This window comes from Candidatus Binatia bacterium (genome assembly GCA_029248525.1).
GTDB lineage: Bacteria > Desulfobacterota > Binatia > UBA12015 > UBA12015 > UBA12015.
The window spans coordinates 57672-288357 of record JAQWJE010000008.1 but is presented as its reverse complement, the minus strand read 5'-3'; the positions used below and the strand labels follow the sequence as shown (position 1 = coordinate 288357).

Sequence of the window (230686 nt, the reverse complement as noted above, 5' to 3'; positions counted from 1 at the left end):
ATCTTGGAGAAGGTACGCAGGACGACCAGACCGGGGTGGCGATCTCGATCGAGCATGGCATCCGGAAAATCCGGATGGTCGACGTATTCCGCGTACGCATTATCGCAAACCACAAGAATGTCCTGCGGCACGCTCGCCAGAAATTTCTCCCATACATCCCGCCCGAACATCGTACCGGTCGGGTTATTCGGATTGCATAGGTAGAGGATTTTCGTGCGCTCGGTCACCGCATCAATCATGCCGATCGGATCGTGGGTGTAGGCAGGCGCGGCCACCGTAACGACGTCAGCCCCCTGCGCCTTGGCGGAGAGTGCATAGATGGCAAAAGCCCCCTCGGAAACAACGACCTCATCCCCCGGCGACAAAAACAATCGTGCCAGAAGTGTCAAGACTTCGTTGGACCCGTTCCCCAGAAGCACCCGCGAGGGATCTACCTGATGGTGCTCAGCAAGTGCCTGCTGCAGCTCGGGAGAGCCCCCCTCGGGATATCGGTGCATCTCTGTGGCGGCCGCGACATAGGCTTCGCGGGCCAATGGGCTCATGCCGACCGGGTTCTCGTTGGAAGCAAGCTTCACCACGGTGTCGAGCCCGAACTCCCGTTCGATCTCGGCGATCGCCCGGCCAGGCACGTAGGGCGAGAGGTCGCGGAGGTGTCCGGCGACCAGCGAAGCCGGGGAGACCTCGGCGCCGCCCTTCTCACTTCGGTTGCGCGGCTGCATAACTCCCCAAAACCTTCAGCCAAACGCAATGCTTGCGGATCGCGGCCACCGCACGACCGACATTCCGGTCCTCCAGGTCGCCGCAAAGATCCATGAAGAAGACATAATCCCACAAATGGCCGCGCTTGGGTCGAGACTCGACCTTCAAGACATCGATACCGGCGCGCGCGAGGGGCGCCAGGATTCGGGCCAGAACCCCAACCTCATTCTTCACCGAAAACAGGATGGATATTTTCTCCCCCGGTACCGGGGCGACTTGATCCGCGTCGCCCACGACGACAAATCGGGTGACGTTTCGGGAAAGGTCCTGAATCCCTTCCTGAAGCACTTCCAGGCGGTAGCGACTGGCTGCGGACGCCGAGGCGATGGCCGCACTGCTCTTGGTCCGGGCCGCCTGCTGCGCCGCCGCCGCATTGCTGGAAACCTCACGCAACTCCGCATGCGGCAAATGGACCTCGAGCCAATTACGGCATTGCGCAATCGCCTGTGGATGCGCCAGCACACGCCGCACCTGTCCGAGATTTTTCGTATGCCCCAGCAACGCATGACGAATATCCAGCTGTCGTTCGCCCAAGATACGCAAAGGGCTCTCGACGAAGGCATCGATCGCCTGCCCCACGATCCCTTCCGTTGAGTTCTCGAAAGGAACAACGCCCAGTTCGACCTGTTTTTTTTCCACCGCATCAAAGATCGCGGCAATATTCGAAACCGGCACAAATTCGGCCTGCGAACCGAAATGTTCGTGAGCCGCCAGTTCGGAGTATGTTCCTTGCGGGCCAAGATAGGCCACGCGCAAATCACGCTGGAGCGCCCGCGAGGCCGAAAGGACCTCCCCAAAAATCGAGGAAAGAGCACCCTCGGGAACCGGGGTCTCACTTTTTCGATTGAGCCGGCTCAATCGCTGGAGTTGGGCAGCTTCGCGCTCGGGCACCCAGATTCGCCCACCCGTTGCCTGCTTGGCCTCTTTGACCTGCAGCACCACGCTGGTTCGCTCGCTCAGCAACTTCAGCAGCTCGGCGTCGATTCGGTCCAAGCGGCGACGAAAAACCGCCAACGAGGCTTGTCCTCTGGTCGGTGCCGCCTTGTCTTTTGTGTCCTTTTTAGCCAATTCCAAGCCCCGCCTTCGTTCGTTATTCAAAGCACAATCCGGCACCAAGCTCCATTTGTCGAGGGATTCCTCATCCCAGACAATCGAGAACCTTGCGCTGGAGAGACACTGGCCAACGAGCCTCCTCAAGCCAATGGGCCCCCGCAATGCCTCGAAACCAGGTCCTCTGGCGCTTGGCATATTGCCGAGAGGTCAGGACGATCGCCTCGATAGCTGCTTCCTCCGAGAGCTCGCCCCGAAGGAAGGCCTGCGCCTCGCGGTATCCAATCGACTGCAACGAAGCCAGCTCTCCGGAGAATCCACGGTCGAGGATCCCCCGCGTTTCGGCGACCAACCCTTCGGCCCACATCGCCTCGGCACGCTCCCGGATGCGGGATTCAAGAATCTCCCGAGAAGGGGAGAGCACGACCGTCAGAACTTCAAATGGCCGAGGCCGGCGGGCATGCTCCTCCTGCCACTCTCCAAGCGGCCTGCCTGTCTGGCGGAACACCTCCAATGCACGCAACACCCGCCGGCGATCCCCCACCGCAACGCGCGCGGCGACTCCAGGGTCGAGGCTGGAGAGTTCCTCGTGCATCTCCGCGTCCCCACGCCCATCGGCTTCATGCTTCAATTGCTCACGGAGGATCGGATCCGGCTCGGGCAGGTCCGGCATCCCCTCCGCGAGGGCGCGCAAATATAGCCCGCTGCCACCACATAGGATTGGTGCGCAACCACGCCCCCGTATCTCTCGAACCGCTGCGGTCGCCTCGCGTCCAAAGCGACCGGCATCGTAAGACTCGTCAGGCTCGGCCACATCAATCAGGTGATGCGGAACCTGAGCACACATCTCGGCCGTCGGCTTCGCTGTGCCAATATCCAGATGCCGGAAGATCTGGCGAGAGTCGACCGAGACGACCTCGGCCTGCCCCGTCAAGGCAAGCTCGAGTGCCAGAGCGCTTTTTCCGGCAGCTGTCGGGCCCACAATCGCCACCAGAGGCAACCGGCCCGAGCCACCGCTCATGCAACCCCCCTCGGCATCGAAGAGCACGGCGCTCCGCGAGCGCTGGAGTTCCTCTTTTTCGTCGGCGTTACCATCCAGCATCCCTACTTATGGACTCGTACCCATTTTTCAATCCGCCTCCCGGTCGAACACCCGCCGGGATCGGCTAGCGGAGAACGCGCCGTTCGATTTCCCCGCGAGGGATCGGCGCCACCATCGGCCGACCGTGCGGACAGGTTGCGGCAAACGGGATCGTATCGAGATCTGCGACCAATTGCTTCATTTCGTCCATCGTCAAGGGATCACCCACCCGCACCGCTCCGTGACAAGCGACCCGCGCCAGGAGGGTATCTCGCGCTGCGAGAATCCGCTCCTCGGTTCCGCGGCTCCCCATTTCGGCAAACTCGCGCGCGAGTTCGGCCAACAGGACCTCCACGTCCGTCGAGACATCCAACGAGGCTGGAAGCGCCCGGAGCACCACCCGGCCGGTGCCGAAGCTGTCGATCTCGAAACCGCCGGCCCGCAATTGGTCGGCATTGGCCTCCAGAGCAGCTAGCGCAGTCGGATCCAACTCCACCACCGAAGGCACCAGTAACTGCTGGCTCGCAATGGTTGTCGCTGCCTGTGCTCGCAAGCGTTCGAAGCGAACCCGTTCGTGAGCGGCATGCTGGTCGATCAGGACCAGACCATCCCTCGATTCCGTCACGATATAACCGTTCATCGCCTGGCCCAGCACACGAAGGTCGGCAAACCGTGGAAGTCCTGCGGGGCGCCCATCCGACGAAGGCTCGGCATCGCCTTTTGCGGCAAATTCCATCGCGTCCTGACGGTCACTACCGCCGGGCACCGACACACCGGCGCGATCGCGCCTATCAGTGGCCTGCTCCGTCGACCGAATCGTATAGGAGCGTGTTTCCCGCGATCCCGGGCGAGCGGCATAGCGGGCAAGCGACTCCTCCACGCGAGCCGAAACCTCGGAACCGCCGCTGGCGCCCCTCACCCTCGAGGGGGAACTCTCCTGAGTCGACGCCACGTCGCCCCGCGTTTCCAGGGCGGCCGGTGCCTGAATTCCGTCCTCGAGAGCCTGGCGAATGGTGCGCAAAACCGCGCTATACACCTGGTCGCCATTGGCAAAACGAACTTCAACTTTACCCGGATGCACATTCACATCGACTTCTCCGGGAGGGAGCTCGAGAAAGAGCACGGCTGCCGGGTAGCGCCCCTGAGGCAGCAGGGCCCGATAAGCATCCAGAACCGCTCGCGTCAGGACTCGGTCCCGCACCACCCGGCCTCCCACGTAGGAAAGAATCGCCTTGGACTGCGGATAGCTCTTGCCCGCGCGCGAGACCCAACCCGTGACGCGAATCCCATGAGCCTCACCCGAACACGCCAGCATTTCGCCCGCTCGCGTCGCGCCCTGAACTTGGCGCAGCCGCTCTCCGGGATCAGCGACCGCGGGATGTCGAAATACCTCCCGCGCCCCGTGCGTCAAAGAAAAAGCCACCTCCGGGCGCGCGAGTGCGGCGCGCAACAACCAATCCGAGATATGGGCCAACTCTGTCTGGGCTGTGCGCAAGAACTTCCGCCGCGCCGGCACAGAGGCAAACAACTCCCTTACCGTGATCTTGGTCCCCTCGGGCACTCCTGCCGGCAAAACCTCCAGGACCTTCCCCTGCTGAACCCGAATACAGGTACCTTCAGCTGCGCGATTTTCGCAGGTCTCGATCGTGGTTTTCGAGATGGAGGAAATACTCGCCAACGCCTCGCCGCGGAAACCGTAACTGGCAATCCGCTCGATCTCGTCGATCTCGCGAAGCTTGCTCGTCGCATGGCGCAAGCAGGCCCGCTCCGCATCCGCACGCGCCATGCCCGAACCATCATCCTGCACGATGATTTCCTCCCGGCCCCCCTCGCGTACCGACACATCAATCCGTCGAGCGCCGGCATCCAGAGCGTTCTCCACAAGCTCTTTCACAATCGAAGCAGGCCTCTCGATCACCTCGCCTGCAGCAATCTGGTTCGCCACGACCGCCGATAAAATTTCAATGGAATTACCCAAACCACCGCACCTGCGCTTTGGTCCCGATCATCCGGAACTCGAACACTCCTCGTACCACCTGCCCCCCTCGTGCTACAAGTCGGATATGCCGGAAGACAAGCTGTCCGAAGCACTCGCCTACCAGAGAAAAATCAGCACACTCGAGGAAGCCAGATTGGCCTGCGAAGACTATCGCAAAGCCTCTCGTCGTATCGTCTTTACCAATGGGTGCTTCGATCTTCTCCACCCGGGCCATGTTCGCTACCTCGCAATGGCGCGCGCGCTCGGAGACATCCTGGTGGTCGGACTCAACGCAGACGCCAGTGTCCGACGGCTCAAGGGAGCATCCCGACCGCTACAAGGAGAGGCCGCTCGCGCCGAGGTACTCGCAGCTCTCGCCTGCGTCGGTCACGTAGTGATCTTCCCCGAGGACAATCCCCTGAATCTGATTCTCGCAACCAAACCGGACGTCCTGGCCAAAGGAGCGGATTGGGCGGCGGAGGAGATTATCGGAGGCACCGAGGTACGGGCATGGGGCGGTAAAGTTGCGAGAATTCAATTAGTCGAGGGGCATTCGACCTCCAACCTGGTCGAGAAGGCTCGCGACTGAGAGCCGGTGCGCCGCGACCCCAGCGGGGTCCACCCTCAGCGCAGGCAGGCGATCGCGTCGATCTCGAACAGAGCCCCTTTGGGCAATTCGCAAACCGCGACCGTCGCCCGAGCCGGGCGCGATTCGCCGAGAAACTCGGCGTAAATCTCGTTCACAACAGCGAAATCGCTCATCTGAACCAGATAGAGAGTCGTCTTGGTCACATCGCCAAAGCTGGCGCCCGACGCCTTGAGCACTGCTGATAAATTGAGCAGGGCCTGCCGGGTCTCGGCCGCGACCCCTCCCTCAACCAGAGCGCCATCCTCCGGGGACAATCCGATCTGTCCCGAACAGAAAATCATGCCGCCGGCGGCAGTCGCTTGCGCATAGGGGCCGATGGCTGCGGGGGCCGCCGGAGTCGAAACCGATTCTACGATACTCATAAGATTCCTTTCCTCAGGCGGATCAGGCGCGAATACGCTCCACCGAGATCACGCCCTTGAGCTTGGTCAATCGACGGATCAACCGAGCCAGATCATCTATGTTCTCGACCAGGACTTCGAAGGTATTGATCGCCTTCCCGTCCTCGATCGCCCGGGATTCAGCCTTACGGATATTGATTCCGGCAGCGGCAATGGCCCGCGAGATTCCGGCCAACTGACCGCGCTCATCCACACAGGCGACTTCAATCTTCACGGGTCGATTCGCAGTGGTCTCGGTGTCCCAGACGCAGTCCACGCGACGCAGGGGATCAGCTTCCAACACGCGCGAGCATACGGTGGCATGCACCGTCACGCCTCGTCCACGGGTCAGAAAACCAGCGATTCGCTCTCCGGGGATCGGGTCGCAACAACGCGCAAATCGAACCAGCACATCCGGCAGACTGGAAACGCGCACACCGCCTTCCGCCGACCGACGACTGACGGACCGGATCATTCGCTCGAGTCGACCCGGTTCTACCGGATGGTCGAGGTCCGCCTCGGGATCAATCTCTGCCAGGATCTCCCGGGAAGTCATCCGGCCGTAACCCACCTGCGCGATCAGACTATCGGCGTCTTTTTGCTCAAGCCCCTCGGCGACCCGCGCCAGGACGCCCTCCCGCAGAAGTCGCCCCAAATCGAGTCCGACCCGGGCGAGGTCGCGGGTCAGGATCTCGCGCCCGACCTCCAACGACCGAGAAGCCTGCTGCTCCTTGATCCACGCACGAACTCGCTCTTTGGCCCGAGGGGTGCGAACGAACTTCAACCAATCGCGCGAGGGCGTCTGCTTCTGGGTGGTAATGATTTCCACCATATCGCCGTTCTGCAACTGGTAGCGGAGCGGCACCAAGCGTCCCCCAACCCGCGCGCCAGTGCAACGATGCCCGACTTCGGAGTGGATCCGGTAGGCGAAGTCGACAACTGTCGCTCCCTTGGGAAAGTGACGTAAATCGCCTTTGGGCGTAAAGACATAGACCTCATCGGCAAAGAGATCTTCCTTGAAGCCATCGAGGAACTCTTCAGGATCCTTGACCTGCTGCTGCCAATCCAACATCTGCCGGAGCCACTGGAAACGTTGCAGTTCTTTTTGCGCGCCGGCGTAGCCGCCTTTGTACTTCCAATGAGCCGCAACACCTTCCTCGGCGATCCGGTGCATATCGGTCGTGCGGATCTGCACCTCGATGCGCTCCGCCTGAGGCCCGAGCACCGCGGTATGCAGAGACTGGTATCCGTTCGCCTTGGGTAAGGCGATATAGTCCTTGAAACGACCCGGGATGGGTCGCCACTGCTCATGAACGCAACCGAGAGCCTCGTAACAATCTCTTTTGGAGTCGACGACAATTCGGAAGGCCACGAGATCAAACAACTGCTCATAGAGCAGGTTCTGGTTCACCATTTTTTGATAAATGGAATAGAAATGCTTGGGGCGCCCCGATACGGTTGCCTCGATGCCCGAGCCAGCCAACTGGCGCTCGAGCAACCGATGGACTTCGCGAATATATTTCTCGCGCTCCGTCTTTTTCTGCGAAACAAACCTTTTCAGCTGGTAATAGATTTCGGGATGCAGGGCCTGCAATGCAGCATCCTCCATCTCGCTCTTCATCCAGTAGATGCCGAGCCGGTGCGCGAGAGGCGCGTATATATCCAGAGTTTCCTGCGCAATCTTGCGACGCCGTGCCGGTGACAAGGCGCTCAGGGTCCGCATATTATGTGTCCGGTCCGCCAGCTTGATCAGAATCACCCGCACATCCTTGGACATGGCCAGGATCATCTTGCGGAAATTCTCGGCTTCCTGCTCCTCACGACTCGCGAAATTGATCTGGCTGATCTTGGTCACGCCATCTACAAGGCTTGCGACTTCCGGTCCGAACCCCGCTTCGATATTCTCGAGTGTCGTGAGGGTATCTTCGACCGTATCGTGCAAAAGACCGGTCGCGATACTGGGGACGTCCAGACGCAGGTCTGCGATGATATTGGCCACCTCCAGAGGGTGGGTGACATACGGCTCGCCGGACGCGCGGCGTTGGTTTTTATGCTTCTCCGCGGAAAACTCGTAGGCGCGACGAACCACATCCAGAGGTGCTGCGGGAAGGTAATCCTCCACCTTCTTGAGAAGTCCGTCGAGTTTCACTGCTTCGACCTTATCCGGGAATACACCCCATTGCCCAGAGGCGGGGAGAAAATATGACTCTATTCCAGTTCCGGTGGCGACAGACGTCCCTGCCGACAACGCTCCGCACGAACGATCGAGAGGAGGTCGGCTGCTGCTCTTTCGCGATCATCATTCACAATCAGATAATCGTATACGCCCACTTCCCGGGCTGCGGTAATCTCCTCCCGGACTCGAGATAGACGTCGCGCGATCTGCGCTTCATCGTCCGTGCCGCGGGCACGCAGACGGCTCTCGAGGGCGGCCGCAGACGGCGGCATGACGAAAATACCGACAGCATCCTTCGGGTATGCCCTCTTGAGCGAGCGAGCTCCCTGAATATCCACGTCGAGAAGCATATCGCGGCCCTCGGCAATCGCGGCATCCAGCGGGGTTCGCGGCGTGGCATAGGCATGGTCAAAGACCTCGGCCGACTCGACAAACTCCCCTTCCGTCAAAAAATCGCGAAAGCTCTGCTGAGAAACGAATCTATAATCCACACCGTCCACCTCTCCTTCGCGGGGTTGGCGGGTCGTGCAGGAAACCGAAAGCTGCAAGGAGGGTTCAGCCGACATCGCCGATTTCACAAGCGTGGTTTTGCCGCCTCCGGAAGGAGCCGATACCACGAGCAGGATCCCCCGACGGCGCGCACTCATTCGACGTTCGCCGCCTGCTCTCGCAACTTCTCGAGTTCGGCCTTCGCCTCGAGAACGCATTGCGTCAGAGGCAGATGGTTGGCTTTGGACCCGGTGGTATTCACTTCGCGAAGAATCTCTTGCAGAAGAAATTCGATGCGTTTGCCGCTGGCGGCCTTCTCGCGAAGGAGGCCTCTGAAAGCCTGCAGATGAGCATCCAATCGGGTCATCTCCTCACTCACATCCGCCTTGTCCAGGACGATCGCAATCTCGGGAACCAAACGTTCGGGCTCGGGAGTCTGATTACCGAGCACCTTGCGCAATCGCTTGGCCATCCGCTCCTGAAAAATAGGTCGCATCTCGGCCGAGATATCGCGCATTCGACGGCGCAACGCATCGAGCACCCGCAAACGACCCCGCATGTCTCCGGCAAGGTGCGAACCTTCCCGACGGCGTTCTCGGTCGTGCGCCTTGAGAGCACGGTCCAGAGCCTTGCGCAAAGCCGCCTCCTCGGACTTGACAGGGACCGCTCGCTCGCGCAGCCGCACGACGTCGGGTGCGGTCCGGCGCAGCAGAGCGAGATCAATCTCCCCGGGCAATCCCAATTCCTTCTGCAGTCGTGTCCATGCCCGCACGGACTCCCGCGCGAGAGGCAAGTCCAATTCCACCGCTCGTGCCCGCTGCTCGTTGGCGTCTCGTCGGATGGTGATATCCACACGACCGCGCTCCTGCCATTCCGCGACCTTCTTTCGAAGATCCGGTTCGAGAGCCTGATATTCTCGCGGCAAGGCAATCTTCAACTCCAGAAACCGCGAGTTGATGCTACGAACTTCGGCGGTCAAAAAACCACCTGAAACCTGCGCACGTGCGCGGCCGAAGCCAGTCATACTTCTCATCGCCCTTTACTCCTTCGTAATATTGCTTGACCGCGCGCAGCGCGGGACAATTCGGCACGGGTCAGGGTCGCGGTACCGACCTTGCCCACGACCACTCCTGCCGCATGGTTGGCAAGCTCGGCGGCTTCCTCCGGCGTCCCCTGTGAGGCGAGGCACAGTGCCGCCGTCGCCAAAACCGTATCGCCCGCACCCGTCACGTCAAAAACCTCCCGCGCATGTGCGGCAAAGGAAACCGGTGCTCGATTGGGTCGGCATAACGCCATGCCTTGCTCCCCTCGGGAAACCAGAACTGTCTCGCTCTGCCATTTTTCCAGCAGGCTCTTGCCCACCGAACGCAACGCCGAAGCACTATCCGGCTTCAATCCGGCTGCAGCTTCCGCCTCGGCGGCATTGGGCTTCACCAGCGTGGCACCACGATAGTGCTCGTAGTTCGGCTGCTTCGGATCGATCAAATAGGCAAAACCCAGTTTCGGGCGTGCGTTGGCCAGCAAATCCAGCAACTCGGGACCAATCGTGCCCTTGCCGTAGTCCGATACGATCACGGCATCGGCACCGGGCAGCAGTTTCTCGACCGACCGAGAGATCCTGCGGATCAGGTCCTGGCCGGGCCGATCCGGCTCACGATCCAGACGAACCAGTTGCTGCCGCTGGGCCACGATGCGGGTCTTCTCGATCGAGACAGCGCGGCTGCTCATCACAATTCCCCGAGTATCCGCACCCCGCTGTTTCAGACCATCACAAATCGTTCGGCCGGCCGCATCGCGACCGACCCAACCTGCGACCATCGGCTCTGCGCCAAGAGCGGCGAGATTTGCCACCACATTCCCCGCGCCTCCAGGGTGGTTGCTCTCTTCCATGACGCGAACGACCGGCACGGGAGCTTCCGGCGAAATCCGTTGCACCTCTCCCCAGATGAAGCGATCCAACATCAGATCGCCCACCACCAGAACTCGAGCCCGGGGAAATCCCGCGATCAATCCGGAAAGCCTTCGTGATGTCATCATTCCGGGCGTGTTCGTACAACGGAACTGCTTCGAGTGCCATGGTTGACAACGAGGAAGACCGATTCACTGGCGTTTTTCTTCAAAATCATGTCGAGACGCCCATTTCCAAGGATCCGCAGGGAGCAGTTTCCCGGAAGTACCGAGCCTCGGCCACCAAGGTCAGACGCCCCGGGATCCGGTTTCGAAATCCAACTGCAATGCGACCCGCGACACCCTAACCGGGTCCAACTCCTCCATGCAGGCATGGGTCCCGACCGGACAATGCATCGAGCCGTGGCGGGAACAGGGCCGACAAGCGAGAGCCTGGTGTCCCGCGATGGTCACCCAACGGCCCAGAGGCACGAATCCCATCTCCGGTGTGGTCGGCCCGAAAATCGCCACCAACGGCGTGTCGACCGCGCCCGCAATATGACCGGGTGCCGAATCATTGGCGATACAGAACTGCGCATGCGCAATCGTCGCGACCAATTCGGCAGCGGTTGTCTGCCCCGTCCAATCCAGAATCCGCGAAGCGCCCTCGCCCGCAGCATCCGCCACTTCCGCGGCCAGCATGCCATCGCCACCACCGCCCACCACAATCCCGCGATCAAAGCCTTTCGCGAGAAGATCACCCGCCACGCGGCCAAAGTATCGCGCCGGCCATTGCTTCGTTCGCCACGCAGATCCGGGCGCGAGGATCACCAAACGCTCTCGCGACCCCACACCTGCGGCTGCCAAACGAGCAAGAACCGCCTCCCGAGCATCCGTAGCGACCCGGAGATAGGGCTCGGGTGGATCGGCTGCCGAAACACCAAACCCCTCGACGAGACGCACCATTCGATCGCGCGCATGGAGGCCCTGATGAGGCACGCGCCGATTGTAGAAAAACCAGCCGCCCGCACCGGCGAAGCCGATTCGAAGGGGAATTCCAGCCTGCCACAGCAGCGCAGCGGTCCTAAACGAGCGCTGCACGGCAACAGCGGCATCGAATTCTCGTTCGGCGAGAATTCTGGCCATCCTGAAAAATCCTCCGGCACCACGCGCCTCGGCTCGCTTGGCATACACCAGGACCCTGCCGGAAGGGACCAGTGGTGCCACAATCGCCTCGGCGTCGGGCCGCACCAGCCAATGAATTTCCGCTTCCGGAAAAGCCTCCGAGAGCCGTCGCTGCAGAGCCGTCGCCAAGACGACGTCACCCAGAAAGGCTGTCTGAATCAGGAGAATCTTTTTCGGCGCGCCCCCGTCGAGCATCCTAACCTCGCAAAAGGCTGGCAGAGCCATGCACCTGGGCGTGCCTCATGGAAGATCTCTGCACTCAGCAGATCTCTTGCTTGAGCCAGTCGTACTCAGCCTGAAGGCCCTCTTCGAGGCCGGTCCGCGGCGACCACTGCAATTCCGATGCAGCCAACTCCGCCGCAGCGTGCGTGTGCCGGACATCACCGAGTTGCTTGCCCAGACGTTCCACCCGAGGCGCGATGCCCGTGATCCGACCGATCATCTCCAGCACATGATTCACGGTCACTCGCGAGCCCCCGCCGATATTGTAGGCGGTTCCGGGCGTGCCATTTTCGAGAGCCAGCAGGTTGGCGCGGACCACGTCACCCACAAAAGTGAAATCTCGTGTCTGCTCGCCATCATCATAAAGAGTAATTTCAGACCCCTCGAGTTGGGCTCGAAGGAATTTATGGAAAGCCATATCCGGACGTTGGCGAGGACCGTAAACCGTAAAGTAGCGGAGAGAAATCGTCGGGACGCCAGCGGAAACCGTGTAGAGCCGTGAAAGATGCTCCCCAGCCAGCTTGCTGACTCCGTAGGGGGAAATTGGCTGCGGAAGCGTCTCTTCGCTGGTCGGGAAATCCTTCGCATCGCCGTAGATGGAAGAGGACGAGGAATAGACAACCCTTGTTTTCCTCGCCAGACAGGCCTCCAGCAACCTCTGCGTTCCCTGAATATTTGAGTTGCAGTAGATCGAAAAATCCTGCCCCCAACTCGCACGCACCCCGGCTTGAGCGGCGAGATGAATTACCGCATCCACATCCGCACAAATCGAATTCAGATCGGCCGTCATCAAATCTTCTTCGAGAAACGTAAAGTTGGGATTTCCTATAGCGTTCTCGATGTTTTTCTCTTTACGCTCGCGCGGATAATAATCCAGAAAGCAATCGAGCCCACGCACCTGATCGCCGCGCAGCAAAAGAGCATCTACAATCTGTGAACCGATAAACCCTGCGCATCCTGTAACTAAAATCAACATTCTGAAATCCTCGGGCCTGAGTTTAACCACATCCCGCAGGCATTGCCCATAGACAGTTTTGTCCTGCGCCAAGCGCTAGGCGGTCCGCCTCGCCAACAGGGAAAGAAGATCGGCCTCCTCGTCCGGAGGCATCCGCAGCTCCAGACGAAGCGCCACCAAGCGCCCCCGCGCGAAGGGAAAGCGTCTCAACTTCACCAGGTCTTTCTCCGTGCAGACGATCAGGTCCGCCGCATGAGCAACCTTCGAGATCTGCTGCCAGTCGGCTTGGTCAAAATCGTGATGGTCGGGATACTCCAGCACGTCGATCGGTTGGACTTCGAGATCACCGAGCAGTTCATAAAAAGATGTAGGGTCAGCGATCGCGGACACCGTCACGATCTTGCGGCCGACAATGGTGCCGAGTGGCCGGACCATTGTCTCACCGTCCTCATAATGGATCACTGCGGCCGGGGCGAAGCCCGCGGTAAAGACCGGAACGCCCGGAACCGCTGCCGAAACCCGTGCACCGACATCGCCAGGCTCCCGAGTCTTCGTGACCACGACAGCATCTGCACGCCGAAGCGCCGCCAGAGGCTCGCGCAAGGGACCTGCCGGCAGTAGCCCTCCATTTCCGAAGCCTGCCCGGCCATCCACCAACACGATATCCATCGATCGCCCCAGACGGCGATGCTGGAAACCATCATCAAGAACAATCAGGTCGACCTCGTTTGTCGAGGCAGCTTTTTGCGCAGCCGCCACCCGATCCGCTCCGCAAACCACAGGAACACCGGCGCGCTCGGCCAGCAGCACCGCCTCATCCCCGACTTCTGAAACATCTTCGCTGAGCTCAGAGCCGTTACCGACCATCACCACCCGCCCCTTGAGCACCCCCCCATAACCACGTGTGACGATCGCCGGTCGATAGCCACGCGCGCAGAGACGTTCCGCAAGCCACAGCGCAAAAGGAGTCTTGCCAGTTCCACCCACCGTCAAATTCCCGATGCTGACAATCGGCACGTCGACCGCATGGGTTCGGAAAAGTCCAAAACGATAGGCCGCTCCCCGGAGGCGAACAGCGAGGCCAAATAAAAGTGCTGCCGGCGCAAGGAGGACTCGCAAGGCACCTCGATGACGCCATCCGACGAGCACGCGCTCGCGCAGTCCGCTTTCCTGGTCCACCCTCATACCAGCGACCTTCCATTCAGCGGTACCTCGAGTGCCCTCCAGGTATCGTCGAGCGCACCGGAGAGCTCTGCCGCCATCGCACGCGCTGCGGTGGCCGCCTCCGGATCGCGGACATGAAGAAAATGCTCGATCTCCACTGCCAATTCGGCAGCAGTTGCCGCGCGACGGAGTCCGCCTGCAGCTTCCAGCCGGTCTGCCAACTCAGCCACGGATTCGATATGAGGCCCCACCACGATGGGGACGCCAAAGCGCGCCGGCTCGAGAAGGTTGTGCCCACCCACGGGCACCAAACTACCGCCCACGAATGCGACTCGCGCCATCCCGTAGCAGCCCGCCAACTCTCCCAGCGTATCGAGCAGCAGCACCTGCGGGCCTTTCGGGAACCTGGCGCCCACGAGTTCGCTCCTGCGCAGGAACGGGATTTCCATATCGGATAATTGATCCGCTACCTCCACGAAGCGCTCCGGATGACGCGGGGCCAAAATGAGGAGGAGATCTCGATGGGTTCGTTGCAGCGACTGCAGCGCTTCCGCCAAAAGCAATTCCTCACCGGCATGGGTCGAGCCCGCCACGACCAGCTCTCGGGAGGCCAGGCTGGCAAGCACCGCGGGAGGCTCCTGAACCTCCCCGCTTCCCTTCAAGGAGCCCGTGACAAAAAGTCGTTCCGCATCGACCCCGAGAGACAGGAGACGGCTCCGGTCCGCTTCGGATTGCAGTAAAAAGCGCGAGACGCATTCGAGGACCGCGCGAGAGAATCGGGGAAACATCGCGAGCCCACTCGCAGCACCGGCCGAAACACGCCCACTGACCTGCACCGAGGGCACCCCTTTCCGGCGCAGGGCCAACAGGAGGTTAGGCCATAATTCATTTTCGGTGAACAGAAAAAGCGATGGGCGAAGCCGCCGGACGAGCCGACCGGTCACCAGCGGAAAATCCAGCGGTGCCGTAATCGCATGAATGCCGGGAAGGAGTCGGCGGGCCGTTGCGACTCCCGTCAGTGTCAATGCAGTGACCACGACCGGCGCTTGGGGATGCGCGACCTGCCAGCGACGGACCAGAGGGGCCAGTGCTTCCACCTCCCCCACCGAAGCTCCGTGCGCCCAGAGAAGTTCACCCGGGGTTCCCGCAGGCCAACCGAAACCGAGTCTCGCAGCGAGACCCCGGCGTGCTTCAGCCCGCCAGAGCAGACCAAGCAGGACGAGAGGCAGGCTCATCATCCCCACGAGTGCGAGAAGCAGGTTATAAAGCCGCAAAACCAGAGGTGCCGGAAATTTAGCCATCAGCCCTTTGATCCCGCCGAAGGCGCGGGTGCTGTCGCCAACCATTCCGCCGACAGGGCCGCTGGAATACCGGCAAGTTCGTCGGCGCGCGCGGCCACGCCCACCAAGCGCGCCTCGAGGAGACGTCGAGCTTCTTCCATCTCGGCGGCACTTGCCGCTGCCGGAACCCGCACGCAATCGCCCGCGACATAGTGCACATGAGAGAGCGGCTTGGGGAGCAGAAGTCGATCCCAGCTGCGGGACAGAAATCCAAAACTCGTTGCCGAATAGCCAACTGGATAAATCGGCGCACCAGTCGCGCGCGCCAGTTGCAGAATGCCCGGCTTGGCCTTGCAGCGCGGGCCTTTTGGCCCGTCAGGGACGACCACGATATCGAGACCGCGTTCATGCGCCGCAAGCAGGCCCTTCAATCCACCCACCCACCCCCGAGTGCTCGAACCGTGCACGACCTCGATCCCCAGGCGTTCGATCGCCCGAGAGACCAATGCACCGTCGCGATGACGGCTATTCATGATGCAGGCACCGCGACCTCGATAAGCAAAGGGCATCATCGCAAGCCGGCCGTGCCAGAAAGCCAGGATCACAGGCTCCTCAGACGCAAAGCGCGAGAAAAGTTCCTCTTCTCCCTCGAAAGAAGATCGCGTCGTCCAACGCAGGAATTGGAGGACGAGAAAGATGAGCAGACCTCCCATCCAGACGAAAGCTCGTTCCCGGCGAGATCCCGCGGGCAGCAGCCTCACTCGGATGGCTCCGAGAAAAGCTGCTGCTGGTCATGCAAGCGCCGATATTGTCCCCCGAGGGCCAACAAGGCTTCGTGCGTACCCTCTTCCACAATCCGTCCGTCGCTCAAAACAACGATCCGGTCGGCACGTCGGATCGTCGAGAGGCGATGCGCAATCACCAGACTTGTCCGCCCGGTCATCAGATGATCGATCGCTGCCTGCACCAACCTCTCCGATTCCGAATCCAGAGCCGAAGTCGCCTCATCGAGAATCAAAATCGGAGCATCCTTCAGCAAGGCGCGTGCGATGGCCAGGCGCTGTCGTTGCCCGCCCGACAAGGCCACCCCGGCTTCGCCGATTTCCGTGGCGAACCCGGATGGAAGTTTATGAACGAATTCGCTGGCATGCGCAGCCAGCGCCGCAGCCTCGAGTTTTTCAAGACTGGACGCGTCGCCACCATAAGCAATATTGGCCCCGACCGTATCGTCAAAAAGAAACGTCTGCTGCGTGACCACACCGATCTGAGCCCGCAGGGATTTCAACGAAACCTCCCGGAGGTCTGTCCCATCGAACAGAATTCGCCCCTCGGTCGGATCATAAAACCTGGCCAGCAAGTCGCTCAGGGTCGACTTCCCGCTGCCGCTCGCCCCCACCAACGCCACGACCTCGCCGCGAGCAATTCTCAAATCAATCCCGCGAAGAGCCGGTGAAGCGACCGCTTCACCTTCCCGCGGGGGATAGGAGAAGGAGACTTTCTCGAAGATCATTTCCCCAGCAAAGGGCTTCACCGCTGGTGCCTCGGGCAGATCCGGGACATCGGTCTCTTCGTCAATAATCTCAAAGACCCGATCCGCGGACCCCATCCCCTGCTGAATCGTCGCATTGACTCGAGCGAGTCCCTTGAATGGGTCGTAGACCAGAATCAGCGCGGCCACGAAGCCCATGAAGGCACCCGTCGTTCGTTCCCCATGAATCACGCTGTAGCCGCCGTACCAGAGGACAGCAGCGATCCCGACCGCCGCGAGCACCTCCATGATCGGTTGGACCAGCGAGCGCGAGCGAGCCGCTTTTACGTAAAACTTGAAGAGACGCTCGTTTTCCGCGCCGAATCGGCTCTCTTCATAATCCTCCATGCCGAAGGCTTTTACGATTCGATTCCCCTGAACCGTTTCCTGAACCAGCGAGGCCAGTCCTCCCAGCGTCTCCTGTCCCTTCTTCCAATATTTCCTGAGCCGCCTCGAGAGACTGAGAACCGGGAGGACCGCCACCGGAAACACGACAAAGGCAATCAGAGCCAGAACCCAATCCATGAGAAAGGCTGCCGTAATCGTCGCGATTAGTGACGCGGTATCGCGCAGGATCACGATCGAAGCTTGCGTAACCGCAGCACTCACCTGTGCGACATCGCTCGTCATGCGCGAGACGATCGTTCCGCTTGGCGTCCGGTTGAAGAACGACAAGGGCAGGTATTGAATCGCTCGATTCAGGTCGGCTCGAAGGTCGGCGATGACCCGCTGACCGACCCACTCCGTTAGATAGCTGCTGGTAAAATTCGCCACGCCGCGGAACACAAAAAGACCGAAAACAGCAAAGGGCATCAGAGTGAGCATCTGTGCATCGCGATTCTCGAAGATATCGTCGTAGATGAAGCGAATCAGAAAAGGCACGGCGCCATTGGTGGCGCTGAACAGAACGGTCGCGAAGAGGGCAACGACGAACCTCGGCCAGACATAGGGCCTGAGATACGCCAGAAGGCGCTTATAGTTGGAACGCTCCGGCATCGGCAGCCTTTGCCTAGCGGATTCGAGGCCCGCGGTCCAAAAGACCACGCAACTGGCTAGACATTCGCGGGCCTGAGCATTTCGATCGCAATGTCGGCGGCGCGGTCTGCAGCCCCCGGGGTTCCTAGCCTTTCACGAACCAAAGCCAGATCTCGACGCATTCTTGCGGAGAGTTCCGGGTCCTCCAGAATCTCGCTGGCAGCAGCCGCCACCCGGTCGACGGTCACCTCGTCCTGCACCAATTCCGGAACCGCCCGACGCTCGAGAATCAGGTTGGGCATGGCGATATGGTCGACCTGCACCAGACGTTTGGCAATGGCGAAACTCAGCGGAGAAAGCTGATAGGCCACCACCATCGGTGTCCCAAGCAAGGCTGTCTCGAGAGTCGCGGTACCCGACGAGAGCAAAACCAAATCGGCTGCGGCCACCAGATCCCAGGTCCGACCAGTTAAAATCGGCAGGTCGGGGTCCGCCAGAGACTCCGCTGTCGGACGCAGTTCCTCGCCCGCCAGGGCAATCACACCCCGGACGTCACGTTGCCTGGCCAACGCACCCTGAAAAATCGGCAGGAGGCTGTTGATTTCGGCGCGGCGACTGCCCGGGAGGACGGCGACCAGACGCTGCTCCTCGGAAAGACCCAATTCTGCGCGTACAAATGATCGCGTGGAATCAGCCCGTACGGTCTCCAACGCAGGATGCCCGACGAAATCCACCCGGGTCAGACCCTTGTAGAGATCTGCTTCGAAGGGAAACACGACCGCGAGGCGATCAACACGCCGGGCAAGAGTTCCGATCCGGTACCGACGCCAGGCCCAGACCTGCGGACCCACATAGTAAAAGACCGGAATCCCATTTCGTTTCGCCACCCCTGCCAACCGCAGATTGAAATCCGGAAAATCGATCAGGATCACCAAGTCGGGTCGAGCGCCGTCTTTGCCAAGAATGGCACGCCGTATCTTTCGATAGGAACTCAGGATCGTTCCCGCTTGTCCGACCACCTCGGTCAAGCCCATGATCGACAGCTCTTCAGCCGCAACCAGGATCTCCATTCCCTCAGCCCTCAAACGGTCTCCGCCGACGCCGGAAAAGGTGATGCCGGGGACCTTGTCTCGCAGGGCGCGGACCAGTTCCGCCCCGCGAAGGTCCCCGGAGGACTCCCCGGCGACCAGCAACACATGCGGCGACCCGCTCACTCGGTCTCCATCGAGGTGAGAATTCTCTCACAAAGATGGAGCGCCCGGCTCCCATCTTCCCCGGTGGTTGCCGCCCGCGCGCGGGTCTGAACGGAGGCGACAAACGCCCGAATCTGAGCTTCCAGAGCGTCCCCCTCCCCCAGATCCAACTCTTCCCAGTCTATCTCGAGCGCAGCATCGGTGCCGGATCGACGATGTGCCACTTGCGCCTTGCGCTCCCCCAAATCGATAGCGAGATAGAGATCCTCCTGAAACAAACGTAACTTGCGCTCCCGCTTGCCCGACACCCGACTCGCGGTCACATTGGCCACGCATCGGTCGGCGAAACGAATTCGAACATTGGCCAGGTCGACGTTTGGCGTCAGCACCGGAATGCCCACACTGTCGATATGTACAATTTCCGCCGGCTGGAGCAGCCCGATCAGATCCAGATCATGAATCATCAGATCCCGCACGACGTCGACGTCGGCGCCGCGCGGCGTAAATGGGGCCAGACGATGACATTCTACAAACCGCGGTTTGCGAATCATCCCCGCCAGACGAATCAACGCCGGGTTGAAACGCTCGAGATGGCCGACCTGCAGGATGCAGCCGTGCTCTCGCGCGAGGGCCACCAACTCGTCGGCCTCGGCACCGCTCGCAGCCAGGGGTTTTTCCACGAGACAATCCACTCCTGCCTCGAGAAGTTCGCCGGCAACAGAGCGATGCAGCGTGGTCGGAACGGCAACACTCACGCAGTCCACCTTGCCGACCAAATCCATCGGCGACGAAAAAGCCTTGCAGGAAAGACGATCAGCCAAAGCGCGTGCGCGCTCGTGGTCCACATCGACAACGCCGACGAGATCACAGGCTTCGATAGCCGCATACTTCTCGGCATGGAAGGTTCCCAGATGACCGGTGCCAACCACGGCCGCGCGCGCTTTATTCGAACTCATGAATCCTTCTCCGCATCAAATGCCAGAATCCGAATGGAGGCGGCCTCGGCGGCCGCAAGCACCGTGTCCCGTTCCAGAATAATGGTTCTTCCCGCCTCGACCGCAAGAACAGAAGCATTGACTTCCTTCATCAGAGCAATGGTCTCGGGACCAATCGCGGGCACATCAAATCTGAGGTCCTGCTCCGGCTTCGCGGCCTTCACCACCACAGCACCGCCGCTCGCGAGCTCCGACCCCCGCCGAATCGCGGCGTCGGTCCCTTCCACCGCCTCGAGCGCGAAGACCAGACCGTCCTTGACCACGACGGTTTGGCCAATTTCGAAGGGTCCGGTCGCCGCAAGAACCCGGCGTCCGAATTCGATGTCCCGAATCTGACTCGCCGAGGGCTTTTTTTTCGTCAGGTTCCCGGGAGTCGGCACGAGGTCGGGTAAATATCTGGTTGAAGACACGACAGGCATGCCTTCCTTTTCGATTTCCTCGGCGATCCCTCGCAACAAGCGATCGTCCTGCAAGGTGCGCATGCGCAAAAGAAATGCGGCACCCCGCCAGTCCGGTCGTACCGAACTAAGAGCCTGCACCTTGCCAATGCCTCCCGCCATCACCGCGTGATCGCAGCCGGCGGCGACGAACGTTCGAATGGTTCGGCCGAGCTCACCCACTTTCACCCAAGTGCAGGAGTCGACCTCCTCCTCGATCGAGGGGTCGGTCTCGTCTCGATGCGCGACCGCGACGACCGTCACACCGCAAGCTCGGGCTCCGCGAGCGACCAGAACCGGAAACACGCCGTTTCCGGCTATCAAGGCGAGCTTGGCTTCTCCCACAAATACAGCCTAGGGGCGCGTTACGCCGCGCTCGCACGCCTCCACGAACTCGACCAACTGTACCGCCCGCGGCCATGCCCCCATGTCCTGCCGCACCTCCGCAAGCGCTTCCTTCAGAACACGCTTGGAGCGGAACAAGACACGATAAGCCTGCTTCAAGGCTGAAACCTCCTCGGCGGCAAAACCGCGCCGCTCGAGGCCGACCACATTCAAACCGACCAGGCGGGCCCGATCGCCACTGGCCAGACAAAACGGAGGAATATCCTTCACGACCATCGAGCCACCGCCGAGAAAAGCCGATTCGCCCACGCGGATAAACTGAGCGATCGCAGCGAGTCCCGAAACAATGACGCGGTCCTCCAGCGAGACATGGCCGGCCACCTGCGCGCCGTTTGCCAGAACGCAGTTGTCACCGACCTTGCAGTCATGCGCCACGTGACTGAAATTCATGAAGAGATTGTCGTTCCCGACAGTGGTTTCCATGCCACCCGCTTCGGTACCGATGCTCAGAGTCGCCGACTCGCGAATCCGGTTTCTCTCCCCGATCACCAATCGCGAATCCTCGCCGTGGAACTTCAAGTCCTGCGGGACGGAACCCACGCTCGCATAGGGAGAGATCACACTTTCCCGACCGATGGTGGTATGACCATCGATCGTCACATGGGATTCCACCCGAACGTCGGGCCCCAAATGAACGTTGGCGCCGATAATCGAGTATGGACCGACAACAACACCCGCCTCGAGCTCGGCGCCCTTGGCGACCACTGCGGTTTCATGGATGTCCACCGAGGTCGGTTTCTCGGGACCGCCGGGTGTAATTGAAGGATCGATCTCGACGGTCGAAAACTCCGCCTGTGCGCAGACTTGACCCTCGACCGTCGCACGACCCTTGAGTTTCCAGAGAGGTCGGTGCTTGCGCACCAGTTCCACTTCCACACGAACTTGATCCCCCGGCACGACCTGGCGACGAAACCGGACATGCTCCAGCGTCGTCAGGACCAGGAACAACTCCTGAACCGCCCGGTCGATATCGAAACCATCATTGAGGGTTCCGTGGACCAGCATCCCCCCGGCCTGTGCCATCGCTTCGCAGAGAAGCACTCCCGGCATGATCGGTCGGTCCGGAAAATGACCGCTGAATTGCGGCTCGTTCCGAGTGATATTCTTGAGCGCCACAAGCCGCTTCCCCGGCTCTACCTCAACCACCCTGTCGATCAGGAGGAAGGGGTATTTATGAGGAAGCAGCTCGATTGGCAAATGTTCAATGCCCGACAAGGGCCTGCCCTCACTTATCCATTATTGGCGTCGAACGCCTTGATGATCTGATCCGTCACATCCGAAGCCGAATCCGAATAGAGCGCTGCTCCCGAATCAAGAATTGCGGTATAGCCGCCACTGGTGCCGAGCTTCAGCACCTCCTGCTTCACCTTGCCGCCAAGTTCGTTGTAGACGGACTGCTGGCGTGCCTGGAGATCAACCTGCGCCTCTTCCACCTTGCGTCGGAAGTCAATCTGCTTGTCTTCGAACTCACGAACGAGCTTGCGCTTCTCGTCCTCATTCATCACGACAGCCTTGCGCTCAATGTCTTCCTGAAGCGTGGTGAGGGATTTCTGGTCCGCCTCGATCTCCGTGCGCTTGTTCGCCACGTAGGTCTGGAACTCCGCGAGGGCCGCTTTCCCCGCCGCAGACTCCTCAACGGCACGCTGCAAGTTCACGAAAGCAATTTTCCCTTCGGCCGATGCTGTTCCCGGGTTTGCCAGGAAAAAACCGAGGAGAAGAGCGAAAATCATCTGCGTAAGTTTCATCTAGATCGTATCCTTCCAAGTTATAAAGGTGCTCCGAAAGAGAAGAGAATCCCCTCTTTCTGCTCGAACTCGCCGAGGTTCAACGGAACGCCGAATTCAATCCTTAACGGTCCGAAAGGCGAGAGCCAACGGACCCCGCCTCCAACGGAGTAACGTAAATCCCCAAAATCAATCCCATCTTTTTGCAGCCAGGCGTTGCCCATGTCAAAAAAGACCACTCCGCGCAGGCCTAACTGCGGCACCAGGGGGATAATGAATTCGCTTTGGACGATCAGCTGGTTGGTTCCGCCAACGGGCTCGTAGCCGAGAGATTGGCCCTGCGGACCAAAGACTTCCTCACGCGGACCGAGTGTACGGACCTGGTAGCCACGTACACTGTTGATCCCACCCGGGAAATATCGCTCGATCAGAGGGATCTCACGCCCCGAGACGCCCGCCTCGCCAATGCCCCAGCCAATCCGGCCGCCGGACGAGAAGACGAGCGGGCCAAGTGAACCCACTTCCAGAATCGGGATAAACCAGCGTGCTCGCGCTTCGGCTCGAAAGTACGTCGTATCCCCGCCAATGCCGGCAAATTCGAGAGAAACGTCCTGATAAGAGCCCTCGGTCGGATCAAACGCGTGGTTGAGAGTGTTGCGGAGGAACGAAGGTGCCAGTGCGCTGATCACCTCTCGACCACCCGATGCGTAGACATCCGGCGGCGCAAAAAGGGAAATATTCGAAATGCGGGCCTGTTCCAATCGATACTCGAAGCCGATGCGACTGTCTTCGAAGGAGATCGGCCCGATATGGGTAATCCCGAGCGCCTCGATTGGATAGAGCGCCCGAACCGAGAACCCGAGAGCCTCACGTGAGAAGTCCGGGAATTCCAGTCGGTAGTCGAACACCGTCGCGGTGGTCAGGAACTTTGTGTCGAGAAAATATGGGTCGGTTGCCGAAACGTAGATATTGCGCCGAATCGAGCCCACATCGACGTTGAGCACCACGCGGAGACCACGTCCGAAAAGGTTGTTCTCCGAAACTCGAACGTTGAACAAGAACCGATCATCCGAACTGAACCCGGCGCCCGCACTGAAGGTTCCCGTCGAGCCCTCTTTCACGTCCACGAGAAGGTTGATTGCGTCGTCGCTGTCGGACTTCCGTGTCGTCACATTGACGTTCTGGAAGAACCCGGTCCGGTTGAGCGCGTCCTGACTTTTTTTCAACTTGGTTGCCGAGAAGGTCTCCTGCTCGCCGACCTTGAGCTCCCGCCGAATGACCTTGTCCCGTGTTTTGCTGTTACCGGTCACGTCGATGCGTGCGATCTTCACCGGTCGTCCGCGATCGACGCGGAAACGTACGTCCACCTTCCGTTCGTCCGGGCGGACGGTCGTCTCGGGTTCCACGTTGGCAAAAGCGTACCCTTGGTCACCAAAGAAATCGGTCAGGGACTCGACATCCTTGCGCAGGAAACTTGCCCGAAAGGTCTTGCCCGACTGACTCTCGACCTCCTTGAAGAGCTCGGCCTCCTCCATCGGATGCTCGGTGCTGGTATCGCCAACGAAGCGGATCTCTCCGAACTCGAATTGCTCGCCTTCGGAAATCCGAATCAGAACTTCGATTCCATCATCCTTGCGCTCGACCTCGGGGGTATCGATTCGCACATTGACGTATCCGCTGTCGTAATAGAACGCCTTCAGACGCTCCATATCCGTGTCGAGAATTTCATTCTTGAGCATGCCCGAATCAAGAAGCCAGGAGAGGAACCAGGCCTCCTTGGTTTCCATGACGCCCCGAAGCTCACGACTGCTGAATTCCTCATTGCCTTCGAATCGAATATCCGAAACTCGGACGGGCTGACCCTGATCGATGACGTAGACGAGTTCGATTTCACCCTTTTGTTCGCCGGGGTCCAATCGGGCCTTGATCGAAGCGTCGAGATAGCCGTCCTCTTCAAACAGCTTGTCCGCCCGGACAATCCCCTTGCGCACCTTTTCGGGGTCGTAAATCGTTCGTGCCCGAACGCCGAGGGCCTGATCGAGTTTGGTTGCATCCACGTCGTGATCGCCCTCGATCGAAACCCCGTCGATCAGCGGTCGTTCGACTACTTCCAGCGTGAGGATAATCTGGCCACGCTTGTTCGGCGTGGGGTCGATATGAATCTGGACGTCGTTGAAGAAGCCCAGGTCCCAGACTGCTCGGAGATCTTCGTCAGCCCCCTTCGGCGTATAGACGTCGCCGGCCTCCATCTTCATATGAATCAGAATGGCCTGTTCGTCCACGCGATCGTTGCCGCGAATCCGAATCGCGCTGATCGTCGGATCCGCGGCGATCAGCGTTGTCGGCCCCCCAAGGCCCAAGCCGAGGACGAGCGCCAGGAGCATCATGCTGCGCAAAAACTGCTTCATTCTCATGCCGCTTCCAGCTTTCCGCCGCGCAACCGCAGACAGCGATCCATTTCTCGCGCCAGACGCTCGCTATGTGTCACGACCACAAGGGTCAGACCCTGTTCCCGGTTCAGCTCTCGCAGGAGATCTTCCACCTCGGCGGCGGTTTGGGGGTCGAGGTTCCCGGTCGGTTCGTCGGCGAGAACGAGTGCTGGCGATCGAACAATCGCCCGGGCGACAGCGACCCGCTGCTGTTCTCCGCCGCTGAGCTCACCCGGGCGATGTGACAGACGGTCTTCCAGACCGACGCGGGCCAGCAATTCACGGCTGCGCCGGGCGGCCTCTTCGGGGGAAGCCCCCGCAATCAGCGATGGCATCATGACATTTTCCTGCGCGGTGAAATCGCCCAGAAGGTGATGGAACTGGAACACAAAGCCGATCCTGTGATTGCGCAGATGAGCCAGCTCCCGATCATCACACTTATTAAGGTCGGTATCGCCGATCCGAACTGTGCCACCGGACGGGCGGTCCAACCCTCCGAGAAGATGCAGGAGTGTGCTTTTTCCGATCCCCGACTCGCCGATAATGCCCAGGCGTTCCCCGGGTTCCACGCACAGATCGACATCAGCGAGGACCGACACCCGGCGAGCGCCGTCCCGGTACTCCTTGTGCAGTCCAATTGCTTCGATTTGCATCCCGCTACTCACCCACTCCTACTCGTAACGAATCACTTCCACCGGAGCGAGGCGAGCGGCCTGCCAGGCTGGATACAAAGTCGCGAGGACGCAAATCAGAATGCTGGCCCCGGCCACAGCCAGAAAATTCCCCAATTCCAGATGGATCGGCACCGTGGAGACGTAAAAAACGTCCTTCGGCAGATCGATGAATTGATAGCGCTCCAGAAGCAGCGAGCCCGCGAGGCCGCCGAGAACCCCCGCAAGGGTCCCGGTAATCCCGATCATCGCCCCCTTGAAGACAAAAATGGTCGCGATAGCCCGATTGGTCGCACCCATGGCCTTCAAGACTGCAATATCTTTGCGTTTTTCCATGACGACCATGATCAAGGTGGCCGCAATATTGAACGCAGCGACCGTCACGATGAGCAGCAAGACGATGAATTGGACCAGCTTTTCCAGCTCGAAGGCGACGAACAGATTGCGGTTCACCTCCAGCCAATCACGCGCATAAATCGGAAACCCCGCCTCGGCCTCGATGGCGCGGGCCGTCTCGCGGGTCAGATCGAGGTCCGATACCCGGACCTCGAGCCCGGTGACCGTATCCCCCATCTTCAGAAAAGCCTGCGCATCCGGCAGCGCGAGAAAGATCACGGTGGCATCGTAGTCGTACATACCCGAATCGAAGATACTCCCGACCGCGTAGCGTTTGATCCGCGGAATCGCGCCCAGCGCTGTCGGTGTCGCCGCCGGCGACATCAGATTGATCCAGTCCCCGACGCGTACGCCCAGAGAGGCTGCCAGTTCAAACCCGAGCATGATCTGCGGGACCTCGAGAGTCTCGACCCGGTCATCGAGCAACACCTCCACAGCCATGGGCTGGCCGAGCTGATCCGCATCGCCTTGAGTAATATGCCGGCGGATCTCGACAACATCATCGATCTTGGTCGGCACAACGCCTCGAACGATACCTCCCATCACGCCGGTCTCGGAGGCCAACATCACCTGGCCGTAGACGAAAGGAGAAGCGGCAGCGACTCCCGGAACCGCCTCCACCACCGACTCGAGGCCATCCGGATCGCGCACGAGTCCCGCGTGACTCATCAGAACGATCTGCGGATTGAATCCGAGAATCCGAGCACGCAGATCCTCCTCGAACCCCGTCATGACCGCCTGAACAATGCAGATCGTCATGACACCGATCGCGACCCCGCCGCCGGCGATCAACGAGATGAAGGAGACAAACCTCTCGCGCCTGCGGGCCCGCAAAAAACGCCAGCCGATTCGGACCGGCCAGGAGACAAAGCTCTTCCCCACTCCGCAGACCTACTCTTCCACCGACTTGCGCAACAGCGGGAAGAGAATCGCATCTCGAATCGATGGGAGATCACATAGAAGCATGACCAATCGGTCCAGACCGATGCCGCAGCCGGCCGCATGTGGCATCGCGTATTCGAGAGCATGCACATAGTCGGCATCCATCGGGTGCGCCTCGTCGTCGCCTGACGCGCGATTGGCAAGTTGCGCCTCGAAGCGTTCGCGCTGCAAATCCGGGTCGTTCAGCTCCGAAAAGCCGTTCGCCATCTCTCGCCGCGTCACGTAGAGCTCGAATCGGTCGACCACAAAGGGGTCGTCATCATTGGGGCGCGCCAGCGGCGACACCTCGGCAGGGAAACCGGTCACAAACGTTGGCTGGAGCAACTCTGGCTCGACCAATTCCTCGAACAAGGCCGTCGCAATCCCACCAGCACCTGCACCCGGAGGGGGATGCACCCCGTGCCGCTCCGCGATCGCCTTTGCCTTCGCGGGATCGCGCAAATCGCCAGCATCGCAAGCCGCCTTCTCGGCGGTCGCATCGAGCAGGTCCAGCCTTGTCCAAGGTGGCGTCAAATCGATCTCATCGTCACCATAGGCGATCTTCGTACCCCCGGCGACGGCCTCCGCGAGTCCCGCCACGAGGGTTTCCACCATCGGCAAGAGGTCCGCGCAGGTTCCGTAGGCCTGGTAAAATTCGAGCATGGTGAACTCGGGATTATGCTGCGCGGAAATTCCTTCGTTGCGAAAGTTTCGCCCGATCTCGAAAACTCGCTCGAACCCTCCGACCAGAAGCCTTTTGAGAAAGAGTTCCGGAGCAATCCGCAACTGCAGCGGCATGTCCAGAGTGTTGTGATGGGTCAGGAAGGGGCGCGCCGCAGCTCCGCCGGCGATGCTCTGCAGAATCGGGGTTTCGACTTCGATATAATCCCGCTCGGTCAGAAAATCGCGGATGCCGGTGAGAATGCGGGCCCGTTTTCGGAAAACATCACGGCCGCCCGGGGTCGCCACCAGATCGAGATAACGCTGACGATAACGAACCTCGACATCCGTCAAGCCATGCCATTTCTCGGGCAGAGGATGGAGACATTTGGCAATCAGCGCAAGCTCCGCTGCGGCGACCGTCAACTCTCCCGTTCGGGTGCGCATCAGACGTCCCACGACCCCGATTCGGTCTCCCACATCGGTCTGTTTGGCCTGCGCAAATACTTCTTCGGGGAGATCATTTTTGCGGAGGTAGATCTGAATACGACCCGAATCATCTTCGAGAACAAGGAACAAAGCTTTCCCGAAGCTGCGTTTGGCCATCACCCGCCCCGCGACAACGACGGTTCGAGCCGCTTCGGCCAGCGCGTCCGCCGAGAGCTCTTCAGCCTCGGCCTGCAAAGTGCCCGCCCGATGTTCGGGAGAGAAATCGTTCGGGTAGGGATTCCCTGCAGCCCGCAGGGTTTCCAGCTTGGCGCGCCGCGCCTGGGTCAAATCATCTTCGCTCACGGTCCCTCGCCCCTCAGGTGGGCTGCCCCCTCCGGACAGCACTATTCAGTAGCGTTCCCTATCTGGCGTCGCTCCCGCTTGCCACCCGTAGGGAAAATGAACCCGGAAATATTAACGATTTTCCGAGATCCCTGCGCGCTTCCTTGCACGTCAGTGCACCTTCGCATAGGCAATTTAATGAGTGATTACACGCATCAGCCGCCCCTACTGGGTCGTCTGCCAACTGGCCCTGCTGGGGATTGCCGCCTGGTATCTCGCGAGCGGCATCTCCGGCATTGTTCAAAGCAGGCTTCAACGGTCTTCGAGTGACGCCTCGGTCGGCGTCACTCAGCCCAAGGATTCCGCGAAAGTGCGTCCCGTTTCGGATTATCTCGTGATGACCAAACGAGACCTTTTTGCGGCACCGTCGGACGAACCCGACGTCGCCAACTTTGGCGGGGGAATTCCAGCGGGCCCCACCGATATGCGCTTGCTCGGGACAGGCGGGAGCGGTCGCGCCGGTTTTGCGATCGTCGAGGATAAATCCGGCAAGGAGCAAGTCGTTGTCGGGATCGGCGAGGAACTCAACGGGGCGGAACTCGCCCGGATTGGCTGGCGGCGAGCTGTGTTGCGCCGGGGCGGCGTTGAGGAACTCCTCGTGGTGCCGCCCGATGTCGCTGTGGAATCTGCCAAAAAGACGACCAAGAAAACTTCGAAAAACAGCAATATTCAGGAGTTGGGCGATGACCGCTGGATGGTCGCTCAGACCGAAGTCGAACACCAGTTGGAGAATCTGGGAACGCTCTTCACCCAAATGCGCGCTGTCCCCAATATGAAGGACGGTGCCGCCAACGGATTCCGAATCTTCGCGATTCGACGCAACAGCCTCTTTCAGAAACTCGGACTCAAAAACAATGATGTGGTCCAGCGCGTCAATGGAATGGACCTGAATGACCCCGCCCGTGCCATGGGCCTGTTGGAAGATTTGAAGGGCGAGAACCGCCTCACCATCGACGTGCTGCGCGGCAAGGAACCTCGCACCCTGACCTACGAGATCCGATGAGAATTATTTTCCTTCTGATAACCGCACTGACCCTCGGTCTTGCGGGCGTTCCCTCCCTTGCCCCGGCGCAGGAGACTGAAGCCGATGGTGCGCCGATTCCCCTCGGCCCCGATGACCTCGTCCGCATGGATTTCCAGAATGTGGAGATCCCGACGCTGGTGAAGTTCATCAGCGAGATCACGGGTCGCAACTTCGTTCTCGACGAAAAGATCAAGGGAAGGCTCTCGCTGATTGCCCCCTCCGAGATTACCGTCGCCGAAGCCTACCGCATGTTCCAGTCCGGCCTCCAGGTCAAGGGATTCACGGTGGTCGACACCGGCCCGGTCACCAAGATCATACAGATCAAGAACGCTCGACAATCCGGCTTGCCGCTCGAGCGACGGGGCGAAGTTCCTTCCGATCGGATCGTGACCCAGATTCTCCCTCTCGAACATCTGGATTCCGAAGCAGCCTCCCGCCTTCTGGCACCGCTGGTCTCGAAGGACGGACTGATCAGCGCCTACGCACCGACCAACTCGCTGGTCGTTGTGGACTCGGCGGCGAACATCGAGCGGCTCTTTCTGATCCTCGAAGATCTGGACGTCGCCGGTCAGGAGCGCACGGTCGAAGTCATTCCCCTCGAGCACGCCTATGCCACGGATATCACCAAGATCCTCCTCGAGGCCGTCGACACCGACCCGCAGGGCTCCACCAAGGTGAAAACGGCGACCGCGAAGAATCGCGCCACCTCGAAAAATGTCGGCACGGCACGCCTGCAGATTATTCCCGAGATACGGTCCAATTCGATCCTGGTGATCGGGAACCCCTTCGAGATTCGTCATGTCCGGACTCTCCTGCAAAAAATCGATATCGAGTTGCCCCGAGACACGGGACGGATCCAGGTATTCTTCCTCAAACACGGCGACTCGGTCGAGTTGGTCCAGGTCCTCGCGGATCTGATCGGAATTTCGAGTTCCTCACCGCAACGCACCCGAATGCCGGGACGCTCGATGACCGAGGGAGGCGGCCGCTTCGGACGCGGCGGCAATAGCCAAAATTCCCTCGGACGCAGCGTCATTTCCAATCCGTCCGCGGGCAGCCTTGGCGGGCTGGGCGGGCGCCGTGCACCCACAGCCAGCAGCGGCCGCGGTAATTCAGCGGTTGCCGGCGCGGGCAGCACGGAAGGCGGATTCGAATTCGAGGGAAATATTCGCATCACCGCGGATCCGGCAACCAACGCATTGGTGATCAGCGCCCTGCCGCAGGACTACGAGACACTCGCCTCGGTCATTGAACAACTCGACATTCCGCGGAAACAGGTTCTGGTTGAGGCCATCCTTTTCGAGGTGACACTGCAGCGCGGACAAGAGCTCGGGATCGAACTTCAGGGCGGAGCCGAGGTCCTCGGCGACAAGGGAGTTCTTCTCGGCCGGACCAACTATAAAAACCTGGGGGCCGTGAATCAGGCCCTCGCAACAGGTGACGTCAGCGGATTGAATGCCATCACGGGAGCGCTTGGTGCGCTGGTCAGCCAGCAGAGTCTCCTCCTGGCCGATGGCACGTCCATCCCGGCCGGTGTGGCGCTGGTCACGGCCCTTCAGGGAGACAGCGACGTCAACGTTCTCTCGGCACCCAATATTCTGACCACCGATAATGAAGAGGCTGAAATTGTGGTCGGCAAAAATGTACCCTTCGTGACCAGCCGCTCGACCAACGAGACGAATCTCTCGAACACCTTCTCGCAGGTCGATCGCCGGGATGTCGGCATCACGCTCCGCATCACCCCACAGATTACCGAAGGCGACTCGGTCCGCCTTTCGGTCTTCCAGGAGGTCTCCGATCTCGTCGACACCAGCGAAACGCAAACGCTCCAACTCGGCCCGACCACCACTGTGCGATCTGCAACCACGACCGTGGTTGTGGACCATGGAGAGACGGTGGCTATCGGTGGATTGATATCCGATCGAGTCTCGACCACCGAAACCGGCGTTCCCTTCCTGATGGATATCCCCGTGCTGGGCTGGCTCTTCAAAAGCCAGTCCAAGCGCAAGGAAAAGGTCAACCTGATCATCCTGCTGACCCCACAGATCGTCAGCGACGCAGGAGATATGATGCTGGTCAGTGACGAACAGCGGTCGCGCTTTCACCGCTCCATGAAAGGCGGCGCCAACGTCCGAGGAACCTCCGGACGCCTTCTGCCTCGGGCACGACCGCGAGCGACGAAAGCCCGGTCCGGGGGCATTCTTCTCCCCGCCGTTCCGGGCACCGCTCCCGTTGGCGCCACCAGTGCCGGACGCTCGCCCTCCTGATGCCCAAAGCCGAAACAGAAGCCAGCCTGCCCGATGCGAAGGAAGCGGCCGAACTGGCAGCCTCCTTCGGACTGCCCTTTCGAGAAAGTCTGGCAGCCGCTGAAATCAACCCGAATTTGGTCGCGCGGGTGCCGATCGCCTGGGCTCGTCGCAGCGCCTGCCTGCCTCTGGCCGAAACAGCCGAGGGTGGTCTCGAAGTCGCGGTTGGCGACCCTCGTTCGCTGGAGGCAACGGCCGACCTGCGCGCGCTCTTCCAATGCCGGATCCACCCGGTAGTCGTGCCTGCGAGCGCGATTCTCGACACGATCAACAAGACCTACGACAAGACACAGGGCAGCGCGGAAGCCGTCATGGACGATATCGAGACGGAAGCTCTCGATGACGTCGCTCATGAACTCGAAGAGCCGCGCGACCTGCTCGATGCCGACGATGAGGCACCCATCATCCGGCTCGTAAACTCGCTTCTCTTTCAGGCATTGAAGGATCGCGCCTCCGATATTCATATAGAGCCCTTCGAGCGCGAACTCGCAATCCGCTTCCGGATCGACGGGATCCTATACGATATCCTCAAGCCGCCGCGTCGGTATCATCCGACGACCACCGCGCGCATCAAGATTCTTGCCGGACTCGATATCGCGGAGAAGCGCCTGCCCCAGGACGGAAGGTTTCGGTTCCGTGCCGCCGGACGCGATGTCGACGTCCGCGTCTCGACCGTTCCGACCCAGTTCGGCGAGCGTATTGTGCTGCGCCTCCTCGACCGCGCCGGAGGGCTTCTCTCCCTTGAGGAACTTGGGCTCGGCGGCGAACTCCTCGAGGAGCTCGAAGGTCTGATCCAGTCCAGTCACGGGATCCTGCTGGTTACCGGCCCCACCGGCAGCGGCAAGACGACGACACTCTACGCGGCCCTCTCGCGGCTCAACGCTGCGACGCGCAATATCATCACCATCGAAGACCCGATTGAGTATCAGCTGCATGGTGTCGGACAGATTCAAGTCAATCCGAAGATCGACCTGACCTTCGCCAGCGGGCTGCGCTCGGTTCTCCGACAGGACCCTGATGTCGTGATGGTGGGCGAAATCCGGGACAGTGAAACTGCCGAAATCGCGATTCAGTCCGCGCTTACCGGCCACCTCGTCTTTTCCACCCTGCATACCAATGATTCTTTTGGCGCCGTGACCCGGCTTGTCGATATGGGGATCGAACCCTTCCTCGTATCCTCGTCGGTGGTGGGCATCATGGCGCAACGATTGGTGCGCCGCCTCTGCCCGACCTGCCGACAGCCAGGTCAGCTCGACGAGAACGCCCGACAAGAGTTGGGCCTGTCCGCCGACACGCCCGTCTTCCGACCCGGTCCCGGTTGTTCGGATTGCAAAGATACCGGCTATCAGGGGCGAACCGGCATCCACGAACTTCTTTTGCTCGACGACGAAATTCGACAACTGGTCATGGACCGAGCCGACGCCGCCGCCCTCCGGCGCCTGGCGACCGCTCGCAATATGAAGCTTCTTCGTCAGGACGGGGCAGCCAAGATCGCCGCCGGCATCACCTCGGCCGAGGAAGTCCTGCGCGTCACGCAGGAAGAGTAAACCGCCTCCGCAGGGGAGCGCCGAAACGTCGGGAGCCGCGCCTCCGGACGCGCCTCAACGCGCCGAGGCCATCGGGCGATTCATCCGCGCGGAAGTCCTTCCTGAATCATTCCCGCCGTAAGCCCGGCGTCGACGATGAAATCCTGCCCGGTGCACGATTGGCTCTCGTCCGAGGCCAGAAACAGCGCCATTGCGGCCACATCCCGCAGACGGCTGGCCGAGTCGGCTCCCTCAGGCGACTTGAGGATCTGCTGCATCATCTGGTGCGGGACGTCCGAGAGGTCCGGCGCTCCCGGAAAAAACGGCGCGCTCATATTCGGGTTGCCTGCTTCGGGGCAAAGCGTGTTTACGCGAATGCGGTACTGTCCGAGTTCCATCGCCGAGCTGCGGGCTAATCCGCGCGCACCCCATTTGCTCGACCCATAGGCGACCACACCATTCATGCCGCGCAATCCATCAGTCGAGCCGATATTGACGATCGCGCCACCCCCGCGCTCTCGCATCGAAGACGCCACTGCCTGAATACCGAGGAACGGACCGAGCTGGTTTACCTCGACACAGCGGAGAAAATCTTCGCGGGACGTATCCGCCAACGAGGCGATCCACAGGACCGCCGCGTTGTTGATCAGAATATCGATGCCCCCCCAATCATCGCCCACAGCAGAGACCACCGACGCCCAACTCTCGGGGTGGCGCACATCGAGGGTCTCGAATCGAGCCTGCGAGCCCAGATCCCGGGCCAGAGAAGCACCCTGCTCCTCTTTCACATCGGCCAAAACTACGCGGGCACCCTCGCGCAAAAACGTCTCGGCAATGACGGCCCCGGTACCCTGCGCCGCGCCCGTAACAATCGCTACCTTGTTCTCCAGTCGTCCCATGGTCCGAGACCGATCATATTCCGCGGCCGCTGACCAGCAGATCGAAAATATTTACCACCGGACGCACGCTACCGATCAGAAGCTGTAGGAAAGCTCGGCCCCGAACGTTCGCGGCGCATCGTAATACTTCACGATGAAACCGAAGCTCGAAGCCACCGGCGTCACGTAGTTGAGATAGACCTTGTCGGTCAAATTCCGCCCCCAGAATGCAATTTGCGCGCGATCGTCAAGAAAGGCGTACGACAGCCGCGCATGCAGCAGATTGTAGGAAGGCTGAACCCCCTGGCGGATCTCGGGGAACGCGCTGTGAAACGAACTCCGGTAGTCCCATTCCAGCCTCGGCGTGAGCCAGCCGGACATCGCTCCTTCCAGGCGCACTGGCAGGGAGTATTGGATCGCGATATGCGATTGCGCCTGCGGCGCATTGTTGAAGCTCTCGCCGTCACGAACCAGATTCTCACCGCTGTCCAGCTGACTTGTGCTACCCCGGAAGTCTGCATAACGCGGGTTCATCAGACCGAGCGTTGCCTGCACGATCATGCCCTCGATAGGAAGTGCTATCACCTCGAACTCGGCTCCGCGGTTGCCCGCTCGCGCGGCATTCGACGTGACCTGACCAATAGTCAGCCCCGAGCCACCCGGATCCTCGATCTCGACCTGCGTGGTGACCTGAATATCGTCGTAGGTGGCCATGAACAGCGACATATTGAACGTCAGGCGCTGATCGAAGGCGATGGTCTTCAGCCCGACTTCAAAGGAGTCGAGAGTCTCGGGCCCGAATTGATCCAGTTTGGTCATCGACGGATCGATCACACCGTTAAAGCCGCCCCCGCGGAAACCTTGCGCGTAGCTGAAATAGCCCATCAGATGATCGAATGGACCATCGACCAGATAGGATTCAGGCATACTGAGCGCGACCGAAGCCATTGGCGTCACGGCATCAAACTTCGCGGACTCGTCCTTGGTGAAGATGGGACTCTCCGAATCCAACGCATCAAAGTTCTGGGCGGTCAGGCCCTTTTTATCCTCCGTATAGCGAATCCCGGCAGTCAGACTCAGCCATTCGACAGGATCCAGAGTCGCCTGAGTAAAGAGCGCCCAATTCCAGTTATCGATCGTACGCAAGTTCAGGGTCGTGAGCCCGATCGGCGTGACGTCCAGCACCTGGCCATCGGTGCCCGTCTCCCAGTAGCCGAAGGCCCCGGCGATGATATGAAATCGGTCCTCCCAGGCCGCGGCTGCCACCTGCAGCTCCTGACTGATCTGGCGCTGCGCGCCGGCGACGCCCTGCAGAGGCCCACCCCCGGTACTGTCGCGCCACAGAGCGGGCGCTCGGGTCTGGTCGACATCCGAGCGCAGGCGCGGGTTCTGTTCGCGCCACGACGTAATCGACTTCGCACTGAGGTCACTCAGCAAACCCAACTCGCCGATATCCCAACTCGCCGTAGCCCAGGCACCATAGCTGGGGAGATCCACCAGTCCCGGCACATTCGAGCTGTTCGTGCGCGGCGTGGACTCCTCGCATGGGTCCTGCATGCCGGGCGGGTTCTCGACCAGATTCCCCAGACCGATGGGCTGGATGAAGATGCATTGGCCACCCGCGCCTCCGGTATGCTCACGCGACCAGGTACCCGAAACATCCAGCGTCAGGTCATCGGTCACCAACCAGCGCAGACTTCCGAGAAAGGCGATCGAGTTGCGCGCACTATACCATTTGCCGGTGTCAATATTTTTCGAGAAGCCGCGATCCTGGTTCGAGGAAAACGCGCCGCGCACAAAAAGGCGATCCCGAAGGATCGGGACGTTCAGGATGGCCTGGGTAAAGAGCGTCCCGCGATTGCCCGGACGGACCAGAGCAAATCCCTCCAGCTCGCCGGTCGGCTTTTTGGTCGTGATATTCAGCGCGCCGCCCACAGTATTTTTTCCGAACAGCGTTCCCTGAGGCCCGCGGAGCACTTCGATCTGCTCGACGTCCACAATATCGAGTAACGCACCCATGGCGCGCGCCATATAAACGCCGTCGACGTATACGCCGACGCCCGGATCAAAGGCGATCGCCGAAGCATAGGGATTGCCGACGCCTCGAATGACAATATTTGCGGAATAGCCCTCGGCACCGCGCTCGATCTGCAGGTTCGGGACCAGGCGTGCGATATCGTCGAGACGCTCGACATTGGATTCGCGCAATTCTTCCACGCCGAGTGCAGTAATCGAGATCGGGGTGTCCTCGAGCAATTCTTGTCGTTTTCGCGCGCTGACCACGATCTCCTCGATCGCCTTGAGCGCCGGCTTGGTAAGCCCCGCAGTCCCGCCATCGGCAATTGCCTCAGCTTGAGCCTCCAGCGAATCGACCTCGGAGCCCTCTCCCCCGACGGCGACCGGATCTTCCACTGACTCCAGATAGCTGCCCCCGGCGGCCGGTTGGCCTTGCGCCGCGACAGCGACTCCCAACAACATCAAAACTACCGTGGACCCGACTCGAATTCGACCTCGCATGGCGCCCCCCCCAGCTCCCAGTCCCATACAAGCGCAAGGCCCCACGGGTCAATCGATTGCTCTAATTCTCCACAAGCGGCCCTCCCTAAGCTGGCTGACTTGCAAGCGAGAGACAGTTCCCGTTGGAAGGAGATGTGAACAAAACACTGCCTTCCTGGCTGGTCTCGGGCACCGGAGACAGCAATATCCTCGTGCTGGCTCCCCATGGCGGCATCTCCGAGAAAGATCTCCTTCAGCCTTCCTCCTGGCCGCGAAAAGGCAACGATCTTCGGACGGCAGCCCTCGGCTTGCGCCTCGCCGAGGAACTTTCGGCCAGCTTTCTGATCAACGATTCTCTGGATCGGAACGCCATCGATCTCAACCGGATCGATCAAACAGCTCGGGACGCTCCGGTGTTTCTCGAGGCACTCGAAACCCACCTCGAAAATTTGCTGAGATCTCGGGAACGCGTGCGGATCCTCGTGGTCCACGGGTGGCATATCACCCAGTCGAAAGTGGACTTCGGATTTGGCCAACGGCTGCTGGGCGCTCGGGACGAGAAAGCCGATGCTGATCGGCTGACCTGCTCCGAGGAATTCCTGCGCGGCCCGCTGGCGCATCTCTGCGCCAACCTCGATGCGGACGGCATCGAAGCCACCTGCGGCGAACAATGGCCGGCGGCGCATCGCAATAATATGATGCAATTATTCCGACGCACAGGCGGAGCCGACGTACCCGAGGCGTGCGAATCCATTCGACGCATTGCCGCCCGTGGAAAACTCGATGCGATACAACTCGAACTTGGAGCCCCGCTTCGCTGGGAAGGCTCTGTATGCGATCAGTTCCGCAAACGGCTGCGCGAAAGTCTGACCGAGCCAAACGCCACCGCCATCGAGGTACCCGCGGCCAAACCCGTTCTGGAACCAGACCCGCAACAAGCCACACTTCAGTTTGTCGATTCCCGCTCCGGCCTCGCAGTGCTGGCCGGGATGGCGCTCATGCCGAACCGCACGATGGGCGCGCGCTTCATGATCTTCCTGCCCGACGGGCGCGTCGGCGTATTTGTCGGTCATGGGCGCCCCCGCGGCGCGCTGGAAATCCATGGCTTCTCGCTCGAGCAGTCGGACGATACCCTCTCGATCCACTTCGACAATCATCTCTATCTCAGCTCCGCGCCGGCGAGCTACTTCCAATTCGAAACCGAGCAGAGCCGGACCCCTCTGCACGCCGCACAACTGAATTGCGAGGCTCGCCCTACCGATCTGGGAATCGCCGTGACCGGAGATCTGCGCGTCGATGGCGAACACTACTCGCTCCAAGCCACAGGCCTGCCCGGACCACTGGCGGGAGGACCGTTTGGGCGTCGCGCCGGGCGTCGCCTCTATCTGGCTCACGCGAATGGAAGGGGTGAGAACCTGCAGCTGCCAGAAGGCTCGCTCGACGAGACCTGCACGGCGGGCGACGGGCGGCAATTCCGGATCGAAGCAGGCCCACAAATTGCCGTACTGCGCACACAACCCGATCGGGCGACGCGCCTGGAGTTCGGCCCCGCTCGATTCCATTTCACCGACGGGACTACAGCGATCGGCCTGATCGAATCGATTCGTGTCATCACGCAGGAGACCTCGCCCGCCCAAAGCGGTTGACTCCCTCCCCCAGATCAGAGACGGAGGGCAGCATGCCGAAAGCACCAGCGCGATCACGAGAGGATCTCACACTGGTGCTCTCCTGCATGGCCTGCCAGATCGGCATGGGCTTTGGGGCCTATGTCTTCCCTATTTTCCTGAAGCCGATCACCGAGGACCTCGGCTGGTCGCGAACCGCCTACTCGGTGGCTCAACCGATTCTGGCCACCTCCGTAGCCCTGGTCGGCCCGATCGTCGGCAGACTGTCGGATAAAAAACCCCGCGGCGTCCTGCTGACCGGTGGGGTCCTGATGAGCCTCGCCCTGCTCGCGGCCAGTGGCATGCAGGTGATCTGGCAATTCTATGCGATCGCGATCGTCGCAGGGATTGCGGTCGCCTGCCTCGGCGATCTGCCCACCGCGGCCGCGATCAGTTCACGATTCGAAAAACGTCGCGGCACCGCCCTCTCCTTTGTCTATATCGGGTCGAATATCGGCGGCGCGATCGGTCCGGTTCTCGCCACCGCCATTGCGGCCTATGCGGGATGGCGATCGGGTTATTTCACCATCGGAGCTCTGGCCTGGACGCTGGTGATTCCCGCATTTTTCTTTGTCCAAAATCGGACGACGGCAACGCCGGACGAAGCCTCGTCGGAAGAACATCCGCCGGAGGCCCCGGCCATCTCGGCGGCCCTGCGGACCCGAGACTTCTGGCTGATTTTCTGGGCGATCTTCGTATTCTATCTCTACCGCCTCGGCGTCAACACACAGCTGGTCGCCTACCTGAGTGATGCTGGCTATTCGGAAGGTTTGGCGACGGCCTCCTACAGCCTGATGGTCGGGATCGGGATCGCGGGCAAACTTGGCGCCGGGCAGATCGCCGACCGGATTGGCGCGAAAACCGCCGTGCTCGGCAATTTCATTCTGATGGCAATCGCCTCTTTTTTAATACTCACACCCGATGCCTATCTGGCGATCCCGATCTTTCTCCTCTTGCACGGGGCCACAACAGCAGCCGAAGATGTGGTGGTGCCTCTTCTGATCGGGCGAAGATTCGGCTCGCGCCACCTCGCCGGGATCTACGGTGTTGCTCTGCTCGCGCTTGTCCCGGGCGCGGCCGTCGGTCCCGCCGCAGCCGGTTGGACCTATGATATTCTCGGGAGCTATGAGCGGATCTTTTTCGCCTTCGCCTGCCTCAATATCACCTCCGTGCTGGCCTTGGCGGCGGTCCGAACCCGGGCTCCGAGTCCTGTCGAGCAAAGCTGAAATTCAGTTCGCGTTCGGCCGAACGTCTGATAGATCTTCCCTCCATGACATACAGAGTTGTGCAATGGGCGACAGGCAATCTTGGGCGAGCGGCGATCGAGGGCATCACCGCCCACCCGGATCTGGAACTGGTCGGCGTCTGGGTTCATTCCGGGGACAAAGCCGGTATGGACGCCGGAACACTCGCCGGGATCGACCCGGTCGGCGTCAAGGCCACGAACGCCATGGACGATATCCTCGCACTCAAACCGGATTGCGTCCTCTACGCACCCCTCTTTGCCAACAATGACGAGGTCGAACGTCTTCTGAGCGCCGGCATCAACGTCGTGACGCCCCTGAACTGGTTCTATCCCAAGCGAATCGGCGCCACGGGCATCAAGGAGGCTTGCGCCCGCGGCAAGGCAACCCTCCACGGCACCGGCATCCACCCGGGCGGCATGACCGAAAGGCTCCCCTTGCTGCTGTCGTCGTTCTCGCAGCAAATCACCTCGGTTCGCGCCGAGGAATTCTCGGACTGCCGCACCTACGGAGCGCCGGATGTGCTGCGTGATTGGATGAACTTCGGAAAACCGCTTGAGGAAGCCAAGGAAAACGCACTGCTCGATATCATGAGCGGAGGCTTCAACCAGTCGATCGACATGATCGCGGACGAGTTGCAGTTCTCGCTCGACGAGAAGAAACGGGCCACGGTCGAGGTCTTTCCGGCGACCGCCCCGATCGAATGTCCGATCGGCATTATCGAACCCGGACGGCTCGCCGCCCAACGACTTTGCTGGGAAGGTCTCGTCGACGGCAAACCTGTCATTCAGGCGATTGTGAACTGGTATATGGGTCACGAAAATATCGGCGAAGGCTGGGACATCGGAGACGGTGGCGAACGCTACGAACTCGAGATTCTCGGCGACCCGCCTCTGACCGTCCAGATGCACGGCATCCATCCCGTCGGCGAAATCAACATCGAGGAGCTCCAGAAACGGAACCCGGGCATGGTGGCGACAGCCAACCATTGTGTGAGCGCGATTCCCTACGTCTGCGCCGCCGATGCCGGAATCCAATCGTATCTCGACCTGCCGCTGATGGCCGGGCGCGCCAAGCAATCCTGAAATAGGCCAGCCAGTCCCGGAGCACCCGGCATGACCGACCGACCCGCATTGATTCTGAAGCGCGATCAGGGCGTTTTGACGCTGATCAATAATGATCCGCCTATCAACCGCATGACCTTCGCCTATATGGACGAAGTGGAGGCCGCGGTAGAAGAAGCCGCCACAGATCCGAGCATCCGAGCGCTGGTTTTCACTGCGGGGGGTACCGAGAACTTTTCGGTCGGCATGGACCTGAAGCAATTGCAGTTTCAGGCTGCCGAACGCGGAGGCTTTCAGGCCATCCTCGACCAACGCCGCCGCGTTCTGCATCGGATCGAAAATCTCGGCAAACCTTCGATTGCGACCCTCTTCGGCTATTGCCTGGGTGGTGGTCTGGAATTACCGCTGGCATGCCACTTTCGCCTGGCGGCCGAGACCGGCGCCAAGATCGGGCTCCCCGAACTCGATCTGGGCTCGCTTCCCGCATGGGGCGGGACGGCTCGTCTCACCCGATGCGTCGGGCGCGACCACGCGCTCGACCTGATCCTGCGCGTCAAGAAAATCGACGGCATCGAAGCGCATCGGATCGGATTGGTTCAAGAAGTTCATCCTTTGGAGAATCTGCACGCAGCAGCCCATGCTCTCGCTCTCGAACTCGCCGCGATGCCGCCTGTGGCTGTCGCGGGTGCAATCGAATGCATTGTCGGCGCTGGCGAAGCCCCGCTGGAGACGGCTCTCGATGCGGAACGTCGCGCGGTCCTGCGATGTGGCAAGACGCAGGATCAGATCGAGGGCATGACGGCGTTTATGGAAAAACGAAAACCGGTATTCACCGGCGAATAGCTGCCGCCCCGCCCCCGCCGAGCAGACAGCAGGCACCTCAGTTCTCCATCTTCTCCGAACCCGGGAGAGCCTCCGGCGTGGAGAAGCCCGGATTCAGCCCCTCTCGCAAATTGGCCATGCGAGACTCCATTGCCGCAAGCCAATCCCCGCCGCCGAGGAGATAGAATCGCTTCTCGAGGATCCCGGCCAGGACCCGGTCGGCCATCACCTGAGGCGAGAGTCCGGCGGTAACTGTTGCGCGCAAGGCCTCCTCGACCATCTCTGCTTCGGGCTTGGGGCTGCTATCCCCGGCCTGGTTCGCGGGCCGGTTCCGCCCCGACTGCCCGATCCCGGTCATGATGGCCTCCGGGCAGAGACAACTGACGCCAACCTGCGGGTGTGTCGCCTCCAACTCCTGAAAAAGGCATTCACTGAAGGCCAGAACCGCATGTTTGCTCATCGTATAGAGAGCCGAGAACGGAGCCGCCGTCACCGCCGCCATGGATGCCGTATTCACGATATGACCCTCTTCGCCGTGCTCGAGAATCAAGGGCACAAAGGTCCGAACCCCATGGACCACTCCCATGCTGTTGACGCCCATCACCCACTCGTAGTCAGCCACAGGTTGGTCCCAGCAAAGACCGCCAGCGAAAACGCCGGCATTATTGCAAACGACGTGAACCTTGCCGAAGGCATTCTTTGCCGATGCGCCAAGCGCATCCACCGATGCGGCCGATTGCACATCGGTCGGCACCGCCACGACCTCCGCACCGCCAGCTTTCAAGGCTTCGGCCGCTGCCATCAAAGGCGCCTCCTCGATATCTGCCAGAACCAATTTCATGCCGCGCCCGGCAAGGGTCGAGGCTAGTGCCTTGCCAATTCCGCTCGCCGCACCCGTGATGACAGCCGTTCTACCTTCGAGTTGTTCCATGAGCTCTCCTATAATAGTTGGTCGAGACTTGCCGCATCCCTCAATCGAGACGCACACCTTGGCGGCGGAGTTCTCCCTGCAACGCCTGCAGGTTCACATCCCGCGTCGACTCCTCCCGGGCAAGCGAAACCGCCGCCGCCACACCGGCACCCTGACCGGTCACCGTGCACGCCATCATATTCCGCATCGCTGCGTGGCTGAGTTTATCCCCTGCCACACAGCGTCCCGCAACGAGAAGGTTATCGACGCCCTGAGGGACCATGCAACCATACGGCACCTGAAAATAGCGCCCGGTGGTCGGCAGGATCAGCACGCTATAGCCGTCCAGAAATTCCGGGAAAATACCGATCGAATCCGCAAAACGCGCCTCGCTTCGGCACTCTTCGCCGAGCAGGTTATGGCGGCCAATAATCTTGCGCGAGTCGCGGCAACCGATCGTCATCGAAAAGGTTCGCAGCTTCGCCTTCTCGAACCCCGGCACGGTGTGCTGCAAGGCCGTGAGAGCATGCATTGCCTGCTGGCGGCCATCCATTTCGGCGCGCGTCAGGTCCTCGGCATCCGTGCAATCATACCCCTTGAGATGAACGAGATTCAGGTTGGTCGCCTCGCCCGCCATGGAGAGCGCCGACCAGGAGCCTCCAAGGGTTTTCGTATCTGCCGGAATCACGCCCATCTGGCGAGCCTGCGCAAAGCTGTCCTCGAGATAAGGAGTCGGCAGGTCGTCTTCCTTTCCTGTGGTTTCCTGGTCCCAGGTCCGCCCCCAATCCGCGAACGTTGCCTGATTTTGATCGGCCCATTCGAGAAAGCGCTCGCGCTCAACGCCTGCGCAGCCGAATACCGTTGTCAGACCCATCATCTGGTCCCGGGGCGTCTTTCGGTATTCTGCTCCGGCGAAATGGGCGATATCCGCGTCCCCCGTGCAGTCAATCACCCGGCGAGCCAAAATCGCCTGACGCCCTGATTTCGATTCCGTGACCACCCCGCGGATCACGCCATTCTCGACGATCGCTTCCACCGCGTAGGTATGCAGGAGCGGACGCACACCGCTCTCCCGAATCAGTTCGTCGGCCACCAACTTGAAAAAATCCGCGTCGAGACATTCGCTGTCGTTATAAGGCCACTGGATCGTACCGCCCATCGCAGCCGCACGACGCTCAAACTCGATACCGATCCCCTCGGTATCGACAGTGCCTTCGTACCGGTACCAGGCAAGCGTCTCCATGCCGACAGTCGTGATCACGCCACCGAAACAACCGAAACGCTCCATCAGCATCACGTCAGCACCCGCACGACGAGCGCTCAGGGCCGCGGAGAGCCCGGCGGGGCCGGCGCCCACGACCAGCACATCGCAACTGGCTTGCACAGGAATCTCGCGCGGCGCCTCCTGGACAGAAACAGAACCGATGGTCGGCGGGAGGGGTATATCCTGACGGTGTAGCACTTCGCCCTCGCTGCGCGCGGGCGCCCCCTTGCCCGGCGCTCCCGCCCAACGACTCACCATCCGGCGAACTTGTTTGTCGTATTTTTTTTCGTCTTCGTTCGACATTCGATTTGTCCAGTGTCCCTTGCTCGGTCTAGGCTGGGACCACGATGAATAGATGCGCTGACCGGAATCCCGACACCAAACTATATGCAGACACTTCGCCGCGGGCCAACCGGCCGGGCCGGTCTTGCCAGATGGCCCTCACGGTGGGCGCCCTCCTCCTCTGCCTGCTCGGAGCACCGACCAGCATCGCGGAGACTTCAGGCGAAGCCAAGCCCGAAACCTCAAATGATCTTCTCATCGGGTATTCTCTTCTCGACACGACACTCTCGGGCGAGAGCATGCTGAAATGGCTTTTGATGGTGCGACAAGCGACCTTTCAAAGCCCGGCAAAGGCCACCGAAGACCTGCTGACCCGGATCAGCAAAGCATCCGCGATTCGCAGCAAGGAACTGAAGAGGCTCCGGGAACTCGCACCTCAGGCGACTCGCAAGCCACCGCCAAGCCCCATTGGCGATGCGATCCAGGACGCGGCCAGCGAGGCTGGGGAGCACGAAATGCTCTTTCCCGACGGCGCGTTCGATATTCGCTTCCTGTTTCTGCAGGCGCAGGCAACACGCATGATTTCCGTAATGGCAGCCCAAGTCGAGAAGATCGATCCGAACACCGAGCGACAGGCCTGGCTCAAGGAGGTCAGCCGCGAGTACAAGAAATTCCGCGATGAACTGGTAGATTCTCTCTCGGAGTGCACCCCCAAGGATTGATCGGCGGGCAAACCGGAGGAGCGAAGGAACCCGGGAAGTGATACGCTTCGAAGATGCATCCCCTTCGTATCGTCAGCCTGCTTCCGTCCGCGACCGAACTGATCGCTTCTCTTGGAGCGGAAGATTGTCTGGTCGGGGTTAGTCACGAATGTGACTATCCCGTATCCGTCCAGTCACGCCCGCAACTCACTTCCAGCATTCTCGCCTCCGGCCTCAGTCCGGCGGAGATCGATACGGCGGTGGCGAAGGCCAAACTGGAGGAACGCCCTCTTTATCTCGTCGACGGCCCACGACTCGCCGCGCTCAAGCCCGATCTGATTCTCACGCAGGGCCTCTGCTCGGTCTGCGCCGTAACGCCCGATACCATCCAAAAAAGCCTCTCCCTGCTGCCACTTGGCGAGGCATGCTCCGCTCCCGTCATTTCTCTGGAGGCCCAAAATTTTGCCGGTGTTTGCGAGGATCTGACGACCGTCGGGGATGCGATCGGGAAATCGACCGAAGCCACCGCCTTGCGCCAGCAACTGGCGCGCCGCTGGGGGAGTATTGCGCAACCGGAGGTCGCCCCACGCGCCTTCCTGCTGGAGTGGCCCGAGCCGCCATGGACGGCCGGCCATTGGGTCCCCGAGCAGATCCTCGCCGCCGGAGGCCTCCCCGTTTTGGGCGAAGCCGGTGCAGCGAGTCGTCCCGTGACGCTCGCCGAGATCGCGGACGCCGATCCGGACCTGATCGTCTCCATTGCTTGCGGCTATAATATGAACCAGAACCGCGAAGTCGCGACGAAACTTCTCGAGAATCCGGACACGCGACAAATCCGTGCGCTCCGGAACGGGAAATTTTTCGCCGCCGATGCAAACGGCTACTTCAGCCGACCCGCGCCCCGTTTGGTCGATGGTGCCGAAATCCTGGGCGCTTTATTCCGAGAAGAAATGGAAAGCCCGCTGCTTGCGGGTCGATTGGTTCCGGTGATGCCGGACCAAAATTCCTGAGCATTTCAGATTTGTCTCACAACAGTCTATGCTCCCCGCCATGAACAAGAACTCAGTGTGGATTCTTTACATCGGCTGCGCTCTGGCCATCCTTCTCGGTAGCGGCGGGATCGCCACCGGTGCCTGGTGGCTGATCGCCATCCTTGCCGTCACTCATTTGGCCGAATTCGTCGTCAAACGAGACGTGATGGTTCGTGCGGGTGGATCCATGGGCAATCATTTCGTGCAGACGATGATCTACGGATTTTTCCACTGGAAGCCCATCGAAGACGGGCAAAACGCCGACAGCTGAAACAGCGGGCCGGCTGCATAAAAGTTCCCGGGCGTTCCCGCCGATACGGGCCGGGCCCCGCCAGCGAGTCTGCTCAATCCGCCGAGTATTCGTCCAGATGCGCGAGCAGGAGTTCGGAGACCTCCTCCGCAGCAGCCTCGGTTACCCAGTGATCGACGCCCTCGATGATGGAAAATTGATAAGGGCCGTCCACATAGTCCCCGGTCAGGTAGGCCGGATCCCGGCATAGAGCCGTATCCTCGGTGCTCCAGACATACATCGTGGGCACCGTCACATTTCCGATCCGCCCCCCGACGCCGCCGGATAAATCATTCTGCCGGTACCAGTCCAGAGCCAGTTTCAGCGCATCCGGCTCACGGAAGAGCGCGAGATACTCAGCGACAGCCTCCTCCGAGGAGGAAGTCCAGATGCCCCGAAGGATGGCGGCATCATTCGCCAGCATCACTTCCTGCGAATCGGGTTGGACAAAAAAGTCCATATAGGAGGAGGCCTGAAACTGGCATGAAGATGGGTCGTTTCGGGTCAAGGCGAATGCGTCGAGGTGCGGCACCGAGATGGCGGTCAGCGAGTACAATCTTTCGGGGAAAACAATTCCGACAAACCAGCTGACGGCGGCCCCCCAATCGTGGCCCACCAGATGAAACTGATCGTGTCCGAGGGCGTCGGCCATGGCGAGAACATCCGCACTCAGGTTCGGGAGGACATAGCTTCCCGGAGCCGTCGGCCGCGCCTCCGGCGAATACCCGCGCTGATCAGGCGCGACTACCCGATAGCCCGCCTCACCCAGGGCTCGGATCTGCTCCACCCATTGCGCCGAGGTGGACGGAAACCCATGGAGAAGGATCACCAACTCGCCGGACTCCGGGCCCGCGACGCGCGCGCGGAAAGTCAATCCGTTCGCCTCCACTTCCGTCCAGGAAATTTCCCCCGAGGGAGCATCCCCGGCATTGGAACTGCCGCCACATCCCGCCAGACCGAGGCCGACGAAGGAAAGGATCAGAAGCGAAAGGATATTTTTGCGCATTCCATTGCCTGCCATGCGGGCTACCCTGGGGTCAACGCCGGCGCGGGCCATCGGGAGGCTTTCCTTCCGATCGGACGTCGGGAGGGGCCCACCGGCTCCTCCCGAGACTCGCTGGAGCGCCACGAAACGCCGGACTCTTCAGCCGCCCTTCGTGTAGGCCGCCCGCAATTCCTCAACGCGCTTGCGATTGACACCCATATCTCCGTAGCCGAGGCGGGACGCCGAGCGGATCGCAATTTGGTTTTGCGCCGGCTCCAGCTGGAGTTCGAGATCATCCACGTATCCCATCAGAGGGGTCGTCGACTCGAAATGCATGTAGTCCGCTGTCTCATTGATCAGCTCGGTTCGCGGCAAGCTCAGCGCCGCCGCCCGAGCCCTCGCAAAGGCTGCGGCCGGATCCCCGGTATAGGTCAGAGGAGCAATTCCATGCTGATCGTCGCTATCCTCACTGCAGACACAGTTCGGGCTCGAGGGGCAAGCGCGTAGACGACCATCGATCGCTCCGAGATCCGCAGGCCTCTTTCCAGCGCAGGAAAAGAGCGCCATCGCCGGGATCAACAAGAGAAGAATACCACTGAGGGAACCATTGAAATTCATCATCCATACAGTCTTTCATGGAAATCGACCCTGAGACAAGAAACAGGTAGCGTGAAACGAAGATGCCGGTATTTGCCTACCAAGGATTGAACGATGACGGGGCCAAGGTTCGCGGCATCCTCGAGGCCGATTCAGCAAAAGGAGCGCGATTTGCCCTTCGCGGACAGGGCATTTTCCCGACCGAAGTCCACGAAGAGGCATCCCCCGAGCAGCGCCGTCGCACGGGAGATGCCCGGATCTCCCAGCAGGAACTTGCGATCGTCGCACGACAACTGGCCACGCTATTTGCGGCAGGCATCCCCGCCGTGGAGGCGCTCTCGGCGGTCGGCGAGCAGACCGACAAGCCCGGGGTCGAAAAAATCATGCGTCAAATCCGCGACGCGGTGACTCAGGGCAGCTCGATCGCCGATGCGATGGCCGAGCATCCAGCGACCTTCCCGCCCATTTTTATCGGCATGATTCGAGCCGGCGAGGCCGCCGGTGCGATCGATCTGGTCCTCGAGCGCCTCGCTCAATACACCGAGACGCAAGTCCAACTGCAATCGCGCGTTCGGAATGCCCTCACCTACCCCATCCTGATGTTTTCAATTTCCGGGGCGATCGTCTTCTTCCTGCTGAGCTTCGTGGTACCGAAGGTCACGAAAATCTTCGCCGACAAACAGGAAGCCCTCCCATGGCCCACGCGTTTTCTGCTCTCGATCTCTCACATCCTTGCAGATTGGTGGTGGCTGATCGCGATTCTTCTGGTCATCGCAATCCTCGGGGCACTCGCGGCGATCCGACGACCCGAGGGGCGTCTCTGGTTCGACCGCAAGCTTCTCACCCTCCCGGTGATCGGGCCGCTGTTCACACAGATCGCGGTCGGGCGCTTCTCTCGCACCCTGGCGACGCTGCTTGCGGGCGGGATTCCTCTGCTCGAAGCCCTCGAACTCGCTAGTAATACATCGGGCAATACCGCCCTTGGTGCGGCCGTCGAAGAGGCCCGCATCGGCGTGCGCGAGGGCGAAAGTCTGGGAGATCTCCTGCAAGCCTCCGGCCTTTTCCCCCCTTTGCTGATTCGCATGATCGCTGTGGGCGAGCGCTCCGGTGAGCTGGAACCTATGTTGATTCGCGTAGCGGATGCCTATGAACAAGAGGTCGAGAGCGCACTGAGCGCCCTGACAAGCGTCCTCGAACCGGCCATGATGGTCATCATGGGAGGGCTCGTCCTGTTCATCGTCCTGGCCGTGCTGCTCCCCATCTTCGAAATTAATTCTCTAGTCGGGTAAAATAAAATCATGAAGAAAATACTTCGCAAGCAAGATGGATTCTCCCTGATCGAGATCATGGTTGTCGTCTTCATCATGGGATTGCTGGTCACGCTGGTCGCCCCGAGAATTCTCGGTCGAACCGATGACGCCCGCGCCACCAAGGCCGCGGCCGACATTCGTTCTCTGGAACAATCTCTCTCTCTCTACAAACTCGACAACGGCCAATTTCCGACGACCGAGCAGGGACTGGAAGCTCTCGTGATCCAGCCGACGAGCGGGCCTGCGCCGCGTCGGTGGCGAGCGTATCTGGACAACCTGCCAATGGACCCATGGGACATGGCTTTCATTTATGAGAGTGACGGGCGAGACTATCTCCTTCTCTCGTTCGGCGCCGATGCGGCCGAGGGCGGAGACGGTCCGGATGCGGATATCGATTCTCGAGACCTTGGGTGAAGCAGGAACGCGGATTCACCCTGCTGGAACTGTCGCTGGTTCTGGCATTGATCGGGCTTCTCGCGACCTTGATCGTGCCGCGGCTCGACGTGATCGGGGGAGCCGAACTCGACAATATCACCCGAAGGATCGCGCACCGGGTCCGCTACTTGAGGGAAGATGCCGCGCGACGCAACCTATGGGTGCGCATGGTGTTTGATCCGGCAACACAAACGCTTCGCATGGAGGAAGGGATTTCTACCGATGAAGGGTGGGCCTTCCTGCCCGGTGAGGGGCGGCTCTACCAGCCTCTGACGATCCCGGAAAACCTGCAGCTCCGCCTGCTCGGACCCGGCGTTCGGCCCACGGCCGCAGGGATGTCCAGCCTCGTATTTGCCGCGGACGGATTCGCTGATCCCGGAACTCTCGAGGTCTCCGATGACAGCGGCCGTGCCGTTCTGGTCTTGATCGAACCTGCGCGAACGCGACCAAGAATCGTCGACGCACCGCCGGAGGGCCGCGCCCGTTGATTCGACCCTCCTCACGCCAGAGCGGCTTCACCCTGCTGGAGGTCATGGTCGCGCTCGCGGTCATTGCAACCGCGTTCACAGCCCTGCTCGGCCTTCATGTGCGGAATTTGGAAACCATGGCGCGTGAAAACGCCTTTAGCCGCTCTCTGCTTCTGGCCGAGACGCTCGCAGCCGAGGCTGAACTCGAAGGCTATCCCGATCTCGGAACCACGCAGGGCGACTTCGCCAGCAAACTATCCGGGGAGGCCGCCGGTTTCACCTGGGAGCGGCAGGTCCGGGAATGGATGCTGCCGGGGACGCGTGAGATCACCATCCGGGTCGTGCCACCTCGCGGTGAGGAATCGGCGAGCGAATTGACGCTCTTCGTTTCGAGGAATGTCCGATGAATTTGCTGCAGCGGCACGAAGAAGGCTTCACCCTGCTCGAGCTTCTGGTTTCGGTGGCCATCATCGGCATCATCTTTGCGGCGCAAGTTGGTCCCTTCCAACAAACAATCGCCTCACGCGATATCGCGGAGCAGACCATCGAGGCGACGGCGGCCGCGCGCACCACGTTGGAGCGGCTCGCCGAGGAGATCACCGGGGCCGTTGCACCACCCGATGCGCGTGGCAATTTCGCAGTTCTCGACCGCAGCTTCGACCTGCCCTCAAGCGAGTTCCGCTTCGCGAGCACTGCAGCCAGACGCCTGCGTGGCGACCTCACGGACCCTGTCTCCTACCTCCGGTACCGATTGGAGGACGACCCCTGGGCGCCGGGCCGCCAAGTTCTGGTCAAGGAACAATTGCCCTCTGTCGCCGCCGAAGGTGTGGAGCCGGTATCAGCTGTAATCCTGGAAGGAGTCCGGGGATTCCGGGTCGAGGTGCTCCCTGGCCGATCCAGCGAATGGACGCGCACATGGAGTGCGGAGGGGACCCGCAGCCCGCTCCCGCGCGCGGTGCGCCTGACCCTCACGCTGGATGAAACCAACGGCAGCCCCGAACCCTACCGACTGACCGTGCGATTGCCGATGGGGCCTCGCCGATGAAGAGTAATGAACGCGGGATCGCTCTCGTCTCGGCGCTGCTTTCCGTGGCCCTTCTGACCTTGATCGTCCTCGAAGCCACCGATGCAGCCATGCTGCATAGTCACCTGGCACGCAACGCCGGAGACTCCTCTGCGGCAAGGCTGCTGGCTCGGGCCGCCGAAGAAGGTGGAAGCGCCTACCTCGGCCAGATGCTTCGCACCAGGGAGCCCACAACGCGCCTTTCGCTTTTACCGCTCTCGCTGGTGGTTCTCCCGCTCGGCGCCGGCGACGTCTCGATCCGCGTGGAGGACGAGGAAGGCAAATTGAACCTCAACCAGATCGCGGATCGCCCCCACCGAAGAGCTCTCGAGAAGCTGTTTGAAAGCCTCGAACTCGATGTGGCTCTTCTCGACAGCGTCGCTGTCTGGGTGGATGCCGACGCGGGGCCCGGCGAAGCGAGTCTCGCGGCAGGCACGTGCGCGCTTCCATTTCCGTGCCAGCCGCATGGCGGGCCCTTGCGCAGCCTCGAGGAACTTCGCCTGATTCAGGGCTTCGACGAAAAGACGATCGACAGCCTGCGCCCCTTTCTGACCGCCTATCGGCGTAGCGACGGACGAGACGGCCATCAGGGTATCAATGCCGACACCGCAAGTGCCCGGGTACTTGCCGCTGCGGGTTGCGAAGTCGATGAAAATTATCCCATGCCCTTGCAAGGGTTCGGAAAGGATCTTCCGCTCGATGATCTCTGCCCTGCCGAGAACCGGAAGGATGGAATTCCCATTAAATACGGCCAGCGCAGCGAGTATTTTCGGCTTTTTGCCACAGGCCGCGTCGGTTCGACGATCGAGAGTCTGGAAACGGTCGCCCGAAGACAAGGAGACCGTCTCGAAAGGCTCTATTGGTCGGAGCGAAGTCGATGAATTGGGACTTTGCGCGGAATCCGGTACGTTTTAAACAGTGATTACTCTTGGCATCGATATGGGAGCGGAGGGCGCCGTCTGTGCGCTGCTTGCCCGCTCGGGAAAAACCGTCGAGTTCCGCAAATCGTGGACGGTCGAATTTGCTGCCGAAACGGTAGCGGCCGACGAACTCAGGCAAAGCCTCGCCCGGGAATGCCCGGCGACGCCGGATGCGATCGCCACGACGCTACCAGCCGCGATGGTCAGCCATCGCATATTGCACCTACCCTTCAAGGAAACCTCAAAGCTTCAAGCCACAATCCCCTTTGAACTCGAGTCAGAAGTCCCGCTGGATATAGAAACCAGCGTCGTGGCGTGGCGAGTCCTCGGCGAGGCCGCGCATAGTGCCACGGTTCTGGCCGCTGTTTGTCGCAATGAGGATATCGCCGCTCATCTGGAGTTTCTCGAAAACTCCGGGATCGATCCGGCGTTGGTCACCCTCGGAACGCTGGCAACCGCGGACCTGATGAACCAAGACTCGCGGACCACACTCCTGGTGGACCTGCGCGACGATGGCGGTCTGGCTTTCTCCGAGAACGGCCAGATCGCGAAACTCCACGGGATCGGCAGCGAGGAACCCGCGGCTATCCTCGAAGAGGTCCGATGGGCCGCCGCAGCCTACGGAAATGAACTCCCCGCGCAAATCATCGTCACCGGCGACCCCGGGCTGGCCCAGGAGGTCGTGCTGCCCGAGACGCCCCCTCGAAATTCGCTACGCGACGAGGGGCCCGAATGGCTGCGCAACGTTCCGGACGAGGCCCTGCGGGCGGCGGCTCTCGCGCGAGCGGCCACCCAGCCGACCCAGCAGTGGCTCAACTTCCGCAGCGGCGCCTTTGCTTACCACGCACCGAGCGAGGAAGCGCATCGCCAACTCCGCAGGACTGGCTGGATTGCGGCAGCAGCGGCCGTGATTGTTCTCGGCACCTGGGTACTGATGTTCGCCGAGCGGAGTGCCGAACTCGACCAGCTGCGCGCCCGGATCGATAGTCAAACAAGAACCATCGCACCAAAGGCCCCTCGTGGCACCGAAGTACGTCGGGTCCGAGCGGCACTCGATCAACTCGAGAAAAAAAGCGCCCTCCTGGGCGGCGGAAATGCGGGCGCTCCGACGCTCGACCAGTTGCTCGCAATCCATGCCGCAATTCCCGCCGAGGTCCCTCTCGAAGTTGCCGACCTGACCCTCGATTCCACCGGAGTACGATTCCGCGGACGAACCGACACTTTTGAGTCTGTCGATATTGTCTCGAGCGCGCTGGGCTCGTTGCCCGAATTCACAGCGGCCAATGTCCAGGACGTGAAGGCCGGCGTCGATGGACGGATCGAATTTCGAGCGACCCTCGAGACCGAGGGAGCATCCTGATGCGCGAGCGCCTCGGCCCCTATCTCGACCAGCTGCGCGACTGGCACGATCGGCTCGTACCTCGCGAGCGCTACCTTCTCTACGGCGCGAGTGCGCTGAGTCTCTTTCTTCTCCTCTGGCTCGGCGTCTATGAACCCGTGACCAATTCGATTGTGCGACTGGATCGTGATCTGAAGATCGCCCAACGAGACAGCCTCGCTCTCGAGGAATTGACCAGCCGCTACAAGACCCTCGAGAAAAAGGTCTCCAGACTGCAGAAGAAAGCCGGCCGCGGAAACCGCGGATCGCTTTTTTCCCAGCTGGAATCCGTGAGCGTTCCTGTGGTCGGGCGCGAACAGATCACTGCGATGAATCCCACAACCCGAGAAGTCGACGCAGACTTTCGCGAAGAATCTGTGGATATGAAGCTATCCGGGATCTCCGCGCAACGATTGGTTCGCCTGCTGCACGCAATCGAGGTTCGTGGCGGCGGCATGACGGTGGCTCGCACGAGCTTCAAACGCCAATATAAGGACCCCACGCTATTGGACGCGACGATTATTGTCGTACGACTGCAGCCACGATGACTGTCGGTTCTCTCCTGAAGTCCCTGCAGAGTCGTGCCAGGCAGAGACGTCTGCCACTCCTCTACACAGGCTTTACGGTTTGCGTTTTCCTGGTCGCAATCATCGTCACCTTCCCTCATGAAACACTGATCCGTCAGAGCCTCGACCGCGCGACCGCCGGGTCCGACACGACGGTAGACTTCAGGACGCTCCAGTTCCGACCCCTTTTCGGCTACCACGTCGAGGATTTGCGGGTCGTACCCGATCGTGATGAAGCCTTTGAACTCCGAGTCGCCGGACTTCAGGCGACGCCCTCAATCATCAGCCTGCTCGTGCCCGGGCGACGCAATGCGCTTGATCTGGAACTGGATATCTGGGGCGGGGAACTCGCGGCCCGGTTAGCGGGCGACCCCGATGATTTTGCGATCACGGCGGCCGGCTCCGGCCTGAACCTCGAGGATGGCACCCGTGGGCTCTTGCCGGCAAACGGAAAGATTTATGGTTCGGCCGCGCTTGAACTTGACGCTGAAGGAACCGACCAGGGGCGCACCGTCGATGGAACCTTGATCCTGGCCGTCCGAGACCTCGCGCTCCGCGACCTGATGGCGCGCGGATTCAAGGTACCGGACCTCACGTTCGAAACTCTGGATCTATCCGTCGAGGCGGCGGGCGACACGCTCCAGGTGCGCAACTTCGTGGCAAGCGGGAACGAGGTATCGATCCGCGCAACCGGAAAGATAAAGCTCAACCGCTCCTGGAAGCGGAGCATGCTCGACCTCCGATTTGAACTCACCATCGATCCGGATGCACCCTCCGGATTGCGTGTTCTCCCGAGACTCCTGCCGAAACGAAAAAACGGCGAGACCTTCTATGATATCAGGGGAACACTGGGGAACCCGCGGATTCAGTAACGAGGCGCGGATTCAACTCGAAAGGAGGCCCGACTCAGGCCGCCTGCAGCAGTTCGCGCACCATCGCAACGTTATGACGATGCCCTGTCGCACGCGCGGTAATCTTCCCGCGCAGAGGTTGCCCCAGCAGGGAAAAGTCTCCGATCACATCCAGAATCTTGTGACGCACGAACTCGTCCGGGAAACGAAGTTCTCCGTTGATGACGCCGTCTTCGCCGATCAACACACAGTTATCCAGTCGGCCGCCATAGGCCAATCCGTGCTCGACCAATTTGCTGAACTCATTCACAAACCCGAACGTCCGGGCAGGTGCGATCTCGGCCTTGAAGGACTCTGCTCCGTCGAATTCATAGACATAATGCTGCACACCGACGGGGTCCGGGTAGTCGAGGGTATAGTCCACCAACAAGCCATCATGAGGTTCGACCACGATCGTGTTGCCATCGAGCGATACTTCATGTTTTTCCTTGACGATATAAGGCTCCACGCCGGGCCCACCCTGTTCGACGATGCCGGCATCTTCGAGGAGATCACAGAAGGCCAGCGCTGAACCATCGAGGACGGGCACCTCTCCTTCCATTTTCACCATCAGGTTGGTGACACCATAGCTCTGCAAAGCCGCCAAAAGATGCTCGACGGTCTTGGCGCCAAACCCGCTCCGAAAAAGAGTCGTTGCATAACCCGTCGAGTCGGCAAAATCGACGTGGGCAGGCACGGATTTCTCGCTTGCCATACTCTGGAAGAGAATGCCGCTGCCTGCCGCCACCGGATGCAGGATCACACCTGTCCGCATCCCCGTATGGAGTCCGACCCCCGAGGCCGTCACGCTGCGCGCGATGGTCTTCTGAGGCAGAACCAACTCCGCATCGTGCGAGACGACGGCCCCCCCCCACTCCGGCCCGGTCGCAGCCTGGCCGGTCGGTTCCCCAAGCGCGCGGGTAATCGATGCGAGAAGTGCATCGATGGAGAACGGCTTTTCAATGAAATCAGCGGCGCCCAGGCGTGTCGCGCGCACGGCCGCTTCAATATTCGCATGGCCGCAGATGATAATGACCGGCAGGTCCGGGTGGTCACCCTTCACAGTTTCCAGCAGGGTCAATCCATCAACCTCCGGAAGCCAAACGTCAAGGATTACCAGATCGGGCATATCAGCATCCAGCAACTCGAGGGCTCGGCGACCATCGCCGGCCTCGACAACGGCATATCCTTCATCCGACAGGACTCCGCGGAGACTCAAACGGATCTTTTCTTCATCATCAACGACCAGAATCTTTTTACCCATGGCAGTTTCCTCTTACCTGACCTCGCATGAAATTTCCCGAAACCATCAAGATTCGACAACCGGGCTTCCCGCAGCCGAACGCACCGGCATCTCGATCACAAATCGACTGCCGCACGGTTGGTTATCTCGGACACGGATATACGCCCGATGGTCTGCCAAAACCGTCTGGACAATGGCGAGCCCCAAGCCCGTACCCTGAGCCTTTGTAGAGAAATAAGGCTCGAAAAGGCGGGCCTTCACCTCTTGAGTCATCCCCATACCATCGTCTGCGATTTCGATGCGCACCTCTTCCTGAGCCACGTCGAGCCTTGCCGAAAGCCAGACATTCCCCTCGGCGAAGCTTTCGGGAGCAACTGGAGCTTCGCCGACCGGTGCCGCTGCCAGAGGCAAGGCCGCGACCGCATTGTCCACGATATTCGTGATCACGCGACGGATACCGTCGCGATCGAGGTCCAGAGACGGAAGGTTCTCCTCGACCGCCAGATGGAATTGAACTCGACGGTGCCCCTCACGGAATAAAACTAATGAATCCTCCAGCAATTGTCCCAGGTCCGTTGGCAAATGGGGTCCGGCCGGCATCCGCGCGAAATTGGAAAACTCGCTCACCAGATTCTTCAGCACGCCGACCTCGTCGATGATCGTGCGGGTACACTCGTCGAAAACCGAGCTATTCAATTCGGCACCATAGCGCTTCCGCAATCGCTGCGCGGACAGTTGTATCGGCGTCAGGGGGTTTTTGATTTCGTGAGCGATCCGGCGCGCGACTTCGCGCCAGGCCTCCATTCGCTGCGCTTTGAGAATTTCGGTTACATCCTCGAAAAACAGCAAAGCGCCAATCGATTCGTCCTCCTCGGACTTGAGGACCACACCGGTGGCGATCACCTGAACCGCTCCCCCATCGTGCTCGATGGAAAGGCGCTGCGGCGGAAGTTTGTCCCATTCCCCCTTCTGCGAGCGCTTGTCCAGTTCCGAAAGAATCTCTCGCACAGCGCCAAACCGAGGGCTGGCAAACCATTCGCGAAACGGCATGCCGACAGCTTCCTCGCCGATGCCCAACATCACGCGGGCCGCTTCGTTCACGGTCTCGATCCGGGCCTGCCGGTCGATCGAAACGACGCCCCCCGTAATATTGCCGAGAATCGTCTCGAGGGCGCGCCGGCGTTCCGCGAGTGCCGAGTGGGTTCCCCGTAAATTTGCGGTCATCTGATTAAATGACCCGACCAATGTCGCAATCTCGTCGGTACCCGATTCCATCTCGATGCTCGCATCCAGATGCCCCTCGGCGACCCGCTGCGTCCCGGCCGCCAGACGTTGGATGGGTCCGGTGATGCTGCGAGCGATGGCGAAGCCGAGCCAGGTACCTCCGAAAACGACCACCAGCGAAACCAGAACCAGAGTGAGAATATAGTTATTCACCAATGGCCGGCGCATCAGGCTCAATTGCTTGTACTGCCGATAACTCTGCTCGATCTCCGCGCGCCGGCGCACGACGCTGCGAGGCAAGATCGTATCCACGACAACCAGACCCGCAACGATCCCCTCGGCATCGCGAAAATCAGCAGCGGCGCGCAATACTGTCGCACCCCCTTGCTCGACCACTTCGGTCGACTCCACGCCGCCAAGGGCATTTGTGATGAAGATCCCGTCGGGCGGCACCGCCAGAGAAGCGGAGAGACCTGCTGTCTGCGCTTTGTTGAAGAGGTCGCCGTCGGACTTGTAGATCCGAATCGATGCGGCCTGCACTTCGCTTTCGCGCTCCGAGAGCCAATCCGACGTTACGGAATCCATGCCCCCGCTCTCCTGCAGATCACTGGCAATCCAACGTGCTTCGTGAACCGACGTCGCCATCGACTCCCGGTAATAGGTGTCCGCCATATCGATCGAGGCTTCGAGGGCACTCTCGACCTGAACCGAAAACCAGCTCTCGATCGAACTACGAATAAATCCGAGAGCCACGATGAAAAGAAGAATGGCCGGCGCGATCGCGACCGTCACGAAGCTCAACACGATTCTCGTGCGGAGGTGTGAACCGAGGACTCGTTGGCGACGCTCGACGACGAGCTTGACGATATTCCGCCCCAGCAGAAATATCACCAGCAGGATCAACGCAATATTCAGATTGATCAGCAGGAAGAAAACAACATTCTGCGATAGTGTCTGGCTCGAGGTGAAGGGTGGTAGACGGGTCTCGTAGATCAGGGCAAAGAACGCTGCGAGAAGCGCCGCCACGAGCAACGTGGCTTCGCGCTTGCGCCAGGGACGGCCGCCCCCATCACCCCCGTCGGGATCCGGTGTCAAAAGAGAGCCCCTTCCGGTTTGGGTGGACGACGGCCCGGCGCCACCAGGGCCCAGGTCTGCTCGGTCGCCACACGCCCCCGTGGCGTTCGCGCCAGATAGCCGGACTGCACCAGGTAGGGCTCGTATACGTACTCGATTGTCTCGCGGGCTTCCGCGAGCATTGCCGCCAGGCTCTCGACGCCCACGGGCCCTCCCTCGAAGCGTTCGACGATTGCGCGGAGAATGGCGTGGTCCATGGTATCCAGACCGGCCGCATCCACTTGGTGCAGCGAAAGAGCGTCGCCGGCAATCGACTTCGTAACGGGTTCCCCGGGGTGATGAACTTGCGAAAAGTCCCGGACCCATTTTAAATGGCGGTTGGCAATCCGGGGTGTCCCTCGGGAACGGCGTGCGACCTCACGTGCCGCGTCCTCGGCCAACTCTAGTTGCAAAATTGCGGCTGAACGCTTGACGATGCGCGCGAGAGATTCGGTATCGTAGAACTCGAGACGGAAGCCGGAGCCGAAGCGATCCCTCAGCGGAGCGTTCAACATCCCTGCCCGCGTGGTTGCGCCCACGAGCGTAAATGGCTGCAGAGCAAGCCGCATGCTGCGCGCCGCAGGCCCCTGCCCCACGATCAGATCCAGTTCGAAATCCTCCATTGCCGGGTAGAGGATCTCCTCCACCTTTCGAGGCAAACCATGGATCTCGTCAATGAAGAGAACATCCCCCGCCTGCAGGTCAGACAGGAGTGCCGCGAGATCGCCACCGCGTTCGATAGCCGGCCCCTGCGTTCGACGACACGAAACCCCCATCTCTCGAGCAACGATTTGCGCCAGTGAGGTCTTGCCCAGGCCCGGTGGACCCGAAAGCAGGATATGGTCCAACGGTTCGCCGCGGCCCCGAGCGGCCTCGATGGCGACGCCGAGTCGCTCGCAGACGGGGTCCTGGCCGATATAATCGACCAGTCTCTCCGGCCTCAGTGAGGACTCGAATGAAACTTCCTCGACTCCAGCCTCTGGATCAAGGCCACGAGCCTCCGACGCATTCGATGGATCCGAGGAGTTCGACGGATCACTCATTTCGCAAACCCGCGTAACGCCTGGCGCAAAGTCTCTTCCAGGGAAAGCCCTTCGGGAATCATCTTCAAGACTCGCTCGGCCTCCGGCTTCTTGTAGCCGAGGTTCACCAGGGCCGACAGGGCTTCCGTCGTGCCGCGGCCTTCCTCCGAGACCACCGGATCGCCGGAGGCTTCACGGCCGAAATCGCTGGAGATTGCGCGGTCGCGCAGTTCAACAACCAGTCTCTCCGATACCTTTTTTCCGACTCCGGGTATTTTCACCAGTCGACCCGCGTCAGCCTCGCGGAGAGCTTCCAGAATTTCGGCCGCCGGCATCCCGGAGAGGATATTCATCGCAAGACGAGGACCGACGCCGCTCACGCTCCGCAGCCATTCGAAGAGAACCTTCTCCACAGCATCAAAAAACCCGAAAAGTTGTAGCGCATCTTCACGCACATGGGTGATGATTTCGATCTCGATCGCTTCGCCGGATTCCGGCAGGACCGCGAAAGCCTGCAGGGAAATGCTCACCTCGTAGAGAACGCCGCCGACGTCGACCAGCAACCGACCGGGTTCCTTGCGCGCGACCTTCCCCCTGAGTCCCCCGATCATTGCGAGCCCCTAGCGCGAGACACGCACAAAGCGCGCCCCTGCAGGCAATCGGGAGGCTGCCTGCGTGATTCGGCCACGGCGAGGCCCGACCTCGACCACTTGTCCCGAAAAGCGGCCGTGCCGGAGATGACAGAGGGCGACCGCAAGAGCATCGGTTGCGTCGCCGGCCGGGTGAGTTCCTCCCAGCGTGCCTTCGACAGCCGAAGCCACCGATGCCTTGCTCGCATTACCGACCCCGGCGACGGTCAGTTTGACCGTCGCCGGCGGATAATCGAGGACCGGAATCCCTCGCGACCCCGCAAAGGCGAGCAGCGCGCCGCGAACCTCGCCGAGGCGCAGGGCGCTCGACATACTCTTGCCCACAAAAGCTCTCTCGAGAGCGATGATTTCGGGAGCCCAGACGTCGGCGACTTCCGCTATGCCGGCGACCAGAGTCGCCAACCGCGCGCCCAAATCCCCAGCCCCCGGCTTGACCACGCCGAATGCGAGGGTGCGAAGATCACGTCCCTCTTCTTCGACTACGCCAAAACCCGTGATTCTTGAACCCGGATCGATCCCTAATACCCGCAACAGCTACAACCCCCTGCTGGTGTTGTCCTGCGAAACCGCTGCGTGGTCAAGCGACGCCGACCGGCGATATGCAGAAAAGTCTATATTTTTCGTTAGTTTTCGTCTTCCCGGTCGGCCAATGTGGCGTACCAATCGAAACTGCCGGCCTTGACCCAGCCGGGCATCCGACTTCCCTTTTTCAAACGAGCCTGCATTGCAGGGGTCAGAACGCCGTCTTTCCACATCTGCTGAAATGTAGCCCCCGAGCAGGCCGTATCGAAGAAATCCCGCTGCCAGCACCATTGGAAATTGCCGGCATAGCGAAACCAGGAACCGCCCGTCCCGCCGATCTCGTAGGGCGTTCCGTCCGGGCCTTCGACAGGGGCCAATTGGCGCCAGAAGCCCATGAACTCGCCCTTTTTCTCATCGACCAACGTGCGAACGTACGGGTAATGCCAGGTCTCGAGACCTTCCATCTCGCTCCCGTAGGCGTAGTCGGCAATCTCCTGTCGCCCGCGCGCGACGAATTCATATTTGGGGCCATTGCCCCAGGAGTAGATGGCTTCTTCGGTGTAGAATTGTGGCATCGCACTCCAATCCCCGGTGCGTCCGGCCTCCAGGTTTCCCGCCACGAAACGGCTCACCATTTCTTCGAGTTCATCTCTTGAGAATTCTGCCATTGGATCAAATTCCTTTCCTTCCCCGGTCTTAGGATATAAATCGGCGCCTGTGAACAGACTTGACCTGAAAAAACCCGAAGAACGCCTGCTCGGCCGCATGCTCCGCCGCCAGGCCGAACAAATCCCTGACGCCGACTTTCTCGTATCGGATGGCCAGCGGCTGAGTTTCGCGGAAGCAAACCGCCGAGCCTGCGCTGCCGCGACCCGCTTTCGAGAAAAGGGCATCGACGCCGGAGACACCGTCGCGTTTCTGATGGGGAGCTGCCCCGACTTCGCGGTCGCCGCTCTCGGGCTCAACAAGCTCGGCGGCATCTGGGTGCCGACCAACACCGATTATAAAGGACTCTGGTTGGAGCAGAGCCTTGTCGACAGTCGCGCCACAATCCTCGTGGTCGACGGCAATCTCCTGCCCAAGCTCGCCGAGCTGCAGAACCTGCCCTTCGAATTTCTTGTGGTTCAAGGCGACGACCCCGGAACCCTTGATCTGCCTCGCATCTCGATGGAGGAACTTTTTTCTGCCGAGCCGATCGAACCCGACGATCGCGAGAGACACCTCGGGCAGACGGCCGCGATTCTATTCACTTCGGGAACAACCGGTCGCGCCAAGGGCGTCATGCAAAGCCATAACGTCTGGATCTATGGCGCCGAGTCCACCCTTGATCAGCTCGAACTCCGACCCGGCGACGCTGCCTATAATTGTCTCCCCATGTACCAATCAGCCGCATGGGTCGGGAATATCTTCCTTGCTCTTGCAGGCGGCATCCCGTGCGCAATGGACCCCACATTCTCCGCCGGCAACTTCTGGGATCGGCTCCGCCATTTTGGGGCGACCGTCACGATTACGCTGGGAGCGATGCATATTTTCCTGTGGCAGGCCGAGGCGCGTCCGAACGACAGCGACAACCCGCTGCGCGCAGCTCTCATGGTGCCCATGCCCGACGCGATCGAAGCACCTTTCCGCGAACGCTTCGGTATCGAGACCATCATTCAGGCCTACGGCCAGAGCGAGGCGATGCCGATCCTCAGACGCACCCCCGGCACGCAATGGAAAGCCAATGCCCTCGGCGAGCCGCACCCTCTGATGGAGGTCCGACTGCTGGACGAATACGATAATGAAGTGCCTCAGGGCGACGTCGGTGAAATCGCGATCCGCACACGCGAACCCTTTGTGTTCTTCAATGGTTATTTTGCCAACGCGGAAGCCACCGCCGAGGCTTTTCGAAACCTCTGGTACCACACCGGCGATCTCGCTCGCCAAGACGAGGACGGCGATTATTTCTTCGTCGATCGCTCGGCCGATTATATCCGCTTCAAGGGCCGAAACATCTCCTCATTCCACGTCGAGGCGGCCGCCAACGCACATCCGAATATCATCGCCTCTGCGGCGCATGGCGTCCCGAGCGCCGAGCTCGAATCGGAATCCGAGCTGAAAATCTGCGTGGTCCTCAAACCCGGAACCACGCTCGAACCGCTGGAGCTGGCCGAGTTCATCAACGCAAACGCGCCCTACTTTTTCGTGCCTCGTTACATCGAATTCCTCGAGGCTCTGCCCATGACACCCACCAGCCGCGTGCAAAAGTACAAGCTGCGAGAGCGCGGCGTTACCGGGGAAACCTGGGACGCGAAAGCCGTCGGATTTCGCCCGAAAAAATAGCTCTAGTCCGAAGTGATCGAGAGCGCGCGGGTTGGGCAATAACGAACCGCACGCTCCGCTCGTTCCCGAAGCTCCTCGGGAACCTCTTCGCTACGCAGAACGACCTTCAGTTCCTCGGGGTCGACGGCGAAGAGCTCGGGACATTCCGAGGCGCAAACACCGTGCCCCTGGCATAGATCGCGGTCCACATGGATCCGGGCCGCCCCGGCAGCCTCGCCCCCGGAACCGACCGAAGCTACGTCCTGAACGTCGCGGGCAACGCGACGTCGGTACCGCACGCGGCAGGGTTGCTGGATCTGTACGACCATCCGAGTCTCGTCATTCTGGTAATGCTCCGAGGGCTGGGCCAGTTCGAATTCGAACTCTCGCAACAGAACGCTGAAAATCGCCTTGAGTTGCATCAACGCGAACGCGGCCCCCACGCAGCGGTGGCGCCCTCCCCCAAAGGATAGATAGGAAAAGATGCGACGGCTCTGCGGGCTCGAGCCAAGATGGCGCGAGGCATCAAATCGGTCGGGCTCCGGAAAACTGCTGGCCATACGATTCGAAACAGCCGGAGAGACGGCTGCGTTCCAGCCTGCAGGCACGCGAAAGCCTCCGTACTGAAACTCCTCGGTCACCTTCCGCATCAACAGAATCAGCGGGGGATGCAGTCGGAGAGCCTCGGTGATCGAAGCCTCCAGAACCGGAATCTCGCGCAGGGCATGATAGCTGACCTCGCCACCGTTGGAGAAAAGTGTGTCCAACTCGTCGTTCACGCTGGCTTGCGTCTCGGGGTTCCGCAAAAGTTCGATCAGGGTCCAGGCCGCCGTGCCCGAGGTCGTATGGTGCCCGGCGAACATCAGGGAAATGAACATCCCGGTGATTTGATCCGCCGAGTAGCGAGAGACTCCGGCCTCGTCGACGAGACTGGTCAGAACACCGACCAGATCCTTTGTCCGACGGCCCTCCCGGCGGCGCCCCTCAATGATCGCCTCGATCCGTGCAACAAGAGCCGCGCGGGCCCGATCCCGACGCCGAAAGCTGCTCAGCGGCAGGTAGGGACTGACATAGGCCAGCGTGTCCGTGCCTCGCTCCAATTCGTGGAAGAGTTCTGCGAATTCGCCGGTAATTTCATCTCGAAATTCTCGCCCGATCAGACAAGCTGTGGATGTATAAATCGTCAGTTCCGAGAAGAAAGAGAGCAGATCGATTTCGCCTTCACTGCCGAGACGAGCACACATCTTCTCTGTCTCCGCGGCGATCCCCTCGGCGTGCCCCCGCATCTGCGTATCTCGAAGCGCCTGATTCTTCATCGCCTGACGACGCTGTTCGGGGTTCTCGGCATCAAAGACGACGCCCGCCCCAAAAATCGGTTTCATGAACGGGTAGGCCTGCGCTTGATCGAATTGCTCATCGGGTGCGCGGAAGAAAGCCTCATGGGCCTTCTCCCCCGAAAGCAACGCGACCTTTTGTGGCCCGAGGATCATCGTGCCGATCTCGCCACACGAATCGGAAACTCGTTGCATGGTCGCAATCGGCGCTTGCCGAAAAGCCAGCAGGTGCCCCAGAAAGGGCCAGGCGCCGGAAAGAACCGGGGGAGTATTTGTCTCTTCTTGCTTCACGGAGATAGACAAGTACCTTGCCTAACGTCAGGACTCCAGCGGGGGCGCGTCCCTCACCAGCACGAATCATGCGAGACAAGGATACCAACCAGCGAATTCTCCTTCGGCCGCTTCCGATTCTGGCGGCGATCGCCTGCCTCGCCACCCTCGCCTGCAACCCTGCGACCGCCATGCCCCCGAGACACGTTGCCCAGAGCCGCGTGATCCTGAAAATGAGCCAACAGGAAGCCTGGCGTCAGCTGGAAAAGTTCGACCAGGCCCATCGCTACGTGCCCGGCGTCACCACGACCCGCATCACCACAGTCGCCAGACGAGGCGAAGGCGCGAGCCGCCATGTCGAACAAGCGCTCGGCGGCATGGATGAAACGGTCACTCACTGGAACGACGGCCAAGGCTATACCCTGCGGCTGCACAACGGCGAGGCAAGCCCGATCATTTTCAAGGAAGCCACTTTCCTCTATCGACTCAGCGACCACCCCGGCGACCAAAGCGAACTGATCTGCCAATTATCCTACACATTGGATGGCGGACCCACCCTGGAGTTCCTGCACCAGATCGCCCTGAGGAACTTGATCCAGACCACCAACGATGGGGTCGCTCGAGGCCTCAAGAAATTTTACGAAAACACGCCGACTGCGGCAGACAAGGAAACGAACCCATGAGTGAAACACAGGAAAAGGCGCTTCGAGTTGGATTTATCGGCCTCGGCTTTATCGGTGCCCCCATGGCCGCCCGCCTGCCCGAAGCCGGATTCGAAACGTGGGTCCACGACATTTCGACCGACGCCATGGCGCCGCTTGTCGAAGCGGGCGCCCACGCCGCCGACAGCGCAGCGGATGTTGCCAGCCATGCCGAGATCATCGGTGTCTGCGTCCTTGACGACGCGCAGACCGAATCTGTCGTGGCCGGACCCGGTGGTCTTCTCGAAACAGCCCGGCCCGGAACCATTATCGCCCTGCACGGCACCATCCATCCCGAGACCACCAAACGACTGGCCGAAACGGCGGCGGCCAAAAGCGTCACGCTGGTCGACGCCCAGATGACCGGCGGCCCCCATGGAGCTGCTGCGGGAACTCTCCGATATATGGTCGGCGGAAGTGAGCAGGACTTCGAGCGCGTGCGTCCCTTCCTCGCCGCCTCGGGGCAGGACATCATCCATTGTGGTCCGCTCGGGGCGGGGACTACGGCCAAGCTCGGCAACAATCTCGTGCAATATTGCTTCTGGCAGGCACTCACCGAGGCACAGAACCTGACCCGGAGTCAGGGCGTCGCCGACGAGAAAATTCAGGAAGTCCTCGGCTGGATCCTCAACGACAGCGCCGTGCTGATGCTGGCAGGCCGCAATGCTCTCGAAGCCGACCCGGGCAATGATTTTCTGGCGGAGCGATTCGCCGGAGCCGCCAAGTTGCTGGAAAAGGACCTTGGCCTTGCCCTCGAGGTCGGTCACGCTGCCGGGCTCAAGATGCCGGCCGCCGAACTCACCGCGCGCAGTGCGGCCGCGATCCTCGCGCTCCCACCGGAGGACTGAGGCATCGCCGAGACTAAGGCGTGATCCGGTAGGAAACGGGTAACTTCTTGAGCCCCACGACAAAGCTGGAGTGAATCTGGCTTGCCTCGCCCGTCGCCTGCACCGACTCGAGGCGATTGGCCATCTCGGCGACCAAGGCTCGCAACGATCGCTTCGCCATATGTGCGCCGAGACAGAAATGCTCGCCGATCCCGAACCCGAGGTGCGGATTGGGGTTCCGGTCCACCCGAAACGCGAAGGGGTCCGCGAAGACCTCCTCGTCCCGGTTGGCCGAGGCGTAGAACATGGCAAGGAAATCGCCTTTGGCAATTTTCTGCCCCCGCACCTCGGTATCTGCGAGGGCCGTCCGCTTCATATAGTTCACAGGTGCGGTCCAGCGGACGATTTCCTCGACCGCCGAGTCGATCCACTCCGGATGCGCGCGAAGCTTGGCCAATTCCTCGGGGTTCTTGAGCAATTCCTGCATCATCCCGGCAATCGCATTTTTGGTCGTATCGTGACCCGCGGTGAAAATAATCAGGTAGTAGCCGAACGTCTCGAGCGGCCCCATCTGTTTTCCATCAATCTCGGCATTCGCAATCACCGTGGCCAAATCGTCAGTGGGATGCGCGCGGCGGTCCTCGATAATCCTCTCGAAGAGAGCGTAAATCTCCGTCCCCAAAGCAACCACTCGCTCGTCATAATCATCGCCTTCGCGACGCAGATCGGGGTCGTCCGCCGCAAACAGCTGATTCGTCAGTTCGAGGACCTTCGGCTCTTCCTCGGGCGTCAGACCGAGAACCGTCGAGAGAATCGTCAGCGGGTGCCGCACCGCAACCTCTGTCGCCCAATCGCAAACGCCCTCGCCGCCCGTTCCCGCAAGATCGTCGAAAATCCTGCGCGCACTTTCCTCGATCGCCGCGTCCAGTCGAGTAATCGAGCGCGGCGTGAACCAGGCGCTGGTGACTTTGCGATAAGCCACATGATCGGGCGGGTCCATTTCGATGATCGTTTTCATCGCGCCAAGGCCGTTTCCGTCAGCCCGAGCCTTCAATTGATGATCCCCCAGAACGACGACACCCGGCTCGTTGGAAAAAAGCGCGGGCTGTTTGGAAATCGCGGATATATCGGCATGCTTGGTGATCGCCCAGAAGGGTTCGAACCCCGCCGGTGTGCAGCGATGCACCGGAGACTCCTGCCGCAGGCGCGTCCAGAGATCGTGCGGCGTGCCGTTCTCCGCGTAGGAAACCGGATCGACCAACTCTCGACCGTCCGTGATTCGATTCCCGTTGCCGGGCCCCTCAGGCATTCGCCAGACTTTCCTCGGCGATATCCGCATTGGCCGAAACCGTTTGGACATCGTCATCGTCTTCGAGCGCGTCGAGAAGCTTGAGCAGCTTGGTCGCCTCTGCGCCGGCGATCGCCTGCGTATTCTCCGGCACATTGGCCACTTCCGCGCTGACGATGGAAAATCCGCTGGTCTCGAGAGCATCACGAACATCGGCGAATCCTTCGGGTTCGGTTGTGACCTCGAACCCTTCGCCCATCGCGGCCACATCTTCCGCTCCGGCCTCCAGTGCCACCTCCATGACCCGCTCTTCCTCGGCGGAATCCGCCTCGACCATGACCAAACCCTTTTTGTGGAACATCCAGTTCACACAACCCGATTCGCCCATATTGCCGCCATTTTTGTTGAAGGTCATGCGAACAGACGAGACGGTTCGATTGCGGTTATCCGTCAGGCAATTCACCAGAATCGCGACGCCACCCGGGCCATAACCTTCGTAAGTCACGTCCTCATAGGTTGCGCCCTCGAGATCCCCCGTACCCTTCTTGATGGCCCGATCAATATTATCGGCCGGCATACTGGCGGACTTTGCGGCGCCAATTGCTGTGCGCAGGCGAGGATTGAAGTTCGGATCCCCGCTGTTCCCCATCCGCGCAGCGACCGTGATTTCACGAATCAGCTTGGTGAAGATCTTGCCACGCTTCGCGTCCTTGGCAGCCTTCTTGTGCTTGATTGTACTCCACTTTGAATGTCCCGACATGTTCGATACTCCCCCGCGAACCCTAACAACGAAGGCGAGAAATTCCATCCGGAAGGCCCCGCTCGGATGGTTTTCTGCATCCGAGCGAGAAACACGTACGCGGACGTTGCTTGCCGGAAGCGCCCACCATACACTCCAGCCATGGCCTCCGACCTGTTTGACCCCGAGAATTGCTGCCAAATTCCGCGAAAAACCGAATCCGGCGAAGACCGTTCGGCCCATGAAATCGCGCGAGAAATCGGCGAGTTCGCAGGACCGGGTACTTGCCGCATCGACACGGCAGGCCCTCTCGATGCCACTTTCGCGCTGAAAGTGATTCATGCCCTCAAAGGCCCGGCACGAAACCTGATCCTCCCGCTGCAGTTGGAGGCCGTCTTTCATAAAGGGCTCATCGACGAGGCCGCCCGGGCCGGTTGCGTCGGGATCGAGCTGCGACGGGAAGGCTTTCTGAGGAGCGCACTCGGCAACGGCCTCCAGGCGTCGACAGATGAGCAACAAGCCTTGATCATGAGCTTGCGGCGCGCCCGCGGTCTCGGCATGGCCACCATCATGGACCTGGAGCTCGGGGTAGCCGGGGATGATGAGGGCGTATTCGAGAGGACCATGCAGTTCCTCCGCCAAGCCCTGGTCGCCATTCCCCGCCTCCACCAGAATGAGAAGAATGTATCGTCCTTGATGACTGCCGAGAATCGCCAGAACGGGATGGACTGGTTGCATAACAAGCTCGTTCGGCACCGGGAGATCTGGCGAAGGTCCCTTTGGCCTTCCGGAAAGACACGCGAGACAATGGCGGCTGGCTATCGACAGCGAAAGGAAACTCCGCTCGAAACTCGCGGGCATTATACCACCACGATGCAGATCCTCTGCGCTTTGAACCGGCGACGCAAAACCTCGCGCCGTCAGGCCATGTTGCCTGTCGCGCCCGATCTGCAACAACAGCCACCCAAAGCCTGGTTGGAGGTCCGCGCGGCCAGCGATTCGACTCTCCGAACCCTCGACGTCGCCGTCGCCGGCACACTCGACCTGCGCGGAGCCCGAAAGCTGCTCGAGCGCGTAGGTGAAGCTCTGCAGTCCGGCTTCGTACACGTGACGATTGATTTCTCGGGACTGGAATGGGTTTCCCTCGAGGTCATCAATCGTTTCGTCGAAGAAAATCAGGTCCGGTTTCGCGCAATGGCGAATCAGGCAAAGCTCGTCAATCTGCAGTCGACGGTCGACGCCCTCCGCCAACAACTCGGGGATACGGAAGCCGTACAACTTCTGGCGGCAGCGGCCCCCGCCCGGGTCACGGCCTGAAACCGGACTCTCGCTGCAAGCTTTCTACTCCCCCAGAAGTTTATCGTAATCTACCGGGTCGAATCGGCGCTCCGGGATGCGACGCCACCGTTCCCTCGTCGCGCGCAGGCGCTCGCGGATCTGCTTTTCATGCGGGGTTCGGCGCGAAAGCCCCTCTTTCTCGAGATGGCGCAGCAGGCGACTTCTCGACCCCAACCCAAGACAGCCTCGGCGAGCGAGGTCATCAAGCGAAGTTCGCAAACTATCCTCCCCGACTCCGGTCGCCTCGCGCAACGCGGAGGCAACAGCGGACACGCCCGCCAGGTCCATCCGGTTGTTTTCGAAGAGAACCGCGGCCGTCTGAAGATAATTGAACGTCGGCACGAGACGGGAACCAAAGACATGGAAGGCCGAAGGTGGTGTGCGCTTTTCCAACCGAATGTAGATTCGCTCGACGACTTCCGGGCTCTCGGGCTCGATCCCCAGAGACTCGACCGCCGCGAGGATGCGCTCACGCTGCCGACGGCCGACGCTCAAACGATCCAGAGAGCGGCCCAATGCCGAAGCATCCAGTCTCCCGTTGAGAATGTCGGCATAGAGAGAGTAGATCACCGGATCACTTTCCCAATCGTCGCCGAAAAGAACCTCGTGGGGGGGACGGTCTCCAGCGGCTCGACTCTCGAGCAACTCCACCAGCTTGTAGCCGACCTGCTCGCGCAAGCTCCGCCAATGTCCCCGAACCAGATTGCGTAATTGGTCCTTGAAGATGATGCCGTCGAAGGCAACACCATCGTTGGCCAACTTTTCCCGGATCACATTCTCCAATTGCGGAGGACTGGCCGAGAGAAAAAATACCTGCGGGCCCAGAGCCTGCGCTTCGGCAACCCGCCGCAGAGCCTGGACCAACTCCGGCACACCTGGAAGGTGCTTCTTGTCCGCGGCCTCCTCAAAGGGAATCCGAAGAAGCCCTCGCAAACTTTCAAAGCGAGTCGCCAGGTAGGTCTTGTCGAGGTCCAGTCGAAAGGCGACCCGGGCGGGTGAGCGACTGTCATGCGTCGCGTCGGAAAGACTCGCGGGCAAACTCATCGCAGCGCCGCCACAGCCTGCCGCGCCGATGCCGGAAACTGCCCCCGAACAAGGAGTGCCGCCTGAACAACAGCATTTCGCAAGGCCGGCGTCTGCGATTGGCGGTGTGCGTGGATGCAGACCTGTGAAAATCCGAGCGCTGGCGATCCGCCATAATTTATACGCTCCACAAGTGCCTGAGGCTTCCCATCATCCCGAGCCCACGGACGATGACGCCAGAGGGCGCGCGTCCGGCTATCGCTCCCCGGCGGGGCCTCTGCCGCGCGATCCTCAATTCCACGCATGACAGACCGGCCCGTGCGCCCCTCGCATACGGCAACGTCCACCAGGCCGCCGAATAAATCGGGCTCTTCCACGACGCCGACAAATTCGAAATCCTCGGCGGCCACGAGCGTCGCCAGCAGCGTCTCTGGCAGCGATTCAGAAGATTTGGCCCCCGGAGGACTTGCCAATATGCCCACCCGCGGCCTCTCTAACGAGGCCACAGCTCGAACGTAGGCCGCGCCCATCGCAGCGAAAGCCATCAAGTCGCGCGGACGGCAATGATCGTTGGCGCCCACATCGACCAACAGTGCCAAAGCATTCTCGGACCGACGCTTATGGCTCCCGGCAAAGACGAATCCGAATCCCGGAACGATTCCGGGCAAACGTCTGAAATATTTCTGCAGGGTCAACAGACAGGCTTCCCGGCTTCCCGCCGTGACCAGCGCATCGGCTTCCCCCTCGCCGACCATGCTGCCCGCGAGAGCCATGGAGTTCTTCTTGCGACGCATGGCTCGAAGGGGGTCTTCCTCGGGGCTGACCCACGAGGCGGCATGCCGGACCGTCACTCGCGCAGGATCGTAGGGTTCCCGGTCAAGCAGTTGCTGCAAATCCGTTTCATCGCCCACGAGAATCGTCTCGATATCCGTTTCCAGAGACAAGGCGCAGGCGGCGCGAACCGCAGCTTCAGGTCCGAAGTCCCCTCCCATCGCGTCGAGAGCAACCCGTGCCCTCATGACAAACGCCGCAGGAGTTGCAGGAACTTCCGCCGAGAAACCTCGTATTTGAAGGCCTTCCGTCCCTCGATCTCCACGACGGGGACCTCGTGGCCGTACTTCTCGGCCAATGCAGGGTCGGTATCGACGTCGACCTTTTCGAGTGAAAAGGTTGCCGAGGCGTGGGCCAGCTCCAGCTCCCGAAGAGCGTCGTCACACAAGCAGCAGTCCTGCCTCCCGTAGAGAACGACCCGCGGGACCCTCTCTCCCGCAGCTGCGGTCTTTCTGCCAAACGCTCGCATCGCTCTCAACGCCACCCGGAGATGAAAAAAAGCCCGTAAAACTGAACTTTCTTTCGCCATATACGATCCATAACTCTCATCGGAGGACCCAGCGAACGCTTTTCGATGCCCGCGACGACGAACCTCTCCGAACGTGAGCCAGTCCCTCCGGGTTGTTACATCGACGGATACCTTCGCGCCATAGGCCAGCAGGGTATAAATTCCCGGGCCAGCTGACGGAATCTCGCCGGAAACCGAGGTTTTTCAGCGACAACGGGCAGCCATGCGGGTGCCGAAGGCGGCCCGATTCGGCCCAAACCGGGATCCCTGCCTCCGTTGACGCGGCCACGGGTGTTCGCTAACCCATGGAAGCTCGGTTTTCCGAAGGAAATTGGTGGAATAATGGCTTACGCAATCATCCGCACTGGCGGCAAACAATACAAGGTCGAACCCGGAGAAACCATCCGTGTCGAAAAACTCCCGGGAGAGATCGGTTCGGACATCGAATTCCCCGAGGTTCTGCTGCGTTCCACCGATGATGGATTGTCGATCGGCGCTCCGCTCGTCGAAGACGCCAAGGTAGCCGGCAAGATCGTCGAACAGGACAAGGCCAAGAAAATCCTCGTCTTCCACAAGAAACGACGAAAAACCTTCAAGAAACTGAACGGCCACCGCCAGCCTTATACTGCGGTTCGCATCGACTCGGTCGCATAGGAGCTCACTCATGGCGCATAAAAAGGGACAGGGCAGCACACGCAACGGGCGTGACTCCAACGGACAACGTCGCGGCGTCAAGCTCTTCGCGGGTCAGCCGGCACGCGCGGGTGCGATCATCGTCCGCCAACTTGGCACCCGAATCCATCCGGGCAAGAACGTCGGCATGGGCCGGGACTACACCATTTTTGCGAAAGTCGATGGCACTGTCCACTTCGAGCGCGTCGGGCGCGACAAAAAACGCGTCAGCATTCTGCCTGCCGAAGGTTGAGAACTCTCCCGTGATAGGGAGTTGAGCGGCGGGCCTGGCGCTCGCCACCACGGAGCCACTGATGAAATTCGTCGATGAGGCGGAGATTTCCGTCACGGCCGGTTCCGGCGGAGACGGATGCGTGGCTTTTCGGCGGGAGAAATTTGTCCCGCGCGGCGGTCCCTCCGGAGGCGATGGCGGCAACGGCGGACATATTTTCGTCGAAGCAACCACGCGACTGACCACCCTGCTCGACTTCCGGTACCGCCCCCATATTCGCGCGGACCGCGGTGAGCACGGTCGGGGCAAGGACCAATACGGTCACGGCGGTGAACATCAGACCATCCGGGTCCCCGTCGGGACTCTGGTGCGTGATGCGGATACCGGCGAAACACTCGCCGACCTCAAGCAGGACGGACAAAGGGTCGCTGTAGCCAAAGGGGGCAAGGGAGGCCTGGGAAACATTCATTTCCGCTCCTCGACCCGACAGGCTCCACGGATCGCGACACCCGGAGAGCCGGGCGAAGAACGCCGATTGGCGCTGGAGCTTCGCCTGCTCGCCGATGTCGGTGTTGTCGGTTTCCCGAATGCGGGCAAATCCTCTCTCGTCGCACGACTTTCTGCTGCTCGGCCGAAAATCGCGGACTACCCCTTCACAACCCTGCAACCCCATCTCGGAGTTGTCCGGATCGACGAGGGCGCCTCTTTTGTCATCGCCGACGTGCCGGGTATTATTGAAGGTGCTCATAAGGGCGTCGGCCTTGGTACACGCTTCCTCAGACACCTTTCGCGAACCGGTACCCTGATTCATTTGGTCGATCTTTCCTGTCCTGACCAACGTGATCCTCTGGTCGACATCGCGACCATCGACGAGGAACTCGCAAACGCCGAGGTCTCGATGGCCGAAAAACCGAGGATTCTGGTAGCGAACAAGATCGATCTTCCCGAAGCCCGGGAGAACTTCGAGGCTCTCCGCAGCCATCTCGAAGATCGTGGAAAAGAGCTCCTTGCCATCTCCACCGCGACGGGAGAAGGTCTTTCCGAATTGGTTGGCCGGATCGCCGCGGAACTGCGGCGGCTGCAGGCCGAAGCGGAAGAGCCCGATGACGATTGAGTCTCAGCTAGAAGCCAAGCGCCCGCTGGTCGCAGGACTGCAGCGCGTCGTCGTCAAAATAGGCTCGTCCCTGCTTACCGACCCCGACGGACTTCGCACAACCCAGATCGAAACTCTGGCGCGGGAATTGGCGGCGATTCACGCACGCGGCGTAGCCGTCACCCTGGTCTCGTCCGGAGCCATCGCAGCGGGCCGCTCTCGTCTGCCCATCGGCGAGCACCCTACCATCCCCGAGCGACAAGCCGCGGCAGCGGTGGGCCAGATACACCTGATGAGTGCCTACGAGGAAGTTTTTTCCGAATACGGCATTCAGGTCGCACAGATCCTTCTGGACGCCGATGATCTCGCAAGCCGACATCGCTACATGAATGCGGCGCATGCAGTCGAAACCCTGCAGCAACACAAGATTCTGCCGATCGTGAACGAGAACGACACCGTTTCGATCGACGAATTGAAGTTTGGCGACAACGACCACCTGTCGTCGATGGTCGCCAGCCTTGTCCGAGCCGACCTCCTCATCATTCTCAGCGATGTCGGCGGTATGTATACGGCCAACCCGGCGCGAGAACAGGACGCAGAGCGGATTCCGCTCATCGCGCGGATCGATGCCCCGCTCCTCGCCCGCGCCAGAGGGCGCGGTTCCTCCGTCGCCACCGGCGGAATGGAATCCAAATTGCGTGCCGCACGCAAAGCCGCCACTGCAGGAATACCCACCATCATTACCGATGGTCGCGTGACCGGAGCTTTGGAGCGAGCCATCGACCCTACCTGCGATGAGGGGACTTTGATCCTGCCCGTCGGCGATCGACTGGGTCGACGGGAACATTGGATTGCCTTCTCGGTAAAGCCGCGGGGCAGCCTCCACCTCGACAAGGGCGCCGTCATCGCCGTCTCCGAGGAGGGGCGCAGTCTTCTCCCTTCCGGGTTGACCGCGCTTGAAGGGCGCTTTGAAGCCGGCGACTGCGTCAGCCTGTTCGATCCGCAGGGACACGAATTCGCACGCGGGCTGGCCTCTTACACCTCCAGGGAAATGGCTTCGATTCTGGGCAAGCAAAGCGGAGAGGTCGAGGGCATCCTCGGCTACAAGATGGGATCTTCCATCGTGCATCGCAACGACCTCGTGTTGCTGAACAGTCTCGAGTAGGCATGAATTAATGGAGTCCCGCGTCGGCATATACGGTGGAAGCTTCAATCCGATTCATTTCGGGCACCTTCGCTGCGCGCTGGAAGTTCGCGAACGGGCTCGCCTCACCTGCGTGAAGCTGGTGCCCGCGAGTAACCCCCCTCACAAAAAAGCGGCCGGCATCGCACCGGCCGTTCATCGACTGGCCATGCTCGAGGCTGCTGTCGCAGGCGAAGCCGGGCTCCAGATCGATTCGCTCGAATTGGAGAGGGGCGGGACTTCCTACACGATCGATACCCTGTACGAGCTGCAGAAACGGTATCCGGATACTCGACATGCTCTGATTCTCGGATTCGACAGTTTTTGCGATCTGCCTACGTGGAAAGATTTCCGTAAAATCCTCGCGGAGGTCGATCTGGTGATCACATCGCGCCCCCCCGATGTCGTCGCGCAGGGACAAAATGAACCTGCCTTCGAAAAGCTTCCCGTGGCTGTAAGCCGGGAATTCTGCTATCAGAAAGACAGCCGGTGCTATACTCACGAAAGCGGACGGAAACTGGAATTTATCCCGGTGACGCCCATCGATATCTCAGCCTCAGCGATTCGCGAGGCGATTGCCGCGGGCGGATCCGGCAGGTTTCTTCTACCGGACCCCTCCCTCGACTACCTCGAAAAGCAGGGGCTCTACCGCACGCCCCAGCCTGCCGGAGACACCTCTCTTGAGTAGCGAAGAAACAACCGAAGACCTCGACACGATCTGGGAACGCATCCTCATCGCCAGCGAAGCGGCTCTCGAAAAGAAAGGGATCGACCCCCTGGTTCTGGACCTGCGTGAGCACAGCCAGATGGCCGACTACTTTCTGATCGTATCAGGTCGCTCCGACACTCAGGCCCGAGCAATCGCGGACAGCATCGGCGAGGCATTGCGCCACGAAGGTCTTTATCCGATCTCGGTTGAGGGCACGCGAACCGGGCACTGGATCTTGCTCGACTACGGCGATTTTCTGGTCCACGTCTTCTACGGCCCGACCCGAGAGACTTACGGCCTGGAGCGTCTCTGGGCTCGCGCGACGGAGCGCCCCCTGCCACCGGAGCTCCTCGAAACAAGACCGACTCTGCCCGAAGGCCCGCGGTTCAACGAGATCTGAATGTTACGCGCCATCGGAATCGCCCTGCTGATTGCCTTGGTTGGAAGCGCCGTGGGCTGGCTGTTCTATTGGAATGGACAGGAAACCACCCTCCACCTCGCTGATGGCCACCATTTGGTCTTTCCCATGGCCCTCCACATCCTCGGCGCGATCGCTCTGGGCGCGAGCGCGGTCCTCGCCGGTCTGTCGCTCCGCAGTGCCGGTCAAGCTCTCCGACGAGTGGGAACCAAGCGACGGGATCGGCGACATCAGGAGGCGGACCAACTCCGCGACGAAGGTACCCAACGATTGTGGTCGGGGGACATTCGCGGCGCAGCCAAAGTTCTCGGACAGGCCGTACGCCGACGCCCCGATGACCTGCAGGCGGCCCTCGCTCTTGCGCGATCCCACGAGGAACGCGAAGAATGGGCGGCGGCACTCGAAATCCTCGAGGGCATCCGGGCCGCGCATCAGGGCAGCGAGATTCGATTGCTCTCGCGCATCGGTCGACTCGCCCTGCGAACAGGAAATTCAGGTGCCGCGATCGCAGCTTTCCGTGAGGCCGTTCAGGAACAACCCGAAAGCCCTCGCCTGCTCGCCGAATTTTCGAATGCTCTGGCTACAGAAGGCAAGTATGCAGAAGCCGCTACCGTTGCCGGCAAATGCCTCGCACAGGAGCGTGAGCCCTCTCGTCAGGCCGCCGCTCGGGCCTTATGGCTCTCGCTGCGCTATCGGGCTGCCTTGAAAGAACCTGATGCCGCTTCGGCGCTGACCCAGTTGCGACGGATGGTCAAGGACGCGCCCGAGTTTCTGCCTCCTCTGCTGGAACTGGCGCGCCTCCTCAAGGAAGCCGGCGACCGCAAGGGCGCTGACCGCCTCTACCGAGGCTCTCTCAAAAAAGAAGTTCGCGGCGTGCTCCTCGAACGACTGCTGGCCCTCCACACAGCCAACGGTGAACCCGAAAAGGCACTCGCGCCCCTGCGCGCCCTGCTCCGCGGCAACAGACTTGCCGCCCCGCGTCTGGCCCTTGCGCGTGGACTCCTTGCCGCCGAGGACTACGAGGCGATGTCCACGGAACTTCAGGAGCTTTCGCTGACGGCAACGATCGACACCGAAACCTGCCTTTCGCCCGAAAGAGACCTTCTCGCAGCAGAGCTCGCCTCCGCGCGTGAACTCGACCGCGAGGCTGCGACACTTTTTCGACGGGCTGCAGAGGGCACCCACCACCCATTCTCTTACGAATGTCGCGCCTGTAAAAGACCCGCCGAGTCCTGGTCAGACAGCTGCGCTTGCGGAGTTTGGGGAGAACTCGAATGGCGTGTCGGCACCACCGAACTTGCCGAGCCCGCGCAATAGAATCAAGATCTACCTAGAAGTCCGGTACGAACATCGGGAAATAAGAGCGCTGATAATCCTCTTCCGTGCCGGCCCGCCAGGCCTTCAGCATTTCTTCGCTGAGAGGATCGCAACCAACCTTCAGCGGTGCTCTCTCATCGAGAATGGCATCGACGATTCGGCTGGCCGCCTCCGGGGCCGGCGTCTTCAACTCCTCCACGGCTCCACGTCCGGCGTGCCCAAGCTCCGCTGCCGCCCTGTAGGCAGCAAAAGAGGTCGCTTGGGGCTCCTTTCCCGACGCGGCCAGCATATCGGTATCGATCGGACCGGGGAGCACCTCCAACAAGCGAATCCCGAAGGGTGCGAGTTCGCAGCGCAACGACTCGCCAAGAGCCGATACAGCAGCCTTGCTGGAGCGATATAATGCGTAGAAGGGCACCGGAGCGAGCAAGGAGACGGAGGTAATATTGGCGATCACCCCGCCACCGCTGCGGCGCAGTTCCGGGATCACGGCCTGCGTCAATGCCGCCAGACCAAAGACGTTTGTATCGAAAATACGTCGCCACGCGTCGATCGAGTCGTGCTCGAGCGGAAGATGCTCATCATCGGCCCCCGCATTATTCACGAGAACACGTAAACCCCCTGGCGGTTCAAAATCCTCGAGTTTGGTCACGTCCAGCAAGACAGGGTGCAGGGCCGGACAATCTCGCTGCAGCGCTGCGCCATCCTCCATCCGTCGCACGCCCGCAAAGACCTCGAATCCTCGATTCGAAAGTTCGATTGCCACAGCGCGCCCAATGCCTCGACTCGCCCCCGTAACCAAAGCCCTTCCGCCCGTAGTCATGGCGCCAGCGCTAGCATGGGGCCGGCCCGTCGGAAAGCGATGCCTCCGCGATCAAGCCGCAGCAGGGTCCGGGAAGAGATAGGGATGCAGGGAGCGAAGACCGTGAATATCGTGGATATCCTTCGACAAATCAGGAATCTGCGCCACAGGTAATTCGGCCGGCAAGCCTGCGCGAAACAATTCGATTCGCAAGGCATCCCCCCTGGCCCGGGCCACATAATCCCGCGCGGTCCCGGTGATCGTCCCGGCCAGCGCCGTCGGATTGGGCAATCCATCCTTGCGGGCCATCGATTCGAGAGCCTCCTCGACGCCGGCAAACAGCCGCTGTCTGTCCGTAACCCCCGGGAGTTCGTGAACTCGGTTCATCACGACGCCTTTTAGCGGCATGCCTTTTTCGGCCATGCGGCCCTGAAGGTACTCGGCTTGCCCGAGGACTTGCTCGCCGGGACCAGCGACCAATACGAATGCTGTTTCCGAGGCCCGCAGCAATGCCGTGACCCGTTCCACCCGAGCCTCGAATCCATCAAAGAGTTCTCCCATGCCGGCGAAAAACTCGCTCACTTGCGAGAGCACGGCCACACCAGTCACATCCTCGATCTTGTCAAGCACAAACCGGACACTTCGATTCATCGACTGGAAGACCGTCCATCCAGAAGTGACTCCCGGGAGAAACCACTTCACCACTTGCTTGTCGAGAAATGCGAGCAATTTGTCGGGCGCATCGAGAAAGTCGAGTGCATGCTGGGTTGGCGGCGTATCGACCACGATCAAATCGTATTCACCGCTCGCCTCGAGAGCCCCCAACTGTTCCACAGCCATATACTCCTGGGACCCGGCAAAGCTCTTCGAAAGCTGTTGGTAGAAGGGATTCGCAAGAATCTTCTCTTCCACTTCCGGGCGGGGCGAGTGCCGAGCCACGAGTTCATCCCAACTTCCCTGCTGGTCCAGCATCATGGCCGCCAGAGACCCCGAGACCGAGGGACCCAGAACTCCGGGGGGCACCTGACCTGGGGTATTCCCGATCGGGCCGACACCAAGCGAATCTGCAAGACGACGCGCAGGGTCGATGGTCAGAACGATCGCCCGCCTGCCCTGTAGAGCACCCCGAAGTGCGATACTCGCGGCGGTCGTCGTCTTGCCCACACCGCCCGAGCCTGCACACACGATGATGCGATGGTTTTCCACCAACTGATCGAGACCGGAGGCTGTGCTCATCAAGAATCCTCCCGAGAAGGCGCCGGCGCCACTGCCAACTCCGCCGTGAGATTATCGGCCACTTGCCCGACCTGCTCCGAGGAAAACTCCTCACAGAAAAGATAGGGCAGGAGAGCCATGCGCGCACCCAATTGTTGCTCGAGACGGATCACCTGAGCCTCGTTCAAAGCAGCCCATTCCACCTCGGCACGAGCCGCGTCCAGAGTTTGCATCAGGTCCTCGCGGATCGCGGGATCCACGTCTCCAGAAAGAAGACCTGCTTCCAATGCGGCAAGCTCCGGCGGTTCGCATGGCGGTTCGTGGTACTGATTCACGACCATCAGGGAAAGCGACATCCCGATATCCTCCAGCGCGGCCGCCATCTCCACAGCTTCGTTCGCCGGCATCTCCTCGGGCAAGGTCACCAGCACTGCTCCCGTGCGCGAACCGTTCCGCAGAAGGCCGGCGACTCTCTCGGCCTCACGATGCACGAGTCCCACCGTGAAAGTCTCGGCTGCCGCCTGCGGCATCGAAAGATACTGAATTCCATGTCCGGTCGCGGGGGCATCCACGATCACGAGGTCGGGGCCCGAACCATCCCGCTCCTTGCGCTCCGCTTCGAACCAGATTTTGCCGATCGCCATCAACTCCTTGAGCCCCGGCGCGGCGGCAACGAAATATTGATAGATAGCGCTCTTGAAGATCGTATCGAGCAGTCGCCTTACCGGAACGACGAGCGCCAGATATTCTTCCAGGGAGCTTTGGCCATCAACCACCTCGAGCGAAATACGTTCGAGCTCGGGAGGGGAGTCTGGAGCATCACGCAGCGCATGGAATGCACGCTCCAGAGAGCGAGCGCCTTCGAGTTCGATGAGAAGAACTTTTTTGCCCACGCGCGCGGCCGCAAGCGCGAGCGAGAGCGCGACTGTGGTTCGCCCCACGCCGCCCTTACCGACGACGAATAACAGTCGACGGGAGAAGAGTGCCGTCTGACTCACTCGGAACTCGAAACTTTGCGGAAGGCAAGAGTGGCGTTTGTACCGCCGAAACCAAAAGAGTTGGAAAGCGCGATCTCTGGTTGTGCGCGCCGGGCCACATTCGGCACATAGTCGAGATCACAATCCGGATCTGGCGTCGTCTGATTGATCGTCGGCGGCAGAATTCCCTCGCGAATTGTCAGCGAAGTCAGCACGGCTTCCACACCCCCGGCCGCACCCAACAGATGGCCCGTCATCGACTTCGTTGAACTCACTGGCAATTTGTCGGCTCCGGCACCGAAAAGCTCGCGAATTGCCGCCGTTTCATTGGCATCGTTCACCGGAGTCGATGTCCCATGTGCGTTGATATAGTCCACATCCTCTGGCACCAATCCAGCATCCTCCAAACAGAGAGCCATGCAACGAAGGGCACCGGAAGGCGCTGGTTTCGTGATATGATAAGCGTCCGCATTCGCACCATAGCCGATCATCTCGGCATGGATACGGGCACCACGGGCGCAGGCCGCCTCCCACTCCTCAAGGATCAGGATCCCCGCGCCCTCCCCGATCACGAAGCCATCCCGCCCGTGGTCAAAGGGACGGCTCGCGCCCTCGGGGTCGTCGTTCCGCGTCGAGAGAGCGCGCATCACCGCAAAGCCGCCGACGCCCAACGGGGTCACTCCTGCCTCGGCGCCTCCGGCGATGGCAGCATCGAGATAACCATCCCGAATCGCCCGAAACGCTTCACCCACCCCGTGAGCACCCGAGGTGCACGCACTGGTCGCAGCGTAGTTCACTCCCTTGGCGCCAAATCGCATCGAGATCTGCGCCGGAGCCAAATTACCGATCAGTTTCGGAATAAAGAACGGGGACAGGCGCTTGAGGCCATTCTGCATATAGTTGAGGTGCGTCTCCTCAATCGTCTGGAGGCCTCCAATGCCGACACCCACGATGACGCCGACGCGTTCTGCGTTGGCATCGTCGATCGTCAGACCCGAGTCCTCCATCGCGCGAGTGGCCGCTCCCAGGCCGTACTGGATGAAGGCATCCATTTTTTTACGGTCTTTCTTGCCGACGAACTCATCTGCATCAAAACCCTTGACCTCGCCGGCGATCTGGCTGGCGTGCTCCGAGGGGTCGAAGCGGGTGATGCGCGTGATGCCGGAGCGCCCTTGGCAGACCGCCTCCCAGCAGGACTCCACGTCGCAACCCAGGGGGCTTACCAGACCCAAGCCGGTCACGGCCACTCGCCGCCTTTCGAGTCGATCAGTACGCATTCTACCCCAATAGGTATGGAAGCCCACAAAGATGTGTCAAGCCGGCCGCAAATCGGCTTCCAATCGGCCGCGGACGTTGACGCGTCGGCGGCAGGCCTCTACCATCCGATTATGTCAGCTCGGAGCATCGTCGGAATCCTGGTTCTTTTGGCCATGGCCACTGCCTGCAACAGCAAAAGGGTGCGTGTCCCTGCGGCCGACGAGGTCTACGCGCGCGGAACCATGGCGCACGACAGCGAAAGCTACGAGTCTGCGATTCGAGAATATCGCTTCTTCCTCGACCACTACCCACTGGATCCGCGTGCGGAGGAAGTCGAAAGGCGGGTCGCTGATGCCTATTTCGAGGACGGACTCTATCCCGAAGCCATCGCAACTTACGGACATTTCCAGCATATGCATCCAACCAGCGCGGATCAGGCTCTGATCGAATATCGAATCGGAGAGGCCTATCGCCTGCAAATGGATACTGTCGATCGCGACCTCGCGTCGGCCCAGAATGCGCATGAACGATACCGCAACCTCGCCCTGCGCTTCCCGGATACCGCGCACGCGGATCGGGCAAGAGAACAGCTGGCAGAAACGCGAGAGCATCTCGCGCAGCGCGAGCTCTATGTCGCCGAGTATTATGCCGAGAACGACCAGTACCGCGCGGCGACAACGCGCGCCGGCGAAGTCGTGATTCGCTTCCCCGACACGGCCGTCACGGAGAGTGCCATCGCGCTCCTGCAAACGCTGGCCGAGGAAGAAAAAGATCAAACTCTCGACACCCTCTCCGACAATGCGATGGCCGAACTCAAGGCCAATGCGTCCATTCCCGAGGACGAACAGCGCCCGCTCTATGCAGGCCCTGCCCTGAAACTTCTGCGGTTGCACCTCGAGCAATTCAAAACCCAGCCTGCGACCGCTCGCACAGACGACTGATGCCGAAGACCTGCGCCATCGTGGGGATCGGTGGTTTGGGCGCGCCTGCCGCAGCGCTTCTGGGTAGCTTCGGCGACTGCAACCTCCGCCTCCTTGACGATGACTGCGTCGACCTTTCCAACCTGCCCCGACAACCCCTGTTCGGGGAGATGGATATCGGCCAGCGGAAGGCGGAAGTCGCGGCTCGACATATCCAGGACCGACTTCCCGGCCTTAGCGTCGAGTTCCGCGAGGAACGTCTTTCTACCGCCAATGCTGCGAATCTACTTGCGGGAGCGGACGTCGTGATCGACGGCACCGACAATCTGGGGTCCAAAAGATTTCTCAATCAATGGTGCTGCGCTGATCGGACGCCGCTGATCCATGCCGGGGCCTCGGGTTGGGATGGCCAACTGACCACAATTCTCCCGGGCCAATCCGCCTGTCTTGCCTGCCTGTTCGGCGATCTCGCCGACGAAATCGGGGGAGCCGAGACGCCCAACTGCGAGCAGGATGGCATCCTCGGACCTGTCGTCGGGGCTATCGGCCTTGCCGCAGCCCGCGAGGCGATTGCCCTGATGCGGGGCGAAAGCCCTGCTCTCGCCGGGCGATTGGCGATTCTCGACGGACGAACCCAGCGCTGGCGATCGCTGAACACTAGACGCCGCCCGGAATGCCCGGCGTGCGGCAAACTTGCGTAAACCGCTTCGCACCGCGATTATCCGAGATGAAAGAGGAGGTTTTCTCGAAATGCCCGTAACCGTCAAAATACCTACACCCCTGCGGAAATTCACCGCCGGAGCTGAATCCGTCCCAGGAGAGGGTGCCAACGTTGGCGAAGTACTCGCCGATCTGGAATCACGCCACTCCGGATTGCAGGAGCGCCTCTGCGATGAGCAGGGAAAGGTGCGCCGATTTGTGAATCTCTACGTCAATGGCGAAGACATTCGCTTCCTGCAGCAACTCGATACGCCGCTCAAGGACGGGGACGACCTCGCCATTGTGCCGGCGATCGCCGGTGGCAGGGATTAAGAACCCGCCCACACATCCGGCTGGCCAACGGGGCCAATCCGTAATCGACCTGGTGGGGCGAACGCCCCTCCTGCGTCTGCGACAAATCACCCGTGACCTGCCCCCGGATGTCCGGATCTGGGCCAAGCTCGAGGGCTTCAACCCCGGGGGCTCGGTCAAGGATCGCCCCGCCGTGCATATGCTGCAGGCGGGAATTGCCTCGGGAGAACTTCGCCCGGGCAAGACGATCCTCGACTCCACTTCGGGGAATACGGGCATCGCCCTGGCCTTGTATGGAGCGGCACTCGGGCTTCCTGTCGAACTCGTCCTGCCCGCCAACGTGAGCCGCGAACGACGTCAGATCATCGAAGCCTACGGCGCGACTCCGATTGAGAGCGATCCCATGGAAGGATCTGACGGTGCGATCCGACTCTGTCGGGAAATTCTTGCGAAAAACCCGGAGCGCTATTTCAAGCCGGATCAATATTTCAATCCGGTGAACCCACTGGCGCATTATGAAACCACCGGCCCCGAAATCTGGGAGCAAACCGAAGGGCGCGTCACTCATTTTTGCGCGACCATCGGGACCAGCGGTACCGTTATGGGGACCGGACGCTTCCTCAAGGAAAAAAACCCTGACATTCAAATCCTCGCCATCGAACCAGATGACGCCTTTCACGGGCTGGAGGGTCTGAAACATATGGCATCGTCGATCGTTCCGGGGATTTATCACGAGGAGGCATTGGACGGGAAGATTCCTGCACCCACCGACGAAGCCTACGATATGGTCTACCGACTCGGTCGAGAAGAGGGCTTGTTGGTCGGGCAAAGCTCCGGGGCCGCGGCCTGGGCTGCTCTCGAACTGGCCAAAACCATGGACCATGGTGATATCGTGACGATCTTCTGCGACTTCGGCGACAAATACCTCAGCACCAACCTTTGGGCGGGCTGGGACGACATCCCCAAACGCGCGTGAGTCTCAGCTATCGCCAGATCGAGGCTTATAGCCGACAAATCATTCTGCGGGATTTCAGCGGCGCATCGCAGGAGAGGCTTCTCGCGGCTTCGATGCTCATTGACGGGAGCGGGATCGCCGCACGAACCGCCGCTACCTACCTCGCCGGCGCCGGAATCGGCCACCTTCATATTGCGCCGGCACTACTCGAACCCCTGCTCTTCGGTGAACTCGGCCAACGGAATGAAGACACTCTCGTCCACGCGACGGCACCCGACACCTCTCCCGATGTGGTGATTTTGACCGCCGCAGATAACCCGCCGAACCTCCCCCGCCTCGGTTATATCCTCGTCGACCAGGACCGTCGCGGCGACACGCATTTGACGCGATTGCCCGCAGAAAGCTCCCTCGCAGCCTGCCCGGCGTGTTTTCCGCGCGAAACTTCGGACACCCTCGATCCGGCAGCCGCTGCCATCGCTGGCAGTCTGGCCGCGCTGACAGCCATCCGATGGATAGCCGAAATCGGCGAAACAGAACCACCTGCGCGGCAAACACTGGTGCGCGGCGGGAGCATTTTTGAAACCGCTCCGTTCCAACCGAAGAAGCCTTGCGAGTGCCCGTAACCTCCCGGGATTTCCTGATGTTGCCCGCACAGCGCCCCCTAGCTAAAGAACAAAGGTTCATTTTCGCCTACCCACAGGTGAGCTGACCGGTCCGTGTCTCTTCTGCAGAGGCAGCGCCTGCGGCTAATCACCCCCGAAGAATAAAGGAAAAACGTCCATGCCCGATTTGATCCCGCCGCACGGTGGCCTCTCCGAACTCGTATCTTGCACGGTCCCCGCCGATAAAGTCGAAGGCTTTTTGGCAGAGACAGCATCCCTCGAGAAGGTCCCCGTCTCCGACGCCGACCTCTCGACGGTCTATCGTTTCGGCGACGGGGCCCTGACGCCCCTGACAGGTCCCATGGACGAGGCGACCTGGAATCGCGTCCTCGACAAGGCGAGTATCGAGTCCGAAGGCGCAGACTACGCTTGGACGATCCCTTTGGCGCTGCCGGTCACGGCAGAGCTCGGCGGCAAGCTGAAGGAAGGACAGAGCGTTGCTCTGACCAATAGCGCCGGAGAAACCGTCGCTCGGCTCGCGATTTCGAGCATCTACGCCTGGGACAAGCCACGCTATCTACAGGCCGTATACGGGACCGACCGCAGCGATCATCCCGGAGCCAAAATGGCACTGGAGGGGGATGCCGATAAAACCCATCTACTGGGTGGGACGATCGAGGTGCTTCCGCAGCCCAAGGATCCGGCGTTCGGAAAATATGTGCTCACACCGCTCGAAGTTCGTGCACTCCTCGCGGAGAAGGGTTGGAAACGGGTCGTTGCCTTCCAGACACGCAACCCTCTCCACCGCGCACACGAATACGCTTTGGTGCACGGTCTCCAAACGCTGATTCGTGACGGCCACGACGCCGGTGCCTGCCTGAACCCCCTGATCGGGGAGACCAAAGGTGACGACGTCCCCGCGGATGTCCGGATGCAGACGTATGAGGCCCTTCTGAGCAACCGCTCCATCGGCGAAGGCGACTCGGATCCCGACCTTTGGGGACCCCGCGGCGAAGCCTGTTCCGATCGCGTCATCCTGCTCGGCCTCGACATCAAGATGTTCTACGGTGGCCCCAAGGAGGCCGTCATGCACGGCATCTACCGACAGAACTTCGGGTTCACCGATATCGTGATCGGTCGCAAGCACGCCGACGCACCTTTCGCCGACGGATCAGCGATCTGGGGCGACTTCGATGCTCAGGAAATCTTCAACGATCTCGGCGGGAAATTGGAGATCAGCCCCCTCAATGTCGGCTTCGCCGCGTACTACGAGTCGATGGGCCGCGTTGATCTGACCGAAAACCACTCCGACGAGAAACCTGTATCGATTTCCGGCAAGGACGTCCGCGCCGCTCTTCAGGCCGGCAAGCCTGTCGATCCGCGCATCATGCGGGAGTCGACCTCCAAGATTCTCGGAGCAAGAATGAGCTCCTGAAACTTTCAGGTGAACAAAAAAGCCCTCGCCTTGGCGAGGGCTTTTTTTTGCCCAATCACGGCCGCGCACCTGGTAATGCGCCCGTGGGTCTTCGGAAGAGATCAGGCCCCCGGCATCGGAAATGGGCTCATCTCAAAAGAAATCCCGTAAACGCGCACCAATAGAAAACCCAGAGCCAGTAGTGCTCCCAGCAATGCACCCAGCGCACCAAGCGCAACTCCCGTCAGCAACAGCCCTGCCAGCAACCCTGCCACCCCGATCAGCGGTGCCAGAAAACCGGAGTCGCCCATCGGGCCTACCGGTTTGGTGAAATCAGCCACGCCCTGAATGGCCGAACTCGAGAGAACGCCATCATCGAGAAACTGGTCACGGAAATCACTCCAGAATTGATCCACACCAGCGAGAATGCTGTCCCACTCCATCTCCGGAAACATAATCAGCCTTTCTACTTCGTCGCCGCGGTTGCCGGCAGCAGGGCCTGCCCGGAGGGCAAGGTCTGCTGCCGCGGGGCGCTTTCAATTTGCTTTGTTCCTTGGCCCTGCTTGATGCCGGCCCCGTTCGGCATGCCCCTATGGGCCCCGATCCAGACCAGCAGGACGCCCCCTTGGTGATTGCGCCCGCCCAACACAACTCGACCTTTTTGGCCGAGCGTCAGGGCTGTGTCCACCATCATGACTTCTTTTTCGAGGAGCTCAACACGAAGCTCGACACGGCCCGAGGCAGCAGCGATCCGCTCGGCCTGGACCCGCAACTCCAGCCCGGCAGGAAGCAGGAAAGTCGACGGCCGGCCAACGGGCAACTCCTGTGATTCCTGACTGACCAGTTCATAGGATTGATACTGAAAAAGGCGGGTCAGCCGAGCCTGCATGCCCTGCCCCGCGAGTCGCTGATCAATCCGTTTGATCTGATTGCTCGCCAGAACGGTTCCCACCTCGACGCGCACCGAAGAAGCCTCAGGAGCCGAACCGGCATGCGCCGCGACCCCGAGCACCAACAGGGATGTTGCAATCAGGGCAGAAGCTGCCCCGGGAGGGTTACTCATCGACGCGCCTGCGGCGCCGATTCGCCAACCCAGATCACGGCTGTTTCGCCCGCCGGCTCAGCCCACATCGCCATCTCGCCACCGAATTGCTTGAGGGACCGGATCTGGACCTGCTGCGCCGGGGCTGTTGCCGATCCGCCTGTCCCTCCCAAGACCACTGCCCCGGAAGGCCCACTCTTGCCGTTACGGAAGCTCGAGGTTGAGGCGGTCTGCAACAAGGCGTCGGTTTTGGGCGGCAAGCTCCGGGCTACGGCGCCTGTCGGTTCGGACGTTCCAACCAAGGCCGGTTCCTCATCTCCGAGGAGGAAGATCGCCAGGAAGAGAGAGGCCGCCAAGGCCATTCCTCCGCGCAGAAATGCGCTGCCTGATGCTGGCGCCGACTCCTGGGGTCGAAGCCAGATCGACTCGGCCTCATCTGCCGAAGCGCCAAGGCGACCACCGACGGAGGTCTCCTTTTCAGCCCAGAGATTCCGAATATCCGTAGAGGCGGCCGCAATTCGGAAGCCGGACCAACCCGAATCCGCTCGTGACATCTCGTCGATGCCCTCCTCGACGCCCTGCCAAAGTGCCGCCAGATCTCCCGATGGGGCCGGTGTGCTCTCGTTGAGAAGCGTATGGACCCTGTCCCAGACGGCTAATTGATCTTCGCAATCGGCGCACTGTGCCACGTGCAGGGCGACTTCCCGCATCTCACGACCGTGCAACTCGCCGTCATGGAATGTCTCAAGTAGGCTTGCGGTTTCTAGACAATTCATTCGAAGTCCTTCAACAGGGTCTGGAGCTTCTTGCGAGCATAATGGAGGCGGCTCATCACAGTGCCTTTGGAACAATGCATGATCTGGCTGATCTCGTCATACGACAGCCCCTCCAATTCTCTAAGAAGTATCACTGCTCGGTGATCCGGGGTCAACTCAGCGACTGCTTCACGTAAACGTACTCTTAATTCGGCGTCTTTCGTTGCCTCAAAAGGATCCACGGCCGGATCATCGTCCTGAGCGCGGTCAACCGCGTCCTCGCCGGGTCCTTCCTCGGAATTTCGCCTATGGGTGTCTACGATCGGCTTTCGCCACTCTTTTCTCTGGTAATCAATCGCCAGATTCACCGCGATTCGATAAATCCAGGTATAGAAACTTGCCTGTCCCCGGAATCGGGGCAAGGATTTGTAGGCCTTGATAAAGGCTTCCTGCGTCACCTCAAGAGCCGCCTCGGGGTCGTGCAGCATTCCTGTCACGACCGCGAGAACCCGGCGCTGGTACTTCTCGACCAACTGCCGGAAGGCATCCTTGTCGCCCTGTGCGGCGCTTTCCGCCAGAGCTTGATCCTGTCGTTCTGCCACCACTAGACGTTACTCCATGAACAAAAATTCATGACATTTCCGACCAATTTCGGCCCATTTTCAGATCCGTGACAAGAGGCACAGCAAGGGGCACAACCTGTTCCATTTCCTCGCGAACGACAGTTCCGAGTCGCTCGGCATCAGCCTCCAGGACCTCGAAAAAGAGCTCATCGTGGACTTGGAGCAGCATATCCGCCCGCAAATCCTCGCTCGCAAGGCGCTTTTCTACGGTGAGCATCGATAATTTGATGATATCGGCCGCCGTGCCCTGAATCGGGCTGTTCCAAGCCATCCTCTCCGCCGCCTGACGTAAACCAGGCTGTTTTGAGGCCAGCTCGGGCAAATGTCGGCGCCGACCGAGCATGGTTTCCACGTAGCCGCGTTCGCGCCCCTCTTCGAGCACACGATCGGCGAACGCCTGAACCTCCGAGTAACGCTGGAAATAGCGCTCAATTATGCCGGTGGCCTCGGCTCGGGGAATCCCCAACTCGCGCGAGAGGCGCTGCGGACCCATCCCGTACAAGATCCCGAAATTAATCACCTTCGCCTGGCGCCGCATATCGGCACTGACAAAGACCGGGTCCACCTCATACACCTCGGCTGCGGTGCGCCGATGGATATCCTCGCCCGCGCGAAAAGCCTCGACCAGAACCGGATCCGCGGTGAGATGAGCCAACACCCGCAATTCGATCTGCGAATAGTCGGCGGCCAGAAAGATCCAGCCGTCCCGAGCCACAAAGGATTGACGAATCCGTCGGCCCTCTTCCGTTCGCACGGGAATGTTCTGCAAATTCGGATCACTTGAGGACAGTCGACCGGTCGCGGCGACCGTCTGATTGAAATGAGTATGAACGCGTCCGCTGGTCCGATCGACCAGCGAAAGGAGCCCCGTCACATAGGTCGAATTGAGTTTGGACAGGGTTCGGTGGAGGACGATTTTCTCCGCAATCGGACTTTCCTGCGCCAACCGGGCCAAAACATCCGCATCTACCGACAGACCCGTCTTGCCCTTTTTCACCCCCTTGGTCGGCAACGCCAATTTCTCGAAAAGTATCTGCCGGAGTTGCTTGGTGGAGCCGATGTTGAACTCCTCGCCGGCGATCGCGTAGATCTCCCCCTCGAGGAGCTTTACCTTTTCGGAAAACTCGGCGCCGGCCGCCTCGAGCGCCGCAATCGATACGCCGATTCCACGCGCCTCCATAGCCGCAAGGATCGGCACCAGCGGCATCTCCATGTCCCGATAAAGATCGTCAAGACCGGCGGATTCGACTTCTGCGATCAGGACACGGCCCAGCTCGAGCGCTTTCCGAGCCATCAAACCCACCCGGTCGCTTCGGATGGTGGACTCGGGATCGGGGAGAGAGAGACCCTGCCGGTCCCGCAAAAGCGCTTCCAGGGTATGGCCACGGCGCGACGGTTCGAGAACATAGGAAGCAATGCGCAGATCGTGAATCTCGCGCTTGATCACGGTCGTACCAGCCGCCGCAAGGCCCAGACGATGGCATAAGTTACCCCAGCCATCGACATAGCAGGCCCCGGCCCCCGTGGCGTTGATGACCGCACCCAGAGTCGCGGGAATCGAATCGCAGACGACCGTCTTCTCGAGGCTCGACCAGCCGCAGGCTTCTCCATCATCATCGGAAAGGAGGCAAAGAGCGCCATCTTCGGGGCCGGCCAGCAGCCCGAGCAAAGTATCCGGCGACACCAAATCGACAGCAACCGCCGCGACCGGCTCACGCTCGGGCCCCAGAATATCGGCAAGGATTTTATCGAACTCCAGTTCTGCGGAAAGCTTGGCCAGCGCCTCGAGATCTGGCTCTTCGCGCTGGAAGTCCCCCAGAACAACCTCGACATCCTGCCGGATGGTTGCCAGCAGTCGGCTGCGCCAGGCATCTTCCTTGCCCGCCTCGAGCTTCTTGCGAATCCCTGCCGCTCCGCGCAACCCGAGTTCGGCAATCCCGTCCAGATCATCGTAGAGTTTTTCCAGGGAACCAAAGTGCTCGATCAACCGGCGCGCGGTCTTCTCTCCGATGCCCTTGACGCCAGGAATATTGTCGACCGCATCCCCCATCAGGCCTTGCACGTCGATTACTTGCGCGGGCGGAACTCCGAATTTCTTTTCGACCTCGGGTTCTCGACTCACGCGATTCTGCATGGTGTCGACCAACTGGACACCGCCGCCCACCAGTTGCATCATATCCTTGTCGCTGGTGACGATATCGACAGCGCAGCCCTGTTCCCGAGCCTGAGTCGCCAGCGTCCCGATGACATCATCGGCCTCGACGCCGGACACCTCGACCAGAGGCAGGCCCAGTGCCGGGACCATTTTTTTGATCCAGGGAATCTGCGTGACCAGATCCGCAGGCGTCGGGGAGCGATTCGCCTTGTATTGGGGGTCAATTTCGGAGCGAAAGGTTTTACCCCGAGCATCGACGACTACAATAATGCGCGTATCGGGGCCGTCCCGCAGCAACTTCGCCAGCATCGACGTGAAACCATAGACTGCACCTGTCGGGAGGCCGCTACGGTTTGTGAGCGGCGGCAGCGCGTGAAAGGCTCGAAAGAACATATTCGTACCATCCACGAGACAAACCTGTTCCTTGGAAGCCACCTGCAAGAGGTACCAACGAGGCTTTGGCTTGTCGAGGGACACTCTCTGATGTTGACCGCAGAGCAAGCCCGGCATAAAACACGCCCGGCGGGTGCCAATCATGATCGAAGTGCAGGAACTGACGAAAGAGTTCGCCGACCACCAAGCCGTGCGGGGCATTTCTTTTTCTGCAGCCGCGGGCCAGATCGTCGGCTTTCTCGGACCGAATGGCGCGGGGAAAACCACCACGATGAGGATGCTCACCGGTTTCCTGCCGCCCTCCTCCGGCACGGCGTCGATAGCGGGCTTTGACGTACAGGACGCGCCTGACGAAGTCCGTCGCAGGATCGGCTACCTGCCGGAAACGCCTCCCCTTTATCCGGAAATGACCGTGGACAGCTATCTGCTTTTCGTGGCACGGCTCAAGGGAATGCCTCGATCCCGGCTCCGTGCGGCCTGCAATCAGGCTCTCGAGAAGACCAACCTCGTTGACGTCCGCCACCGCATCCTTGGTCATCTGTCGAAAGGCTACCGACAGCGTGTCGGCCTCGCCCAGGCAATTGTGCACGAACCCGAGGTGCTGATTCTGGACGAACCCACCGTCGGCCTGGATCCAGGACAAATCATCGAAATCCGGGAGCTGATTCGGAGCCTCGCCGGGGACCATACCGTAATCTTGTCGACGCATATCCTGCCCGAGGTCGCCGAGACTTGTGAAAAGATTGTGATCATCAACGAAGGCCGTCTCACCCGGGAAGCAACGATGGCGGAAATTCAGGGCGAGGGCTCTCTCGAGCAAGCTTTTCTCGAGGCGATCCGTCTCGACCATGCCGAGCGTCCGGTCACATGAGAACGGTTTGCACCATCGCCGGTCGCGAGTTGCGCGGGATCTTCCATTCCCCGGTCGCATACGTCGTTCTTGCCGGTTTCCTGCTGTTGGGAGGTTGGTTTTTTTATAATCTTCTGGGCCGCTTCAGCATGCTCCTTTCCCTCTATTCCAGCACACAGGCCGGAGGATCCGAGGCGGGTCTCAACCTGAACGAGTTCGTGGTAGGGCCCCTGCTCCACAACCTGGCCGTAATCCTCGTGATCCTGGTGCCGATGATGACCATGCGCTCCATCGCTGAGGAGCGCCGAGCGGGCACCATGGAACTACTCCTCACTTCACCCATCACCACCGGCCAACTCGTGCTGGGAAAATTCCTCGGCTTGGCAACGTTTGTCAGCCTCGTTGTCGGAAGCGCCCTCGCATACGGCTGGATCCTCGCCCAATTCGGGAATCCGGAAGTCGCGGTGATGATGCTCGGCTATTTCGGTCTCTGGCTGATGAGCCTTGTCTTTGTCGCCATCGGTATTTTTGCAAGCAGCCTGACGGAGAACCAGATCATTGCGGCCGTCACCGGACTGGTGATCATGCTGCTGCTCTTCATGATTGCATGGCCGGCCGAAGACGCCTCGCCAGGGCTCGCCAAGGCTCTCGAATACCTGTCCATCACCGCTCATTTCGATGCTCTGGTTCGTGGCGTCCTGAGCACCAATGACCTTGTCTACTTTCTCTCGATGATCGCGGGATGGCTCTTTCTGGCCCAGCGCTCCGTCGAGTCCCTGCGTTGGCGTTGAGCGGAGCGAATTTAATGCATTCCTTTGCCAACCTGCTCGGATTGATCGGCGTCGTACTCACATTCTTCGGTTTCGTGTCCTATATCGGCTACGGCGTCCTCGAGGCCTACAGCACGATCCATCTCCTTCTGGGCGCATCCTGTCTAGCCGCCTGGTTCGTTCTCCGCTTTCGCGATTTGCGGTCTCTCCTGACGGCGCGGCGCACCCAACGCGGCACCAATTTCCTCATCTCCACCGTCCTGTTTCTGAGCCTTCTCGTGATGCTCAATATCCTCGCGATACGCCACGAGTACCGTCTTGATCTGACCGAAGCCGGCCGTTTCAGCCTCTCCCCGCAAGCCGCACAAGTCCTCGACCGTCTCGATTCCCCCTTGAGTTTTGAAGCCTACGTCGAAGGCGGGCAGAGTCCGGATACCCGGTTTCTTCTGGAAAGCTTTCAGGGAGGCAAGTCCACGATATCGATTGAAATGATCGACCCCGACCGCGAACCGGCGCGGACGGAAGAAGCCGGCATCGAGGCTTACGGGGCCGTCCGTATCAGCTATCGCAAGCGCTTCCTCACCGTCCTCGATCCCACCGAAGAATCGCTGACCAATGCGATCATCAAGATCACCCGAAACCAACAGCGTACGATCTGCTTTCTCGAAGGAGAGGGAGAACCTTCACTGCACGAGGCATCCGCACCCGATGGATATGCCGAGGCAGCCCGCGCTCTCGAAAATGAGAATTTTCTGGTGCGATCGCTCCCACTGCTCGAGACGGGACGAGTGCCCGAGGATTGCCAAATCGTCGGGATTGCTGACCCCCGTCGGCCGTTCAGCTCGGCTGTCCTCCGTGCCATCGGTGATTTTCTGGATGCTGGAGGGGCCATGATCTTTCTGCTGCCGCCGAAAAGCGGCAATCAGTTGGCACCGCTTCTCGCGCGGTGGGGCGTGAACATCGGCGACGACATCGTCGTGGACGAAGTGGTCCGCCTATTCGAGGGCCCCACCCTCGGACTCAACCCCATCGTATCGATTTACGGAGCCCATCCCATCACATTGGCGCTGCGGGAACGCACGCTCTTTCCCTTCACGAGAAGCATCCAAACCGGAGCACCGCGCGAGGGCCTGACCAGTGCCACGCTGGCCCGAACCTCGGCGACAAGCTGGGCGGAAGCCGACCTGGAGGGTGTCTTCCGCGAGAACGATGCGTCGTTGTCCCCCGCGGAAGGCGATCGGGCGGGACCCATCAGCGTCGCAGTAGCGGTGAGTGCCAAGCTCGAAGAAATGGGACGAGGCAGCGGCGAAACGAGACTGGTGGTTTTTGGATCCGCACGGCTCGCCAACAATCAGAATCTTGGGCAAGTCTACAATCGAGACCTTTTCCTCAATGCGGTTTCGTGGCTGGCCGCCGAAGACGATCTCGTATCGATTCGCAGCAAGACGATTCGCTCCTCGCGGGTTCGTTTCACCGAAGCCGAAGCGACAACCATCTTCTATCTCTCCGTGTTGGTATTTCCGGAAATCGTCCTGCTCATCGGCCTCGCGGTTTGGTGGCGACGATCCCGCTTCTGATATGCGTCCACGAACCACAGGATTGCTGGCGCTGGCGACTCTTCTGGTCGGCCTCGCCCTGATCCTGGACCAACGCGACATCGCTGTTTCCGGAACCGACACATTGCTGCAGGTCCCTCCAAGCGCCGTGACCTCCATCCGCATCGAAAGACCGGGGGAGTCCCTTCTTTTGCGCAAGGAGGCATCTATCTGGAAAATCGTCGAACCGATCGACGCATTCGCGGATACGGCACGAGTCGAGGTGCTGCTTGAAACCCTCGCGAACCCGGGTGAGTTACGCCCGATCGAACTGGCGGACGAGAACGAGGCCGCCTTCGGGCTGGACCCACCGCTGGCAACCCTTCGATTGGCTACGATCCACCAGGAACTCGCCTCCATTCGCCTGGGCCGGAAAACGCCACTCGGAGAGCGCGCTTATCTGCAGCGCGGCGATGGCTCCGAAACGCTCGTCGCCTCGAGCGATATTCCCTTCGCCGCCAACCGAGGCTTCGAGGACCTACGTCGTCGACAGGTCTTCACCGAGGCACTCGACCCGACCGAAATCCAGCTACGTCGCACCGGTCTCCCGGAGATCGTGCTGCGCGCGACAGGGCAGGACTGGCAGATGCTGAAGCCATATAGCGCAAAAGCGAGCACCTCCTCCGTGAAGCTCTGGATCAGGGCGGTCCGTGGCCTTGAAGCCAAAAGCTTTTTCGATGAACCCGCCGCGGCAGACCTCGCCGCCTACGGATTCGCCCCGGCCCCTCTCGAGATCGTATGGAAGAGCGCGGGGCGAACGCACCGTATCTGGGTCGGGGGTCCAAACCTGCGCGCCGGCGATGATGAGATATGGATACGAACGGACCAATTCCCCACTCTCTACTCGGTGCCAAGGTCCGAAGTGGCGGCAATCGACCTCACCCCGGAGACAATCCGTGACAAATCACTGATCCGTTTGTCGCCAGTCGATATCGAGAAGCTCACGCTGAGTCAGCGCTCCGAACCCGACATCCTGCTCGAGCGTCGTGGCGACCAATGGCTGGCCAATAAAGCGCGCGCAGAGACCATTCGCGTGGAGAGCTACCTCGCCATGACGCTCGCTCTGGCCGGAGCACAAACTTTAAGCACGGCTGGCGGCGCCGAGCACTTCGGACTGGATCAGCCGGACATCGTCGTCACTTTTTCGGGGAAAGATGGTGAGACGCTCGCCCGTTTCCTCATCGCCTCATTCGGCGAAGCGGAGGTGATCAACCGCGAAGGCTCGGCGCTGGTCTATACGATCACATCCGAGCAACGGCGAGCGCTTGAAAAAAGTGTCGCAGATTTTCGCTAACCAAGCGCGAGGAAGAAGCGATCGATCTCCGTATCCGTCCCCACCGTGACGCGAATGGAATCGGGCAGAACGGGAAACCAGCGCACCAGGACCCCCTTGTCGCGAAGGTCCTCAAAAACTTGCTTCTGCGGAACGCCGGGCTTGGTAGCCAGAACGAAATTCGTATGCGAGTCGGCAACCTGGTACCCCCGCTCGCGCAGTTCGTCGACCAAGCGCGTCCGACTTTGCAGAATCTTGCCTCGATTGATCGCGAAATGCTCCTGGTCCAGCAAGGCCGCCTCACCTCCGGCCTGAGCGACGGCGCTCAGATTGTAAGAATCCCGGACCTTGTGTAACTGCGCAGCCAGGTCGGCTGTCGTCAGGGCAAAGCCGACACGAAGGCCGCACAGAGAATAGGATTTCGACAAGGTGCGCAGAACCACCAGGTTTGGATAGGAGCCGACCAGACCAATTGCGTTCTCGGCTGCAAAATCGGCGTAGGCCTCATCCACGACCACCACCGCATCCGGTCGCGACGCCAGAAGACTCCGGACATCCGCGATGGACGGCAAGGTCCCTGACGGTGCGTTCGGACGACAAATCAAGAAAAGTCTCGCGTCGCATTTCTCGAGGGCGGCGCGGGGAAATTCCCAGTTCGGCCCATAAGGCACGCCGAGGGCCTCGACGCCCTGAAGTTCCGCAAGAGTATCGTATAGGGAATATGTCGAAACCGGATACGCCACCCGGTCGCCCGCATCGAGAATCGCACGAAACAAAACCGTCAGGAGTTCGTCGGATCCATTGCCCACCACAACTCCATGCGGATCCACACCCCATACCGAGCCTGCAGCCTTCCGCAGGGAAAGTGCCGACGGGTCCGGGTAGAGCCGTAAATCACTCGCGGCGGCACGAATCGCTTCGATCACTCGTGGAGAAGCCGCATAGGGATTCTCATTCGTATTGAGTTTTACGACGTCAGGCGAGTTGGACTGCTCACCCGGCTTGTAACCGCCCATTTCGGCCACTGCGGGGCGGACCAACCGCGCGGCTGCCGGGCCATCTGCTGTGCGTGTCATTCTTTCCTCCACGATAACAACAATCGTCTTCCCTCGCTAAAGAACCTGGCTCCGAACTCCGATCGACTTTGGCATACAGAACCGGACAGATGAACCAGAACAACGAATGCGGACCCGTATGAAGCTGAGCGTCACCTATAGTGCATACCGCGAGATGGAACAGATCTTTGGACCCTCGCTACAGGAGATCGGCGACGCCATTCTCGATCTTGCTGACAACCCTTTGCCCTATGGATCATCGATCCTGGAAGGCAGAGGCGGCTGCCTCTCCCTCCCGATCGAAGGCTACTCGATTCTATACGATTTTGACGAGCGGGACGACGCCCTGACTGTCCTTGGCGTGATCGACAGTCAAATCGAGACGCTCCATTAGAGGCAGCGGTTCAGGGATCAACTGGTGCGGGAAAACGCGACCGCGGCCAGACCCTCAGGCAGGCGCAGACCGAAACGTTCGGGATCGTCGGCCAGAAGAGCACTGCCGATCACCTTCGGAACATAGCGCCGGGTCACCGGTGGCAGAAGCTTGGCCTCCGAGAGTTCCCAAAAGCTTGCGCCCGGGCGAGCCCTCATCGCCCGACGAACTCTAGAAGGGCCGGCGTTATACGCAGCGAGAGCCAACTCCCACGAACCGAAGCGATCATGCAAATGTCGGAGGTACTGGATTGCGGCTGCTGTGGATTTGACCGGGTCTCGGCGTTCATCCAGCTGGCCGTCCACCCGCAAACCATAGGCCTGCGCCGTTGCCTTGGTGAATTGCCACAAACCGACGGCTCTCCGCCCGCGCGCTTCGGGATGGAATACGCTTTCGACCATGGGTACGAATGCCAATTCGCGGGGCACGTTATGATGAACGAGCTGCTCCTCGATCATCGCAAAGAAAGCATCCGCCCGCCGCAGGCCGACGCGGACAGTCCAACTATCGCGCGCGAGATCGTGTGCCTGGGCCACGACAGCGGGATGGTCCCGGAGAGCGCCTACCGTGCGGTTCGCGTAGGCCACCCGCTTCTGCACCGGATGGCTCAGGATCGGCAGAGAGGGCACCTCGACCACGACCGCGGGAACGACCTCGACCGGAAGAGGAAGCTCCTGCAGTGAGGCCTCCTCCGCTGTGGAACAGGAACAACACAACAGGAACCCGAATAGGGCCTGATGTAATTTCATAGAATTTCCGGGATCGCTGCAACAGAGAAATCGCAGACTCCAGAGCAAATCCTACTGCAGCAGCCTGCAACCGGCAAGCTGTCCGGATTTGCGCTATAGGTCCATCTGCTTGGGGGAAATCCGCCGAGAGGCGAATCGCAAGCGAACCGCTCAACGAACAAGAAAGGAAAGAAAATGCCCGTTTTCAATGGAATTATTGCCAGCGCCATCGGCTTTCTGCTGACAATCGGCCTGCTGGGGTGTGCCGGTGAGGGACCTGAACCCGGGGTCGGACCCAGTGGGGAATATGTGGCAATCCAAGCCGAAATATTCACACCCAGTTGCATTTCCTCTTCCTGCCACTCCTCCGGAACCCGCGCTGGCGGTCTCTCCCTTACCGCAGCGGAATCCTACGACGCGCTCGTGAATATTGTGCCGGCCAACGCCGCCGCGGCGGAACGCGGCTACCTGCTCGTCTCCCCCGAAGACGTCAGCGCCAGTTATCTTGTGAACAAGGTAAATGGCGACCTCGCCGACGGCGAAGGCCTCGTCATGCCTCTGGGCGCACCGCTCCTGTCACCCGACCAAATTGCCATGATCGAAATCTGGATTGAAAACGGCGCTCTGCCGCCAAGCGAAGACTGAAAACGACCCTGATGGCGCGAAAGAGCAGGCATCTCCCCTTCGAGGGGCGTCGACCAGCATTTCGACACAGCCTTGCGACGATTCTGGCAATCCTTCTGGCCCTCCCGACCCATAGTTTCGGACGGCTCGACCGTCTGCCTTTCGGACTGCTTTATGGTGCACCGAAAATCACTGTGCCGGCCGAACAGATTTATGTCCGGCTCTGGAGCGAGGGAGGCAGAATCCATCTGCGCTTTGTCCCCGACAATGAGACCCACGAAATTTCGGGGTCGCTGATCGCGACCGGCCGAGGCGTCTTCAAGGACACCGCGCCGCTATCCGAGAAGCTTCGTATTCGCCAGCAGCGCCCCAGTCGGATCGATTTCGATGGAACCTCGGAGACCAGCCTCAATGGACTGGACGTCATTCTTGCCGGCGACTTCCAATCGCTGATCGTCGACATCAAGGTCGACGGTCGGCAAATGCCGAGGCGATTGCGAATCGGCAGTGACCAGGATTCACCCACCAAGCTTCCCGTCGAATTCGGGCTCGGCGGAGCTGACGAAACCTGGTTGGACCGTTTCGGCTTCTAATCTCGCGCTGGCTTGCGCGCCGCCGTGATTTCCAGCGTCTGGCCGTCTGGATCGCGCAACAAAAACGCCACGACAACGTCTCCGACCTTCACAATCGTCGACTCGAGAACCTCGACTCCGGCGTCGCGAAACCCCCCAAGCACAGCGCTCGGATCCTCGGCCTGCAACGAAAGATGCGTGAACCCGTGCTGATGCATCGGCCGCGCGCGTTCACCCGCCACACTTTCAGGGTTACGATAGTGAAGTAATTCAAGGGTCAGGCCGTCACGCTCGAGATAAACCGCGACAAGATCGACATCCGCCAACTGCAGCAAGCGACTCGCGAGATCCCCCTGGACCTCCAGCCGATCTCTTTCGCGGAAGCCAAGAAGATCCCGGTAAAAACAGAGAGATACTTCGAGGTCCGAGACGCAAAGACCGATATGCGACACCGCATGCAACGCCAGACTCACCCTCAGCCCTCCCGCAGAGCCAAAGCCTGATCGATCGCAAAATAAGTCAAAATCAGATCGGCACCCGCTCGACGGATCGCCACAAGGCTCTCCTCGCGCACACGAGCCTCGTCCAACCACCCGCGTTCCGCTGCGGCCTTGATCATCGCGTATTCACCACTGACTTGATAAGCGGCAACCGGCACATCACAAGAAGCCCGGACATCCGCGAGAATATCGAGGTTCGGTCCAGCAGGTTTGACCATCACCATATCCGCACCTTCTTCCAGATCGAGAGCCAACTCTCGCTGAGCTTCGCGTCGGTTGGCCGGGTCCATTTGATACCCACGTCGATCACCGACACTCGGCGCCGAATCAGCAGCGTCGCGAAACGGACCATAAAAACCCGAGGCATATTTCACCGCGTAGGAGAGGATCGGAAGGTCCTCGAATCCATGATCATCAAGGGCATCTCGAATCGCCGCGACACGACCATCCATCATATCCGAAGGAGCCACAATATCCGCGCCCGCACGGGCATGCGAAACAGCTTCTCTTGCCAAGAGGTCCAGTGTCGGATCGTTCAAAACCTCTTCGCCCTGAAGCACCCCGCAATGTCCGTGGTCGGTATATTCGCAAAGACAAACGTCAGTGATCAGAAGCAACTCCGGCAGCTTCTTTCGCAATTCAGCGAGAGCTTGTTGAACAATACCGTCGTCTCGCCACGCATCACTCCCCTGCGCATCTTTTTCCTCCGGAATACCGAAGAGAATCACGCTCCGAACGCCAGCGTCGAAGGCCCTGCCGGCCTCTTCGGCGACGCGGTCCACCGACCATTGGGAAACACCGGGCATGGACGGTACCGGACGCGAAACCCCGGTCCCCGGCACCACAAAGAGCGGCAATACGAGCTGAGACGCTTCCAGACGTGTTTCGCGCACCAGTTGGCGAATCCGTGCCGTGCGGCGCAAGCGACGAGGTCGAACAAGGGGATACATGCTCATTGTCAAAATCTCCTAGAGCTTCGCGGTAATGGCCGCAGCCAGGTCGGGAATCGTAAACGGGTTTGCTTCGATATCGGCAGCCCAACCGGCATCACGAATCGTCCGAGCGGTAATCGGACCGATGGAGGCGAGCTTGATCTTGTCCAGAACGGATCGGCCCTCTCGGGATTGATCGAGAATGCCCAGAAAACTGGTAAAGGTGCTCGAGCTCGTGAAAGTGATGCAATCCGGCAGACCTTCCGCGACAATCTTGTCCCAGGCCGCAACACCATCTTGCGGTGCCACGCTTCGATAGGTCAGGATCTCCTTCACGTTGGCGCCACGCTCGCGCAAGGTCTCGGGAAGAATCGATCGTGCCCCTTCGGCACGGGGCAACAAAACCCGGCACCCCTCTAGAGAATCCTGCGCGAAAGCCTCAAGAATACCCTCGGCGCGAAACTCGGAGGGCAGCACATCCACAAGCAATTGCCGGTCGGCAAGGCTGCGCGCGGTCTGGGGGCCGATCGCCACAAGACGCAGCCCCGCCAGACTGCGGGCATCCAACCTCTCCTCCTTCAAGATCCGGAAGAATTGATCGACGCCGTTTGTGCTCGTGAAAATCAGAACGTCATAAGAATCGAGGCGTTGAATTTCCTCGCGCAAGGGCGTGGCGTCCAGCGGAAGGATTTCGATTGTGGGACACTCCAGAACTTCAGCACCCTGCTCGGCCAGCAAACCGGCCAACCGGGGCGCTTGATGCTTTGGTCGTGTCACGACGATCCGACGCCCGAAGAGCGGTCGCCGCTCGAACCATTCCACCGAGCTCCGCAAACGAACCACTTCGCCAATCACCACAGTCACCGGAGGCCTCAGATTCAGACTGGCCACCTGGTCGGCAAGATCCTCAAGAGTTCCAACCAGAGTTTTCTGGGCAGGACTCCCCCCCCACTGGATTGCCGCAGCTGGGGTCTCCGGTGCCAGTCCTGCCGCCTGGAGGGCCGAGAGATTACGGCGCATCTGCGTCAACCCCATGAGGATGACGATCGTATTCCCCGCTTGGGCAACGGCCTCCCAATGAATCTGCGTTTCTTTTTTATCCGCGGCATCATGCCCCGTGAGGATCGTGACCCCGGAAACCCAATCACGATGGGTCACAGGAATTCCGGCCAGACTCGGCACGGCGAGTGCGGAAGTCACGCCCGGCACGATCTCAAATCGAATCCCCGCCTCACGAAGAATCTCGGCCTCCTCCGCGCCTCGTCCGAAAACCATGGGATCGCCCCCCTTGAGACGGACAACGCAAAGCCCCTCGCTTGCCCTGTCAATCAGGAGTCGGTTGATATCCGCCTGCTCAAGAACATGCGGACCCTGCCCATGTTTGCCGGCGAAGATCCTTTCCGCCTCCGGTGGGGCATGAGCGAGGAGCTCCGGGTTGGCCAGATAGTCGTAGAGGACCACATCCGCTTGCTCCAGACACTCACGCCCGCGCAATGTCAGCAGACCCGGAGCCCCCGGCCCCGCACCTACCAGATAGACCAACCCCGAACTCATCGAAGCTCTCCTGCCGAACCAGGCTCGCAAGCGGGCAGAAGTTCCCAGTTCCTGATAAGAGATTTAGCTCTATGCTGTTGCGCTTGCTTGTCCCGGCCCTGCTCGTGATGCTTTGGCCAATGACGCAAAGCCGGGCCACTACGCCCACGCCCCAGCCCACCCCGACAGCCATCCCGGGTACGCCAATCACGGTCGATGGAACTATCTTTGCCCTGAGTTGCTTGCTTCGCGAACCCTCTCAGCTCGCAGATCTCGCCGATTGCAGTCGCGCGAGCCTCGCCAATGGTGCGTCTCTCGCCATCCGGGAAGCGAAGACTGGTCGTATTTTCGGGATCGCCGCCGCAGCACCTGCGAGTGATCCTGCGGGCATGGCTCGTGAATATATTGCCGAGGAGGTTCGGATCCGGGGACGGCTCTATCGCCGCTCGGACTTTACCATCCTCGTCCCCGAAACGATTCAGGGAGCCCTGCCCACGCCCGGCGAAGACCTCGACCGCTGAACCGACTGCCCTCAGTTCGCCCAAATCGCTCGCTCCACCTCCGCCAGAATTTCGGCTGCTCCCTGATCCAGAAGGCGCGAAGCAACTTCGCGGCCCAACCATGCAGCCTCTTCCGGCGCGGCGGTGAGTGTCGTTCGAAGAATATTCTGACCATCGAGCGATGCGACCAGACCATCGCAGCGCAGATGGGTCTCCTCCGCGCGACACCAGGCCGCGACGGGTGCGGTGCAACTCGCATCGAGCGCATGTACAAAGGCTCTTTCCGCAGCAGCGGCCGTTGCCGCCGCTGGATCATGCAGAGGCGCTAATCGCCGACGCGTCGCTTCATCATTTGCGCGGATTTCGATCGCGAGGATCCCTTGGCCGGCGGCGGGGAGAAACGTCTCCGAGGCAAGGGGATGGACTTGAACATCGAGCCCCAACCGTTGGATCCCGGCGGCCGCAAGCACCACGGCATCCATATCCTCGCCATCGAGAAGGCCCAGTCGGGTGTCGACGTTGCCACGAATCGCCACCACCTCGAGGTCGGGACGAAGAGAGGCCAGTTGCGCTCGGCGGCGCAGGCTTCCGGTTCCAACGCGAGCACCCTGAGGGAGGCCATCGAGTCCCTCTTCCGGCCCCTGAAACTCGCGCGAGCGCACCAGAACATCACGTTCGTCCACCCGTGCCCCGATAGCGCCGAGAATGAAACCGTCGGGCAGAGTCGCAGGCACATCCTTCATCGAGTGGATCGCCATGTCGATCTCATCGGACAACAGAGCTTCTTCGAGTTCCTTGATGAACAAGCCCTTGCCGCCCACCTTCGCCAGCGAAACCTTGGACAATCTGTCGCCCGAGGTTCGGACGATTACCATTTCGGTCGACTCACCTGACGCTTCAAGAAGCGCGGCAGCCTGACCGGACTGCGTGCGCGCGAGGTCGCTCCCTCGCGTCCCCACTCGAAGCGGCGCGGCCAAAGGTCAACCCCCCTTGCTCTTGTCCTCATACAACATCTCCAACTCAAAGAGATGGTGTACGAAGTCCTTCGCTTCACTGGCGCCGCCCGCATCCTGCTCCCGGGCGAGGTCCTTCAAGACCGAAAATGGAATGTGCAAAATCTTGTTCACAATGGCCTGCGTCATCGCCTCCATTGCTTCGCGATCCTCGGGGTCCATCCGTCGCAGAACCGTTTTGGCTCGGTCCAGTTCGGAGGTGCGAATGCCCTCAAGTTTGCCACGGAGAGCGACGATCGTCGGGGTGATATCGTTCCCATGCAGCATCTCCCAAAACGAATCGGACTCCTCATGGATGATCACTTCCGCCTTCGCAGCTTCTTTCGCTCGTTCCGCGCGATGATCCTGAGCCACACTCGCCAACGAATCGATGTCGTAGAGGTAGCAACCATCTACCTGATTGATCGTCGGGTCAAAATTTCGAGGCACGCCGAGGTCGATCAAGAACATCGGGCGGCCGCGCCTGCCTCGCAGAACCGGAGCGATCGCCTCCCGTTCGAGAATAGCGCCATCGGCAGCGACCGAGCCGAGCACGATATCGACCATGGGGAGATACTCTTGGTAGCGGTCGAATGGCACCGAGGTGCCGTCGAAACGCCGCGCGAGTTCGACCCCACGATCGAAGGAACGGTTGGTCACGATCAAATTACGGACGCCTGCCCCCATGAAGTGCTTGGCAGCCAATTCGGCCATCTGGCCGGCGCCAATCAGCATCACGGTCTTCCCGGAAAGGTCGTCGAAAATTCGCCGGGCGAGGTCTACCGCTGCGGAACTTATCGACACAGCCTTGGTGGCCACTTCAGTCTCGTTACGCACCCGCTTGGCGACACGAAACGAATGCTCGAAGCAACGCCGCAATAAACTCCCGACGTTATCGTGGTCAGCCGCAATCCGGAACTGCTCTTTCAACTGACCGAGAATTTGCGATTCGCCAACCACCATCGAATCCAGACTCGAAGCGACTCGAAAGAGGTGTTTCAGCGCATCCCGGCCCCGGTAGACATATCGATGATCATTGAGGTCTGCGGTGCGCATGGCCGCTTCACCCGAGAGGAACTCCGTCAAAGGCCCCGCGAGTTCGAGCTTCTGAGAGCCAGTTGCGAGAATCTCCACGCGATTGCAGGTCGAGAGAACCACCACTTCTTCGGCGCCGGTACTGGCGATAATGCGCGTTGCCAGATCTCCCAGCTCCCCCGACGGAAATGCGAGCTTTTCGCGCAACTCAATGGGGGCCGTCTCATGATTGATGCCCACGACCCAGACTTCCAGAGGATCCTTGCCAGTCGGGGATACGCGCAGCGGACGAATGCGATTTTTCTTTTGTTCGCTCATCCGTAGGCCACCGCATGCTGCCCTGGCGTGAGCATATTGATCCCGAGGAAGGAGATGAACAGGACTCCGAAACCAATGATGGTCAGAGTCGCTGCGCGACGACCGCCCCAGCCGACGGTTACTCGAGCATGAAGAAGACCGGCATAAATCAACCAGACAATCGCGCTCCATGTGGTCCTGGGCTCCCACGCAAGAAATCGCCCCAGTGAAAGCTCCGCCCACACCACGGCGCTGAGGATGCTCAAGGTCAACAGAACGAAACCCCAGGATAGAAATGTGAAATTGATTCGATCCAGAGATTCAAGCGCCGGAAGGCGCCGGATCCATTGAGAGATGGCCCGGGACTTCAACTGCCGCTCCTGCCAGAGGTAGGCAAGGCTCACGAGAAACGATAGCGCGAAGGCTGCATTCCCGAGGAAAGCCAGCGTGATATGAACCGGTAGCCACGGGCTTTTGAAAGACTCGGGCACATTCGCCACCGCGCCTTGATCGACAAGACCGATCAGCGATCCGATAAATGCCAGGGGCCCCACAACCGCCGTGAGAACAGAAAGACGAAATCTCAACTGCGCGAGCAGGTGCACCGCTACCAACAAGCAGCAGAAGAAACTGACCTGCTCCGGAAAGCTTCGCACCACAATCCCGCCGCTTGCGGCCGAACGTGCCAAAATCGAAGACCCCTGCAGGACCATTCCGATCAACAATGCCAGCATTGTGGCATGGCGAAAACCATCGCGAGGCCGCCAAAGTGCCAACCCGCCGGCAACGGTCCCGATGAGATAGGCGAGCAGGCTACCCTCAAGAAGAAGCGAACGCATTCAAATCTCGCCTTCTTCCGAGACTTCGCGTCTCGGCAAGTCGCGACAGATCGACTCGGTCATGCGCTCTACCCGTCCCGGATCCCCGCGACGCAAGGCTTCCAGAAGACCACTCTGCAGAAGGTGCGTAAACGCCTGCGTGCGCTGCGTGCCTTTGGCGAATCGCTCCTGAAGGGTGACCATATAGTCGGCGGCCGACGCGAATTCAGGACCCAGCGTTGCAGCGATCTCATCGCGAATTCGGTCCGCAAGCGCCTCGCTGGCATTCCCCGGATCCACCGAAACCGTCACGGGGCCGACCGAAAGATTCGACGGGAGGTTGAAGCTCGAAGCACCCCGATGGCCGACGAGATGAAGCAGAACGCGATCGGCGAGGGCTTCGGCTCGGACCTCGGCAACGGCAGTCCCGGGAAGACGCCCACAAACTGCCACGAAACAACCCTTCAAATCCCCGGGCTGGTAGCTGCGTCGACAAATCTCGAGGCTCGACGAAGGGGCAAAATTCTGAGGAATTTCAGGGTCAATCCATCGAACATGGGCTCCCGCTTCCGCTAGTGCGCCGACGGCAGCCTGCCCTTCCCCCCCCGTGCTCAGAACGACAGTGTTCCGATCAGCAAGATCCACGGACATCGAGAACAAACCCATGCCTTGATCCTAGCATAAATCAGGGGATTTCTCGAAGAATCTCACCCAAGTGGGATGATTAGATCCTGACCGGCCTGAATGCGCCTCGGGTTGCGCACTCCGTTCATCTTTTGAATCTCGCGAATCGAGGATCCATATCGACGCGCAATCCCCCCAAGGGTCTGCCCGCGGGACACGCGATGGACCACCACTCGGGGCTCCTTGGCGCCGGCAGACTCTCGCCCTGTATCGCGGCGCCGGGTCGCCAGAGTCGCATCGTGGGCTGTCCGAGGCACCCGCAATCTGTAGCCTCGTGGAATTCGGTCCACGCCATAGCGTACGCGCCGCAGGAACGCCGGGTTCGTCGCCAACAGATGGTCCCTTGGCACGCCCACATGGGCTGCTGCATCCTTGAGTCGCATGGATCGACGCAGCTTGACCTCCCGCAGCTCCGGAACTCCTAAAACAGGAAGTCTGCCGAAGTATGCATCGGCGTTTTTCGAGACATCAATCGCAGCCAGAAGTTCGATGTAGAAGTTTCGCGAGGCGAAGCCGAAACGCCGACCTCGATAATTCTTAACCATCGATTCGAAATCCGAGCCGTGTGATCGCATGGCTCTCTGCATCCCGCCACGGCCGTGGTTGTAAGCCGTGACCGCCAACGGCCAACTTCCGAGCGCCTCATAGTCACGCTCCAAATGCTCGGCTGCAGCCTCCGTTGCGCGGATCGGATCTCGACGCTCATCCAGTGCCGAGTTGATTTTCAGATATTGCCGCCCGGTGGCAGGCATGAATTGCCAGACACCGGCCGCGCCCACTTTCGAATAGGCATCCACGTCGAAGCAGGATTCCACAAGGGGCATTCGCGCCAGCTCGACTGGTAATCCCCGGGCGCGAAAGATCGCCTCCATCTCCGCAAGGTAGCCACTCTGGCGGACCAGGCCGCTCGAGAAACTCTCGCGTAATCCGGATTGCGCGCGCACGCGGCCCGACGCACGCGCATAGTTGACCGGGCTCGAGACCTGTTTGAGGCGATCTCGGACACGCGCCTCAAGCGGCGTTATTTTCGGTGGAGATCCGGCAAACCGGTGCAAGCGTTCCAAAGCCTGCTCCACTTTCTTCTGCTCGTGCTTGACTCGCTTCTCGCGTGCCCGGCGCTCTTGCCGGGTCAGCGAGCGACCCGGTTCGTCTTGAGGTCGAAAATCCAGAACGGCGTACACCACACCGAGATGGACGTTGTCGTGCAGCACAACTTGATTGCGAGAGTAGGTCCCGAAAATGGAACGCCAAAAACCGATCGACGACTCGAACGACGCCGGCCGCGGTAATTGACTTCCCCCGGCATCTGAGGCCCCGGCTAAAGGAAGCGCCAAAACCAACGCGAGAAGCGATGCTGCGCAGGGCCGCAGACGACTCTTGCGAGACAACATCATCGAGCCCACAACTCCGCTCGTTTCCACCGGTTCGAATCAGCCACCAGCAACCCCTTCCCCAATGTGCCCCGCCGGGATTCCCGGCGCGCCGCAATACCATCACCGGTGTATGCGGGTTCCGCGGCCAGAGCAAATCGCCCCGCCCCACGGTCAGGAAACAAGGCTCACGGCTGACAGGGGCTGCACCAGAAAGTGCTCCGCCCCCCCATCATGCGAGTCCGGATCGGGCTGGCGCAGACCGGACAAGGCAGGCCGGCACGGTCGTAAACCCGCAGGGTCTGCTGAAAGGTCCCCGGGTTCCCTTCGGCATCGCGATAGTCCAATAACGAAGAGCCACCGAGCGCAATCGAGCGGTCCAGAACTTCTCGAATGGCATCCACGATGGCACTGGCTTCCCGGCGGCGAAGCCGGTGCGCCCGGCGTCCGGGGCGCACACCGGCTTGATGAAGCGCTTCGTTGGCGTAAATATTACCGACGCCGACAATCAGGCGCTGGTCCATCAGCAGCGTCTTGATTGCGAGACGGGGATGGGCGGTTCGAAGCGCCCAAAGCGCAGCCTCGTCGAACGCATCGCTCAAAGGCTCGACGCCCAGATTCCCGAGTTCGGACTCATCGCGAAAAAGAAAGCATGCTCCGAAACGGCGAGGATCTTGCAGATACACCCGCGCCCCCGAATCCAACTCGACTTCCACATGGACATGTCGGGCCTCCGGGGGAGGTGCACCGAGCAACAAACGTCCCGACATCCCCAGATGCACTGCCCAGGCATCGCCGTCTCCGATGTCGATGATGACAAATTTACCGCGACGTCGGACCTGATGGATAGTGCGGCCCTGAAGACGGCCCGCAAAATCCAAAGGAATCGGCCGTCGAAACCGCGGCTCGTGAACCACCACACGAGAGATCCGCTGCCCTTCCACATGCGGCGCGATCGTGCGGCAGACCGTTTCAACCTCCGGCAACTCAGGCATCTTGGCCAAAGGCTGCTTCGAGAGCGCAAAACTCCGGGATCGAAACTGTTTCGGCGCGACGCACAGGGTCAATTCCGGCGCGTGCCATCGCCGCCAGAGCAACCTCCTTGCCGTAAACTGTCCCCAAACTGTTGCGAAGCGTTTTCCGCCGCTGCGCAAAGGCGCTGCGGACCAGACGCCGAAATTTCTGAGCATCGGCGCAGAGAAACCGAGGTTCCACCGAGAGGTCCAGCCGCACCACGGCAGAATCAACGCGGGGTGGTGGTCGAAAAGCTTCGGGCGGAACCAAAAAGCCCATCTGCACAGCTGCCTGCATTTGCGTAAAGATCGACAGGCTGCCGTAGGCCCGCGAGCCCGGCTCGGCCACCAATCGCTGGGCCACTTCGCGTTGCAGCATCACAACAATCCGCGGAAACTTCTCCGGTCTCTCGAGCAAGCGCGTCAGAATCGCCGTCCCTGTCGAATACGGCAAATTCGCGACAACAAAAAGCGGACCACTCGGAAGGCTATCGATGTCGAATTTCAGGAAATCGGCCTGCTCGACCCGGAGCCGCTCCGGCGCCATCGTCGCCAGATTCTCGGCAAGAGTGCGGTCAAACTCGACTGCCGTCACATGATAGCCGGCATCCAGCAGCGGAAAGGTAAGCGCCCCTTTCCCCGGGCCGATCTCCAGAACCGACGATTCGCCCGGCAGTCCGGCAAGCGCGATGGTTCGATGAACGAAACTGTCATCCGCCAGAAAATGCTGGCCCAGCGCATGCCGTCGCCCGCCCATTCAGCTGGCAGCAATCTCGATACGTGGGCCGATCGGAAGCGTTGCGACCGCATTCAGGTCGAGTTCATCGCGCTCCCCGCGGAGCAACCTCTGCCAACCGGCGTACGCGATCATCGCTGCGTTATCGGTGCAGCGCGACAACGCCGGGAGTTGCAGATCCACGCCCTCTTCCCGAGCGACTTCGGCCATCCTCTCCCGCAGCAATCCATTCGCCGATACCCCACCCGTCACCACAAGGGCCTTCACCTCGACCTCCCGCAACGCACGCCTTGTCGTTGCCGCGAGGGTGTCCACCACTGCCTCCTGAAAAGACGCTGCCACGTCAGGCACGTCGATTTCCGGGCGCTTGGCAACCTCCTGCCACAAGGCTGTCTTCAAGCCGCTAAAGCTCATATCGAGCGCAGCACCGCGCACGCGCGGCCTCGGCAATCGCATCGCCTGCGGATTGCCATCGCGCGCCACTCGCTCGATCTCGCGGCCCCCCGGATAACCGAGCCCCAGAAGTTTGGCCGCCTTGTCGAAGGCCTCACCAGCCGCATCGTCTCTTGTCTGCCCCAGCAGGCCAAAACTCCGATCCTCCCGAGCCAGATACAGCGCAGAATGACCGCCGGAGACAACCAATCCGAGAAAAGGCCGAGGCACCTGTGCGTCCAGTTCCCCCGAAAGAAGGTGGCCCTCGATATGGTTGACCCCCACAAAGGGAAGTCCCCGCGCACGGGCGATTGCCTTGGCCGCACACAATCCCACAAGCAACGAACCGACAAGGCCGGGCCCCCGCGTAGCAGCAATTCCCTCCACGTCGTCCAGGGTCATACCCGCGGTTGCCAGAGCCTTCTCGATCACGGGTACGATATGCAAAACGTGATTCCGTGCCGCCAACTCGGGAACGATTCCCCCGTACGGAGCATGAACATCATCCTGAGAAGCGACGATATTCGACAACTCCCGTCCATCCTGAAGAACGGCCGCGCCGGTATCATCGCAGCTGGATTCGATTCCGAGGACAATCATCGGGCAAGCAACCGTGTCAGGGCCACTCGGGCCGTTCGATTCGCAGGATAAATTCCCAGAGCCCGACGATAGGAGGCAATCGCGCTGTCCTCATCGCCCTCGACCTCGTAGACTTCTCCGTTTACCGCGACAAGTTCCGCTAACCAGGCACCCTTGGGATCAAGTGCGACGGCAACCTGCAGATCGCGCCGAGCCTCTGCCGTCGAACCCACCAACAAGGATGCCTGTGCACGCGTCAGATACGCGGGCACACAATCCGGGTCGGCTCGCACAGCCTCATCCAGAAGCTCAAAGGCGCGCCCGGCCGTCCCCGCCTCCAGCTCGGCGCGTGCCCTGTCGACCAGACGCATCGCGGCGGCCTGCCCGGGTGTGGTTCCCTGATGAATCGACCAGGCCAGCGGATCGCGGGTCCGATCCCGAATCCCTCGCCGGTTGGGCGTGGGTGCAAGTGTCGGCGGTGCAGGTGAACCAAGAGCCGGGTCCTGCGGGGCGGGTGTCAGTCGCGGAGCCGGAGACCAGTCCTGCAGCAAGGGGCGCCATGGCGTCGGCTGTGGCCGCGGCGTCCTGCCCTCCCAGTTACGACTCGGATCTCGCGCGGGTGCGCATGCGATCGCGACAAGAACCAAAAAGCAAAGTGCACTGGGCAGTCTTCGGGTAATTTTCTCAATCATGGTTTCTCGGGGCCAGACGCTCCTCCGGGAGGTCGTCTGCTTCCAGAGCTTGGTCGAAAATCCGTGCCGGCGCCAGTGGGCTGGAAAATTCTGGCTCATCGCCGGTCAAAAAGGCTTCCCGAATCAGTTGGATCGGTTCGACGGGAACGCACGGTGAGAACACCGGCTCCGGTTTGGGCAAGAGGGGGCCTTCCTCCGGCAGGTCTGACGGAGGCAGCGGTGGAAGACCGGTTCTCCGGTCGACTTCGACAAGCGTCACGCCCGGAGGCACGGAGAATCCGCGAGGCTTGTCCGCGGCAGTCGCCCGCCGCATGAATTCCGTCCAAATTGGCAACGCAGCGCTGCCCCCGGATAGCTCCAGCGGTGTCCCGCCATCGTATCCAACCCAGACTCCGACCAGGAGTTCCGGCGTGTAGCCGATGAACCAGGCGTCGCGATATTCATTGGTTGTGCCGGTCTTGCCCGCCGCCGGTCGACGAAAACCCCGCCGTCGAGCTCCCCGGGCCGTTCCGCGATCCATCACGCCTTCGAGCAAATGCGTCATCACATAAGCCTCGGCCGGGGAGACAACGCGTCGCATCGCGGGCGGCTCGCCGACTAGCGTCGCTCCATCGCGGGTTTCCACGGACGCAATCGCATTGGGTTCCGCTCGAATTCCGCCGCTGGCAAAGATTCCGTAGGCCGCCGTCATATCCAGAGGTGTCACCTCAAGAGAACCCAGAACAATCGAAGGCACCGCGAGGAGTGGCCCGGGAATACCGACGTGTTCGCCAAATGCCGCCACTTCCTCCAATCCAATATTCCAGGCGACTCGAGCGACCGCCGCGTTGAGGGATTTTTCCAGAGCGGTGCGCACGGTGACATCACCACAATAGCGATCTCCGTAATTCGTTGGGGACCAGGTCTGGCCCAATTCATAGGCCCATGTGAAGGGAGTATCGCTGACCACGGTGCCGGCCGTGATATGACGCTCGGGTTCGGGCTGCAGGAGCCCCGCCAGGAATACAAACGGCTTGAAGCCCGACCCCGGTTGGCGCAGTGCATCCGTGACCCGATTGAATTGGCTTTCGCGATAATTTTTCCCTCCAACCATCGCCCGGATCGCGCCGGTTCGAGGTGAAATCGCGATCAGAGCTGCTTCGAGGCGATCCTTTTCCGGGGGTGAATGAAGCTTCGCCCGCAGTTCGGCCACCCGCTCCACCCCGGTCTCGACGGCTAATTCGGCCCACTCCTGCAGCATCGGGTCCAGAGTCGTATGGACCGAAAAACCCTCCGCGACCAGAGCTTCCTCGGGAAATCTCTCGGATAATTCGCGGCGCACACTATCAACAAAAAAGGGCGCCCGTCGTTTCTGGCCGCGCACCGGCAAAACCCGTAAATCGGCAGACCGCTCCCTCTGAAAAGTCTCGTGGTCAATATCCCCAGCTTCAAAGAGAAGCCGAAGCACGGTGTCTCTGCGCTGGCGAGCACGTTCCGGATAGCGACGCGGCGAGTAAGCACTGGGTGCACGAATCAAACCGGCAATCATTGCCGCCTCGCCTGCCGTCAACTCCGAAGGATCCTTGCCGAAAAAAAACCTCGAGGCTTCTGCGACACCATAAACGCCTCGAGAACCCCGCTGTGCAAGATAAATCTCGTTCAGATAGGCCTCGAGGATTTTTTCTTTCGAGTATTCCTGCTCGGCAACGAGAGCCATCGCAATTTCGTGAAGTTTCCTCTGGTACGTTCTCTCCGAGCTGAGAAAGAAATTCTTCATCAACTGCTGGGTGAGCGTGCTCCCACCCTGCCGCACCTGACCGGATTGCAGGTTGGCCAAAAGAGCTCGACCAATACCCACGTAATCGATTCCGTGGTGTTCAAAGAATCGAGCATCTTCGGTTGCCAGAACCGCTCGCACAAGAATCGGAGAGACGTCCCCCAGCGCCACCGCCCGACGCCCTTCCCAGTCACCTTGGTAAATGCCGGTTAACTCCTCGGGTTCGAGAGAGACCGCACCAAGGAGTTCCCCTGTCCGCAAATCCCGGATCTCCTCGACACGGTCATCCTCGAGCAACAAGCGAACCGGGCGTGCAATCGGAGCGTCATTGCCGGAAGGGCGGAGCGCGATCTCGACCCAATCGTCGCCGGAGCGCATCTCACCGCCTCGAGAGGGTTCTTCCTCCACTTCAACGTAGGAGAGCCTCTGCAGGCGCCGTCCGAGGCCCGCCGCCGACACGTCCAACCCCGGATAAATCAGGAAGGAATCGCTGAGAATTCGACTCGGAAAATCCCATAGCCTGCCGGCAAACCGGTCCTCCAGCGTGGCTGCCAGATCCTGGTAAGCGAGCCATCCGCCGATCGCTGCCGCGGCGCCCAAGGGAATGAGCGCCACGACAAACGCGACGAAAAGCGATCGAATTCGGCGGCCTAAGGACCCCGCCATGGGATCAATCAGCCGGCGGCTTCAAAGCCAAAAACACCGTACTGTCTCCGCGACGCACGAGAAGGAGCAGACTCTTGCCCTTCTTGCGCTCCGCCAGTTTCGCATGGAAGGCATCCAGATCCTTGATCGGCTGACGATTGACTTCGAGAATGACATCGCCGCGGCGCAGACCCGCATCACCCGCAGAGGTTCCCGGCTCGACACCCGAGACGATCACACCCTTGGTTTCAGGGTCCATCCCCAGCGACTCGGAGATTTCCGGCGTCAGATTTTGCGCGGACAGACCGAACTCGTCGGCCATATCATCCGACAGAACGGAATCATCTTCCTCCATCTGAGCGATTTTCAGCTCGAGGGTGGCCTCCTCACCGTCCCGCCATACGACGACAGGCACTTCATCCCCGATCGGCTCGCGCGCGACCAGCGTCGGCAAATCGTTGGAGCTCTCGACCTCATTGCCGGCGAACGTCATGATCACGTCCCCAACCTGAATCCCGGCCTTTTCTGCGGGGCCGTCATCGACGACATCCGCCACCAGAGCGCCCTTCGCCTCTTCCAGACCAAGGCTTTCGGCAATTTCCGGGGTGACTTTCTGGATCATCACGCCCATCCAACCGCGCGTTACCTTGCCGTCAGCCTTGAGCTGCGGGATCAGGTCGCGAGCAAGGTCGATCGGAATCGCAAAACCAATCCCGATATTGCCGCCGCTTCGACTGAAGATCGACGTGTTGATCCCGACCACATGACCGTCCATATTGATCAGCGGACCGCCAGAGTTGCCCGGATTGATGGGGGCATCGGTCTGGATGAAATCATCGTAATTGCCTTGGCCGATAAAGCGGCCCTTTGCGCTGACGATCCCCGCTGTGACCGAGAAGTCCAATCCGAACGGATTTCCGATCGCCATGACCCATTCGCCGACGCGCAGCGCCTCCGAGTCTCCGAAGGGAATTGCTTGCAGCTCATTATCTGCTTCGATCTTGAGGACCGCGACGTCCGTTTTCGGATCACGTCCGACCAGCTTGGCATCGTATTCTTCGCCGGAGTTCAACTTGATATGAATCTCGTCGGCATTCTCGATCACGTGATTGTTGGTGAGAATGAAACCCGCCTTGTCGAAAATGAACCCCGATCCCAGGCTGCGCCGCGGCATCGATCGCCCCGGCCCACCCGGCCCGAAGAAGCGTTCGAAGGGATCGCTGAATTCGGGGCCACCGGGGCCGCCGCGCGGGCTGCCTCCATGCGGATTGCCCCGAAAGCCGGGGCGGCGCTTCGGCGCCTTGTTCTCCGTGGCGATATTCACCACAGAATTACGCCACCTCTCGGATAGCTGCACGAAATCCGGGAGAGCGCATTTACCGCAGGTGCCCGTCTCCTCAGTGATATTCGATTTCGCTTGAGCTTCTGCGGGGGAACGGTTCTCGACCGCAAACCATCCCGTGGCAAATCCAATGACTACGAGAAATACAATTTTCGCAATGCTGCGCATGGTTTCCTAATTCTCAGGCGGCCGGGCCGTTGAGCGACGAGCGATCTCGACAAAACGCAGGCGTAGGTCGTACAGAATGCGTTCCATCAATTCACTCTCGCCAGCGTCCAGGTTCCCGCTGGTTTTCTCCTGGAGAACGCCGAGGAGATCGATGAGTTGCTTGCCGGCGAGAAGGTCTATCTGGGGCTCGGCGTCGGGGCTCTCGGCGATTTCTCCGAGAGTAAAAAGTGCTTGGGTGCTGAGGCTCAAAATGAGAGAGCTGAAGGTGGGCGGCGGAGGTTCGCCGGGGTTCGGCTCGCCGCCAGGCATGGTATCCGATGGATCTGTCGCACCCCCCGAAGGTGCTGCCCCAGTGCCGGGGGTGGCATCCGCCCCGGGGGCACCGGCTGTCTCGGAGGGGCCTGCGGACTCGGAGGTCCCGGCTGGTGCCGCTGCCGGTTCGACGGGGACCGCCTTGCCGATTTCGCCCTCGTCACGATCCGAACCATCGGCGTCAAAACGACGACGGTCCACAACGCGGAACGCGTTCTTCTCTTCTTCCTCTGATCCCGATCCGCTCATCACACCCCCAAATCAGCTATATCTGACGGTAATTCAACAAATTTCTTCAAAAACGCCGTTGCGTTGTCGGTAGAATCACCCCTGAAAGAAGTCAAGAAGGGCGTCGCGACCGTGACGTCCTACAACCCTACCGTTCCTAGCGCTTCGCGCCACTACCAAGGGGAACGGCCGAACCCGAAACTGGCGAGGGGAGTTGCCTCCTTTTCTCGCGGAAAACCCGAAAACCAACCGACGAGACGATATTTTTCCTTGGGTAGGCGCACGGACTTCGCTAGCATTTGATCAGATGCCCGCTCCAAACCTAGTGGCCAGCAGCCCGCTCGAGCTGATTGGCGGAACCCCCGTGGTTCGGTTGAATCGGGTCGGACCTGCCGGTGGCGCCGAGATCTGGGCCAAACTGGAAATGAACAATCCCGGCGGAAGCCTCAAGGACCGCATCGCGCTCAGCATGGTGGAGCAGGCCGAAAAGTCCGGCGAATTGCATCCCGACAGCCATATCGTCGAGCCGACAAGCGGGAACACGGGCATCGGTCTGGCCTTCGTGGCCGCCGTCAAAGGATACCGGCTGACGCTCACGATGCCCGACACCATGACCGAAGAGCGGCGCTCCCTGCTGAACGGGTATGGCGTCGAACTCGAACTCACGCCCGACAACAAGGGAATGCAAGCTGCTGTCGACCGCGCCGACGTCATTGCCGCCACAGACGAGAAGGCCTTCGTTCCGCGACAGTTCTCGAATCCTGCCAACCCGCTCGCCCACGCGGAGAAGACGGCCACCGAAATTCTCGATCAGATGCCGCGGCTGGACGCTTTCGTAGCCGGGGTCGGCACGGGAGGAACAATCAGCGGAGTCGCCCCCGCCCTGCGCCGCGCTCGACCCGGATGCCGCATCATCGCCGTAGAACCCGCCACATCGGCGGTCATCGCCGGGGAACCGCCCGGGATGCACCGAATTCAGGGAATCGGCGCCGGCTTCGTCCCCGCGAACCTCCATAGGGATGCATTTGATGAGGTGGCGAGCGTGACCGATGAAGAAGCCACTCTGGCGGCGCGAGAAACAGCCGAGCAGGAAGGCCTGCTGGTCGGCATCTCCTCGGGAGCCAATCTAGTCGTGGCCCGAAGGATTGCGGCCCAGCTGCCCCCCGAGGCCATCGTACTGACTCTGTTCTGCGACTCGGGCCAGCGTTACCTGACGACCGACCTGTTCGAAGCGCCCACCAGTGACGGCGAAAAGCGGGGCATCTGATGGCCAGTGGACTTTCACCCGATGTTCTCGAAAAACTCAACCAGCTGCGTGCGTCTCTCGCCAAACTCCCATCGGTCCTGGTCGCCTACTCCGGCGGCGTCGATTCGACCTTCGTCCTTGCGGTAGCGCACGAGGTTCTTGGTCCCGAGGCACTCGGCCTGACCACAAGTTCGGCTGCCGTTCCGACGCGAGAACTGGAGGAAGCCCGACTGCTCGCTGCCGATATCGGCGCCCGGCATCTGGTGGTGGATACCGACGAAGTAGCGATCGACGCCTACGCAGAAAACCCGACCAATCGTTGTTATTTCTGCAAGGACAACCTCTACCGCATCTGCCACGCGGAAGCAGAGAGCCGCGGCATCGATACCGTGATCGATGGCGTCAATCTGGATGACCTCGGCGATTTCCGCCCCGGTCTCGATGCCGCTCGGGAACAACTCGTGCGCCATCCTCTAGTCGAGGTCGGCATGACCAAGGAGGACGTACGCCAAGCCAGCGCGCACCTTGAGCTACCAACTTGGGACAAACCCGCTCAACCATGCCTGGCCTCACGCTTCCCCTATGGAACCTCGATCTCAAGAAGTCGACTCGGCCGAATCGAGGAGGCCGAAGAGCAAGTTCGCGCTCTCGGCTTCCGAGAGTTCCGGGTTCGCTTTGCCGGCGAGAATGCCGCGCGACTCGAGATCGCCGGAGCCGAACTTGAACGAGCAACCCAAGCGGACACACACGATGCTCTGGTTGCCGGAATCCGTTCGGCAGGCTTTGCCGAAGTCGTGCTGGACCTGCGCGCATTTCGCAGCGGTCGATTGAACGAAGCCGAGAACTGAGGCTGCGCCGGACTCTCTCGGGACGGGGTTCCGCCTTCAAGGAGTGGCCCCGGGACGCTCGCCTGCCTAAGTCGATTGCAGAAACGAGAATGACGTCCGGCGTTTGATTCTGCGTCCTCCCGGCAACAAAGGTCGATTTGCAAAGATCGATTGCTGAAGGTCTCGATGCAGCCGGACTGCGTTGCGCAGTCTCACTTGCGCAGATTCATCTCAAAAAATGACTGAGCCAGATGACTGGGCCAGATGACTCCGCAAGCATTAACGCGCCGGGAATAGAGCGCTAAAACTACGGGGCAAAGATCGTGCGGAGTTCTTCCATGATCTTTTCTTCCGGATGCTCGCGAGCAATGGATAGTTCCTTGACGAGCAGGGAACGCGCCGTGTCCAGCATTTTGCGTTCGCCGAAAGAGAGTTCCTTGTCACTCTTCAGAACGAAGAGATCCCGAAGAACTTTGGCGATCTCCAAAACCGAACCTGTCTTGATGCGCTCGGTGTATTCTCGATAGCGACGATTCCAGGTCTGCTGATCGATCTCGACTTTCTTGTCGCGAAGGATTTTATAAACCTTGGAGACGGTGGCCTTCCCAATGATCGGGCGGAGCCCCACGGCGTCGACGTTTTCCATCGGCACCATGATCGTCATATCGTTCTCGAGAAAGCGCAGCATGTAGAACTTCTTCTGCGACCCGGCGATGGTCTTGCTTTGAACGCTTTCGATGACGCCAACACCGTGAGCGGGATAAACGACCTTCTGACCAACCTTGAACATGCCGGGGAATACCTCCAGTTGCGATCTACACAGGTTACTGAATGAGCAATCCTCAATCAAGGTACAATCTTCTCAGCTAATGCTCTGAGTTAGCAGAATTGCAAGGCGCATCGCGTCACTTCGCGTCCCGCACCAAAACGAGCGCATCCTCTCCGGGCCCGTAGTAATTGGCCCTCTGCCCTACTTCGATAAATCCATGGGCGGCATAGAGCCGGATCGCCGAGTCGTTTGCGGCAGATACTTCGAGGTGAACCGTAGACCCCAGAAGCGCGTCCGCCTCATCAAGAAGATGGCCCAGCAGCGAACCCGCGACGCCGATTCCTCGGAACTCCTTCTTGACGGCGATGTCGAGAAGCTGAAACTCGTCCGTGACTTGCCAGTAGATCAGGTAACCCACAGCGCGGTCCCCGATCAGTGCCACCCGTGGGCGTGACTGCGGCAATTCGATTTCTTTTGCCAATCGCTCCCGGGCCCCGGGTCGGCTGAAGGCCTCGCGCTCGATGGCCGCCACACGAAAGAGGTCGCTCTCGACCATCGGACGAACCGAGACACGTGGCGTGGGACCGCACATCCCGACCTACCAGCGGAACAACGCAGCAGCCCAAGTAAAACCGGCTCCAAAAGCTGCCATACAAACGTATTGTCCCTCGTGCGCCCGACCGTCCAGCATTGCTTCTTCCAGGGCCAGCGGAATCGAGGCGGCCGTCGTGTTTCCGTAGCGCTGCATATTATTGACCACCTGACTCTCGTCGAGCCCGAGCTCGGCAGCAACGACCTGATTGATCCGCAGGTTCGCTTGATGCGGCACCAGCAGACCGAGGTCGGCCACATCGAGATCATTGGCGGCCAGCGATTCCCGAATGACTTGCGGAAACCGCGTCACAGCGTGCTTGAAGACATAACGGCCCGCCATATAGGGAAAGACCACCGGCTTTTCCCCCTCGAAGTCGGCTTCCAGGATATGCTTCTCGCGACGACTCGACGGAACTTCCAGCCATAGCTTCTCCGCAAATCGTCCTTCCGCATGAAGATGCGAAGAGAGGATACCCTTCTCGCCATCCGGTGAGGGCCCCAGCACGACCGCTGCTGCCGCGTCACCGAAAATCACCCCGACCTCTCGACCACGCGTGGTCAGATCCAGGCCAGTGGAGTGAATCTCGCCACCGACGATCAGAACATGGGAACCCCGCCCCCTCTTGAGCCAGGCGTCGGCCGTCGCCAGCGAATATACGAATCCTGAACATTGGTTGCGCACGTCCAACGCCGGAATCTGCGGTGCGCCCAGTTTCGCGGCCATCAGGCACGCCGTCGCGGGCCACTCCACATCCGGGGAAAGAGTCGCATAGATCAGAAGATCGATATCCTCGATCGTCAGGCCTGCGGCTTCCAATGCTCGCTCTGCCGCGATCTTGCCAAGATCCGTGCCTCCACAGGCCGCATCGATATGTCGACGCTCGCAGATACCGGTTCGCTGCTCGATCCATTCATGCGACGTCTCCATGCGCTCGCTCAAATCATCGTTCGTCACGACGTTATCCGGAAGAGCGCTGCCCACCCCGAGGATATGATTACGGTTCGCCATCTCAGTCGGCCTCGATTACGGCCGCACCCCAAGTGAAGCCAGGTCCGGCAGAGGCAAGCACCATTCGCTCCCCTGTCGCCAGCCCGTCGATACTCCGGGCAAATTCGATCCCCAGCCCCGCGGCCATCACGTGCCCAAAGCTCGCCGTGGGAATGACGACCCGGTCCTTGGCAATCCCCAACTCGCGCGCCGCGGCGAATGCGATTTGAGGCTCCACGTAGTCGATGACCACGCGGGCGGCGGTTTCGAGATCGGTTTGCGTTTCGGCCGAAACCTCGCGCAAAACCTCGATCAGTCGCGCCTGCGCAACACCACGTAGCGCGGGGAGGTCCGACTGCGGATAGTGCCGCCCCGCTGCAAGATCGGCACGATCGATCCGTCGACCCAATTGCGAACTATGCGGTGCGGCCGTCCAGAACTTCTCCAAAAGTGTTCCGTCGGTATACCAGCGAGAACTCAAAAGCTTGGGGCCCGCCCCCCCCGCAGACAGGACGACAACCGACGCTCCATCCGCGAGACGAGAGGCCAATTCCGCGCCGGAAGGCGACAAATCCAGACCGCTCGAGAAGACCTCCGCCGTCGCCAGCAAAATTGGCTCAGGAGACGTCCCCGCCGCTGGAATTGCGCAAAAGGCTGCCGCCATATCGAGAGCGGCAACGAAGCCCGCCGATTGCGCACGGAGGTCGAGAGCGCCAACGGTGGGCGCTGCCAATTTCTCCTGGAGAAAGCAGGCCGATCCCGGAAAGGCGACGTCCGGGGTAGTTGTGGCGAAGACCAGCATCGACAAGTCTTCTGCGGCCACACCCGCTTTCGCCATCGCTGGTCCGGCAGCGATCGCCGCGAGGCCACTTGGCCCCTCACCTGGTGCGGAAAAATACCGCTCGGCGATACCCGTCTCCGCACCAAGATCCCGATCGACCCCCAAACGTCCGGCCAGAGCCTCATTGGAGACGGCGTCCCCCGGAAGACAATAACCCCAGCCGTTCAGGCGAATCTCAGGCAGCATTGGCTTCGCGCGGAAGTTGATCCGCCGCACTGGTCTTCACCAGAACAACCTCTAGGGTCTTGTTTTCGTACCACTGGGCGAAGCCGATACAGGGCTCACTTACCGGCACTCGAGTCACGAAATCCGGCGGGAAGGCAGGCGCGGTCGCCGCAACAGTGCGCAGACGCTCATCCACGACCGCTCCGCGAACCTCGAACCAGCCACCGCGCAGCCGTAAATCAATCTCGTAATCCGGCATTTCCGAACCCAGGCCGAGAGAGTCCCTCACGCCCGACGGCGGGATCGTGCGCGGCAATTCCATCTGCAGAATATAACCTGCCGGCCGTTCCTCGAATCGGTAGATCTCGCCATAGCGCCTCTCGCGTTCTTTTTTCTCGTCGTAGGCACCGCCGGTGTCGTAGAAACCCTCGTGGGCCATCTTGCCACCATGCTGGGCCTCGCTGACCTTGCGAATCAGCGGCAAGACAAACGGCACCATCGGCAGTCCGTAGACGCTCCCTCGCCAAATCACCTCGGAAGTGGGCCGCGCGAACAGCAATGTTTCGCGCAGTCGGTAGATTGCTTCGAGAACGGCAAGAGTCCCGCCAAGCAGGAACCATTTTGAGATCGACAGACTGTAGAGGTCATCCCCACGCAGTAATACAACGGCTGCGACAACGATGATCGGGAGAATAATCAGGTGCGCCAGCATATTCAGGCCGGTGGCTCCCGCAGAGGAGAAGATCATCGGGTTGCCAATCGCCTGCTCGAGCTTGGTTTTCGTCGATGCGGGCATCGCCCCCAGCAGGGGTTGCGCAAGACAGATCCCCGCGCGGAGAATCGGATGGCCGCCTCCACCGGGCGCTTCGGACTGAACCAGCTCCAGAGCGTCGTCGTACTTCACCGGCAACTCGCCGACATAGGGAATCTCGCGGAAGCCTGGCTGGATCAGCGGATCCGCGGTTTTGCGCTCGACTTTCCCCAAATGCACGACTGCAGCAGGAGCGGCTGCCGGGGCCACTGCCGCAGGAGCGCCGCCAGCCGGGGCTGCGGGCGCGGCTGCGGGCGCGGGCGCGGCTTCAGGCTCTGCTGGCTCCTTGAACCTCGACGGGAAGTCCTCGGGGAAATCCTCCGCCGGGTGGATCTCCTTGGCTCGCTGGAAAAGAAGACCTTCCTCTTCCGGGATATCCGGGTTGGGAATGCAGCAGTCGACAGGGCATACGGCCGCACAGGCCTCGCTATCGAAAAATCCTACGCATTCCGTGCATTTATCCGGCACAATATAGAAGAAATCGTCCGAGATAGCTGCAACCTTAGAACCGTCAAGAGCATCGAACTCGATTCCACCTTGGTAGATGGCCGTGTTCGGGCATTCGGGTTCGCAGGCCCCGCAATTAATACATTCGTCGGTGATCATTGTCGCCATTGCGACTGAACCTCCGCCAGGACCGAGAAGAAAAGAACCTCCGAACAGGGCTCTCGGCGAACCCGGGCCGGAGTCAATAAACCCACTCTGCATTAGCAAAGCGAAGGGTACACTCTCAAGGCATGGCGTTACGGTTGTTCGACAAGGGTCCCTGTGGCACCCTTGGAGCGAATTTGCCGCGGCCTTTTCGGCGCGTGCTGAAGTGGAGGATGGGGATGAAAATGACCGGAAATCGAACGACTGGGCGTCAGATAGTGGCGGCCATCATGCTTGTGACAGGAATCGCTCTCTCGGGCTGCAGCGCCAAGGGGCCAAGCCCCCAACAGGTTGCCGCCGAGCAGGCCGATCAGGCCGCCGCCCGAGCCGAGGCGGCGGCACTTCGAGCCAATCAGGCCGCCGAACGCGCCGAAGCCGCCGCCGACAAGGCCGAGGCAATCTTCAAGAAGAACGTCCAAAAGTAGTTTCAGCTCGAGGTTCAGGGTCGCGCGGCGCCAAGCCGCGCGACCAGCCACGACTCCCTGCTGTAGAGCCCCAAAGCGCTCCAGATCAGAAGAAACGCTATCAACCGGCCTGCCGTAAGCGGCTCTCCGAAGACCAGGACCGCCAGAATAAATTGGCAAGTCGGACTGACGTATTGCAGCAGCCCCACCGTACTCAACCGAAGGCGCTGCGCGGCAAACCCGAAGAGCGCCAGCGGCACAACCGTGACCAGCCCCCCGGCGAGGAGCAGGAAGTCCAACCCGGGGTCCCCGCGCCCGATCGCAGCCACGCCTTCGCGCATCAGCCACAACTCTATCCCCAGAAAAAAGGGGAAGATCAAAAGGACCTCGATCGTCAAACCTGTAATCGAGTCCGCAGTCATCTGCTTGCGCAGCAGGCCGTAGAATCCGAATGAGAGAGCAAGAACAAGAGGAATCCAGACGAAACCCTCGAGAAAATTTCCGCTGCCTCGCCACAGGGAAGCGGCGAACACGACGACCCCGACGCCGGCCAACCCGAGAGCCCATCCCTGCCGGCCGACCAGTTTCTCCCCGAGAAAAAAGCGTCCAAGCAGCACGGATACCAGCGGGTTCAGGAAGTAGCCGAGGCTGGCCTCGGTCAACCGCTCTTCGCGCACCGCGTAGATGAAAACGAACCAATTCCCCACCAACATCGCGACCGACGCGCCATGCATGCGAAGTGCGCCCGGGGAGCGCATTGCTTCCCGGAGCCGAGAGAGCCCCGGGGGCATGGCCAGAATCGCCAGGCAGATCGGGAGTCCACCGAGAGCGCGCCAGGAAATCAACTCGAGCACATGAACTTGATCGAGTTCACGATAATAGAGGGCTGTCACAAGGCCCCACCAAAGGTAGGCGAGCAGACCAGCAACGATACCGGACCGGGCCGAGTCCTCCCCGTTCAATTGCATGCCTGCCGAAATCGAGGGGACTGGCTTGATCGAGGATCAGGACAGGGCTTCGCTGTAGACCTCTTCATTGAAACCAACCAACACCAGAGAGCCTACCCGCAGCAAAGGTGCCCGCATATTTCCGGTATTGCCCAGCATGGCGCTGACCGCCTCGGGAGTCGTCGCAGCCCCGACCTGGAACTCCTCGACCTTGCGGCCCTTCATGACAATCATTTTCCGGGAAGCGCGAGCGATTTTCTCAGCGTCTTCCGCTTGCAGCTTCCGACTTGCAGGCACGGTTTCCTTGATGGTGATCTTTTGGGCTTCTACGAACGCAGAAGCACGAACACAGGAAGTTCAACCTTTGCGCTCGTAGATCCAGTCGATTGTCTTTGTCTTGGGCATGGGGATGTACTTAGACCTCGCTACCACCAGAAACAAGCCAGACGATTCCTCGACAAATCAGGCCCTCGGCAGCCGACGTCTCTCGAACTGAAAGCTGGCGCCCTTGCTGATTTGCCCCAACGCGAGAGACCGGGGTGGCTTGACCGGATCGGCACTCGGATCGACCACAATATCCCACTGGAAACGGGCGCCCCCGGAAGGCTCAACCGGAGTCAGTCGCGCCAGGGGGTTCACCACCTGTGCGATCGCATCCAGCGCCGGATGCCCCTCGGGCCGCAAACCCGCAAACCAGGAACAATCGTCAGACTCGTCAAACGCCGGAGAATCATGGAACGCGATGCGCACGCGATCGGCCGCGGGCATCGACACGCGAAAGTCCACATAGGCTCTCGGGTGAAATGTCGGGTGTACCTGAAACAACTTGGCAATGGCCGCAGCATCCTCGTCCACAATGCGGAAGGCCCGCATCATGCGCAGCGCCGTCAGTGCGGCAATGCCTTCCCATTGTTCATCCGCCAACCGGGAGGCGGCTTCGGCTCCCCACCGCTGCTCGGCCGAGAGATGCAGCGCTCGTGCCAACAAATGACTCTGCAGCGCTATCTCATCGAGGACGAGGACACCTGCGCTATGGCTGAGATCCTCCAGTTGGAATCCGGGGTCGAACGCTCCGGAGTAATCGGCCCACCCGCCCGGTTCGGCATCCGTGCTCGGCCGCTCCAGAACCAATTGGGCCGCCTTCGACTGACGCAACAGGGCCAGGTTGGAGTGAGGCTCGCTGGCCTCGCCAGTCTCGTCGATAAAAATCTTCCAGCGACAATGCGGCATCCGGAAATCCGGAATCCGCGGCGGGCGATGGATGGCGCGCATCTTCATGCGCGGGTGCGTCGCCGCGGCCGTTGCATCAAAGGTGGGGTCCTCCACGTCATGGCACATCCGCCGTACCCGCTCCTCCCCATGTGGTTCGACATCCATCAGGGCACCGCAATGCGCCAACCAGAACTCGCCATATTCGGGTGTATCCAGTCGAAACTGGAAGTCCATGAACTGGTGAGGCGCTCCGATATCGAACTGCAGATTTTTAAAAACCGTGCCCACATCATGGCCGACAAAACCAAGTGCCTTTTGCATGCGTTCGGAATAGATCGGGCTCGCGCCCATCCACTCCTCAATCGATAGCTCTGTCATCGCCGGCTCACCCCAACCAAAAAATACCAACGGCAGACCGACCCGGTCCTGCAAGTGACCATGCAGGAGGTATTCGCGACCCAATTCAGCCAACGCCTGCCGGCTTAGCGAGCCCAAATGCCAAGTCGGATCAAACGGTCCCGCGTAGTCAGTTCCCTGTTGCTTCATTGCTCCTCCAAAGTTTTTCCGGCAAGCGGACGCGGCGACGGCCCCACCCAGGGCGCCAGCGTTGTTTTCCAAATTTCATAGCCCGGACCCAGAAGATGTAGCTCATCACCGGTGAGATCCGCTCGAAGCGCACCCTCCGCCGAACTCATCGCGCCGCCCACATCGATCCAGCGCAATCCCCTGCGGTCGGCCAATGCGATCAGGCCTTCGTTCACCGAACGAATTCGGGCAGCATAGCCACGGCTGCGCGGCAGGAGCGTCTGCACAAAAACTTCGGTCCGTGGACTCTCGATGCGGATCTCTTCGAGAATCGCGTCAATATTTTGCAGCACAACTTCCTCCGAGAGACCCAACCCGAGGTCGTTTGTTCCGATCATCAAAAAGATCTGCGCTGGTGCGGCCGAGGTAATCTCTCGCAGCCGGGCGCGAACATCCGCGGTGGTATCTCCGGAGATTCCGCGATTTCGCGCCGCCACACCGGGAAAGAGCTCGCCCCATCGCGCCTGACTGGTGAGGCTGTCCCCCAAAAAGACAACGTCTCCGGCGCGCACAGGGAATTCTCGAAAAAAGCTGGACTGACGCGCCGTCACCACAGGATGGAAAAGAGTTCGGTAGAGTCGGGCCCGCCAGAACCATGCCGCTGCGAGCACCAGAACGCCCAGCAGGCCCAGGGCCAGACTCCCCCCGACAAGAAATTTCCAACTGCCCATCGCGTCTCACCCCAATCATCGCACAGCTCAATCGGCAAACGGCAGCCTGGTTCGATGCGTTGCATCCATGTCAGGATCGACTAAAAACGGAACAGCGATGTTGCGGCGAGTTTTGAAATATACCGTCATCGGCGCCCTGCTTCTCGGGGTCGGCGGCTATGCGGCCTTTCGTCTCTGGCTGGGACCTTCCCCGGAAGAAATTCTGTCCCGCATCAAAATCCTGCCAGCTCCGATCCTGAGCCCGGCAGAGGAACAGGCCACCTTGCTGGCCCCGCCGGGATTCCGGGTCGAATTGGTCGCATCCGAACCCCTGATCGCCGAACCCGTCGCCATCGACTGGGACGATCAGGGCCGTCTCTACGTTGTCGAGATGCGTGGTTATATGCGCGACCTTGCCGCCAGCGGGGAAGACGAGCCCTCCGGTAGAATCGTCATCCTCGAGGACACCGATCACGACGGGCAGATGGATACGAGCCGGGTCTACCTCGACGGCCTGGTCATGCCACGGGCCGTCCGCGTCCTGCCCGAGGGGGTTCTGGTCGCCGAGCCCGGCACCCTTTGGCTGTGTCGCGATCCGGAGAATACAGGCACCTGCGCCATTCGGGAGCGCCTCGGCGAATACGCCATGGTCGGCAACAATCCGGAGCATCAGGAAAACGGCTTGCTCGCCGGCATCGACGGTTGGATCTATAATGCGAAATCTCGGCGGCGACTCCGCCTGGATCCGGACGGCCTGGTGGTGGAGCAAACACCGGCCCGGGGGCAATGGGGCCTTGCGCAGGATGATGAAGGGCGACTCTACTACAACCACAACTCCGGCTTTCTTTACGCCGATGCGATCCCGGGTAGCTATGCCATGCGCCAGGCTGCGACGGCCGCCTCATGGTCCAAGCCCGGAGTCAATCTACCTCTGACCGATGGGGAAGAGGTGCACGGCATTCGCGTAGCTCCCGGCCTCAACCGAGCCTATCTGCGCGGCACGCTGCGCCCCGACGGTCGCCAACGCGGCCCCACGGGAGTCAGCGGCGTAGCCATCCAGCGCGGCGACCAGTTCGGCCCCGAGTTCAAAGGGGACGCCTTTGTTCCCGAATCTGCAGGCAATCTGGTCACACATTTCGAGATTCAGACTGATGGCACCGAGATGCAGGCCGTTCACAAGCTCTACCCCGATGAAAGCTTTGGAGAGCGAGAATTTCTGGTCTCGACCGATGAGCGCTTCCGGCCCGTCGATGCCGAGATTGGCCCCGACGGGGCTCTATATATTGTCGATATGTATCGCGGCATCGTCCAGCATGCGGAAATGGTCTCGGACTACCTCGACGAATACATTCGGGACCAGGGGCTCGAGAATTCGGGGGCCCGCGGCCGTCTGTGGCGGGTCGTCCGAGAGGATCGGCCCATCGATTACGTCCCGCCACCGATGACCACCACAGCGGAACTGTTAGCCGGGCTCGACCACCCCAACGGCTGGGTGCGGGATCGCGCCCAGCGGCAACTGGTCTACCGAGATGCTCCTGAAACCATTGCCTCGCTTCGCGCCCTGGAGAATTTTTCGTCCACGGGGCGTATCCATGCTCTGTGGACGCTGTCGCTGCTCCACAAGCTCGATCAAGCAACCTTTCGTCAGGGTCTGGCCGACGCGCAACCTGCCGTTCGAGTCGCGGCGCTGCGTGCCTTCGAGCCCATGCTCGACGGCACCGAGGCCGAGCGACGGGAGCTGCTCCGCCGCGCGGACGAGGACCCTGATCCACGGGTTCGGCTGCAGGCAGTCCTGACCATGGGGGCCCTGCCCCCGGCCGAAAGGCCCCTCCCACAGATGCTGCAGCTCGGCCGGGGGGCCGACCCGCTCCTCTCACACGCAGTCCTCTCAGGACTAGACGGACTCGAATCGCAAGCATTGGAGATTTTGCTGGAGGAAGATGAGGCCGCGACGACGAATGAGGCCCGCGACCGCTTCCTCACCGAAGTGACGACGGCCGCATTTGCCTCCATTCGCGCCGCGCCGAGCCCCGGACCGGCTACGGTCCAGCTCCTCGATCGCGTGCAAAGCCTCGACCAGAAAGCAAAGCGGACGGCCTTGGTCAACGGAATCGCAGCAGCGCAGCGACTTCCGGGGGCGAGTCGTATCGCGCTCGCAGGGCCGCATGCCCTGCTGGCAGACGAGAGCGATGAGATTCGCCCGATTCGCTCGCACTTCACCTGGCCGGGCGATCCGCGGCCCGGCGGAGCTCGACCACTTTCGTCCGACGAGCTCGAACGATTCCGGAAGGGCGGAGAACTTTATCAAGACGTCTGCGCTTCATGCCACGGCTCCTCGGGACGCGGTATCCCCGGTCAGGCACCGTCGTTGGTCGGCGCTGCATGGGTGAGAGATTCTGACGAGTGGCTCATTCGGATCGTCCTTGGCGGACTCACCGGCCCAATTCAAATCGACGACGAAACCTGGAATCTCAACATGCCGAGCCATGACGATCCTGCGGTGCTTGACGATGAAGCGATTGCAGCCATCCTCACCTTCCTGCGGCGCAGCTTCGGTCACGCCGACGAGCCCGTCACAGCGCAAACCGTGGCGAGAATTCGCGAGATCACGCGCCACCGGCAGAGCCCCTGGACGGTAGCCGACCTGCTCGCCCTGGACGGGCCCCATCGATATGATCGTTACCTCGGAAACTACGGAATCCCGCTGATCGCGATGCAGTTGGAAGTCACTCGATCCGGAACCCAACTCTCCCTCGGCATGGTCAATGGACCTACGACAGATCTTCAGGAAATGACTGACGGAAGCTTCCGGACCAGTGATGCTCTAGGTCTTGCTCTGGAGTTTGTATCGGATCCGGCGAAGCCCGCAGAACCAATCGAAGAAGCCATTCTCAACTATCAGGGAACGCGTGTCCCCCTGGCGCGCCAGAACTAGCCGGCAACGCCCGTCGCAAGCCGTCCAGCCATCCGTTTGATGCCGGACATCCCCTCCTCGAGATCCGCGAGCGAGGCGGTATAAGCCATCCGAACATACCCGGGCGCTCCGAAGGCCTCCCCGGGGACCAAGGCCACGCGCTCCTCGGCGAGCAGTTGCTCGCAAAGCCTTGCCGTAGTTCCGACCTCGCGGCCCTTCGGGGAACCCTCGAGCAATCGACGAACATCGGGAAAGACATAAAATGCCCCGCCCGGATCCACGAGAGAGACGCCCGACAAATCGTGCCACCGCTCACAGGTAAAGGCGCGGCGACGACGGAATTCCGCCACCATCGCCTGCTCATCGGAACCACCTCGCAGGGCCTCGGCCGCGGCTACCTGAGAGATCGAACTGGTCCCCGTGGTGGTCTGTCCCTGCAGCGTAATCATGGCCTCAATCCACGCCTCGGGGCCCACCGCATAGCCAACTCGCCAACCCGTCATCGCGTAACTTTTCGAAACCGAATTAATGATCAGGGACTTTGCTCGGAGTTCCGGACGCAGTGTAAGAATATGCGGCGGTCGGGGCCCATCGAAGTGCAGCAACTCGTAAACCTCGTCGCTCAACAGACTGACGTTCGTCGCGCCAACAATCACGTCGGCTAGAGATTGAAGCTCGGTTGCTGAATAGACCGCGCCTGTCGGGTTCGAGGGGCTGTTGAGCAAAAGGGCACGGGTGCGCGGACCGATGGCTGCGGCCAGCTGGTCGGGGCGGAGCTTGAATCCATCTTCGGCGGCGGTCGGCAAAAACACCGGCGTACCGCCCGCCAATCGCACCATAGCACCATAGCTGGTCCAAAATGGCACCGGGATCAGGACCTCGTCCCCCGGATCGAGCAGCGCCATCAGGCCAAGCGATAGCGCGTGTTTGCCCCCAGTCGTCGCGACCACCTGCTGCGGTGAGATTTCGAGCCGGTTCAGGCGCCACATCTTGGCCGTGATTGCCTCCCGCAACTCGGGGAGCCCCGCTGCGGGCGTATAGCGTGTCTGGCCGTCCGCGATCGCCCGGCGCGCAGCCGCACCGATCCGCTCGGGAGTTTCAAAATCAGGCTCTCCCGCTCCGAAATTGAGTACGCGGACACCGGACGCTCGCAAACGAAAAATCTCGCTGGTCACGGCCATGGTCCCCGACGGCGCTACAGCCTGCAGTCTCTGCGACAAGCGCATCAGAGCCCCACCAACCTTAGAGTTTCAGTTTTTTCTGGAGGCGACGATGAACCGGCGGCGGGACAAGAGCCGTCACATCGCCACCGAAAGTCGCAACTTCGCGAACGAGACTCGAACTCGTATAGAAATGCTGTTCCCCCGCCATCAGGAACACGGTCTCGATTTCCTTGGCGAGGTGGCGGTTCATGCTGGTCATCTGAAACTCGAACTCAAAATCCGAGACAGCGCGCAACCCACGCACCAGCACACAATCACCGATCCCTTTTGCGTAATCCACCAGCAGACCGCTGAACTTGTCGGCCACAACGCGATCGCCGAGATCCGCAAGCGATTCGCGAATCATCTCGCAGCGCTCATCGGGGGTAAACATCCCGGAGCCCTTGTTGGGATTGTAGGCGACAGCCACCGTCACTTTGGGGAAAACGCGCGAGGCCCGTCGAATGAGGTCCACATGCCCATTGGTCACAGGATCAAATGATCCGGCATAAATCGCCACGGGCGTCACGACCGAGGCCGCCGAGGCATCCTCGGACTTTGGCTTCTTGCCCGCGGTCGAGGCTCTCTTGCGCTGGACTTTTTTTGCCGGAGCCTTTTTCGGCGGAGCTTTCCGGGCCGAGACCTTCTTTGTCAGCGTCTTTTTAGCGGCCATCAGCCGACCCGCTGCCGCAAGATCGTAATCTCGCTGCCACCAAAACGTCTTCGCAAATCCACTTCAAGATCTCCTTCAGCATCGGGACCCTCGGCATGAGGATGCTCGACCATGATTACGCCATCCGGGCACAAGAGGCTACCGGCGGCAATTTTCCCCAGAATCGCGTCGATATCGACTTTTCCGTAAGGCGGGTCAAGGAAAATCAGGTCAAAAACAGCAGCAGGACCAAAAGAACCGAGCGCGCCCAGCACCGGGCGCACCAACGTCCGGTGGCGAGCGGCAAAACCACAGCGGTCGGCGTTCGCGATCAGGCACTCCGCGACTCGGCGGTCCTGCTCCACGGCGACCACACTGGACGCACCGCGCGACAGGGCCTCGATCCCGAGAGAACCCGATCCAGCGAACAGGTCCAGAACATTCGCTTCGGCGATTGCGCCACGGTGCTCCAGTATGCCAAAGGCCGACTCACGAAGCCGAGCGCCGCTGGGGCGCACCTGGAGTCCGGGCGGGACGGAAAGCTTCCGTCCTCGCGCCTCTCCGGCGATCACCCGCATCGCTTGAACCTTTGGTAGGACACAATGCGCGCTTTGCCATTCGCGAGAGAAAGGCGCAAGGAAATCGAATGATTTGGGGATTGATACCGGCTCGACTGGGGGCCGAGACAAAAAAACGACTGGAACCGGCGCTCGCCCCGGCCCTTCGTCGTGAATTCGCCCAAGCCATGCTCGCCGATGTCATCACAGCCCTTATGGCCGCAGAGACTCTCGCTGGTGTCAGTGTTCTGGCCGGGGATGAGGAAGCTGCCAATCTGGCCCTGAAGCTCGGCGCCCTGCCCCTGCACGACTCGGGCGGGGGCCTCAACAATGCAGTCGCTGCCGGCATGAGCTTCGCCAGCGAGCAGAAAGCTACTGGTGTCATTATCGCGATGGGCGATTTACCCATCCTCAGATCGACGGATATCGACCGAATGGTCGCCGGCCTCCCCGTCCACGGCGCCGTCGCAGCGCCCTCCCGCGACGGCAGCGGCACCAACCTTCTGGGACTGCGCCCTCCCGGCCTGCTGCATACCCACTTCGGCAACCAGAGTCTTTGCGCCCATCAGCAGGAAGCCCGCAATCTCGGAATCCCCTGGCAGGAGATCGACCCGGGCGGTAGCGCCCTCGACGTCGACACTCCCGAAGACCTCGGCGAACTGCGACGCCTGCTCAAGACGTCCGACGCGCCCGCAAGAGCGACGCGAAGGGTGCTCCGCGCTGCCGGACTATGAAGAAGTTCCCGGACTCGCTCAGCGACCGATAAATTTGGGGCGACGCTTCTCGCGGAAGCTGGTTAATCCTTCGTCGCGGTCCGCGGTACTTTGCGAGAGGACGTACAGGTCGCCCTCGAGGCGAAGTCCTTCGGCCAGCGGTAAATCGCCGGAGGCGAGCAGCGCCTCCTTGGCGAGCTTTTGAGCGACCGGGGAGCGCGTGGCCATCGATCGGGCGACTGCCATGACCTTGCGATTCAATTGAGCGCCCTCTTCGACTTGATGAATCAGACCTGATTTCTCTGCCTGCCTTGCGGACAGCACCTCGGACAACAGGACCATTCGCGTCGCTCGGCCGCGGCCGATCAGCCGGGGCAAACGCTGGGTGCCTCCGTGGCTGGGCAATATTCCACGCGACAGTTGCGTCATCCCCAGCCGCGCTCCCGACGCGGCAAAACGCAGATCACAAGCCAATGCCAGTTCGAGGCCCTCGTCGAACACCTTGCCTTGCAGAGAAGCGATCACGGGCACACGGAGACTGGCCAGAGCGGCAATCCCGTCGTGAGGCCCGTCGGAGACGGAGCCCTCGCAAAAGTTACGGCCTCGAGAGCGGAGAACGACCACACGGATATCGTCGGAAAGCTGGATCTCCTCTACCGCTGCCACCAGATCTGCATGCATATCGGCGTCGAAAAGCCCTGCCGACAGATTCATCTCCAGCGTCGCGATCCCACGCTGCTCCCGGATCCGAAGGCTCTGAACGCGCGCCAAACCAGCTATTCCTGACTCGCGGCAAATGCGGTCTGGAGGTCCTTGCGGAGAATCTTGCCCAGAGGGTTCCGTGGCAATTCGGGAAGAAACCGCAAGGCCTCCGGTTTCTTGAAGCTCGAGAGACGGGCCTGGCAATAGGTCACCAGCTCTTCTGCCGAGACCGCGGAGCCTTCCTTGAGCACCACCGCCGCAGCCACAATCTGGCCCCACTCCTCACTCGGCAAGCCGAAAACCGCGATCTCCTCGATCGCCTGATGGCCCTGCAGGCAGGCTTCTACCTCCGCAGGAGCAATATTCTCGCCACCGCGGATGATCATATCGTCTTTGCGGCCCACCAGAAACACGTAGCCCTCGTTATCAATATAGCCGAGGTCCCGGGTATGCAGATAGCCGTCCGTATCGACCGCAGCCCCGCCGGAAACTCCACCGGCGTAGCCCTTCATGATGCGCGGGGTCCGGACGAGAATCTCGCCTGTCTCTCCGTCCGGAAGCGACGCACCACTTTCGTCCGCAATGCGAATCTCCACGTCGGGAAGCGGGCGACCAATCGAGCGCAGACGCTTGAGCACCAACTCATCAGCATCGGCATCGCCAACCAGACGGTGGTCTTCGGGGCCGAGAATCGTCAAGGTCGATGTTGTTTCGGTCTGACCGAAAGCATTCACGAAACCGCAACCCGCCGGAAAGGACTCGATAGCCCGTCGAATCACCGGGAAGGGCATCGGAGCGCCGCCGTAGGAGAGGTTCTCCAGACTTGAGAGATCGGTTTTATGGAAGTCCGGATGGTCGAGAAGCTTCTTCATCATCGTGGGCACAACAAAGGCGTGCGTTACCTTCTCGCGCGCCACGGTAGCCAACCATTCCCCCGCTTCAAATTGCGGAAGCAGGACAATCTTCCGCCCGGCCCAGACCGAGCTCATGATATTGGTGGCTCCGGCGATATGGTAGAGCGGCACGCATAAGAGTGCGGTCCCGCGGGGACTGCCGTCGGCCATCTCCACGTTGCCCACGACATAGGCGGTGAAGTCGCCATGCGTCAGCATCACCCCTTTGGGCAGGGAGGTCGTCCCGCTGGTGTACATCAAGATGGAGGTATCGGACTCCTCGACATCGACCTCCAGTGCCTCAGCATCGCCGGCAGCGACAAGATCATCAAATGACGATTCGCCCTCGCCTGCCTCCGACAAGGGAAGCAGTGTGAGGTCTGCCGGCAACGAATCTGCCAATCGAGCCAGAGTGTCGCGATAGCGCTCCTCAAAAAACAGCACGGCTGGAGCAGCCTTGTCGATCATATGCTCCAACTCATGCAGCTTGGCGCGATAGTTAAGCGGCACAAATGTCGCGCCTGCGGCCGCTGCGCCGTAATACGCTGTGACATAGCGATGCGAGTTGGTGGCCAGAACCGCTACCGGCCTCTCCAGACCAGCGCCATGCGCGCGCAGGGAGGCCCCGAGGCTGCGGACTCGCTGCGCCAGAGCGTCGTAGCTGAAGCGATCTGCTCCATCGACCAGAATCTCCTGGTCAGGGAACATCATTGCAGGCATCGTCAGGAAGTTTGCTGTATTCATGTCTGTTCCTCTCGTAGCCTTTTCCCGAGGCGGGCCTCAAGTCGCAAGCCCTCCGCCAGCGGAAGGTCTCCACCGCGCCGCAGCGCCTCCCTTGCAGCCTTCAGGGCGGGCCCGGAAAGGATCGCGAGCGATTTCGCCAGGGAACGGGCTCGCGCCGCCAGCGTTTTCTCCGAGCAAACCCACTGCGCCAGCCCCAATCGTTCGGCCTCACGCCCCGAGATTTCGCTCCCCGCGAGCAGGACACCCGCGGCGCGCCCGGCACCGATGGCCCGCGGCAGGGTTTGGGTGCCACCCACACCCGGCAATGTTCCCAACGAGGTCTCGGGGAGACGAAAGCAAGCCGTTTCTGCCGCAATCATCAGGTCGCAGAGCAGAGCCATCTCGCAGCCTCCCCCGACCGCCATCCCGTGAACCGCCGCCATAGTCACACAGGGCAACTCACTCCATAAGCCCCAGACATCGCGTCGCTGACGAGTTTCACGCGCGGCCAAAGGAGATTCCGCCATACCGAATTCCGATAAATCGCCTCCGCTACCGAAGGCGCGGCCGGAACCCTCGACGAGCAGGACACGAACCTCCGGGGTCGCGGCCACGAAAGTCAGAGCCTCGAAAATCTGATCCCGCATCTGACGATTATAGGCGTTCAGGACCTCCGGGCGGTCCAGAGTCATGATCACCAGACCGTCGTGGCGCTCGAGGCGAATCACCTCACTCGCGTTGCTCACCGTCGAACTCCTTCCGAAGGCAGAGCCGCGGCAACCACTTGCAGGTTCGCAAAATCACCGGGCCTCGGGTCGCCGGCAAGAACGAGAAAATCCGCCGCCTCTCCCGGCGCGAACCATTGATCCACGGCATTCTCGCCGCGGATCAAGCGATGCGTCCGGGAGTGGGCGGCAAAGGCCAACCCCGGGCTCACCCGCTCCGCTTTGCCAAAATCGGCCAAGGCTCCCGAGCCCCGGCCGCACGCCGCTTCCAATACGGCATGAAAACCGGGAGGCGCGACCGGCGCATCGCTGCTGAAAGCGACCGGGACACCCGCCTCGTGGAGAGAGGACACGGGATAGAGCCATTGCCACAGAGGCTGCTCCAGCTGGCGACGGTACCTGGCCCCCCGCGCGACAAGAAATGCGGGCTGTGTGACGACCGCCATCCCCGATGCAGCCAGAGCCGCGACGAGAGCCGGTGGACAAAGCGATGCATGCTCCATTCTGTCCAGACCTCGCGGCCCCCCCGACTTTCGCGCGGGAGCTGTTGCGAGCACCTCGAGAATGGACGCCATCGCATCCGGCTCGACAGCGTGGATTGCCAGGGGGAAGCCAGCCTGTCGCGCACGCGCTACCGCCTCGCCAAACCAAGGCGATTGCACCGCCGCTGCGTCCCGCGGCAAGAGCTTGATCCCGGCAATCGAAAGCCCCGACGGGCATGAGGGGATTGCGGCCCAATCGGCATCCACACCCAACCAAAAACGGATATGTTGCGGGAGCTCCGCTGATGCGAGCAATTCCAGCCGCTCGAGATCATTGGAGGCGGTCACTTCATCAATACAAGTGATGCCGACGCGTAATAACGCCTCACCCTCCTCGCGCAAAGCCTCACGCAGACGCTGCGTATCGGCCCGCGGCAACAAGCGTGCGAGTTCGATTTCCCGACCGACCAGCAACGCTTCCTGACCAAACGCCGGGGACCAGCCCGCATTCTTCAACCAACGGCGTGCGGCGGAATTGAGCAGTGAGGCATGACGGGAGGCATGGCGAACCCGCAAGGGCCGGTTCGGGCAAGCAGCATCCAGCTCCGCCAACGTCGGGAGAGTGCCCTCTCGCAAATCCGCTTCTTCGAAACCCTCCAATCGAACCCAGCTCCCGGATTCTAGCCTAGCCGTCTCCGCGATGGAGTCGATCAGATCCTGCCGGCTATAGGGTGCCTGGGGCAAACAAGCTCTCTGCAAGCGGCGGGATGCCATCGCCACCAGATGAAGATGAGGATCGGCCAGTCCAGGCATGAGGAAGGATGTTTCCGCAGCCCGCGCCGCCGAAACTCGAAGCTCTTCGGCCGCGAGGATCCGACCCGCCCGAACCTCGATCCGATACGGCGGCAACGCCTCGATGGCGTCTCCCGAGCGCACAAGGGGACGCCCTTCCACGCGAAAATCAGCCTGATCGGTCAGGCGAGCAATCGGCGACGGCTGCGCAGCCACGCTCACCTCCGCGTTCGCACCAGAGTCACGATGCCCGCTCAGGTCCGGGATCAGGTCGAGCGCCGACGGCTCCACCGGGCATCATCACATCGATCGCCATTCCCTCATCAAACACATCGCGGCGCACACGGGCGATCGCCGCGAACTCCCCATCGACGCTATCGGGTGCGACGCTCGTCAAATGACCAACCCCGCGGCCTTCCACCTCCAGCTCGATTCCGGGGTCGCAGGCGCCCGCGACACGCAGTGCAGCCACCAACCACTTCACCTTGCCTCTGGAAGCCACTCGCTCGACCACCTCCTGGCCGAGGTAGCAGCCTTTGCGATTGGAAATCGCATGCGACAGGGAAGGTACTTCCGGCGCGAGAGTGGTCTCATCAAAATCGACTCCCTCCCGAGCGACGCCGGCCGCGATGCGTCTCCCCTCGCGTGCTCCCGGAGACAATCGCCGGGCACCGAGCGCGTCACAGCGGTCAAGAAGTGCGTTCGCATCCGCGGTGGTCGCGCACCAGACCCGGTAGCCGGGACAGCCCAGATCATCGACCCGGGAGATATGCATCAGACCGTCCACCAGCGGATGATGCCGCCGCAATTCCGGCACAGCCTCCGCCCCGAGCAACTCGCCCACGAAATCGGACACGCTCTCTCCACGGATGGCGACGGCGACACCGGGTTGCATCTCGAACTCGACATCATCGGCCACGATGAAACGCTCCAGAGCCGGCTGCAATCGCTCCCGGGCTTCCCCCGTGAGGTCGAGGAGAATTTCTTCGGAGAAAACCAGCAAATCCACAGCGGCGACAATCCTTCCCTGTTCCGTGAGAAGAAGGGCTGCCGCACCCTCACCCGGCGCAAGCCCGGTGATGTCATTCGAGAGCATTCCGTGCAGGAAGCTCGAACGATCTTCGCCAAAGACCCGCAAAAGCACTCGCTCTGCTTCCAGTTCTACCGACGTTCCTGCGTACTCTGCCATGTGCGAACTCTAACATCATCAGAGCCCTGCGCATCAAGCCGGCATGGCAGCGTTCACCGCATCAATTTGTAGATCGGAGCGAATGTGGCGCGGGTCTCTTCGGGGAGAGGCACAAGATCGCCCAGCAATCTCGCGCCCCAGACAATCTTCGCCGTCCGTTCTACCAAATGCGCCACCTGCATGGCCTTCTCCGGCGACCCGCCCACCGTCAGCAATCCATGGTTGGCCATCAGAACAGCACCGCGATCGCCCAGCCACGAAGCCACCTCTTCACCCAGCTCATCGGAGCCCGTCAGTTGGTAGTTCGCTACCGGAACATCCCCTCCGACGAATACATCGAACTCTTCGACCACACACGGGATCGCCTGGTGGGTGATCGCGAACATCGTCGCGAACATCGCGTGGGAGTGGATCACGCCGCCCAATTCGGGATAGCGACGCAGACAGGCGAGATGCAGGGCCTTCTCGGTCGTCGGACCGCGGGAGCCCTCCAGCACCTCGCCATCGAGGTCGACGACCACCAAGTCTTCGAGCTGCATCTTTTCGTAGCTCAGCGAGGACGGCGTCATCACGACATTTCCGTCGGGCAAGCGCGCCGAAAGATTGCCGGAGGTTCCCTCCACCAACCCGGAGCGCAGCATCTCCTGCGCGGTCGCCAGAAGTGCCTCCTTGATCTCCGCTGCCGTCCGATCGCTCACGCCGGGTTAATCCTGACTTCCGGGGAGGTCGTAGAGAATGCCCATGGCATCGGATGCCGACGCGCCGCGATGTACAATTTCCATGAAAGCACGCGTGATCCCCGACGGATTCTCGTGCTGAATCACATTGCGGCCGTAGACAATGCCCGAGGCACCTGCCCCCATCAGATCCACAGTGCGCTGGAAGATCTCCTCTTCCGACGCCTTGCCTCCACCCCGGACCAGAACGGGACATCGACCGGCTGCCTCAAGGACTTTCGGGTAGTCATCAGGGTCATCGGTCGGGTCTGCCTTGATCAGATCCGCGCCAAGTTCGACCGCCTGACGCACCAGAGTGCGCACGGTGGCCATATCTCCATCGACCGCGAAACCACCTTTGCCGTCGGGCTTCATGGCGATCGGTTCGACCATCAGCGGCATCCCCAGAGCTTCGCAATCCGGTTGGATGCGAAGGAGATTTTCTACACATTGTCGATGTAATTCCGTCTCCTCGGGAATCAGCAGAAGAAAGATCACGACACACGCGGCGTCAGCACGGACAGCGCGCTCCACCGGTGACTCCATGAGCGTGCAAAAAAGCTCCGATGGCGGATTGGGGCCATAAACGTTCGCGACATCGGCGCGATATACCAGCGAGGGTTTCTGACGACCTGGAACATTTTGCAAAAGATGCGCCTGCCCGGGAGCCAATTGCACAGCATCGGGGCCGGCATCCACGATCGTGGCGACCGCGGCTTCCATATCCTCGATCCCGGCAAGAAAGCCTGGCGTGTTGAAGATTCCATGATCGATCGCGACGTCAAAACATTTTCGATCGGCGCCAAGAAGTCGCTCCATACGAGGCTGATTGCTCATTCGGTCTCTCCGTAGGTCTCCTGCAGGTAATCGATGATTTCGGCGGACTCGAAGAGTGCTTGGCCAGTATTCGGGTCCCGCAAGAAGGGCACCTGCATCTGACCTGAAATCGCCAGAAACTCGGGTCGGCTCGGGCTGTCCTTGGCCACATTGCGCAAGATATACGGAAGTTCCAACTCGCACAAAGCCTCACGAACCAGACGACAAAACGGCGAGGCCTCAAAGCTCCACAATTCCAGGAGTTCCGCGGGCTCCACCGACCCACGATCCGCGCGCGTCCATGTGCCCGCGCCCATCCTCTGCAGTGAAGCCAGCGAACCAAAAACAGTCTTCAGCGTGCTTCCACGCAAATACGGCTCGAACCGCCCGTCGCCATATTGCCGCACCAGGTATTGAAGGATTTCCTCCGACTCGTACATCTCGACACCCGTATTCGGGTCGAGCAAAAAGGGAAATTGCTCGCGTCCCCCGCGACGTCCGGCCTCGAGTCGAAAACGACGTCCCCCTTTGGGACATGGGCGGATCTCCGCTTCGAGATCCAGGTCGGAAAGAAGCTCCCTCACCTTCCTGCAGAATGGACAAGCCTCGAAATCATAAAGAACCAGTCGCTCTTGCGGGCGAGGTCCGATCCCTTGCACGGCTCGGCCACCTGCTCCGGACAATAGAGTCGTCCCGAGCGAGGAGGTCACATCAAGCGCACGACGCACAGAGGCGCCTAGCCAACTTTTTTGAGCCATTCCGGTTTTGCACCTTCGCCGCCGCGAATGGTCGCCGCATAACGTCCCTGAACCCATTCCGTGATGGGACCTCGCTGGCCGCTGCCGATCTGGCGGCCGTCGAGTTCCCGGATGGTCGCAATCTCGGCGGCGGTACCACAGAAGAAGGCTTCATCGGCGACGTAGATCTGGTCGCGAGAAATACGCTCCTCACGAACGGAATATCCACCTTCGCGAAGCAGGCCGATCACCGTATCCCGGGTAATCCCCGGCAGGATCGATTCCGCAGACGGTGTCAGGATCTCCCCGTCACGCACCACGAAAAGGTTCTCCCCGGGGCCTTCTGCGGCAAATCCGGCTGTATCGAGCAGCAAGGCCTCATCGTAACCGGCATCGTGCGCCTCATGAGCGGCAAGAATCGAATTGATATAGAGTCCGACCGCTTTCGATTTCGACATCAGCGTATTGCTGTGAACCCGCGAGAAAGAGGAGGTCTTGACCCGGATCCCCTTCTGCGCCGCGTCTTCCCCTAGATAGGCGCCCCATGGCCAGCAGGCGATCGAAACACGGACCTTGTTGAGCACCGCCAACCCCATCTCGCCGGCGCCATTGAAAACAAGGGGGCGCAGGTAGCCTTCTTCGAGACCGTTCCGTTCGACCGTCTCGATACAGGCCTTATAAACTTCGTCCCGCGAAAAGGGAATTGGGAGGCCGAGGATATGGGCCGAATCAAAAAGTCGCCGGTTGTGGTCCTCGAGACGGAAGATTGCCGTAGAGCCGTCGTCCTGTCGGTAGCAACGAATCCCCTCGAAGACGCCAAATCCATAGTGCAGCGTGTGCGTCAGGACATGCACGTTTGCCTCGTCCCAAGGAACGAATTCTCCGTCCATCCATATCCAGGATCCCTTGTCCACTCACAACCTCCGATACGCCCCGCGTCGATTAATGATCAACGCCTTGTTTTCCCTGCGTCTCCTCGCAGGACCGCAGCCAACTCTTAACAGAAGATTCCCTTGGTGCGCCTCCCCCACGGAGAGTGAAATTCCACGCCAGTCGAAGAATTTAACCCGGCACCGCCTCGGCCACATCCGCGGTCGCATGGGCGGAAAATGGCTCCATTTCGGCCAGCGCCCGCTCCGCCTGCTTGAGCCGCCGCTCGCGCCCCTTGCGCGTCCGGCCCGGGAGAGGCGGGAAAAGTCCATAATTCGCATTGATTGGTTGAAAATTTGTGCGGTTTTCGTCCGTCACGTACCCCAAAAGGGAACCCAAGGAAGTCGTTGCTGGTGGGGAAAGAGGCTCCTGACCCGCGAGACGACGCGCCACATTGACCCCGGCCAACCAGCCCATCGATGTCGATTCGAGATACCCCTCAACACCGATGAGTTGGCCCGCGAGGTAGAGATCCTCGCGCGCTCGCGTCTGCAGACTCGGTCGCAGAAGTTTTGGGGAATCGATGAAGGTGTTTCGATGCAGACTGCCCAAACGCACGAACTCCGCCTTCTCCAGCCCCGGAATCATGCGAAAGATCCGGCGCTGTTCCGGATAGGTCATCTTCGTTTGGAAGCCCACCATGTTGAACAGACGAGCTTCCCGATCATCCTGCCGGAGCTGGACGACCGCATGAGCCCGATGACCCGTGTTCGGATCGCGCAACCCGACCGGTTTGAGGGGGCCGAAGGAGAGAGTCTTGCGGCCCCGCCGGGCCATCTCTTCGATGGGCAGGCAGCCCTCAAAATGAACGCATCGCTCAAAGGATTTGGTCTCGACTTTTTCTGCCGCCAGAACCTCGTCGATGAGAGAGTTGTACTGAGCTTCATCGAGGGGGCAATTGATATAGTCGTCCCCCCCCTTGTCGTAACGCGAGGCTCGCCAAGCCGTGTCGAAATCAATCGAGTCAGCCACGACGATGGGCGCGATCGCATCATAGAAATATAGATATTCCTCACCAAAGAGCCCGAAGAGAGACTGCGCAAGCGAACTGGAAGTCAAAGGGCCCGAGGCGAGAATCGTCAGGCCCTCGGGCAGCTCGGTAACCTCTCCCCGAACCAGGCGAATATGCGGAGCAGTCTCGATCGCCGCCGTGACTCCCGCCGCAAAGCCTTCCCGGTCCACGGCAAGCGAACCGCCGGCAGGGACCCGATGGCGATCGGCTTCCCGCATGATCAGGGAGCCAACCGATCGAAGCTCGTCTTTCAGGAGTCCGACCGCGGCCGTATGCTCGGCGCTGCGAAAGCTGTTCGAGCAGACCAGCTCGGCAAGATCCTGTGTCTGATGAGCTTCGGTGCTGCGTTCGGGGCGCATCTCGTGCAGATCCACATCTACGCCGCGCAGCGCGAGCTGCCATGCGGCTTCGCAACCCGCGAGACCGCCTCCCACCACTTTGACTCGACCGGACATCCCTGCACCCTAGCTTCCGGGTTGCCTGAGAGCCACGCATTCAGGCCAATCGGTAACTGCCGTCCGCGAGACGCCTGATCCGCCCGCCCTGCTCCAGACCAAAGAGCTCGGCCTGCAACTCTCCTACGGGTCGTCGTGTGGCGGCCGATAGTGCGTCCACCACCTGAACACCCTGATCGATCAAGCCTTCCAGAGCCGACCCCGGGGCCGAGGTTCGGACCGCGCGGCCGGGAACACTCTCCGGGGCCCTATCCGGCCTGCGGCCCGGCGCGCTGTTATTTCCGCTGTCGGTTTCGCTGTTCGGCGAGCGCAACAACGGCGCCCAGGAAGCCGACCAGGGAAGGGCTTCGGCGACGTCGGCCGCCGACTGCACGAGCCCCGCTCCATCGCGCAGCAAGGCGTTGCTGCCGCGCGAGCGCCCGTCCAGAGGCGATCCGGGGACTGCCAGCACCTCGCGTCCCTGCGCCAGGGCGAGTCGCGCCGTAATCAGCGATCCGCTGCGCTCACTTGCTTCCACGACAATGACCCCGCAGCTCAAACCACTCAGAATCCGGTTTCGGGCCGGAAAATTCTGCTTCCACGGCGGCGTCCCGGGCGGGTATTCCCCCACCAGCAGGCCGCGGCGACCGATCGCCTCGCGCAGCGCCCGGTTTGCCCGAGGATACGCCACATCAAGACCGCAACCAACCACGGCGAGGGTCCGCCCCCCAGCCTCCAACGCCCCCTGATGCGCCGCTGCGTCGATCCCACGAGCCAACCCGCTTACGACCACCCAACCGGACCGTGCGAGATCCCGGCCGAGCCGCCGCGCGAAGGCCTCGGCGTCCATCCGGCAGGCTCGACTCCCCACGATACCGATGGTCGGTGCGCAAAAGAATGCCGGAAGATCTGCGGTAAGGCCTCGCATCCGTAATGGATTCGGCGGGTCTTCGATACAGGCCAGCAGGCGGGGATAGGCTGGATCGGTTGGATGGAGGAGAATATCCGATTGGTCCTCGACTCGATGAGCAGACATCCAGAATCCACTAGTCCGCGGGTGGGAGAAGGCAATGGAAAGGAACGCAATTCGAAGGAATTTCCACAGATCAACTTTACTGGATTTGACATCCGCTCAGCGCTCCACCATCTACCCACGCGATGCCCAACGTCACAGAATTGATGGCTGAACTACCCGGCCGCTTCGATCCCGAGATGGCCCCGGGCCTCAACGCCGTGATTCAATTCGAATTGTCTCCCGAGGATGAGGGAGGCCCCTATATCGTCACGATCCGCGACAACTCCTGCGTGATTGAGCCCGGCCTGCATCAGTCCCCCAGCATGACCCTGAAAATGACCGCACGCGATTATGTGGATCTCGCGACCGGGAAAATAAGCCACCAGCTCGCGTTCATGACCGGTCGCCTGCGGGTCAACGGGGATCTCTCCCTCGCAACGCGGCTCCGCGACCTGCTCGGGCTCGGCTAGCCCGACAGAGCCATCCGAAATGCGCGAATCCGCTGCCGGCGCTCAGGCGGATAACCATGCCATTTTGCCGCTGGAAGTGACTCGGGCGCGACCTCGAGAAAACCTTCCTTGCAAAAAAAACTGGCGGCACGCTCGGCCGACGTCACGCTGAAGACAAACTGCAATTGATCATCCCGAGCGTCCTGAATCATCCGACGGACGAGTTTCTTGCCAATTCCCTCACCCTTGAATCGCGTGATCGCATAAAGACCCGCGATCTCGGCCGCCTGCTCCGGCGCATAAAGTCCTCGACGCAAGGCACCGACCCCGGCCAAATGGTGTTCGCCAATCCAGGCGCCGTAGCCATCGAGCAGGAGCTCTCCAGCTTCGGTTGCCGTGCGCGGTTTCAACAACCCCTCCGCCTGACCGCGGGCGAGCAAGCGCTCGACCTCCGAGAAGTCATCGATCGATAAACGACCAATCGCCAAATGGTCGTCTCTCGAGAAAAAGGTGCCAGCACCCTGATAACTGAACAGCTCCTGCGCCAAATCACCCGGTTTGCAGAGGTTGACCGAGCCCACGCCCGCGTCGAGCATCTGTCCAATGACTTCCAGATCCCCACGGCGCGCTCCAAGACCCTGAAACTCGGCCTCTCCCGCTTTCAGCAAGACCTCGAGCCGCGAGCCGTCAAGGTAGGAGAGAGGCGACGCCGACGGAGCCTCCCGAAGGCCCCCCTGCTCGTCCAGGAGGACCAACTTCAGCGCCCGGAGCCCGCGGGCAACGAGTCCCGCGACCCCTCGTGCCTGCCCCGGCGTCACGACGAGGCATAGATCACGGCCGCGCAGCACCTGCCAGACGCGCGACAACCCGGGCTCTTCGGCTGCCGAGTCCCAACCGACCGCATCCTGCCGTGGGCCACGGCCGCCGAGCGGAGATCGTCGGGCCCGAGCCTTCTCGGGCAACTGCAACCAGGAACGTGCATCGGCCGGATCGCCGGCATCTCCACCCAGCACCACGACCACCCGGGTCCGGTTTTCCACCAACTCCCGGGTCACCGCAGCAAACCGTCGCCGCGCCGCGACTCTCTGCAGAGCGGTGCGCTCGATGGCGAGCACCAGCGTTCGCTGACGGAACTCCGCGAGGTAAAAATCCTTTTCTCCGGCCAAAACCACGGACTTTTCTTAACACAATTCGCCCTCGAAGTCGTTTCTGCGTTGCCTTCTCGATTCCTCGGAAGTAGAACCGGAATTGGTGACTTTCCGGTTCCTTATCGCCCTGACCTTTCTACTTGCAGCTTCGGCAGCGAAGGCTGCTCCCGGCGTTGTCGCCACGGAAAACCCTCAGGCAGCGGAAGCCGGAGCCAAAATCCTCGCCGACGGTGGCAGTGCCGTCGATGCAGCCATCGCGACCGCTCTGGCCGTCTGTACCGTCCATCCCTCGTCTTGCGGTATCGGCGGCGGCGGTTTTCTGGTCATCTGGAGCGCCCCGGACCGGATCGCGTCGGCGCTCGACTTCCGCGAAAGAGCCCCCGGTGCGTCCACGCCCGAACTCTACGAGGAAAACGGAGTCTACCAACCCGCTCGCAGCCGACGCGGCGGACTGGCAATTGGCGTCCCCGGCGAGATCCGCGGTTTCTGGATGGCCCATCAGCGATTCGGGAATTTGCCCTGGGCCAGGCTCTTCGAGCCGTCCATTCGGCTTGCCAGCGAAGGCTTCCGCGTATCCCCTCATCTCGCGAAGAGAATTCAGGCGGTGCGGGAATCCATCGCGCAGGACCCGGCGCTCCGCCAGGTATTTCTCGATGCTGACGGAAAGGCGCCCGAGGCGGACGACCTCATCACCCGCCCGGATCTCGCGGCTACCTTTCGTCGGATCGCCGCCGAAGGACCGGCCGCCTTTTACGAAGGGACGATCGCCGAGGCCATCGTGGCCGCCGCCCGGGCCCAAGGTGGAGTTTTACAGATGGCGGATCTGCGCGACTACGAGGCTCTGTGGCGGAGACCACTGACCACGAATTACCGCGGTGCGCAGATTCTGACAATGCCGCCTCCGAGCAGCGGCGGGATCGCCCTGATCAGCGCGCTGGATACGCTGGAAGCTTACGATGTCGCAGGACTGGGGTCGAGTACACCCACGCGGTGGCATCTTTTCGCCGAGATTCTCAAGCATGCCTTTGCCTACCGAGCCCAGTCGGCAGGTGACCCCGGTTGGGATGCCGCGGTTTGGCCGCCGCGAGGTGCCGAACTCCGGAATCGCCTGCGCAGCTACGAAGTCCTGCCGAGCGAGAGCTACCCGCCTGTCGCGCCACCCCCATCGGACAGCGGAACGGCACACGTTTCCGTGCTCGCGGGCAACGGATCGGGTGCAGCGCTCACCACCACCGTCAACACGACCTTTGGCAGCCTCGTCGGTGTCCCGGGCACGGGCATCATCCTGAATAACGAAATCGACGATTTCACCTTCGATGCGCCCAATCTCTTCGGGCTGGCCCCGGGGCCCACCAACCGCATCGCACCCGGCAAAAGACCGGCCAGCAGCATGACCCCGACCCTTGCCGTGCGCCGGAACAAGGCGATCATCGCGGTCGGCGCCTCTGGTGGTCCACTGATCATCAGCGCGACGCTGGAGGTGCTCTCCAATGTGCTCGACTTCGACATGTCCCCTGAAATGGCCGTAGGCGCGCCTCGCGTTCACCACCAATGGATGCCGGACTATTTGCTGGTCGAGAGGGAAATGCCCGAAGTCGACCGCGCCGCGCTGCAGATGCTCGGCCACCAGATTCGCGAAGTTCGCGGCGTTGCCGCCGCGTCTCTGGCGGTCCGAGAACCCGGAGGTTCGTTTGCCGGAGCCGGCGACCGCCGCAAGGGTGGAAGCGCGAAGCTCAGCGAAACCGAGGCCACACCGTGAGGCCCGACCGTGCACGCATCTCGATCATCATTCCGACGCGGAACCGGGTCTCGCATTTGTCCGACCTTTTACACAGCATGGACAGTCTCGACCCACCCGACTGCGCGTGGGAAATCATTGTGGCGGATAATGGTTCGACCGATGGTACCTCCCGCCTGCTCTCCGATTGGCGACGCTCGGGGAAATCTCGCACCGTCGTACGAGTCGACAAACGAGGGAAATCTCGGGCGGTCAACGCCGCGATGGCAACCTCGAGCGGCGGGATTCTGTGCTTTCTCGACGATGACGTCCTGGTCGAGCCGCGGTGGCTGGCCGCAATCTCGGACCATTTCGAGGAACATCCCGAGTCTGTCGCCGCGCAGGGAACCATCGCCTGGCCCGAGGAGTTCGAGACCGACGACGGCCTCCGGCAATCGATTGAAGGCCGGGGGACGATCGTCCGACACGTGCTCCCCCCGGGAAGCAAGCGCAGCGAATTGATCGGCTTCAACATGGCCCTGAAGCGCCATACGATGGGCGTGATCGGCGGCTTCGATGAGCGCCTGGGCCCCGGAGCGGCCGGCTTGAACGACGAACGTAAATTGGCGGATCGCATCCGCCACCTCGGCGGGGAAATCGACTATATCGCCGACGCGCGCGTGGTCCACCGCGTGGAGGATGCCCACCTGACCGAAGATTTTTTCCGCGAGCATTACCGGGCTCAGGGGCGCAGCCGCTTCACGTACAAACCGAACGGATTATTCTCCAGCATCCTGCCCAACCTGCTCAAGGCCGTCACCCTCTACAGCCTGTGGACCGCAACCGGAAACATCCGCAATCGCTACCGAGCGCTCGGTCGGCTTTACCATTATCGAGAAATGCTCGCGATTCACTGGCGACGGCGCTGAACCTCCCAAATCGTGCCTTGCAGGCCATATGCTGGCGAGCGTAGCATGAGGAAAGCTATATTCGGGGCAAAAACGGCATCCGGGAGTTGCTCCCTTCAGCTGTCGGGCGTAGGTGCCGAAGATAGGATGGAGTGAGACACTCACGACCGAAAACGAGGTTTTGGTGATGAAGATTCTAATCGATAAGGCGAATTCTGGTTCCTCCTGGCGGGTCGGCCTTCTTCTGGCCGCATTGGTTCTGGGCGCGGCCACCGGCGCGCGGGCGCAGGCGTCCATCGGCGTGCTGGGGAACCCGGCCGATGGAGGCACCTATAGCGGCATCGGCCTGATCTCCGGATTCCACTGCGGCGCAAACGATCTGAAGGTCGTGATCGATGAAGGCACCTCCGATGAAAAAGTCCTCGTGCCCGCCTATGGAACCGAGCGCAAGGACACCCTCGCGACTTGCGGCCAGGAAAACACTGGCTTTGGCCTTCTTTGGAACTACGCGCTGTTTTCCTCGGGTAGCCATACAGCCCGAGGCTACGCGAATGGATCTCCGTTTGGCGCCCTCTCCACCTTCAATGTGGTCCGCCTCGACGAGGACAAGGCCTTTGTCCGCGACCTGAGCGGTAATCTGAGCATCGCGGAGTTTCCGGTCGCCGGCGAATCGACGCAGTTGATCTGGCAACAAGGGCAGCAGGGCTTTCTCATCAACGGATTCGATGGCCTTCTCGGCACACCTGACGAAGTTCCCTCGGCACCGCGAGAAACCACGACTGCCGGCAGCTTTGAAGTTCCCGGCAACACGTCTTTTCAGAGTGGCATCTCCGTGATGTCCGGCTGGGCCTGCGAGGCAGAATCGGTCACCATCGAGATCGACGGTGGCGCTCAGGTCGTGGCGACCGCCTACGGCACCGAGCGGGCGGATACCGAGGAGATCTGCGGGCATAGCGCGACGGGCTTCGGCGTCCTGTGGAATTACAATCTACTCGGACCAGGACAGCACGTCGCTGTAGCCAAAGTCGACGGCGTCGTTCTGGGCTCCTCGACCTTCTGGGTGACCGAGATCGACGGGGACAACGACGAAGGAAACGACAGGGATTTCCTGCGAGACCTCTCAGGTACATTCCCGATTGACGGCTTTCCCTCGGCCGAGCAAACAACCGAAGTCAGTTGGTCGACCGCGACGCAGAACTTTGTGGTAAGCGACGTGCGATCCAGCGACACCCCAGGGCCCACGCCGACGCCTGCTGTAGAGCCGACGCCGACCCCTGCCGAGACGCCGGGACCCACCTCCGCACCAACGCCAACGCCGGCAGAAACCCCGGCGCCCACTCCGCCAGCAGGCTTCTGTGGCGATGGCATCGTGGACTACGAACTGGGTGAGGAATGCGATACGGCCGGAACCCAATGCACTCCCGGGCCAGCCGGTGACGATTGCCGTTTCGAGAAGTTCGACTACTACGAGACCTGCGAGGATGCCTTCGGCGGCTGGGATGAAAACTCCGACTTTCCTTGCACCGGTGAATTGCTCTGCGGCAACGACTGCAAGATCGATGGCACCGCTTGCAGTTGTAACTGCGAGGAAGATTTCGACTGCCTGCTTCCCGACGACCACGAAATTCAATGTGGCTCGACCTATTGTACCCCTGAGGTCTGCAGCGAAGATGATCTGGATGGATGCGACTGCGAAATCTACGAGGCGTGTCAGCGCGGCAGCTGCGTCACCACCCCTGTTGATCCCGCAAGCGTCGAAGATCTCTGTTTCGGCGCGGACCCGGGCGATCCGACGTTCAAGCGTTGTGATTGGTGCGAAGTCTTCTAGGCGAAATGTCCGAGCCTGAGCCCCGCGACCGCCCGGCCCGACCGGCGATCGCGGGGCTGATCCTCGCCGCGGGAGCCTCAACACGTCTCGGAGAGCCGAAAGCAGCCGCGGTCGCTCACGGCAAAACCTTTGCCGCCCATGTCGCCCACGCCCTGCAAGCCGGTGGCGTCGGCTCAATTCTGGCGGCGATCGGCGCCCACGAAAAGACCACGAGGGCTGCGTTCGAGGAGATTACCGGCGTAGTCTGCTTGCGCGTCCTCCACCCCGAGGAAGGGGCGATTGCCTCCGTGCGACAAGGGCTTGAGGATCTTTCTCGGTCGGCCCAGCTGCGTGGCGTGATCGTGGCGCCGGTCGACCACCCGGCGATCCGCGCCTCGACAATCGTCGCGCTTTGTCGGGCCGCCAGCTCATCAAGCCGCCCAATCCTCGTACCCAGCTATGCCGCAAAACGCGGGCACCCGACCTACTTCGCTCGCGAAATTTGGTCGGAACTCGCGGCACCCGATCTGAGGCAGGGCGCTCGCTCGGTGGTGCGCCGGGACCCGGATCGGGTTCTCGAGGTCGCGGTTTCCGACCCCGGTGTGCTCCTGAATATCGATACCCCGGAGAGTCTGGCCCGATGGCGAAAAACGCCGATCGCGATCGCGGAGCGCTCTCCCTAAGCCCGCTACTTCAACGCGAGAGACGCTGACCGATGATCTGCGCCAGAATGGCGACCGCGATCTCGCCCGGTGTCTCTGCCCCGATCGAAAGCCCGATGGGTGCATGCAATGAAGCGAGCGCTTCCGCCGAGACTCCGGCCGCCTCGAGCTCTGCCACGATCCGACGCACGCGACGCCGGCTTCCGATCATGCCGAGATAACGCGAGGGCATCTCGGCGGCCACCGCGAGGCAGCGAGCGTCCATCCGATGGCCTCGTGTGACCAGCACAATATGCCGAGCCATGTGCGGTGGAAGCGTCCGCAGGTGCACCTCGGGGTCGCCGATTACGATCCGATCAACACCCGGCAGGCGCTCAGGGTGGGCAAACGTCGAGCGGTCCTCGAGGACCACCACGGAGAAGCCCGCCAGACTCGCCATCTGCGCCAGAGCGGCGCCTACATGCCCGGCACCGACCACCACCAATTCCGGGCGCGGCGACAGGCTCTCGACCCAAAACTGGCTTCCGGCCGCGCCCACCAGCAGTTCGCCTGAATTCCCCGCGGGCAGCTGGGCGTCGCCCAATGCGGCGACAAGCTCCGACTGCAAGGCGGTATCCCCCAGCGGACAGGCAAGTTCCGAGGCGCGGTCGTCCACCTCCATCGGGCCCGCGCCATTGCCCAGCAGCGGGCACACAGCCCTTTGACTCACGCTCTCGGTCGCCTCGCCCGAGAGCAATGCCGCGGCAACACCCGGCGCACCGCGCGCGACGGTGGTTTGCGCAGCCGACAAGAAAGCGGTCGAGGCGTCGGGGGTAAATCGCTCGATCCAGATATCGAGAATGCCTCCGCAGATCGAATCACTCTCCCAGCCTTGATCTTCGAGAAGGTTGACCTCGACCAGTTCGGGCAGCCCGGTTGCGAGCACGCGCTGGGCGCGCGCGAAGACCTCGGCCTCTCCGCAACCGCCGCCGACGGTGCCCCAGGAGCCACCCAAGGGGTCAATCAGAAGACGGGCGCCCTTTTTCCGTGGGGTCGACCCCCGCGTCCGCACGACCGTTGCGAGAGCGAGTTGCCCCGCCCCCTCGATCCGGCCCACCAGGGCCCCGACAATTTCGGAAAAGGTGTCCAAGCTAGTTGAACTTAAACATGCCCACCTGCCTGCAGCGACCCGAATCTGTTTGCACGCCGGACCCCGGTACGCTTATGGGTCAACCACGCATCAAGGGGGGCTACACTTTGCAGGATATCCAATACTCAGCACCACAATCAGTCGAGGAAGCCGTTTCGCTCCTCGCGGCCGCCGGCAGCCAGGGGCGCGTGCTCGCAGGCGGAACCGACCTGCTCGTGCAACTTAAAAATGGTGCTCGGGGTATTCGTCATATCATCGACATCAAGCGCGTTGCCGGAATGGAAACTCTGCAACATACCGCCGATGGTGGGATGCGGATCGGCGCGGCAGTGTCTTGCGCCAGAATCGGCGAGGATCCGGTCGTCCAGTCGAACTACCCGGGGCTCCGCGAGGCCGCCATGCTGATTGGATCAGACCAGATTCAGAATCGCGCGACTCTGGCCGGCAATTTGTGCAATTCGTCTCCGGCCGCTGATACCGTGCCCGCCCTCGCCGCACTGAACACCAGCTGCGAGATTCAGGGTCCTGAGGGCTCGCGCATCATGGCCCTGGTGGACTTCGCCCGGGGGCCTGGCCAAAACCAGCTTGGCGAAGGTGAAATCCTGATCGCGCTGGTGGTTCCGGGACGCACCGGGCACTTTGCCGACGCCTATCAGCGGTTCATCCCACGCAACGAGATGGATATTGCCGTGGTTGGTGTGGGGGTCGCATTGGCGTTGAATTCCGCCGGCGAGTGCACCCAGGCGCGACTCGCACTCGGTGCCGTGGGGCCTCGGGTCATCGAAGCAACCGAAGCCGCCACCCATCTACTTGGCTCGACTCTCGACGAAGAGACTCTCGAGCAAGCCGCCGAGATGGCGCGCGCTATCGCACAACCCATTTCCGACAAACGGGGACCCGCCGAATATCGGCGATCGCTCGTCGGCACTCTGACACGGCGTGTTGTGCGGACAGCCGCCGAACGGGCCCGAAACCATGAGGGGTCCTGAATGGCCACCAAGAATCACATCAGCACGACGATTAACGGGGAGAGCAAGGAGTTCCTCTGCGAACCACGCCAAACGCTCCTCGAAGTGCTCCGCGACGAATTGGACCTGAAGGGTGTGAAGGAAGGCTGTGGCACCGGTGACTGCGGTTCTTGCAGCGTCATGTTCGACAAAAGACTTGCCTGCTCTTGCCTGATTCTCGCTGTAGAAGCCGAGGGGCGCACCGTCGAAACGGTCGAGGGAATGGCTTCCGGGGAAACACTGCATCCCTTGCAGCGCCAATTTCTTGAACATGCCGCTCTCCAATGCGGCATCTGCACTCCCGGGTTCCTGATCGCCGGGAAGGCGCTTCTGGAAAAAAACCCGGACCCCGACGAGGCTGAGATTCGCCTGGCTCTGGCCGGCAACCTCTGTCGCTGCACCGGCTATGACAAGATCGTTCGAGCGGTCCAGGATGCCGCCAGAGAGATGCGCAACTCATGAAAACCTCAGAACGAGAATTCAAGGTTATCGGCACCCGTCCGGTCCGCCATGACGGCATCGACAAGGTCACCGGACGGGCGCTCTATGGGGCCGACCACTCGCTCCCCGGAATGCTGCACGGCCGGGTCCTGCGAAGCCCCCATGCCCATGCCCGGATCCTGTCGATCGATACCAGTCGGGCCCAAGCCATGCCCGGCGTCCACGCGGTGATCACGGGGGACGATCTGCCGTCCGTACCCGACCGTACCGAGGCCCTTGGCGAGGGCACCACCAACGCAAACGACCTCTCCAACAATCTGCTCGCCAAGGGCAAAGTCCTTTACGATGGCCATGCCCTTGCCGCGGTCGCCGCCACCTCGGCTCACCTGGCCGAAGAGGCTCTCGACAAGATCGAAGTACAGTATGAAGTTCTGCCCCCCGTGATGGACGTCAGAGCGGCTGTGGCCAAGGGAGCCCCCCTGCTGCATGAGAAGCTTCATACCGCCGGAGTGCCGGAGAGCAAGCCCTCCAATATCGCCAAGGTGATCGAATTTGCCCGCGGCGATCTGGACGAGGGATTTGCAGCCGCCTCGGTGATTGTCGAGCGTGAGTTCACCACAGCCATGGTTCACCAAGGATATATCGAACCACATAATGCACTGGCCAAAGTCGATGCCGACGGCCAAATCACACTTTGGTGCAGCACGCAGGGCTCCTTCGATATCCGGAGCCTCTGCGCCAAGGTCTTGCAGATCCCGCTCTCTCGACTGAAGGTGATTCCCGCCGAGATCGGTGGCGGTTTCGGTGGCAAAACGACCGTATACCTCGAACCGCTGGCAATTCGCATGTCCCAGATTTCGGGACGCCCGGTACATATGGTCATGTCCCGCAACGAAGTTCTGCGAGCGACCGGCCCGACATCGGGCTCTGTCATTCGACTCAAGATGGGTGCGAACGCCCACGGCAAGATCGTCGCCGCAGACGCCCTTCTCGACTACGAGGCCGGTGCCTTCCCCGGCTCGCCTGTCCTGATGGGGGCCGTTGTCATCTTTGCTCCCTATGCACTCGAAAACTTCCGGATCGTCGGTCGCGACATCGTCGTGAACCGCCCGCGAACAGCGGCCTATCGTGCACCCGGCGGCACGAATGCCGCCTTTGCCTCGGAAACATTGCTCGACGAATTGGCCGAAAAACTGGCCATCGATCCCATCGAGATCCGCCGGCGGAATGCCACCTGTGAAGGCGTTCAGGCACCCTGGGGACCGCGCATGCAGAAGGTTGGGTACGAGGAGCTTCTCGACGCCGCTCAAAGCCACCCCCACTATTCCGCCGAGCTACCGCCACCCAACGGACCCTTGGTTTATGGCCGCGGGTTTGCTGGCGGGGGATGGGGTAATGCAGGATTGCAGTCGAGTGCAATTCTCAGCGTGAACAACGATGGCACCGCGACTCTGGTCACCGGATCACCCGATATCGGTGGCTCGCGGACGTCGTGCGCCATGATCGCGGCCGAAGAACTCGGTCTCGAGGCAGCCGACGTGCGCCCCAGCGTCGCTGACACCGACACCATTGGCTACACGGACGTTACCGGGGGAAGTCGGGTGACCATGGCCACCGGCCTCGCGGTTTTCGAAGCCGCACAGGATGCCAAACGCCAATTGCGGGAGCGTGCGGCCCGCATGTGGGAATGCCCCGAGGAAGGCATCGTCTTCGAGGACGGGGATGCCATCCGCCCTAACGGCGAACGTCTTTCCCTGGCGGCGATCGCCGGCAAGGCCGGACGGACGGGCGGCCCGCTGGTCGGCCGAGCCACCGTCAACGCCAACCGCGCCAACGGCCCTTCCTTTGCCGGGTTCCTTGTCGACGTCGAAGTGGATACGGAGACCGGAAAAGTCGGCATCTTGCGCGGAACCGTTTTTCAGGACGCCGGTCGAGCGATTCATCCCGCCTACGTGGAGGGCCAAATGCAGGGGGGCAGCGTCCAGGGGATCGGCTGGGGACTCGGTGAAGAATATATTTACAGCAAGGAGGGCCAGCTGGAGAATGCCAGCCTGCTCGACTACCGAATCCCGACGGCTCTTGACGTGCCGCTGATCGAAGCGGTGATTATCGAATGCCCCAATCCGGCCCACCCACTCGGGATTCGTGGCGTCGGTGAAGCATCCATCGTCCCTCCGCCTGCCGCTATCGCGAATGCGGTTGCGGCAGCGACCGGCAAACGCCTGCCCGTCCTGCCGCTATCGCCACCGCGCGTGCATGCCGCTCTCCAGACGGGGGACTAAACTCCCAATGGCCACGCTTTTCCTGACGGCCCCGATGCGCCGTCACGCCGGAGGCGCGGAACGGCTCGAGGTCATCGGACCGACCGTGCGCGAGGCTCTGGAGCAAGCCGAGAAACGCTACCCGGGCATCACCGCAGACCTCTTCGAGGGGAATGACCTGAGGGCCGGATTCACGATCGCCATCAACGATACGATCGTCGACCATCCGCTCGCGAGTCTGCTCGAGCCGACCAGCGAAATCTATATCGTCCCCGCCATGGGCGGAGGCTAGTGCAAAGCGAGAGAAATTCCCGAAACCAACAACATTCCAACCAGAGCAGCGAGGGGAATACTCCGTGACTCTCGCGCCGCATAGGCAGCCGGCAAAAGGCTGGTCGTCCCCAGATAGAGAAAGACGCCGGCAAACCAAGCCAAAGCCAAGCCCAGCCATAAAGGCGGAATCACAATCATACTCTGCAGCACCCAACCCAGAGGCGGCGCCAAAGCGGTCAGAGCAATCATGAGTCGAGTGGCACCGACACTCTGCTCGGTGCCACGCATAACCCCGGCAACGGTCACTCCATCCGTCAACTTGTGAACAAGAATGGCGATCGAAATTGTCCAACCCACAGCAGCCCCGAGATAAAACGCCTGACCGATCGCCACGCCATCGATGAATCCGTGGAGGGCAATCCCCGCGGCGCCCCAAAGCCCCGTCTGGTGCCCGTGGGAATGGTGAGAAGCCGGGCCCTCAGCACCCGGCTCGGCATTCTCGATCAGGAAAAATGCAAAAAACCCTGCAACAACGGCTAAATACGCCATATGCCCCTCCCCTGCGACATCTGTGGATCTGAGGATATCGACGGCGTCGGGCAGCACGAGCAGGATAGCGGCACTGATCAAGGTCCCTGCACAAAAGGCGACGATCCACGCTCGCCAGGCATCCAGCCGAAGCGCGGCCAGTCCACCCGCGAGGGCGACCAACCCGGCCAGAATTGCAAGAATGGGTGCTGCCATGAAGACCTCAATACCCACCTCGCCGCCAACTGTCACATGACCGATCAAAAAGTCCGGGAGCCGCTGCCCGGTCAGGAACTCGAGCAGGGCAACTTCGGCCATGCAAAAAGCCCAATCCCATCGATGGTCTCGCCTGTCGATTCGGCCCTCAGCTGGTGAAGAACCATTGCAAAGCAAGCGCTGCTCATGAGACAAGATCATCCAGAGCCCCCTTGGAGGGTGGCTGAACTACCTCGAGGCGCCCAATTCCCATGAATTCAGATCCTTTGCCCAAAAGCTCAGCCCAATCGCTGCTGCGCGCAAGAGCCCTGAACGAAAGTCCCGGGAGGCTTCGGTCAAAATATTCGGAGGAATGCTGATGAACCCATCGCCGCTCACGGCCGATACCATGCGCAACCTCGCTCTCTCACAGCCGGATGCATGGATGACGCGCGTCATAGCCATCACAGTTTGCCTGACGCTTTTGGGTACCGTGCTCTTTCTCGTCCAGCGCGGTCGATTGCGCGAGGAGTATTCCCCGATCTGGATTCTCGTATCGACGGGGATGCTGATCGTCACCGGCTCGCTGGAGGTTCTGCGACAACTCACGGAAGCGATCGGAGCTTGGACACCAAGCTCGACGCTGTTTTTCTTCGGTCTGCTTTTTCTTCTCATCCTCTCTCTGAATTATGCTGTCCGACTTTCCGGGATGAGCCTGCAGATCAAATTACTTGCACAAGAAGTTGCGCTGCTTCGGCAGCAAAAAAACGCCAACCAATCGACAGAGGCGCCCCGGGACTGATGACTCCAATCCCGCCCCACAAGCGCCGCGCGCTCGGGAAGAACTTTCCCCGGCTCCGTAGCGATCATCCGGGCTCTTGTCTCTGGATGGGGCTTGCATGCCTCCTCTGGATGACCACGACCGCATGGGCTGTGGTCCCGACTGTGCCGGCTTTTGATCTTGTCGGCCTTGTCGCCGGTGATGAGCAACCTCAAAAAAATGTCGAAGCCGTCATGCGGGGGGCTCACGGTCAGACCCGGACGGCTGTGCGCATGAAAATTCCGGCGGCAGCCGGCTACCCGGTGAAAGTCCCGGAGAATGCGATCCTCCAATTCGGAATCAGCGCCTCTGCCCTCGTCTTTGCCGTTGAGTCGCCCGAGCTCTCGCAACCGGTCACCGCGAGAATATGGTTCGATGACGAGTCCGGAAGCGAGGTCATCTATCAGCGCCGCATCAAGCTGAAAGACCGGAGTGAAGATCGAACCTGGTTCGACGAGAAGGTCGACCTCGGAAAACTGGCGGGACGAAGCGGCACGCTGCGCTTCGAGACGAGTTCCGAAGTTGTGGAAGAAGCCGAGATCTCGGTTGTGTACTGGAGTACACCCCGAATCACCCAAACCCGAGCCTCCCTCGACTCGCCCAACCTTCTTTTTATCACGATCGATTGCCTCCGGGCAGACCACGTGGGTGCCTACGGCTACCCCCACCCCACGACACCAACCATCGATGGTCTTTCCGAAAAGGGAATCCGCTTCGCGCACGCCTATGCCAATGCGCCGATGACCCTGCCGTCGATTCCGCAGATCTTTACTTCGCAACTTTTTCCCAGTCGGGACGAACCTCTTCTGACCGCACCTTTCAGTGATGCAGGAATCCCGAGTGCCGCCTTCATCAACAATGCGTGGATTCCATTATGGCTCAGTCAGGGAGCGCATGCCGATCCTCCCGGCACCTTCGACCGTATCATCAGTGGCGCGCTGACCGCCGACAATATCACGGATCAGGCTCTCGCGTGGCTGTCCGACCATGAGCAGCATCGCTTCGCGCTCTACCTGCACTTTCTGGATGCACATACGCCCTACCGCCCACCGGCTCGCTGGCGCGACGTCTTCGTCGACAAGAATTACCGCGGCCCCGTCGGCGACACCTTCAAGGATGACAAAGGCGCGGCCGCCGGAAAATACAACGCGGCAGATCAAAAGAAAATCATCGCACTCTATGATGCCGGCATTCGCTATATCGACTCGCAGATCGACCGACTCCTGCAGGAACTCAAGAGCAAGAAAATCTTCGATGACACACTGATCGTCATTTCCGCCGATCACGGCGAAGAGCTCTGGGACCATGGCAGCTTTTTTCACGGGCAAAGTCTCTACGAGGAATTGCTGCATATTCCTCTCGTCGTGAAGCTTCCTGGCGGGGCCGAGAGTGGCCGCGTCGTCGAGCGGACGGTACAGGGTATCGATCTCGCGCCCTCCATTCTCGACTGGATGAACCTGCCCTCACCCGATCAATTCCAGGGCGAGAAGCTCGGGCGGACGCTGGATCAGACGCCCAGGGATTTCATCGCTACAGCCACACAAGCGCAATTCCCGACCCGCTATGCCATTCGTCGTGGCCATACAAAAATTGTCGAAAGCCTGAATGCCGCCGAGGTCGAGGGGTATGACCTTGAGGCTGACCCGGGAGAGGCTTACGCGACTCTCCCCGAGGGCACGACCACTGCGGAATTGATGCGTGACCTGCGCCAGGCCCGAAGCATCCTCCGAGAGCGAGGCTTCCAGATGCAAGTCACGGGCGCAGACAATCGCGAAATAGAGATCGAAATGAGCAGTGCGCCGGTCTCCGCCACGTTCCTCACCCTCGACCGTCGTGGCGAAAAAGGGGTCCTGCAATTATCTCCGGACGGACGCCGGCTGCAGATCCGAGGGCCCGCCACCGGATTCGGGCTGCGCTTTGATCGCCTCAAGGACTCCAACAATCTCGGGAACAGGGATCTGGTCGCATTCAGTGACCGCAATGCCGCGGGCAAGAACACCCCCTTGCGCATTTCGCTCGGGGCCTCGGGGAAACGGTCGGACGCCGCCACCGTCGACCTCAATAGCGCGGACCTCGAGAGTCCGTCCGAGCCACCTTGCGACAAACCCGAGCGCGGCATTCATCTATGCCTCTGGCATTACCCCGGCGAGAAAGTCAGTGCCCTGCCCGAAATCAAGGACCCAGCTCTGCGTGAGCGTCTGCGCGCTCTGGGCTATATCCAATGAGCGCCCCCAGCGACCATTCCGCCCGAGGCGAGATCCACGGCCCCCCCCAACCTCTGCCCAGGCTGCTGATGGCGGCTCTCGGGTTATTTTTCTCATTTTTTCTCGTTGAGGGGATCGCCCGCATTCAGGGCCCGAACGTCTGTGCCGACGGAGAAAACTATCTTCTCCAACCAGATGCCGACCTCGGCTGGACTTTCCGTCCCGGATTGACGCTCACGCTCGACCCCTGCGACGGGGCGGCATGGAGCGCTCCAGTCACGATCAACGCCAGTGGCCTGGCTGATCAGGAATGGCCCCTCGAGAAACGTGCGGAAGAAGTCCGCGTTCTTCTCCTCGGAGGCCAATTGGCCGACGGGATCGGTGTGGCACGGGGCGACCGACTTTCCGTTCGGCTGGCGCATCTGGCAGACCAGAGGCGAGGTCAGCGCGTCTCTGTCATCAATGGGCAGATTCCCGGCTACAGTATTGCCCGACAGGAAAAACTTCTGGAAAAGCGCGGGCTGGCTTTCCAACCCGATATCGTCGTTCTGGTGCTCGACCCGGTCGGCGCGCTGCGCGACGAAGGCACCATTGCCCTGGCCCAGACCCTGCCGCCAGCTTCCGGGCTTCTGAGCAATTCGGCGATTCATGCCTGGTGGACAGGGACACCGCAGCAAGCCGGATCGAGGAGCGCACGCCTCTTCCCTCCTCCTCTGAAACGGTCACAGGCCGAAATTGCCGATGCGCGGGCGCAGGCCCTCTCGGGGGTTCGCACGCTTGCCGACCGGGCAGCGGATGCGGGTGTCGGTTTCGCCATTCTTGTCGCCCCGCCTTGCCCCGACGCCCCCTACCAAACAGACCTTTGTGACCAGCTCGAGAATATTGCCCCGTGTATGGATTTAGGGGGTTCGTTTACCAGTATCCGCCAAACCACCACCAAGCCGCTCGAACTCTGCATTGACGGGCTCGGGCGCTGGGGGCGCGATGGGCATTTCCTTGCCAGCCACGCGCTATGGACCCTTCTGGAACAATCCGCGCTCTGGCCGAAAGGTGTTGTGCGGGGATACCGGCTGTGACAGCCGACCTTCAAATTTGGGCCGACGGCCAACTACATGACCTCCTGACGGGCGTTTGGGAAACCCGGCATAGCCTCTTTGCGCGCTTTGCTCTCTATGGCGCCGTGCTCGCATCACTGGGCATCGTCCTGGCGCCATTGCAGCGGCACCTTCGCGAGTGGGGCGTCGTCATCCTTTCCCTTGTCGCCCTGTACCTCCTGGGCTCCGGCGCAATGACCATCAGCGCCGTGGGGTTCTCGGTGGCACTCTGGCTGGCGGTCGAGCGATGGCCAGGCCGGACCGGTACTCTGGTGTGCTGGACCCTGATCGTCGCGCTGGCGGCCTACCCCTGGCTCCTGCCCGCCGAGCTTCTTGTGGGCAACACCAGTCAAATGAGGGAATTCTGGGCATTTGCGAGTAATGTGTGGCTGCTGCGCTGTATTGCCTATCTCGTCGACCGCCGCTCCGGGAAACTCGCGCGGCGATCGCTGCGCGAGTTTCTTCTCGCGACACTCTTTTTCCCCACCTTCGTCAACGGCCCGATCGAGACGACCGAACAGATGCGGGACGGACGGAACCATGGGCCGGCCGTCGCCAACTGGTCGGAGTTCCGGAGCTATCTGCGGACGCTGGCCCGAAGCAGCGCGCGCTTTCTGCTGGGAATCCTGAAGGTCCTTTTCGCCACGCTCTACCTGGGCATCGACAACGACACGATTTTCGCAACCAGCGGCTCGGCCTTCAGCCACCCTCGCCTCTGGCTGTGGCCGGTCGAGCTCTACTTCACTTTCTATATTACATTCTCCGGTTGGACCGATATCTCCATTGCTCTCGGCAGGATTCTGGGATGGGATTTGATCGAAAACTTTGATCGTCCCTGGCAATCGCGATCCGTCGCCGAATTCTGGCGGCGCTGGCATATCTCTTTCGGAATCTGGCTGCGCAATTATGTCTACATCCCTCTCGGCGGAAACCGCCGTCACCCCAATCTGAATGTTCAAGCGACATTCCTGGCGAGTGGCCTCTGGCATGTCTGGGGCGCACTGAAGGCTCTGGGGGTGACCGGCTATCCACCGGAAGCGTGGATCGGATTTATACTTTGGGGATTCCTCAATGGAAGCGCTGTGGCTGCGGCACGCTTCTGGAACAACACATCCGCTCTGGACTCCTTGCGCGAGCGACTGCGTCGAGGCCTGCCCTCGATCGTGCGCCACCGCGCAGCGCAGGCAATGGCCTTTGGATTTGTCGCTCTTGCCTGGATTCCCTTTTTCCTTCCACCCTGGATTGGTATCGAAAACTGCTGGAATATCCTGCGTCGAATGGTCTTCCTCGGATGAGCAACGAAAACTCGGATAATTTCCTCGACCAGCAGCGAGAATACTTCGAGGCTGCGGACGAGACCCACTTTGCGTGGCAAACCGGTGCGACCACCTTTGCCGCCCGCGAGCGGAGTCTGCTTCGCGATCTCCTGAGGGAAAGCGCCTCGCCAATTCTGGAGGTCGGCGCCGGCGAGGGAGGCAATCTATTTCACTTGGTCGAGCAGTATCCGGGCGGCAAGAACTGCTTCGGCCTGGACGCCTTTCTGCCCAAACTTCAGTTTGCGACGACGAAAGTCGAGGGTGCGCTATGGACAGCGGCCGATGCCGGTGCCCAACCCTTTGCCGATAACACCTTTGCGACGGTGCTGATCCGAGACGTCCTGCACCATCTGGAGGACCCCTTCGCGACACTCGAGGAAAGCCTGCGCGTGCTGCGGCCGGGCGGCACCTTTGTGCTGATGGAACCCAACGCGCACAACCCGCTGATCCGCCTGCAAATGGCTCTGGTGAAAGCCGAGCGCGGGGCCGCCCGTTCCACCGAGCCCTGGTTGCGCGAACAGCTCAGTCGCCTTCCTCTCGAGGGCGTACATCTAGAATCAGCGGTGCCCTTCCCCCTCGATCGGGTCGTCTTTCACCCTCAATTCGGATGGCCCGCTCTGGCCGGCAACAACTGGCTCCAAAAAGGGCTCGATGGAATCGAGACCGCCGTCGGAAAGGCCCTCGGCCCTGCGCGCTGGTCCTACTGGACCGTTCGCGCGACCAAGTCGGCGAAATGATGCCCTAGACCGACGGGTCCTCTTATGAGAGAAGAACCTGCAGGATGCGGACGCTGGTAATTACACCGACCTACAATGAACGAGAAAATCTCGAATTGTTGGCGGCTGCGGTCCTGTCCCAGCCCGGTGATCTCGAGTATCTGATCGTGGATGATAATTCTCCGGACGGGACCGGGGATCTCGCCGACCAGATTGCGGAGCGAGAAGAGCGCTTTCATGTGATGCACCGGGCCGGAAAACTCGGGCTCGGCTCGGCGTATCGGGAAGCCTTTCGCAGAGCCCTGCAGGAGGGATACGACGCCGTCATCTCGATGGATGGTGACTGGTCCCACGACCCCTCCTACCTGCCGCAACTCGCGCAGGCTGCGGAGAATGCCGATCTGGTCATCGGCTCGCGCTACCTGAACGGAATCAGCGTTGTGAATTGGGAGCTATCGCGGCTCATCATGAGCAAATTCGCCAATGGCTACGTCCGCACCATCACAGGCCTGCCGTTTCAGGACGCGACAGCAGGCTTCCAATGTATCCGTCGCGAAGCTCTCGAAGCGATCGATCTCGATTCGATCACGACTGACGGATATTCATTTCTCGTGGAGTTGAAGTATCGGATGCATTACGCAGGGATCACCGGCGTTGAGGTGCCCATCATCTTCACCCAACGGCGTGCCGGAGCCTCCAAAATCTCCAAAGCCGAGATTCTCCGCTCCATGCTGACGCCCTGGCGGATGCGACTCGGTCTTTGGCAATAGCGCCCGGATTGCCTTCCCTGCTCGCCAGTTTCCGGTCAAAAACCTCTCCGAGAAGCTTTCCGGAGGATAATTCCTCTAAAACATCGTTCACAAGCTGTTTCGCGTATTGACAGACGAGTCATCGTACCGGATTCTCTTTCTATGCGGGTACTGTTCTATTACCGAGGTATTGAGAACATGGGGGTGGGCTATTGCATGTCCATGCTCAAGGCCCACGGGCATGATGTGGACCTGATTTTCGATCCCGGCCTCGACGACAACCTGTTTATCAAATTCCCGCATCTCGCCTGGATGAACAAACATCAGGAACTGCTGGATCGGGCCAAGGGTTTCAAACCCGACCTGATCGCGATGGGCTGCCTGACCAATCTCTATCCCTTCGCGAAGGTGATGGCCGAGAAGCTCAAGCAGACCATGCCGGAGGTGCCCATTCTCATGGGAGGACACCACGCGCAGGCACTGCCGGGATGGCTGCTGGAGAACGATCCCAACATCGACATGGTCTGTCTGGGTGAAGGCGAAATCGCAATGCTGGAGCTCTGCAATCGCATGGAGCGCGGCGAAGACTATACCGATGTACCGACACTATGGATCCGCCGCGACGGTCTGATCCACCGCAACCCCATGGGGCCGCTCGAGAACGACCTCGACACCCTGCCCTTCCCGGAAAAACAGCTCTGGTACGAATACGGCTGTTTCAAGGACAATCTTGAAGTCTTCACCGGGCGCGGTTGCCCCTTCAAATGCACCTTCTGCAACATCCATTACCAACGGTCGATCTTCAAAGATCAGGGAGACTTCCTGCGCAAACGTTCGATTCCGAACGTGATCGAGGAACTCAAGCAGAATCTGACAAAATACGATGTGAAATACGTCTCGGTACACGACGATAATTTCACCACGAACCCTAAATGGGTCGAAGAATTCTGCGAGCATTACCGCAAGGAAATCAACCTTCCCTGGTACTGTTTCGGTTACCCGACAACGTTGCGCCCGAAGCTGGTCGAGGCAATGAAGGCGGCCAACTGCCATACCGTGTTCATGGGAGTCGACTCCGGGGATGCCGATATCCGGCGCCATCTGATGGAACGTCCAATGACAGACGAACTCATCAAGAACGCTGCCAAAAACGTCCTCGACGCCGGTATCGGCTTGCAGGCTTCCTGTATCTACGGAAACCCCGGCGAAGAACCGGAGCAGATGTTCAAGACGCTATCGATGATCGACGAGATCCAACCGTCGCAATCCTCGGCTTATGTCTTCTACCCGTTCCCCAAGACAAAGATGTACGACGCATCTGTCGAGATGGGCTACCTCGATGAGGAAGGTGAAGAGAAGGTCCGCCAAGGCATCTCCGGCTATCATCACGAGTCGATTCTCAAGCACCCCCACAAGGAGCTTGCCGAAACATTGGCCAAGATCACCCCGGTCTATGCTCGCTCGCCGAATTTCATGAAACCCGCGATCCGCTGGATCATTCGCCACCGAATGCGGCGTCTTGCGGCCATGCTCTATTTGATCCTGATTCCCATCACCTTCCCCTACCTCGGGGTCGAAGGGATCAAGGTTACGGTCCGTATGGCATGGAAAGCGATTAGCGGCGCTCGAGGCAAATCCTCGACTCCAGTGCCCGAGGCCGACGAGACACAGCAGGCAGCTTGACCGGAATAATCCTGCCGGGAACCTCTCTGCCCGTTTCGACTCGATGCATCTCACGCTGCATCGTTCTCAGGGAGGACGAACCTCCGAGGCTTCCAGGAGCCGAGTGCGGCACCATTGAGTGTTTCGCATCGCTCGGGCTTCAGAGCCGCTCTGATCTCGGCGCGGCTCGGGCGATCATCCCGACATCATCAGATCCAGTGACGAGGGAAACGCCCGACAAAGAGATCTCAAGGAGAGCTCGACGATTCCAACCGGAAGAGTTGCACGTGACCGCGCAGCTCCTGGATCCGCGAGGGGGGTGCGTCGTTCTCGGGCTGCAAGCGCCGCATCCGAGGTTTCCATTCGCGGACCGGAACCAAACTCCAATCCCGGAGTAGCTCCGCCTCGGCCATCGTGACCGGGGCAGGCCCCTCCGAAGCGAAATCTCCTCGCAGGTAGTACACTTGTTTTTCGCGCAGCAGAAGTTTTCGCAGCGCGGGCGGGTGCTCCTTGACCTCCTCTTCGCGGACGACCAACGTCGCTGGTCCGCCTTCACCCAGCCAGACGGCTGCAGCGAGGTGCGTCCAATCCAGCGGCCGTGCGACCAGCAGCAGAGCGTCTGCGGGAACCGCAGACGCGATCTCGGCAGCCAGACCGCTCGCCCCTCTTTGCAGAGGCCGACCGGCCAGCGGTTCAAGCATGGGGAGGGCAACCACGACACCCACAAGGATGAATGCCCCCGCAACACGCGCTGCCCGCCGACTCCGCAAAGCCAGGGCGCTCGCCGCCATCAGGGCCAGCAGAGGCAAAACCGTCGTGACCAAACGCCGCGACGCCCAGATCTGCTCCACCGAAACGCGACCGAAGAACACCTGGTCCAGCGACTGCAGGAGCAAAGCCACCTCCAGTCCACCGAAAGCGAGAAACCCGGGCGCCCCCATCAGAAATGGAATCCAGAGAATACCCGGAAGGTACCAGCCCAGAGCAGAGAGGACCGGGAATTCATTTTGCCCCGGCGCCAGAAAAATCAGCAGCAGCCAGCTGACGCCGATCAAGGCAGACATGGATCGAACGCCCAGCCCTTTGCGTTTTTTCTCAAGACGCAAGGTCATGAAGCCCAGAGCCATAAAGCCAAGTGCGAACAGCGTCGGCAACCCGTAACGCAAGATCGGAATAGCCACATAGCCGTCGTTATCGACAAGATAGAAGACCGCACGTATCGGCACCGAGTAAGCGAGGGCCAGAACCTTCAGAATCCGGTTCGTATAATCGGTCGGCAGCAGCATCAAATCGGCAAGAGCTTGCGCGACCCCCAGCCCGAAGATGATCCATGCCAGTGGTGGCAAAATCCGCATCCGCGTCGGCAGGATCGCCCGACACAGGAACAAGGCTGGAATGAAGATGAAAATCTGCTCAAGCCGAGCCATGGCCGCAACGCCGAGCGACAGCCCGCAAAGGATCGCGAGGAGCCAACCCCCAGGCGCTCCTCGCTCCCGATTTGCCAATCGGGCAACGAAAACAGCACCCCAAACGAGGGCCTGCGTCAGAATTTCAGGCATCAGGAAACGCGCAAAGAAATTTTGCGGCATCCACGACGCCAGCAAGGCCATCGCTGCCGCGGCCCCGAGCCATCCCGCCTGATCCTGCGCCAGAAGTCCGATGGCCCACAGCGCCAGAAAGGCAAGTAGTGGACCCAGCATCAGAATCGCGGACAACCCGCCACACCAATCGGCAAACGCGATCCAGACGATCAGCAGGTGAGAAAAACTCGGGACTGCCGAGACAGCCCTCTCATCGGGAACGACCAGGCCTCCCGGCAGACGAGAAAATGAAACTCGAAACGTGGAAAAACTGCCAATCGAGAAAAGGGCCGAACGCTCGACCGCGTCCATTCCTGCCAATCGGGGATCGGTCACGCGGATCGTTCCCTCGCGAGCCAGGTGGCGTCCCGCAGCCTGATAAAGACTCCCATCCTGAGAAATCAACGCTGTATCGATACCCGGCAGGAACGTCAGACTCGCGAGCAGCGCCAAAATCGGAGCCGCCGACTGCCCTGAGGCGAATTTCGCCCTGGTTTGCCACAACGTGCCCAGAAAAACCCCAAGACCAGCCACCAGCATCGGGGCGGCAGCCCACCGCTCCCACTCCATCAGAAGCATGCCAACCCAGGACGCCGCACAAAGACCCGCCAAAGCTCCGAGAAACACCGGAATCATCGCAGGCTCGACTCCGGCCGGGGTTCTCGTCGAAAGGCCATGATAAACGCATTGCCTCGATCAGGGACACGAAAGCGTGACTGCCCCCATGTTGATTCCCCGAATCGGCGCAGCAAGGCACCACGCCGCCCTCCGAGAGCTCGACTCAACTGGAAGGAGAAATTCCGCAAGGAGACCTGACGGCCGATATGGCCCACCCCAAGCGCATCACCAAAGCCGACACTCCTTGCCAGCTGTGCAAGATTCGCCTGCGAGAAAAAAACCAGATGCTGTGGAGGATCGAAGAAGTACCAACGTTGTTGTGCCAGTCGAGCCAGCAACGCCTCGGTATCACCAGTCTCCACGACGAGCAGACCACCCGGTCGCAACAAACGCGCGGCCTGCTGCAGGGCGACCCTCGGGTTTTCAAAATGCTCAAGGACATCGAACATCGTGACAACATCGAAACTTTCGTCCGGCAAATCGACCGACTCGATCCGACCTGTCTGCAGTTCGGCGCCGAGCTCCCGACGCGCGAATGCGGCGCAGTCTGCAGCTGGCTCCAGACCCTGTGCGGCGAAGCCGGCCCGTGCCGCGAGGTGAACAAAAAAACCGTAGGCGGCCCCCACATCCAGAAGGCGCCCCCCTGCCGTGAAGGATTGCAGCCAGACAAGACGGGCGGCGAAGTTTGCCTCGATCAGGTCGCGATCCGCGACGTAAGCGGCATAGCCGTTGACGGAGGACTCGGAAAAATAACTGGCATCATAGTCCACAGTGTCCGGCAGCGGGTCCGCAACCGAGATCACGCCGCATTCCCTGCATGTCACAAAAGAGAAGCCTCGCTTTTGAAACCGGGGATCGGTCGACCCATCGCAGGCGCGACACAGCGCTGCAGCCTGAGCAACAAATCCACCTCCCTGCAATCCCATGCAGGGTGTCTATCTGGACAACTCCGGCAGGTCGAGCGCTCAGGCTTCCCGGAGGCGCGGGGCCAAAGCAAATTCAAGAATGGGGGGGGTCAGGCAGCGGAACCGACAGGCACCGCGGGATCGCGACGTCGGGCAATCGCTACGACCGAAAGGCCGATGGGCAAATTGAGCTTGCGCTCCAGTCGAAAGAGGGGCACCAGACGGTTGGCCAAACGAGCCTGCATTCCGGGAACCGAGGTACGACGTAAAATTCTTCCGTTCAGGAACCATCCCGGGGTGGACAAGGCATTGAGCATGAAATCGTTTTCCAGAGAAAAGCCTTCCCGCTCGAGCAAGGCCCGCAATGACGGACGCGCGTAGCGGCGGAAGTGTCCGATCGCCGAATCCATCGCCCCGAAGAGAAACTGGTGGGCGGGCACCAGCAGCACCAGACGACCATCGTCCTCGAGGACTTCGCACATTCGCCGCAAGGCGGCCCCGTCGTCCTCGATGTGTTCGAGAACATTCAGGCAGATTACCGTATCATAACGCTCCGCAGCCACGTCCGTCGGCACCGGCTTGTCCAGGTCGAACATACGGGCACGGATCTGCGGGTCGTGTTCGAAGCGACGCTCCAGCAGTTGCAGGTACTGACTATCGAACTCGGTGGCACAGACCCGATCTCGCCCGCGCAAAAATTGGGTAATCGTTCCCGTTCCGGCACCCACTTCCAGAACTCGCTGCCCCACATAGGGCGCGATCAACTCAAACAAGAAGGCATTATAACGATCCAGAACCGCCATTCGACGAAGAGTGGCATGAAGCGGATCGGAAGCCTCTCGGTCGTCCACCAGGGCGCAGCGAAACATCGTATAGACTGCGGAAACCGCGTCCTTCCAACCGATCTTCTTGCCCTCCGAATAGGATCGTCCGCTATAGGAAATGGGCACTTCGTAAATCCGCGCCCGCAAACGAGCGAGCTTGGCGGTAATTTCGGGCTCGATCCCGAAACGGCGAGACCGCAGAACCATATTCTCAACGAGCTCCCGGCGCATCGCCTTGTAGCCGGTTTCCATATCGGTCAGGTTCAGGTTGCAAAGCATATTGGACAGCAAGGTCAGCAACCGATTTCCGACCGTATGCCAGAACATATGCACCCGCCGGGGATACCCGGCAAATCTGGACCCGTAGACGGCATCCGCGCGCCCATCGTAGAGCGGTAGGAGCAATTTCTCGTAGTCTTGCGGGTCGTACTCGAGGTCGGCGTCCTGCGTCAGGAAAATATCTCCGGTAGCGGCGGCAAAACCGGTTCGAAGGGAAGAACCCTTCCCCTGATTGATTTCGTGCTGCAGGAAGACAATCCGCGGCAGGTCGCGTGGGGCATCGACCTGCAGCGCCGGCCAGTTTTCGGAGTCCTGCTGACGCAGCAGTTCCGCTGTGCCGTCGCCAGAGCAATCGTCGACGATTACCATCTCGTAGACTTCAGGGTGGTGGGCCACACGACGCAATAATTCAAGAATCGTTGCGTGCTCATCATACACGGGGATGATCACGCTGAGAGTCATTGCTTCATTCATAATTCGATCTCAAGGTTTGGTTTCGAATGCGGCATCATAGCCAATCACCTTCAGGGTTCGACCTTCCGATAGGCAATCGCCAGGAGATCAATCCATTGCGGCGGCTCTGTCTCACCGATCTCGAATTCGGAAGCCTGCAAATCAACAAGATCGGCGTCGCTCGCTGCTACACGCGACCGCACGAGAAGTGCCAGGCGCGCAAATAGAAACTTCACCAGACTCTCCGGAAGCAAGTTGCGCAGCCCGAGAGGGTCAAGCCGAAGAATACGCTGCGCCTGAGCTCCACGCGCTCTTTCGAAGGCGTACACGCGCTCGCTGCCCACGATACCCTTGACCGAGACCGTATCGAAAAACGGGGCCAAGGTCTCGCCGAGTTCGTCGGCCAGATACTCGTGCACGTGATACGGGTTCTCCGAGACGCTGGCGAGCCGATTGGGCGTCGTCAGGATCAGGCACCCACCAGGCTTGAGGCAAGCGGCTGCCGCCTCCAGAAAGGGTGCTGGGTCGTCCAGATGCTCGAGCACCTGAAAATTGGTCACCGCGTCAAAGCGCCCCGGGTCCCGCTGGGCGAGGTCGAGAAGGTTCACCTCGCGAAACTCGATATTCGGCCCGGAATGTCTCTGGCGCGCGATGTCCAGAGCCACCGCGTTATAGTCGATACCGACCACCTTGGCGGCATGCTGGGCCATCATGGCGGCGCCATAACCTTCCCCGCAGCCCGCTTCGAGAATCTCCTTGCCTGCCACCAGCGGACCGACCAGATGGTAGGCCGCGAGATGACGGGCCATATCCGGAGCGAAACGTACATCCTCGGCAGCCAGGCGCTCTCCCGTGTACCCCTCGGGAGCCGACAGGCCACCCGCCCTTGCAGCTTCAGCTGCTTTTTCCGTCGCTTCGCTCACGAACGCTCTCCTTGCCGCAAATTCGTTTCCCCACGGCCTGTCTCGACACCCTGCTCTCTTGACCTTCTTTTCTCCAGCGCCCAACGTGCCGCGCGCTGGACAGCAGCGCTGCTATCGGCCGAAGCCGCTTCCAATTCCATCGTCAGATCGGCGCGAGATAAATAGGCAGCCATCCACGCTGCTGTTTCCCTCTCTTCTTCTGTGCCTTCGCGCAACTCCTCACGAATCTGGTCGGCAACCAGTGCGGAGTCCACCAGCTCCTCGTCCAGAAGGAGCGATGGCACATATTGTCCTGCCAAAGTGCCCGTATTCAGAGCATCAAACAAGGTTCCAAGATGCTCCGGCGCACCCATTTTCACCAGAGAATATGCGGAAATCATCCTCCACCAAGTCGTTTCGTCTTCATCTTCGAAATACTCCAGGGCCGGAATCAGGTCCGGGCGCCCCTCCTCGGCCGCGGCAATCGCCGCAAAGGCCCCGATTCTTTGCCGTTCGACAAAATCATCAAGCATCGCGACCATCTCCTCCGTACGGAAGTCACCGGGCAGGTCCCACAGGGGCCCTTTGCGGTCGCCTACCAGACGGAACCGATCCGATAGCCTCCGTGCGAGAACGTAATTGATCGAGCGAGCCGACTCCCATCGCAAGCGCCCCGAGGAGGAAAGAAAAACATCCTGCAAATAAGGCAAGGCGTCGGGCCCGGCGTACTCGCCCATGGCCCGAATCAGCAAAAGCTGCTCGCGCCGACCGTTGGCGATCGTTTCGGCGACAGCGCCAAGTCCACCCGGGTCGCGTTGCGCTACCTGCAGCGCAGCCGCGATGATCGCACCGCGGACGCCTCGGTCCACATCGGCCAATCGATGCCCCCAGGGAGCGAGGTCCGCAGACGATCCACTCGCACCAATACGTTGTGTCTCGACCAGAACCTCATGGAAATCTCCGGCGGCAAACCTGCGAGATTTCTCCGGGGCGCTTTCAGGACGAGCCCATGCAGGGTTCGCCTTCCGCAACTCCTTGCGCGCGAGAATATCATAGCGGCCGACGCGGCGAACCATCTCGTAGTTCTGCTGGATATAGTCCCGCAGAATAAAATAGTACGCAGGCGACGCCGAGAAGTAGCCGAGACGATCATTCAGGGAGACAACCAGAGCCGGAGGATCCGCTTCCAGTTCCGCGACCATATCCGCCTCATCCGCGTGCGAGGGGCGACCGGGGAAGAAATAATCATGCGGCAAGGGCGTCCGTCGATCGGTGACGAAGGGTACGATCGCCAACGCAGGAAAAACGAAAATCTCTTCTTGTGGTTCCGTCCATCGCTCGACGAAAGCGGCCACTTCCTGAAGCTCCTGCAAATCGTGGTCGCGATCTTTTTCCACTCCCACAGGCAGCGCGGACTGGCGCAGGAGCGTGGCCTCACGCCCCTCGGGCCATGGATCGAAGGCCAGCCGCGCATCGACAAAAGGCGCTGCACGCGCAAAAAGCCCGAGCGCTATCGGCAACAATACCAGCAACCGAATTCTTGCGGGAGAAAGCCAATCCGCCGTCACCGCCAGCGAGCGAGCCGCCCACACCTCGAAGCGCCAGAGCGCGGCAGCCGCCAGCACCAATGCAGACGGCATCCCCACAACCACATGCATGAAATCAATGCGCGGATAAAGTTGCAGAAAGAGCATCAGGGCAAACACCAGAGCGACCGTCACCCGCGCCAAACTCGGTCGGACCTGCGCGGCAAACCAGACGAGAGGGTGGCTCATCCGCACCAGCCACATCAGAGTGCCCGCCAGGAGCAACGCCGGAATCAGAAAGAAGCTCAGATTTTCTAGTTGCATGGCGATCGAGAGCAAAAGGCCCTCAGGAGCAAGACCGAAGATCCCCAGAGCGCCCAAAAGGCCCAGCGTCAGAACACTCCCCAGTGCGAGGATCGCGCGACGCCGCAAGACGCCGGCACCAATCAGGAAAACTAGTCCCCAGAGAGCCACCAAACCCGCCATCAGAGCGCCACTCCAGGCACTGATATCCGGGTAATAGATCAGATAGATCCGCTCGACACCGGCACCGAGCAGCAGGATCTCCTCGGCAAATCTGTCAATGCCCAGCCGAGGCAGGAAATAGGAAAGCCAGAGCATCGTGATCAGGAGAAATCCGCCGAGGATCACGCCCACATCGGCAAACCCGGCCCCGAGAGAACGGCGCGCAAGTGAGGGGAAATTCCGGCGTACGCCGAGCCGTAACCAGAACCCGCCACCAATCACGAGAAGGAGAGGAAACCCCAGCAGAAAAAATTGTTCGGTGAAAACGTCAAAGGTCAAAACAGCAAAGATCGCACCGAAGGCAACCACCAACAAGAACCCTTCGAGCAGGGCTCCGACCCGGCCGCGGATCGGCGCTGTCATCAGAAGTTGGCAGAGCACAACGGCCCCCAGCGCCAGAATCCCGGTATTGGGCTTGAAGGAGAAGGCCAGGCCGGCACCGAGGCCAGCGATTCCCAACCAGAGACGGGAGCCACGCTCGACCGCTTTCATCATCGCCAATTGCGTGGCAAGCCATGCCAGCACCGCATACCAAGCTGGATAGGGGATATTGAAGGACGCAAACTGGCCGGCAAAAAACGGTAAATAGATCGCATAGACCAGTGCCGCGGCCGCCGACTCCAGAGGAGGGGCAAAGCGCAAGGCGAGCCGAAAGATCAGCACGACGGAGGCCGCATTTACCCCGACCAGAACGGCTCGCAGGGGCACCACCGACACGCCGAACCACTCGAAAAGCCAGGCGTTCAGGTAGAAAACAGCCGGCGTATAGCCGGTATGAAAGTCCAGATACGGTCGGTCCCCGCGAAAGGTTCGCAAGATCTGATAGAGAATATTCCCCTCGTCCTCGAGGTTGAACCCATAGCCCACGAAGGACCCGAAAAGCAGGGCCGATACGGCTCCGACAAGGATGGTCTGGGGCCATGCCCGCGGAGCACTCACGCCGCACGCTCCCCGGAATCGTCTGCGAGGAAATCGCGCACCTCCGGCAAGGGCCTGCCTGCAGCGAGTGCTCCCAGAACCTCCGCGAAGGCATCGGCGACCGCATCCCAACCAAAACGGCCCGCCCATGCCAGGGCGCCGGCAGAAAGGGACGCACGAAGGGAAGAGTCCTCGAGAACTCGCGCCAGTGCTCCCGCGAGCGCCGGAGCGTCTCCGCGAGGCACGCGAAGCCCATTCAGGCCGGGCCGAACCGAGTCCCGCAACCCCGGCACATCGGTCGCGACCACGGGTGTCCCGCAAGCGTTGGCCTCCAGAACCGTCAGGCCCCACCCTTCCTTGTGCGAGGGCTGCACGACGACCGAAGCCTTGCGCAACCATTCGATTTTTTCGTCTTCGGAGACAAAGCCGGTGAACGTCACGCGTGCCGTGCTCGGCAAACGTGCCGCGCGTGCCTGCAGATCCTCGGAAGCCGTACCGGCGCCGACCAAAACAAGCCGGCATTCCGGATGCTGCTCTCCGAGCAGCCGCCATGCCTCGAGCAGAACATCCACGCCTTTGTAGTATTCCAGACGGCCCACAAAAACGATGAGGCCAGGCTCAACGGCCACCGAAGCGTCCGGGCAGAACCTCTCGTGATCGAGGCCGTTCGGGATCACCCGGATCGAATCGGCAGGCAGAAAACGCGCCCGCAAATCATCGCGGGTACTGGGCGAGACCACCACGAAAGGCCAGCGGCGGTAGGCCACGGGCAACATCGCTTCTGTAACCGCAACGAAGCTGGCGATCGGCAGCGCGACCTGGCGAAAAGCAGAGAGCCCGAAGAGGTGATGAACCAACCCGAGCTTCGGCGCTCGGGGCAGATATAGCTGTGAAAAAAAGAGGAGCTTGCATAGGTTTTCGATCACCAGGTCGTACTCACCGGTTGCCCATTCCTCACGGCTGCGCCGGGGCAGTTGCGCGTAATAGGAGAAGCGGTTTCCAAAACGGAGGAACCGCAGGCCGCCGCGCTCTTCCTCGGCCTTGGCCCCCGGAAATGCAGCACATAGAACCGTCATCTCGATCCCATGACGAGAAGCCAGTCGCTGTCCGAGTTCCTCGAGGTGGACCTCGACGCCACCGGCGAGGGGATGGCTGACATCCCGCTCATTGAGCATGAGAACTCGCATGGCTGAGGTTCGCCCTAGAGCCGGCCGAGCATCCTGCGAAACTTCAACTCCCAGACAATCCAGAGTGCCTCGAGCCCGATTCGCTTGCTCATCTTGGAATCCCCGACCGTTCGGTCCATGAAGATGATCGGGACTTCGACGATCTTGAACCCCTTGCACCAGGCGCGGTAATTCATCTCGATCTGAAAAGAGTATCCGTTCGCGCGAATATCGGCGAGGTCGATCGCCTCCAGCGTCTCCCGCCTCCAGCATTTGAAACCACCGGTCGTGTCGCTGATCGGCATGCGGGTCAGCTTGCGGACATAGTAATTTCCGAAATAGCTCAGCAACAGGCGCTCGATCGGCCAATTGACCACGGTGATCCCGTCGAAATAACGCGAACCCAGGACAAGGTCGTTGGTCTCGGCTTTGCTGAGCATCTCGGGTAGCGAGTCGATTGGATGCGAGAAATCAGCATCCATTTGCACGATATAGTCAGCTTCGAGCTCCAGCGCCTTCCGAAAGCCGGACTGGTAGGCGGGCCCGAGACCCTGCTTGGATTCGCGACGCACCAGGTGGATTCGTCCCAGCTCCGCTGCGACAGCCTCGACCGCATCGCCCGTGCCGTCAGGCGATTGATCATCGACCACGACCACTTCGATTTCGGGATCGACCTGCAATAACGCCGGGAGCAACTTCTCGATGTTGCCTCTCTCGTTGTAGGTGGGGACGACGATTACTTTTAAGGACACGGAATGCTTTCGCGGAAATTTATGGGAAAATGGGAATCAAAAGGAACCATCGGGGCCTCCAACTGGCCTTTCTCTACGCTACCTTCGTAACAGATTTGACGGTGGGATAGGAACCGACGGATTTGATTCAGCGCGAAACATCCGACGAACCGTCACGCAGAGCCACTCGCAGAGCCTTGAGATCCCTGATCGACAACGTTCTCGTTCCCAAAAGGGCCAACGAGAAGAACCCCAGGGCAATCAGGGCCTTCATTGGACCATCGTCGTAGGAAGCGGAAAACATTAAACAGGCCAAAGCAAGTGCCATAGGGCGCAAGGCCTCCCGGCAACAGGGCCAAATCACCTTTCGGGTGGCGGCGGGCAGCAACAACAGGACGTGCCCCGCGGCAAATCCGACCACGACCCCAAACGCCGCCCCCTGGATCCCGTAGGAGGGCACCAGAAGCAACTGCAGAAGGATCAGAACAGCAGCACTCCCCGCGTTCACGCCCAGCAGAAGCCGTTGATGGCCGGTAATCACCAGCAAATTTGCATACAGAGTCCCCACGGCGGCAAACGGGCCTGACCAAAGCAGGATCGCCAGAACCGGCCCGCTTGCGGCAAAGCGCTCACCAAACAACCCCCGAACCAGCGGGTCTGCCAGAGCACCGCCGACCAAAGCCGTGAAACAGAGAGCGATGGCGAGCATTTTGGCGGTCAGCCCCGCCAACGCTTGCAGGTCTTCCGCACGCGAAGGCCCCAGCCGAGCGAGCAGAGGAAAGATGACCAGCATCGTGCCCTCACCGAGCAGATTGGATGCCTCCGAGAGCCGCGCGGCCGAGGCATAAAGACCCACGGCATCCGGGCCTGCGGTTTGCATCAGAACGATTGCACCCGCTCGCAACCCCATCATCAACACCAGCAAATTGGCACCAACGGGCCAGGATTCGGCCAGCAAGGAACGCCAGACGTCCGGAGCGATGCGGACCTGCAAGCGAAAGGACCTCGACACCAGAAGAGCTGCGAGACCCAAGCCTGCCCAGGTAGCCACGGCATAGGCGGTCCACACCGCCAGCAATCCCCCCTCCTGTCGAGTGGCCAGAAAGACCCCCGCCAGAGTCAGTGAGGCGGTGAACGTGGCGACGAGAAAAACCGCGCCCAATCGCAACTCCGAGCGCAGCACCGCCCGGAACCCGGGCTGGGCCAGAAAGAGCAACGAACCGCAGCCGAGCAGGATTACGGGGACGATCGAAAGCCCCTCGCCCGAAACCCACGGAGCCAGAAGGACCGCCAGACTCGCACTGCCAAGAGCCAGACCCAGCCGAAGGCCCAGAGCTGCCGAAAGGATCTGCGGTCGATCCGCATCGGGCGCCGAGAGTCGGCGTACCAGAATCGGCTCGAGACCAAAGTCGGCCAGAACCTGAAAAAGGGTCAGGTAGGCCACGGTGAAACTGTAGATTCCATAGGTTTCGGTGGGAAGGACCCGCGCCAGCAAGACAATCAGGAGGAACGCGGCCCCTTTTTCGACGACCAACGCGCCGATTCCAAAACCACCCTGTCCAGCAAACTTGCGCAGCTTCATCGCGCCGCTCCGGGCGGATGGTCCAACCCCAATGCGGCTCGCGGCAGCGGACGGCCAAGCAATTGGTCACGCGCCCCCTGCCATTTCAGGATGACGCCTGCGGCTTCCCCCGAAGGCAGGCGGCGCAGCCATTGAAAGGGCAAACTCAACAAAAAGAACGATCCAAAATAGAATTTCTGTCCGACCGACCCGTGCCGCGCCACAAAGCGCACCATGTTTCGACCAGAAAAATACTGCTTGCGGCTGACGTAGGTGCGACCGGAGCTCCCCTCGCCGCGGTGCCGAATTCGCGCCTCGCCGGTCCAGACGACCCGCAATCCCGCCTTCCTCAGACGAACGCATAGCTCGACTTCCTCGTGGTAGGCAAAAAATGCCTCATCGAAAAAGCCTGCCTCCGAGAGGGCCGAAAGTCGCAGCAGAATCGCGCAACCGGAAACCCACTCCACCTCATGCGTACCTCTCCAGGCATCCGAATCAGCAACCTGTTCCCCTGCCAATCGCACCAGACTCTGCCGCCAACTGACCGAGCCCCACGCCATCAGCAATTGGCCGGGGTCCGCCGCATCCAGAATCTTCGCCCCGACAACCGCTACGGCAGAATCTCCCTGCGCGACATCGAGCAACCGATCGATCGCGCCCGGCTCGCAAATAGCGTCATTGTTGAGCACGACCGCGTAGGAGCATCCCGCTTCAGCGGCGGCGGCCAACCCCACGTTCGCCCCGCCCGCATATCCGCGGTTGATCTGGTTCTCCACCACCAGAATACCGGGGAAGCGCTTTTCGGCCTCCGTGACGACCGGATTCGTCGACGCGTTGTCCACCAGAATCAGCTGTGGCTGACAATCATTTACCTGCGCACTGGCCAAGGCCTCAAGCGTCTCGGTGCCACCGTCCCAATCCAGAACGACCACCGCCACATCCCTCTCGGTCGGTTGCGCCATGGCCCCTACCTATCGTGCTTCGGCAGCGAGACAAAGAAGCCGGATAAATGGATCAACGATCGACTCTCCTCAGGGTCACACCTGCCACCACGTCGAGAGGCCGCGAATGGTCCTCAACGAACCCGATCAAGTCACGAAAATATTCCGGGGCGTCGAGAAACACAGGAACGCGAGGCTCACCGAGAACCGCCAGCCCCGGCCGCGCCTCGGACCAGGACTCCTCCACGCGAAGTGCCTGTGCGGCATCCGGCCGGCCCGGCACAAAATAGACATAATAGAAGGGCGAGGGTCGGTCGGCGAGCAATGCCAGCCCTGCCAGGTCGGGGAAGGTGAAGATGGCCTCATCCGGCCGAGTCTCTTGCCGAATCCGGGCGACCACCGCCGCGATCTCCCGGAAGGGCGCCGCCCGGGACTCCAGCACCTCCACGGCAAACCCCGGTCCCAGCTTCTCGGTAGCCAGAGGCTCGGTGAGTCGTGGCATCAGAGTCGGCGCCATTCGGCCAACGGCGAGCAGGAGAAAGACACCGGTAAGAATCCCCGGTGCGGTAAAATTCCGCGCGCCGTCGCGCGTGCGCTCATAGAACCAGGAATAACTGGAGCGACGCCATGTGCTCAGCCCCGCAAGCAGAACGACAGGACCGATTTGCGCAATATGAATCAGGTCCGGACGCGGGTAGACCGTCAGAAAAAGAAAGGATGCCAAAATCAAAAGTGATCGTTCGCGCTGACGACGTTCGTCGGACCCCACCGTGAGAAGACCGAGCGCCAACGAAAGTGGACACAGCCAGAAAAGAATATTTTCAGCCAGCGGACGCACCCCGCCGCGAAACGCGAAAAAGGCTCCGAGGCAAGCTCCTGCGAGGAGAAGTCCCGGCACGAGCCGGGCCGCCCGCGAGCGAGCAAGCCACATCGCACCCAAAAATGTGCCCGTCATGACCACCATCCCGGGGCGAAATTCAGGCGCCGCCATCGTATAAGCCCTCACGACAGCGCGACCGCTTTCTCCCACAAAAAAAACGTTCTCTACCATCTCAGCAAAACCAATCCTCGCCCAGAGGAGACCGAGCCAGGGCAAGGTAGGCAACAAGAATCCGACCGCGAGCGCAGCCAGATCCGGGAAGGCGGTACGCCGTCCCCCTTCGCGAACCGGCCCGGCGACAATCACTGCCAAAAAAGCGGGGATCCATAGGGCGAGACCGAGGCGAGAACCAAAAACCGGATAGACCAGGAAAAAAACGGCCAAGGCAGCCGTCGAGCGCAATAGCCAACTGCACCAGCGCTCCGCTGCATGCGTTGTCCTCCATGAAGCCGCGACTGCGAGGGCGGCGCCCCCGAGAAGAAATAGTCCGGTATTCGGCTTCACCGCAAAAGCAAAGGCTGCGCCAACCCCAGCCAAAAAAATTCCCAGAGAATCCCGGCGCGCGGAATGGCCTTCCCCCAGTTCCGCCAGCAGCGCCACTGACATCAAAACGGCGGGCAAGGCGATCCACCCGGGATAAGGGATGTTCAGCGGGGCACCCTGATTCAGAGAAACCGGCAGGAGATAGGCGACAAACATCGCCACCCCGACACTGGCGCTGCTGCGACCACCTGAATCGCGCAGCAAAGCGTAGACCGTCGCCGCGACGCCCGCATGCACGACGACCAACATCGTTCGGATGGCCACAAACCCGCCAGACTGCCAGAGCCAGGACTGCATCGTGAAGTAGCCCGGCGTATAACCGGTTTCGAAATCTGTATACGGGAGCGCACCTGCTGCCGCCCGCGATATCTGCAGAAGCTGCGTTCCCTCGTCCACGACATCAAACCCGTAGAGGCGCCAAAGCCAGAGATACGCCAGCGTCACCCCGGCCACACAAAGCGATTCGACAACGATTCGGCCCAGCGGGGGACGCGAAACCTCAGCGATTTGCTTCACGATAGACCTCCAATGTCCGGGCCGCCGCCTGTGGCCAGGAGAGAGCCTCCGCCCGCCGAAGCGCGCGGCGTCCATACTCCATCCGAGTCTTTTCCGACCCCAGAAGTTCCCGCAACGCGCTCGACAGCAAGTCGGCATCGGGCCTCTCCACCAGAATCCCGGCGTCTCCGACAACCTCGGGGACAGAGGTGGCAGCCACCCCCACGACCGGACAGCCGCAGGCCATCGCTTCGACAAAGGTCAACCCGAAACCCTCAAAGCTCGAGGGACTGATCATCACATCAGCGGCACCATAGAGTTCGACGAGCGCCTCCGCAGAAACCTCCCCGGCCAAATGAACAAAAGGCGGGGGAGAAACCAGCCAGTCCGGCTCGTAACCGGGGCGCCGTCGTCCCGCGATGACCATCCGCACCTCGCGACCTTCCGCCACCAATGCCGCGGTGGCCGCGATCGCCGCTTCAATTCGTTTCCGTGGCTGCGCCGTGCCGACAAAAGCGACCAGAGCCCCTGCCTCCACACCATAGCTGCGACGTACCTCAAGGCGCCGAACCGGATCCGGGATCGGGCGAAAATTGGTTCCTACGCCGTGACCGACGACATCGATCTTCGCTCGGGGCACCGCCAGTTGGTCGATCAGGTCTTGTGCCGTATACGCCGATACCGCGATGACGCGACTCGCGCGGCGCACTGCGTGCCGCAGGTGCAGGTAGAGTTGCCATCGCTGGGCCCGAGAGAATGTCTCCGGCTGCGCGTAGACCGCCAGATCATGCATGGAGACAACAGTGGCCATCGCTGACGGCAACCCGAGCAAAGGCAGAGCGTGCTTGGTTCCGTGGTAGAGGTCCGGTCGCAATCGTCGCAAGAGGCGCGGCACAGACAAATTATCCCACAGAGGTTGGTGCCATGCGCTCGGGAGGGGCACCTCATGAACTTGAAGATTGGATCTCCCGGCGAATAGATCCGGACGATCGGTCAGCACGTGCAGTTCAATATCGGCTGGATCGAGATCAGCCATGGCATGCAACAACTCGACCACATACGTAGCCGGGCCCCCGGTGACACCGGCCACTGCACCAATAGCGACACGCAGAGAACTCACGGCTGCCCTCGCCACAGCCAGCGGAACCCCTCGAATACACCCGCCCAGAGCGCACGAACCGTAGCCCCGTCGCCACGAAGAGCATAGAGCAGACTGCTCACCACGACCAAGCTCAGGAAGAACGGCAGGAAGATCAAAAATCCGCCGAGCCCACCGTGGTCCATTGCCAGACGAAGCTGGTTGCGAGTCTTGAGACGAGCAGCATAGGGCTGGAGGCCGGCGGCAAAGCCACGCATCCCGTCATGCAGGACGATCGCGTCCGGAACCATGCGGGGCTGAAACCCCGCAGCTCGAGCCCGAAGACAGTAATCGACCTCTTCGTAGTAGACGAGGAGGTCTTCCCGGTAGGGCCCCAAACGGAGAAAGCACTCGGTCGTCACCAAAATCGCCGAGCCCATGATCCCACCCACGGGGTAAGATTCGTCGGCCGGTGTCCGGACACGCAAAAGAGAGCGCGGGACCGCCAGCGACCATGCGGCATAATTCTCGCCCATCGAGAGCGGGCGTCGATCTCCCAAATTTAGCAGTGCCGGACCCAACAGACCGGCTTCGGGATATTTCTCGGCGTCGCCGATCAGCCGCGCGATGCAATCAGGCTCGATGATCGTGTCGTTATTCAGGAAAAACAGATGAGAGGCTTTCGCTTCCAGCGCGCGCAGCGCGCCTGCGTTGACGCCACCGGCAAAATGACCATTGGCCGGCAAGTTCAGGATCTCGACATCCTTTGCCTCGCCCCAATCCGATTGCAGACGACTTTGTTCCCTTTCGGTCGAGTCATTGTCGACGACGATAATTTGCAGATCGACAGCGCGGCTCGCGCGGAGAGAAGTCACGCAAGCGTGCGTCACCTCGGCTCCGTTGAAATTCACGACAACCGCAAATACCCGGGTGTCGCTCATGCCGGGACGGTCTCCTCCAAAACGGTCAGTCCCAGCGTTGCTCGCCAACGCTCCGCCCGGACATCCGGTCCTGCCACGCGGGCAACCGCCACCGTCGCAGCCTCCGCCAATCGATGGCCCAGCGCCGGATCCTCCGCCAGTTCGCGAAGAGCTGCCGCCAGAGCCGGACCCGAAGCCGTGACCGCCAGCAGCGACTCGCCCGGGAGGAAAACTTCCCGGATTGCCGGCGTATCGAGAGATACAACCGGACAACCCGCCTGCGCTGCCTGATAGGCCTTGTTCGGAATCACCATATGCGCCTTTGCGGACTTCCCGAAGATACCCAAAGACACGTCGGATGCCCGCAAATGCCGAACCAACTCCTCTTGTGACATCCAATCCTCGAGCGTGACATGCGGCAGGCTGCGAAATTGGGCCTCGAGCCGCGACCTCTCGGGCCCCGAGCCAACAATCAGAAAGGCAATTCCTTCTTCCGGTCGCAGCGATGCTGCGGCTTCCGCCACAACATCCATGCCGTGCAAGGGAAGATAACTGGAATAGGCAAGGACACGCAGGCGGGGCCCCGGTTGCCATTCCAGTGGCCGCGATGTCGGCGTGACTTCGGGAGCAAATGCAGACTCGGCACCGAGATAGTGGACGCGCAACTTGTCCGTCGGGACTCCGAGTTCCTCCGTCAGGTAGCCGCCATGCGTTCGTGTATCCACCACCACGAGGTCTGCCGCCATCAAAGTCCAGCGATCCAATTCCTGAAGGGCTCGTGCAAGAAAGGAACCCGGGGGATAGACGCGCCGGTCCTCGACGAGGGTTTCGCTCAAAGTGACCAGAGGTACAAAGATGATGCGTCGCCCCCCAGCCAGCACCCTCGCAAGCAGAACGTCGAGTTGTCCGTTGAAGCCGACGATAATAACTTCAGCACCGGCAGCGGCATAGCGAAAGCGAATCGCCAGGCGGCAGGCAGCCACAATCCAGCGAAAAGCCAGCGCGAGGAGAGCACCCACCGCGAAGTAGGAATCCTGCTTGTCTCTGGTCTTCTCCCAGAGAGGCTCATGACAGACGCGCAACTCGACACCCGCGGCACGAATCTCCTCGACGAGGAGAATATTCGCCGCATGCCGAGAATTGAATGTCCCGAAAAGAACCGCTCTCACGTTTTCTCCTCGGAATCGGTGCGGCGCGAAACAGATTGTGTCGAGGCATCATAGCCCGGCTCGAGATCCGGCGACTCGCGCGCGCTCAACTCGAGTTTCCGAACGCGTAAAAGCGTGTCTTCGATCAGGGTTCGATTGGAGGCAATCAGATCCGCGATCAGTCCCATGAGAATTGTCTGGACCCCGATGATCGACAGCGCGGCACCAATAATCAGCGACTGGATCAAACCTTGCGGACCGAACAACATCGAGTAGACGCCAAAACGGACAAAGAGAAGAAACCCGATCCCGAGCATCAACAAGCCGAGACTCCAAAAAACACGGATCGGTTCGTAGAGTGAGTAGATCCGGACCAGCGTCACCAGAGAACGACGCAAATAGCTCGGCATGCTGCGAAAGAGGCGCGATGGTCGCGTCGCGCGAGTTCGAACGGGAACGTACGCTACGGAAATCTGTTTTTTGCCGGCCTGCACCAACGTTTCGAGCGTGTAGGTGAAGTCGGAGATAACGTTGAGGCGCAGAGCCGCCCTGCGGTCGAAGGCGCGAAAGCCACTCGCCGCATCGGGCACATCCGTCCCGGAAAGCCCGCGAACCACCCAGCTCCCATAGGTTTGCAGAAAGCGCTTCAGCGGAGAAAAATGCTCGATTTTGTCGGGCGAGCGATCGCCCACCACCATATCGGCCTTCCCCAACAGGATCGGCGCGATCAAGGCCGGGATATCGTCGGCCTCGTATTGATTGTCCGCATCGGTGTTGACGATGATATCGGCGCCGAGCTTCAGGGCCGCATCGACGCCAGCCGAGAAAGCCCTTGCCAGGCCCTGATTCTCCGGGAATCGTACCACATGGTCGACACCGGCCTCCCGCGCCACCCGAACCGTATCGTCTCTCGAGCCATCATCGATGATCAGAATTTCGATCGTATCGACACCGGGAATTTCCCTTGGTAGCGCTGAAATGGTTTCAGGTAGGCTATCCTCTTCATTGAGGCAGGGAATCTGGATGATCAACTTGGGCATGAATGACCCTAAATTCGGCAGTGGGAAAAGAATCGGCGTACGAGGTGCGCCCGCTCTGCCGCCAAAAAGACGCACCCTACCCCGCTTGCTTTCACCACGGGGCCTCCCTTGTCAATGTGCTTTCCTGAGCCTGCTTCTGCTGGGGTGCATGAAGGCCCCACCCGAAACCAGCCCACCGGTGCCCGAACCCGGCCCGGCGAAAGTGCTGAAAGCCGTCGTCCTGCGGGCTTCCTTCCCCAAAGTCGCACCGACAGGCAAACGCAGGCGCTTCACCAATCCCGAAGAAACCGGCTTGATCGACCGCCTCGGACAATACCTCGACGAAACCTCCCGCGGAAGGCTGAAGCTCGAGGCCGAGGTCAGCCAGAGGATCTACGCCCTCGAAAAGCCCCGCGCCAGCTACGTCGGCAATCCTACGGGGATGCTCCGGGACACTTTGCAATTGGCCACTCGCCGCGCGCCGGCAGGCGAGAAGGCGAAACTCGAGGCGTTCGCGCCGGACCTCGTGATTCTGTTTTTTGCGGGACCAGCCGCGGAAACCGATATGAACCTCCAGTTCCGGGGCAAACTGCCCTGGTCCAATGCCGTAAGCTCGCTGAACTATCGGCTTCCCGACGGGCAACGAATCCCCCACGGAGTCGTCGTCGGTGAGCATCCCCTCGCACGACTCGACCCATTCGGTGTCCTCTGCCATGAAGTTGGCCATATCCTTGGCTGGCCGGAACTCTATGCGCCCAACAAGCCTCACGAGGGCATCGGTGTCTGGGGCCTGATGGGCCAGGGGACGTGGGTGGGCATGGGCAAGGCGCCGCCGCACCCTTCGGCCTATTCCAAGCTGATGTCGGGCTGGGTCGATCCCCAGATCGTGGAAACGAGCCAACGCATCGAACTCCCCGCCGTCGAGACCAGCGGCAAGGTCGTGCAGATCTTCGCACGCGGGCCGGAGTATCCGCGCGAATATTTCCTCATCGAAAATCGCCAAAAAATCGGTTTCGATCGCTCTCTCCGCGGGGAAGGCCTGCTGATCTGGCATATTGACGAACGTCGCACGAGTTTTCGGCGCTCCCAGGATATCCCGACCCATAAACGGGTTGATCTCCTGACAGCCGACTCCTGGCCTTCACATCTGGACCTCGGTCACAAAAACGGTGGCAACCGCGGCGACGCCGGCGACCCCTGGGCCGATCGGGTCGATGGCCCAGGCCCTGACACTCTCCCTCACACCGGAAGCTACGACGGCACACCTGGCCGATTCGCGATCCGAAACATTTCGCCTTCGGGAGCGATGATGAGGTTTGATATCGAGTTCGTCGAACCCGGAGCCTCGCTGCCGGCAGAATCGATCACACCGAAGGCAGCACCCTAGCCTTCAACGTGTCAAAGGGCGATATTTGATTCGTTGAGGCTGATCCGCAGCCGCCCCCAGGCGACGCTTGCGATCGGCTTCATATTGCTCGTAATTCCCCTCGAACCATTCCACCTGACTATCGCCCTCAAAGGCGAGAATATGAGTCGCGATTCGATCCAAAAACCAGCGATCGTGGCTGATCACCACGGCACAACCTGCGAAATCGAGCAGAGCCTCTTCGAGAGAACGAAGGGTCTCGACATCGAGGTCATTCGTCGGTTCATCGAGAAGCAGCACGTTGCCACCGCTTCGGACCAATTTCGCAAGATGAACGCGGTTGCGCTCGCCGCCCGAAAGTTGGCCGACTTTCTTTTGCTGGTCCTGGCCCTTGAAATTGAACTGACCGACATAGGCCCGAGAAGCCATCTCCCGACTGCCGACCAGGATTCGATCCGCACCCTCGGAAATCTCCTCCCAGACATTCTTGCTCGGATCGAGCGCATCCCGCGACTGATCGACGTACGAAAGCTGGACGCTATCGCCAACCTCGAGGCTGCCGCTGTCTGGTTGGTCGAGACCCGTGAGCATCCGAAAGAGCGTGGACTTTCCAGCCCCGTTAGGACCGATCACGCCAACGATCCCGCCAGGGGGGAGCGAGAAGGAAAGGCCTTCCATCAGCTGGCGGTCGCCAAACCCCTTGTTCAGATCGCGAACTTCAATCACCTGATTGCCCAGGCGCTGGGAGACCGGAATGTAGATCTCGCCCTTTTGCTCGCGAGCCAGACCGTCATCTGCCGCCAACTTCTCGTAGGCCGCAATGCGCGCCTTGCTCTTTGCCTGACGTGCCTTGGGGGCCATCCGGACCCATTCCAGCTCGCGCGCCAGCGTCTGGCGCCGCGAGCTCGCCTGCTTTTCTTCGGTGGCGAGACGGTTTTGCTTCTGTTCGAGCCACGACGAGTAGTTCCCCTCCCAGGGAATCCCGCGACCTCGATCCAGTTCGAGAATCCAACCAGCACAATTATCCAGAAAGTAGCGATCATGAGTCACGGCCACGACGGTGCCTGTATACTCGGAGAGAAACCGTTCGAGCCACGCGACGGATTCGGCGTCGAGGTGGTTGGTCGGCTCATCGAGCAAGAGCATATCGGGCGCCTGCAGGAGGAGCCGACAGAGAGCGACCCGGCGTTTCTCGCCACCGGAGAGATGTTCGCAGGAAACGTCTCCGTCCGGACACCGCAGAGCCTCCATGGCCATTTCCACGCGGGAATCCAATTCCCACGCGCCGGCCGCGTCGATCTGATCCTGCACCTTGGCCTGTTCGTCGAGCAGCTTCTGCATCTCGTCGTCGTCCGAAACCTCGCCGAAGGCCATCGAGATCTCTTCAAATCTCTGCAGCAGCGCTCGCGTCTCGGCAACGCCTTCGTCCACAATCTCGCGAACGGTTCGCGTGGGATCGAGTTCCGGTTCCTGAGGGAGAAATCCGATGCGGGTACCTTCGGCCGGCTTCGCCTCGCCGATAAATTCGTCATCGAGGCCCGCCATGATGCGCAGGACGGTGCTCTTGCCCGAACCGTTAAGACCCAACACACCGATCTTGGCGCCGTGAAAGAACGAAAGGGAAACTCCGTCCACGATCGTTTTCCCCTGAGGCGTCACCTTCTTGAGGTTTTGCATCGTGTATATGAAATTTTGCGCCACAGGCTTTGTCTCCCAGCTTCGATTGTTCGAATTTCGGTCCCGATATACACTCCCGTCGAATCAGGAGCGGATTGCGGACCGTGAGGGTCCTGCTTCCGCTGTCTACCAGAACGAAGGGAGAGTCTCATGGGGCGCGTGGTGGAAGGCAGGCGGCAGCAGGAAGCCATCCATCAGGTAATGGAACGCATCTTCCATGAATGCCGACCCGGACTCCGGTATCGGCTCTGGGACGGATCCTGCGGAGAGGTCGGCCAACCCGATGGCTCCTTCTGTATTGTGATTCGAGACCCCGAGACCTTCCGTCAGGCTCTTGCCAGCGGCGATACCGGAAGGCTGGCCACAGCCTTTGTCGAGCAACGCATTGATATCGAGGGCGACCTTCTGGCATGCCTTCGCATCGCGAACCAATTGGAGGGAATGGCCTTTGCGTGGTGGGAAAAGCTCCAATTATGGTGGCTCCTGAGGAGAATCTGATTGGAGCGCTACGATATCATCATTGTGGGAGGCGGACCTGCCGGAGCCACAGCAGCAGAAACGCTGGCCACAGAGGGTGCCCGTGTTCTGCTTCTCGACAGCGCCACTTTCCCCCGAGTGAAGCTCTGCGCGGGTTGGGTCACAGCTCAGGTCTGGGAGTCTCTCGGGATTCCCGGCAAGGACTATCCCGGCACCCTGCAGCCATTCTCCCGAGCACGATTGGAGTTGGACGGACAGGTGCAGGAAACGCGCTGGGACCATACCGCCAGCTATGGCATCATCCGCTCCGAATTTGACCATTACCTCCTGCAACGAGCGGCCACCGCCGGAGCTGCGATCCGGACCAATACCCGGGTTCAGACTTTGAGCCGAGCGGAGGAAACGTGGCTCATTTCGATCGGTGACACACAGGCAAGTGCGCCGGTAGTCGTCGGTGCCGGGGGCCACAGCTGTCCCGTGGCGCGACAACTCGGCGCGATCGACAAGGACGAGGCTGTTGTCATGGCCCGTGAGAGCGAAACGCGCCTGGATGAGGCCACCCTCGCCCGGGTCCCGGCAAAAGCCGGCATCCCGGAACTGATCCTCGAGGACGACCTCAACGGTTACGGGTGGGTCTTCCGCAAAGGTCCGTTTCTCAACATCGGACTCGGCTGCATCGATGCCGGTCGTGCTTTGAACCAGCGCTGTACAACCTTGCTCGAACGCCTTCGCGCCGAGGAGCGATTACCAGCCGATATCGAACTCGAACCCTTCCGTGGACACGCCTACGCCGTCCGCCTGCGCGGTCCAAGGCGCCCCTCCGGCAAGGACTGGCTCCTCGTCGGCGATGCCGCAGGCCTTGCTCGGGCATTCAGCGGCGAAGGAATTGGCCCCGCCATCATCAGCGGCCGCATCGCGGCGAGCATGATTCTGGCCGGGACCATCGAGCGATATCCCAGCCATCTGGATCAAAACTTCGGAGCCGGTGAGCCCGGTCGCATCGGCAATATCATCGGTCATTTGCCGCGACCCTTTCTCGACAGGATCGGACGCACGATCTGTCAACAACCCCTCCTGCGGCGCAAGATGGTTTTCGAAGGCGCTTTCGGGATGGGCTAGGAGGGCCGCAAGATGCCTGCTGACAAGATCCGCAAACCGCACGAGGATAGCCGGCGCGCCATTGCGCACCACTACGACCTTTCCAATGAATTCTACGCCCTCTTTCTCGACCCCGAGATGGTCTATACGTGCGCGTGGTACCGCAACGACACGGTCGACCTGGCGCAGGCACAAACCGACAAACTCGAGCTGGTCTGTCGCAAGCTGGACCTGAAGCCCGGAGATCGACTCCTCGATATCGGCTGCGGCTGGGGTAGCCTCGCGCGATACGCTGCCCGCAGCCGCGGCGTCGAAGTGCTCGGGGTGACCCTCTCGGAACAGCAGGCCTCGTTCGCCCAGCAGCGCATTTGCGAGGAGTCCCTCGAAAAAATCTGCCGCGTCGAGTTCCGCGACTATCGATCCCTCGATCTGGACGAAAATTTCAACAAGATCGCCGCCATCGGAATCATCGAGCATATCGGCCGCAAAAATTTCCCTGCCTATTTCCAGCGAGTCCATCAACTCCTCGCGCCGGGCGGCCTTTTTCTCAATCACGGGATCACGCGGCTCCGACATTGGGAGAAAACCCCCCAATGGGATTTCCTCCTCGAGCATGTTTTTCCCAACGGCGACCTCACACATATTTCCCATTTGACGCAGGCAATGGAAAACGCACACTTTGAAATTCTCGACGTCGAGAACTTGCGCGCCCATTACGCACGAACGTGCGCCAGTTGGACCGCACGCCTACAGGCCTCGGAGAGCCAGGCCATTGCTTGCGTCGGAGTCAAAACTTACCGGACCTGGTTAGTTTACCTGGCAGCATCCGCAGTCGCGTTCGAGGAAGGGAGCATCTTCCTTCATCAGACGCTGACTCGAAGATCGGGCGAGACCGATCGATCCCCCCGGAACCGCGCAGCGATCTACGCGGATTTCCCCGCGCTGCCTATCAGGCCCGGGCCGCCGACAGCCGACTGAGGGCCGCCGAAAGACTTTTCACACATAGTTCCACATGACCCGCCGTCGATGAGGTCCCCATCAAGCCAATCCGCCAGACCTTCCCTGCAAGTGCTCCGAGACCTGCACCGATCTCCAGATTGAACTCTTCGAGCAGCAAGCCCCGAACATCCGCATCGGGAACGCCATCCGGAATCGAAACGGCGTTCAGCTGGGGCAAGCGCTCGTCGACCGGCACCACAAAATCGATACCAATGCCCTCGAGCCCGACGCGAAGCGCTTCGTGATTTTCCCGATGTCGTGCCCATGCGGCCTCGAGCCCCTCCTCTTGCAGAGCCAATAAGCCCTCGTGCAATCCGTAGAGAGCGTTCACAGGAGCCGTATGGTGGTAAGAACGCTTGGCGCCCGCCGCCCAATATCCGTCCAGAAGAGAGAGGTCCCCGAACCAGCTTTGCACGGGCGTCTTTCGTGCCCGCAGCCGATCCATGGCCTTCTCCGAGAAACTCACCGGAGACAACCCCGGGGGTACCGAGAGGCATTTTTGCGTCCCGGAATAGACAGCGTCAATTTCCCAACCATCAATTTCCACGGGCACCCCACCGAGCGAGGTCACTGCGTCCATGATCGTCAAGCACCCGTGCCTCCGAGCGAGGGCCGCCAGGGTCTCGGCATCCGAGAGTGCACCGGTCGAGGTCTCTGCGTGCACGAACGCAACCACCGACGCCTCGGGGTGCCCGATCAACGCGGCCTCCAGATCTTCGGCGCTCACGGCCCGGCCCCATTCGTTCTCCACCATTACCGGCACGCCGCCCATACGCACGACGTTTTCCTTCATTCGACCGCCGAAGACTCCATTTTGACAAACCACCACCGTGTCTCCGGGCTCAATCAAATTGGCGAAGCATGTCTCCATCCCGATCGAACCAGGACCGGAGATCGGCAATGTCATACTGTTCTCGGTGCGATAGGTGGCCCGGAGCAGGTCCTTCAGTTCGTCCATCATGCGGACAAATGCGGGATCCAGATGACCAATCGTTGGTTGTGCCATGGCAGCCAGAACGCGAGGACTCACATCGGAAGGACCAGGTCCCATCAAAATACGTTTCGGCGGTGCAAACGAGTGAAGCTCTTTCATTTCAAATCTCTTTCTTCCACTTGATCGAACATCCCATCGAAGGCGATTGATCGGCTGCTGGTTGGGCTCCGTCCACGATAGCGACGAGAGCCTCCTGAAGCTCGCGTCGGGTCACCAGCTCGGCATCCTGCCACGAGTCATCAATCCGACCATGGTAAGCCAGCTTTCGCTCCTCATCATAGACATAGATATCCGGCGTGCAGACCGCATCGAAGCGGCGAGCGACTGCCTGGCTTTCATCCACGAGGTAGGGAAACCCGTAGTCCATCTCGCGTGCGCGTGCCGCCAACCTATCGGGTGCGTCATCGGGATAATCATTTGCGTCGTTCGAGCAGATGCCGACAAATTGAACCCCCGACATGGCGAATTCACGACGGAGTTCGACGATTCGATCCTCGACGGCGATCACGTACGGGCAATGCCGGCAGATGAACATGACCACGAGAGCTTTTTTCTCTCGAAAGTCGTCCCGCCGAAAACGTCGTCCGTCCACCGAGGGAAGATCGAAGTCGGGACATGTGCTGCCGATTGCGATTGCCTGAGATTCGAGGAGTGCCATGCCTTCGGCCATAGCTGCCCGAAAAGCTGCTCGCAAAAGGAGCGCCAAATTTCAAAACAAGATGTTGACAAGCTTTCGATCGGACTTATCTTCCGGCTGTCCGCAGAGGATAAAAAAATACAGAACGAGGAGAAAAAACAATGAGAACTTTCGCCAGAGAATTTACCGCACGACCCACGCAAAACGCTTGGAATGAAGCAGCGCGCCTGCAGGCCCGCATGGAAAAAGCCTTTCAGGAATCGAACGATTCCTACGGCTCGAACTATCCCCGCCTCGATGTGACTTCGGCCGAAGACGTGACCGTGGTGCGCGCCGAAATTCCGGGTGTAGCCGCCGAGGAAATCGACCTTTCGATCGACGATGATGTCCTGACTCTCAGTGGCGCCCGACAAGCAGACGAGCTGCCCGAAGGAACGACCTGGCGCCATCAGGAGCGTGGCCACGGTGTCTTCAAAAGGCGGGTCCGGTTGCCCTTCCGCGTAGAATCCGGCTCCGTCGATGCGCAATACAACAACGGCGTCCTGCAGGTGACACTACCGCGGGCCGAGGCTGACAAACCGCAGAGGATTTCCATCTCGGCAGCCTGAACCCTTCCGGCGAATTCGGGGCTCAGGAAATCAATTTCCTGAGCCCCTCCTCGTCGAGAATCGGTACTTCCAGTTTTTCGGCCTTCGCCAGCTTGCTCCCGGCTGACTCGCCGGCGACCAGATAAGTGGTGCTTCCACTCACGGCTGCCGTGACCTTGCCGCCATGCGATCGGATCAAGGACGCCGCTTGCTCCCTGCTCAATTGGGGCAATGTCCCGGTGATGACAAACGTCGATCCAAGCAGGGTCTCGCTGCTCGCCTGGACCAGAGCCGCCGACAAGGCAACACCGGCGGAACGCAACTTTTCCACTACCTTTCGATTATGAGCGGTCGCAAACCAGTCAACGAGATTATGCGCCAGAATCGGGCCGATCCCGTCGACAGCCTCGAGGGACTCGCTATCGGCCTCGAGGAGTTTGTCGATCGAGGGGAAATGCTCCACGAGAGTTTCAGCCACGACGCGGCCCACACCACGAATGCCCAAGGCCGTCACCAGCCGGGGAAGCGGTTGCTGCCGAGAGGCCTCGATCGCGCCGAGAAGGTTGGTGACGCGCCGCTGCTTGTAGCCCTCGAGCGACTCCAGGTCCGAGGCCTCGAGGGCGTAAATATCCGCGACATCCGCAAGGAGCCCTTTTTCGGTCAGCAGCTCCGCCTGACGAATCCCGAAACCTTCGATATCCATTGCCGTCCGTGAAACAAAATATTCAACCAGTCGGACCAACTGCGCCGGACAGGTCGCATTCACGCAATACACATCGACTTCGTCCTCGACTCGGATCGCCCGCTCACCGCAAGCCGGACAATTTTTGGGAAGATGAAAAACCGGCAAATCGTATTCGCGCAATTCCGGCAGAGCACGCAGCACCTGAGGGATGACTTCACCTGCCCGTTTGACCGCAACACGGTCGCCTACCCGAATATCGCGATCCCGAATATAATCCTCATTATGCAGGGTGGCGCTACTCACCGTCACGCCGCCAATCTCGCATGGCTTTAGATCCGCCCAGGGCTTGAGGACGCCGGTCCGGCCGACATTCACGCCAATGCCCAGAAGTTCGGTGACGACCTCTTCGGAAGGATATTTGTAGGCAATCGCCCAGCGAGGCGCGTTACCGACCGCACCGAGCCTTTCCTGCAGGGCAAAGGAATCGAGCTTCACGACCAATCCGTCCGTTTCGAACGCGAGACTCCCGCGCTCTTCGCCAAACGATTCGCATCGCTCGGCCACAGCTTCGATCGACCCGAGGATCCGGTTTTCCTCGGAGACCGGAAAACCGAACTCGCGCAACCGCTCCAGCGCCGCGCCCTGCGACTCGACCGTCAGCCCCTCGGTGACGACGATTTGATAGGCCCATAACTTCAGGGGCCTTGCTGCGGTAATTGTCGAATCCAGTTGCCGGAGAGAGCCTGCGGCAAAATTACGCGGGTTCGCATAGACCTTCTCGCCGAGGGCAGCCTGGCGTTCGTTAAATTGCGCGAAATCGTCGACCGCCATATACACTTCGCCTCGGACAACGAGCCGTTCGGGAAGATGTTTTCCGCGGAGTCGCAGCGGCAATTCTCGCACCGTTCTGAGATTTTCCGTAATATCCTCGCCGACCAGACCGTTCCCGCGAGTGGCCCCGAGGACAAACTTTCCCTTTTCATAGTGGAGAACCACAGTCAGTCCATCGATCTTCGGCTCGGCGACAAACGCCACAGGCGTACCGGCCGGGAGTCGTTTCTCGAATCGCGCCTGCCAGGCGACAAGATCTTCGGCCGAGAACGCGTTGCCCAGACTCAGCATTGGCTGCGGGTGGGTCACCTTGCGAAACCGCTCCTGCACGGTCCCACCTACCCGTTGCGTCGGGGATTCGGGACTGCGGAGGGCCGGGTATTTCTCTTCGAGAGCCTTTAATTCCCGAAAGAGCGTATCGAATTCAGCATCACTGATCTCGGGCTCATCGAGCGCGTAGTACTGGTGGGTATGGTACTCGACTGAGGCACGCAGCCTCTCCACCCGTTTTGTCGCTTCCGCCAAAGTCACTCCCTAGAGGTGTACGAGACCCTACCCCTCGTCAACTCCGGGGGGCAATTTGCACCGTCGATTCAGTCCGTTAAATTTCCCTGCGGTACAAAGTGCCCCTTTTTTCCATGGCTACCACCGCAACAGCACAGGCCCTCAAGAGGTTACCCGAGAGTGAGGCTTTTGCCTTCGCCGTCGCATGCGGCCTGGCGAGTCTCCCGCGCACCCTGCCCTGTCGGTATCTCTATGACGACCGCGGCTCGCAACTTTTCGATGCCATCACTCGGGTCCCCGAATATTACCTCACCCGGGCGGAAGACGAGATACTGCGTGCGCACGCCGCCGAGATCCGCGCCGCAGCCGGATCGACAACCCTGATTGAATTAGGCTCGGGCACTTCGACAAAAACCCGTCATTTGCTGGAGGCATGGTCCGAGCATCCCGAGGCCGCCTACGTAGCGGTCGATATTTGTCGGGAGGCTCTCGACGGTGCCGCCAGCACTCTCCGGCCTCTTTTCCCCGGTCTGGAGCTGGAAACGCTTGCGGGAACCTACGAAGCCTCATTCCCGAAATTTCGCAAATTCTCGCCAGCAACGGTGGCTTTCCTCGGCAGCTCGATCGGCAACCTGGCCGAACCCCAGCTCAAGGCCTTCTTTCAAATGCTGGACCAGAACCTTTATCCCGGAGACTGCTTTCTTCTCGGCATCGACCTGGTCAAGGAAGCCGATATCCTCGAGGCCGCCTACGACGACGCGGCCGGCGTCACGGCCGATTTCACGCGCAATCTTTTCCACCGCATGAATCGGGAACTCGGGACCAACCTCGAGGTCGACGAGATCGAGCATATTGCCCGTTGGAACCCGCGGGAAGAGCAGATCGAAATCAGCGCACGCTTCCCGAAAGCCACCCGCATTCACCTGCCGAGCATCGGACAGGAGTTCTCGATTGCGGCAGGTGAATCGATCCGCACCGAGATCAGCCGAAAATTCCACGTCGATTCGATGCTGCAGAGACTCGAGGGGTACGGATTTGAGAGTGTCGCGACCTTTACGGACCGACAGGCGCAATTTGCTCTCCTCCTCGCAAGAAAGGTGACCCCACCGCAGCCACGCGGCGATATGGCCCTTCGCCAATGGCAGGAATCTCGAGAGGCGACCGAACGCATCCTGACCAACCTGCCCGATGCGCTGCTCGAATCGCAACACAGCCCCCTGATGAGCCCCATGGTTTGGGACCTGGGGCATATTGCCAATTTCGAGGAGCAGTGGATTGACGCGGCGACCGGCGTGCTGCGGGACCCATCCCGCGCGCAGGCCGACCACCTGTTCGAGGCAACCGCCCACCCCCGTTCGGAACGCCTCGCTCTGGACCTTCCCACCGCGACAGGAGCATGGGAATCCCTGCGACAAGTTCGCGCGGCGTCCGAGCAAAAGCTTGCCCGGCCGACCACGAATCATCAAGAGGAACTCCTCGAGAACGGACTCGTCCTCGAAATGCTGGCGCAGCACGAGGCCCAGCATCAGGAAACCATGCTCCAGAGCATCGGCCTGATGAACGATCTCGCCTGGCAGAGCACGCCCCATCCGGCCCGCCAAAGCGTTGCTCAGAAAGCCACGCCCGGGCATTCCGGCATGACCCTGGTTCCCGGAGGGTCGTATCGCGTTGGCGCCTCGACGGAGGGTTTTGCCTACGACAACGAGAAACCCGCCCATAGACGCGAGATCGAGGGTTTTGCCATCGCGCTAGCTCCCACCAGCAACGCGGAGTATCTGGGATTTCTCGAAGCAGGAGGTTACGAAAATCCTCAGTTCTGGTCATCGGCCGGAGTTGAATGGCGAGAAGCATCCCGGATCCGGGCGCCGCTGGGTTGGCGCCAGATCGGCGGAGAGTGGTTCACCACCGCGATGGGGCATGAACGTCCTCTGGCGCCCTGCGAACCTGTAATTCATATCTCGTATTTTGAAGCGGAAGCTTACGCCCGATTTGTCGGGAAACGTCTCCCCACGGAGTTCGAGTGGGAAGTCGCCGCCTCGGCCGACCTCGAGACCGGCGAGCCACGCACGTATCCCTGGGGACAATTGCCGCCGAGCCCTGAACTCGCGGATCTCGGCCAATACGGTCCGCATCCATTACCCAACGGCACGTTCCCTGAAGGCCGCAGCTTCTTTGGTTGTGAGCAAATGCTTGGCGGAGTCTGGGAATGGACCAGCAGTGAATTCCTGCCCTACCCCGGGTTCCGCGCCTTCCCCTACGAACGATACTCGGCTGTGCATTTCGATCAGGGTTATCGGGTCTTGCGCGGGGGCTCGTGGGCGACCCGTCCGGTTGCGGCTCGCAACAGCTTCCGCAACTGGGATCTGCCGGAACGGCGTCAGATCTTCGCGGGCTTGCGACTCGCAGCCGATGTCTGAGACCCGCGCAGCGCTGCTGCGGCAACGTCTCGTCGAGCTACCGCTCCATCTCGAAAAGGCCGACGTTCACCTCAAAGCGGTGACGCTTCCTTCCTACCCCGGCGAGCCCAGACCCTCCTCTACCATCGAGTTGTTCGGCGATGGAGGGACGGGATCTGGCGAGAACGTGGCGTGGACTCGACCCGACCATGAGCGTTTTCGGTCCTGGGTCGAGAATCACCATTGGAAAGAGGGATCCTCGCTCGGGACTTTCGCTGCGGAGTTGGCCCGGAGCCCCCTTGAGGCCTACGGCCGCGCCGCAATCGAGTCGGCAGCAATTGACCTTGCCCTGCAACAAGCTTCGACCAATCTCGCAGAGCTTTGCGAAACCGCTTACGCAGAAATCCGCTACGTTCGCTCGTTTGGAGCCACAGCCGACCCGCTGTCGGAACTCCACGCTCATCAGGAGGAGGCGCCGGAGATCGGCGTGAAGCTCGATTTCGATCCGGCATGGCCTGCCAGGACACTGGCTTCGCTATCGGCCCTCGGCATCATCGAGGTTCTGGACTTCAAGCATCGCGGCACCGCCGCCGAGCAAAGCAGAACCGCTGAAATACTTTTTGAGGCCTGGCTTGAAGATCCCGGAGTCTGCGGCAAACCGGTCTCGGGCGCGCTGGCAGATCGATTCAGCCTCGATGCCGCATTGACCGACGAGTCACCGGAAAGCACCCTGCATCACCTCAATCCCGCTGCCGCAAATCTCAAAATCCCCCGTATGGGCGGCGTGCTGAACCTCCTCACCGCAGCCGCTTTCTGTGAATCGCGAAAAAAGCCTTTTTATATGGGCGGAATGTTCGAAGTCTCGGTCGGCCGCGAACAGGCTCGTGAACTCGCCAGTCTGCTCGCACCCCAAGGCCCCAACGACCTCGCGCCGTTGCCCAAAAGCGAAATCCGGAGGTTTCCCCCGACTTTGGAGATCCCGCAGGGGCGGCACGGCTTCGGACGTCGCTAAAAGAGGTGAATTTGTGTAGTTTCCCTGTCATCGACGGCCGAAACGGCCCCGATCAGGAAACCCGGATGCAAGATTCAAAGTCCACGGCATACAGAATCCTCGTCAGCCTGGCGATCACGGTGCTCGCGACTGCCCTCGCAGAGGCAAGCTCGATGCCGACAAAGATCGTGATTGGTCGGTCGGAAAAGATTCGATTGCTCCCCGAAAATCTCGTCCTCGAAGCACGCGTCGATACGGGCGCCACGACCTCTTCCATCGACGCCCATGACATCGAAACTTTCAAACGGGAGGGCAAGACCTGGATGCGCTTTCGGGTGCGCGACAAGACCAACAACACCGACAAGGTCTTCGAGCGTCCTCGCGTCCGCTCGGTACGCATCAAGAATCGCGCTGCTGAAGAAAACGTCGGCAAAAAATACGAGCGGCGCCCGGTGGTTCGTATCCTCGCTTGCCTGGACGGGCGCTCAAAGGAGATCGAGGTCAACCTGGCCGACCGCAGCCGGTTTGCTTTCCCGATGCTTCTGGGACGTTCGGGGATTGTCGATTTTGATGCGGTGGTCGATCCCTCGATCGGCAGCGACGTCGCACCCAACTGCGACCCCGCCTCGCCGATCCAACCGCAGAACGACTCGTGAGAAGAGATCTCCACCTGTTCCTTCTGGTCAGCATTCTGCTGACCACAGGTCTCGGGATGACGTTCTACCAATACAAGGTCCTCGGTTGGCCCCTCCTCCCACATGAAACCGAAACCCTCTGGACGGTCGAGGCGCGGATTCAATTCAAGGCGGACTCCGGACGACCGGTGATCGCCCGCTTCCTGACCCCGGACCTCGACGGCCAGCGCGTCGACCTGAGTGAGAGTTTCGTTTCACGGAACTACGGCGTAACGATCGAAAAAAACGACGGACAACGCGAGAGCATCTGGTCGATTCGTCGCGCCAGCGGTCCACAGGCGCTCTATTATCGCCTCGTGGTCACCAATCGGCAAAGTCCGGATACAGATGGCGTCCAGCAAGAAGCCTCGGTTCCCGCACCGCGCCTCGATGGGCCCGAGGCAGTCGCCATCCAGGCTCTCCTCGACCAGATTCGAGGGCGATCGGGAAATATCGCCACTTTCACGGCAGCTGCCTTGAAGCGACTGAACGATGAGGCCGACCAGAATGCACAGCTTCTTCGGGGCTCGGACCGTAGCGTCGAAAATCTGACCAAGACAGCGGTTCTGGTTCTGAATTCGGCCAATATCCCCGCACGGGAAGTACATGTGCTGCCTTTGCGCACAGGCTCCTATGCCATGCCGCAGACCCTCTTGAGTGCTTTCGATGGAGAAGAATGGATCTATTTCGACCCTCCGGAATCGAGGCGAACGGACTCCGGAGACTTTCTGGTCTGGTGGGCCGGCACCGGCAAACTACTGACTCTGCAAGGTGCTTCCTCTCCCACCGTAAGTTTCAGCGTGTCCGGAAGCGACGCCAGTTCGCTGACCCTGGCAAATGAAGCGGGTCGTATTTCGGGGTCGCCATGGTTCGAGTTCTCCCTCTTCGGATTGCCGTTGCGGACGCAGGATCTCTACCGGGTCCTGATGATGATTCCGGTAGGCGTTTTTTTGATCGTCTTCCTGCGCAGCTTTGTGGGAATTGAGACTTTCGGCACCTTCATGCCGGCGCTGATCGCCCTGTCCTTCCGCGAGACGCAGCTTTTTGCCGGCATCGTCCTTTTCAGTCTGCTTCTGGCCATCGGCATGATCGTGCGAGCCTACCTGGAACAACTCCACCTGCTTCTGGTGCCGCGCCTCGCCGTTGTCGTGACCGTGGTGGTGCTGATCATGGCGGGCGTCAGTGTTCTCAGCCATCGCCTTGACCTCGAAAGCGGCCTGTCCGTCGCGCTATTCCCCATGGTGATTGTCACCATGACGATCGAGCGCATGTCGATCGCGTGGGAGGAGCGCGGCGCATGGCCCGCCATCCTCGTCGCTGCGGGTAGTCTGTTCACCGCAGCCCTCGTCTACCTGGTGATGGCCAACGCCCTCCTCACCCATCTCGTCTTCACCTTCCCCGGCCTCCTGCTCGTCATCATGGCCTTGATGCTCCTCGCAGGTTCCTATCGTGGGTATCGCCTGAACGAATTGTTGCGCTTCCGTGCGATCGCGGACCCGCGACCATGATCGGCAACATTCACCGACGACTTCGCAGCCGCGGGGTCATGGGCATCAACCAGCGGAACCGCGATTTCGTCATGCGCTACAACCCTCGCCATCTCTATCCATTGGTGGACGACAAACTGAGGACCAAGAAATTGGCGCAGGAACATGGAATCCCTGTGCCACCTTTATTCGCCACCTTCACGAATGAACGCGAGGCCCGCGACTTGCCGGAAATTCTGTGCGACATCGAAGACTTCGCGATGAAACCCGCACACGGGGCGGGCGGACACGGCATTCTGATCGCCATGGCACGCAGAGGCGATCGGTTCCGACGAGCAAAAGGTTTCTGGGTCGGCCTCGAGGATCTCGCGTACCACGCCAGCAATATCCTGAGCGGGGTGTACAGCCTGGGCGGCCAAAGTGATGTTGCGATGGTCGAGCATCGCGTTCAACCCGACGCTCTTTTCGAGGCCATCAGCTTCGGGGGCGTACCCGATGTCCGCATCATCGTGCTGAAGGGGTATCCCGCCATGGCGATGGTCCGGTTACCGACCCAACAATCTGACGGCAAGGGAAACCTCCACCAGGGAGCGATCGGTGCCGGAATCGATCTCGCCTCCGGTCGAACCCTGCACGGCGTCTGGGGAAATGAACGGACCGAGATTCACCCGGATACCGATGTTGTTCTGGCGGGCTTGTCTATTCCCGACTGGGAGGCCTTCCTGCTCCTCGCAGCGCGATGCTACGAAATGACCGGGCTGGGCTACCTCGGTGTCGATATCGTTCTCGACCGAACGCTTGGCCCCCTGCTCCTGGAACTCAATGCCCGTCCCGGCCTGAATATCCAGATCGCAAATGATGCGGGCCTGGCGCACCGGTTTGCCATCATCGAGAAACAGAACGAGGACCGATCGCCCCATGAGCGTATCGAGTTCATCCGCGAAACGTTCCGCGCCGCCGCCCCTTCCGCCCCATGAGTCGAATGCCCGCAACGCGATCGTTGGGCACCCCGCTCACATCTCGATCCCGCAGGAAAGCCGAGGCAGTGCCCTCAGTTCAATTGGCCCCGACACGGCGGACATGCCAATCTTGTCTCTGACGTGATGAAGGACCTTCCCCAGGAGACCCGTCGCAGCATCAACGTAGCCACGGTGGCCTCGGCAGCCATGATTGCCCAGCAAATCGCAGGCAAGGCGGAGCGCGACGGCCTTTTTCTCGTAAACTTCCCGGCCACCGAGCTTCCCAAGGCGATGATCGCGGGTGCGCTCCTCTCCTTTGTCGGGGCCTTGATCCTCTCGAGCGTTCTTTCCCGCTTCGGGCCGCGCAAGACGGCCCCCGGCTTGTTCAGCGTGTCGGCCGTGATTTTTCTCGGATTCGCAGCCTTGTATCAGCGAGCCCCTGCTCTGATCACGGTCCTGCTCTATTTGCATATGGCCTCCTTCGGCATCCTGGTGATCAGTGCCTTCTGGTCGCTGATCAACGAGCTTTTCGACCCCCACACTGCAAAAATCGCAATCGCGCGAATCGTGACCGGCTCGACATTCGGCGGCGTGTGCGGAGGCATTCTGGCGGATCGACTTACCGAACTCGACGGGCCAACCGGCATGTTCCTGATGCTCTCCGGGCTCCACGCTCTTTGCGCGTTGATCCTCTCCCGAATGAACGGTCCGGATATCGGCGATCGACAACGGGCTGGTGTGCTGCATGGACTCGCCGTCATTCGGCGCTCGAGCTACCTGAAGCAGATCGCGCTCTCAGTCGCGCTGGCCTCCGGCGTCGCCGCATTACTTGACTATACGATGAAAGCCGAGGCCGCGAAGCATTACCTCGATGAAGACTCTCTGGTATCGTTCTTCGCGGCTTTTTATACGGGCACTTCGGTCCTCGCATTTTTTCTCCAAAGGCTTCTCGCCGACACGACCCTGCGGCGCATCGGCCTGAGTGCGACAATGTCCATCCTGCCGATCGCAGCGATGGCCGGAAGCCTGCTCGGCGCCGCGTTTACCCGCCTCCCAACTCTTGTTGCGGCCAAGGGAGTCGAAGTCATTCTGGCAAATTCCCTCTTTCGCTCGGGCATCGAGATGACCTACACCCCCGTCCCGCCGAACCGAAAGCGAGCGGCCAAGTCCATCGTGGATGTGGTCGCGCAGCGAACGGGAGATCTGGTGGGCGGTGGGCTCATCCTGCTGATTCTCGCAATCACGCCCTTGCTCACGCAGGAAATCGTCCTCACCAGCGCAGCCCTCGTTGCCGCAATCTCCGTTGCCGTCATCGCTCGATTAAAAAGAGGCTACGTGGTTCAGCTGACCGAGAGCCTCAAACGAGGGTTGCTCGCAGAAGCGACCAACAAACCGAACCCCTCGAAGCCAGCCGATAAGCCCCCGGAGCACACGTACCCCGCAGTTGTATCGGCCGAAGACTCGCCGCCGCTAGGAGATCTGATCGAGACAATGCAGGCATTGATCTCCGACGATCCGATGCAACAAAGACGCGCGCTGACAGCGCCCAATATCGACCCCCGTGTCGCATCGCTGATCACACCTCTCCTGGCAGATCAACGACTGAAGAAAACAGCAGCGGCCGCCCTCGAAACTCTCGGCGATCGAATCAATGGTCAGCTAGCGGATGCACTGATGGACGCGACACAACCCGACGCGGTCCGAACCCAGCTGCCTTCGCTCATAGAATCCCTCGGCGGCGCTCGCAGCGCGAACGCGCTGCTGCTGGCGCTCGAAGGCACTCCTTTTCCAGTCCGCTATGCATGCGGGCAGGCTCTGGCCCGACTCACCGAGCGCGAGCCGAGCCTCACGCCAGCGCCTACGCGGGTATTCGCTCTGGCGGCTGCGGAGATCCACAGGGCCTCAGACACCCACCTCGAAAACCCGCCGGGTGGGCTGCCCGACGGCGCAGGTCTCTTCGAGGACGATCTGGCCGAAAGAGCGGGCCCGAAAGTGGAGCACCTTTTCAACCTTCTGGCTCTTGTCCTCGACCGGGAAGCCGTCGCAATCGCGCTCCGGGGCTGGCTATCCGACGATCGCAGGATGCGCGGGACTGCCATCGAATATTTCGAGAACGTCCTTCCCGAACAGCTCCGACGGGCGCTGGCGGAGTATTTACCGCAAGCAACCCGCCCGGCCGGTACGGATTCCGGAAAATGAGATTTCATTCCCACTTCGGTCAGCCACGGAAGGAGCCGTCCCGGGTCCGAGGCAGCACAACCCTCCGCCTGACGTGCGTTGCTCTGATCATGGTGATCCCCTTGCTCACCAGAGCCGAGCCCGGGCATACCGCGAAGGGGCCCTCCGAGCCGTTTATTCTGAAACCGGTGATCGAGGACAAGGCGCCGCTGGAGAGTTTCGCTGACCCCGACCTTCAGGCCGCTTTGGAAAAGACCCTCGAGAAACTCGGGCGCAGCCCGGATGTCGCAGCCAAACGACTGGGCGTCGCGCTGGTTGAGGTCACCAACCCCTCGCGCCCGCGCTTTGCTGCGGTCAACCCCAACGAAATGATCTATGCGGCCAGCCTGCCCAAGATCGCGGTGCTCTTCGCTGCCTTTGCAAAGATCCGCGCCGGTGAACTACCGGCATCCGAAGAAATCATGGGGCGGCTCAACCGCATGATTCGGTTTTCCTCCAACACCGATGCCTCCTGGGTCATGAACCGCGTCGGCAAACCGTATATCGCAGCACTTCTCCAATCGCCCGAGTACCGGTTCTACGACCCCGAGCGGGGCGGCGGCCTCTGGGCCGGCAAGAACTATGGCAGCGGCGGCGTATGGCGTCGCGATCCGCTCGAGAACCTGAGTCATGCAGCGACGCCACTTCAGGTGGCGCGCTTTTTCTTCATGCTCGACCAGGGGACTCTGATTGACCAGAGCGCCAGTGGAGCCATGCTCGAGATTCTCGATGATCCGGGGATCCATCATAAGTTCGTGGCTGGCATGCGACGCGTCGGCGACTCGGCTCGCGTCCATCGAAAGTCCGGCAGTTGGGTTCATTGGCATGCCGATAGCGCACTGATTCGGCATCGGGGACGCAGTTTTATCCTGGTCGGACTTTGCGAGCACCCTGATGGAAATCAGTGGCTGCTGGACCTGGTCGTTGCCATCGACGAACTCGTTCAGAATACCGAAGTTTCCGGAGAGGAGATCCGCTGGGTGGCACGATCCTCCCCGAGCTCAACCACCCCTAGTCGGCGCTGATTCCGAACCCGAATCCTCGCGATCGGGTTGAATCGCGCGAAGGAGACCTGGCCCACCCGGCACGGCATCGAGGTTCACTCTCTGCTTGCCGCTCTGCCGACGCGCATCCATCGTCGCGAGTGCCGCACTGTCTCGGGCCGCTCGGCTTTCGACGAAAGGTCGAATCTGCAGGAGGGCGACCTCACCACCCGCGATTCCGAATTCGATATCGGCCGGAAAACGCTCCCCGTTCACACCGCGCAGCGCCGGGAAGTCGTCGCTGGCCTCCTGCGCCAAGGCGATCAACTTTGCAATATCGTCAGCCGAGAGGAGTTTGGCATCGCGACGCGCGGGAACGCGGCGCAAGCCTCCAGCCGGATCCATTTCACGCCGCTCGCGCAGGCTCGCCTCGCCAAGGAGCCGGGTTTTGCCATCGGAAGCACGCACCAAAAGAAGCTCGGCAGGTTGCCCGTCGACCACGCCACCAATGCCCTCGTTGACCGCGATTGTCAGATAACCCGACTGTCCATTCTCCACGTCGGCGGTGACCATCACTCCGGATCGCTCCGAGGGAAAGGCACGCTGGATCAGCACTGCCGGGAACACCCATTCGGGATCCTCCATATGTGACTGACGCCATAGATAGGCCCTCTCGGAAAACGGCGAGGCCCACACGGCGCGGACCGCTTCGAGAATTCGCGTAAAACCGACCACGTTCGGTACCGTGCGATTCAACCCGGCCCCCGTGAACCCGGGGAGATCTTCGACATTCGTGTCGCTTCGAACAAAGACTCCATATGTCCCGTCCGACCCAAACGTCGCACGCAGCGTTTGCCGCAACTCCTGGGGGAAGTCCACCGGCAGGGGCGCCGTTTCGATGAACCCTCGGATTCGCTCCAGAAGTTGAGTTCGTGTTTCGGCTGCCAGCGCCGGGGCGTCCTGCAAATAGCCGAGAACATCGTATTGGCGCTTCAGCCACACGAAGGCGGCGGGGCCTCCGGGCTCGATGGGCTGCTCTAGGAACTCTTTGAAAACGCCAAAGGGAACCACCACGCCCTGCGGAACAGCAGTCTCGAAGTAGCGCCGCAGTTCGCCCAGATTGGCACTTTTGGGCCCCGCGATTCTACCCGAATCGCGACCTCGAATCTCATCGAGCGTCACCAACTCCGTCTCGTCGAGTTGCAACTTCTCTCGATCCGGCACGATCAAGGGCATCTTGGCGTTGCTCGAAGAGTTCTCTGCGGCAAACACCGTATCCCAGCCGGGATTATCGAGGGCAATTTCGACCACGCCTCCGGGGCTGACCGCAACGACGATCCGTTTGCCCTCATAGGCGCGCAATCGCTCGGCCATGCCCTCGGCGACCACCACGTTCGGAATCCCCAGGTTACGTGCAAGCAACTGGATATGGGACAGCGAGCTCCCCTCCCCCTCGGTGAGAATCCCGGCAACCGGCGGCAGTTCCGCGGTCGTCTCGGGCAGTAGGTAAATATCTGAAGGCGAAAAATCCTCGACAGCCAAACCGGTGCCGGACCGCAGGACGCCGCGTGCCAGCCCCGGGTTGAGCCCGCGCAGGCCCGAGCCAATATTCTCGCCAAAAAACTGATGGGTAATTCCTGCGAGCCGCCCGGCATCTACCGCGAGGCTGTCCACGATCGCCGAATAGAAAAGAAACGGGCTACCCCGCAGTCGATCCTGCCAATACAAATCCGCAAGCGGGTCGAGGCGCCGAAATTTCTCGACGGCCGCCGACATTTCAAAACGCAAACGCCGCGCCGCCCATTCCGGTGCACGGGCGAGGTAGCGAATTTCCCTTCGATAGGTCTCGAGATCCGGCCGGCGCTGGATCTCGCGCAAACTTTCCTGCAAGGCTGCCGACTGTCGCACAGAGAGCAGGCCCGTCCCGAAAAGTGAACCGACCTCCTCTTTCAGCCACTTCAGACGCTGCCGGCGCGTCGCAAACGGGACGCGACGAAGCAGCTCATTGCCAGCCGCGTAGGTCGCTCCCTCAAGCGAGAGACTTGCATCCAGAAAAGGCAGTCCGAGCTCCGGCGAACGAAACTCCTGCGCGCGCAGGCGGAGACGAGTAAGCAATCGGCTTGTCAGAGCAAGGCGAAGCTCGGGGTCCGGAGCAGATGCCAGTGATCTGGCGTCTCTCACCAAACCGGCACGAAAATCACCTTCCGGCAAAAGAAGCGCGAGCGCCTCGACATCGGAGGCAGCCTCGGTCCCGCGATACAGTCGATCGATCTTTTTCGCCAGAATCGCATATCCCGTGCCGACGCTCGCCTTGCCACTTGCCTGGGCATAGGCTCGCACCCGCGCCGCATCTTCGGCGTCGGGTTGGCCGTGAATCTTGACGCGAAGTTCCCGAAACCCCGGATCCTTGCGCGCGATCCAGGAGGCCGAGTTCCGCACATCGGATGCCGAAATATCGTTCTCCTGTGGCGTCCGTGGAAGGTAGCGAGCGGCTTCCCGCAGAACAAAGAAATTTACCGGGCGATGCCACTCCGGATCGGCGAGCATCGCCTGAAGAATCCGGAAGGTCCCGGCCTCCTCGTCCTCGGCTTGCAGCGCACCCCGATAGGAGCGCGCGGCTCGCAGGATCCATCCGTCATCAGCTTCGACGAGAAAACGTTCGAGAAGAATTTGCTCCAGGATCGCTCGCCCCTCAGGCCCCGCGACCGTCTCGGGATCAATCTCCACCATCAGGTTGGCCACCAGAAAGCCCTGCTCGCGCAGGGCGCGCGTGCGCTTGCTCCACTCGCCATGCTGTACCCCACCACCATGCCCGCGACAGCCTTGATTGGCCGCCCGTACAGTTCCGTCGGCGCAAAACCATCGAATACGCGCGAAGGGACCGCGCGGCGCGGTCTTCATCTCCGCAATCCAGGTTTTCCGATCGGCATCTGTTGGTGGCTCCGCAGCCGCAGCCGGCAAGGCCGACAGAAGAAGGGCACCATATACGAAGAGAGTCGCGAGAGAACGCATCACATCCTCGCGGGTATCGACCCCAAACCCTTCGTGCAAGCTAAAGAAGCTGCAACTGCACCGGTCGGCCAAGCGCCTCGTCGAAAGTCGTCCGAATCTCGGGCAGGATCGCATCGGCAATCGGCCGCATTAATTTCTCGAGGGCGTGGTTGCGATCGATATCGCGCGGGAAGGGCCGTCCCCGCAGAACCGGCTCGGGTCCGCGAGCCGTGATCACGTAACGGATGACGTTTCCGGCGTCCTTTCCGGCTTTGCGCGCCGCCTGCACATGCGGCGGAATCCCTTTGATGTAGCGGGAAAGGTCCCCCTTCCGCAGGCGCTTCGTATAGACACACTCCTGGTCCAGAGCACCCGATCGAACCTCCGCCACCAGATCCTTGAGCCAGGGCAATACGGGCTCTTCGCGGAACAGCCGCTCCAGCAGGCCACGCTGCAGGCGCCTTGAGAGCTCGGGCCAATCTCGCCGGACCGCCTCGAGACCAACGAGAAGAAGCTTGTCCTCACGCCAGCCAGCGTAGCGCTTCTTGCTCCCGGCCTGGCCACCACGGACACGCGGGAGGAAAAATTTTTCAAGCACGTATTCCAATTCCAGAACGAGCCGAGGTTCGACCCCGTATTGGTCTCGAACTCGCTGCGAAATCTGCTCCTCGACCGTCCCCCTCAACTCTTCCGCGAGCGCCGCGGGCGATTCCCCTGGCGCCGGACTCAGCTTGACGAAGACCGAGTCTGTATCGCCGTAGAGGACCTTCACCTCGAGAGCCTCGAAGACTTCCTGCGTCCACCGCAGAGTTTGCTGACCAAAGCCCGTGATCGCATTCGCGATCTCCGGGTCAGCGAATCGGCACCCCGGAGACGCCAGAACCCCGAAAAGGGAGTTCATCAGAACCTTGATGGCTTGGTCGCCGTGCCCGTCCCCGCGATCTTGCGCTTGTTTGCGGCTGGCCGCCAGGTCATCGAGCAGGTCGGGAAGAATAGCCGCGTCACGAGAGAAGCGCGCCCCGTTCGGTGCCTCCAGAGCGCCGTCCCCCGCGCAGGCAAAACCGAGAGGATCCAGGCCAAAAGTTCGCATCAGGCTGGGATAGAGACTCTTGAAGTCGAAGACCGCCACGTGCGAGTAGAGGCCTGGCAGCGAATCCAGAACAGCGCCTCCGGCGACTTTGCCCACCGGTGCGTTCCTGCGAACGCTGGGGGCCACGAAGCCACGACGTCGCAGTTCGGGGAGGTAGAGGCGATCAAACGACGCCACACTCGCACTCACTCGATCCAATGGCATGCCACAGAGTTGGCTGCGCTCCACCGCAAGATCCAGCAGACCTTCCTTCTCGAGAATCTCGACGACCAAGCGCGCATCTTCGCGGTTGTAGGCGGCCAGAGCCTTGGGGTCTTCGCGGTAGAGGCGATGAATCTCTGCCCCTGCATCCGCAACCTCATGATCGATCAGCTTCCCCCGGCCCAAAACCGCATTTGCGACCGTATCGAGACGATAATCCGGCAACCGAAGCGCCTCGCGGACAAGGCCGATGCCATCGAGAACCACGCGCCCGGATATATCCACGCGGCCCTGCCGGGTGAAATTGGGGTCCTGTTGGAAGACCATTTCGCCGGGGACTCGACCCAATTCCAGGCGAACACCAAGCGCTTCGGCACGACGCGCCAGTACCCGAAGGTCGAAATCGACGACGTTCCAGCCCAACAAGATATCCGGGTCGATCGCGCGAACGCGTTCGCCGAGGCTTTGCAGAAGTGATTTTTCATCGGCCACGCGACGTGCCCGATGCACCCTTTTGTCCGCGACGATATGCACCTCGTCGATATCCGCCCCGACCAGCGCAAAGGAGAGAATCTGTCCGGCATCCGGAGTCGTTTCAATATCCAACGAGAGCGAGACCAAGGCTGGGTCCGCCCGCGCCGGATGCAGTGTCGGGTTGTGGAAATACGCCAGACCACGTTCGGCTGCGACAGGCTCTTCCTCGATGCGAATCCCCGCGCGCAGGCCATGATCGATCAGATAGCGGTAGGGAAAGCGGAGATCGCCTTCCAACGGGTGCGCGCCGACCTTCGCCAGGCGTTGCCGCCATCGGGGCAGCTCCGCGGGATCCTCAAATCCGATGCGTGCAACCTTCTGTCCTTCCAGGTCGACAAGACGGCCAACCTCAATTGTCAGGCCGTCGCGCCGTTTGAGCTTCTCGAGGTCGCGTGAGCGGAGAAAAAAATAAGGCCGAAAGCGATCGTCTTCGATCAAAAAGGGGCCGCCACCGTCCAGACGCCCAAATAGCCGCACCACCGGTACCCCGCCGCGAAGGCGATAGCTGGGTTGCAATATGATTCCGGTCGGCACGGACGTCAAAATTGGTCCGGGAAGGAGTGAAGATCAAGCGTCCCGATGGTTCTATCTCGGAATCTCGCGAATTCGGGGGTGTATCCATGCATAGAGGGAGCCCACGACCATCAGGCAGAAGTTCAAAAAGATCGGCCCGGAGGGACTTAGAGTGTAGAGATACCCCCCCAGCAAAGGCCCGATAATATTGCCGGTCACCCCCACGGCATTGAGTAAACCGGCCACCGCACCCTGCTCGTCCGCGGATACGGCCAGAGAGGATGCCGCGGCATTCCCCGGGCGGACCAGTCCGAGACCCAGCCCCAAAAAGGCCAGCCCCCCGAGATAAACCCAAAACGTTGCGCCCGCCCAAAGGATTCCGAAGCCGATCGCGGCCGATCCAAGCCCCCCTCGAATCATACGTGCAGGTGCCGGACGGAAGCGCTGCACCAAGATCAGCTGAGAGACGAGACCCGCAAGCGCAAGCACCATGAAACCGATGCCGGCTGCCTGACCGGTTTCCTCCGAAGACAAATTCAGTTGATCCTGAAGAAAGAAGGCCAACGTAATCATCGTTACCGCACGGACGGCTTGCATGAAGATCTGCAAGAGAAAAAACGGTCGAATCCGGCGGTCAAGGAAGGCGAGTTTGGCTCGGGGAAGATCTCCGCGGGCCGCTCGGGGTTCCGAATCCGGAAGCCAGAAATAAATCACCAGGGCACTGATCACCGACAAGAATGCCGAGAAATAGATTGGCGCGAGCAGACCAAAAATAGCCAGCGCGGCACCGACCGCAGGCCCCAGGGTCTGGCCGACGCCAAAAGCGGCATTGATCAAGGCGACCCCAGCCGCGCGATCCTCGGGGCCGGTTCGATCCGCGACGAATGCCTGTGCCGCCGGTGGTGACGCCGATCCGATCGCACCAAAAACGCATCGAGCCGCGATCATCGCCGGCCAGGCAACAGCTGCGGTCAGAGCGCCCTCCAGAGTGGCGCCGATCACGCCCGCCAGCAAAATCATCGAAAGTCCGTATCCGAGCAAACCGATCAGGATCACCCGGCGGCGCCCCACGCGATCGCTCAAACGACCCCAGCCCGGGCTGGTGAATGCCCAGAAGACAGCGGACACGACGAAAATCGTCGAGACTTGCATCGAGGACAGACCGATCTCGCGAGCGGCCGGTGGCAGGATTGCAAACAACATCGCCTGCCCCATGCCCGTGCTCACCAGGCAGGGAAAAAGCAGGCGGAAAGCCCTGCGCGTTTCGCCTGTCATTCCACATCACCTTAACGCATCGGAGGCCGCCCGCACCCCTACCCGCGTCCCCACGCACTCGACCCAAATGATACGGGAACCCGGTCAATGCTTGAACGTCGCGCCCGGAGTGCCATAAGGGAACCGAGGACGGCCGGAGCTGGCCGCGACCGGAAGGAACCACGATGATCGATTTTGACCAATTCAATCTTGTTGATGGCAGTGACTACGCCAACCGGGGATACCCACACCCTCTTTGGGACCGGCTCCGTCGGGAATCACCAATCCACTGGTATGATAACACCGCTGGTCGCCCCTTCTGGTGTTTCACCCGCCACGACGACATCATCGCGATTGGCAAGGATCCCGAGCGTTTCGCCAGTGGCCCGAGACTGGTCCTCCAAAACCAGCCGGAGACCGACAACAGCTTCATGCCCCCCACCCTCATCCAGCTCGACCCGCCCAAGCATGGGGATTACCGCTCGATGGCGATCAAACGCTTCACGCCGGGACGAATGCGTAAAATGCATCCCGACATCGACAGAATTGCCCGCGAGATCGTCGACGAGCTACTGGAATTGGGCGACGAAACGACCTGCGACTTCGTCGAGAAAGTCTCGGCCCCGCTACCCATTGCGGTGATCGCCTGGATGCTTGGCGTGCCGCGCGAAGATTGGCCGCTGCTCTTTGACTGGACCAACCGCATTATCGGCGCGGGCGATCCGGAATTTCAAACCGAAGGTATGGATGCGAGCGCCACAGCCCAGACGGCCATGGTCGAACTCTTCGGCTATTTCACCGAGCTGGCTCAGGAAAAGAGAAAAAACCCGGGCGACGACCTCACCACCCTGTTCACGCAGATGGAATACGAGGGCAAACCACTCCCGGATATGGATGTGATGACCTGGTGTCTGATCATCGTGGTGGCCGGCAACGAGACCACCCGCAATGCCACCAGCGGCGGCATGCTCGCTTTCATTGAACACCCCGACCAGATGCGAAAGCTGCAAAACGATCTCAACCTGATGAAACCGGCCGTTGAGGAAATTGTCCGCTGGACAAGCCCGATTATCCACTTTGCGCGGACGGCAACCTGCGACATCGACTACAAGGGCGTCAAGATCCGTGAGGGCGACGCTGTCGGCTTGTTCTACCCATCAGCCAATCGTGACGAAGACGTCTTCGAAAATCCCTACGAGTTCCGCGTGGACCGCACGCCCAATCACCATCTCGGCTTCGGGCAGGGGGAACACTTCTGCCTCGGCGCTCACGTCGCCAGACTCGAGATGGAGTTCGCCTACAAATACCTCCTCCCCAAGATCGAGGAAGTGGAGCTTGCGGGCGAGGTCAAACGCCTGCACTCGCCACTGGTCGGCGGGGTCAAGGAACTTCCAATTCGAATCAAATTGCGCAAGGACGCTCGCGGCTGATCATTTGCCCCGAAAGACAGGGGGGCGCTTTTCCAGAAATGCGCGGATCCCCTCCTGATAATCCTCGCTATGGTAGCAAGCGTCCGTTGATTCCGACCAGGCTTGCCGGTCACGGGCCGTTTCCGCCCCGGCCAGTTGGTTCTGAATCAGCTTGCCGCTGCGGAGCGTCAACGGCGCATTCCGAGCAATCCCTTCAGCGACTTTTCGGACATAGCTCTCAAGCTCTGCCTTGGGCAGAACCTCATTGACGAGCCCCAATCGCAGCGCATCCGGGGCAGAAAAGCGTCGTGCGGTGAAAAAGATCTCCTTGGCCGCCGGCAGGCCGACCGTCGCCACCAGGGATTCCTGCAGCGACGCCGAGTAACCGAGCCCCAGACGGGCGGCCGGGATCGCAAAGACACCATCGTCTGCCGCGTAGCGCAGGTCCGCCTTGAGAGACAGTGCCGCACCGCCCCCGACGCAGAACCCGTGGATCATGGCGATGACCGGCTTCGGACATTCAGCGATCGCAGCAAACGCTTTCCCGTTATTGGCATCGTAGCTGCTCGCGGCGGCACCCGTGCGCAGCTTGCCGAATTCGGAGATATCCGCGCCCGAAACAAAGGCGACTTCGCCAGCACCCCGCAGCAGGACCACGCGCACTTCGGGGTCCTCCACCATCTCGGCCATCGCTTCGGGAATTGCTTCCCACATCGCGGCATTGATGGCGTTACGACGCTCCTCGTGATCGAAAATCACCCAGCCCAATGAACCTTCGCGAACCGTGCGAACGAGCCCGGCCACCGGTCAATCTCCGAGCAGTTCTTCGGCGATGCGCTTCACGTTGGCAGCATCGACCTGACCCTTATGCGTTTTCATCACGGCTCCGACGAGACGACCGATTTGCCCGGGCTCGGTCACCCCGTTCTCCTCCATCCGCTCGCGAACAAGGGTGCGCAAATCACCCTCACTGAGCTGAGCCGGCAGGAAGGTCGCGCAAAATTCCACCTCGAAGGAGATTTTCGCCAGCTGTTCGGCCCCCGCAGCCCCCAGCTTCTCGTACTCACCGACCGCCTTCTTCATCTGTTTCTGATAAGCCGCAATCACTTCGAGCCACAGCGCGTCGGTAACTTCCCCGGAGAAACCTTTGGCGGTGGTGCGTTCCTGAACGCGGCTTTTCAGCATCCGCAGAACATCGAGAACCGCCTGATCCTTCGCGCGTAAAGCAGCTTTGAGCCGCGTCTCGATTTCATCCTGAATTGCCATCTCTTCTCTCCTCAGTCGTGCACCGCGAGCGGTTTTTCGCCGGCGATCGTCGTCCGATGCATCACCCGGCGATGCCCCTCATAGCCACCCTCGGCCTGATGCATCGTTCTTCGGTTGTCCCACATGATGAGCATGTCGGGTTGCCATCGATGTCGATAGATAAATTGTTCCTGCACCTGATGCAGGTACAACTCTCCCAGCAAAGCCCGACTCTCTTCGGGAGAAAGCCCCTCGATGGCGACCGCGTAGACCGGGTTGACAAATAACGCGGTGCGACCGCTCTCGGGATGCCGACGCAGCAGCGGGTGAACCTCGCGCGCCTCGGCCTCCGGCGAAATCACAATTTTGGTCGTACTCGGATGCGGATCGGTCTGAAGAATACCCCGCGGTCCGTACGCGGCCCCCGCGGAATGGACGACATGCAATCCCTGCAAGCGCTGCTGCAGCTCCGGCGTCAATGCATCAAATGCTGCCGCGGTATCCGCAAAGAGCGTGTCACCGCCAACCGGCGGCACTGTCTTGGCGTGCAGAATGGTGGCCGAAGGCGGCGCAGCCTGAAAGCTCCAGTCCGAGTGCCACGCGGCACCGAACACGTAGGACTTCTCGTCAGGTTCGCGCGCGAGTTCAACAATATGAGGATGATCGCCCAACGCCTCCAGATACGGGTCATGACCGTAGGGCCCGATCGAATTGCTGAAGCGCTCCAACCCCGCATGGTCGAGGGGCTGGTCCGGGAAGACCAGCACTCCATGCTCTGCCCAGGCCTGACGGATTCGGCGCACGTCCTGATCCGAGAGCTCCGCCCCGAGATTCACGCCGCGCACCACCGCTCCGAACCCATCCGGGCGAGGGGCAATCGTGATATCGGAATTCTCGGCGCTCATGGACCTGCCCGACGCGGTGCCGTCAGCCCCGATCCGAGCCTTCCGGGCTGTCTTCTTCCTCTGTTTCGACTTCTTCCGGTTCGGCAAGCCCGAGACCAACCAGGTCCTCGGTGCTGGCGATCTGTGGGCCCTTGGCCCGCTCCTCGCCCTCTTCCCCGGGTTCCGGACGCCGCTCGGCCATCCGCTTTTTCTTGTCCTCACGCTTCCGAATTCGCGCAAGTTCCTTCTGCCGCTTCTGGAATGTAAGCCGCGATTTAGCCAAGATTCATCTCCGACATCCGCATACAACCTCCGAAATCTGCTTCGACCATCTGAAAAAACTCCTTCGAGGAGCCTATTTTCAGGGAAGCCAGCCCCCCCTCAAGAATCCGCGCTCCATTTCTTTACTGACTGGAGGCCCGAGAATCCATGCCCCGGGGCTCATGGAGCCGAATTCGTGCATTTTCGTTGGTTCCAGGGCGCACTCAGGAGTAAATCGGGGCTATGGACTACCGGAATCAAGTCGCGATCGTCACCGGAGCCTCCTCCGGCATCGGCCATACCACCGCTCTCGCTCTGGCCGAACGAGGGGCCCGGGTGGTGGCTGTCGCTCGCAGAGAACCGGAGCTGCAGGATCTGGTCTCCGTTTGCCGTCAGACATCCCCGGAATCGTTCTGGATCGCCGGAGACCTCGCCGAACGCCCCTTTGCCGAACAGATCATTGATGAAACCGAGGCGCGCCTCGGGAGTGTCGACATCCTGATCAACAACGCGGGGATGTCCTGCCACAAATCGGCCCTCCACCTCACCAGCGACGAGGCCGCGCGAGTCATGCAGGTGAACTTCATGGCGCCGATGTACAGCACTCTGCGGGCCATCCCGGCCTTCCTGCGTGCCGGACAGGGGACCATCGTCAACGTCTCGAGCTTCACGGCAAAGGTCTGCCCTCCCCGCGAGGGCGTCTATGCGGCCTCCAAGGCTGCGCTGAATGCTTTCACCAGCGGACTCTGGTCTGACCTTGAGGGCACCGACATTCACGCAGGCATCGTGAATCCCGGCCCCATCGATACGCCAATTTGGGAAACCGGCCCCGAAGAGGAACCCGCGGGCTTTGCCGGCTATAAATACCCATCCGCGACAGTCACGCGAGCGGTTCTCGAAGTCATTGAAAGGCGTCTTCGCGAAACCACCGCGCCACGCGGGAATCCCCAACTGATCTCGGCACACCTGCTGCGCTTGCTTGCGCCCGGCCTGCTGCTGCGTGGAATGGCGCGTATGGAACCGGTTGATCCGGCAATATTGGAAAGGGCCCGGGATCGCGCCCAGCGCCATCAGTAGCGACGAGGATGCGCAGCCTCGGTGCTGTCGATCAGCCGCCTGTTTCTTCAGTCCCGGCAGCCGAGGGTCCCGCCGCCGCGACCAGGCGCAAGTCACGACCACCCGAGTGCTCGACCACCACAACTTCGCAGTTGCCGGCTACCCGCGGGCGCTCGAAGCTCCCTTCCACATGGGCACAAAGCGCCATCATGGTGCCTCCGTGGCTGACCAGCACCACGTCCTCCCCCGGATAAGCTGCCGCAACCCTCTGCAGGACAGCGCCGGCGCGGACCTGCACGTCCTCGAGCGATTCGCCCTGCGGCGGCCGCCACGCCCAGTAGCGCTCGGGCTCGTAATCCGGGTGAGCCGCCATCGCACCATAGGGTTGGCCCGCCAAGGCGCCTATCGAACGCTCCCGCAGATCTTCTTCGATGTGAATGTCGAAGGCCCCAGAGAGTGCGTCTCCGATCAGGGCGGCTGTGCGACGTGCGCGAAAATAAGGACTCGCGACAATCCGGGTCGGCGAAAACTCGCGCGCAAGATGACGACCGGTTGCGCAGGCCTGCTCGACACCCCGCTCCGTCAGATCGATGTCGGGGTCGCGGGAAAATTCGCGTTCGACGTTGCCCGTGCTCTCGCCATGACGAACCAGAAGGATGCGGCCGAGACCACTCAACCCGGACCTCTTTCCACAATGAGTTCTTCATCCAGCCGCCGCAGGCCCATCAAACCGCCTCCAACTCTTCGAGGTTCTCAACGAGGAAAGTGGTTCGCTGGCCGACACCGACGAACGAGAGCAACCTCGCTGGCAAATACTTTCTCGCGAACGCCTTGCGCAAACGCCGGTGCACCTCCGGGTCCTCGACGACTCGGATCTTCCCTCGCATACGGCAAGCATCGATCTCCAACTCGACCTCGTCGGCGGCGAGAGCATTTTGCACCCAACCCCGGGTATCATCCATCGTGCCAAGGCCGATCGATTGATCCTCGCGGACAAACCAGATCGTCACCGATCTCGGCTTGCCGCTCTTTCGACCCGGAGCGGTCATCCGAACTTCCTTCACGCGTTCCATTTTCTCGAGATCCAAATCGCTGCCCTCCCCCCCGAGCCCGGGGTTCCGTCTCCTACGCTAAGCCATGCATCTGCCACTCGCCAGAGGCACCGGCCCGAAGCCGGAGATTGCAGCAACATACCGGATCGGGCAAATAGAGAGAGCAACCAAGAGATTCCCCCTCCATGAACGTCGATTTCGCCTCTGAAACCAATACCGGTCACGTCCGCGCATCCAATCAGGACTCGGTGGGCTGCTTCCCCGAAATGGGCCTCTTTCTCGTCGCAGACGGAATGGGCGGCCACGTCCACGGGGAAAAAGCGAGTCAGATGGCCATCGAGGAAATCCCCCGGCGATGCCGATCCCGCAAGGGGCGTCTCGATACTGTGGCGCTGACCGCGGCCATCGAGGAAACAAACACCACCATCCACGACGCAGGTGCCTCCGGCAGCGTGGGTCGAAAATCCATGGGGACGACAATTGTGGCCCTAAGCCTCGATCCGGATGTCGGGGAGGCCTGCTGGGCGCATGTTGGCGACAGTCGGCTATACCGCTGCCGGGAAGGCGCTCTCGAACTTCTCACCGCAGACCATACCCGATACGGCTTCCCCTACCGGGACCAGCCCAGAACACCCCTTGAACTTCCTCATACCAACCAGCTGATGGCCGCTCTGGGAATTTCTCCCGCCGTTCGCGTCAGCGTCGGCGCAAGTGAGGTGATCGCGGGAGACACCTTTCTGCTTTGCAGCGACGGTGTCTCCGGCATGCTTCCCCCGGAAGCCATCCGGACCTTCCTCGCCAACCATGAAGGCAGCGGACCGACAGCGGCCCGACTGATTGCCAGTTCATTGCAGGCCGGCGGGCGCGACAACGCCACAGCGATCGTGATCGATATCGCTTGAGGGCGAGCGCTGGGGCCGCCCCCTGCCTCAGCGAATTCGTGTCAGCTTGGGCTTGCGCGATTTTCGCTCGCGACGCTCGGGCGTCGGGATCTCGGCCGCCAACTCGGCATCGCGACGCTTGTTCCAGATGTCGACATCGTGAAAATCAGCCATTGTATCCCCGCGCAGTCCGAGTCGGAGCGTTTCGAGCGGAATCACCTCCGTGGTCGCGATATTACCGAGGTTCACCTCGGAACCAAGCTTCTTGACCATGTACATTTGCTGAACCTTCTGAGGCGTTTCGAAAATCAGGTCCACGTGATCGATCTTTGTGCAAATCTCGTCGATGAGTCCTGAACGGGCCTCGCCCGAGCCGAAATAAAGCCCTACCGTTCCGCTCTCTCGAGCTTCGCAGATGACCTTCCAGGCTCCTGCGTCGAGATCGGCCTGAATCATGTCGACCCAGCGAAACGGCGGGATGATCTTTTCCGAATCCTTGCTGCCCACTTCGGTCAGGACCACGAAGTCCTTCGAAAGCTCGCGGATATAGCCGGCCTTTTCCTTCATGGACATATCGATCACGCCGTTGGAGATCTCGACGTGGGACAAACCGAGCGAGAGTGCCAAATCTCGAAATTCGTCCAATTTACCCTGCAGGATCGCCACCTCGGCCAGCGTACCGCCGAAACAAACCGGGATATCAGCCTTATGATAGAGTTCGACCTTCTCGGCGAGGTTCTGGGTGACGTAGCCCGTACCCCAACCCAACTTGACGATATCGATATAGTTGGAACAAGTGGCGAGCATATCCTCGACCTGAGCCAGACCCAGCCCCTTGTCGATCACATGCGTGACGCCTTCATCGCGTGGCTTGGGACTGCGGGAGGGAAGTGAGAAAAAATCCATCATGGTCTATTCTCCAATCGAGGTCATTCAACTTGGGCGGAGTTGGTAGCCGCCCGCTTTCGCGCTTGCGCCAGCAGTCCAGCTTCACCATCGGCAATGCGTTGCCGCTCGCGGTTACAGAATTGCTGATGCGCCAAGGCCCGCTGGCTGCACTCCTCCAGCATCGCCTCGACGGCCGCGCCGGCTGCACCGCCCGTTCCCGTTCGGGTCTGGACCACTTCTTCCGGATTCGCGAGCGCCTCGAGCCTGTCGGCAGTCAGCTGCAGAGGTCGGCCGAGAACCTCCCGGGCCGCGTTGGCGAGAATTTCCCGCGGCACATCTCTGGCGCCAGGGTCCGCTGCCAGAGCTTCCCGAACAGCCAGCCCGACCAGACGATGTGCCTGACGGTAGGTGGCGCCTTCTTCCTGCATGATGGTCTCGGCGAGATCCGTTGCGTGAATAAAGCCCTCGCTCGCGCGCTCGCGCATGAGTTCGGTGTCGAAAGACAATCCGCGAACCACCTCCGCGAGGAGCTTTGCCGTCCGAATGCCGGCGTCCAACGATCGCGGAACCTCACCGATGGCGAAGATCCGATTATCCATTTGCGCCGAGGGGCTTTTACCGACCGCAGCCATGGAAACCATTTTGCCGAGCATGGTGCCAGAAATGCCACGAACGAAGGCCAGCGCGTAAGGGTTTTTTTTCTGCGGCATGATCAAACTGATGCGCGCGTGGCGATCCGCCAGCTCTACCAGCCCGAATTCCTTGGTATTCCAGATCTGCAAATCCTCGGCGAGACGGTCGAGATGGAGGAAGACCGCCATCAAATCGGCCATCACCTCAAGCGGCTGGTCAACCTGCCACATGGCGTCACGGGTGTTTCGGATCGGCTCGGCGAAACCCAATAAATCGGCTAGACGCTCCCGATCCACGGGCAGGCGAGTTCCATTGATATTCCCGATGCCCCCCGGGCACTGATCCGTGCGGCGGTAGGCCTGCTCGAGGCGCTCGAGATCGCGGAGCGCCGGGTAGGCAAAAGCAAGGAGGTAGTGCGCGAGGCTGCTCGGCGTCGCCGGTTGCAGATACGTGTAATCCGGCATCACGGTATGGACGTGCTCGCGTGCCTGAGAGACCAGTGCGTCCAGCATCCCGAGGACTTGCTCGGAGAGGCCCAGCAGGCGATCGCGGACGGCCAATCGGTAGGCGATCGTCGCCGGTTCCCGGCGCGGACGGCCCGCACCCAACCAACCGGCTGCTTCTTCGTCTCGCGCGCGTACCCACGCCTCGCGGTTGGAGTAGACATCCTCGAGAGCGTCATCGAGCGGAAATTCCTCCACCGGAATCTCGTGCAGTTCCAACAGCTGCCGCAGCAAGCGTTGGCCTGCCTCCGCGGGAACGACGCCAACCTCGAGCATCATCAAAATGTGGGCGAGGTCGGCGAGGCTGCATCCCTTGTGCAGAATCGGAGCGTCCGCAATTTCGAGTCCGTAGGCCGCTTCGCGCAATTCCGGGGCCGGACCTTCGCGCAACCGACCGCCTTCGCCTTGCCCCTTTGTGGAAGCCATTAATCCACCGAGACCTTCCGAATGCCGCGACCAACCGTCGGGTCCGCGGCGAGCAGAACCTCATCCATGGCGCGCGGTCGGCTCTTCTCCACACGAACAGCCTCGGAGTCACCACCACGCTTGAGCAGGCGCTGGAACCGATTCACGCCGGCCTGCAAAATCCGTCCGACCGAGTTCAGAATCGGGCCCGGATCGTCCCAGGCCGAATAGGCATAGGTGCGCCGACCTCGGTACGACTGCAACCAGGTCCACCACGTCAGTCTCTTTTCCGGCAGAAAATAGAGCATCACCGTCTTGAGGTCGCGCTCTTCGTGAATCCATTTCAGACCTTCCTGAAATTCGGTCTGCGGCTCAGTCGATTCTCCGAGGACCTCACGGTACCAGATATGCGGCAAATTAATTCCGGATGCCGTCACCACCGAATGCGGGAACCAGGTGCGCCCGCCGGTCGGTTCGGTGATCTTGAAGCAACCGTCACGTTGGTCTTTCTTGAATTCGACGACACCATAGCCAACGTGGCCGATGTCCTTGAGAATGCGTACGGTCTCTTCCGCCAACCAGGAGTCGCGGCGGCTTTCCGCGAGGGTCGCGGTCCCGAAACCGCGGGGATACATCCGCAACTTCCGGCCCGTCCAGACCGCCAGAGGATTCTGGTTTGCGTCGAGATAGGTCACACCCCACATCACCTGGCTATCGTCCCCGGGCATATACTCCTGGATGATCAGATCCTGGTGAACCGGGTAGGTCAGGTCATAGAGCTTGCGCAACATTTCCGCCGAATCCGCGAGGAAAAGTCGCGTATCAAAGGTCTCGCGCCAGGCCGCATTGGGCTGAAAGGGCTTGATCAGCGCGGGATAGGAGAGCTCTTCGAGAATCTTCTCGATATCGTGGTCTTCGTCCGTGAAGTACGTACGCGCGAGCGGAAAATCTCGCTCCATGGCGATCTTGTAGAAGGACTTCTTGTCCAGAAAGAGTCGGGCGACTTCCTTCTCGGGCAAGCGATAGTGAAAATATGGATCGAGTGCCTCACGTTCTTCAGAGATGATCTGGACATTCAAGTCTCCGCTGGGAAGCAGCACTCCCTTCTGGCCCTGCCTGGCCAATTCTTCGCCAATTTCAATCAGCGTCGCGACCAGACCCGGCCCACCCTTCTGGAAATCCGGGCAATGGATCTTGGTCGCATAGCGGGTTTGCGCTCCCGGTTGCTCGAGATCCGAGTCGATCGCGATCACGGGCACGCCGACGCGGCCGAGCGCGCGGCACGTGGCCATGCCATTTTGTCCGAGTCCCAGCACGACGGCTGGCGGTTGATCAAAACGAGGGAGATCCATTTTTACTCCTGAAAGCCGGGGCACCGTCCCGCAGGCATCCACGGGACCTCCCGGAAAGGGAACATGGGATCTCTTTGTCTAGGTCGAAAGGTCTCATCGCAAGTGCCGGCAGCGCCCGGCTGCCTCTTTTCCTATCTTCGGCTGATCGTTGCGGAAGATATAATCCGCCCAAAACCAAGACTGCCCCGAATGCCGATTTTGCGCTAGAACAAGTCTGGATGCCCACGAAAACCAATCGGGAGCGCTACAGCCCGCGCGAGATCAGGATTCGGCGTTGGTTCGAACGCCAAATCGAGGGTCTGGGCGAAAAAGCCCTGAAATATGGACTCGATCCGCTGGGCCAGGTGCTCGCCGGGCCGCTGCGCCTGAAGCCTGATCTGCGCCCGCAGCGCGCCATTGTTGTTCTCAGCGGAGGCATTCGATCCACGGGCCACCTCAACGCCACCAGCCGTGCCCGTCTGCAGCATGCAGCCAGACTCCACCAAGCCAATCCGGAGGCTCTTTTTGTCGTCTGCGGCGGGCCGAGGCGACCGGGCCGTCCGGTAAGTGCCTCTGCCATGGCCGAAATGGCGCAAAATCTGGGTGTCCCGGCCGAACAGATCCTCGAGGAAGGTCTTTCCAGTCGGACCGCGGAAAACGCCGAGGAGGCCTCTCTGCTCCTGCGGGAACGGGACATCCGGTCGGCGACACTCGTCACCAGCGCCCTGCATATGCGCCGGGCACGGCTCTGCTTCACCGCCCAGCAGATCCAGATCCACCCAGCGCCTGTGGATCGCATCGAAGGGGAGCCACCCGCGCGGGCCAGCCTGATCTCGCAAACACTCCACGAATGGCTGGGCCTCGCCTACTATAGGGCCCGCACCTGGCTGTGAGCCTCCGGGCCGTCGCCAGCCCCTGAGCTGGCGGAGCGCCAGCGAGAGGCCCCGGGGGCGAGAGACCCCGGGGCATCCCTGCTCACTTCGGACTTTCTCCTCAGGCCGGCGCTACGGCCTTGAGAATGAACTCGACAGAATCCGCCGTCGCGCCCGGGCTCAGCCCGACCAATCCATGACCCATGCCGTTCGCACGCCACTCGCCGAGACGCTCGCGGCAGTGCTCGGGCGAGCCGCAGATCGCAATCGCATCGACGAGATCATCGCTGACAGCTGCGATGGACTCCTGCTTGTTGCCCGCAACATAAAGGTCGCGCACCAGATCGGCGTTTTCGGTGAAGCCGAATCGGCAGAACATATCGTGGTAGTAGGTCCCCATGCCGCCGATATAGAACGAGATCATCGGCTTGAGAGCGCTGCGGGCGAAGTCGACATCCTCGATCGGCACAACCCCGAGGAACGGTGCGAGTTCAATCTCGGAGGGGTCGCGGCCCGCGTCCCTTGCGCCCTCGGCGATCCATTCCAAACCTTCATTAAAATGCTCGTAGGGCCAGAAAGTCGGCACCCATCCATCTGCAATGCGCCCCAGTTCGCGTACCGCCTTGGGCTGCAGGGAGGCCACATAGATCGGAATATCCGCGCGCACGGGCGTCATCGCCAACTTGAAATGCCGTAATTCGGCAAGCGTGCTTTGCTCCGGCGTAAGTCTCTCGCCGCGCCAGAGAGTCTTGCAGATCCCGATCGTTTCGCGCAGCCGGGTCAGAGGTTTGCGATAGGGCGTTCCATGAAAATTCTCGACGACGTTCTTGCCGCTGGTGCCCAGTCCGAGAATGACGCGCCCTTCGGAAATTTCATCCAGAGTCGCGGTGCTCATGGCTAATAGACCCGCCGACCGGCTGAAAACATTCGCAATGCCGGTCGCGAGCTTGATCCGCGTCGTTTCCTTCGCGATTTCGGTGAGCAACTGAAATTGCTCGTAACCCCAGGCCTCCGGAATCCAGATGGATTCGTAACCGAGGTCTTCGGCGATCCGAGCGATTTTCAGGACTTCCTTGCGGTCATAGCCCTGCCAGAACGGGACAACTCCAAGCTTTTCCTTCATGCAGAGTGTCGGTGCCAGAAGGAGCGTAGTCGCGTCAAGTCCCCGAGGTAAAACATCGATAAAACGTGGATTTCGTCTTTTCTTCGCTTTTCACTTGACGCCGGCATCGAAAGGGCGAATAAAAGGCGAATGGACAGCTACCAGGAATTCCACGGCGCGCCCTCACAGCGGATACCGAATATTTCCGCGCAAACTCCAAACCTCGTCGACGGATCGGTCGACAGATCGGGCGACAGATCGGTCGACGGATCGGTCGACGGATCGGTCGACCGATCGGCCGACCGATCGGCCGACGGCGCGTCGATGACCGGCGGATCCGTGACCGACGGATCCGTGACCGGCCGTCAGCATCGCCTTCAGGCAGGCCGGCAAGTCGCCACGCGGATTCATTATCTCTACACCCAATCGCGACAAATCCTGACCGAGAATGCAGGACTCTACGGAGACCGCGGCTGGCAGCTCCAGCCATACAGCGGGTGCGCCAAGGACGTACAGCCCCCCCACACGGGTGCCGCCACGACCGACAAACGCCCTAAGGGAAGGTCGTCCGCAACATCAGCCGAAACCTTTGCGGATCGCTCGAACACCCCCGGGCGCGCCAGACGAGTCGTCGTCAACCCGGCCAGCCCGGAATTACTCCAGGAAACGCTCGCCAGCCGGCGCTGGCGGTCCGCACCGATCACCCTTGCGGGAGCTTCCGACTGCTACCAGCCGATCGAGAGACAGCTTCGTCTCACCCGGCGATGTCTCGAAGTCCTGGCTGCGGCCAGAAATCCGGTTGTCATTCATACCACTTCCGACCTCGTCCTTCGCGACCTCGACCTGCTCGCCGGCCTCGCCCGTCGTCGCTCGGCTCAGGTCCACCTCTCCTTGACGACTCTCGATGACGAACTCGCCGAACGGCTCGAGCCGGGCCATACGCAGCCGAGCGCCCGGCTGGCTGCCATCCGAAGACTCGCCGACGCTGGGATCCCCACCAGCGTTGTGGCCGCCCCGATCCTCCCGGGTCTGAACGACTCGGAGATTCCTGCCATCCTCGGGGCGGCCGCGCAGGCGGGTGCGCGCAGCGCTGCCTGGAACCTCGGGGGACTTCCGCACGATACAGACAATGCGTTCTGGAACTGGATCCAGACAGATCGACCGATGATGCAGAAGAAAATCGACTACGGCCGGCAAAACAGTTCGCGATCCGCGGAATCGCCCAGCGGCGAGTCCACCGGCGATCACAACGTTTCAGCCGCCTATCTTGCCCAACTCGACGCCCTCTTCCAATCCAGCGCGAGGCGCTATGGCCTCGACCGCCCCCTTCCCCTGATGGATGGCGCGCACTTCCGACGGCCGACCGTTCAAGCCTCGAGTTGACCTCCAGCACGGGTTCTCGCGCGACCGCCTCTGCCTCGCTATGCTAGATGGAGTATGAGCGCGACAAATTCCGAACCGCTTCCGGCTTCCAGTGGAATCCAGCTCGTCCCGGACATGCCCATCTGCCAGCAAGATCTTCCGCTTGATTGGTATCAGGCAGCCTTCAAGCCGTATGCGGAGGAATATCTGGCGCTTCCGGACCGCAAGCCCGGGACGGTTTTGCCCTGGATGGATAGCTATATCCAACCGGCGCTCAAGCATTTCGGAGACGAACTTCTTCTCCTCGCTCACTATTATATGGGTGGCGAGATCGTGAAATTGGTCGAACGTTACGGTGGCCGAATCGCGGACTCCTATGAGCTGGCGCTGCAGGCCAAAAACCACCCCGAGAAAAAAGTCATCGTTGAATCAGCCGTGCACTTTATGGCGGAGTCCATTGCCCTCCTCGCCAATGAGGACCAGAAGGTGTGGATCACGAACCCCAAATCGGGGTGCACGATGGAAATGCTGGCGAAAGACCATATGGTCGAGCCGGTCTTCGAGGACCTGCAGAGCCGCTACGGCGACGATATTCTCGTGATCGCCTATATGAATACCTCCGGACGCGTAAAGGCTCTCGCCGGGCGAACCGGTGGCGCCGTCTGCACCAGCTCCAACGCGCAGGCCATTGTGAACTGGGCTCTCGAGCAGAACCGAAAGATCTTTTTCGTACCCGATCGGCATCTCGGCGAGGTTGTTGCCGGCTGGTGCGGGATACCTCCAGCAGCGCAATTCCAATGGGGCGGCGGTCTCGAGGGCGCAGCCCAGACGGTCGCTCAACTTTCCGCGACCGATCTCGAACGACTCGACCAGGCAAAGATGATTCTCTGGGGCAGCTTCTGTGGCGTGCATACGGTTTTCCAACCGCGCCATGTCGCCTATTGGCGGGAACGCGGCTATCGCGTGCTCGTCCATCCTGAATGCCCAAAGATCGTTGTCGACGCGGCCGATGGCGCCGGATCGACCAAATTCCTGTGGAATGCTCTTCTCGAGGCGAAACCCGGCGATCGGCTGGCAATCGGCACCGAAGGCCATTTTGTCCGCAATGCACGCGAGCAAGCCGCTTTGCGCGGCATCGAATTGGTGAACGTCGCTGATATTCCCAGCCCCGAATTCAGCTCGATGGGTTGTGGCTGCGCGACCATGTCGAGGAATGACCCACCCCACCTCGCGGCGACCCTCGATCTGCTGCGCCGCGGCGAAGCTCCGGATCTGAACCGGGTCCTGCCCGGCGATAGCATTGATGAAGTCACCGCACGCCGGGAGCGTCTGGACCCCGAAGAACGCGATGAGGTCGTCAAGAATGCGCGCCACGCTCTGGAGCGCATGATTTCGATCACGCAGGCCGCGGCCCGCTAGTCCGCCGAGGGCCGCTCGGGCGGGGCCACCGAGGCCAGCGCGCCTGCGGCCACCACTTGCAGCGAGCCGGAGCCGACCCAAAACCGCAAATGAGCCCCGCCCAGCTTGGCTACCGAGGCCTGTGCCAGCGAAGCGAGGCGTGGGTAGCCACTCAAAACCCGCGAGACGAGAAAATCGAGGCGCGCGTATTGGCCCGCTGCCGTTCGCGTCTCGATTATAAAACCGGTCTCCTCCAGAATTCGCTTCAGCGTGCCCGGTTGAAAAAGCACCACGTGTTCGGGGAACTTCAGAGAAACCCAGGATCGGCGCTGCAGCTTGGCGAGCAGACTATCCGTATTGGGCGTCACGAGAATCACCCGACCGCCAGGACGCAAGACTTCGCGGATCCGCAGGAGCGCCTCGCGAGGATCACGGAAATGCTCCAGGCAGTCCTGCAGGCTCACGACATCGAAATAGGAATTCGGTAGCTCAACCTCCGCCAGAGTTCCCCGACAGACGGTTCCCTTGCCCTGCAGAGCCTCGACCGCATCGGGACTCCGCTCGACGGCCCAACGCTCGGAGAACTTCCCCTCTGCCGCATCGAGGAGATAGCCAAACCCGGCCCCCACATCGAGTAATCGTCCACCCTCAACCTCTGGCGGCAGAGCTGCCAAACGATGGGCAAAGACTTCGCGAAAATCCTCCCCGCGCGTGGCGTAGTCCTCGTAGCCCGCACTCAAGCTGTCGGCATTCGCGAAATATTCCTGTTCGTAGAGCGAGCCAAGGCGAGCCTCCGAGGGCATCGGGTTCAGGTACCAGAGACCACAACCACGGCAGGCGACCATGCGGAATCCGTCCTTGGCCACCACGGGCTCGAAATCAGCGTCACCGCAAAGCGGACATGGGTGCTCCGTCCGATCGTCCGGCTGAAAATCATAGGCGCGCCGCCGCAGCGCCCGCCGAACCCGCAAGAGATCCCGGGCCATCTGCAAACTGTCCCGGATCAATCGGATCCTCGAGTCGTCGGAGTGGGTCAGGCGCACCGGAAAACGCTGTACACGCTCACCCTGATTCAAAGCCGCTGCCAGAATCTCGAAGTCAAAGCCGAAGCCCTCGATCGTCCGCATCGCAAAGAGCTTTCGAGCGGTATCCGCCCGGAAAGCTTTCAGACCGCATTGGCTATCGCGAAAGGGAAGTCCGATGGCCAACCAAGTGAGATACGAGAAGATCTGCCCCGAGAACCGACGCATCCATCCATAACCAAGGTTCACTTCCGAATCGGCCAACTCTCGGGACCCGATCGCTATGTCACAATCACCGGCTTCGATGGCGGCAAACATGGGCGTCAGGGCCGTCAAATCGTAGGGGCAGTCGGCATCGGTGAAAGCGATCAACTCATGCGAGGCCGCTCGCACGCCCGCCGAGACCGCAACGCCCTTCCCCCGATTCTCGGGAAGCCGAATCACCCGCACACCCTCGCACGCCGCAGCTACCTCCGCCGTCCGGTCGGAACTCCCATCATCGACGACGAGAATTTCGACCCCACGATCGAGCAGCGCCGAGGCACCCTTGAGAACCTCGAGGGTATGAGGCAGACGTTCCGCTTCTTCAAATGCGGGCACAATCAATGAAAATGGCGTCATTTCAGAAAATTCCGGAGCCACAACGGGCTGCGATGGTCCTTAACAGACGAAAACCCGCCCCCGAAGCCTTCTGGCGAGCCCCGGTTCCGACGGGTATCTTTTGTTTCAGTGGCTAGTTGGAAAATTCACGACTCTGAGGAAATCTACGATGTGCACGCCTGGGGCGGTGACTTCATGACCATCAACGCCGATGGACATATGGAAGTCCGCCCCCGCGGCGCTGGGGGACCGGGAATCGATCTCGCCGAGTTGGTCGAGCACCTCCGTCACCGCGGGGTCAACATCCCGGTCCTGGTCCGCTTCTCCGATATTCTCGCCACCCGAATCGAAAACCTCTGCCACGCCTTCGATGATGCCATTGCTGCCAATCGATATCGCGGCCAGCATCGGGCGATCTACCCCATCAAGGTCAACCAGCAACGGCACGTCGTGGAGGAGGTCCTCGACTTTGGACGACCCTTCGGCGTTGGCCTCGAAGCTGGCAGCAAACCCGAGTTGCTCGCGATCTTGCCCATCATGGACGGCGATGACTCGCTGATGATCTGCAACGGCTACAAAGACCGCGCCTATATGGAGATCGCTTTTCTGGCTCAGAAAATTGGCCGGAAGCCCATCATTGTTCTGGATCGATTCCACGAGCTCGAGCTTGCTCTGGACGTGGCACGCGATCTCGGCATCCGCCCGCACCTCGGAATCCGAGCCAAGCTAGCGGCCAAAGGAGCGGGACGATGGGTGGAGTCGGGCGGTGATCGTAGCAAGTTCGGGCTCACCGCAGATGAAATATTGAAGGCCATCGCCATCCTCGAGGAGCACGAGATGCTCGACTGCCTCGAGCTTCTGCACTTCCACGTCGGCTCCCAGATCACCCAGATTCGCGCGATCCGCGAGGCCGTCAAGGAGGCCGCTCGTTTCTATGTGGGACTGACGGAATTGGGGGCGCGGCTGAAGTATCTGGATGTCGGGGGAGGTCTTGGGGTCGACTACGATGGATCCCAAACGAACTTCAGTTCCTCCATGAACTACAGTGAACTTGAGTACACACGCGATGTCGTCGCCACCATTGCCGAGGTTTGCGACGAGAAAGGCGTGGCGCACCCGGATATCATCACCGAGTCCGGCCGCGCCATGGTCGCACACCAGTCCGTCCTGATCTTCAATGTGCTCGGCGTCAACGAAGTATCGCCGCGTGGCGCGGTGCCGCAACCCTCGGCCGACGAACACCGCGTCGTCCACAGCCTTTTTCAAACCCACCAGAATGCCGATGCGACCAATTTGATCGAGTCCTTCCACGACGCGACAGCCGCGAAGGAAGAAGCCCTCGCGCTATTCAAACTCGGCTACCTCGGCCTGCGCGAACGTGGGCATAGCGAGCGAATCTACTGGGCTTGCTGCGAAAAGATCCTGCGCCTCGCGGAGCAACTTGAATTCCTCCCCGATGAGCTGCAGGGCCTGGAACGCGCCATGGCCGATACCTATTACGGAAACTTTTCCGTATTCCAGTCTGCCCCCGACCACTGGGCCGTCCGGCAGCTCTTTCCGACCATGCCCATTCATCGCCTCGATGAAGAACCGACCCGCCGCGGTGTTTTTGCCGATCTGACGTGTGATTCGGACGGAAGGATTGACCAGTTCATCAACCGGCGGGAAACCAGACATGTTCTGCCCCTTCACCCACCCAATAATGAACCCTATTATATTGGCGTCTTTCTGGTTGGAGCCTATCAGGAGATCCTCGGAGATCTGCATAATCTCTTTGGCGACACCGACGCGGTCCACGTGCGGCTGGGCGAAAACGATCGAATCGAAATCGAACATATTGTGGAGGGGGATTCCGTCGAAGAGGTTCTCGGCTACGTACAATTCTCGCGAGCCGAATTGGTTGAGCGAGCGCGACGGGCGATAGAAACCGCCTTGCGCAAGGGGACCATTACCGTCGAGGAATCCGCGCGACTTCGCCGCCGCTACGAACAGGGACTCTCCGGCTATACCTACCTTGACGTCGAGGATGCCAAAGAAGAAATCTCGGTGATCCCACGAAAAGTCACGCAACTCCGATGACCCAAAAACCTGCCCCTCCGCGGATAGATTTCTCCACCATCGCGATCGTCCTCCTCGCCCTCGCGATCCTGCCGACAGCCTCCGCCGCGCACCCGGAGGATCGCGTCAGCCCCGTGGTCACGGCCGTGGAAAAAGTTCGCGATGCCGTGGTTAATATTTCTGCGGAGAAAATTGTCCTGATACATCCGGACCCGCTCTTCGACCGCTTCTTCTCGGATTTCTTCGAAGCTCCGATCCGGCAACGCCGCCGCACGCAGAAAAATCTTGGATCGGGAGTCATCCTGCGGGATACCGGCTTCATCGTCACCAACGCGCACGTCGTGGCTCGAGGAGAAAAAATCCGGATCCTGCTCGCCGATGAACGAGAATTGCCCGCCACCATCGTCGGTACGGACGAAGATTCGGATATCGCGGTGCTGAAAGTTGAGGCCGACAACCTGCCGTCGATCCCCTTCGCGACGGATACTTCGCCCATGACCGGCGAAACCGTGATCGCCATCGGCAATCCGTTCGGATTCTCGCATACCGTGACTACCGGTGTCGTCAGCGCGACCGATCGATCCCTGCGAACCGCGAATCGCAACTATCTCGATTTCATCCAGACGGATGCGTCGATCAACCCGGGAAATTCGGGAGGGCCACTTCTCAATATTCGAGGAGAACTTATCGGCATCAATACGGCAATATATGGAGGCGCACAGAATATCGGCTTTGCGATTCCGGCGAACCGCGCCCAAAGGATCGTGGAGCAACTGATCAATTTCGGCGAGGTGCGTCGAGGCCATCTCGGACTTCACCTGCAAGACCTCACGCCCGCGCTCGCGGATGCTCTCGAGATTCCCCACCAACGGGGTGTTGTGGTGCATAGCATTGATCTGGAAAGCCCGGCGGCCAATGCCTCGATTGTCCGCGGCGACGTCCTGATCGCCATCGACGGCAAGACTCCACGCGACGGAGCAGAATTCGCGGAACGATTGGCACGAATCCATCAGGAAGAAATTGTGTCCTTGACGATTCTCCGAGACGGACAGCCGATCGAGGTCGAACTCAAGGCAACTCCGATGACCGACAAAGTGATGCAACGCACTGGATGGCGCCGCATCGGACTGCGAACCGACCGTCCGGGGGCTCGCGGCGGGTTGCGAATTTCGAGAGTACGCGAGCGCTCTCCCGCGACCGGTGTCGGCATACGCCCGGGCGATATCCTCCTTGCCATCGAGTCTTTCCCGACCGATGATTCGGCGGAATTCAGCAAGGCGCTTCTGAAAATTCGCCGCAACGCGAGTGCACGTCTGACTGTCAGAAGGGGCCGTTCTGTATACCAATTAGGGGTTCGTCTCGAAAAGTGAGAGAAAACGGCGTCCTGGACACAGAAAAACTTCTTCGCTCCGTTTCCCCCTTTCACCCGATGTTGGTAGATGTCGAAGACCAAATTCTTGAGAGCCGCACGATCAGGCTCAAGCAACATGGAGACATCGAAATGCCACAGGGAAAGGTAAAGTGGTTCAACAACGCCAAGGGATACGGTTTCATCGTACAGGATGAAGGTCCCGAAGTGTTCGTGCATTACTCAGCCATTCAGGGCGACGGCTACAAGGCGCTTGCTGAAGGAGAAGAGGTTTCGTTCGAGATCTCCGACAGCGACAAGGGCCCCCAAGCCACAAACGTCTTAAAAATAGATTAGGCTTTCAGGCTTTTCCCGTTGGTGCCTCTCGCCAATGGGTCGAAGTTCATGCGATGATGACTGCATGAGGTTTGCTGAATTGACGCTTCTTTTCGTCGCGCTTCTCGTCGTCGCGACTTTCTCCGGGCCACCTGTGGCATTCGCAGGCGTGCGAGCCACCACCCAAAGCACGGACGGTCAAACCGGTGCGGAACCCGTGCTGACGGAAAT

211 protein-coding genes and 3 pseudogenes (2 of these 214 only partly in view) are annotated in these 230686 nt (G+C 60.8%); 88 read left to right on the top strand and 126 right to left on the bottom strand.

Annotation, left to right across the window (positions count from 1 at the left end; all coding sequences use genetic code 11):
• From hisC (P8K07_01990) to mutL, 4 genes are all read right to left on the bottom strand, one after another.
• On the bottom strand, positions 1–719 hold the 5' portion of the coding sequence (gene hisC / locus P8K07_01990) for a histidinol-phosphate transaminase (protein ID MDG1957292.1). The gene continues 457 nt to the left of window position 1, outside the view; the window shows 719 of its 1176 coding nt (coding positions 1–719); its start codon is at positions 717–719; its stop codon lies beyond the left edge, outside the window.
• Positions 697–1833 (bottom strand): prephenate dehydratase, encoded by a 1137-nt coding sequence (gene pheA / locus P8K07_01985; GenBank protein ID MDG1957291.1) that lies wholly within the window; start codon positions 1831–1833, stop codon positions 697–699. The genes hisC (P8K07_01990) and pheA overlap by 23 nt, the downstream gene beginning before the upstream one ends.
• Before the next feature lie 64 nt (positions 1834–1897).
• Positions 1898–2911: a tRNA (adenosine(37)-N6)-dimethylallyltransferase MiaA gene (miaA, locus tag P8K07_01980; GenBank protein ID MDG1957290.1), complete on the bottom strand. Its 1014-nt coding sequence runs from the start codon at positions 2909–2911 to the stop codon at positions 1898–1900.
• A gap of 64 nt (positions 2912–2975) precedes the next feature.
• Complete coding sequence (gene mutL / locus P8K07_01975; GenBank protein MDG1957289.1) at positions 2976–4868, bottom strand: DNA mismatch repair endonuclease MutL; 1893 nt, start codon at positions 4866–4868, stop codon at positions 2976–2978.
• A gap of 124 nt (positions 4869–4992) precedes the next feature.
• On the opposite strand from mutL, the pseudogene rfaE2 reads away from it, so the two are divergent.
• A pseudogene (rfaE2, locus tag P8K07_01970) lies at positions 4993–5457 on the top strand (D-glycero-beta-D-manno-heptose 1-phosphate adenylyltransferase).
• Between the two features lie 35 nt (positions 5458–5492).
• On the opposite strand, the gene P8K07_01965 reads toward rfaE2, so the two are convergent.
• The 20 genes from P8K07_01965 to lysS form a co-directional block, all read right to left on the bottom strand.
• Positions 5493–5879, bottom strand: coding sequence for a Rid family detoxifying hydrolase (locus tag P8K07_01965; protein ID MDG1957288.1), 387 nt, complete (start codon positions 5877–5879; stop codon positions 5493–5495).
• Between the two features lie 22 nt (positions 5880–5901).
• Positions 5902–8046: a bifunctional (p)ppGpp synthetase/guanosine-3',5'-bis(diphosphate) 3'-pyrophosphohydrolase gene (locus P8K07_01960; protein MDG1957287.1), complete on the bottom strand. Its 2145-nt coding sequence runs from the start codon at positions 8044–8046 to the stop codon at positions 5902–5904.
• A 59-nt stretch (positions 8047–8105) separates the two neighbouring features.
• Positions 8106–8720 (bottom strand): guanylate kinase, encoded by a 615-nt coding sequence (gmk, locus tag P8K07_01955; protein ID MDG1957286.1) that lies wholly within the window; start codon positions 8718–8720, stop codon positions 8106–8108.
• A complete protein-coding gene (locus P8K07_01950; protein MDG1957285.1) occupies positions 8717–9595 on the bottom strand; it encodes a YicC family protein in 879 nt (292 codons plus the stop codon). The genes gmk and P8K07_01950 overlap by 4 nt, the downstream gene beginning before the upstream one ends.
• The gene (rfaE1, locus tag P8K07_01945) at positions 9592–10599 is read right to left on the bottom strand and encodes a D-glycero-beta-D-manno-heptose-7-phosphate kinase (GenBank protein ID MDG1957284.1); all 1008 of its coding nucleotides are present in this window, start codon (positions 10597–10599) and stop codon (positions 9592–9594) included. Before rfaE1 ends, P8K07_01950 begins: the two co-directional genes overlap by 4 nt.
• A gap of 159 nt (positions 10600–10758) precedes the next feature.
• A complete protein-coding gene (waaF, locus tag P8K07_01940; protein MDG1957283.1) occupies positions 10759–11859 on the bottom strand; it encodes a lipopolysaccharide heptosyltransferase II in 1101 nt (366 codons plus the stop codon).
• Positions 11860–11893: 34 nt separating this feature from the next.
• Positions 11894–12832 carry an NAD-dependent epimerase/dehydratase family protein gene (locus tag P8K07_01935; protein MDG1957282.1) on the bottom strand — a complete coding sequence of 313 codons (939 nt, stop codon included), beginning with the start codon at positions 12830–12832 and terminating at the stop codon, positions 11894–11896.
• Between the two features lie 75 nt (positions 12833–12907).
• A complete protein-coding gene (gene lpxK / locus P8K07_01930; protein ID MDG1957281.1) occupies positions 12908–13996 on the bottom strand; it encodes a tetraacyldisaccharide 4'-kinase in 1089 nt (362 codons plus the stop codon).
• Entirely contained in the window at positions 13993–15276 is a 1284-nt protein-coding gene (locus P8K07_01925) for a glycosyltransferase N-terminal domain-containing protein (protein MDG1957280.1), read from the bottom strand. Before P8K07_01925 ends, lpxK begins: the two co-directional genes overlap by 4 nt.
• The gene (locus tag P8K07_01920; protein MDG1957279.1) at positions 15276–16016 is read right to left on the bottom strand and encodes a lysophospholipid acyltransferase family protein; all 741 of its coding nucleotides are present in this window, start codon (positions 16014–16016) and stop codon (positions 15276–15278) included. Before P8K07_01920 ends, P8K07_01925 begins: the two co-directional genes overlap by 1 nt.
• Entirely contained in the window at positions 16013–17779 is a 1767-nt protein-coding gene (msbA, locus tag P8K07_01915; protein ID MDG1957278.1) for a lipid A export permease/ATP-binding protein MsbA, read from the bottom strand. Before msbA ends, P8K07_01920 begins: the two co-directional genes overlap by 4 nt.
• A 56-nt stretch (positions 17780–17835) precedes the next feature.
• Positions 17836–18972 (bottom strand): lipid-A-disaccharide synthase, encoded by a 1137-nt coding sequence (gene lpxB / locus P8K07_01910; protein MDG1957277.1) that lies wholly within the window; start codon positions 18970–18972, stop codon positions 17836–17838.
• On the bottom strand, positions 18969–19907 hold the full coding sequence (locus P8K07_01905; GenBank protein ID MDG1957276.1) for a Gfo/Idh/MocA family oxidoreductase: 939 nt from the start codon (positions 19905–19907) through the stop codon (positions 18969–18971). Before P8K07_01905 ends, lpxB begins: the two co-directional genes overlap by 4 nt.
• Entirely contained in the window at positions 19904–20728 is an 825-nt protein-coding gene (gene lpxI, locus P8K07_01900; protein ID MDG1957275.1) for a UDP-2,3-diacylglucosamine diphosphatase LpxI, read from the bottom strand. Before lpxI ends, P8K07_01905 begins: the two co-directional genes overlap by 4 nt.
• A 9-nt stretch (positions 20729–20737) precedes the next feature.
• Positions 20738–22003: an acyl-ACP--UDP-N-acetylglucosamine O-acyltransferase gene (gene lpxA / locus P8K07_01895; GenBank protein ID MDG1957274.1), complete on the bottom strand. Its 1266-nt coding sequence runs from the start codon at positions 22001–22003 to the stop codon at positions 20738–20740.
• 14 nt (positions 22004–22017) lie between these two features.
• On the bottom strand, positions 22018–22533 hold the full coding sequence (locus tag P8K07_01890) for an OmpH family outer membrane protein (protein ID MDG1957273.1): 516 nt from the start codon (positions 22531–22533) through the stop codon (positions 22018–22020).
• Positions 22534–22553: 20 nt separating this feature from the next.
• Positions 22554–24920, bottom strand: coding sequence for an outer membrane protein assembly factor BamA (gene bamA, locus P8K07_01885; GenBank protein ID MDG1957272.1), 2367 nt, complete (start codon positions 24918–24920; stop codon positions 22554–22556).
• A gap of 2 nt (positions 24921–24922) precedes the next feature.
• A complete protein-coding gene (locus P8K07_01880; protein MDG1957271.1) occupies positions 24923–25594 on the bottom strand; it encodes an ABC transporter ATP-binding protein in 672 nt (223 codons plus the stop codon).
• 18 nt (positions 25595–25612) lie between these two features.
• Positions 25613–26890 (bottom strand): lipoprotein-releasing ABC transporter permease subunit, encoded by a 1278-nt coding sequence (locus tag P8K07_01875; GenBank protein ID MDG1957270.1) that lies wholly within the window; start codon positions 26888–26890, stop codon positions 25613–25615.
• 9 nt (positions 26891–26899) lie between these two features.
• Complete coding sequence (lysS, locus tag P8K07_01870; GenBank protein MDG1957269.1) at positions 26900–28381, bottom strand: lysine--tRNA ligase; 1482 nt, start codon at positions 28379–28381, stop codon at positions 26900–26902.
• A gap of 181 nt (positions 28382–28562) precedes the next feature.
• On the opposite strand from lysS, the gene gspC reads away from it, so the two are divergent.
• From gspC to gspE, 3 genes are read left to right on the top strand one after another with little or no spacing between them, the layout of a single operon-like run.
• The gene (gspC, locus tag P8K07_01865; protein MDG1957268.1) at positions 28563–29423 is read left to right on the top strand and encodes a type II secretion system protein GspC; all 861 of its coding nucleotides are present in this window, start codon (positions 28563–28565) and stop codon (positions 29421–29423) included.
• The gene (gene gspD / locus P8K07_01860; GenBank protein MDG1957267.1) at positions 29420–31711 is read left to right on the top strand and encodes a type II secretion system secretin GspD; all 2292 of its coding nucleotides are present in this window, start codon (positions 29420–29422) and stop codon (positions 31709–31711) included. The genes gspC and gspD overlap by 4 nt, the downstream gene beginning before the upstream one ends.
• Positions 31711–33297: a type II secretion system ATPase GspE gene (gspE, locus tag P8K07_01855; GenBank protein MDG1957266.1), complete on the top strand. Its 1587-nt coding sequence runs from the start codon at positions 31711–31713 to the stop codon at positions 33295–33297. The genes gspD and gspE overlap by 1 nt, the downstream gene beginning before the upstream one ends.
• Before the next feature lie 80 nt (positions 33298–33377).
• Here gspE and P8K07_01850 read toward each other — a convergent pair whose 3' ends face one another.
• Complete coding sequence (locus P8K07_01850) at positions 33378–34175, bottom strand: SDR family oxidoreductase (GenBank protein MDG1957265.1); 798 nt, start codon at positions 34173–34175, stop codon at positions 33378–33380.
• Positions 34176–34250: 75 nt separating this feature from the next.
• Positions 34251–36671: a TonB-dependent receptor gene (locus tag P8K07_01845; protein ID MDG1957264.1), complete on the bottom strand. Its 2421-nt coding sequence runs from the start codon at positions 36669–36671 to the stop codon at positions 34251–34253.
• A 134-nt stretch (positions 36672–36805) separates the two neighbouring features.
• Here P8K07_01845 and P8K07_01840 point away from each other — a divergent pair, with 134 nt between their 5' ends.
• The 4 genes from P8K07_01840 to P8K07_01825 are packed head-to-tail and all read left to right on the top strand — an operon-like array spanning position 36806 to position 41465.
• The gene (locus P8K07_01840; GenBank protein MDG1957263.1) at positions 36806–38296 is read left to right on the top strand and encodes a hypothetical protein; all 1491 of its coding nucleotides are present in this window, start codon (positions 36806–36808) and stop codon (positions 38294–38296) included.
• A 32-nt stretch (positions 38297–38328) separates the two neighbouring features.
• Positions 38329–39540 carry an MFS transporter gene (locus P8K07_01835; GenBank protein MDG1957262.1) on the top strand — a complete coding sequence of 404 codons (1212 nt, stop codon included), beginning with the start codon at positions 38329–38331 and terminating at the stop codon, positions 39538–39540.
• A gap of 44 nt (positions 39541–39584) precedes the next feature.
• A complete protein-coding gene (locus P8K07_01830; GenBank protein ID MDG1957261.1) occupies positions 39585–40643 on the top strand; it encodes a dihydrodipicolinate reductase in 1059 nt (352 codons plus the stop codon).
• 30 nt (positions 40644–40673) lie between these two features.
• On the top strand, positions 40674–41465 hold the full coding sequence (locus P8K07_01825) for an enoyl-CoA hydratase/isomerase family protein (protein MDG1957260.1): 792 nt from the start codon (positions 40674–40676) through the stop codon (positions 41463–41465).
• 37 nt (positions 41466–41502) lie between these two features.
• Here P8K07_01825 and P8K07_01820 read toward each other — a convergent pair whose 3' ends face one another.
• Positions 41503–42375 (bottom strand): SDR family NAD(P)-dependent oxidoreductase, encoded by an 873-nt coding sequence (locus P8K07_01820; protein ID MDG1957259.1) that lies wholly within the window; start codon positions 42373–42375, stop codon positions 41503–41505.
• Between the two features lie 40 nt (positions 42376–42415).
• Positions 42416–43921, bottom strand: coding sequence for an FAD-dependent oxidoreductase (locus P8K07_01815; GenBank protein MDG1957258.1), 1506 nt, complete (start codon positions 43919–43921; stop codon positions 42416–42418).
• Positions 43922–44052: 131 nt separating this feature from the next.
• On the opposite strand from P8K07_01815, the gene P8K07_01810 reads away from it, so the two are divergent.
• Genes P8K07_01810 through P8K07_01800 form a run of 3 tightly spaced genes read left to right on the top strand, consistent with a single transcriptional unit; the run spans position 44053 to position 45900 of the window.
• Positions 44053–44622 (top strand): hypothetical protein, encoded by a 570-nt coding sequence (locus P8K07_01810; GenBank protein MDG1957257.1) that lies wholly within the window; start codon positions 44053–44055, stop codon positions 44620–44622.
• 53 nt (positions 44623–44675) lie between these two features.
• Positions 44676–45608, top strand: coding sequence for a cobalamin-binding protein (locus P8K07_01805; GenBank protein MDG1957256.1), 933 nt, complete (start codon positions 44676–44678; stop codon positions 45606–45608).
• Between the two features lie 40 nt (positions 45609–45648).
• Complete coding sequence (locus P8K07_01800; GenBank protein ID MDG1957255.1) at positions 45649–45900, top strand: hypothetical protein; 252 nt, start codon at positions 45649–45651, stop codon at positions 45898–45900.
• Positions 45901–45973: 73 nt separating this feature from the next.
• Here the strand turns inward: P8K07_01800 and P8K07_01795 are convergent, their stop codons facing one another.
• On the bottom strand, positions 45974–46924 hold the full coding sequence (locus P8K07_01795; GenBank protein ID MDG1957254.1) for an alpha/beta hydrolase: 951 nt from the start codon (positions 46922–46924) through the stop codon (positions 45974–45976).
• Between the two features lie 138 nt (positions 46925–47062).
• The gene (locus P8K07_01790) at positions 47063–47524 is read right to left on the bottom strand and encodes a DUF1499 domain-containing protein (GenBank protein ID MDG1957253.1); all 462 of its coding nucleotides are present in this window, start codon (positions 47522–47524) and stop codon (positions 47063–47065) included.
• A 59-nt stretch (positions 47525–47583) separates the two neighbouring features.
• Between P8K07_01790 and gspF the strand changes: the two genes are divergently transcribed.
• Genes gspF through gspN form a run of 9 tightly spaced genes read left to right on the top strand, consistent with a single transcriptional unit; the run spans position 47584 to position 54511 of the window.
• On the top strand, positions 47584–48789 hold the full coding sequence (gene gspF / locus P8K07_01785) for a type II secretion system inner membrane protein GspF (protein ID MDG1957252.1): 1206 nt from the start codon (positions 47584–47586) through the stop codon (positions 48787–48789).
• Positions 48790–48798: 9 nt separating this feature from the next.
• Entirely contained in the window at positions 48799–49224 is a 426-nt protein-coding gene (gspG, locus tag P8K07_01780) for a type II secretion system major pseudopilin GspG (GenBank protein MDG1957251.1), read from the top strand.
• Positions 49221–49733 carry a prepilin-type N-terminal cleavage/methylation domain-containing protein gene (locus tag P8K07_01775; protein MDG1957250.1) on the top strand — a complete coding sequence of 171 codons (513 nt, stop codon included), beginning with the start codon at positions 49221–49223 and terminating at the stop codon, positions 49731–49733. The genes gspG and P8K07_01775 overlap by 4 nt, the downstream gene beginning before the upstream one ends.
• Positions 49730–50119, top strand: coding sequence for a prepilin-type N-terminal cleavage/methylation domain-containing protein (locus P8K07_01770; protein MDG1957249.1), 390 nt, complete (start codon positions 49730–49732; stop codon positions 50117–50119). Before P8K07_01775 ends, P8K07_01770 begins: the two co-directional genes overlap by 4 nt.
• Complete coding sequence (locus tag P8K07_01765; GenBank protein MDG1957248.1) at positions 50116–50757, top strand: type II secretion system protein GspJ; 642 nt, start codon at positions 50116–50118, stop codon at positions 50755–50757. Before P8K07_01770 ends, P8K07_01765 begins: the two co-directional genes overlap by 4 nt.
• Positions 50754–51656, top strand: a complete 903-nt coding sequence (locus tag P8K07_01760) for a type II secretion system protein GspK (protein ID MDG1957247.1) — start codon at positions 50754–50756, stop codon at positions 51654–51656. Before P8K07_01765 ends, P8K07_01760 begins: the two co-directional genes overlap by 4 nt.
• 37 nt (positions 51657–51693) lie before the next feature.
• Positions 51694–53055 (top strand): hypothetical protein, encoded by a 1362-nt coding sequence (locus tag P8K07_01755; protein MDG1957246.1) that lies wholly within the window; start codon positions 51694–51696, stop codon positions 53053–53055.
• Complete coding sequence (gene gspM / locus P8K07_01750) at positions 53055–53621, top strand: type II secretion system protein GspM (protein MDG1957245.1); 567 nt, start codon at positions 53055–53057, stop codon at positions 53619–53621. Before P8K07_01755 ends, gspM begins: the two co-directional genes overlap by 1 nt.
• Positions 53618–54511 (top strand): type II secretion system protein GspN, encoded by an 894-nt coding sequence (gspN, locus tag P8K07_01745; GenBank protein MDG1957244.1) that lies wholly within the window; start codon positions 53618–53620, stop codon positions 54509–54511. Before gspM ends, gspN begins: the two co-directional genes overlap by 4 nt.
• Before the next feature lie 34 nt (positions 54512–54545).
• Here the strand turns inward: gspN and lpxC are convergent, their stop codons facing one another.
• The 6 genes from lpxC to P8K07_01715 all read right to left on the bottom strand — a co-directional run bounded on the left by lpxC (position 54546) and on the right by P8K07_01715 (position 60971).
• The gene (lpxC, locus tag P8K07_01740) at positions 54546–55793 is read right to left on the bottom strand and encodes a UDP-3-O-acyl-N-acetylglucosamine deacetylase (protein MDG1957243.1); all 1248 of its coding nucleotides are present in this window, start codon (positions 55791–55793) and stop codon (positions 54546–54548) included.
• A gap of 45 nt (positions 55794–55838) precedes the next feature.
• The gene (locus P8K07_01735; protein ID MDG1957242.1) at positions 55839–58091 is read right to left on the bottom strand and encodes an ATP-binding protein; all 2253 of its coding nucleotides are present in this window, start codon (positions 58089–58091) and stop codon (positions 55839–55841) included.
• The gene (gene ruvB, locus P8K07_01730) at positions 58088–59152 is read right to left on the bottom strand and encodes a Holliday junction branch migration DNA helicase RuvB (protein MDG1957241.1); all 1065 of its coding nucleotides are present in this window, start codon (positions 59150–59152) and stop codon (positions 58088–58090) included. The genes P8K07_01735 and ruvB overlap by 4 nt, the downstream gene beginning before the upstream one ends.
• A complete protein-coding gene (gene ruvA, locus P8K07_01725; GenBank protein ID MDG1957240.1) occupies positions 59149–59742 on the bottom strand; it encodes a Holliday junction branch migration protein RuvA in 594 nt (197 codons plus the stop codon). The genes ruvB and ruvA overlap by 4 nt, the downstream gene beginning before the upstream one ends.
• Before the next feature lie 9 nt (positions 59743–59751).
• The gene (ruvC, locus tag P8K07_01720) at positions 59752–60312 is read right to left on the bottom strand and encodes a crossover junction endodeoxyribonuclease RuvC (GenBank protein MDG1957239.1); all 561 of its coding nucleotides are present in this window, start codon (positions 60310–60312) and stop codon (positions 59752–59754) included.
• A 92-nt stretch (positions 60313–60404) separates the two neighbouring features.
• Complete coding sequence (locus P8K07_01715; protein MDG1957238.1) at positions 60405–60971, bottom strand: nuclear transport factor 2 family protein; 567 nt, start codon at positions 60969–60971, stop codon at positions 60405–60407.
• Between the two features lie 49 nt (positions 60972–61020).
• Between P8K07_01715 and P8K07_01710 the strand changes: the two genes are divergently transcribed.
• On the top strand, positions 61021–62625 hold the full coding sequence (locus P8K07_01710; protein ID MDG1957237.1) for an AMP-binding protein: 1605 nt from the start codon (positions 61021–61023) through the stop codon (positions 62623–62625).
• 2 nt (positions 62626–62627) lie between these two features.
• On the opposite strand, the gene P8K07_01705 is transcribed toward P8K07_01710, so the two are convergent.
• Positions 62628–64229, bottom strand: a complete 1602-nt coding sequence (locus P8K07_01705; protein ID MDG1957236.1) for a cytochrome P450 — start codon at positions 64227–64229, stop codon at positions 62628–62630.
• A 17-nt stretch (positions 64230–64246) separates the two neighbouring features.
• On the opposite strand from P8K07_01705, the gene P8K07_01700 reads away from it, so the two are divergent.
• A complete protein-coding gene (locus tag P8K07_01700; protein MDG1957235.1) occupies positions 64247–64891 on the top strand; it encodes an SRPBCC family protein in 645 nt (214 codons plus the stop codon).
• On the top strand, positions 64888–65757 hold the full coding sequence (locus P8K07_01695; GenBank protein MDG1957234.1) for an NAD(P)-dependent oxidoreductase: 870 nt from the start codon (positions 64888–64890) through the stop codon (positions 65755–65757). The genes P8K07_01700 and P8K07_01695 overlap by 4 nt, the downstream gene beginning before the upstream one ends.
• A 13-nt stretch (positions 65758–65770) precedes the next feature.
• Here P8K07_01695 and P8K07_01690 read toward each other — a convergent pair whose 3' ends face one another.
• Positions 65771–67045: a cytochrome P450 gene (locus P8K07_01690; protein ID MDG1957233.1), complete on the bottom strand. Its 1275-nt coding sequence runs from the start codon at positions 67043–67045 to the stop codon at positions 65771–65773.
• Positions 67038–67784: a YebC/PmpR family DNA-binding transcriptional regulator gene (locus P8K07_01685; protein ID MDG1957232.1), complete on the bottom strand. Its 747-nt coding sequence runs from the start codon at positions 67782–67784 to the stop codon at positions 67038–67040. Before P8K07_01685 ends, P8K07_01690 begins: the two co-directional genes overlap by 8 nt.
• A gap of 141 nt (positions 67785–67925) precedes the next feature.
• On the opposite strand from P8K07_01685, the gene P8K07_01680 reads away from it, so the two are divergent.
• Complete coding sequence (locus P8K07_01680) at positions 67926–69080, top strand: hypothetical protein (protein ID MDG1957231.1); 1155 nt, start codon at positions 67926–67928, stop codon at positions 69078–69080.
• A gap of 24 nt (positions 69081–69104) precedes the next feature.
• On the opposite strand, the gene P8K07_01675 is transcribed toward P8K07_01680, so the two are convergent.
• The 3 genes from P8K07_01675 to P8K07_01665 are packed head-to-tail and all read right to left on the bottom strand — an operon-like array spanning position 69105 to position 71484.
• Positions 69105–70145 carry a hypothetical protein gene (locus P8K07_01675; GenBank protein MDG1957230.1) on the bottom strand — a complete coding sequence of 347 codons (1041 nt, stop codon included), beginning with the start codon at positions 70143–70145 and terminating at the stop codon, positions 69105–69107.
• Positions 70142–71143, bottom strand: a complete 1002-nt coding sequence (locus P8K07_01670; GenBank protein ID MDG1957229.1) for a hypothetical protein — start codon at positions 71141–71143, stop codon at positions 70142–70144. Before P8K07_01670 ends, P8K07_01675 begins: the two co-directional genes overlap by 4 nt.
• Positions 71140–71484: a glutaredoxin family protein gene (locus P8K07_01665; GenBank protein ID MDG1957228.1), complete on the bottom strand. Its 345-nt coding sequence runs from the start codon at positions 71482–71484 to the stop codon at positions 71140–71142. Before P8K07_01665 ends, P8K07_01670 begins: the two co-directional genes overlap by 4 nt.
• A gap of 321 nt (positions 71485–71805) precedes the next feature.
• Here P8K07_01665 and rplU point away from each other — a divergent pair, with 321 nt between their 5' ends.
• The 7 genes from rplU (at position 71806) to P8K07_01630 (ending at position 77087) form a co-directional block, all read left to right on the top strand.
• Positions 71806–72117 (top strand): 50S ribosomal protein L21, encoded by a 312-nt coding sequence (rplU, locus tag P8K07_01660; GenBank protein MDG1957227.1) that lies wholly within the window; start codon positions 71806–71808, stop codon positions 72115–72117.
• Positions 72118–72127: 10 nt separating this feature from the next.
• Entirely contained in the window at positions 72128–72388 is a 261-nt protein-coding gene (gene rpmA, locus P8K07_01655; GenBank protein ID MDG1957226.1) for a 50S ribosomal protein L27, read from the top strand.
• 61 nt (positions 72389–72449) lie between these two features.
• The gene (gene obgE, locus P8K07_01650; protein ID MDG1957225.1) at positions 72450–73481 is read left to right on the top strand and encodes a GTPase ObgE; all 1032 of its coding nucleotides are present in this window, start codon (positions 72450–72452) and stop codon (positions 73479–73481) included.
• Positions 73471–74625 carry a glutamate 5-kinase gene (proB, locus tag P8K07_01645; protein ID MDG1957224.1) on the top strand — a complete coding sequence of 385 codons (1155 nt, stop codon included), beginning with the start codon at positions 73471–73473 and terminating at the stop codon, positions 74623–74625. Before obgE ends, proB begins: the two co-directional genes overlap by 11 nt.
• A gap of 10 nt (positions 74626–74635) precedes the next feature.
• Positions 74636–75331 (top strand): nicotinate (nicotinamide) nucleotide adenylyltransferase, encoded by a 696-nt coding sequence (gene nadD, locus P8K07_01640; GenBank protein MDG1957223.1) that lies wholly within the window; start codon positions 74636–74638, stop codon positions 75329–75331.
• On the top strand, positions 75324–75752 hold the full coding sequence (gene rsfS, locus P8K07_01635) for a ribosome silencing factor (GenBank protein ID MDG1957222.1): 429 nt from the start codon (positions 75324–75326) through the stop codon (positions 75750–75752). The genes nadD and rsfS overlap by 8 nt, the downstream gene beginning before the upstream one ends.
• Positions 75753–77087 (top strand): tetratricopeptide repeat protein, encoded by a 1335-nt coding sequence (locus tag P8K07_01630; GenBank protein MDG1957221.1) that lies wholly within the window; start codon positions 75753–75755, stop codon positions 77085–77087.
• Between the two features lie 13 nt (positions 77088–77100).
• On the opposite strand, the gene P8K07_01625 is transcribed toward P8K07_01630, so the two are convergent.
• Genes P8K07_01625 through fabF form a run of 4 tightly spaced genes read right to left on the bottom strand, consistent with a single transcriptional unit; the run spans position 77101 to position 81358 of the window.
• Complete coding sequence (locus P8K07_01625; GenBank protein ID MDG1957220.1) at positions 77101–77910, bottom strand: SDR family NAD(P)-dependent oxidoreductase; 810 nt, start codon at positions 77908–77910, stop codon at positions 77101–77103.
• A gap of 51 nt (positions 77911–77961) precedes the next feature.
• Positions 77962–79125, bottom strand: coding sequence for an ArsA-related P-loop ATPase (locus tag P8K07_01620; GenBank protein ID MDG1957219.1), 1164 nt, complete (start codon positions 79123–79125; stop codon positions 77962–77964).
• Positions 79125–80102: an ArsA-related P-loop ATPase gene (locus tag P8K07_01615; GenBank protein ID MDG1957218.1), complete on the bottom strand. Its 978-nt coding sequence runs from the start codon at positions 80100–80102 to the stop codon at positions 79125–79127. Before P8K07_01615 ends, P8K07_01620 begins: the two co-directional genes overlap by 1 nt.
• On the bottom strand, positions 80099–81358 hold the full coding sequence (gene fabF, locus P8K07_01610) for a beta-ketoacyl-ACP synthase II (GenBank protein MDG1957217.1): 1260 nt from the start codon (positions 81356–81358) through the stop codon (positions 80099–80101). The genes P8K07_01615 and fabF overlap by 4 nt, the downstream gene beginning before the upstream one ends.
• Positions 81359–81373: 15 nt before the next feature.
• Between fabF and bamD the strand changes: the two genes are divergently transcribed.
• The 6 genes from bamD to P8K07_01580 all read left to right on the top strand — a co-directional run bounded on the left by bamD (position 81374) and on the right by P8K07_01580 (position 86261).
• Positions 81374–82279, top strand: a complete 906-nt coding sequence (gene bamD, locus P8K07_01605; GenBank protein MDG1957216.1) for an outer membrane protein assembly factor BamD — start codon at positions 81374–81376, stop codon at positions 82277–82279.
• Complete coding sequence (locus tag P8K07_01600) at positions 82279–82959, top strand: ThiF family adenylyltransferase (GenBank protein MDG1957215.1); 681 nt, start codon at positions 82279–82281, stop codon at positions 82957–82959. The genes bamD and P8K07_01600 overlap by 1 nt, the downstream gene beginning before the upstream one ends.
• 49 nt (positions 82960–83008) lie before the next feature.
• Positions 83009–83290, top strand: a complete 282-nt coding sequence (locus P8K07_01595; GenBank protein ID MDG1957214.1) for a MoaD/ThiS family protein — start codon at positions 83009–83011, stop codon at positions 83288–83290.
• Positions 83277–84245 (top strand): cysteine synthase family protein, encoded by a 969-nt coding sequence (locus P8K07_01590; protein ID MDG1957213.1) that lies wholly within the window; start codon positions 83277–83279, stop codon positions 84243–84245. Before P8K07_01595 ends, P8K07_01590 begins: the two co-directional genes overlap by 14 nt.
• A complete protein-coding gene (locus P8K07_01585; protein ID MDG1957212.1) occupies positions 84242–84847 on the top strand; it encodes a hypothetical protein in 606 nt (201 codons plus the stop codon). The genes P8K07_01590 and P8K07_01585 overlap by 4 nt, the downstream gene beginning before the upstream one ends.
• Positions 84848–85004: 157 nt before the next feature.
• Complete coding sequence (locus tag P8K07_01580; GenBank protein ID MDG1957211.1) at positions 85005–86261, top strand: sulfate adenylyltransferase; 1257 nt, start codon at positions 85005–85007, stop codon at positions 86259–86261.
• 101 nt (positions 86262–86362) lie between these two features.
• Here P8K07_01580 and P8K07_01575 read toward each other — a convergent pair whose 3' ends face one another.
• The 5 genes from P8K07_01575 to polA are packed head-to-tail and all read right to left on the bottom strand — an operon-like array spanning position 86363 to position 91250.
• Positions 86363–86695, bottom strand: a complete 333-nt coding sequence (locus P8K07_01575; GenBank protein MDG1957210.1) for a hypothetical protein — start codon at positions 86693–86695, stop codon at positions 86363–86365.
• Positions 86696–86706: 11 nt separating this feature from the next.
• Entirely contained in the window at positions 86707–87303 is a 597-nt protein-coding gene (locus tag P8K07_01570) for a hypothetical protein (GenBank protein MDG1957209.1), read from the bottom strand.
• Positions 87300–88058, bottom strand: a complete 759-nt coding sequence (locus tag P8K07_01565; GenBank protein ID MDG1957208.1) for a zf-HC2 domain-containing protein — start codon at positions 88056–88058, stop codon at positions 87300–87302. The genes P8K07_01570 and P8K07_01565 overlap by 4 nt, the downstream gene beginning before the upstream one ends.
• A complete protein-coding gene (locus P8K07_01560; GenBank protein MDG1957207.1) occupies positions 88055–88639 on the bottom strand; it encodes a sigma-70 family RNA polymerase sigma factor in 585 nt (194 codons plus the stop codon). The genes P8K07_01565 and P8K07_01560 overlap by 4 nt, the downstream gene beginning before the upstream one ends.
• A 28-nt stretch (positions 88640–88667) precedes the next feature.
• Positions 88668–91250 (bottom strand): DNA polymerase I, encoded by a 2583-nt coding sequence (gene polA / locus P8K07_01555; protein ID MDG1957206.1) that lies wholly within the window; start codon positions 91248–91250, stop codon positions 88668–88670.
• A 100-nt stretch (positions 91251–91350) separates the two neighbouring features.
• Here polA and P8K07_01550 point away from each other — a divergent pair.
• The 4 genes and pseudogenes from P8K07_01550 to P8K07_01535 all read left to right on the top strand — a co-directional run bounded on the left by P8K07_01550 (position 91351) and on the right by P8K07_01535 (position 95717).
• A pseudogene (locus P8K07_01550) lies at positions 91351–91977 on the top strand (ABC transporter ATP-binding protein).
• Positions 91978–92075: 98 nt separating this feature from the next.
• On the top strand, positions 92076–92849 hold the full coding sequence (locus P8K07_01545; GenBank protein MDG1957205.1) for an ABC transporter permease subunit: 774 nt from the start codon (positions 92076–92078) through the stop codon (positions 92847–92849).
• Between the two features lie 14 nt (positions 92850–92863).
• Positions 92864–94405 carry a Gldg family protein gene (locus P8K07_01540; GenBank protein ID MDG1957204.1) on the top strand — a complete coding sequence of 514 codons (1542 nt, stop codon included), beginning with the start codon at positions 92864–92866 and terminating at the stop codon, positions 94403–94405.
• Between the two features lies 1 nt (position 94406).
• Positions 94407–95717: a DUF4340 domain-containing protein gene (locus tag P8K07_01535; protein MDG1957203.1), complete on the top strand. Its 1311-nt coding sequence runs from the start codon at positions 94407–94409 to the stop codon at positions 95715–95717.
• Here P8K07_01535 and hisC (P8K07_01530) read toward each other — a convergent pair.
• Positions 95714–96772, bottom strand: a complete 1059-nt coding sequence (hisC, locus tag P8K07_01530) for a histidinol-phosphate transaminase (protein ID MDG1957202.1) — start codon at positions 96770–96772, stop codon at positions 95714–95716. The genes P8K07_01535 and hisC (P8K07_01530) overlap by 4 nt on opposite strands.
• Positions 96773–96890: 118 nt before the next feature.
• Here hisC (P8K07_01530) and P8K07_01525 point away from each other — a divergent pair, with 118 nt between their 5' ends.
• Entirely contained in the window at positions 96891–97145 is a 255-nt protein-coding gene (locus P8K07_01525; protein MDG1957201.1) for a type II toxin-antitoxin system RelE/ParE family toxin, read from the top strand.
• Positions 97146–97162: 17 nt separating this feature from the next.
• On the opposite strand, the gene P8K07_01520 is transcribed toward P8K07_01525, so the two are convergent.
• Positions 97163–97933 carry a lytic transglycosylase domain-containing protein gene (locus P8K07_01520; protein MDG1957200.1) on the bottom strand — a complete coding sequence of 257 codons (771 nt, stop codon included), beginning with the start codon at positions 97931–97933 and terminating at the stop codon, positions 97163–97165.
• A gap of 174 nt (positions 97934–98107) precedes the next feature.
• Here P8K07_01520 and P8K07_01515 point away from each other — a divergent pair, with 174 nt between their 5' ends.
• Together P8K07_01515 and P8K07_01510 are read left to right on the top strand one after the other, a co-directional pair.
• A complete protein-coding gene (locus P8K07_01515; protein MDG1957199.1) occupies positions 98108–98557 on the top strand; it encodes a hypothetical protein in 450 nt (149 codons plus the stop codon).
• An 11-nt stretch (positions 98558–98568) separates the two neighbouring features.
• On the top strand, positions 98569–99129 hold the full coding sequence (locus P8K07_01510; GenBank protein MDG1957198.1) for a hypothetical protein: 561 nt from the start codon (positions 98569–98571) through the stop codon (positions 99127–99129).
• Here the strand turns inward: P8K07_01510 and P8K07_01505 are convergent.
• The 3 genes from P8K07_01505 to cobA are packed head-to-tail and all read right to left on the bottom strand — an operon-like array spanning position 99126 to position 102094.
• On the bottom strand, positions 99126–99581 hold the full coding sequence (locus tag P8K07_01505) for a VOC family protein (protein ID MDG1957197.1): 456 nt from the start codon (positions 99579–99581) through the stop codon (positions 99126–99128). The genes P8K07_01510 and P8K07_01505 overlap by 4 nt on opposite strands.
• Before the next feature lie 2 nt (positions 99582–99583).
• The gene (gene hemB, locus P8K07_01500) at positions 99584–100564 is read right to left on the bottom strand and encodes a porphobilinogen synthase (GenBank protein ID MDG1957196.1); all 981 of its coding nucleotides are present in this window, start codon (positions 100562–100564) and stop codon (positions 99584–99586) included.
• Positions 100565–100576: 12 nt separating this feature from the next.
• Complete coding sequence (cobA, locus tag P8K07_01495) at positions 100577–102094, bottom strand: uroporphyrinogen-III C-methyltransferase (protein MDG1957195.1); 1518 nt, start codon at positions 102092–102094, stop codon at positions 100577–100579.
• Positions 102095–102165: 71 nt separating this feature from the next.
• Between cobA and P8K07_01490 the strand changes: the two genes are divergently transcribed.
• Complete coding sequence (locus P8K07_01490; protein ID MDG1957194.1) at positions 102166–102594, top strand: hypothetical protein; 429 nt, start codon at positions 102166–102168, stop codon at positions 102592–102594.
• A gap of 11 nt (positions 102595–102605) precedes the next feature.
• On the opposite strand, the gene hemC is transcribed toward P8K07_01490, so the two are convergent.
• The 12 genes from hemC to P8K07_01430 form a co-directional block, all read right to left on the bottom strand.
• On the bottom strand, positions 102606–103532 hold the full coding sequence (gene hemC / locus P8K07_01485; GenBank protein MDG1957193.1) for a hydroxymethylbilane synthase: 927 nt from the start codon (positions 103530–103532) through the stop codon (positions 102606–102608).
• A 21-nt stretch (positions 103533–103553) separates the two neighbouring features.
• Positions 103554–104918: a glutamyl-tRNA reductase gene (gene hemA, locus P8K07_01480; GenBank protein MDG1957192.1), complete on the bottom strand. Its 1365-nt coding sequence runs from the start codon at positions 104916–104918 to the stop codon at positions 103554–103556.
• Positions 104915–105736 carry a cytochrome c biogenesis protein CcsA gene (ccsA, locus tag P8K07_01475; protein MDG1957191.1) on the bottom strand — a complete coding sequence of 274 codons (822 nt, stop codon included), beginning with the start codon at positions 105734–105736 and terminating at the stop codon, positions 104915–104917. The genes hemA and ccsA overlap by 4 nt, the downstream gene beginning before the upstream one ends.
• On the bottom strand, positions 105737–106381 hold the full coding sequence (locus tag P8K07_01470) for a hypothetical protein (protein ID MDG1957190.1): 645 nt from the start codon (positions 106379–106381) through the stop codon (positions 105737–105739).
• Positions 106382–106422: 41 nt separating this feature from the next.
• Positions 106423–107793, bottom strand: a complete 1371-nt coding sequence (locus tag P8K07_01465) for a transglycosylase SLT domain-containing protein (protein MDG1957189.1) — start codon at positions 107791–107793, stop codon at positions 106423–106425.
• A gap of 164 nt (positions 107794–107957) precedes the next feature.
• Positions 107958–108764 (bottom strand): bifunctional DNA-formamidopyrimidine glycosylase/DNA-(apurinic or apyrimidinic site) lyase, encoded by an 807-nt coding sequence (gene mutM, locus P8K07_01460; protein ID MDG1957188.1) that lies wholly within the window; start codon positions 108762–108764, stop codon positions 107958–107960.
• Positions 108757–109539, bottom strand: coding sequence for a 16S rRNA (adenine(1518)-N(6)/adenine(1519)-N(6))-dimethyltransferase RsmA (gene rsmA / locus P8K07_01455; GenBank protein ID MDG1957187.1), 783 nt, complete (start codon positions 109537–109539; stop codon positions 108757–108759). The genes mutM and rsmA overlap by 8 nt, the downstream gene beginning before the upstream one ends.
• Positions 109540–110550: a tRNA (adenosine(37)-N6)-threonylcarbamoyltransferase complex transferase subunit TsaD gene (tsaD, locus tag P8K07_01450; protein ID MDG1957186.1), complete on the bottom strand. Its 1011-nt coding sequence runs from the start codon at positions 110548–110550 to the stop codon at positions 109540–109542. It lies immediately after the preceding gene.
• On the bottom strand, positions 110547–111221 hold the full coding sequence (locus P8K07_01445) for a hypothetical protein (protein MDG1957185.1): 675 nt from the start codon (positions 111219–111221) through the stop codon (positions 110547–110549). Before P8K07_01445 ends, tsaD begins: the two co-directional genes overlap by 4 nt.
• Entirely contained in the window at positions 111214–113643 is a 2430-nt protein-coding gene (locus P8K07_01440) for a PBP1A family penicillin-binding protein (protein MDG1957184.1), read from the bottom strand. The genes P8K07_01445 and P8K07_01440 overlap by 8 nt, the downstream gene beginning before the upstream one ends.
• Before the next feature lie 4 nt (positions 113644–113647).
• Positions 113648–115132, bottom strand: a complete 1485-nt coding sequence (locus P8K07_01435) for a DegQ family serine endoprotease (protein ID MDG1957183.1) — start codon at positions 115130–115132, stop codon at positions 113648–113650.
• Positions 115133–115138: 6 nt separating this feature from the next.
• Entirely contained in the window at positions 115139–115693 is a 555-nt protein-coding gene (locus P8K07_01430; protein MDG1957182.1) for a DUF1844 domain-containing protein, read from the bottom strand.
• Between the two features lie 286 nt (positions 115694–115979).
• Here P8K07_01430 and cysK point away from each other — a divergent pair, with 286 nt between their 5' ends.
• Both cysK and larE read left to right on the top strand, forming a co-directional pair.
• Entirely contained in the window at positions 115980–116939 is a 960-nt protein-coding gene (gene cysK, locus P8K07_01425; protein MDG1957181.1) for a cysteine synthase A, read from the top strand.
• Positions 116939–117766, top strand: coding sequence for an ATP-dependent sacrificial sulfur transferase LarE (gene larE / locus P8K07_01420; GenBank protein MDG1957180.1), 828 nt, complete (start codon positions 116939–116941; stop codon positions 117764–117766). Before cysK ends, larE begins: the two co-directional genes overlap by 1 nt.
• Before the next feature lie 286 nt (positions 117767–118052).
• Here larE and P8K07_01415 read toward each other — a convergent pair whose 3' ends face one another.
• From P8K07_01415 to P8K07_01395, 5 genes and pseudogenes are all read right to left on the bottom strand, one after another.
• On the bottom strand, positions 118053–118535 hold the full coding sequence (locus P8K07_01415; protein ID MDG1957179.1) for a CarD family transcriptional regulator: 483 nt from the start codon (positions 118533–118535) through the stop codon (positions 118053–118055).
• Between the two features lie 115 nt (positions 118536–118650).
• Entirely contained in the window at positions 118651–119070 is a 420-nt protein-coding gene (rimI, locus tag P8K07_01410; GenBank protein ID MDG1957178.1) for a ribosomal protein S18-alanine N-acetyltransferase, read from the bottom strand.
• A 42-nt stretch (positions 119071–119112) separates the two neighbouring features.
• Entirely contained in the window at positions 119113–120117 is a 1005-nt protein-coding gene (locus tag P8K07_01405) for a ketoacyl-ACP synthase III (GenBank protein ID MDG1957177.1), read from the bottom strand.
• Position 120118: 1 nt separating this feature from the next.
• Entirely contained in the window at positions 120119–121123 is a 1005-nt protein-coding gene (locus tag P8K07_01400) for a 3-oxoacyl-[acyl-carrier-protein] synthase III C-terminal domain-containing protein (GenBank protein MDG1957176.1), read from the bottom strand.
• A gap of 1141 nt (positions 121124–122264) precedes the next feature.
• Positions 122265–122528: pseudogene (locus tag P8K07_01395) on the bottom strand (4Fe-4S dicluster domain-containing protein).
• A 221-nt stretch (positions 122529–122749) separates the two neighbouring features.
• Here P8K07_01395 and P8K07_01390 point away from each other — a divergent pair.
• On the top strand, positions 122750–122989 hold the full coding sequence (locus P8K07_01390; protein ID MDG1957175.1) for an alanine-zipper protein: 240 nt from the start codon (positions 122750–122752) through the stop codon (positions 122987–122989).
• A gap of 14 nt (positions 122990–123003) precedes the next feature.
• Here the strand turns inward: P8K07_01390 and rarD are convergent, their stop codons facing one another.
• The 4 genes from rarD to P8K07_01370 all read right to left on the bottom strand — a co-directional run bounded on the left by rarD (position 123004) and on the right by P8K07_01370 (position 126383).
• Complete coding sequence (rarD, locus tag P8K07_01385; protein MDG1957174.1) at positions 123004–123936, bottom strand: EamA family transporter RarD; 933 nt, start codon at positions 123934–123936, stop codon at positions 123004–123006.
• Between the two features lie 36 nt (positions 123937–123972).
• The gene (locus tag P8K07_01380) at positions 123973–124140 is read right to left on the bottom strand and encodes a hypothetical protein (GenBank protein ID MDG1957173.1); all 168 of its coding nucleotides are present in this window, start codon (positions 124138–124140) and stop codon (positions 123973–123975) included.
• 237 nt (positions 124141–124377) lie between these two features.
• The gene (locus tag P8K07_01375; protein MDG1957172.1) at positions 124378–125673 is read right to left on the bottom strand and encodes a hypothetical protein; all 1296 of its coding nucleotides are present in this window, start codon (positions 125671–125673) and stop codon (positions 124378–124380) included.
• The gene (locus P8K07_01370) at positions 125670–126383 is read right to left on the bottom strand and encodes a GDSL-type esterase/lipase family protein (protein MDG1957171.1); all 714 of its coding nucleotides are present in this window, start codon (positions 126381–126383) and stop codon (positions 125670–125672) included. The genes P8K07_01375 and P8K07_01370 overlap by 4 nt, the downstream gene beginning before the upstream one ends.
• A gap of 97 nt (positions 126384–126480) precedes the next feature.
• Here P8K07_01370 and P8K07_01365 point away from each other — a divergent pair, with 97 nt between their 5' ends.
• Complete coding sequence (locus P8K07_01365) at positions 126481–129297, top strand: c-type cytochrome (GenBank protein MDG1957170.1); 2817 nt, start codon at positions 126481–126483, stop codon at positions 129295–129297.
• On the opposite strand, the gene P8K07_01360 is transcribed toward P8K07_01365, so the two are convergent.
• The 3 genes from P8K07_01360 to rsmD form a co-directional block, all read right to left on the bottom strand.
• Complete coding sequence (locus P8K07_01360; protein MDG1957169.1) at positions 129294–130502, bottom strand: pyridoxal phosphate-dependent aminotransferase; 1209 nt, start codon at positions 130500–130502, stop codon at positions 129294–129296. The genes P8K07_01365 and P8K07_01360 overlap by 4 nt on opposite strands.
• A 16-nt stretch (positions 130503–130518) precedes the next feature.
• Complete coding sequence (coaD, locus tag P8K07_01355; protein MDG1957168.1) at positions 130519–131007, bottom strand: pantetheine-phosphate adenylyltransferase; 489 nt, start codon at positions 131005–131007, stop codon at positions 130519–130521.
• A 143-nt stretch (positions 131008–131150) separates the two neighbouring features.
• On the bottom strand, positions 131151–131708 hold the full coding sequence (gene rsmD, locus P8K07_01350) for a 16S rRNA (guanine(966)-N(2))-methyltransferase RsmD (GenBank protein MDG1957167.1): 558 nt from the start codon (positions 131706–131708) through the stop codon (positions 131151–131153).
• Positions 131709–131776: 68 nt separating this feature from the next.
• Between rsmD and cofC the strand changes: the two genes are divergently transcribed.
• Positions 131777–132421, top strand: coding sequence for a 2-phospho-L-lactate guanylyltransferase (gene cofC / locus P8K07_01345; protein MDG1957166.1), 645 nt, complete (start codon positions 131777–131779; stop codon positions 132419–132421).
• Positions 132422–132439: 18 nt separating this feature from the next.
• On the opposite strand, the gene P8K07_01340 is transcribed toward cofC, so the two are convergent.
• The 11 genes from P8K07_01340 to dprA form a co-directional block, all read right to left on the bottom strand.
• On the bottom strand, positions 132440–133171 hold the full coding sequence (locus P8K07_01340) for an enoyl-CoA hydratase-related protein (protein MDG1957165.1): 732 nt from the start codon (positions 133169–133171) through the stop codon (positions 132440–132442).
• A 5-nt stretch (positions 133172–133176) separates the two neighbouring features.
• Positions 133177–134739, bottom strand: a complete 1563-nt coding sequence (locus P8K07_01335) for an AMP-binding protein (GenBank protein ID MDG1957164.1) — start codon at positions 134737–134739, stop codon at positions 133177–133179.
• The gene (locus tag P8K07_01330; protein MDG1957163.1) at positions 134736–135464 is read right to left on the bottom strand and encodes an enoyl-CoA hydratase/isomerase family protein; all 729 of its coding nucleotides are present in this window, start codon (positions 135462–135464) and stop codon (positions 134736–134738) included. The genes P8K07_01335 and P8K07_01330 overlap by 4 nt, the downstream gene beginning before the upstream one ends.
• A complete protein-coding gene (locus P8K07_01325; GenBank protein MDG1957162.1) occupies positions 135461–137008 on the bottom strand; it encodes an amidohydrolase family protein in 1548 nt (515 codons plus the stop codon). Before P8K07_01325 ends, P8K07_01330 begins: the two co-directional genes overlap by 4 nt.
• Positions 136959–137906: a hypothetical protein gene (locus P8K07_01320; protein MDG1957161.1), complete on the bottom strand. Its 948-nt coding sequence runs from the start codon at positions 137904–137906 to the stop codon at positions 136959–136961. Before P8K07_01320 ends, P8K07_01325 begins: the two co-directional genes overlap by 50 nt.
• 53 nt (positions 137907–137959) lie before the next feature.
• Positions 137960–138604 carry a class II aldolase/adducin family protein gene (locus P8K07_01315; GenBank protein ID MDG1957160.1) on the bottom strand — a complete coding sequence of 215 codons (645 nt, stop codon included), beginning with the start codon at positions 138602–138604 and terminating at the stop codon, positions 137960–137962.
• A gap of 6 nt (positions 138605–138610) precedes the next feature.
• Positions 138611–139459, bottom strand: a complete 849-nt coding sequence (locus tag P8K07_01310) for an aldolase (protein ID MDG1957159.1) — start codon at positions 139457–139459, stop codon at positions 138611–138613.
• Entirely contained in the window at positions 139456–140196 is a 741-nt protein-coding gene (locus tag P8K07_01305; GenBank protein MDG1957158.1) for a glutathione S-transferase N-terminal domain-containing protein, read from the bottom strand. The genes P8K07_01310 and P8K07_01305 overlap by 4 nt, the downstream gene beginning before the upstream one ends.
• A complete protein-coding gene (locus tag P8K07_01300; protein MDG1957157.1) occupies positions 140175–141065 on the bottom strand; it encodes a branched-chain amino acid transaminase in 891 nt (296 codons plus the stop codon). The genes P8K07_01305 and P8K07_01300 overlap by 22 nt, the downstream gene beginning before the upstream one ends.
• Positions 141066–141237: 172 nt before the next feature.
• Positions 141238–142572 carry a methylenetetrahydrofolate--tRNA-(uracil(54)-C(5))-methyltransferase (FADH(2)-oxidizing) TrmFO gene (gene trmFO / locus P8K07_01295; protein ID MDG1957156.1) on the bottom strand — a complete coding sequence of 445 codons (1335 nt, stop codon included), beginning with the start codon at positions 142570–142572 and terminating at the stop codon, positions 141238–141240.
• Positions 142573–142612: 40 nt separating this feature from the next.
• A complete protein-coding gene (gene dprA, locus P8K07_01290) occupies positions 142613–143587 on the bottom strand; it encodes a DNA-processing protein DprA (protein MDG1957155.1) in 975 nt (324 codons plus the stop codon).
• 122 nt (positions 143588–143709) lie between these two features.
• On the opposite strand from dprA, the gene P8K07_01285 reads away from it, so the two are divergent.
• The gene (locus tag P8K07_01285) at positions 143710–144036 is read left to right on the top strand and encodes an SCP2 sterol-binding domain-containing protein (GenBank protein ID MDG1957154.1); all 327 of its coding nucleotides are present in this window, start codon (positions 143710–143712) and stop codon (positions 144034–144036) included.
• Here the strand turns inward: P8K07_01285 and P8K07_01280 are convergent.
• Positions 144033–145187 carry a GNAT family N-acetyltransferase gene (locus P8K07_01280; protein ID MDG1957153.1) on the bottom strand — a complete coding sequence of 385 codons (1155 nt, stop codon included), beginning with the start codon at positions 145185–145187 and terminating at the stop codon, positions 144033–144035. The two genes, P8K07_01285 and P8K07_01280, sit on opposite strands and share 4 nt — an antisense overlap.
• Positions 145188–145266: 79 nt before the next feature.
• Between P8K07_01280 and ggt the strand changes: the two genes are divergently transcribed.
• From ggt to P8K07_01260, 4 genes are all read left to right on the top strand, one after another.
• A complete protein-coding gene (gene ggt / locus P8K07_01275; protein MDG1957152.1) occupies positions 145267–146922 on the top strand; it encodes a gamma-glutamyltransferase in 1656 nt (551 codons plus the stop codon).
• Positions 146919–147809, top strand: coding sequence for a glycosyltransferase (locus tag P8K07_01270; protein MDG1957151.1), 891 nt, complete (start codon positions 146919–146921; stop codon positions 147807–147809). Before ggt ends, P8K07_01270 begins: the two co-directional genes overlap by 4 nt.
• Positions 147810–147975: 166 nt before the next feature.
• Positions 147976–149616 (top strand): hypothetical protein, encoded by a 1641-nt coding sequence (locus tag P8K07_01265; protein MDG1957150.1) that lies wholly within the window; start codon positions 147976–147978, stop codon positions 149614–149616.
• Between the two features lie 5 nt (positions 149617–149621).
• Positions 149622–150278 (top strand): nucleotidyltransferase family protein, encoded by a 657-nt coding sequence (locus tag P8K07_01260; protein ID MDG1957149.1) that lies wholly within the window; start codon positions 149622–149624, stop codon positions 150276–150278.
• 10 nt (positions 150279–150288) lie between these two features.
• Here the strand turns inward: P8K07_01260 and P8K07_01255 are convergent, their stop codons facing one another.
• Entirely contained in the window at positions 150289–151386 is a 1098-nt protein-coding gene (locus P8K07_01255) for an XdhC family protein (protein MDG1957148.1), read from the bottom strand.
• A 17-nt stretch (positions 151387–151403) separates the two neighbouring features.
• Between P8K07_01255 and P8K07_01250 the strand changes: the two genes are divergently transcribed.
• From P8K07_01250 to P8K07_01235, 4 genes are read left to right on the top strand one after another with little or no spacing between them, the layout of a single operon-like run.
• Entirely contained in the window at positions 151404–152375 is a 972-nt protein-coding gene (locus P8K07_01250) for a xanthine dehydrogenase family protein subunit M (protein ID MDG1957147.1), read from the top strand.
• Positions 152376–152855, top strand: coding sequence for a (2Fe-2S)-binding protein (locus P8K07_01245; protein MDG1957146.1), 480 nt, complete (start codon positions 152376–152378; stop codon positions 152853–152855).
• Complete coding sequence (locus P8K07_01240) at positions 152852–155116, top strand: xanthine dehydrogenase family protein molybdopterin-binding subunit (GenBank protein MDG1957145.1); 2265 nt, start codon at positions 152852–152854, stop codon at positions 155114–155116. Before P8K07_01245 ends, P8K07_01240 begins: the two co-directional genes overlap by 4 nt.
• A gap of 7 nt (positions 155117–155123) precedes the next feature.
• Entirely contained in the window at positions 155124–155387 is a 264-nt protein-coding gene (locus tag P8K07_01235) for a MoaD/ThiS family protein (protein MDG1957144.1), read from the top strand.
• On the opposite strand, the gene P8K07_01230 is transcribed toward P8K07_01235, so the two are convergent.
• The gene (locus P8K07_01230) at positions 155384–156214 is read right to left on the bottom strand and encodes a ZIP family metal transporter (GenBank protein MDG1957143.1); all 831 of its coding nucleotides are present in this window, start codon (positions 156212–156214) and stop codon (positions 155384–155386) included. The two genes, P8K07_01235 and P8K07_01230, sit on opposite strands and share 4 nt — an antisense overlap.
• A 256-nt stretch (positions 156215–156470) precedes the next feature.
• Here P8K07_01230 and P8K07_01225 point away from each other — a divergent pair, with 256 nt between their 5' ends.
• The 7 genes from P8K07_01225 (at position 156471) to P8K07_01195 (ending at position 164673) form a co-directional block, all read left to right on the top strand.
• Complete coding sequence (locus P8K07_01225) at positions 156471–156893, top strand: DUF2304 domain-containing protein (GenBank protein MDG1957142.1); 423 nt, start codon at positions 156471–156473, stop codon at positions 156891–156893.
• Between the two features lie 86 nt (positions 156894–156979).
• Complete coding sequence (locus tag P8K07_01220; protein MDG1957141.1) at positions 156980–159136, top strand: sulfatase; 2157 nt, start codon at positions 156980–156982, stop codon at positions 159134–159136.
• Entirely contained in the window at positions 159133–160191 is a 1059-nt protein-coding gene (locus P8K07_01215) for a hypothetical protein (protein MDG1957140.1), read from the top strand. Before P8K07_01220 ends, P8K07_01215 begins: the two co-directional genes overlap by 4 nt.
• On the top strand, positions 160188–161504 hold the full coding sequence (locus tag P8K07_01210) for an MBOAT family O-acyltransferase (GenBank protein ID MDG1957139.1): 1317 nt from the start codon (positions 160188–160190) through the stop codon (positions 161502–161504). Before P8K07_01215 ends, P8K07_01210 begins: the two co-directional genes overlap by 4 nt.
• Entirely contained in the window at positions 161501–162262 is a 762-nt protein-coding gene (locus tag P8K07_01205) for a class I SAM-dependent methyltransferase (protein ID MDG1957138.1), read from the top strand. Before P8K07_01210 ends, P8K07_01205 begins: the two co-directional genes overlap by 4 nt.
• 44 nt (positions 162263–162306) lie before the next feature.
• Positions 162307–163011 carry a polyprenol monophosphomannose synthase gene (locus P8K07_01200; protein ID MDG1957137.1) on the top strand — a complete coding sequence of 235 codons (705 nt, stop codon included), beginning with the start codon at positions 162307–162309 and terminating at the stop codon, positions 163009–163011.
• 177 nt (positions 163012–163188) lie between these two features.
• Entirely contained in the window at positions 163189–164673 is a 1485-nt protein-coding gene (locus tag P8K07_01195) for a radical SAM protein (protein MDG1957136.1), read from the top strand.
• A 227-nt stretch (positions 164674–164900) separates the two neighbouring features.
• Here P8K07_01195 and P8K07_01190 read toward each other — a convergent pair whose 3' ends face one another.
• From P8K07_01190 to P8K07_01125, 14 genes are all read right to left on the bottom strand, one after another.
• Positions 164901–166868, bottom strand: a complete 1968-nt coding sequence (locus P8K07_01190; GenBank protein MDG1957135.1) for a hypothetical protein — start codon at positions 166866–166868, stop codon at positions 164901–164903.
• Positions 166865–167776, bottom strand: a complete 912-nt coding sequence (locus P8K07_01185) for a class I SAM-dependent methyltransferase (protein MDG1957134.1) — start codon at positions 167774–167776, stop codon at positions 166865–166867. Before P8K07_01185 ends, P8K07_01190 begins: the two co-directional genes overlap by 4 nt.
• A gap of 89 nt (positions 167777–167865) precedes the next feature.
• Complete coding sequence (locus P8K07_01180; GenBank protein ID MDG1957133.1) at positions 167866–169332, bottom strand: glycosyltransferase; 1467 nt, start codon at positions 169330–169332, stop codon at positions 167866–167868.
• Positions 169333–169382: 50 nt separating this feature from the next.
• Entirely contained in the window at positions 169383–170234 is an 852-nt protein-coding gene (locus P8K07_01175) for a methyltransferase domain-containing protein (protein ID MDG1957132.1), read from the bottom strand.
• Positions 170231–173203 (bottom strand): glycosyltransferase family 39 protein, encoded by a 2973-nt coding sequence (locus P8K07_01170; GenBank protein ID MDG1957131.1) that lies wholly within the window; start codon positions 173201–173203, stop codon positions 170231–170233. Before P8K07_01170 ends, P8K07_01175 begins: the two co-directional genes overlap by 4 nt.
• Positions 173200–174369, bottom strand: coding sequence for a glycosyltransferase family 4 protein (locus P8K07_01165; protein ID MDG1957130.1), 1170 nt, complete (start codon positions 174367–174369; stop codon positions 173200–173202). Before P8K07_01165 ends, P8K07_01170 begins: the two co-directional genes overlap by 4 nt.
• 14 nt (positions 174370–174383) lie before the next feature.
• Positions 174384–175100, bottom strand: coding sequence for a polyprenol monophosphomannose synthase (locus P8K07_01160; GenBank protein ID MDG1957129.1), 717 nt, complete (start codon positions 175098–175100; stop codon positions 174384–174386).
• A 127-nt stretch (positions 175101–175227) separates the two neighbouring features.
• Positions 175228–176661, bottom strand: coding sequence for a flippase (locus P8K07_01155; protein MDG1957128.1), 1434 nt, complete (start codon positions 176659–176661; stop codon positions 175228–175230).
• The gene (locus P8K07_01150; GenBank protein ID MDG1957127.1) at positions 176658–177602 is read right to left on the bottom strand and encodes a glycosyltransferase family 2 protein; all 945 of its coding nucleotides are present in this window, start codon (positions 177600–177602) and stop codon (positions 176658–176660) included. Before P8K07_01150 ends, P8K07_01155 begins: the two co-directional genes overlap by 4 nt.
• Positions 177603–177654: 52 nt before the next feature.
• Entirely contained in the window at positions 177655–179520 is a 1866-nt protein-coding gene (locus P8K07_01145) for a hypothetical protein (GenBank protein MDG1957126.1), read from the bottom strand.
• Entirely contained in the window at positions 179504–180619 is a 1116-nt protein-coding gene (locus tag P8K07_01140; protein ID MDG1957125.1) for a glycosyltransferase family 1 protein, read from the bottom strand. Before P8K07_01140 ends, P8K07_01145 begins: the two co-directional genes overlap by 17 nt.
• Complete coding sequence (locus P8K07_01135; protein MDG1957124.1) at positions 180616–181518, bottom strand: glycosyltransferase family 2 protein; 903 nt, start codon at positions 181516–181518, stop codon at positions 180616–180618. Before P8K07_01135 ends, P8K07_01140 begins: the two co-directional genes overlap by 4 nt.
• Complete coding sequence (locus tag P8K07_01130; GenBank protein MDG1957123.1) at positions 181515–182666, bottom strand: glycosyltransferase; 1152 nt, start codon at positions 182664–182666, stop codon at positions 181515–181517. Before P8K07_01130 ends, P8K07_01135 begins: the two co-directional genes overlap by 4 nt.
• Positions 182663–183685: a glycosyltransferase family 2 protein gene (locus P8K07_01125; GenBank protein ID MDG1957122.1), complete on the bottom strand. Its 1023-nt coding sequence runs from the start codon at positions 183683–183685 to the stop codon at positions 182663–182665. Before P8K07_01125 ends, P8K07_01130 begins: the two co-directional genes overlap by 4 nt.
• A gap of 148 nt (positions 183686–183833) precedes the next feature.
• On the opposite strand from P8K07_01125, the gene P8K07_01120 reads away from it, so the two are divergent.
• On the top strand, positions 183834–185051 hold the full coding sequence (locus tag P8K07_01120; protein MDG1957121.1) for a M6 family metalloprotease domain-containing protein: 1218 nt from the start codon (positions 183834–183836) through the stop codon (positions 185049–185051).
• A 3-nt stretch (positions 185052–185054) separates the two neighbouring features.
• Here P8K07_01120 and ettA read toward each other — a convergent pair whose 3' ends face one another.
• A complete protein-coding gene (ettA, locus tag P8K07_01115; protein ID MDG1957120.1) occupies positions 185055–186731 on the bottom strand; it encodes an energy-dependent translational throttle protein EttA in 1677 nt (558 codons plus the stop codon).
• Positions 186732–186857: 126 nt separating this feature from the next.
• Between ettA and P8K07_01110 the strand changes: the two genes are divergently transcribed.
• Genes P8K07_01110 through P8K07_01100 form a run of 3 tightly spaced genes read left to right on the top strand, consistent with a single transcriptional unit; the run spans position 186858 to position 189260 of the window.
• Positions 186858–187205, top strand: coding sequence for a hypothetical protein (locus P8K07_01110; GenBank protein ID MDG1957119.1), 348 nt, complete (start codon positions 186858–186860; stop codon positions 187203–187205).
• Complete coding sequence (locus tag P8K07_01105; GenBank protein MDG1957118.1) at positions 187206–188303, top strand: geranylgeranyl reductase family protein; 1098 nt, start codon at positions 187206–187208, stop codon at positions 188301–188303. It begins immediately after the preceding gene.
• Positions 188304–188315: 12 nt separating this feature from the next.
• Positions 188316–189260, top strand: a complete 945-nt coding sequence (locus P8K07_01100) for a class I SAM-dependent methyltransferase (protein MDG1957117.1) — start codon at positions 188316–188318, stop codon at positions 189258–189260.
• Here the strand turns inward: P8K07_01100 and P8K07_01095 are convergent.
• Both P8K07_01095 and P8K07_01090 read right to left on the bottom strand, forming a co-directional pair.
• Positions 189232–190374, bottom strand: a complete 1143-nt coding sequence (locus tag P8K07_01095; protein ID MDG1957116.1) for an alanine--glyoxylate aminotransferase family protein — start codon at positions 190372–190374, stop codon at positions 189232–189234. The two genes, P8K07_01100 and P8K07_01095, sit on opposite strands and share 29 nt — an antisense overlap.
• 1 nt (position 190375) lies before the next feature.
• A complete protein-coding gene (locus tag P8K07_01090; protein ID MDG1957115.1) occupies positions 190376–190933 on the bottom strand; it encodes a thioredoxin family protein in 558 nt (185 codons plus the stop codon).
• A 140-nt stretch (positions 190934–191073) separates the two neighbouring features.
• On the opposite strand from P8K07_01090, the gene P8K07_01085 reads away from it, so the two are divergent.
• A complete protein-coding gene (locus tag P8K07_01085) occupies positions 191074–191520 on the top strand; it encodes an Hsp20/alpha crystallin family protein (GenBank protein MDG1957114.1) in 447 nt (148 codons plus the stop codon).
• 22 nt (positions 191521–191542) lie between these two features.
• On the opposite strand, the gene ligA is transcribed toward P8K07_01085, so the two are convergent.
• Complete coding sequence (gene ligA, locus P8K07_01080; protein ID MDG1957113.1) at positions 191543–193546, bottom strand: NAD-dependent DNA ligase LigA; 2004 nt, start codon at positions 193544–193546, stop codon at positions 191543–191545.
• 107 nt (positions 193547–193653) lie between these two features.
• Here ligA and egtB point away from each other — a divergent pair, with 107 nt between their 5' ends.
• From egtB to P8K07_01045, 7 genes are all read left to right on the top strand, one after another.
• On the top strand, positions 193654–195936 hold the full coding sequence (egtB, locus tag P8K07_01075) for an ergothioneine biosynthesis protein EgtB (GenBank protein MDG1957112.1): 2283 nt from the start codon (positions 193654–193656) through the stop codon (positions 195934–195936).
• Positions 195929–196927, top strand: a complete 999-nt coding sequence (locus P8K07_01070) for a hypothetical protein (protein MDG1957111.1) — start codon at positions 195929–195931, stop codon at positions 196925–196927. The genes egtB and P8K07_01070 overlap by 8 nt, the downstream gene beginning before the upstream one ends.
• Positions 196928–196992: 65 nt before the next feature.
• On the top strand, positions 196993–197562 hold the full coding sequence (locus tag P8K07_01065; protein ID MDG1957110.1) for an ATP-dependent zinc protease: 570 nt from the start codon (positions 196993–196995) through the stop codon (positions 197560–197562).
• Entirely contained in the window at positions 197559–199088 is a 1530-nt protein-coding gene (locus P8K07_01060) for an inactive transglutaminase family protein (GenBank protein MDG1957109.1), read from the top strand. The genes P8K07_01065 and P8K07_01060 overlap by 4 nt, the downstream gene beginning before the upstream one ends.
• Complete coding sequence (locus P8K07_01055) at positions 199085–200044, top strand: alpha-L-glutamate ligase-like protein (protein ID MDG1957108.1); 960 nt, start codon at positions 199085–199087, stop codon at positions 200042–200044. The genes P8K07_01060 and P8K07_01055 overlap by 4 nt, the downstream gene beginning before the upstream one ends.
• 126 nt (positions 200045–200170) lie before the next feature.
• The gene (locus P8K07_01050) at positions 200171–202225 is read left to right on the top strand and encodes an Npt1/Npt2 family nucleotide transporter (GenBank protein ID MDG1957107.1); all 2055 of its coding nucleotides are present in this window, start codon (positions 200171–200173) and stop codon (positions 202223–202225) included.
• Positions 202222–203268, top strand: a complete 1047-nt coding sequence (locus tag P8K07_01045; GenBank protein ID MDG1957106.1) for a serine hydrolase — start codon at positions 202222–202224, stop codon at positions 203266–203268. The genes P8K07_01050 and P8K07_01045 overlap by 4 nt, the downstream gene beginning before the upstream one ends.
• Here the strand turns inward: P8K07_01045 and P8K07_01040 are convergent.
• From P8K07_01040 to P8K07_01030, 3 genes are all read right to left on the bottom strand, one after another.
• Entirely contained in the window at positions 203245–206238 is a 2994-nt protein-coding gene (locus tag P8K07_01040; GenBank protein ID MDG1957105.1) for a PEP/pyruvate-binding domain-containing protein, read from the bottom strand. The two genes, P8K07_01045 and P8K07_01040, sit on opposite strands and share 24 nt — an antisense overlap.
• A 40-nt stretch (positions 206239–206278) precedes the next feature.
• The gene (locus P8K07_01035) at positions 206279–208558 is read right to left on the bottom strand and encodes a DNA polymerase II (protein MDG1957104.1); all 2280 of its coding nucleotides are present in this window, start codon (positions 208556–208558) and stop codon (positions 206279–206281) included.
• A gap of 69 nt (positions 208559–208627) precedes the next feature.
• Positions 208628–209830: an MFS transporter gene (locus P8K07_01030; GenBank protein ID MDG1957103.1), complete on the bottom strand. Its 1203-nt coding sequence runs from the start codon at positions 209828–209830 to the stop codon at positions 208628–208630.
• 164 nt (positions 209831–209994) lie between these two features.
• Here P8K07_01030 and P8K07_01025 point away from each other — a divergent pair, with 164 nt between their 5' ends.
• Positions 209995–211239, top strand: coding sequence for a cytochrome P450 (locus P8K07_01025; GenBank protein MDG1957102.1), 1245 nt, complete (start codon positions 209995–209997; stop codon positions 211237–211239).
• Here the strand turns inward: P8K07_01025 and P8K07_01020 are convergent, their stop codons facing one another.
• From P8K07_01020 to P8K07_01005, 4 genes are read right to left on the bottom strand one after another with little or no spacing between them, the layout of a single operon-like run.
• Positions 211240–212022 carry an enoyl-CoA hydratase gene (locus tag P8K07_01020; protein ID MDG1957101.1) on the bottom strand — a complete coding sequence of 261 codons (783 nt, stop codon included), beginning with the start codon at positions 212020–212022 and terminating at the stop codon, positions 211240–211242.
• 3 nt (positions 212023–212025) lie between these two features.
• Complete coding sequence (locus P8K07_01015; GenBank protein ID MDG1957100.1) at positions 212026–212484, bottom strand: GatB/YqeY domain-containing protein; 459 nt, start codon at positions 212482–212484, stop codon at positions 212026–212028.
• A gap of 11 nt (positions 212485–212495) precedes the next feature.
• The gene (locus P8K07_01010) at positions 212496–213368 is read right to left on the bottom strand and encodes a TauD/TfdA family dioxygenase (GenBank protein MDG1957099.1); all 873 of its coding nucleotides are present in this window, start codon (positions 213366–213368) and stop codon (positions 212496–212498) included.
• Between the two features lie 22 nt (positions 213369–213390).
• Entirely contained in the window at positions 213391–213549 is a 159-nt protein-coding gene (locus tag P8K07_01005; protein ID MDG1957098.1) for a hypothetical protein, read from the bottom strand.
• Between the two features lie 302 nt (positions 213550–213851).
• Between P8K07_01005 and P8K07_01000 the strand changes: the two genes are divergently transcribed.
• Positions 213852–214685 carry an SDR family NAD(P)-dependent oxidoreductase gene (locus tag P8K07_01000; GenBank protein MDG1957097.1) on the top strand — a complete coding sequence of 278 codons (834 nt, stop codon included), beginning with the start codon at positions 213852–213854 and terminating at the stop codon, positions 214683–214685.
• 31 nt (positions 214686–214716) lie between these two features.
• Here the strand turns inward: P8K07_01000 and P8K07_00995 are convergent, their stop codons facing one another.
• Positions 214717–215340: a histidine phosphatase family protein gene (locus P8K07_00995; protein MDG1957096.1), complete on the bottom strand. Its 624-nt coding sequence runs from the start codon at positions 215338–215340 to the stop codon at positions 214717–214719.
• Positions 215341–215389: 49 nt separating this feature from the next.
• Entirely contained in the window at positions 215390–215752 is a 363-nt protein-coding gene (locus tag P8K07_00990) for a nitroreductase/quinone reductase family protein (protein ID MDG1957095.1), read from the bottom strand.
• Positions 215753–215901: 149 nt separating this feature from the next.
• On the opposite strand from P8K07_00990, the gene P8K07_00985 reads away from it, so the two are divergent.
• Positions 215902–216618 (top strand): protein phosphatase 2C domain-containing protein, encoded by a 717-nt coding sequence (locus tag P8K07_00985; GenBank protein ID MDG1957094.1) that lies wholly within the window; start codon positions 215902–215904, stop codon positions 216616–216618.
• A gap of 27 nt (positions 216619–216645) precedes the next feature.
• Here P8K07_00985 and P8K07_00980 read toward each other — a convergent pair whose 3' ends face one another.
• From P8K07_00980 to P8K07_00970, 3 genes are read right to left on the bottom strand one after another with little or no spacing between them, the layout of a single operon-like run.
• Positions 216646–217503: a phosphosulfolactate synthase gene (locus tag P8K07_00980; GenBank protein ID MDG1957093.1), complete on the bottom strand. Its 858-nt coding sequence runs from the start codon at positions 217501–217503 to the stop codon at positions 216646–216648.
• Positions 217504–217526: 23 nt separating this feature from the next.
• Positions 217527–219047, bottom strand: a complete 1521-nt coding sequence (gene argH, locus P8K07_00975; GenBank protein MDG1957092.1) for an argininosuccinate lyase — start codon at positions 219045–219047, stop codon at positions 217527–217529.
• Positions 219047–220378, bottom strand: coding sequence for a hypothetical protein (locus P8K07_00970; GenBank protein MDG1957091.1), 1332 nt, complete (start codon positions 220376–220378; stop codon positions 219047–219049). Before P8K07_00970 ends, argH begins: the two co-directional genes overlap by 1 nt.
• 218 nt (positions 220379–220596) lie before the next feature.
• Here P8K07_00970 and P8K07_00965 point away from each other — a divergent pair, with 218 nt between their 5' ends.
• Positions 220597–221250: a YdcF family protein gene (locus tag P8K07_00965; protein MDG1957090.1), complete on the top strand. Its 654-nt coding sequence runs from the start codon at positions 220597–220599 to the stop codon at positions 221248–221250.
• 100 nt (positions 221251–221350) lie between these two features.
• On the opposite strand, the gene P8K07_00960 is transcribed toward P8K07_00965, so the two are convergent.
• Positions 221351–222352 carry an LLM class flavin-dependent oxidoreductase gene (locus P8K07_00960; protein ID MDG1957089.1) on the bottom strand — a complete coding sequence of 334 codons (1002 nt, stop codon included), beginning with the start codon at positions 222350–222352 and terminating at the stop codon, positions 221351–221353.
• A gap of 129 nt (positions 222353–222481) precedes the next feature.
• Between P8K07_00960 and P8K07_00955 the strand changes: the two genes are divergently transcribed.
• Together P8K07_00955 and nadA are read left to right on the top strand one after the other, a co-directional pair.
• Positions 222482–223714: a radical SAM protein gene (locus P8K07_00955; GenBank protein MDG1957088.1), complete on the top strand. Its 1233-nt coding sequence runs from the start codon at positions 222482–222484 to the stop codon at positions 223712–223714.
• Positions 223715–223768: 54 nt separating this feature from the next.
• A complete protein-coding gene (gene nadA / locus P8K07_00950) occupies positions 223769–225112 on the top strand; it encodes a quinolinate synthase NadA (protein ID MDG1957087.1) in 1344 nt (447 codons plus the stop codon).
• Here the strand turns inward: nadA and P8K07_00945 are convergent.
• Complete coding sequence (locus tag P8K07_00945) at positions 225109–226734, bottom strand: bifunctional glycosyltransferase/class I SAM-dependent methyltransferase (protein ID MDG1957086.1); 1626 nt, start codon at positions 226732–226734, stop codon at positions 225109–225111. The two genes, nadA and P8K07_00945, sit on opposite strands and share 4 nt — an antisense overlap.
• A gap of 108 nt (positions 226735–226842) precedes the next feature.
• Between P8K07_00945 and speA the strand changes: the two genes are divergently transcribed.
• The 4 genes from speA to P8K07_00925 form a co-directional block, all read left to right on the top strand.
• Positions 226843–228792 carry a biosynthetic arginine decarboxylase gene (gene speA, locus P8K07_00940; GenBank protein MDG1957085.1) on the top strand — a complete coding sequence of 650 codons (1950 nt, stop codon included), beginning with the start codon at positions 226843–226845 and terminating at the stop codon, positions 228790–228792.
• Positions 228789–230141, top strand: coding sequence for a trypsin-like peptidase domain-containing protein (locus tag P8K07_00935; GenBank protein MDG1957084.1), 1353 nt, complete (start codon positions 228789–228791; stop codon positions 230139–230141). Before speA ends, P8K07_00935 begins: the two co-directional genes overlap by 4 nt.
• Before the next feature lie 131 nt (positions 230142–230272).
• A complete protein-coding gene (locus P8K07_00930; protein MDG1957083.1) occupies positions 230273–230476 on the top strand; it encodes a cold shock domain-containing protein in 204 nt (67 codons plus the stop codon).
• Between the two features lie 64 nt (positions 230477–230540).
• Positions 230541–230686 carry the start of a hypothetical protein gene (locus tag P8K07_00925; protein MDG1957082.1) on the top strand. The gene runs 709 nt beyond the window's last position, so 146 of the gene's 855 nt are visible here — the first part of the coding sequence; its start codon is at positions 230541–230543; its stop codon lies off the right edge, out of view.

Bases quoted from the DNA above. Each gene is read 5' to 3' on its own strand.
- miaA (MDG1957290.1), bottom strand. From the start codon at position 2,911: ATGCTGGATGGTAACGCCGACGAAAAAGAGGAACTCCAGCGCTCGCGG.
- P8K07_01965 (MDG1957288.1), bottom strand. From the start codon at position 5,879: ATGAGTATCGTAGAATCGGTTTCGACTCCGGCGGCCCCCGCAGCCATC.
- gmk (MDG1957286.1), bottom strand. From the start codon at position 8,720: ATGAGTGCGCGCCGTCGGGGGATCCTGCTCGTGGTATCGGCTCCTTCC.
- P8K07_01950 (MDG1957285.1), bottom strand. From the start codon at position 9,595: ATGAGAAGTATGACTGGCTTCGGCCGCGCACGTGCGCAGGTTTCAGGT.
- rfaE1 (MDG1957284.1), bottom strand. From the start codon at position 10,599: ATGATGACATCACGAAGGCTTTCCGGATTGATCGCGGGATTTCCCCGG.
- waaF (MDG1957283.1), bottom strand. From the start codon at position 11,859: ATGGCTCTGCCAGCCTTTTGCGAGGTTAGGATGCTCGACGGGGGCGCG.
- P8K07_01935 (MDG1957282.1), bottom strand. From the start codon at position 12,832: ATGTTGATTTTAGTTACAGGATGCGCAGGGTTTATCGGTTCACAGATT.
- lpxK (MDG1957281.1), bottom strand. From the start codon at position 13,996: ATGAGGGTGGACCAGGAAAGCGGACTGCGCGAGCGCGTGCTCGTCGGA.
- P8K07_01925 (MDG1957280.1), bottom strand. From the start codon at position 15,276: ATGGCTAAATTTCCGGCACCTCTGGTTTTGCGGCTTTATAACCTGCTT.
- msbA (MDG1957278.1), bottom strand. From the start codon at position 17,779: ATGCCGGAGCGTTCCAACTATAAGCGCCTTCTGGCGTATCTCAGGCCC.
- P8K07_01905 (MDG1957276.1), bottom strand. From the start codon at position 19,907: ATGAGTTCGAATAAAGCGCGCGCGGCCGTGGTTGGCACCGGTCATCTG.
- P8K07_01890 (MDG1957273.1), bottom strand. From the start codon at position 22,533: ATGAAACTTACGCAGATGATTTTCGCTCTTCTCCTCGGTTTTTTCCTG.
- bamA (MDG1957272.1), bottom strand. From the start codon at position 24,920: ATGAAGCAGTTTTTGCGCAGCATGATGCTCCTGGCGCTCGTCCTCGGC.
- P8K07_01880 (MDG1957271.1), bottom strand. From the start codon at position 25,594: ATGCAAATCGAAGCAATTGGACTGCACAAGGAGTACCGGGACGGCGCT.
- gspD (MDG1957267.1), top strand. From the start codon at position 29,420: ATGAGAATTATTTTCCTTCTGATAACCGCACTGACCCTCGGTCTTGCG.
- gspE (MDG1957266.1), top strand. From the start codon at position 31,711: ATGCCCAAAGCCGAAACAGAAGCCAGCCTGCCCGATGCGAAGGAAGCG.
- P8K07_01850 (MDG1957265.1), bottom strand. From the start codon at position 34,175: ATGGGACGACTGGAGAACAAGGTAGCGATTGTTACGGGCGCGGCGCAG.
- P8K07_01845 (MDG1957264.1), bottom strand. From the start codon at position 36,671: ATGCGAGGTCGAATTCGAGTCGGGTCCACGGTAGTTTTGATGTTGTTG.
- P8K07_01835 (MDG1957262.1), top strand. From the start codon at position 38,329: ATGCCGAAAGCACCAGCGCGATCACGAGAGGATCTCACACTGGTGCTC.
- P8K07_01830 (MDG1957261.1), top strand. From the start codon at position 39,585: ATGACATACAGAGTTGTGCAATGGGCGACAGGCAATCTTGGGCGAGCG.
- P8K07_01825 (MDG1957260.1), top strand. From the start codon at position 40,674: ATGACCGACCGACCCGCATTGATTCTGAAGCGCGATCAGGGCGTTTTG.
- P8K07_01820 (MDG1957259.1), bottom strand. From the start codon at position 42,375: ATGGAACAACTCGAAGGTAGAACGGCTGTCATCACGGGTGCGGCGAGC.
- P8K07_01815 (MDG1957258.1), bottom strand. From the start codon at position 43,921: ATGTCGAACGAAGACGAAAAAAAATACGACAAACAAGTTCGCCGGATG.
- P8K07_01810 (MDG1957257.1), top strand. From the start codon at position 44,053: ATGGCCCTCACGGTGGGCGCCCTCCTCCTCTGCCTGCTCGGAGCACCG.
- P8K07_01805 (MDG1957256.1), top strand. From the start codon at position 44,676: ATGCATCCCCTTCGTATCGTCAGCCTGCTTCCGTCCGCGACCGAACTG.
- P8K07_01800 (MDG1957255.1), top strand. From the start codon at position 45,649: ATGAACAAGAACTCAGTGTGGATTCTTTACATCGGCTGCGCTCTGGCC.
- P8K07_01795 (MDG1957254.1), bottom strand. From the start codon at position 46,924: ATGCGCAAAAATATCCTTTCGCTTCTGATCCTTTCCTTCGTCGGCCTC.
- P8K07_01790 (MDG1957253.1), bottom strand. From the start codon at position 47,524: ATGATGAATTTCAATGGTTCCCTCAGTGGTATTCTTCTCTTGTTGATC.
- gspF (MDG1957252.1), top strand. From the start codon at position 47,584: ATGCCGGTATTTGCCTACCAAGGATTGAACGATGACGGGGCCAAGGTT.
- gspG (MDG1957251.1), top strand. From the start codon at position 48,799: ATGAAGAAAATACTTCGCAAGCAAGATGGATTCTCCCTGATCGAGATC.
- P8K07_01765 (MDG1957248.1), top strand. From the start codon at position 50,116: ATGAATTTGCTGCAGCGGCACGAAGAAGGCTTCACCCTGCTCGAGCTT.
- P8K07_01760 (MDG1957247.1), top strand. From the start codon at position 50,754: ATGAAGAGTAATGAACGCGGGATCGCTCTCGTCTCGGCGCTGCTTTCC.
- gspM (MDG1957245.1), top strand. From the start codon at position 53,055: ATGCGCGAGCGCCTCGGCCCCTATCTCGACCAGCTGCGCGACTGGCAC.
- gspN (MDG1957244.1), top strand. From the start codon at position 53,618: ATGACTGTCGGTTCTCTCCTGAAGTCCCTGCAGAGTCGTGCCAGGCAG.
- lpxC (MDG1957243.1), bottom strand. From the start codon at position 55,793: ATGGGTAAAAAGATTCTGGTCGTTGATGATGAAGAAAAGATCCGTTTG.
- ruvB (MDG1957241.1), bottom strand. From the start codon at position 59,152: ATGAGTGATCCGTCGAACTCCTCGGATCCATCGAATGCGTCGGAGGCT.
- ruvA (MDG1957240.1), bottom strand. From the start codon at position 59,742: ATGATCGGGGGACTCAGGGGGAAGGTCGCGCGCAAGGAACCCGGTCGG.
- P8K07_01715 (MDG1957238.1), bottom strand. From the start codon at position 60,971: ATGGCAGAATTCTCAAGAGATGAACTCGAAGAAATGGTGAGCCGTTTC.
- P8K07_01695 (MDG1957234.1), top strand. From the start codon at position 64,888: ATGAGTGAAACACAGGAAAAGGCGCTTCGAGTTGGATTTATCGGCCTC.
- P8K07_01690 (MDG1957233.1), bottom strand. From the start codon at position 67,045: ATGCCTGAGGGGCCCGGCAACGGGAATCGAATCACGGACGGTCGAGAG.
- P8K07_01685 (MDG1957232.1), bottom strand. From the start codon at position 67,784: ATGTCGGGACATTCAAAGTGGAGTACAATCAAGCACAAGAAGGCTGCC.
- P8K07_01680 (MDG1957231.1), top strand. From the start codon at position 67,926: ATGGCCTCCGACCTGTTTGACCCCGAGAATTGCTGCCAAATTCCGCGA.
- P8K07_01675 (MDG1957230.1), bottom strand. From the start codon at position 70,145: ATGAGTTTGCCCGCGAGTCTTTCCGACGCGACGCATGACAGTCGCTCA.
- P8K07_01670 (MDG1957229.1), bottom strand. From the start codon at position 71,143: ATGAGGGCACGGGTTGCTCTCGACGCGATGGGAGGGGACTTCGGACCT.
- P8K07_01665 (MDG1957228.1), bottom strand. From the start codon at position 71,484: ATGGCGAAAGAAAGTTCAGTTTTACGGGCTTTTTTTCATCTCCGGGTG.
- rplU (MDG1957227.1), top strand. From the start codon at position 71,806: ATGGCTTACGCAATCATCCGCACTGGCGGCAAACAATACAAGGTCGAA.
- rpmA (MDG1957226.1), top strand. From the start codon at position 72,128: ATGGCGCATAAAAAGGGACAGGGCAGCACACGCAACGGGCGTGACTCC.
- obgE (MDG1957225.1), top strand. From the start codon at position 72,450: ATGAAATTCGTCGATGAGGCGGAGATTTCCGTCACGGCCGGTTCCGGC.
- proB (MDG1957224.1), top strand. From the start codon at position 73,471: ATGACGATTGAGTCTCAGCTAGAAGCCAAGCGCCCGCTGGTCGCAGGA.
- nadD (MDG1957223.1), top strand. From the start codon at position 74,636: ATGGAGTCCCGCGTCGGCATATACGGTGGAAGCTTCAATCCGATTCAT.
- P8K07_01630 (MDG1957221.1), top strand. From the start codon at position 75,753: ATGTTACGCGCCATCGGAATCGCCCTGCTGATTGCCTTGGTTGGAAGC.
- P8K07_01625 (MDG1957220.1), bottom strand. From the start codon at position 77,910: ATGACTACGGGCGGAAGGGCTTTGGTTACGGGGGCGAGTCGAGGCATT.
- P8K07_01620 (MDG1957219.1), bottom strand. From the start codon at position 79,125: ATGAGCACAGCCTCCGGTCTCGATCAGTTGGTGGAAAACCATCGCATC.
- fabF (MDG1957217.1), bottom strand. From the start codon at position 81,358: ATGCGTACTGATCGACTCGAAAGGCGGCGAGTGGCCGTGACCGGCTTG.
- bamD (MDG1957216.1), top strand. From the start codon at position 81,374: ATGGAAGCCCACAAAGATGTGTCAAGCCGGCCGCAAATCGGCTTCCAA.
- P8K07_01600 (MDG1957215.1), top strand. From the start codon at position 82,279: ATGCCGAAGACCTGCGCCATCGTGGGGATCGGTGGTTTGGGCGCGCCT.
- P8K07_01595 (MDG1957214.1), top strand. From the start codon at position 83,009: ATGCCCGTAACCGTCAAAATACCTACACCCCTGCGGAAATTCACCGCC.
- P8K07_01580 (MDG1957211.1), top strand. From the start codon at position 85,005: ATGCCCGATTTGATCCCGCCGCACGGTGGCCTCTCCGAACTCGTATCT.
- P8K07_01575 (MDG1957210.1), bottom strand. From the start codon at position 86,695: ATGTTTCCGGAGATGGAGTGGGACAGCATTCTCGCTGGTGTGGATCAA.
- P8K07_01570 (MDG1957209.1), bottom strand. From the start codon at position 87,303: ATGAGTAACCCTCCCGGGGCAGCTTCTGCCCTGATTGCAACATCCCTG.
- P8K07_01565 (MDG1957208.1), bottom strand. From the start codon at position 88,058: ATGAATTGTCTAGAAACCGCAAGCCTACTTGAGACATTCCATGACGGC.
- P8K07_01545 (MDG1957205.1), top strand. From the start codon at position 92,076: ATGAGAACGGTTTGCACCATCGCCGGTCGCGAGTTGCGCGGGATCTTC.
- P8K07_01540 (MDG1957204.1), top strand. From the start codon at position 92,864: ATGCATTCCTTTGCCAACCTGCTCGGATTGATCGGCGTCGTACTCACA.
- P8K07_01535 (MDG1957203.1), top strand. From the start codon at position 94,407: ATGCGTCCACGAACCACAGGATTGCTGGCGCTGGCGACTCTTCTGGTC.
- hisC (MDG1957202.1), bottom strand. From the start codon at position 96,772: ATGACACGCACAGCAGATGGCCCGGCAGCCGCGCGGTTGGTCCGCCCC.
- P8K07_01525 (MDG1957201.1), top strand. From the start codon at position 96,891: ATGAAGCTGAGCGTCACCTATAGTGCATACCGCGAGATGGAACAGATC.
- P8K07_01520 (MDG1957200.1), bottom strand. From the start codon at position 97,933: ATGAAATTACATCAGGCCCTATTCGGGTTCCTGTTGTGTTGTTCCTGT.
- P8K07_01515 (MDG1957199.1), top strand. From the start codon at position 98,108: ATGCCCGTTTTCAATGGAATTATTGCCAGCGCCATCGGCTTTCTGCTG.
- P8K07_01510 (MDG1957198.1), top strand. From the start codon at position 98,569: ATGGCGCGAAAGAGCAGGCATCTCCCCTTCGAGGGGCGTCGACCAGCA.
- hemB (MDG1957196.1), bottom strand. From the start codon at position 100,564: ATGAGCATGTATCCCCTTGTTCGACCTCGTCGCTTGCGCCGCACGGCA.
- cobA (MDG1957195.1), bottom strand. From the start codon at position 102,094: ATGAGTTCGGGGTTGGTCTATCTGGTAGGTGCGGGGCCGGGGGCTCCG.
- P8K07_01490 (MDG1957194.1), top strand. From the start codon at position 102,166: ATGCTGTTGCGCTTGCTTGTCCCGGCCCTGCTCGTGATGCTTTGGCCA.
- hemA (MDG1957192.1), bottom strand. From the start codon at position 104,918: ATGAGCGAACAAAAGAAAAATCGCATTCGTCCGCTGCGCGTATCCCCG.
- ccsA (MDG1957191.1), bottom strand. From the start codon at position 105,736: ATGCGTTCGCTTCTTCTTGAGGGTAGCCTGCTCGCCTATCTCATCGGG.
- P8K07_01470 (MDG1957190.1), bottom strand. From the start codon at position 106,381: ATGGGTTTGTTCTCGATGTCCGTGGATCTTGCTGATCGGAACACTGTC.
- P8K07_01465 (MDG1957189.1), bottom strand. From the start codon at position 107,793: ATGATGTTGTCTCGCAAGAGTCGTCTGCGGCCCTGCGCAGCATCGCTT.
- mutM (MDG1957188.1), bottom strand. From the start codon at position 108,764: ATGCCTGAGTTGCCGGAGGTTGAAACGGTCTGCCGCACGATCGCGCCG.
- rsmA (MDG1957187.1), bottom strand. From the start codon at position 109,539: ATGGGCGGGCGACGGCATGCGCTGGGCCAGCATTTTCTGGCGGATGAC.
- tsaD (MDG1957186.1), bottom strand. From the start codon at position 110,550: ATGATTGTCCTCGGAATCGAATCCAGCTGCGATGATACCGGCGCGGCC.
- P8K07_01445 (MDG1957185.1), bottom strand. From the start codon at position 111,221: ATGATTGAGAAAATTACCCGAAGACTGCCCAGTGCACTTTGCTTTTTG.
- P8K07_01440 (MDG1957184.1), bottom strand. From the start codon at position 113,643: ATGGCGGGGTCCTTAGGCCGCCGAATTCGATCGCTTTTCGTCGCGTTT.
- P8K07_01435 (MDG1957183.1), bottom strand. From the start codon at position 115,132: ATGCGCAGCATTGCGAAAATTGTATTTCTCGTAGTCATTGGATTTGCC.
- P8K07_01430 (MDG1957182.1), bottom strand. From the start codon at position 115,693: ATGAGCGGATCGGGATCAGAGGAAGAAGAGAAGAACGCGTTCCGCGTT.
- cysK (MDG1957181.1), top strand. From the start codon at position 115,980: ATGCCCGCTCCAAACCTAGTGGCCAGCAGCCCGCTCGAGCTGATTGGC.
- larE (MDG1957180.1), top strand. From the start codon at position 116,939: ATGGCCAGTGGACTTTCACCCGATGTTCTCGAAAAACTCAACCAGCTG.
- P8K07_01415 (MDG1957179.1), bottom strand. From the start codon at position 118,535: ATGTTCAAGGTTGGTCAGAAGGTCGTTTATCCCGCTCACGGTGTTGGC.
- rimI (MDG1957178.1), bottom strand. From the start codon at position 119,070: ATGGTCGAGAGCGACCTCTTTCGTGTGGCGGCCATCGAGCGCGAGGCC.
- P8K07_01405 (MDG1957177.1), bottom strand. From the start codon at position 120,117: ATGGCGAACCGTAATCATATCCTCGGGGTGGGCAGCGCTCTTCCGGAT.
- P8K07_01400 (MDG1957176.1), bottom strand. From the start codon at position 121,123: ATGCTGCCTGAGATTCGCCTGAACGGCTGGGGTTATTGTCTTCCGGGG.
- P8K07_01390 (MDG1957175.1), top strand. From the start codon at position 122,750: ATGACCGGAAATCGAACGACTGGGCGTCAGATAGTGGCGGCCATCATG.
- rarD (MDG1957174.1), bottom strand. From the start codon at position 123,936: ATGCAATTGAACGGGGAGGACTCGGCCCGGTCCGGTATCGTTGCTGGT.
- P8K07_01380 (MDG1957173.1), bottom strand. From the start codon at position 124,140: ATGAAGGGCCGCAAGGTCGAGGAGTTCCAGGTCGGGGCTGCGACGACT.
- P8K07_01375 (MDG1957172.1), bottom strand. From the start codon at position 125,673: ATGAAGCAACAGGGAACTGACTACGCGGGACCGTTTGATCCGACTTGG.
- P8K07_01370 (MDG1957171.1), bottom strand. From the start codon at position 126,383: ATGGGCAGTTGGAAATTTCTTGTCGGGGGGAGTCTGGCCCTGGGCCTG.
- P8K07_01365 (MDG1957170.1), top strand. From the start codon at position 126,481: ATGTTGCGGCGAGTTTTGAAATATACCGTCATCGGCGCCCTGCTTCTC.
- P8K07_01360 (MDG1957169.1), bottom strand. From the start codon at position 130,502: ATGCGCTTGTCGCAGAGACTGCAGGCTGTAGCGCCGTCGGGGACCATG.
- rsmD (MDG1957167.1), bottom strand. From the start codon at position 131,708: ATGCGGGTGATCGCCGGAGAGGCGCGAGGACGGAAGCTTTCCGTCCCG.
- cofC (MDG1957166.1), top strand. From the start codon at position 131,777: ATGATTTGGGGATTGATACCGGCTCGACTGGGGGCCGAGACAAAAAAA.
- P8K07_01335 (MDG1957164.1), bottom strand. From the start codon at position 134,739: ATGAATACAGCAAACTTCCTGACGATGCCTGCAATGATGTTCCCTGAC.
- P8K07_01320 (MDG1957161.1), bottom strand. From the start codon at position 137,906: ATGGCAGAGTACGCAGGAACGTCGGTAGAACTGGAAGCAGAGCGAGTG.
- P8K07_01310 (MDG1957159.1), bottom strand. From the start codon at position 139,459: ATGAGCAATCAGCCTCGTATGGAGCGACTTCTTGGCGCCGATCGAAAA.
- P8K07_01305 (MDG1957158.1), bottom strand. From the start codon at position 140,196: ATGGCTCAAAAAAGTTGGCTAGGCGCCTCTGTGCGTCGTGCGCTTGAT.
- P8K07_01300 (MDG1957157.1), bottom strand. From the start codon at position 141,065: ATGGACGGAGAATTCGTTCCTTGGGACGAGGCAAACGTGCATGTCCTG.
- trmFO (MDG1957156.1), bottom strand. From the start codon at position 142,572: ATGTCCGGTCGAGTCAAAGTGGTGGGAGGCGGTCTCGCGGGTTGCGAA.
- dprA (MDG1957155.1), bottom strand. From the start codon at position 143,587: ATGTCTGCTCATCGAGTCGAGGACCAATCGGATATTCTCCTCCATCCA.
- P8K07_01285 (MDG1957154.1), top strand. From the start codon at position 143,710: ATGCCCAACGTCACAGAATTGATGGCTGAACTACCCGGCCGCTTCGAT.
- P8K07_01265 (MDG1957150.1), top strand. From the start codon at position 147,976: ATGAAGATTCTAATCGATAAGGCGAATTCTGGTTCCTCCTGGCGGGTC.
- P8K07_01260 (MDG1957149.1), top strand. From the start codon at position 149,622: ATGTCCGAGCCTGAGCCCCGCGACCGCCCGGCCCGACCGGCGATCGCG.
- P8K07_01250 (MDG1957147.1), top strand. From the start codon at position 151,404: ATGCCCACCTGCCTGCAGCGACCCGAATCTGTTTGCACGCCGGACCCC.
- P8K07_01245 (MDG1957146.1), top strand. From the start codon at position 152,376: ATGGCCACCAAGAATCACATCAGCACGACGATTAACGGGGAGAGCAAG.
- P8K07_01240 (MDG1957145.1), top strand. From the start codon at position 152,852: ATGAAAACCTCAGAACGAGAATTCAAGGTTATCGGCACCCGTCCGGTC.
- P8K07_01235 (MDG1957144.1), top strand. From the start codon at position 155,124: ATGGCCACGCTTTTCCTGACGGCCCCGATGCGCCGTCACGCCGGAGGC.
- P8K07_01230 (MDG1957143.1), bottom strand. From the start codon at position 156,214: ATGGCCGAAGTTGCCCTGCTCGAGTTCCTGACCGGGCAGCGGCTCCCG.
- P8K07_01225 (MDG1957142.1), top strand. From the start codon at position 156,471: ATGAACCCATCGCCGCTCACGGCCGATACCATGCGCAACCTCGCTCTC.
- P8K07_01220 (MDG1957141.1), top strand. From the start codon at position 156,980: ATGGGGCTTGCATGCCTCCTCTGGATGACCACGACCGCATGGGCTGTG.
- P8K07_01215 (MDG1957140.1), top strand. From the start codon at position 159,133: ATGAGCGCCCCCAGCGACCATTCCGCCCGAGGCGAGATCCACGGCCCC.
- P8K07_01205 (MDG1957138.1), top strand. From the start codon at position 161,501: ATGAGCAACGAAAACTCGGATAATTTCCTCGACCAGCAGCGAGAATAC.
- P8K07_01200 (MDG1957137.1), top strand. From the start codon at position 162,307: ATGCGGACGCTGGTAATTACACCGACCTACAATGAACGAGAAAATCTC.
- P8K07_01195 (MDG1957136.1), top strand. From the start codon at position 163,189: ATGGGGGTGGGCTATTGCATGTCCATGCTCAAGGCCCACGGGCATGAT.
- P8K07_01190 (MDG1957135.1), bottom strand. From the start codon at position 166,868: ATGATTCCGGTGTTTCTCGGAGCTTTGGCGGGTCTTTGTGCGGCGTCC.
- P8K07_01185 (MDG1957134.1), bottom strand. From the start codon at position 167,776: ATGGGATTGCAGGGAGGTGGATTTGTTGCTCAGGCTGCAGCGCTGTGT.
- P8K07_01180 (MDG1957133.1), bottom strand. From the start codon at position 169,332: ATGAATGAAGCAATGACTCTCAGCGTGATCATCCCCGTGTATGATGAG.
- P8K07_01165 (MDG1957130.1), bottom strand. From the start codon at position 174,369: ATGCGAGTTCTCATGCTCAATGAGCGGGATGTCAGCCATCCCCTCGCC.
- P8K07_01155 (MDG1957128.1), bottom strand. From the start codon at position 176,661: ATGAAGCTGCGCAAGTTTGCTGGACAGGGTGGTTTTGGAATCGGCGCG.
- P8K07_01150 (MDG1957127.1), bottom strand. From the start codon at position 177,602: ATGGCGCAACCGACCGAGAGGGATGTGGCGGTGGTCGTTCTGGATTGG.
- P8K07_01135 (MDG1957124.1), bottom strand. From the start codon at position 181,518: ATGAGCGACACCCGGGTATTTGCGGTTGTCGTGAATTTCAACGGAGCC.
- P8K07_01125 (MDG1957122.1), bottom strand. From the start codon at position 183,685: ATGCCCAAGTTGATCATCCAGATTCCCTGCCTCAATGAAGAGGATAGC.
- P8K07_01120 (MDG1957121.1), top strand. From the start codon at position 183,834: ATGAAGGCCCCACCCGAAACCAGCCCACCGGTGCCCGAACCCGGCCCG.
- P8K07_01110 (MDG1957119.1), top strand. From the start codon at position 186,858: ATGGGGCGCGTGGTGGAAGGCAGGCGGCAGCAGGAAGCCATCCATCAG.
- P8K07_01100 (MDG1957117.1), top strand. From the start codon at position 188,316: ATGCCTGCTGACAAGATCCGCAAACCGCACGAGGATAGCCGGCGCGCC.
- P8K07_01095 (MDG1957116.1), bottom strand. From the start codon at position 190,374: ATGAAAGAGCTTCACTCGTTTGCACCGCCGAAACGTATTTTGATGGGA.
- P8K07_01090 (MDG1957115.1), bottom strand. From the start codon at position 190,933: ATGGCACTCCTCGAATCTCAGGCAATCGCAATCGGCAGCACATGTCCC.
- P8K07_01085 (MDG1957114.1), top strand. From the start codon at position 191,074: ATGAGAACTTTCGCCAGAGAATTTACCGCACGACCCACGCAAAACGCT.
- egtB (MDG1957112.1), top strand. From the start codon at position 193,654: ATGGCTACCACCGCAACAGCACAGGCCCTCAAGAGGTTACCCGAGAGT.
- P8K07_01070 (MDG1957111.1), top strand. From the start codon at position 195,929: ATGTCTGAGACCCGCGCAGCGCTGCTGCGGCAACGTCTCGTCGAGCTA.
- P8K07_01065 (MDG1957110.1), top strand. From the start codon at position 196,993: ATGCAAGATTCAAAGTCCACGGCATACAGAATCCTCGTCAGCCTGGCG.
- P8K07_01055 (MDG1957108.1), top strand. From the start codon at position 199,085: ATGATCGGCAACATTCACCGACGACTTCGCAGCCGCGGGGTCATGGGC.
- P8K07_01050 (MDG1957107.1), top strand. From the start codon at position 200,171: ATGAAGGACCTTCCCCAGGAGACCCGTCGCAGCATCAACGTAGCCACG.
- P8K07_01045 (MDG1957106.1), top strand. From the start codon at position 202,222: ATGAGATTTCATTCCCACTTCGGTCAGCCACGGAAGGAGCCGTCCCGG.
- P8K07_01040 (MDG1957105.1), bottom strand. From the start codon at position 206,238: ATGCGTTCTCTCGCGACTCTCTTCGTATATGGTGCCCTTCTTCTGTCG.
- P8K07_01030 (MDG1957103.1), bottom strand. From the start codon at position 209,830: ATGACAGGCGAAACGCGCAGGGCTTTCCGCCTGCTTTTTCCCTGCCTG.
- P8K07_01025 (MDG1957102.1), top strand. From the start codon at position 209,995: ATGATCGATTTTGACCAATTCAATCTTGTTGATGGCAGTGACTACGCC.
- P8K07_01015 (MDG1957100.1), bottom strand. From the start codon at position 212,484: ATGGCAATTCAGGATGAAATCGAGACGCGGCTCAAAGCTGCTTTACGC.
- P8K07_01010 (MDG1957099.1), bottom strand. From the start codon at position 213,368: ATGAGCGCCGAGAATTCCGATATCACGATTGCCCCTCGCCCGGATGGG.
- P8K07_01005 (MDG1957098.1), bottom strand. From the start codon at position 213,549: ATGGCCGAGCGGCGTCCGGAACCCGGGGAAGAGGGCGAGGAGCGGGCC.
- P8K07_01000 (MDG1957097.1), top strand. From the start codon at position 213,852: ATGGACTACCGGAATCAAGTCGCGATCGTCACCGGAGCCTCCTCCGGC.
- P8K07_00985 (MDG1957094.1), top strand. From the start codon at position 215,902: ATGAACGTCGATTTCGCCTCTGAAACCAATACCGGTCACGTCCGCGCA.
- P8K07_00980 (MDG1957093.1), bottom strand. From the start codon at position 217,503: ATGGATTTTTTCTCACTTCCCTCCCGCAGTCCCAAGCCACGCGATGAA.
- argH (MDG1957092.1), bottom strand. From the start codon at position 219,047: ATGGCTTCCACAAAGGGGCAAGGCGAAGGCGGTCGGTTGCGCGAAGGT.
- P8K07_00970 (MDG1957091.1), bottom strand. From the start codon at position 220,378: ATGGATCTCCCTCGTTTTGATCAACCGCCAGCCGTCGTGCTGGGACTC.
- P8K07_00965 (MDG1957090.1), top strand. From the start codon at position 220,597: ATGCCCACGAAAACCAATCGGGAGCGCTACAGCCCGCGCGAGATCAGG.
- P8K07_00960 (MDG1957089.1), bottom strand. From the start codon at position 222,352: ATGAAGGAAAAGCTTGGAGTTGTCCCGTTCTGGCAGGGCTATGACCGC.
- P8K07_00955 (MDG1957088.1), top strand. From the start codon at position 222,482: ATGGACAGCTACCAGGAATTCCACGGCGCGCCCTCACAGCGGATACCG.
- nadA (MDG1957087.1), top strand. From the start codon at position 223,769: ATGAGCGCGACAAATTCCGAACCGCTTCCGGCTTCCAGTGGAATCCAG.
- P8K07_00945 (MDG1957086.1), bottom strand. From the start codon at position 226,734: ATGACGCCATTTTCATTGATTGTGCCCGCATTTGAAGAAGCGGAACGT.
- P8K07_00935 (MDG1957084.1), top strand. From the start codon at position 228,789: ATGACCCAAAAACCTGCCCCTCCGCGGATAGATTTCTCCACCATCGCG.
- P8K07_00930 (MDG1957083.1), top strand. From the start codon at position 230,273: ATGCCACAGGGAAAGGTAAAGTGGTTCAACAACGCCAAGGGATACGGT.